This is a genomic window from Paenibacillus sp. FSL F4-0122, assembly GCF_038002845.1.
Taxonomy (GTDB): domain Bacteria; phylum Bacillota; class Bacilli; order Paenibacillales; family Paenibacillaceae; genus Paenibacillus_AQ; species Paenibacillus_AQ odorifer.
The window spans coordinates 115344-346029 of the sequence record NZ_JBBODI010000001.1 but is presented as its reverse complement, the minus strand read 5'-3'; the positions used below and the strand labels follow the sequence as shown (position 1 = coordinate 346029).

The following is a 230686-nucleotide window of genomic DNA, read 5'->3' as shown; positions in this document are numbered from 1 at the left end:
TAGTAAATAGCGCTCGTGTTCGAGAGTGTAAATAAGTTAAATAAGTTAAAAAGTACAGTCACTTAGTGCCGGGTGAGGTACGCAGAGATATGAACGTGGTAAGAGTGAGATACGAACGCGAATGAAATCTGAATGTGGACGAATGAGTTACTAATGTGATGAGAATGATTTGCGAACGTGGGAAAAGCGAGTTACGCACGCGGTAAGAATGAAATAGAAATGTGGTATGTATGAGATAGAGCGTGGTACGAACGAGATTCTAGTGTGTTAAGAATGCAATCTGAATGTGATGAGCAAGATACTAATGTGTTAAGAATGCAATCTGAATGTGGTACGTATGAGATACTCATGAGATATGTGTGAAATAAGACATGATACGTATGAGATACTAGTGTATTAAAAATGTAATCTAAATGTGATATGAGTATAGTAAGAACGTGGTACGCACCAGATACTAATGTGTTATGTGTAAGATAAGAACATGGAATGTACAGAGATAAGATTCAAATAAGATTAGACATACGAAAAAGCATCCCGTAGTTGGGATGCTTTTTGGCGTTATTTAATATGTTATGTGTGCATCAGAATAATAAGTTTAAAGTCTGAGTAAATGATTAGAACCGAGGTAAAAGATTAGAACCCGACTAAAAGAGGTGCTCGATTGATGTACTGTCCAGGTTAGGTTAGCTAATTACTGGGATGATTGCTGTTATTGGGTACGCCGCTTGTTATCGCGGCATATTCAACCAGCGCCGCATGACCGGCTGGGGTTAGGGTATAACGCCCACGGCTTACCCGGTGAAACCAGCCGTAGTAGTTGTTCTGAAGCATAGCGGCGGCGGTGGGTACGCCGCTACGCTTCCGCAGCTCGGCCGGAGTGATGCCGGCTGAGCGGGGAGCGCTTCCTGCGGCCAATACGGCCGCTGGAAGCGTGCTTGAGGCAGCGCTAGGGGCACCGCTTCGCGTGCCTGCCGCCGCTGCCTCCCGTGCTGCCGCGTCCCCGGCAGCACGGCTCTCCGGCGCTGAGCTCAGCGCCGGAACCTGTTCAGCGGTGCCCGCCGCTGAACGTTTGGCAGCTGCGAGCGAAGCCTTCGCAGCTGCCTTCTCTGCAGCGGCGGCGGCGTCCGCCTCCGCTGCTTGCAGAGAAAGCGCGACACGCAGCGCTTTCTCACGGTAGGCCGTCACGAGCTTGACGCGCGTGCTGCCGCCGGTGTTGTAGTCTCCGCTGCGCTCGCGGAACTCATAGAGCAGGCGCTCGCGCCGCCGCTTGTTGCTGCGCTGCGCAGGCGGCTTCTCGTCTGGCTCTACAAGCACCTCGACCAGCGGTGCTTTGGTCTTATAAAAGATAACGGTGATCAACCCAAGACCGAGCCGGCGGCATAACCCGCTAAGCTCGCCCCAGCGCTGGTTCACCGCACCTTTTTTATCACGGACACGTTCCACTGCGAGATAGACGATGGGACTGAGCTTCAACCGTTCTACCCCTTGCAGCAGCAAGGCGAGATTGAATGATTTTTTCATCTCCACGATCAGAGGATGCTCAACGTCCTCCCGAATCCCCACCAAATCGCAGGTCCGGACCTCACCTTTGATGCTGTAACCCTGCTTTTCAAAAAAAATCTTCAAAGGAGCGTACAGCTCCGTTTCATGTCGTACCGCCATCTTGTCACTCCCGTAGGCCTTTATTTTCGGGTTTCTCAATAAGGTTTTACAGCCATTTTCTGATTCTCTATTATAGCACAGTAAAAAAGAGGTCAACTATTCCGCGCTTGCCGCATAGGTATGTAATACACTTTTTAACGCTATAGGAGAGCAAGTAGAAGAGCAAGTAGGAGCGCAAGAGGAGGCAGCGAGCAATGGACATTTTTGAGCGTATAGCTTCGTATCGGGCTGAGAACGACCGGTTGGCGTGGAGCGGCACCTTCAAGCAGTATATAGAACTGTTGAGAAAAGACCCCTCTCCCGCAAAAACCGCTCACTCCCGCGTTTATGACATGATTAAGTCGCACGGCGTAGAGGACATAAACGGACGCAAACGGTATAAGTTTTTTGAACAGGAGATTTTTGGACTTGATCGTGCAGTCGAAAAGTTGGTCGAGGAATATTTTCACTCTGCAGCACGTCGGCTTGATGTTCGCAAACGGATTTTGTTATTGATGGGACCTGTCAGTGGGGGGAAATCGACCCTGGTCACGCTGCTTAAACGTGGTTTGGAACAGTACTCGCGGACAGATGCGGGTGCGGTATACGCAATAGAAGGCTGCCCGATGCATGAGGACCCGCTGCATTTGATCCCGCTGGAGCTCCGTCCGGAGATTGAGAAGGAACTTGGTGTACGTATTGAGGGCAACTTGTGCCCATCCTGCCAGATGCGTCTGAGAAATGATTATGCTGGTGACATTGAGCAGGTTAAGGTGACGCGTGTTATTCTGTCAGAAGAAGAGCGGGTAGGGATTGGTACCTTTAGTCCATCTGATCCGAAGTCTCAGGATATCGCTGATTTGACAGGAAGTATTGATTTTTCGACCATTACTGAATTTGGTTCGGAATCTGATCCGCGTGCCTACCGTTTTGATGGTGAGTTGAACAAGGCTAACCGTGGGCTGATGGAATTTCAGGAAATGCTCAAATGCGACGAAAAGTTTTTATGGAACCTGCTGTCACTGACGCAAGAAGGCAATTTCAAGGCTGGCCGCTTCGCGTTGATAAGTGCGGACGAAATGATAATTGCTCATACAAATGAAACCGAGTATAAGTCGTTTATTTCTAATAAAAAGAATGAAGCGCTCCAGTCCCGTATGATTGTTATGCCTGTTCCGTATAACCTCAGAGTTTCGGAAGAGGAAAAAATCTACGCGAAGCTGATCGCCCAGAGTGATATGAGTCATGTGCATATTGCGCCACATGCGCTGCGTGCCGCCGCTATTTTTTCCATCCTAACCCGTCTTAAAGAAAGCAAAAAACAAGGTATGGATCTGATCAAAAAGCTGCGGATGTACGATGGTGAAGAGGTCGAGGGCTATAAAGAGGCCGATCTTAAGGAGATGCAAACGGAGTATTTAGATGAGGGCATGTCCGGAATTGATCCGCGTTATGTTATCAACCGCATTTCCAGCGCTCTGATCAAAGGAGATCTGCAGTGCATGAACGCACTGGATGTCCTGCGGGCGATAAAGGATGGCCTGGATCAGCATCCATCGATTACAAAAGAGGAGCGGGAGCGTTATCTGAACTTCATCTCCATTGCCCGCAAGGAATATGATATTTTAGCGAAAAGCGAAGTACAAAAGGCATTTGTCTACTCCTTTGAGGAATCTGCGAAGACACTTTTTGAGAATTATCTAGATAATATCGAAGCCTTCTGCAATTGGTCGAAAATTCGTGATCCGCTGACGGATGAGGAAATGGAGCCGGATGAGCGGTTAATGCGTTCGATTGAAGAGCAAATTGGTATCTCTGAGAATGCAAAAAAAGCGTTCCGTGAAGAGATCCTGATCCGGATTTCCGCGTATTCACGCAAAGGGAAGAAATTCGAGTACAACAACCACGACCGCCTGCGGGAAGCGATTGAGAAAAAGCTGTTCACAGACCTCAAAGATATCGTCAAAATCACCACCTCGTCCAAAACACCTGATGAAAGTCAGCTCAAACGAATCAATGAGGTATGCGCCAGACTTATTGATGGACATCACTACTGCCCAATCTGCGCCAACGAGCTGCTGAAATACGTGGGAAGTCTGCTAAACCGTTAAAAAGAGTTCATTTATGCGGGGTGTTCCAAAAGCCATGAAAATGGCTGTGGAGCACTCTTTTTTTGTCCTTCCATGTTTTACTGCCTCCTTTTACCCTCCTAATGTTGATCTAAACGCCGCCACCCATCTGACTAATTTGGCTGTTGTGCGTAGGAAGTTGCTAAAGGACACAGGAGACCCTAAACGTAGATTTTGAGCATCTTTAGCAGGCTATTGGACCCTATGGTCGCTATTAGCAGGAAAAACCTAAATATGAGCCGTTTTTTGAGTAATAGCTGCACTGGAGTCCGAAACTCCGCTCAAAAGGCGATATTTTGGAAAATAACGTCATCTGGGTCCTTTAGTCAGTCGTAGGGAGCAACTGAAGTGTAAGTAGGTTACGTGAATCCAGCGTTGTCTACTTCGAGGCTTACCCAAAATGATGGCGGCCAAGAATACGCAGAGTTGTGATCCTTCTGTAAATGGAGGGGCTCGCTGCTCTGTTTTTTTATACAGGCAATAATGCAGCTCAGCAAAACAGGAACAGTCCATCTCATGCGCAGTTGATATAATGAAATCACCGTACGGGGGAAGGCTGGTGCTGCACTTGAATTACAGTAAAGATATAGAAAAATGTGTTGAATATATAGAAGCTCATATCAAAGAAAATATAACGGTGGAAGAAATAGCGACTGAGGTCGGATATTCGGTGTATCATTTTTGCCGAGTGTTCAGCTTGTGCAAGGAAATGTCTGTGATGGAATATGTTCGGAGCCGAAAATTATCCTTAGCCTCAATTGAATTATTTGCTGGAAAAAAGATCATTGATATTGCGCTGGACTATGGTTTTGAAACACAAAGTGGCTTTACTAAAGCTTTTCGCAAAACCTTTGGTTATAGTCCGACACAATATGCGGCGCGGATGGATGGGTTTAGTAAAGGAAATTCAATATTTGATATCGGAGGTTATATTATGAATCCTGTTTTTGTTCGTAAGCCTGCTTTTAAGGTGGCTGGTTATGGTATCCAAACTAATGTTGCGGGTAGTATGTACACTAAGGATATTGCTTCTTTTTGGAGCCATTATGAGGGTGAAAACCTGGAGTCCAAAATGTATAAAATACTAAACCCGCCTAAACACGGAGAAGTTGGTTTATGTATTCCGTCTTCAGATAACGGCAATGCCACCTATCTTTTGGGTGTTATTGTTGAGGACTACTCCAAGGTAGAAGCTGATATGTTGACGATGGATGTGCCAGAAGCCGAATATGCCGTGTTTACAACACCTCCAGTGGATACTTCAACAGATACAGAGCAAATACAGTTTGCCCAAGTCATAAAAAGCAGCTGGAAGTACATCTTCGAAGAATGGTTTAAGGATAGTGGTTACGTTTATGACGAGACTAAACTGGATTTTGAGTTTTACGATGAACGCTGCCATTCGCGGCCAGATACAGTGATGGAGATTTACGTTCCTGTGAAAAAGTTGACTGAATAGTCGATAAGGGCAAATACCGCTCGGTGATAATTGTAATTTCTGAAATGTTTGGACTTTATGTCGCTGACAAAGGCGAACGCTACGCGCCTACATTTTTAAACTTCCTTACGTTACGTTCACCTGGGCATTTGCCATGTGCAGTTATTAAGTCGATATGAGGGTGTCGATGAAGGTCCGCAGCGTGTTACCGCTGCGGGCCTTCTTTTTTAGGAATTCCCATATGGGAAACGTAGATACCTTGGAGGAGTTATACATCGAAATTAATACGTTTGACGAGTATGATCTTCCGTAGTTTAATAGAGTCAATTAATAAGGTAATTCGAAAATAACGGAGAGTGAAGCAGATGATTAGAGAAGCGAGAGCTGATGACTGGAAAGACATAGCGGAATTATTAGAACAGTTGGGATATCCGGATACAGAAATGTTCATGCAAGAAAAAATAGAAAAGCTAATCCTACATCCGGATGAGGAATTATTGGTTTTTGAGGAAGATGATAAAGTGGTAGCTTGTATTTCCATGCATTACATACCCCAATTAGGTCTGGTAGGAGAGACTGCAATTATAAGTTATCTTGTGGTGAGTAATGCCATTAGGAGCAAAGGAATTGGACGAAAGCTTGAGGAGTATTGCGCTGATTTAGCTAGAAAAAGAAACTGTGATAAAATTCAGGTTCATTGTCATTCCAGAAGAACTGATGCGCATAGATTTTATGCTCGACAAGGGTTTGTTGAGGCTCCAAAATATTTCTCGAAGTCGTTAAAAGAATCTGAATCCACATTTTAGTCATAGCAAAAAGCGGCAGACCAGGGTGTTAATACCCGTTTAGGTCTGCCGCTTTTTTTAGTTTAAATAAATTTCCGCTGCACCTTTTTACCATCGTATGAAAAACGCGCCTTTTTGTCTTCCACAACTGTTTGTAGATGAACTGTGCGCCCCCATAAAGAGTAGATGTGAGGGAGTGTGCGCTCCAGGTACTTCAGATCCAGCTCGATGCTTTCATAGCGATGAGTTATAAATAATTCACCATTCTTCTCGAAGTCTGCATCCTCAATGACCAAGTAAGGAGACCCGCCATTGACCCGGGCGAGCACCAGTTGATCGCGTACATTTTCCCATGCTTTATCGGTGATTTTCCATTCGGGGCCTTTTTTCTCAAAAACATAAAGATCGAGGTCGTTCACCAATTCCTTAGATAGATAGCTGCGGATAAAAGAGGTATCGGATTCCAGCTCACGTACTTCAAAGATTTTCTCGCGGTCCCAGCGGCGTTCGATGTCTTCAAAGATTTTCAGCCCCAGATAGTAAGGATTCAGGCTTTGCCGTGAGGGCTGCACGACGGATGAATTCAGTTTTGCGTATTCCACTGTTTCCTCTTCGGTCAGATCTAGTTCGCGAACGATGCGCTGATGCCAGTAGGAAGCCCAGCCTTCGTTCATGATCTTTGTTTCCATCTGTGGCCAGAAGTAGAGCATTTCGTCATGTAGCATCGTCATAATGTCACGTTGCCAATCCTCCAAAACAGTGGAATATTGCTGAATGAACCAGACCATATCTTTTTCTGGCTCTGGGGGGAAAGCACGATTTCCAGAGGGTGCTTCCTGCGGACCGGTAGTGCTTTTATCTAGATTCCATAATTCGTCATAAGGATTGGATGATTTCGAGCCACCTGGAGGGGCATCTTTGAGCTCCTTCATCTTAGCTTCCAGCAGGTGAGTTTTGCCCAGCTTGCGTGGTTGGATCAGACTGGGGTCTATATGCTCCTGGATAGCCAGCACTGAATCGATGAAGCTCTCCACAGCATCAGTTCCGTAGGTTACAGAATAACCGGCAATCCGATCTGCTGTAGCTGACATACTCTCGACCATATCTCGGTTGGACATGGAGAAACGCATATTATTTTTGAAAAAATCACAGTGCGCTAGCACGTGGGCAACAATCAGCTTATTCTGAATCAGTGAATTTCCATCCAGCAGGAAGGCATAACAAGGGTTGGAGTTAATAACGAGCTCGTATATTTTGCTCAGTCCGAAATCGTATTGGGATTTCATTTTATGAAAGGTTTTTCCAAAACTCCAGTGTCCAAATCGTGTAGGCATTCCATAAGCGCCGAATGTATAAATGATATCTGCGGGGCATATTTCATAACGCATGGGATAAAAATCTAAACCGAAGCCAGTGGCTATTTCCGTAATCTCGGCAATTGCCCGCTCTAGCGCATTAATTTCTTCGCTTGGCATGAATCTTTCTCTCCCTCCAGCTTGGGCTTATGCTGCAACCTATTCTGACAAGGCTGCAAAGGTTCCGCGACAACGTCCGGGACTGTTCCATTTATATATATGGGAGAGTAGATGAGTGTATGACGTTCTGAATTTCTGAGCAAAGATAATGTGATTTTGCATACATTATTGGAAGGACGCACTAGCTTTTTTTGTATGCGATTCTATCAACGGTACCCTTCTCGGTGAATTCGGACTCAGATGACGTTATTTGCAAATTTCCAGCCTTTTGAACAGGGTTTCGGACCCCACAGACGCTATCCCACAGAAAGAGGCTCATATGTGGTGTCTTTCTTACCAATAGCGGCTATGGGGTCCGTTAGCATACCAAAAGTGGAATAATACTGCGATTAGTGTCATCTGTGTCCGATAGGCGCCCAATAGGTGCCCAATAGATGCTCCATATGTGTTCGAGAAACAGTTCCATAGATGCCCGATAGAAGCTCCATATGAGTTCGAGGAGCAGTTCCATAGGTACCCGATAGAAGCTCCATATGTGTTCGAAAAGTATTCCATAGGTACCCATAGTACTCCACAAGTATCCGATTAGTACTCCATAAGTGTTCGAAAAGTACTCCATAAGTGTCCAATTAGTGCTTCACAAATTCCAGATTGCTCACCACACGAGCATAAGCAGTTCAGAGTTCCCAACCCTCAGTACACAAACCTCCGTTGCGCCCAATAGCTGAATAAGAAGATTGAAGCCTCGGTCAGTAGCTTGGCGGCGACAAGCGGAATAATCAGCTTTTCATTATAGAAATAGAGTAGCCCATAGTTGAACAACAACACGAGGATCACCAGCGCAAAATATTTGGGAAGCGACGCCTGAATCTTGGAGCGTTTGCCGCCCGTGAAGACATATTTTCGATTCATAGAATAGTTGAAGACAGAACTGCACAATCTCGCGGCCGCGACGGACAGGAATAGGTTATGGCTGAGACTCTGGAACAGGAATAAGAGTGTGAAGTCGAGCAGGGCAGACAGCAGCGAAGAAGTGCTGAACATTAGTATCGGCAGGTATATCCGGAAGGAGTCCATCAGAGGCCGGAAATGGGAGGATTTATTATCGTCCAGATAGACGGTATCGATGTACTCTTCCGTAATGGTGTACCCCTCTTTATGGGCAGTCAGCAGCATGTTCATTTCATATTCAAACCGTTCGCCGGGAATCTGGCATAGCCAATCAAGCATTGGTAGAGGGTAGCCGCGCAGACCAGTCTGTGTATCATAAATCTTAGTGCCTGTAGTTAAGGAAAAGACCGTCCGGGTTACCGAGTTGCCGAAGCGGCTGCGCAGAGGAATGGTTCCGGTGAACCTGCGGCTGCCGAGTACGATTCCCGGGGGAGTCTGGTTCCGCAGAGATTCAACGATTCGGTTAATATCATAAGGCAGATGTTGGCCGTCGCTATCCGCGCAGACTACATAATCCGGCAGACCAGCCTCCTGAATATACTGGAACCCTGTCTTCAGAGCACGTCCTTTTCCGAGGTTGACTTCATGGGTTAGGACAGTGCAGCCGAATGCTTCTGCCATATCGAAGATTCCACGGTAGTGCGGGCCGCTGCCGTCATCTACAAGAACAATAGGTTCAAGCTGGAAATTATGCAGCTGTAAAATCAAATCGAGCAGTCGTTCATCTGGCTCATAGGCTGGGATCAGTATAGTCATGATGTTGCACCCTCCTTGATATAAAGAATGTCGCTGACGCCCCGCTCCTTGTTTTTGCCCTGCGGATTATTTACGACCCGTCCCATGAAGTACATAGTGGATGAACCACCGCCGTCCAGATTGTAGGCTTCTGTGGCGCCAAGGTCGGACATTACATCGGCTAGCTCAGTAAGGGTCATCCCACGGCTGTACCCTTCATTGCGCCCGTCAACTACGACAAAAACATAATGGTTTGGTTCGATCATACCAACTGCGGTGCGGGGATTCGCATTCTGGATGGAATGGTTGCCGAAGTTGGTATCGATTTTGACATTGCTGAAATCACTGGCAATCTCCCCGTCCTGAATCAGAATCGGGCCAAAGGAAAGGGTATCGGTGGCCCCTTGCGCCAGCAGTTCAGAGGAAGAAATCTCTTCCTCGTTATAGGTTTGCATCGTTCCGTCATCGAACAGCGCCATTGCATCCCGCACAGGATCATCACGATACACCGTGCCGTTACGGATAATCACTCCGTCATTGCGGAAGCCATAGTAATCCCCGTTGATGGCAAATATCGCATTGTTCGCGGAAGCAATGTCCGAGGTATCCTCAGTGATGTTTGTTCCAAAGCTGTTGTCGGCAAAGGCAGTGCGCAGGCTGCTCGCTTCCTTGAGGACGACATCAGCGACAAAATAGGTGATCTGGTCTGAACCGGACCCTGTCTGCACTTGATCGATCTGGATCTGAATATCATCGCTGGAGTAATTCCAGTCATCAGAGGTTGCATTAACTTTGGCAGCTGTAACGGCTGTAGCTCCTGAGCTGCTAGTTGTAGCTGCATCATCCGCAACCACGACTTCGACATGTTCGATTAAGTAACGATCTGCCAGACTATATATCACTGTGCCGAGAAGCAGGAGGACAATGATCATGACGATCAGCAGTTTTCGTTTGAAGCTCCAGGCTTGTTTACTTCTCTTGTTCAACATTGAAGCATCACCTCTTTTTGTAAGTTGTTAAGGCCATCATACCTGGGCTACCTTTAATGAAACTGAAATAAAAACTGAAATAGTAAGCGCTCCGGGAAATTGGTATAATTTAACGAAGAGGTTTTCGACTACGGGGAGGTTTGGACATGCCACAGCGTGTGCTGCTGATTGAGGACGACGAAGCAATCAGTGAAATGGTCAGGTCTTATTTGGTAAAAGAAGGTTATGAGATTGAAGCTGTATTTGACGGTGAAGTAGCGGAGAGAACATTTCGGACCGGGGGTCCATTTGATCTTGTACTGTTAGACCTTATGCTGCCGAAGCGTAGCGGGACTGACATTCTTCAGACTATCCGTGCGGGGAGTCTGGTTCCAGTGTTGATCATGTCCGCCAAAGACAGTGATGTAGATAAAGCGCTTGGGTTAGGCTTTGGGGCAGATGATTATATTACGAAGCCCTTTTCTATGATTGAGCTAGCGGCTAGGGTGAAGGCAGCGATCCGTCGTGCAGGTTATGCATCTCCCAGTATCCAAGTGGAAGATCAAGCTCCGGTGAAGCAAATGATCTCCATTGGCCGATTGACTGTAGATTTAGATAACTTCTCTGCGTTGAAGAATGGGGAAGAAGTAAAGCTAACGTCGAAGGAATTTCATATTCTTAAGCTGTTTGTGACGCATCCGGGCCGAGTATTTACCAAAGCGCAGATTTATGCGAGCGTATGGGAGGATGATTATTTCGGGGATGAGAACGTCATTAATGTACATATGAGAAGATTGCGTGAAAAAATAGAAGACGACCCCTCCCATCCCGAATACATTAAGACGTTATGGGGCATCGGGTATAAGCTGGGAGAACAGCTATAATGATTGCGGGGCTAGGTGTTGTCATTGTGCTCTTACTGGCCGTCATTGTCTGGCAATATCAGAATTCGCGTAAAGCTTCTAATGATTTGCGATATATGCATGACAAGTTAAGCAGCATTATGGAAGAAGGCTCACATGAAAGATTGCTGCTGTTCAGCGGTAATTTGGAGCTGCAAAACGTGCTGATTGACCTGAACCGGCTGCTGGATATCAATCATAAAGGAAGCATTGAGCGTGTGAGGCTGGAGAAATCCATGCGTAATATGCTGTCTAATATTTCTCATGATCTTAAGACTCCGCTAACGGTTGTGCTTGGTTATATTGAGACCATTCAGCAGGATGAGCATTTGCCGGCTGAGGAACGGGAACGGATGATGAAGATGATTCATCAAAAAGCCAATGAAGTGATCCAGCTGATGAACAAGTTTTTTGATTTGTCCAAGCTGGAATCAGGAGATCGGGAAGTTGCTCTTTCACGAGTTGAGGCAGGTGAAGTATGCAGACGCAACATCCTTTCTTTCTATGATATCCTCAGTGCTAAGGGCAGTGAGGTGGAGATTGAGATTCCGGATGGGGCTGTTTACTTCATGGGAAATGAAGAGGCTCTTGATCGAATATTGTCCAATCTGTTGTCGAACGCAATTTCTTATGGCGACGCGGGGGGCGTATTAGGATTAAAGCTCTATAGTGATGAGAACAAAGTATACATAGAGGTGTGGGACCGGGGAAAGGGCATTAGTGAAGTACACCAAGATAAAGTATTTGAGCGTCTGTATACGCTGGAGGATTCAAGAAACCGGGCTTATCAAGGCAGCGGTCTAGGTCTGACGATCACCAAAAGATTAACGGAGCAAATGAATGGAACGATTACACTGGTTAGTCAGCCGTATGTGAGAACGGTGTTTACCCTTACTTTTCGCAGATTACGCTTCTAAGGAATAGAATTGTGCGCAGCTTAAGATTTTCGTAAGAAACGAGTAATAAAAAAGAAAATTCTGCTGTGTACAATAAGAACTAAGGAAGACGAGACGAAAACAAAGGGGAGCGCGGAATTGACTACAATACTTCGGACAAGAAATTTAACGAAAACCTATCAAGGTAAAGAAGTCGTAAGCAATGTGAATATGAATATTAAGCAAGGTGAAATTTACGGGTTTCTTGGACCCAATGGTGCTGGCAAAACTACCGTGATGAAAATGGTCACGAACCTCGTTAAACCTACGAGTGGAGAAATTGAATTTTTTAATGAAAAAATGACAGAGCATTCTTACGAAATGCTGAAGCGGATGGGCTGCATCATTGAATATCCCGTGTTTTATGATAAATTGACAGCCAAGGAAAATCTGATTTTGCACGGAGAGTACATGGGCTATTATGATCCGCAAGCGATTGGTGAAGCGCTGGAGCTCGTAAAGCTCACAGGTGTCGATAAAAAGCCGGTGAAGCAATTTTCACTTGGGATGAAGCAACGACTGGGTATTGCCAGAGCCTTCATGACGAAACCTGAGCTGCTCATTTTGGATGAGCCGATTAACGGGTTAGATCCTGTGGGAATCAAGGAGATGCGTGAAGTGTTCCGGATGCTTAGCCGTGAATATGGAATGACGTTACTTGTATCTAGTCATATTCTGGGGGAAATAGAGCAGATTGCTGATACGATCGGTGTGATCCGGCAGGGTGCTCTGGTAGAAGAAGTGGCGATGGATTCCATTCGTGGCCAAAATACTGAATATATCGAAGTGGTTACGAATGAGATTAATAAAGCAGTGTATGTGTTGGAGCATAAGCTTGGGCTTAATAATTTCAAAGTGCTGGACCATATTACAGTAAGAATATATGACGATGGAATCTCACAGCGTGATCTGAATAAGGCGTTAGTGCTAGCAGATGTGGAAATTGAGAGTATCAGCAAAAAACAACATACGCTGGAAGATCATTTTCTGCAATTGATTGGGGGTGAAAGCATTGCTTAAATTAATATCTTTGGAGATTCGGAAGAATAAGCTAAAAACGCTTCTTACAGGTGCTGCAATCGTTAATCTTGCGATTCTTGCTTTTATGATTATGGTTTTATTCGTTGATCAAAATGAGAGCGAACCGTCGTTTGCTTCTTATGCAGAGTTGTTTGAGGGTGTGTTCGTTTTTGTAAAGGCTGCTTATATTATTTTCGCTTCGGTTATTATTAGCAAGCTGGTGATTGATGAGTATAAGAACAACACCATTACTCTTCTCTTCATGTATCCTATCTCACGTAAAAAGCTAATGACTGCGAAAATATTGATAGTGTTCGCCTTCACATTTGTTGCCATTATCGTGGCAGACATTGTAGTCGGCGCTATCCTAATAGGATTCAATTCCTTTGCAGGGCTAATTCCGGGTGAACTGACCCTTCATGTAATCACATCAGAGCTGATTAAGTTAGGCGCAAACGCATTTTATGCCGCGGGTATCGCTCTAATTCCATTGTACTTTGGGATGAAGAAAAAATCAGTCCCAGCCACCATCGTCTCAGCTGTGTTAGTTACCTCCCTAATTTCTGGGGGATTTGATCAAGCGCGTTTAGGTAATTTAGCGGCGGTGTCGATCTCACTTGGTTTGCTAGGAGCAGCCATTGCCTATATGGCCATTCGCAACATTGAACATAAAGATATCGCCTAATAGATTCGGAATTCCCCCCTTTTATAACCCTTTTGTAACGATGAAAAAGCATCGTGATTGGGGTTATAAAGGGGGGATTTGACGTTTATCTACGACTGATTTCCGTAATTTTGATATAATAGATATGAAATATATTTTAAATTTTAGATGAACATTGCCCGTTTAGGGGTAATGATAATGGATGAGAGAGCCTGAGGGGATGTGAACTGTGGATAAAGACTGGACGTCCATTCTGAGACGGTTGCTTTCGGAAGAGAGCGCTTATAAATCGTTATATGACCATCATCCTGATTTGATATTCGTTCTGGATAGACAAGGTCGCTGCGTAGGAACCAACCTAACGTTCCATCTAGGCTCCGGCGCAGAAGCGCAGTTTCAAAATACAAGTCCGATATCAGCAAAGAGAAAAAAACTTGGCAATATTGCTAGTTTTGAGGCTGCTCTGCAGGGGAACTCCTCAAGCTTTGAGCTACAAGATTTAGAGAATCCCAAAAAAGGCTCGAATTGCGTAGGCGTTAAACTTTTACCGATCAGAACGGAAGAAGGGATCGCCGGGGTATTCGCGATTACCAAAGTAGCTAACGGAAGCGCTCTTTTACATGCGGAATTGTTACAAGACTGGTTGGATGAATTGGCAGACACCTTGGACACTGAAATACCTGCCAAGGGAGAAGCGGAGGTAAGCTCCAAAGATACCTCAATAGTAGCTGTGAAGGATCAACAATCGAGTCTCATTCTGAATTCTGTCTCTGCGGGAATCTTTGTGCTCGATACAACGGGGCGAACTCTTTTTATTAACCGTGAGGCAGCAGATATGCTAGGCTATCAACCTACAGAATTGATGGGTCTGAAGCTTATGGATTATATCCATCATATCCAAGGTGACGGTTCGCGCTATTCGACGCCTGATTGCCAGATTAGTCTTACGATAGAGGATGGAATCATCCGTAAAAAAGATGATGAGATCTTCTGGCGTAAGGATGGCACCAGTTTTTTTGTTAATTACCGGGTGGCACCTCTTATTGATGAAGGGCTGATCGCAGGTGCGGTTATTGCCTTCAGTGATATTACGAATGAGCGAGAAATCATTCGTGCCAAAGAATCAGCAGAGCAGGCAGCGCAAGCCAAATCTGATTTCTTAATGATGATGAGCCATGAAATTCGGACGCCGATGAACGGGATGATCGGAATGGCTGATCTATTGTTGGATACTGAGCTTGGAGAAGAGCAGCGAGGTTATGCCGAGATTTTACGCAGCAGTAGTTATACGTTATTGCAGATCTTGAATGACATTCTTGATTTCAGCAAAATGGAAGCAGGTAAAATGTCACTGCAATCCGAGAAGTTTGATCTCCGCGAAATGATCTCAGACGTCATTGATTTATTTGCACCGAAAGCGGAAGAGAAGAAGCTGGCATTACGGTGGTGGATGGATACTAGCGTTCCAACCATAATCATTGCTGATCCGATCCGCTTGCGGCAGATTGTCGTGAATCTGGTAGGCAATGCGCTGAAATTCACTGAACGTGGGAGCGTGACCCTATCGGTGAAGAACATTCCACTATCTGATGAACAAGAATTTTTGTTGGAATTTTCAGTGCGGGATACAGGTGTAGGAATTGCCGGTAACAAACTCAATCTGTTGTTTCAATCTTTCTCACAGCTGCATCCGTCCATAAACCGTAAATATGGAGGCACAGGCTTGGGACTGGCGATTTGCAAGCAGCTCGTTGAGCTGATGGGTGGGACGATCTTTGTAGAAAGTGAAGAGAATCAAGGTTCTACGTTTCGTTTTATGCTGCCTTGCAGAGCAGAAGATATAGAGCTGGAAGTAACTTCAAACTAGGGGGGGTTACACACAAATCTCCGGTCCATTTGCTTAAGAAGCAATGGCCGGAGATTTGTGTGTTATTAGTCCTGAAGCATATACATGAGACCTACAGTATGCGGCCCACAATGGCTGCCAATTACACAACCAGCATGGAGAATTGCTATTTCATTAACTTGAGTTTTCTCTCGTAGTGCTGACTCCAGATAGAGTGCATCTTCTTCCGCCAAGGTATGGACAACGATGAGCAACTCTTTATCCATTCGATCGATGTGAACCAAAGCGTTCTGGAGCATTTGTTCCACAGCTTTTTCCTTTTTGCCACGGATTTTGCTAGTAGGTATGATGCTTCCATCTACCAGTCTAAGAACAGGACGGATTTTGAGTAGACTACCGATGAAGTTCTGCATGCCTGAACAGCGTCCACCCATATATAAGTAATCTAGCGTATCCACAACGAATTCAGTTTCCACAAGGTTGCGGCTGTGCTCCAGCAGGGCTGCAATCTCCACCGCAGTGTGGCCTTTTTTAGCAGCTCTGACAGCCTTCATAACAAGGAGGGCAATGCCTCCGCACAAGGTTTGCGAATCTATGACCTGTACGCGTCCCTCAGGAAATTCCCCGGCAGCCAAAAGTGCATTCTGATATGTAGAGGATAGTGAGGAGGAGAGACTGATATATACAATATCTTGTCCGCTACTAATCACGGGTTGAAATGCAGCAATGAAATCTGCTGGCGAAGGTGCTGCCGTTTTCGGCAATACTCCACTAGCGGCTACACGGCGATACACTTCCTCGGGTGTAATATCTTCACCATCTTTGTAGGTACCTTCTTCAAATACTACATAAAGAGGAACGATGCCGATGTCATAAGTATCCTTCCAGTTTTGAGGTAAATCGGAAGTGCTGTCTGAAAATATTTTTACAGTAGACATGAAATTCTCCTTCACCGATAATTCGGATGACAATAATCAATAATCATTATAGAACTATATAATCTATTTATTATACCAAGACTATGCCAATTCTCAAAATGAAATAGTAGGCAATCACAAGAAAAAAGACTATCGAGGTTTCGATAGTCTTTCTAGTTCTATTCTTTTTTCGTAACAGGGATCCATATCTCACAGCGATAGTCCTCTGCGTCTGGTCTCCCCGGAAGATATAGCTCAAACTCAGGCCCGCCTGTATGCTCGTAGCCTGTGGAAGGGAACCACTCCTGGAAAATGCGTGCCCATACCTGCTGGATAGCATCAGGCATCGGCCCTACTGAGGTGAACACAGCCCAACTTGCAGCTGGGATTGTTGTAGAAGCAAAGCCCTGTGCATCAGTCTCTGGAGTAGCTTCGACAGCGATCCAATAGGAGAAGGTTTCTTTATCATGGTTCATGTCAGAGCAGATGCCTAATAAATCCTTATCTCCACCGAGCTCAATCAGCTTATCCGACGTACCATTTTCATTAGCTTCTATCCACAACTGAGGGATGCGGCGCAGATTCTCCCCATCTTTCGTTGTCATTTCCTCTACTAGTCCGATAACATTAAAGGCGTCTCTTTTCTCAATTCTGTAGTCCATTTCTTTATCTCCCTTCAGTGATAGATGGAAGGAGAGTCTAGGGAAAGCCTTGAGCTGTACCCCTGACTCCCGCGCAGCAGAAGGAGTAATTCCATGTGCCTTGCGGAATGCTTTGGCAAACGACTCGGGCGAGTCATATCCGTATTTCAGTGCAACATCCAGCACTTTAACTTTAGAAATAGCAAGCTCCTGTGCAGCCAGAGTTAATCTGCGCTTACGGATATAGTCTTTAATAGATACTCCGGTAAGCATATTGAACATGCGCTGGAAATGAAAGGGGGAGGAGTAAGCAACCTTGGCGATTTCTTCAATCGTCACAGATTCCTCCATCTTGCTCTCCATATAGTCTAAAGCTTCTTTCATGCGGATAAGCCATTCCAAGTCCGTCATCTCCCTTTAAGTTCATACTATCAGGCTGCATTTGCAAAATCCTGTTATTCCGTGCTCTCTAATGACAGGTAGCGGGCAGAAGGATAATCTCATAAAAAATCATCCTAAATAGTATAACTCAGGAAGATAGACAAAGTTAGTCTTTCAATCGATACACTCTTGCTTCATAAGGTCGTAATAATTCCCGTGTGGGTGCATCATCAGGGTAATTTCCAATAATAAGTTCCGTAGCCTTACTTAGCTCTGCGGAAAGATCAACAGTCTGTGGAACCTCATTGAAATTGAGCAGCACCAGCCACTTCTCGTCATCCAGAGTACGCGTATAGGCATATATGTCCTCATGCTCTGGCAAAAGTAGCTTGTATTCGCCATAAGCCATGATCGGATTTTTTTTGCGCAAAGCAAGCAGCCTTTGGTAATAATAAAAGATAGAATCCGAATCAGCCAGCGCCTGCTCCACGTTAATTTCCTTGTAGTTCGGATTAACTTTGAGCCACGGCTCCCCTTCAGTAAAGCCGGCATTCGCAGAATCATCCCATTGCATCGGAGTGCGCGCATTATCACGGCCTTTGATATGAATAGCGTTTAGAACGCTGTTAGGATCAGCGCCGCCTTCGGTAACCTTTTCGCGATACATATTGAGGATTTCTATGTCTTTATAATGTTCAATGGCAGTGAACTTTACATTGGTCATCCCGATTTCTTCGCCTTGATAAATATAGGGCGTCCCTTTCAGCGTGTGCAGTAAGGTAGCGAGCATTTTGGCAGAGATCACGCGATACTTACCGTCATCCCCGAATCTTGAGACCATACGTGGCTGGTCATGATTGTTAAGATAAAGACTATTCCAACCCTTATCCGCCAGACCCACTTGCCATTTATGAAGAATATCGCGCAGCTTCGACAACGTCCACGGGGCTACGTCCCATTTGCCGTCAGGACCCGAGTCCACATCCATATGCTCGAACTGGAATACCATTTGCAGCTCTTTGCGTTCCTCGTCCGTGTAAAGGATGGCATCTTCAACTGTAGCGCCAGGAGTTTCACCGACAGTCATAATGTTATAGTTGGATAACACTTTGTCATTCATTTCATGTAAAAACTCATGAACACGTGGTCCATTCATATAATATTCGCCACCCCAGGCAAGTTCCCCGGGAGCGAGGCCGTCTCTATGGGAGGAAGGGAGACCTTCCACTTTGGAAATCATATTGATTACATCCATTCGTAGACCATCCACACCCTTGTCGAGCCAGAAGGTGATCATCTTGTATAACTCCTCACGCAGCTGCGGATTCTCCCAGTTGAGATCCGGTTGCTTGCGCGAAAACAGATGCAGATAGTATTCACCAGTAGTTTCATCCAGTTCCCAAGCCGGGCCGCTGAATACAGAACTCCAATTGTTGGGGCGCTCACCATCTGGTCCACCCGGACGCCAAATGTAGTAATCACGATATGGATTATCTTTTGAAGAACGGGATTCTACGAACCAAGGATGCTCATCTGAGGAATGATTGATTACAAGGTCCATCATCAGTTTTATGCCACGGGCGTGCAATCCAGTCAGTAATTCTTCCCAATCCTGCAATGTGCCGAACTCATCCATAATATCTTGATAATCGCTGATGTCATAACCGTTATCGTCATTTGGCGATTTATAGACAGGTGACAGCCAAACTACGTCGACACCTAGCTTTTGCAAATAATCCAGACGTGAAATGATTCCTTGCAGATCTCCAATCCCGTCACCATTGCTATCTTGAAAGCTGCGGGGATAGATTTGGTAGACAACGGCTTCTTTCCAAAAGGTTCTGTTCATTCATAATCACTCCTTTTATAAGTTAGCTTCCTAAAAAATAAAGAGACCCCAAAAGCTTTAAGCTTCAAGGGTCTCTTGGGTGTAAGTTTTATACTGTGACGGAATTGCTATCAGCAGTGATGCTGCTTAGTCCGTTTACGGTATATTCTTTGTCGTAGATAGTAATAGAAGCAGGGATATCAGTTTCATTCGTAACAGTAACTTGTGCATCCGTAACGCTTACTTTCAGACGGGAGCCGCGGAACATAATTTTAAAAGAGTAAGCAGTCCAGTGACCTGGGTTAGATGGGCTCAGTGTCAGTCTGCCGTCATGTACGCGGAGTCCGCCGAAACCATGTACGATCGACATCCAAGTACCAGCCATGCTAGTGCTGTGCAACCCGTCTTCTGTATCATTGTTATAGTTGTCAAGATCCAGTCTTGAAGTACGCAAGTACATTTCATAGGCCTTATCCTTATATCCCAGCTCACTGGCTAGAATGGAGTGGATACAAGGGGAAAGGGAGGACTCATGAACAGTGATCGGTTCATAAAAGTCGAAGTTGCGTTTTTTTGTATCCAGATCGTAACGGTCACCCAGGAAATATAATCCCTGCAGAACGTCTGCTTGTTTAATGAAGCAAGAACGCAGGATACGGTCCCATGACCATTTTTGGTTAAGTGGCAGATGCTCACGTTCCAGATCTTTGACTTGAATGATCTCTTTGTCCAGGAAGCCATCTTGTTGTAAGAAGATACCCAGCTCTTCATCCGCAGGATAATACATCTTAGCAATGATGTCTTTCCATTTTGTAGTTTCGCTCTCTTGCAGCCCTAGTTTGTCAACTAGCTCTGCATAACGAGCAGGCTCATTTTCTTGCAAGTATGCCAGTGCTTCCATGGTGTATTCCATAGTCCACGAAGCCATACGGTTTGTATACCAGTTATTATTAACGTTATTCTCGTATTCATTCGGGCCCGTTACGCCGAGCATTACGTATTTGTCTTTGCGTGATGCGTAGTGAACACGTTCTTCCCAGAAGCGGGAGATTTCCACGAGAACCTCTAGGCCATATTGTCCCAGATAAGCTTTGTCTCCGGTGTAGTTCACATAGTTGTAAATGGCGTAGGCAATGGCACCGTTCCGGTGAATTTCTTCAAATGTAATTTCCCACTCGTTGTGGCATTCTTCACCGTTCATAGTAACCATTGGGTACAGCGCACCTTTTTTGAATCCAAGCTTACGGGCATTTTCTTTAGCTTTCTCTAAGTGCTTGTAACGGTAGATCAACAAATTGCGGGCAATGGAGGAGTCCGCCGTACTGAGATAGAAGGGAACGCAATACGCCTCTGTATCCCAGTAGGTGCTGCCGCCGTATTTTTCACCGGTAAAGCCTTTAGGCCCAATGTTCAGGCGGTCATCTTCACCATTATAGGTTTGATTGAGTTGGAAAATATTAAAGCGAATCGCTTGCTGAGCCGAAACGTCACCTTCAATAATGATGTCGCTTTCTTTCCATTTTTCTCTCCAAGCTTCAATTTGTTCAGTCAAAAGGGTTACGAACCCAGCTTCCTTAGCAGCTTGCAGAGCAGTTTGGGCGGCGTCGACCAATTGTCCCAGACCGTGATTCCGAGAAGTAACATTGGCTACATATTTATAAATGACGATTTGATTGCCCGCTTGTGCGGTTACGTCCAGTTTGCTGGCTACATATTTCTCTTGTTCGATGACTTCTGCTTCGGCAGTTACCTTTTCACCATTGACAAGGATATCAAAAGCCATAGCAGAGGTGACATGGAAGTCGAGTTTCTTAGTCTTTAGGGTGAGATGTCCATGATCAGGTCCCGCTTGTTTCTCAACTTCATTCCAGAATTTCTCGTCATAGTTGGAATCCTTGTTCTTCACATCACCATCAAGATAAGGAGTAATCGTAATCTTGCCTGAGAAATTGACAGGAATGATGGAGTAGCGAATCGCGCCGATTTCTTGACGAGTCATGCTTACGAACCGGATACTTTCTACTTTAACTTCCTTACCATCTTCGAGTGTGGCAGTGAAGCTACGGGAGAGCGTTCCTTCTTTCATATTAAGTACCCGGCGGAATTCGGAAACGGTGCACTTTGCCAGATCAAGGGGGGTACCCTCGATATCAATGTTAATACCGATCCAGTTCGTGCTGTTAAGTACTTTGGCAAAATATTCAGGATAGCCGTTTTTCCACCAGCCAACACGTGTTTTGTCAGGGTAGTAGACGCCAGCCATGTAGCTGCCTTGCAGGCTGTTACCGCTATATTGCTCTTCGAAATTGGCCCGGCCACCCATAAATCCGTTACCAAGACTAAATACGCTTTCAGAAATTTCTTGCGTCTGTGGATCAAAGGATTCCTCAATAATGGACCATTCATCAATTGTTAAATATTGTTTCACGATAACCGCTCCTTTAAATATGTTAGGGGGATATATAAAATGAACAAATCCCTTGTTAAACTTCCGGTGATATAAAAGTGACTGCGCGGAATCTTTGGACTTTCGATCACATTTTGCGGATGAAATCTGATTATAAAGGCGAAAGTTATGCTTCTATAGTTCCAAAATTCCTCTCCGTCACTTCATCACCAGAAGGCTAACGATTAATTATTAGTTCATTTAATCTTTGGTTGGAATGTCCACAACAACTCAAATCAGTACTATTTGAGTTAATTATGTTCAATAAACTTATGCAAAAGATTCTTTGAGCAGGGACACACTCATATGAGCAAGCGATGGGACAACAATATTCGCTGCACTCAGGGTTTCCGGCGAACCAATGCCAACACTGAACATACCGGCCCGGGTAGCGGCCTCAATTCCCGCTTCTGCATCTTCGAAGACTACACAATGTTCAGGTGCGGCATCCAGTGCTTTGGCTCCTAATAGGAACACTTCCGGATCTGGTTTAGCAGCACTAGTGTGTGTGCCGTCGATGATTGCATCAAAGTAAGGGGTTAATCCGGTATTATTCAAGATCGTCATAGCGTTTTTGCTGGCAGAACCGAGAGCAACTTTGATGCCATTCGCACGGCACTCTTTTAGGAAATCAAGCGCACCTGGCAGAATCTCAGAACTGTCCATTTTCGCAATATATTCGACATAACGATTATTTTTCTGTTCCGCAAGCTTAGCTTTCTCTTCTTCGTCAATCGTTAGTCCGCCGATTTCCAGCAAAATATTTAGTGAAGCCGTTCTGCTGACTCCCTTAAGGCGTTCGTTATCTTGTTCTGTGAAAAGAAACCCCAGTCCATCTGCAAGCTCTTTCCAAGCAATATAATGGTATTTTGCTGTATCGACGATTACTCCGTCCAAGTCGAACAAGCAGGCTTTAATTTCCGACATTGTAGTACCTCCTAAAAGTTTTGACAGCGTCGTGATCCAGCGGATGCCGTATTAGAATCTTATTAAACCGTTTAAACTTTGATTAAGATGTGTAAGTTTATCCTAACCTAAGATCCTAGAAATCACCCATAAAGAACTGGATCAATAAGTATTGTATGATTTAGCGCAAACGTTTGTACAGATTTTCAAAAAATAAATGAAGCGGTTAAACGCTTCACTTATTCATTCGGTTTTATGCTTTGCCAGAGAGTGCATGGATGACTCTCTCACGATCAGACGATGGGGAATGACAAATCGGTTGGTATGACCTGAACCGTTATCCGGACTCTTGATATTTTGGATAAGTACTTGTGATGCGGTGTAGCCAAGATGATAAATTCCTATATCAATACTGCTGATCGGAGGACTAGATAATTCAGATAATGGAATATTGTTAAAGCTTACAATGGCGAGATCGTCTGGAACCTTGTATTTCAGTTCATTCAACCCGCGCAAAATTCCGAACGATACCATGTCATCCACCGCTACCAGCGCAGTGGGGCGATTCGGCAAATTCATGAAAAAGGACATCGCTCTATAGCCGCTATCCTGTAGAAATTCACCTTCTACAATCCATTCATCCCGCATTTCTAAACCGCTATTCTGCAATGCTTTACGATATCCGGCGAGACGGTCACGAGAAACGATTAGATTAGGTGGTCCACTTACGAAGCCAATACGTTTATGCCCCATGGAAATGAGGTGGTTCGTAGCATCGTATGCTGCCATCACATTATCATTATCGACTGATAAAATATTCTCATATTTATCACTTCGGCCAACAAGCACGAATGGATAATCGTTGCTCTCTAGAAAATCAATAACGGCATCATCCGTACGAGAGTAAAGCAGAATAACGCCGTCAACACGGCGACCCTTCAGAAGTCGTGAAACGGCTTCCAGTTCTTCTTTCTCGTTCGCTCCGGAGCTTATTAACACATCGTAACCGGAACGGCTGGCTTGTGTAACGATCCCGCGAATTAATTCCATAAAAAATAGATTAGAGAACAGCTCTTCAGCAGGTTTAGGAAGACTGAAGCAGATGCTGTTAGTAGTTTTCGACACCAAGCTCTTAGCCATCATGTTAGGGGTATAGCCCATATCCTCCATAATAGCTTTAACTTTGCGGGAAGTTTCCAGGCTGATTCTGGGATGGTTGGACAATACCCGGGATACCGTGGAGGGAGATACTCCCGCTTTCTTGGCCACATCCTTAATGGTAACTGTCATTGAAACCTCCTTATGGAACCGTTTGCTTTACACAGTAATATTAATCTAAGAGTTCTAAATTGTAAATAGATAAAGTCATTCAAAAGGGGGAAATTGCTACTTTTGGAAGGAACACAAGAAATTTCAATGTAATATTGTTGCTTTTCACCAAAAAAGTATGAATGATTCGGGAATTTTGATCTTAATATGTATAAATGCGGTCTGGATTTTACGAAAAGAGTATTCGCTGAATGCAAACGTATGGCTTAAATGATGCAAGAACTTAGCTGAAAGGAAGGGAAGAACAAGTTTCGTTTTTATTGCGGCTTTAAATTGAGCTTTTATTTTAGAAAATACTGGTTGACAATACCGCAAATTCGGCATTAGTATGTAAATCAAAATACAGCAAGCGTTTTCATTGGGTGTTTTTAGGTTGAACCAGTTGCACTAACGAATGGGTTTTATGGACTAGTGTTTGTGCATAGCTTTTTGCAAACGATTGCACTAATTTCGACATGATGTATCAAGCTTTTACTTTGATAAAAGGATGGTGACAGCGTTGAATTGGCTTGACGAGCCCTACATATAGACCTTCTCCAACTTTAGAAGGAATAGCATGATTTATAATCTCATAAATTGGTGGGGTTTGTGAAATCATGTATCCGCTTGCAAAAAGGGAATTCATAATTATGGGAGGTTTTGCAAAAATGAAAATAACTTTATGGGGGAAGAGGGCATTTGCGATCTTTATGATCATTGCTCTCGTGTTCTCTGGTCTTGGACTACATCCTGTTAATGTTACAGCAGCAACGACGAAAGTGGTGTTGGTCGGGGATCTGCAGACAAAATTTACGTCGACGGGTGCGGGAACGCCGGGTAAGGATTGGGATGAGACATCAGTAGTCACCCAAATGACCTATTCAGATAATGGCCTATATTCTTTTACAGGCACTCTGCCGGCAGGAGAATATAACTACAAGGTTACTCTTAATGATTTATGGGATGAGAACTATGGATTCACAAGTTACACCAATCCTCAGGGGACCAATGATGGGGAGAATATCCATATCAAGCTGGAAACAGAGACTGCCGTAACCTTTTATTATAATGACTTAACTCATAAAATAGCTGATTCCACGTATTACACACCGATTGCTTCCGCTAAACTACCAAGATTGACAGGAAACCTGCCGGCAGAAGCACTTACCGTATTATCTGATCCTGATTTTGATGATGTTTACAGTACGGTGGCTACCCTTCCTAAGGGAGATTACACCTACCAAGTTTCTGTTCCAGGAGACGGTGAAGCCGGGGATCAATTGTATCCCGAAACTGCTAATAATCTGAGTCTTCCTTCAGATCTTCTGGTTACCTTTAAATTTAATCCACTGGATGGCAGTGTGACAGCAGAATATAAAATTCCTTCTGAACCTGTTGAGGTTACTCCTGTTCCGGCTGGACACATCCGTATTCACTACAATCGGACAGCTGGTGACTATGAAAATCAGGGATTATGGACATGGGATGATGCTCAATCCCCTTCCGCAAATTGGCCTACAGGTGCAACTCCATTTCCTGAAGGGCAAATCGATTCTTATGGTGCTTATGTTGACGTGCCAGTGAAGGATGGAGCTAAGAAAATTTCGTTCCTTGTGGTAAACCGAGTCACTCAGGCCAAGGATGAAGGGGATAAACTCTTTGCCATTAACACGCCTGAGGCGAATGAAATTTGGATCAAGCAGGGTTCAAATGATGTAACACCGTATGAACCAGTTACACTTGCTCCTAATACAGTGCGAATTCACTATACCAGAGCTGATACAAATCATGATCAATATGGACTGTGGCTGTGGGATGACGTCGTAGCCCCATCCGAAAATTGGCCGTCTGGAGCTACTCCTTTTGTAGCAGATCAAACAGATCGTTATGGTGCATATGTTGATGTTCCGCTTATTGAGAATGCGAAGAAAATCGGCTTTATTGTGATGAAACCTTCGAACGGTGATAAGGACGGTGACAATAAAACCTTTAGCCTGCTGGATCGATACAATCAGCTATGGGTTAAAGAAGGAGACAACAATGTTTATGTTTCTCCGTTTGGTGAGACACCTATTGGCTTAGTATCCGCAGAGGTGCTGTCGACGAGCAAAATCCTTCTCGGCTTCACACTGACTGACGGTTTGGATCCAGCAGCCTTAAAGACAGCAATTACAGTTAAGGATAAAGAGGGTGCTGCAATCCCGATTACTGCTGTAACCCTTACAAGTAAAACTTCAATCGAAGTGGATACAGAAGCATTTGATCTGGAAAAAGTTCCGCTTAGCGTTACCTATTCAGGTAAAACGGTCTCAGCCGCAAGTGGCTGGAGAATGCTTGATGAAATGTACAACTATACAGGAGACGATCTTGGAGCTACGTATAATGCTGACAAAACAGCCACATTGAAATTATGGGCACCTAAAGCAAGCTCGGTCGTTGTAAATCTTTACGATAAGAATGACTCTAACGTGCAAGTGGGCAGAGTTGCTTTAACGCTCGGCGAGCACGGGGTTTGGTCAGTCCAGCTGAAGCCAGCTGATTTGACAGGCACTACCACAAATGATGTAAGAGGATACTTTTATCAATACGAAGTAACGAATGACGGTGTAACCCATAAGGTTCTTGATCCTTATGCTAAATCAATGGCGGTATTTACTGTGGATACCACAGGTGCTGCTGGTGCTGGCGGGGATACAGTGGGCAAAGCGGCTATTGTTAATTTAAGCCAGACGAACCCAGATACCTTTGGGTATGCTGATATAAAAGGCTACGAAAAACGTGAGGACGCCATCATCTACGAAGTCCACGTGAGAGATTTTACATCGGATGTATCGATCGAGGATAGTCTGAGTGGGGAAAGATGGGGTTCTTATAGCGCTTTTGAAAAGAAACTTGATTATATTAAATCTCTTGGTGTAACGCATGTTCAGTTGCTTCCTGTGATGGCTTGGTATTACGGGGATGAGACGAAGATGGGGACTAGAGAGCCGGATTATTCCGCAAAAAACAATGAATACAACTGGGGTTATGATCCTCACAGCTATTTTTCACCGGACGGGGCCTATTCACAGAACCCTGCCGATCCAGAAGAGCGGATTAAAGAATTAAAAGGTTTGATTGATGCCGTGCATGAAGCTGGAATGGGTGTCATTCTGGACGTAGTGTATACTCATATGGCTAAAAAAGAATTTTTAAACGACATCGTACCTAATTACTATGCCTTCCAAGATGCAAACGGTAACTTTATCGGGGGGTTCGGCAACAATTTAGCCACCAACCATAAAATGGCTGAGAAGCTGATGGTTGATTCGGTAAAATACTGGTTTGAAGAGTACAAGATTGATGGAATGCGCTGGGATATGATGGGCGATGCGACAGCTGATGCTGTTCAGCATGCTTATGATGCCGCAGCAGCAGTGAATCCGAAGGCACTCTTTATTGGTGAAGGCTGGAGAACATTCGGCGGCGCCGCGGCTGATCCTTCTCTCGCTGGGCAAGGTGCAGATCAGGATTGGATGGACAAAACGGATAGTGTCGGTGTTTTCTCAGATGAATTCCGTAATGAATTGAAGTCTGGTTATGGTTCCGAAGGTCAGCCTAGATTTATTACAGGTGGAGCACGTCCGATCGCTACAATCCTAGACAATATCAAAGCTCAACCTTCGAATACACCAGCAGATGATCCGGGTGATATCGTCCCATATATCGAAGCTCATGATAATCTGACACTTCATGATGTCATAGTACAATCGATCAAGAAGGATCCGGATATTGCTGAGAATGAGCTTGAAATTCAGCAGCGGATCAGATTAGGAAATATGCTCGTATTAACTTCTCAAGGTACAGCCTTTATCCATGCCGGTCAGGAATATGGGCGGACTAAGCAGTGGAAGGGCACAACGGATCCTGAGGATAAATTCACAGAGATGTTCGACAACAACAACCAATCGTTTGGCTATTTCATTCATGATTCTTACGATTCATCGGATGCAGTTAACATGTTTGATTGGACCAAAGCAACAGATGAATCTAAGTTCCCAGTACAGAACACGACAAGAAAATATACGTCGGGTCTGATGGAGCTGAGAAAATCAACGGATGCCTTCCGATTGGGCGATAAGGATTTGGTTGACTCTAACATTAACCTGATCCCTGCTCCAGAAATGAAGGATAACGATCTTGTCATCGGCTATTCCAACAAAGCAACAGATGGCACTGGCATCTATTATGTCTTCATGAATGGTGACAGCACAACTAGAAAACTGACCTTATCTGAGGATTTGACGGGCGGTCAGGTGCTTGTGGACAACGATGAAGCTGGTGTTACAGCGATACCGGCTGCACAGCAGTCAGGTTTTATTTTGACAGCAAATTCAATTACACTAGAGCCTTTGACGGCCGTGATTATTCAAAAGGAAGCTGCACCAGTTACGCTGAACTCTTTGGAAACAGATAGTGCAAGCTACACGCTGGCAGCTGGAAATACGCATCAAACCGCTGTTTTTGCGAAATATGATGACAATAGCAGAAGTAATGTTACTAAGAAGGCTACTTACCTCTCCAATAAACCTGAAGTAGCTACAGTAACTGATAAAGGTCTAGTCAAAGCGGTTGGGCTAGGAACGGCAACCCTTACTATTTCTTATGAAGGTATTTCTACAACCGTCACTGTTAATGTTACTGACAAACGATATGTTCAATTCACTTATACCCGTAGCGATAAGGACTATAAGGATTGGAATATCTGGGTTTGGAACACTGGAGCTAAAAATGACCAGATTGATTTCACAACCTTTAAGAATGGCACAGCGAGCGTTCTGATTGAGGTTGCGGAGAATGCAACAAGCGTTGGATTTGTCCTGCGCAAAGGTACGGATTGGAACACGGGGAAACTAGACTACCCAGACGATCGTGTTATTCCGTTGACCCCTGGTGAACCGTTCACTAAGGTGTATGTAACCAGTATGGTTAAAGAGCTTGATATCAAACCAAGTATTAGCGGCCCTATTTTAAAAGATGGAACGATTACTTTCAGATACCGCGACGACGCTTTGTTCCGTAATGGAAATATGGACGCAATAACAGCTGCTAAAGTAAAAGTGAACGGCACTTCGTATCCAATGATCTATGATCCGGCTAACGAGTGGTTCACTTACACACTGGCTGATTTAAAAGAAGGTATGTATAAATATACTTTCTTGATTACAAAAGACGGCGTCACTACCGAAATTACAGATCCAAAGAATACGGTGAATGATGAATCTGTTATTGATTATCATCAACCTGTCGTTAAGATTGCGACATCCGTAAGTCCAGAGGCAGTCACATCCAATCAGAATGCTGTTGTAACCATCCACGCTTCCTCTTCGGAAGAAGTAACTTACTCTGAAGCATATATGGATTTAACTAATCTTGGGGGCCCTAGCAAAGTTAAGCTGGATACGGAACTCTTGAAACAAACGGTTGCTGTGGAAGACACGGTGTCAGCGGGCATCAAGGATATTCCGATTACGCTCGTAGACCAATACGGCAATGCACATAAGGAAAAGGCTACACTTGAGGTAAAAGCAAGAACCTATACAGGGGATAAGCTGGATTTTGATTGGGATGAGGCTCGAATTTATTTCGCGCTTACAGACCGATTTAAAGACGGTGACCCAACGAATAATGAGAATGTGAATAAAAATCATCTGGAAGCTTATCATGGTGGAGATTTCCGGGGGATGATCGACAATCTCGATTATTTGCAAGAGCTAGGAATTAACACGTTATGGATCACGCCAATCGTAGATAATATTGATTTTAACAAAGGCGTTGACTTTGGCAGCGAACAATATGGATACCATGGGTATTGGGCAAAAGATTTCACCAAGCTCGACGAGCATCTTGGCGATATGGCCACCTTCAAGGAGCTGATCGAAAAGGCGCATGACAAAGGGATCAAGATCATGGTTGACGTTGTACTCAATCATACGGGTTACGGTCTGAAAGCTGAGGATACCTATCCGACAATTACAGCTGAGGATAAAGCACGTTTCGAAGGGATGCTGCGCACGGATGGTGTATCCGCAGATACAGATCCAATTAAGGGTGAACTTGCCTTCCTGCCAGATTTCAAAACGGAAGATCCAGCCGTTCGTGAAAAAATTATCGCTTGGCAAACAGGCTGGTTAGACAACGCACGTACGGAACGTGGAGACACGATTGATTATTTCCGTGTGGATACGGTCAAACACGTGGACGATACGACTTGGAAAGCCTTTAAAAATGCACTGACAGCGATGGATCCAAACTTCAAAATGACCGGCGAATACTTCGGTGGAACCATTGATAACAATGGTGGAATGCTCGAAACTAGCCAGATGGATGGGCTGCTTGATTTTGGATTTAAAGATGCAGCCAGAGATTTTGCAAATGGTAAGGTAAACAGTGTGGATGCTTATCTGCAGGAACGTGAATTGAAGATCGACAATACGAAGATGATGGCTCAATTCCTGAGCAGTCATGATGAGAATGGTTTCTTGTCTGATTATGTGGGAGGCGATAAAGGCAAGCTGAAGATTGCTGCAGCTCTGCAAATTACCGCCAAAGGACAGCCAGTAATATACTACGGAGAAGAACTGGGTAATTCAGGCAGCAATGCTGGAAATATGTCTGAAGGTCAATTCAGTGAGAACCGTAAGGATATGCCTTGGGATCAATTGACGGCAGAGAAGCCACTACATGACCATTATCAAAAGCTGTTGAATATCCGTGCGAAGTACTCCAAAGTGTATTCCAAAGGTGCGCGCACGAAGCTCGCAGGTTCAGATGATTCAGGTTATTTGGCTTTCAACAAATCTTATGAAGATGAGAACGTAGTGACGGTAATCAATACTAAAACTAGTGAGAGTTCTGTAACGATTCCAGTACCGTTTGCTGCTAATTCATCGGTAACCGATGAATACAGCGGTAAAACATACATGGTTTCCGAGGATCAAAAGGTAAATATTGATCTGCCAGGTAGAGATGATGGAGGTACGGTTATTTTGGCTGAGGTATCGGATGTTATACCGACACCAACACCGACACCAACGTCGACACCAACACCAACGCCGACACCAACACCAACACCAACACCAACGTCGACACCAACACCAACGCCGACACCAACACCAACACCAACGCCGACACCAACACCAACACCGACACCAACACCAACGCCAACACCAACGTCGACGCCAACATCGACGCCAACATCGGCACCAGAAGTAACACCGTCGCCTGAGGTGACACCAACGCCAGAAGCCACAGCGGCACCAACCTCTGGAGTTGTTGTTAACCCTAGCCCTACACCGCCAGCGGATACTCAGGTTGTGAATGAGGATAGCTTGAAGAATGGTAAAGAAGGCAAGGTGCAAATTGATGTTGCTGCCGGTAAGACAGCGGTACGCTTACCTTTACAAGCTGCACAAATACTAGGAACTAATGATCTTGTATTTAAAATGGGAGATCTGTTAGTTACTATCCCTAGCCAGCTTTTAAGTACAATGCCAAGTTTAGCTTCAGGTATTGATGGGGTAGGTGCCCAAATCTTGCTTGAACTGAAGCCACTGGCGCAGTCTGCTGCGAAAGCCATAGTAGACGGTTTAAACAATGATAGTGCTCATGCTAGCTCTCTTTCCGATGTATTTGAATTCAGACTTAGCGTGCTGATGAAAGACGGTACTCGGATTGTAATTAAGCAGTTCGATGAGCCGATTACGATCTCATTTAAGATTAAAGGGCAATTCAACAAAGACTTAATCGGAATCTATTATTTAAGTGATAATGGCGGGTTAGAGTACGTGGGAGGACAGCTGAATGGAGAGGTGATCACGGCACAAGTCACACACTTCAGTAAGTATGCTGTGCTTGAAATCGATAAGTCGTTCAAAGATGTTCCTGCAACCTATTGGGCATTTAAGGCGATTCAATCACTTGCCGCCAAACAAATTGTGTCAGGGGTTACTACCTCTGAGTTTGATCCGAAAAGTAATGTTAGCCGTGCGGAATTTACAGCACTACTAGTACGTGCACTTGGCTTAAAAGCGGAAGGGCAGGTCCTGTTTACTGACATCAGGTCAGATGCATGGTATGCCTCATATGTAGCCACAGCTGCTAAGCTGGGTATTGTTAGTGGACGGAGTAATAATATTTTTGCGCCGAATGCATCAATTACCCGTGAGGAAATGGCTGTTATGGCGATCCGCGCACTTGAAGTGAAGTCTGGTAAGAAGCTTGAACCTGTAGCAGCCTCTACGGCATTTACTGACGCTTCAAGTATTAGCAAGTGGGCGGAAGCTTATGTGAAGACTGCAGCAGACTTAGGACTCCTGCAAGGCCGAGAGAACAATCGATTCGCTCCAAAAGCATGGATGACCCGCGCAGAAAGCGCACAGGTTATTTATACGCTGCTGAGCAAGTAGGCTAAACTAAGGTGTGCTGAACTCTGGCACCCTTTAGTTAGAGCAGCGGTTAGCATTTTAGTATTCTCCAAAAGAAAACAGGGTATCCCGAAGCGATTATCGCTTGCGAGATACCCTGTTTTGTTATGCTATATGGCTGAGCAGTGGGAAGAAAAGAAGTCTTTTAGATGATTGCCTTTAGGATTGCGAATCCATAGGCTGGCATCTTCACGTTCAGCTTGCTGCGTTCTGTGCGCAGTGTTTCGCCTGTAAACAAGTTCTCCCAATCCCGCTCGTCTACGTCAATACGGAAGGTCTGAGCGGTCTCTTCACTGTTGATTAGTACGACAATTGTCTGCAGATCCAGCCGGCGCTCATAGGCTAGCTTGCTGCCTTGTTGTCCTGCCTCAAGGAAGGTAAATGTACCTGTGCGGAGAGCAGGGTGATCGTTGCGTATTTGAATAAGCTGACGATAGAACTCGAAGAGCTCACGATCCTGCTTTTCAGGGTTCCACTCCATGCATTTGCGGCAACCAGGGTCACCTTCACCGTCCATGCCGATCTCGTCACCGTAATAGATGCAGGGAGTGCCCATAAAGGTGAATTGGAACAGTGCTGCTAATCGCATCTTGTTTTTGTCTCCAGCAGCCAGCGTAAGCAGTCGTGGAGTATCGTGGCTGTCCAGCAGATTAAAAGCAACTTCACTTGCCTGCAGCGGATAGCGCGATAACTGTTTGCCAATGGAATTAGCGAATTCTTCAGCATCAAGAGTGCCATGCACAAAGAAGTCAAGGACAGCGTCAGTGAAAGGATAGTTCATAACGGCATCAAATTTATCGCCTTCTAGCCAAGGTGCAGATTCATGCCAGATTTCTCCCAATATGTAAGCCTCAGGATTAGCACGTTTAACCACCTTGCGGAATTCCCGCCAGAAATCATGATCCACTTCATTGGCAACGTCCAGACGCCAGCCATCGATCCCAACTTCTTTGATCCAGTATTCTGCGACTTTCAGTAAGTATTGTTTAACTTCAGGATGTTCTGTGTTTAGCTTTGGCATTAGCGGTTCAAAAGCAAAGGTGTCATAAGTAGGGACACCGTTTTCAATTTGAAGTGGAAACTTGCGAATATGGAACCAATCTTTAAAGGCGGAAGCCTCTCCTTTTTCTTGAACATCCACAAAAGGGGCAAAGGTTCTGCCAGAATGATTGAATACGGCATCTAGCAGGACACGAATCCCACGTTTATGGCAGCTATCGACGAGCTTTTTTAAAGTCTCAATATCTCCAAAATGCGGATCGACTTTCATATAGTCTTCTGTATCGTATTTGTGATTAGTAGTTGCATCAAAGATAGGTGTGAAATAAATAGCAGTGATCCCAAGCTCGTTAAGATGATCTAAATGATCAATAACCCCTTGCAGGTCGCCGCCAAAAAAATTGGTTGGTGTTGGTTCGGAGCCCCATGGCTGAACATTTTCCGGATCAAGGCTCGGGTCACCATTTGCAAAGCGTTCTGGGAAGATCTGATAAAAAACAGCGTCCTTTACCCAGGCAGGCGGAGCAAATACATCAACGCGGTTAATGAAGGGGAATTCGAACAGCTTGTTTGGGTTTTCCGGCCGCACCGTTTGAAAGTCACTTTCGGTCATCCAAATTCGTTCGTTATCTTTTTGAAGTAAGAAGCCGTATTTCAAGCGGCGGTAGAGAGGTACTGAAGCACATTCCCAATAGTCAAACATAGCATCGGAGGTGAAGAGGGTCATGGGAATTAGCTCTTTTGTGGTATCCCAAGCATATTTATCTCCAGCAAAGGCGAACACTTCGGTTAAATCCCCTTTTTTAGCGCGTAGACGCAGGTGAATCGTACTTTCATTATAGGCATAAGACCAATTTAACCGCGGACGATGATACACTGCTTCCAGTAACATGATAAATCCTCCTAAAGTTTTGTTAGCGTTACTTCCTCGAACACTTCGGCAAAACCACATCGAAAGCATAGGCTAAGTTTTGTTAGCGTTACTTCCTCGAACACTTCGGCAAAACCACATCGAAAGCATAGGCTAAGTTTTGTTAGCGCTACTTCCTCGGACACTTCGGCAAAACCGCATCGAAAGCATAAACTATTCCCGGACGATACTCCACAGAGCGCGTGGAATGTAGAATGTCGCTATTGTTATTGGTTGCACAGTTTTTTATGCAACATGCACTAAATCAGTAGCAGAGTAGCACATAACAAAGAGGCACAGCCACCGCGAAATAGCTTGCCCGAGGTTGTACCTTTGATTAGTAACATTGCCTTTTAATTGTATAGAACAGGAGGCAGACAAGAGATGTTGTGCTTCATGCTGGACAGCCTCTTAACGTTTTGGATTATAGCATGGAATAAAAGGGCTTTCAATACTCTTGTTCAAACCATTGCACTAAATTTCACTAAAGTAAACGAGCATTGTGAACGTTAATTTATGAGAAATCTCTTGAAATAGAGAAAATGTGGCATATTAGGGGCAAATAAAATAGATATTCCAATATTAAACACATGAATTATCGACTAATTAAAAGATATCATGTGAAAAATGGAGATATATGCCTATAATGTATATCAATTAATGGAAAATGACCCAATACAGTATATGCAAACGTTTTTAAAAACAATCGTTACTGTTGTATGATGTACTCATGAATGAAGCGCTTTCGTACCTGTGAAATGCAGATACAGAAGGAGCAAGCTAAAAGAAGAACTTTTTTTTTAGCCTTTCTGAAATCGTTTGCGCAGATTGCAGCACTACTATTTTCCATCTTACGTTTTTAAAAATTGGGAGGGGTTAAAGTAATGAAATTGAAAAAAATGATGGTTATCACCGCAGCTTTCTCAATGGCTCTGTCCGTTACAGCATGCGGTTCGAACAACAACAGTACGAATAACGGGGGCAACAACGCAGCAAAAGCTACTAACAACGCTACTACAGAGACTGCAGCGCCAGAGAGCACAGATGCAGCAGTAACAGATGAAATCGTACCTGAAGATGGCGCAACTCTAGTGGTATGGGAAAGTAAAGAAGAAAGACCTTTTGCAGATGAGATTGCTAAACAGTTCACAGCAAAATATAACGTTCCAGTCAAGGTTGAAGAATTGGCACCCCCGGATCAAGTAACTAAGCTTACTCAAGATGGTCCTTCAGGATTAGCGGCAGACGTTATTCTTATCCCTCACGATAACTTAGGTAAAGCGGCAAGCGCGAGCTTGGTTCTTCCTAACGATGTCTTCGGTGAAGAAACAAAAGCTAACAATACTGAAGCTTCGATTATCGGATCTTCGTACGAAGGCGAATTGTATGGTTACCCAAGAGCAGCAGAAACTTATGCATTGTTCTACAATAAATCGCTTGTTAAAGAAGCACCTAAATCATTCGATGATGTTCTTGCATTCAGCAAAACATTCACGGATAAATCGAAAAATAGATATGGAATTATGTGGGAAGTAGGAAACGTGTACTTCAACTACATGTTTATCGCATCCGATGGCGGATACCTCTTCGGTAAGGATGGTACGGATAAAGATGATATCGGTCTTGCTAACGATGGCGCAATTGCAGGACTTAAAGAATTTGTGAAATTGAAGGAAGCATTGCCAATTAAGAGTGGTGATATCAACAGTGATATCAAACGCAGCTTGTTCAACTCTGGTGATGTAGCTATGGATATCACAGGTCCATGGGAGCTTGGAGGATACAAAGAAGCTCTTGGTGACAACCTTGGTATTGCTCCAATCCCTACAGTGAATGGCAAAACAGCAATTACATTCTCTGGTATTAAAATTTTCGCAGTTAACTCGTTTACTCAATATCCGAATGCTGCTAAATTGTATGCGAATTTTGCTTCAAGCAAAGACGCTCAGCTGTTACTGAACAAAACGATTGGTTCGGTTCCTACAAACAACGAGGCGCTTCTTGATCCACAGATCTCTAGCGATCCTTATGTGTCCGTTTTTGCAGAACAAGCTAAGAACTCCCAACCGATGCCTTCTATCCCTGAAATGGGTAACGTATGGAGTCCAGTAAATGCTGCCCTTCCAGAAATTTGGGATAAAAATGGGGATCCAAAAGCAGCAATGGACAAAGCTGTACAACAAATCAAAGATTTGAATAACAGTGCATCTCAATAAGGATCATAATTCACTGTCTTAACAGCATACAGTGAATCAAGCTGCCCGCCGCATGTTTAGCGGCTGGCAGCTTCTTATTTTCACTCGGAGAGGAGAACGGAAGCGAAATGCAACGACATCGCACGAGGGCCGCAATACTGTCGACGATTTTTATGGGATTGGGACAAATATATAACCGCCAATTCGTTAAAGGAATATTATATTTAGCCGTAGAAGCTGTAGCCGTTTTTTATTTTATTGAGAATCTTGCCAACTCCTTATGGGGCATTGTAACACTAGGAGAGAATCCGAGTCGTCTGGTTAAAGTGAAGGGGATCGCCAAGATGGTTACCGGTGATCACTCGATTTATATTATGATCCAAAGCTTGATCACCATCCTTATTCTTATTCTATTGATTATCGCGTGGTATTTGAATATCAGAGATGCTTACAAGATTGGAGAAAAACGTGATAACGGTCTTCAGGCAAACACTTTTAAACAAAGTGTTCGTTATATCCTGGATTACAAGTTTGCTCAAGCGTTTCTAGTCTTGCCGGGTATCGGTGTTCTATTCTTTACTATTATGCCTATTATCTTCATGATCCTGTTGGCCTTTACGAACTATTCCGCACCTGATCATCTTCCACCCGCCAAATTGGTGGACTGGGTTGGATTTCAGACCTTTCGTAATTTATTGGTCCTTAAGACATGGAGCCACACTTTTTATGGTGTATTAACATGGACAATTATATGGGCAGTTCTTTCAACCATTACTACATACTTCGGAGGACTGTTGGTCGCTTTGCTGGTGAGTCAGAAGGGCATTCGCTTCAAAGGAATGTGGAGAGTAATTCTGATTGTGCCTTACGCGGTGCCACAGTTAATCTCGCTTCTGCTCATGCGCAACTTATTTAACGGTCAATTCGGGCCTATCAATCAATACATGGGGTATTTTGGATTGGATGGATTACCGTGGCTGACTGACCCATTCTGGGCTAAGGTTACCGTAATTATCGTTAATATGTGGGTAGGTATTCCTGTTTCTATGCTGCTTATCATGGGCGTTCTGACTACTATCCCACGGGATATGTATGAAGCTGCTGAGGTGGATGGAGCATCGGGTTATCAGAAGTTCCGTATCGTAACGTTGCCGATGGTATTATTCTCCACAGCACCAACCTTGATTACGCAGTTTGCAGGTAACATCAACAACTTTAACGCAATCTTCCTATTAACTGGGGGTAGTCCGGTAAATGGTGACTATCAATATGCCGGTTCTACGGACTTGCTAGTAACCTGGTTATACAAATTAACGCTTGATCAGAATAAAAACAACATGGCTTCGGCAATAGGGATTATTATCTTTATCATTGTCGCTTCATTCTCCCTGTACAATTACCGCCGGACGAAGTCATTTAAAGAGGAGGATATGATCCAATGAGCAGAAAAGTCGCGAACATTATTCGCTTAGCAGGTAGTTATATTATCTTGATTGCTTTGTCGATAGCTGCACTCTATCCTGCCCTTTGGATTCTCTTAGCTTCCTTCCGACCTGGTAAATCATTGTACAGCAAAACGTTTATTCCCGAGCAATTCACTTTATCACATTACAGAGAATTGTTCACATCACCCAGCTATATGTTTGGGACTTGGTATGCCAATACCTTGAAAATAGCTGTGTTCTCGATGCTTATCGGGGTAGTTCTTACTTTGTTAACCAGTTATGCCGTATCCAGATTCCGGTTTAAAGCGCGTAAAACAGCGTTATCCACCGTATTGATTCTTGGTATGTTCCCTGGTTTTATGAGTATGATCGCTATTTATATGCTGCTTAAAGAGTTTAATTTGCTGGATACACATATTGCGTTAATTATCGTTTATGCGGCGGGGGCACCGCTGGGTGGGACCTTTATCGCTAAAGGGTTCCTGGATACGATTCCTCGTTCTTTGGATGAGGCGGCTCGAATAGATGGGGCGAGTAATTTCGGGATATTTATGCGGATCATCTTACCCTTGTCACGTCCTATGATCACTTACATGGCGCTGACTCAGTTTGTTGGTCCTTGGGTGGATTTCATTTTCGCCAGACTTATTTTGCGGACGAAGGAGAACTGGACGGTCGCAGTCGGAATGTGGGATATGGTTAACACGAACCAAAACACGAACTTTACCTTGTTCTCTGCGGGTGCGGTTTTGATCTCCATTCCAATTATGATTTTGTTTGTATTCTTGCAACGTCTGCTAGTAGATGGCTTGACAGCAGGAGCTAGTAAGGGGTAAACCCATTCGCTCGCTTCATGCTAATAAATGATCAGGGTACAGCCTTTATACAGAAATGGAGGGCTGTACCCTTATTTCGTCACGGGGAGTGAACTTAATGAAAAAGTCCTGGACTCTATATTTTAAATCTGTTGGAGTTAAACTGTTCGTTATTTTATTTAGTTCTATAGTTCTCTTATCCTCCGTGCTAGGATTGACTTCCTATTTTGCCGCTAAAAATATCATTACGAATGAGGTTGCTGCAGCCTCCACACAATCTGTAGTTCAGGCAGCGGACAAGCTGGATTTTGTGCTGGCAGAGTATGAGGCACTATCAAGGCAGTTTGCACTCGACTCTGTGTTAAAGGGTGATTTAGAAAAAATAAATAGTGGCGAGCTTACAACTGTGGACAAAGCCGGTGCTGAAGATCGGATTCGCAGAAAGCTGGACTTGGTAAAAGGGTCTGATGAGCGGATGTATGGCGTCAGGCTGGTATCCAAGAGCTTGGTAGACTCAGAATCTTATAAGTCTGCTGGCATAAGTGGGATTCGTAGTGATGAAGGCATTTCCGCAAGATTAGAGCAAATTGCCGCAGCTAAAGGAGAGCCAGTCTGGTTTCCCGTTCGTGAGAAAGGCTTTTTTGATGCTTATACTGAGCCATCCTTAACTATGGGGAGATTGCTACGTAATCTTTTACATCCCGAAGCGGAGTATTACATGCTAATCGAAGTGAAAGGGAAGGCCATGACTGAAATGCTGTCTAACCTTCAGATTGGGATGACCGGTGAAATTCGTATCTTGAGTGCGGATGGCAGCATTGTGTATGGTGCGGATCATGCCAAGCTGGGTCAATCCTCTTACATAAAAGTTTCAGAAGAACAAGGGAAAGAGCAAAATCATTCATTTACAGCGGAGGATGAGAACGGAAGTTCTCAGCTTGTTGTATACCAGCCCCTGGCGACTGCCAAGTGGATGCTTATGGGGTATGCTCCTGTCAGTGATTTTACTAAGTCTGCGGACAAGCTTTTATATATCACATTTTCTGTGGTGCTGGCGGCAGCCTTAATAGCACTGCTAATTGGTTATATTCTTGTTCGATTGGTAGGGCGCCCGCTGGGTAAGCTGGCAATCTTGATGGAGGAAGGAGAGCGTGGGAACCTACAGGTACGAACCAATTTCAAGGGCAAAGATGAGATTGGCCGCTTGGGTCAAAGCTTCAACAAAATGATGGAGCAGATCTCCTTACTTGCAAGGCAGAGCGGGAATTCGGCAGATGAGGTCCTCCTTACTTCGGAACAATTAGTACAAGCATCAAGTACAATCTCCCTCCATGCCAGAGAGGTTGCGACCGCTACCGGTGAGATTGCAGCGGGGTCAGCCAGCCTCGCTGTTGAAGCCGAACGCAGTTATCACAATGTTGAGATTATCGGCAACAAAATGAGTGAAGTGACGGAAATAAATACAGTGATGGACCATTCAGCAGAACGGGTCATTGAGGTTAGCAATCAAGGTACAGAGCTGATGAAGCTGCTGGTAGAGCAGAGTGAGTCTACGGTAGAGGTGATCAATCGAATTCAAGATAATTCTACTAAGCTCAGAGAAAGCACTCATTTAATTCGCAGTATACTCAGCCCTATGATTGCTGTGAATAAGCAGACCAATATTTTGGCACTAAATGCTACCATAGAAGCAGTTAGAGCAGGTGCGGCAGGTAGAGGGTTCATAGTGATTGCTGATGAAATCAGGCAGCTCGCTAACCAGTCGAATGAATCGATTCAATCGGTCTCCAAGATCACGGAAGAGATTGGTCTACATATCGAGAACACCGTTAAGGATATCAATGAAGCCGCTCCTAAGTTCCGTGAACAAATCTCTTCTGTAAGAGAGTCGTCAACGATATTCGCGAGTGTCAAAGAGGAAATGGAACATTTCATGAAACATATTAGTGAATCTTCTGCTTCTGTCCTCGAACTGATTGAGTTCCAGCGTCAACTCGGTGAATCCATGGCCAGCGTAAGCTCCATCGTCCAGCAAACCACTGCTTCGACGGAGGAGGTAGCTTCTATGTCATCTCAGCAATTCACGGTTAGTGAGGAATTGGTTGCCCTATCGGAAAAGCTGGAGGGCTTGGCAGCCGATCTTAAGCACTCTTTGGTTTCTTTTCAAGTATGACAATATTATTCTAATAGAGACGGGCAATTTTCCAATATAATGGAGAGTTGCTCGTTTTTGTTGATTTGATTGCTATCGGACGTTATCTTGTCTTCGAAGTGGCTAAAGAGATACACTTGTATTAAGTAATAAATGAAGAAAGTAGTGATCCATTGACGAACTTAAATCTGAGCCCCAGCGGGAGTCTTTTTCAGCAGGTTTTAATCGAGGGAGATTATAGTCCTCATTTTTTTGCTTACTATTATAAACAGTGGAATAACTACAATATGTCTTACCATCAGCATAATTCAACGGAAATCATGTATTTGATCTCAGGAAGTTGTATCGTAGATGTCCGTCCAAGCTCAGGAGGAGAAGAGAGAGTTCGGCTGAAGCGGGGAGAATTGATCATCCTAGACGCGAATGTTCCGCATAGGCTGATTGTTGAAGAGGGGGCACCTTGTCGGATGCTAAATGTGGAATTTGGCTTCATGGAATATAGAGGGGTTGCACCCTCTGTCGGCAAGCTAGCCCGTGAAGAAACGGCGCTCGCAGAAATGCTGCAGCTTCCTTTTTCCAGTTTAGTAATGCCTGATCCGGAGGAAATCTATCATGTTCTAAAGGGACTTGTGTTAGAGCTTGATCAGAGCGGCGGGAAGGGGGGAAGTATGGTTGATTTATTATTTTGTGAGCTTCTGTTGCGATTATCCAGACTTCGGCAAGAGCAGCTTCATACCAGCCAACAGCCCTCGCAGCTTTATGTGCGCCGGAGCATCGAATTTCTGCATCAGAACTATGACCAGAACATTCAGGTTAAGGACATCGCTGCCGCAGTAAATCTGCATCCCGGATATTTGCATCGAATTTTTAAGAGCCATACGGGTCGGACACTCAGCGATTACTTGAATATGCTGCGAATGGAGAAGGCGAAGATGCTGCTTGGGCAGAGCGACATCCCGATTGCTGAAATTGCAGATTACGTAGGAATTAGCAGCAGGCAATATTTTCACCTTCTTTTTAAAAAATACGCCGATTGCACGCCTGTAGAATTCCGCAATTCCATTGAGCGTCACGCCTGGAGTTATGAAGAGCATGATTTTTAGTAGATAGGTTAGGATTTTTGACACCTTCTTTCAAAAGAGGTCATGATATTGGTTACGCTTTCCTCAGGTCCCTTGCTACAATGGACAGGAACAACCAATTCATTACCGGAGGATGATAACCATGTCATTTAAAGTGTCTTTTATAGGGGCAGGCAGCATTGGATTTACCCGTGGATTGTTGCGGGACTTACTAACTGTACCGGAATTTAAAAATATCGAAGTCTCATTTATGGATATTAACAGCCACAATCTGGAGATGGTCACGGAGCTATGCCAGCGTGATATTAAGGAGAATGGTTTAAATATACAAATTCAGGCGACAACGGATCGCAGAGAAGCACTGAAGGATGCTAAGTACGTATTTTGTACTATTCGGATGGGTGGGCTTGAAGCCTTTGCTACGGATGTGGACATTCCCTTAAAATACGGAGTCGATCAGTGTGTGGGAGATACTCTGTGTGCGGGAGGTATCATGTACGGGCAACGCGGAATTGCGGAGATGCTGAATATTTGCCGTGATATTAGGGAGATGGCAGCACCGGATGTGCTTTTGCTTAACTATTCGAACCCGATGGCTATGCTGACCTGGGCCTGCAATAAATATGGTGGTGTTCGGACCATCGGTCTATGTCATGGTGTACAGCATGGGCACCAACAAATTGCGGATGTGTATGGGCTTAAGAAATCCGAAGTTGATATTATCTGTGCGGGCATCAATCACCAGACCTGGTATATTTCAGCAAGTCATGAGGGGAAGGATCTGACCGAAGGTCTTTTAGAGGCTTTTGAGAAACATCCGGAATTCAGCCGTACGGAAAAAGTGCGCATCGATATGCTTCGTCGCTTTGGATACTATAGTACAGAATCCAATGGACACTTAAGTGAGTACGTGCCATGGTATCGTAAACGCAGTGATGAAATTATGGATTGGATCGATCTGGGGAGCTGGATTAACGGAGAAACAGGCGGTTATCTGCGTGTCTGCACGGAAGGTCGGAATTGGTTCGAGACCGATTTTCCAAACTGGATGAAAGACCCGGCATTGGAGTATACGAAGGAGAATCGCGGGGAAGAGCACGGCTCTTATATTATAGAAGGATTGGAAACGGGACGAGTGTACCGGGGGCACTTTAATACAGTGAACAATGGCGTAATCTCTAATTTACCAGAGGACGCCATTATCGAAGCACCGGGATATGTAGACCGGAACGGGATCTCCATGCCATTGGTAGGTGAATTGCCGCTTGGGCCTGCCGCCGTATGTAACGTGAGCATTTCAGTGCAACGTCTGGCGGTTGAAGCAGCTGTACACGGCGATGATAAGCTGTTGCGTCAGGCATTTATGATGGACCCACTCGTTGGTGCTGTATGTAATCCAAAAGAAATCTGGCAGATGGTCGATGAGATGCTCGTCGCAGGGGAACAGTGGCTGCCTCAATACAGCGAAGCTATTGCTAGGGCCAAGGAACGTTTGGCTTCAGGAGAGCTTATCCCAACGAACGCTAACAACGAGGGCGCTGCTCGCCTGAAGGTGAAGACGGTGGATGAGATGATGCAGGACCGGGAAGCAGCGAACAAAAATGCTGGTGAGTCTGATAAAGGCAAGGATAGAGAGAAGGTTCATTAGGCTGTAGCGTTGAAAGCTTTTTAACTATAAATAACCTCCGCATTCCAGAGTTTGAGATTGGAGGTTATTTGCATGGTGGAAATCTAAGCGGGGAAAAACAAAACAGCAGTCATAGCTTACGATAACAAGCTGACATGGGTGGGGAGTACAAGTTTATCGGTGCCGATCCAAATTGTGAAATTAGGTGTATAGTAGGAGTTATTATGTAACTGAAAAAAGAAAGTTAGTTTAATTTCACTGGCTTATTTTTTAATCTATACCGTAGCGCCGAGCGCTACAGTAATCCCACACAGTTGCCCTACATTCTATGATATTTACGGACTCAGATGAGCAATTTGCCCATCCCCGATACTTGCGGTCCCATATGACGCTATTCGTCCATCCCCCGGTACTTTCGGACCCAGATGACGCTATTTGCCCATCCCCCGATACTTGCGGACCTAGATGACGCTATTTAGCAATTTATCGCCTTTGGAGCGTATTATCGGACCCCAGTGCAGCTATTGCTCAGAATGAGGTTCGTTTTTGGTGTTTTTCATGCCTATAGCAGCTATGGGGTCCGATAGCAATCCAAATGTGCGCTAAAGCTACTTATAAGGTCATCTGTGTCCGAAAGCGCCGATCCCCCAGTAATCCCTCAGTTGCCCTAATATACTACTCTGCGCATCCCTTGATCTTACGGACCCAGGTGACGCTATTCGTCCATCCCTCGATCTTACGGACCCAGATGAAGCGATTCGCCTTAGATGACGCAATTTACGAAGTTTGTTGTTTTGTTCAAGAAGGAGCAACGCCAAAAACGCGGATGTCCCATCAGCCATTTTTGGCTTTTGGGATACCCGCGTTTTGGAGTGGGGGATTAAGAATTAACCGTACCCTTTGGACTAAAGAAGGTCTTCAGCGCCTGATACACTTCTTTTTTGTCTTTAATGACGTAATGCATGAATTGTTCATGTTTCAGATGGCGATAAGCTGACATCAAGGTACTGCTTCGATTGTATTGGTTCACCTCACCGTAGCCGAACATATTGCTTCGTTTCAGCAGTTCTCCGATCAGCTTCACGCAACGTTCGTTGTCGGAGGTGAGATTATCACCATCGGAGAAGTGAAATGGATAAATATTGTACTGCGCAGGCGGGTAGCGGCTATCGATAATTTCAATCGCTCGCTGATATGCCGAGGAACAAATCGTTCCCCCGCTTTCGCCACGGGTGAAGAAATCATGCTCACTGACTTCCTTAGCCTCCGTATGGTGGGCGAGAAAGACAATCTCTACCTTCTCATACTGGCGGCGCAGAAAACGGGTCATCCAGAAGAAGAAGCTGCGGGCGCAGTATTTTTCAAATGAACCCATCGAACCTGACGTATCCATCATGGCAATAATGACCGCATTGGAATGAGGGGTTCTAATATCATCCCATGTTTTGTAGCGCAGATCATCTGGGCTGATACTGTGGATGCCGGGATTGCCGCTGCTTGCATTGCGCCGAAGATTCTCCAGCAGCGTACGTTTTTTATCGATGTTGGACATCATCCCTTTTTTACGAATATCGTTAAAAATAATGGATTTGACCTCGATCTCTTCCTTATTCTTAGGCTTCAAATGTGGTAATTCCATATCCTGAAATAGAATGTCCTCCAGGTCTTCCAGATTGACCTCTGCTTCCACGGTGTCTTGACCGGGCTGATCGCCTGCTTTTTCTCCTTTGCCTGGCTGTGCCGATTGTGAATCGCGCCCAAGCACATCTCCGACCTGGCTTTCTCCGTCCCCCTGTCCTACATGCTTCTGTTTACGGAAGTTATAAATAATCCGGTATTCATCCAGACTGCGAATCGGAACCTTCACAATCTGCTTACCGCCTGACAAAATAATATTCTCTTCGGTAACGAGGTCAGGCAAATTATCCTTGATGGCTTCTCTGACCTTTTGCTGATGGCGTTCCTGATCCTGATGACCTTTACGATGAAGGGACCAATCTTCTTTTGAGACTACGAAGGAAAAGGGACCGGATGATTGCGACAGGATGACCACCTCCCATGGAATATGAATGTTGATTGAAGAAATCTTTTGCAAAGCATATATTTGGATCCCCCGCAAAGTACCTGAGTACGCATAGAGAGCAAAGCCTCACCTTGTGGGGATGTTTTGGGGTTGTAACTAAAGTATATTCATGGGGATGAGGGATATGTGATTTCTTATTCACTGATCTCATCTACGGTCAGCACATAACTGTTAGATTGACTTTCGCCAGAGTAGTCACGTCCATCCATATTGAAAGAGTATTGAGCATTCACGGAGCCCTTAAGGAAACGACCCATTACCTGTTCACTTACCTGGACAAAATAATGAATGTTAACCATAGATGCAGCATTAACTACCCCCAGCGGCAAGGTGCCGGCAAATGAAGATTGTGGATTCGGAACTCCATCAATCACAATGCTGTTGGGATCAAGAAAACATTTTTCCGGGGTTAGCCGATTCAGAGATATTTCCGCAGGCCAATTTCCGCTATTGGTTAGTGAGATCCAGCATTGGACTCGCTCTCCTGCTTCTACAATAGTTGGTTTTGCATGGACTACGAGTGAAATGACAGGTGTGACTACTAAGGTGGTAACTGTATTGGAACGAGAGGTTTGTCGTACGGTCCGTCCGTCTGGAAGCACAAAGGTATACTGAACGCTAGCATGGTTTTGTACGGCTGCGATTTCATGTATGTTAATGGCTGCAGGTATACTCACTTGAAAAACTACAACTGCTGTAGTTCCGCCTCTTAAAGAACCTAACTGGATGCCTTCCGCTGGTCGTGCACCTTTTTGCAACACTCCATTTAAGAGAACACTATCCCATACGAAAAGAGCACCTGAAGGTATAGCATCTGTTAGGACTGCATTTACAGCCAGATTCCCGTTGTTGGTTACCGTAAGCTCATATCTCAAATTGTCGCCCGGAGCTGCTGTAACATGATCCACTTTTTTACTAATGGTGACCCCCGCTTGGACAAGTGAGACAACCGCAGTGTTACTTTCGGTCGTAATTGTATGCTCATCAACTGAATAGGTGACAATTGCACTATTGGTCAAGGCTAACGAGGGAGAAAACTCTGTTACCCGGACACGAAAAGTAATATCAACGCTTAGGTCTGTGTCCAGCGAACCGAGTAATATTCCTTTCGCCGGGTCTGCTTCTGGGTAATAAATCCCACCTGCAATGACACTGCCTGGAATAAACACTGTCCCGTCCGGAATAGAAATTGTTGCACTGATTTGAGTTAAGAGGCTGTTGCCTTCATTTGTAAGTCGCAAGGTGTAAGTTACTACATCCCCAATAAAAGAAGTCGGAGTACTTGCAGACAAAGAGGTCGAGAGCTGGTAGGAGCGTAAAGAAACCAGTACAGAGTTAGACGCAAGCTCACCCTTAACGGTTCTTCCCTCCGGAGTGGAAAAAGAAAAACGGCCTAGCGCTTTATTTTGCAGCACTAGGGAAGACGACAGCGAAATGATGACGACTTGAAAGGCGATGCTCACTTGACTCTGCGGTGCAATAGAACCAAGGGGGATGCCTGAAGACGGTGTAGCCCCCGGAAGAGGCACACCGTCTCTGAGTACACTGTTGGAAATAAAGGATACACCTTCTGGAAGAATGTCAAACACCGTCAAAAAAGCATCTGTATTTCCATTATTACTGGCTTTAATGGTATACACCAAAGTGTCGCCTAAAGAGGCGTGGAGTTTATCTGTACTCTTCAGCAATGAAAGCACGGGGCCCACGACCGGGGTGTTAACGGTATTGGAATAGACAATTCCATCAACACCCGCTGCCGAATTGAAGAGTACCATGGATTGATTGGTTACGACAGGTTGGGTACGTGAGCCGGGAATCATAACGCTACTACCTGAACCTGGAAGGTAATGGTTGAAGAAGCACCTGCAGCAATTGTACCAATTGCGATTCCCGAAGCCGGACTGCCACTAGGACGAGGGGCTCCATCTACGGTAATGCTTCCCGTTACGAACTGGCTGCCAGCTGGAATAGGGTCAACCATGATGACGTTATTGACTGGTGAAATCCCTAAGTTGGTGACAACTATCGTATAGGTAATGATATCGCCAACAACCGCATCAATAGAAGTAGTGCTCTTAACAACACTTACGTCCGGAGAAGATACAGGGATAATGAGGACGTTTGAGACAGAGGAGCCCGTGAGTGAACGTCCATCTGGCGGTGTGAATGTGAAATTTGCTGTAGCTTGATTGACCAACTGCTGCGGTGAAGGCAGGGACGCAATAGTAACCTGTAAGGTAATCGTTACTGTTACTGTACTTCCCGGAGCTACCGACCCAATACTTAAGCCTGTAGACGGATCTGATCCTGGTTGTGGTACCCCATTCACGAGCACGCTGTTTGGAACAAAGACAGCTCCGTTAGGGATGGTATCGGTGATAACTACATTTGCGATGAGGTTACCAGTATTCGTCACATTCAAGGAGTAAGTAATCGTATCTCCGACAGTTGCGGCGGTTCTGTCCGCCCCTTTGACAACTACAATAATAGGTTGATATACCGGAATTACTAGTGTATTTGAGAATGAGGAGCCTGAAAATGCGCCAGAGGTGAAACTGACAGAAGCCTGATTACTAAGCGTTGCAGGATTAGGGAGCACATTGACAATTGTGTTGAATGAGACTTGGAAAGATGCGCCTGGCGCAAGCGTGCCGAGCGAGATGCCGCTCGCTGGATTGGCGCTAGGGCGTGGAGTGCCATCTACGGTCACACTGCCAGCGACAAAGGTAGAGCCCGCAGGTATTGGATCACTGAGGTTAACGTTACTGATATTTGCTATTCCACTGTTGGTAACAGTGAGATTATAAGTGATGGTATCGCCAACAACGGCATCGGTAGCTGTCGAAGATTTAGTGATGACAACGTTCGGTGAGGATACTGATATTGTTGTCGTATTGGAATTGATCGAACTGTTAAATGTCCGTCCATCCGGAAGCGTATATGCAAACGCGACCGAAGCTTGATTGAGCAGCTGTTGGCTTGCCGGCAATGTTGTGATAAGAACTGAGAAGATCACAGACAGGCTTCCGTTCGCGGAGATTACACCCAGTGGTATGCCAGCAGCCGGGTCTGCTCCTGGAGCAGGAGCGCCTTGAATGAGTACACTGTTTGGAATAAACGTTGTACCCGCAGGAATGGTATCACTCAGGGTTGCTAAAGCACCGTAGTTACCTGTGTTGGTCACATTGATAGTATAAGTAATCGTATCCCCAACGGTAGCATTGACTGAATTGGAGCTTTTTACTGCTGCAAGGATAGGCAGATAGACAGGTGTGGAGACGATATTTGAGAAAGCTACATTCGAGACAACACCTGAGGTGAAACTGACCGTTGACTGATTGTTTAACAATCCGGTAGCCGGCAGTGAAACTACATTTACGGTAAAAGCAACAGTTACGGTTACACCAGGTGCTATGCTGCCTAAGGTTACTCCAGTAGATGGGCTAACTCCTGTACGAGGCACACCGTCCACAAGCACGCTGCCTGTCACAAATGTAGTACCAGCAGGAAGTGCGTCTGTGAAGACCACATTATTTACAGTGGCAATACCGTTATTAGTTAAAGCTATGGAATAGGTGATAGTGTCACCGACCGTAGTTGATGTTGTGGTTGTAGTTTTAACTACAGCAATATTAGGTGAGGAGACAGGAATAGTGACGGTGTTAGAGAGTGCAGACCCATTAAGTGTACGTCCGTCGGGTAAGGTGAAGCTGAATGCTGCGGTTCCTTGATTGACCAGTTGCTGAGGACTAGGCAATGAAGTGATGTCAACCGTGAAAATGACTACGGTGGTTCCTCCAGGTTGTATTATTCCAGCTGCAATTCCGGTGGAAGGATCCGCTTGCGCTAAAGGGAGGCCGTTGATGAGCACACTATTCGGAACGAAAGCCGTACCTGCGGGAATATTATCCGTCAGTGTTAAATTAGCAGCATAGTTTCCTGTGTTACTCACTGTCAGTGTGTAGCTAACTGAATCGCCAACCGTGGCATTGGCTGTACTAGCACTCTTGACTACGGCAATGTTCGGCTGGAACACAGGGACTGTAACAGTATTAGAAAAAGTGGAGCTTGAAATAACGCCTGAAGTGAAGGTAACGGATGCCTGATTGATGAGTGAAGCTGTAGGAGGGACAGGGGTAACAGTAACACTGTAAGTAACCAGCGCTGAAGCACCGGCTGCTAGAGTGCCGATAGATATCCCCGAAGCAGGACTCAAGTTCGGGAATGGAACTCCGTTGACCGATACGCTGCCTGTTACAAAAGTACTCCCTGCCGGTGTAGGATCACTCAGTAAGACGCTAGTAACAGATTCTATACCATTATTAGTTATATTGACGTTGTAAGTGACCGTTTCACCAACAGCAACTGATGTTGAAGTGGTGCTCTTGGTAACGACAATGTTAGGAGCAGAGACTTGTAATGTGACAGTGTTAGACACAGCAGTCCCAGATAACGGTCTACCGTCAGGCGGAGTAAAGGTAAAGCTTGCGGAAGCTTGATTACTAATTTGCTGAGGTGTAGGTAAGGAGATGATATCAACGGTGAAGCTGACAGCAATACTGGCACCAGGAGCGACATTTCCTACAGCTATCCCTGTATCTGGGGTTGAACCAGGTTGAGGCATACCACCCACTATGACACTATTAGGAACGAAGACAGTACCTGCTGGGATGTTATCAGTTAGTGTTAAATTTGCAGCCAAATTACCTGCGTTGCTAACAATCACTGTGTAGATGACAGAATCACCGACGACTAGAGCATCGAAATCGCCGTCTCCATCAGCGGCACTTTTTACTAAGGAGATTTGGGGCTGAATAACTGGTGTAGTTGTGATATTAGATGAAGAAGAACCGGAGAATACACCGGATGTAAAACTGACAGACGACTGATTGTTAATCTGTGATGGTATCGGCATTGTTATCCTCACCTCGAATGTTACGGTAGCTGTGGCGCCAGGGCTCAAACTACCGATTGGAATGCCGGCGGACGGAACTGCTAGCGGCAGGGGAGTGCCACTTACAATTACGGTTCCGGGAATGAAAGCTACATTCTCAGGCAGAGGATCGCTGAGAATGATATTGCTTACTGTTGCAATACTGTTGTTGGTCAATACAGAGGTAAAGGTAAGGATATCACCAGTAACAGCAGTAGCAGCGTTTACGCTTTTTACAACACTGACGTTAGGGGCAGACACTGGGACAGAGAGCGTATTGGACACTACATTTCCACCGAGCTGACGCCCGTCTGGAAGGGTGAAATTATATGTCGCTGAAGCAGAGTTCAGCAATACTTGTGATGGAGGCAGGGCTGTGATTGTGACCAGAAAACTTACGGTGACACTGTCACCAGGAGCGAGCGGTCCAACTGGAATGCCAGTTGCCGGATTATATCCGGGCAAAGGTGTTCCGCCAATAATTACACTATTCGTGTCAAACACAGCTTGGGGTGGCAGGATATCAGTTACTAATAGAGTAGCTGCAATATTCCCGGTGTTGCTGATCAGGATGGAGTATGAGAGAGATCCCCCTACAGATGCCTGTGCTGCATTGGCGCTTTTGACCATACTAAGGATGGGCTGAAATACAGGTGTTACTATCGTGTTTGAGAGCGAAGAACCGGTGAACGCCCCAGAGGTGAAGGAGGCGCTGGCTCTGTTTGTAAACTGTGCTGGACTTGGCAAGGTAGCGACATTCACTCTAAAAGACACCGTGACAGAGCTGCCCGCGGCGATACTTCCGATTGCTATACCTGTACTTGGGTTAGCAGCTGCTACCGTCGAACCGTTGACAGTCACACTGCCCGCTACAAAAGCTCCCCCCGTAGGAATAGGGTCAGAGACAACGACGTTGGTGACAGCGACGCTGCTTGGGTTGGACACTACGACTGAATAAGTCAGATTTTCTCCAACCGCTACATTAGTCAGGTTTGCAGTTTTGGTTAGTGTAATGTTAGGAGCGGAGACCGGAATGGTTAGGGTATTGGACAGACTGGTCCCGGATAATGATCTTCCACTTGGCAATTGGTAGGTGTAACTGCTGCTTCCTTGATTATTCAAAACAGGTGGAGTAGGCAGAGATTGCACAGAGACAAGAAAGGTCACAGGAACAGCTGCCCCTGAAGCTAAAGTACCTAAGTTAATTCCTGTAAGTGGAGAGTCAGCAGGTCTAGCAACACCGTTAACAGTTACACTTCCCGAGACAAAGGTGCTTCCTGAAGGAATATTGTCGCTCAGGGTTACAGCCGCCCCGATATTTCCAGAATTCTGAACATTTAACGTATAAAGAATATTGCCGCCTACAGTTGCACTGGAAACGTTCGAGCTTTTTGCAATTTGGATTACAGGCTGATACACGGGAGTTGTCGTCGTGTTTGAGACTGAAATGCCAGTAAAAGCACCCGAGCTAAAAGAGGCGCTAGATTTATTCAATAGCTGAGCGGGGCTGGGTAATGAGATAACGTTGACCTGAAAAGTGACGGCGACGGAGCTTCCTGGAGCGATGGTACCGACAGAAATCCCTGTTCCAGGATTAGCTGAGGGTTGTGACACACCGGCGACGGTAACACTTCCGGGGACCAGCGATGTACCCGCAGGGATGGTATCTGAGAGTGACACGTTGGTAATTGCTGCAATTCCGTTGTTGCTGATTACAGAGGTGTAGAGTAGTATATCTCCGACAGTTACGTCGGCGAATCCAGCGCTTTTGACTACGGTAACATTAGGTGTTCTAACTGGAATAGACAAAATGTTGGACGAGGCAGATCCAGCTACTGTTCGCCCATCTGGAACTTGAAACGTATAAGCGGCGCTTGCTTGGTCGACCAGCTGTGGCGGAGAAGGTAGGCTATTCACGATGACCCGAAATTGAACAGTAGAACTGCCACCGGCGGCAATCGTACCGATAGCAATCCCTGTGGCAGGGTTACCGGCGATAGGATTTCCATTGACGGTGAAGCTACCTGCGACATAAGAGCTGCCTGAAGGAATATTATCAGTAAGTGTTGTTACCGCGCCGATATTTCCTGTGTTAGTGATTTGAAGGGTATAGGTGATCTGATCTCCAACCGTAGCATTGGTAGTACTGGCTGATTTCACAATGTTAAGGACGGGTGAATATACAGGTAAGGTTACTGTATTAGATGGAATGACCCCAGTCATGATAGGGCCTCCGGCTACACTTTGAAATGTAAAGGCAGCATTAGCGGTATTAGCGATATTTTGCGGACTTGGTGGTAATGAAGTGACTTTGGCTTGATATGTAACAGTTATTGAACTGCTTAAAGCTAATGAGCCTAGTGAGATTCCTGCTGTAATATCAAAAGTAGGTCTGGAGACACCAGCAACAACTACGCTTCCAGTTACAAAAGTGGATCCTGCCGGCAGCGCATCTGATAAAACGACACTTGCTGCTCCCGCTGTTCCTGTATTATTGACAGTCACCGTATAAGTTACCGTATCACCGACTATGGGGCCGGCTACATTAGCGCTTTTAGTGAGGTTTATTTTTGGAGCATTGATATCAACCTGTATGGCATTACCGTTGAGTACATAAGCATCGCCTGAGGTGGTTAATTGTAATACGGCTGAAGATTGATTGTTTATCAGCCGTGCGGAGACGTCAACATTGGTAATATCCCAGCCTTGGCGACCACCGATAATGTTGGTTCCTGGATTTCCGTTTATTTGGTTGCGGTTTCCAAAGGTACCCGTTGTGTTTAGGTTACCTGCATCATTGTTAATCTGCGATGCAAAAAAGTTGTTGGCAAAGTTATTAGGTCCCGATAAAGCAACAAGTGTAGCAGAGGTTGGACCAAATAATGCCTGATCCCCCGAACGGTTGGCATCCCCCTCCTGCGCGCTGAATAACGCTCTGCCGCCAAGCGCACCAGTAATGGGTGTGGCAAATCCAGTTATTGTAGTGGATACCGGAGCTGAGTTTGCCTGTACAAGTATTGCACCTGCCCGAAGGGACATATTGCGAAAAGGTAAGGCTGTATTTTGGTAGATTACTCCTAATGTCCAGCCTGCATGGTTGGCCGTGGAATCACTAGGAATAACAATCGTACCCACTACACCGCCAGTGGTGTAGGTGCCGGCACCGCCTTGTTGGATAATGCTGGTCACGTTGGCGGAACGAACATATGCCGATGCACCACCTCCCAAATCGACTACGTTGCTCGTTGCTGAATCAGGAGTAACACTGAATGTAGTGCCGGCAGGGGTTATGAAGGAGACAGGGTTGTTAATGGCCGAACTAAGGTTTACATTTCCGTTAATATAGGTACCGCCCCAGATTAGCTCCGCATACAGTACGGTACTGCCTGAGGGTAGGACCAGTATGGCTGCTGAACTGTTGCTTGTATAAAGACTAGTAGTTCCGCTAGGATAGGTACCAAATGTTGATGAAGTATTAACAGTAGTAAAGCCACCGATGCTGTCTAGTGTTCCTGGCACTCCGATCGTATCGGAGCGGCTAAGTCCAAGCGTGTTGCCGGTAAATGTGATAGCACCGGTCGCATTGATCGTTGCCCGTACGACTAGTGGAATGATTCTCACCTCCTTCGAGGTTGGTTTTGATCAAAAGTGTGCCGTCCTATAACTAGGACGGCACAGTTAATACCTGTATGTTAGCCTATGACACAAAATGGGTATTAGTGTATGTCCCATCTTAAAATTATAGAAAAAAATGTCTGTTTTGTGATTTAAGTCTTCGTTCGACAAGAACATGAGGTTCAGGATAATGGCTTCTGCTCATCAGCTCTAACTCCTGATCGTTGATATTGTGCTTGACTACGACAAAATGGTACATGATTTCATGCACTACATTTGCTTGAAGGGTCTTTAGTATTTCTAGTTCTTCAGTTTCGTAAAGCGGATCTTCATAAGGATGCTGATAGAATAACTCCATCCGCAGCAACCGATAATCGAAGGGTGGTGCGGGTACAGGGTAGTCTGGAATAGCTGGGCAAACTGGACCGGATGGAGGCTGGAAGAAGGATCCTGTAAAATGCCGGGGGGTATATTCGTCAAACTTCTGCTTGAAGGCAGGGTTGGACATATGGGCAAAGCTGTGGGCATAGGGTGCTAGGATGCAAACAACTGCTTTATGGATGCTAATTCTGTGAATTTCCGACAGGGCTGCGAATAAATTGTCCACATAAGGCAGTACACGGCTAGCCATAACAAACTCAGCACTATTGTCAGGGAGAGGAATCTCTTGGCAAATGTCACAGACAATATCTACATCAGGACCCGCGATCCGATCGATCCCGAGATAACCTGCTTCCTTATTAGATCCACAGCCGATATCGATTCTCAAGGGGCTCACTCCTTTGGGATAAATCAGGCTCACACTATTGTATTAATACCGCTGTAGCCTGCATCCGACGGATGCCTAATAGAAGCTGGAAGTTATCTAAAATTACTTCATATGAAACTTTCATAGAGTGGTTAACGTTATAGGAGTATACTTATGAAGATGACTTTGAAAATAATCGCCACATAGAGGAGGCACTCAACATGAAAAAACAACGTTCATTACCCGCCATAGCAGCGATTGCTGCCTTAACATTTGCCTTAACCGCTTGCGGTGGGAATAATTCGGCACAGACTTCAGGAGAACCGACTGCAACACCTTCTCCAACACCAACCGAGAGCGCAAGCACTGCTGAGCCTACAGAAGCTCCAAGCACTCCCGTACCCACTGAGAACCCAAGTACAGCCACACCAACCGAAAATCCGAGCACAGCTAAACCTAGTTCTACTCCAAAAGCTGAAGGTAAAACAATAAAAATGACAGCCGTTTATATCGGACAAATTGATAGTCATTCCGTTGAGATTGCGACAAAAGAAGGTCCAACCGCTTTTGAGATTTCAGCTGGAATGGAGAGCATACTTGACACTTTGAATTCGGATGATTCCGTAGTTATTGAATATGTGGAAAAAGCAGTGGAGGGCGATCCGTCCGTCAAGCAGCGTGTGCTGACAAAGCTGGCTCTAGCAAAATAATTGAATGTATTGATTTGCAAATTAATAGAGGGTGTCTCAGCAATCATATAGTGGTTGTGAACTGCACCCCGTCAAGTAGACAGCACAAAAAATAAAAGTAGTTTAAGCGGCCTTAGTCCTAAATTCAATGGGACTGAGGCCGTTTAGTTTTGCCTGTAACCGTTCGTTATTATAAAAGTGAATGTAGGTATCAATATCTGTTTGGAGTTCTTCAAAGGTCTGGTAGGTATGTAAGTAGTACTTCTCACATTTCAATGTTCCCCAGAAGGATTCCATCGGCGAATTGTCAATGCAGCAGCCTACTCGGGACATGCTTTGCTTCAGTTCTGCATCGTCCAGCATCTTCTTAAAATGCAGAGAGGTATACTGGAAACCACGGTCGCTATGGAGTAAGGTTCGGCTCTCCGGTGCTGCCTGCAAAGCTAATTCCAGTGTGTTAAAAACTAGCGAATTATTATTGGAATGACCCAGAACGTAAGCAACAATGGACTTGTCATACAGATCTTTTATTGCACTTAAATACGCCTTCTTGCCGTTGCCGTATTTGAATTCCGTTACATCCGTTACCCATTTTTGGTTTGGAGCTTCAGCCTCAAAATTACGGTTCAGCACATTCTCTGCAACCTGCTGAGGCGTGGAGCCTACATACTTCTTTCTCTTTCTGCGGATGACTGACTGGATACCTTGGCATCTCATCAGCCGGTACACTCGCTTTGCGTTAATAGATTTATCCATTTGTCTGCGCAAATGCAGGGTCAATTGGCGATACCCAAAGGTTCGTTCCACCTTCTCATACAAGAGGAGCATGGCCTCTGTCAGTTTCTCGTTGTCAGCCTCTCGAAAACTGGGTTTGCGATTCAACCATTTGTAATAACTTGACCGTGAAATCCCTGCGATGTCACACAAAAGCCGAATGGAGCAAGACTGTTCCTGCTGAACAGCCTGAATGGCCAGGTAGATATTCACCTGGCGAATGGTTCTTAACGCCTCCTCTTTTCGAGTTCCTCTAACTTTTTTAGAAAAGCATTCTCCGCACGCAGGCGTGCATTCTCGTATTCCAGCTTTTGCATCGCGAGTTTGTGGCGATCTGCTTCCGTAAGTTCTTCAGGCGCTTTGGTGCGTCCTCTACCGTCTCGTAATGCCTCTTCACCACCTGCTTCGTACTTCTTTACCCAGCTATATACTTGTTGGTAAGACACGTGAAAATGGCTTGCCGCCTTCGCATAGTCTTCTCCGTTCGAAAGGCAGTACAGCACGATATTTATCCGTTCCTGCCAAGTGGTTACGCGTCCTTTGGTCATAGCTTTAGTTCCTCCTGAATGAGCTGTTAAGCTGTTGCTATGACCATTATACTTCCTAATCCAGTTGGCGAGTTGGGTTGCACTTGCAATCTTATACTTGCAGATGATTTGGTTTTGCGACAATCCTCCCTCGAGATAATCCTTAACGGCATAGAGTTTAAGTTCTGCAGAATACGTACGATTGTAGCTTCGGACTTCCAGCCCTTCGTATCCATACAATTGATAACGTTGCCGCCACTTCACTATAGAGTTTTTGGATATTCCATACTTCCGGGCCGCAGCTTTCAAACCAATGTCGCCCCGTTCAATTTCTTGGAGAATCGTTAACTTTTCCAGTGCTGTATACTTTTTTTGTTCCATAAAAATGCTCCCCATACAGCGACAGGTTTTTATTATTTCACCTGTCTACTATATGGGGAGCATATCAGTTGCTGGGACACCCTCGTATTTTTTAAGTATAGTTCTTGCTCAAAACACTAAACTTTGTTTGGTCGATCACAGTACGCATACCTAGCTGCATCACTATGGATCTAGCAGCACCACTATGGATCTAGCAGCCCCACTAACGGAACTGGTAGCCCCTATATTGGACTCAGCATCATCGGACCCAGCGGCCCTTATACGCAGCTTTTTCCGATATTTGAATTACTATCGGACCCCATCGCAGCTATTGCCATAAAAAGAGCCCAATATGAACCTTTTTCGATGCAATAGCGTCACTGGGGTCTGAAACTGTGCTCCAAAGGCGTAAAAAACGTAAATAACGTCATCTGAGTCCGTGAGCGGATGAGGGATAGGATTCAGCATTATCGGATTCAGCATTATCGGATTCAGCATTATCGGACTCAGCATCATCGGACCCAGCGGCCCTTATACGCAGCTTTTTCCGATATTTGAATTACTATCGGACCCTATCGCAGCTATTGCCATGAAAAGCGCCCAATAGGATCCTTTTTCGATGCAATAGCGTCACTGGGGTCCGAAACTCTGCTCCAAAGGGCGAAAATTCGTAAATAACGTCATCTGAGTCCGCAAGCCGCGGATGACGATGAGGACTCCCCGATGCAGATTTTAGCTTCATACATAAAATGAGGGTATCCCCACAACAGCTCAAAGTTGTTGGGATACCCTTTTTAATGAAGTTAGCATGTTTAAAAGAAGCTTAAAGCGTTCCTGCATTGACTAGAAAGGTTGTAATAAGCAGCATAAAGAGTAAGATAATAACACCATTGACTATCGTGCCAATAATGCCAAACACCTTGCGCCGTTTCCGAATGGAAAGCCCAATGATGCCGATGACTACACCGATTACATTAAGAGCAGCCAGAATAATAACCGTTAATCCTAGAAGCATTATGAATTGCGAGGACTGGCTTAATAGTTCGGAATTCTCATTAACCAATGAAGAAGACTTCATTATAATAGAGATAAAGATGGCTGCGTAGCCGATGATCGACACGAGACAGATAATGAATGAAGCAATACCAGGTCCAGAATGTTGAAGATCATGTTCTACTTTTTGATGCGTAGACGATAAATCAGCGCTTGGGTAATCCGGATGAGGGCTGGGATTTCCTACCTCTGCCGCAGGTACGTCTGATTTTGACAGAGAATTTAAGTCCATGGTTTGCACTCCTTGAGAGATTAGAATGAAAATGTTGTTAATATCCACTTTTTCATATTGATGCTAAAAAAGCAACCCCTGAATGAGGCAAATTAAAAAATGACTGCTGGAAATAGGAGCTGGCATTACGTTATGATAGAATGAGTCTAAAATTAAGGGGGTGTAATCATTTGCAACGGAAATTTATGGCCTGGGGGGCTGTGCTAGCAATGCTGGCAGTAGGAATTGGTGCTTTCGGTGCCCATCTACTAAAACCAGTTATCAGTGAAGACTATATGAAGGTATATGAGACTGGCGTGCAGTATCACTTGGTACATGCGCTGGGGGTAATTCTCATCGCACTGGCTGTGGGCCAATGGGGCGAAAGTGCCCGATTACGTTGGGCGGGTCGATTGTTAATTGCAGGTACCATTTTGTTCTCTGGCAGTTTGTATGTTCTGAGTATCTCCGGAATTAAGGTGCTAGGAGCGATTACACCTATCGGTGGGGTATGCTTTATAATTGGCTGGTTATGCCTTGCGATAGAAGGATTTTCACGTAAAACGTCGTCTTAGTTGTTAGGAAAAGAAAGACCAATAAGCACCTATTCCCAAAGAGGGAGGGTGCTTATTTGCTTGTAACGCATGCGCTTACAGAAACTCGTCGATTTCATTTAGATTAAAGCTGTACACCTGCTTCTCATCCACATGGTAGACACTTATAGAGTTGGCTGCTTCATCAAAGTTTAAAATACGACAGGGCATGGACACTTGTTTCCCGTACCGGTTCGCTCGTAAACGTACCAATTGATTATTCTGAATATACTGACGAATCTTCCCGTATGCATCAGCTGGCGTTTCAATTGCCGTTTGCTGTGCAGGCGTTTCTGCCTGTTTTTTTATCGGTGTATCCAGCTGCTTCTTTGTGGATTTTGGAGGCAGCTTTAATGAAATGGGAGGAGCAGAGTTTTGATTCAAAGCTAGTTTAGCGGAGCGTAGCAAGCTGTCAATGGTTCTCCCTAATTCAAGACCGGAGTTAATGTTGAAATCTGTGATATGGTCATTATTGTTCAACATTTCGAGCAGAAATTGCAGTGCAAGCGGGTTGGTACGGGCATTAATCAGGATGTCGACGTTAAATAAATAATTGCCGTCTGTGCGTTGTAGTTTCTCGTCCATAAATCCCCCAGCTTTTCGTTTAGAACATCTCTGAATGGTTACAGGAATGTAATTAACTATAACATTAAACATGCAATATTCATATACCCAGGACTACTGGAATAGGGACTATTATACTGCATTTTATACTAGGCATAGGACTACCGTCAGCACACCCACAGGAAAATTAGCATACATATACAACGTGGATAGTGAAAAAAAGGAGGTGCTGCTATTGGTTACTATGGAGCCTATTACAGTAGGTGAACATACGCTGATCGGGGTAGAGGTTAAGCTTCCCAAAACTACACTGCTCTCCATCAGCACGAACCGAGGTTATATTATGTGCGGTGCACTGGATGTCGGTCTCCTCAATGAAACACTTAGTGACCGGCATATCATCGCAGCTCGTGCGGTGGGTGTACGGACGCTTGCCCAGCTTTTAGCTGCCCCGTTGGAGTCTGTAACGATAGAAGCAGAGAGTCTTGGCATCGTACCAGGTATGACGGGTGCGGAAGCGTTACTTCTTATGGTCTGACCGGAAAATTTAACAATTCCAAACAAACGGGGCTTAGGCCCTTTTTGTTTGTGTGCAAGTATTCACATTTAAGCATAATCGGGTGTGTCTTTGCTCATGCTAGTACAAATAAAGGGGTTATGGAAGGCTTCTCCTTGTTTCGTATTACAGGTAAAAGGGTAAATTAAGAATAGACAAGTTACTACCGGACGAAGGAAATAGTAACCGGTAAATATAATGGATAAGGTAGGGATCATCTCATGGCTAAAGCATCGAATAAAGTAAATACAACTTCACTGGAACAGATCATGAATCGTCAGGTTGCTAACTTAAATGTCTTGTACGTAAAAATTCATAACTTTCATTGGTATGTCAAAGGAGAACAGTTTTTCTCCCTTCATGTGAAATTTGAGGAATTATATAATGAGGTAACCCTTCACATGGATGAAGTAGCAGAACGCTTGCTAACCATCAAAGGCAGTCCGGCAGCAACATTGAAAGAATATTTGGAATTAGCTACAATTCAAGAAGCTACAGGTAAGGAAGATACACGGGGAATGGTTCAGTCTCTGATTGAAGACTTCGCCACCATCTCTGAAGAGCTGACAGAAGGCATCGAGCTTGCCGAAGAAACCAAGGATCAGCCAACCTCAGATATGTTCATTAAAATCCGTAGTGATCTGGAGAAACACCAATGGATGCTACGTTCATTTCTTAGCTAATCATTAAGCAGTTTGAATAAGGCTTCCTGCGGGAAGTCTTATTTTTGCGTTAGTCTTATACTTAATGAAAATCTTCTCTGAGTCACAAGTGATTAGCTAAAGAGAAATTTGTAAAAAAACAAGGTTTGATATAAAATTAGTGAGAATCATTGATAATCATTGTGATTCAATTTATAATAATTATAATGTGATAGAAAATCTAATTGTGCTGGGAATCAGGATTATCCTGTTTCAATACAACTTTTGATTTCGCAAATCGATCAATGGAGGGAATAATATTATGGCAGCAGAATTTGTCATTGAGGGTCTTAAAGCGACGATTGAGGGAAAAGAAATTTTGAAGGGGATTAACCTTCAAATGAAAGGTGGCGAAATTCACGCCATCATGGGACCAAACGGTACAGGTAAAAGTACTTTGGCTTCGGCGCTAATGGGTCATCCTAAATACGAAGTAACTGATGGAACTGCAACTCTTGATGGTGAAGATCTTCTGGAGATGGCTGTTGATGAACGCGCACGTGCAGGTCTTTTCCTTGCAATGCAATATCCAAGCGAAATCTCTGGAGTAACTAACTCCGACTTCTTGCGTTCTGCCATTAATTCCCGTCGTGAAGAGGGAAGCGAAATCTCGTTGATTCGTTTTATTCGCCAAATGGAAGCAAAGATGAAAGAACTAGATATGAACCCTGAGTTTTTACACCGTTACTTGAACGAAGGCTTCTCCGGTGGTGAGAAGAAACGTAATGAAATTCTACAAATGATGATGCTGGATCCAAAAATCGTGATCTTGGACGAAATTGACTCCGGTCTTGATATTGATGCTTTGAAAATTGTAGCTGAAGGCGTAAACTCCATGCGGAGCGAAGAACGCGGCTTCTTAGTTATTACCCACTATCAACGTCTTTTGAACTACATCAAACCTGATTATGTTCACGTTATGATGCAAGGTAGAATCGTGAAATCCGGTGGTCCAGAGCTTGCACAGCGTCTGGAAGCAGAGGGTTATGAATGGATTAAAGAAGAACTCGGAATTGAAGATGAAACTGTAGGGCAAGAAGCGTAAGAAACGCCAGGAAGGAGGAGACCACTATGACGACACAGACCATTCTTCCGGTGGATGCCGAACGCTTGAGCGAATTATCGCACAGCAGCGGCGAACCGGGTTGGCTGAAAGAAAGCCGCTTGAAGGCACTAGAATTGGCAGCTACTCTGACACTGCCTAAATTAGAGAAGACACGGATTGATCGTTGGAATGTCAATAATTATGGTAGCTATAAAGCAAGTGAACCTTTTGCTTCGCTAAGTGATGCACCTGCATCTATTTCTTCCTTGATCAAGGATCAGGAGGAAGGCAGCCTGATTATTCAACGCAACTCTGGTGCAGTATATACACGTATCGCTCCTGAGCTTGCAGAACAGGGTGTTATTTTTACAGATCTACAGACAGCTGTTAAAGAACACGGAGATTTGGTTCAACGTTACCTGCATAAAGCCATTCAGCCAGACGAACATTCTATCGCAGCGCTTCATGCTGCATTGTGGAATGGTGGAGTATTCCTCTATGTTCCTAAGAATGTTGTTATTGAAACTCCGCTTCAAGCAGTGCTGTTAACGGATGATGCGGAAGCTACTTTTGTTCCACACATTCTGGTCGTAGCTGATACTAACAGTTCCGTAACCTATGTAGACAACTACGTATCGGATAAAGAAGAAGCTGGACTACACAATGGTGCGGTAGAGGTATTCGTGGGCGCTGGCGCTAAAGTTCGTTATGCTACAGTGCATCAGCTTGGTGTAGATACTACAGATGTAACTTATCGCCGGGCTGTTGTTGAGAATGACGGAGTCATCGAATGGATCGTTGGTGAGATGAACTACGGAGATACTGCGAGTGATACCAAGTCTGTGCTTAAAGGCAACGGTTCTAGCTCCGATGCTAAAGTAATTGCAGTAGGTACGGGATCACAGAAACTGAATTACACCACTCAAGCTCAGCATTTTGGCAAAAGCACACCAAGTGATATGATCACTCGTGCAGTTATGCGTGATTCTGCTACTTCTATCATCAACGGAATCACCAAGATTGAGAAAGGTGCTACTAGAGCGGATGGCCAGCAAACGGAAAAAGTATTGATGCTGAGTCCAAAAGCCCGTGGTGACGCCAATCCGATCCTGCTTATTGATGAAGATGATGTTACAGCCGGCCATGCCGCTTCCGTAGGACAGGTCAATCACGAGCAAGTCTTTTACCTAATGTCCCGCGGAATTACACGGCATGATGCAGAGACTCTGATCATCTACGGCTTCTTGGCTCCTGTTGTGTCACAAATTCCACTGGAGGGACTGCGCAATCAGCTCCAATCTCTTGTGGAAAGGAAGTTAGTGCAATGATTAGCAACGCCATCCGGGAGCAATTTCCCATACTGAACCAAAATGTGAACGGACATCCACTAGTCTATCTGGACAGTGCTGCTACTTCACAGAAGCCTCGGAAAGTGATTGAGGCGGTCAAGTCGTATTATGAGTGGGATAACGCCAACGTACACCGTGGCGTCCATACTTTAGGCAGCCGAGCAACCGATGCCTACGAGGGAGCCCGGGAGAAGCTAGCTAAGTTTATTAACGCCCGCAGCACTAAAGAAATTATCTTTACACGCGGAACAACTACAGCATTAAATATTGTGGCCTCTTCTTATGGACCCTCTGCTGTGGGTGAAGGCGACGAAATCGTCATCACCTTAATGGAGCATCATAGTAATCTGATTCCATGGCAGCAGCTCGCTAAGAAGACAGGTGCTACATTAAAATATATACCGTTGCAACCTGATGGAACGGTTACGTTGGAAGCTGCCGAGCAGACGATTACGGATAAAACCAAGATCGTTGCTATCGCTTATGTATCCAACGTTATGGGAGTAACTCATCCTATTAAAGAGCTTGCGGCTATTGCTCATCGTCATGGTGCAGTAATTGTCGTAGATGGTGCACAAAGCACACCACATATGAAAGTCGATATGCAGGATCTGGATTGTGATTTCTATGCACTATCTGGTCATAAAATGCTCGCACCAACCGGAATTGGCGCTTTGTATGGCAAGAGAGCACTTCTCGAAGCCATGGAGCCCGTCGAATTCGGTGGCGAGATGATTGATGATGTGGGTCTTTATGAATCCACATGGAAAGAACTGCCTTGGAAGTTTGAAGGCGGTACGCCGATCATAGCTGGTGCTGTTGGTTTAGGTGCAGCCATTGATTTCTTACAAGAAATCGGATTGGATGAGATACACCGCCATGAGAAAGCTCTTGCAGCGTATGCAGAGCAACGTCTGTCAGAGATCGAGGGTCTGAACATTTATGGTCCTCGGAATCGTGAAGTCGGCGTTGTCACCTTTAATCTGGGTGACGTTCACCCGCATGATGTCGCTACAGTGCTAGATGCGGAAGGTATTGCCATCCGCGCTGGTCATCACTGCTGTCAGCCGCTGATGCGCTGGCTGGAAGCCAGCTCTACAGCACGTGCAAGCTTTTATCTGTATAATACTGAGCAGGATGTAGATCGATTGGTGGACGCTTTAATCAAGACAAAGGAGTACTTCAGCTATGAACTTGGATGACTTATACAGACGCGTAATTATGGATCATTATAAAAGTCCTCGGAATCGCGGTTCATTTGAAGATGATGCTCTAAAAATCGAACTGAATAATCCAACCTGTGGTGACCGTATTACTCTTCAGCTTAAGGTAGAGGATGGAATTGTAAAGGATGCCCGTTATAATGGTGAAGGCTGTTCGATCAGTATGTCATCGGCTTCGATGATGACTGAGGCGATCAAAGGACAAACGGTTGAACGTGCGCTTGAACTGGCCGATAACTTCTCCTTACTGATGAAGGGTGAAGACGTGGATTTTGGAGATTACGAAGACATTGAAGCCCTTTCGGGTGTGAATAAATTCCCTGCGCGGATCAAATGCGCAACACTGGCTTGGAACGCACTTCGTAAAGGAATTGACGAAGAAGAGCAACATAAATAACAGTAGAACAAGGAGGCTGACACCATGGCTAAGAAAGCGCCTGATATGGAAGAATACCAGTACGGGTTCCGTGATGAGCATAAGTCGATATTCCAGTCTGGTAAAGGTTTGACGGCCGAAATTGTTAAAGAAATTTCAGCGATCAAAAATGAACCACAGTGGATGCTTGACTTCCGCTTGAAATCTTTGGAGCAGTTCCGTAAAATGCCAATGCCTACATGGGGCGGCAATATGGATGATTTGGACTTCGAGGATATTCAATATTATGTAAGACCTTCAGAGAAGCAAGGGAAGACTTGGGAAGAAGTTCCTTCCGAAATCAAAGAAACCTTTGACAAGCTGGGGATTCCGGAAGCGGAACAGAAGTTCCTCGCCGGCGTATCGGCACAATATGAATCTGAGGTAGTCTATCACAGCATGCAGAAGAGCCTTGAAGATCAAGGGGTTATTTTTACAGATACCGACACTGCATTGCGTGAGCACCCAGAGCTTCTGAAAAAATATTTCGGGACGATCATCCCTCCAACCGATAATAAGTTTGCCGCACTTAACAGTGCAGTTTGGTCAGGCGGCAGCTTCATCTATGTTCCTAAAGGTGTGAAATGTGAAGTTCCTTTGCAGGCTTACTTCCGTATTAACTCCGAGAACATGGGACAATTCGAACGTACTTTGATCCTTGCGGACGAAGACAGCTTCGTGCATTACGTAGAAGGATGTACTGCTCCAATCTACAGCACGAACTCTCTGCACAGTGCGGTTGTTGAAATCTTGTGTATGAAGAACGCCCGCGTTCGTTATACCACAATCCAGAACTGGGCTCCAAACATCTACAACCTCGTTACCAAACGTGCGGTTGCAGAAGAGAATGCTACGATGGAATGGGTCGATGGTAACATCGGTTCCAAGCTGACCATGAAATATCCTGCGGTTGTTCTTAAAGGTCGTGGTGCAAAAGGTTCAGTACTATCCATCGCGGTAGCAGGTAAAGACCAGCATCAGGATGCGGGTGCCAAGATGATCCATTTGGCTCCAGATACAACATCCACCATCGTATCGAAATCCATCAGTAAACATGGCGGTAAAGTAACTTACCGTGGTCTAGCTTCCTTCGGCCGTCAAGCAGAAGGTGCGAAATCGAACATTAAATGTGATACGCTGATTTTGGATAATGAGTCCACTTCGGATACTATTCCTTACAATGAAATCATGAACGATAACATCGTTCTTGAACATGAAGCAACCGTGTCTAAAGTTTCTGAGGAGCAACTGTTTTACCTGATGAGCCGTGGCCTCACAGAAGCTGAAGCGACTCAAATGATCATCATGGGCTTCATCGAGCCGTTCACAAAAGAACTGCCGATGGAATATGCGGTCGAAATGAACCGTCTGATCAAGTTCGAGATGGAAGGTTCAATCGGTTAATAAGAGCGCTTATGAATGGAGGCCCGTCCTCCTAACGTTTATATTTCTTCAAAGCATCCGTAGATATTTTTCTACGGATGCTTTTTTTATTGGCACAATTGAAAAATCCCCGAATGCCGGGGACTTACCTTTAATATTTTCAATTATCCATTTCCGGCAACGGCAATTCCACTGAAGGATCTGGCTCCCAGAGATGCCGTTCTAATCGCTGATGCTACAATGGTGTATTGGATCTGGCCAGTAAGCACATCGGTCGAAGGCGGATAGTCGACAGCGGTGATTCCAACCATTTCATATTGGGTCGTTGTATTATTAATGTTTCCGGGGTAGGTTGTACTGAAAATTAATACATTATTGCGGTAAATACTAAAAGTAACATCATTCTGAACTATAATGCTGACATCAACACTAAGTCTGGCAAAAGCATTCAATGTGACTCTCACTAAGCCTGCATTGGCAGGGGTAACATTTACTGTCTGAAGTCCAATGTCACCGAAAACTGCACCTGAACGAACCAAATTAAGACTTTGTGCATCCATAGTGCTGCCCTGTGAAATCCGCATATCAAGAAACTGTATACTCATCCTATTCACCTAACCTCTCATTGTAGATTTTATATTTTATGAGAGAAAGAATAGAATGGCACCAAATCATTGACGGGGTTTTTTATATAGTAAAGGCTACTGTTTTGCCAGATCATTCACTTCTTTATTAAAAGCCTCTGAATATTGATTAAATTTACCTGCATCAAGTGTTAAGCTGTCATCGTTTGCTTTTGGAGGTGTCTCCTGGATCTGCTTATATAAAAGATCAATTTCTGGTGAAAGCTTGGCCCATATTTTCTTAATAGAATCATACTTAGTATCTAACTTGTTCATATATGTATCGTATTCTTTTTTCTCTTCCATGGCTTTGCCAAGCTGTTCGACCGTAAAGTCTATGTCCATGCTCGTTCCTGTACTGCTTGTACCACTTCTAGTGTATGAGATAACATCTACAAACCCTACATTCCAAATGTCGGCAATAACAAAATTGCTTATTTCTCTTAGCGTTTTTTCAGGTGAGGGTGCTGCTGTATCTGCTTTTGAGGAAATTTCCCCGAAATTAAACAAGTTTTTAGATTCGTTGATCGCTGTGTTTGCGTCCGTAGGGTTATTGTTATTTGTATTGCTACACCCTGAGAGAAGGATAATGGCGATAATACAATATAAAATAAGCTGCTTTTTCAATATAGTTCCCCTCCATAATATAAGTAAAAAGTGTTGTATTACTATATTACGGTAAATTGTGGTAAAAGTTTTACATCTGAGGCAAATTTAAGACGGCGAAAAAGTGAACTCTTCGAAACCCGGAATAAATTCCAATAATTATGCAAAAAACCGAATAAAGGTCCTCCTAATATTACACGATGATTACAATATTCATGTAGATTCTTCATTCATCAGGATTAAGGAGGAAACACGAGCATTTTAAGATAACGAGGGTCCTTTATATCATGTAGATGCTGCTTTTTTCCGAAATAACCGCAAAAACGCGCAATTCTCCCCTTTGCCGCATTAAATTATGGATGATACACTGCATAAAGTCACTAAATTGTAAGCGCTAAAAAAAGCTAGCTTACGATGTAACATTTGCTTTATACAAAAAAACGCTTACTAGGTAAGCCTTAAGGAGGAGAGATATGGATGTTCTCAGGCAACTGCGCGGTTATTATCGAGAGAAGCTGCATTTTCTGATTCTTTCGATTATATGTTTGGCCGCTGCAACTGCAGTGGGGCTGATTACCCCCAATTTGTTAAGAAAGCTGATCGATGATGTTATTGTGCCACTTAAGTTTACAGAGGTGCCAGTGCTCGCATTGAGCGTGTTAGCTGTAGTAATAGTAAAAGCATGCCTGCAGTTTGCACATGGTTTTTTTGGAGGACGGCTAGGTAACTTTCTTGCATACCGGCTGCGTAATGCTTGTTATGAGAAGCTGCAATTCCTATCTTTCCGTTATTATGATACCGCGAAAACTGGGGATTTGATGTCCCGACTAACCGGAGATTTGGAAGCGATTCGTAACTTTATCGGTTTCGGTTTTGCTCAGTTGCTTAATGTCTTTTTTATGGTCATTTTTGGTTCGATTATGATGTTCTCACTCAATTGGCAGCTTACTCTAGTAACTTTGATTACGATGCCAATCCTGGCGTTTATTGCGCTAAAATTTGAGTCTAAGATTCACCCGGCCTTTCAAGAGATGCGCCTTGCGCTCAGTTCTCTGACTACGGCTGTACAGGAGAATATCACGGGTGTGCGCACCGTCAAATCGTTTGCGAGAGAGGCTCATGAAGTAGAGAAATTCTCGCACCGTAACGAACGTTATAAGAATAACCAGATTTTTGCTGCTGAGCTCTGGAGTAAGTTTTTTCCAGCGATGGAGTTTTTAGCATCGATCAGTGCAGCTATTCTGCTTGGAGTAGGCGGAACGTTAGTTATTAAGGGGAAAATGTCACTGGGCGAACTGGTTGCTTTTTTCAGCTTAATTTGGTACATCATTGGACCGATTTGGGGTCTTGGATTCCATATTAATAACTATACACAGTCCAAAGCATCGGGAGAACGTGTATTGGAAGTACTTAATCAGAATATTGATGTGAAGGATAAAGAGAACGCCCGTGAACTGGTACCTTCTGAGGTTAAGGGAGATGTAGCGTTTAATCACGTCACATTTGCTTATGGAAACAAAATGCCTGCGGTTACAGACATTGATTTTGAGGCTAAATCTGGTGCGGTTATAGGGTTCCTTGGAGGAACGGGCTCTGGTAAATCGACCATTACACAGCTGATGATGCGTGCTTATGACGTTAATGAAGGCAGCATCACACTGGATGGGATGGACATAAGAGAATACAATGTTCGCAGCTTGCGTTCACAGATCGCGACGGTCTTTCAGGAGACCTTCCTGTTCTCCTCCTCAATTCGCAACAACATCTCCTATGGGTTGAAAAATGTAAGCATGGAAGAAATTATCCGAGCTGCACAACTTGCCAAAGCCCATGATTTCATCATGGAGATGGAAGATGGTTATGACACTGTGGTGGGTGAGCGCGGAATGGGTCTTTCCGGTGGACAAAAGCAACGGATTGCCATCGCTAGAGCCCTGCTTAAGAATCCGCGGATTCTTATCCTCGATGATGCGACCAGCGCTGTCGATATGGAGACGGAGCACGAGATTCAAGCCGGATTCCAAGAGGTCATGAAGGGGCGCACTACACTTATTATTGCCCATCGGATCTCCTCCTTGCGCCATGCGGATCAGATTATCGTCATGAACGAAGGTCATGTACAGCAGCGTGGTACCCATAAAGAGCTAATTGAAGTGCCGGGTCCTTATCAGGATGTATACCGGATACAGTATGCTGATTATCTGGCCAGAGCGACCGGAAGAGGGGAGGAGTGAGGCATATGAAACTTGAAGCCAAACCAATGACCGCTACGGGAGCAAAAAATAAAGCAGCCGAGCAGCAAGAGCTGGATGAACGTTTTGTATATAAAGATGATGATGTCATCGATAAGGCTTTTGACTGGAAGCAATTCACCAGACTGTTCGGGTACATGAAGCCTTATGCAAAGCAGATGCTTCCATTGGTGTCCATCATGATGATTCTGGGAACTATCACGAAGTTGACCGTCCCGTTCCTAACAAGTTTAGCCATTGACCGTGCGATTGCACCAAAGGTGGGGAATCCCAGCTTATCTCTGCTATATTCGCTTACAGCAGGGGTAATCGTCTTATATCTGATTCAATGGATTGCGGGAGTATACCGGATTAAATACACGAACATCATCGGCCAAAGAGTGATTTATGATTTGCGCTCAGATTTGTTCAAGCATATTCAGAAGCTCTCCTTTAACTTCTTTGATAAACGTCCGGCAGGTTCGGTATTAGTGCGGGTAACCAATGATATCAACTCTTTGCAGGACTTGTTCACAAACGGGGTTGTCAATCTGATGATCGACTGCGTGCAGCTTATGGGGATTACCATTATTCTGCTAGTGATCAACTGGAAGCTAGGTCTTGCAGTAATGGTTACGGTTCCGATTATGTTCTTTGTTTCAACTAAGCTGCGCCAAAAGATTCGGATCGCTTGGCAGGATGTGCGGATGAAGAACTCCAGAATTAATTCTCATTTAAATGAATCGATTCAGGGAATCAGAGTCACACAAGCCTACACCCAAGAACAAGAAAATATGAATTATTTCGATGTTATGAATACCGACAGCAAAAAATCCTGGAACAAAGCCTCTGCGATGAACCAGGCGTTCGGTCCGATTATTGAGGTCACAGGTGGTTTTGGGACAATGATCCTCTTTTGGCTGGGGGCTTATCTGATCCAATCTGGAGAACTCACAGTAGGTATGCTGGTAGCATTCAGTTCTTATGTCAGCAACTTCTGGGACCCGATTAATCGCCTTGGGCAGATGTACAATCAGCTGCTTGTGGCAATGGCTTCCTCGGAACGGATCTTTGAATATTTGGATGAGCAACCTGCGGTTCAAGATAATCCTGGTGCTAAGCCAATGGGAACGATTCGTGGGGATATTAACTTTGAGAAGGTCATTTTTGAATATGAAAAAGGCCGGGCTGCATTAAAAGGTATTGATCTGGATGTAAAAGCAGGACAGTCGATCGCGCTCGTAGGTCATACAGGTTCTGGTAAAAGTACGATCATTAACCTGATTGGCCGGTTTTATGATATCAAAAGCGGCCGAATCACGATAGACGGTGAAGATATCCGCGGGGTTACGTTAGACAGCCTGCGAAGGCAGATCGGAATCGTGCTGCAAGATACCTTTATTTTCTCGGGAACGATTCGGGATAATATCCGTTTTGGCCGTCTGGAGGCTACAAATGAAGAAGTGGAAAATGCTGCAAAAGCCGTGGATGCCCACGACTTCATCATGAAGCTGCCCGGTGGGTATGAGACAGAGGTGGAAGAGCGCGGCAGCGCGTTGTCGATGGGACAACGTCAGCTTCTCTCCTTCGCCCGGGCGCTCTTGGCAAATCCGCGTATTCTAATCCTGGATGAGGCAACTGCCAGCATTGATACGGAGACAGAGCTGAAGATCCAGGAGGCACTCAAAATCCTGCTTCAAGGCCGAACCTCCTTTATCGTAGCGCACAGACTTTCTACCATCCGCCATGCGGATAAAATAGTCGTTCTCGATCACGGAGAGATTAAAGAAGAAGGAAACCATCATGAGTTGACATCCCGTGATGGGGTATACAACGGTCTGATCGAAGCGCAATTCCGCTTCCTATAGACCGACAGAACGGAACAGAACAGAACAACAGCTCATTCCCGTTGCTTAGGCAAATGCGGGGTGGGCTGTTTTTTATAGGGATATAGTGATTAATGTGGCCGGGGCTTGGTGGATCAGAGTAGAGTGGAATATGGCAGAGGTATTACGGGACAAGGTAACCGAAGAACGGCAGAACGGAAGAACGGAAGAAGGGCAAAACGGAAGATTGGAAGAACGGCAGAACAGCAGAACGTAAGAATGCAAGAACAGCAGAACGGCAGAACAGCAGAACGTAAGAATGCAAGAACAGCAGAACGGCAGAACGGTAGAATGGAAGAATGGAAGAATGGAAGAATGGAAGAATGGAAGAACAGCAGAACAGCAGAACAGCAGAACGGCAGAATGGAAGAACAGCAGAACGTAAGAATGCAAGAACAGCAGAACATAATACAGCAGGGTTAGATTTCTATTCAGTTACTTAGGACGTTTGGATACCCTGCCCGTCACACGCAGCTCAAACATTTGTGCACAAATATCTTGATGCCATTGTAGATCAGCTGTCTGTTCCGCTAATTGGATTTCATTTTGCAATCGGGCCATCTCATAGCAGTAGGTAGCGTTTATTTGCAGGCACTGCTGTTGTTCCGTTTCCTCAGCAGCAGTAAGCTGCCGTCTACGGCTCAGGGTGAACAACTCGGCAAGGCGTTCATGGACAGGAAGCATGCTTTTTTCCTCCTACAGCAATTTAAAACCACATATTAGTCTCGCCATGAGAAGAGAAATTTAAACGTTACGTCAGATAATTAAATTGAGGGGCCTTACTATGCTGAGGGTAGGAGGAACTATCTTCGAAGTCAGAAGGAAACAAGTAGAGGTGAAAATCGAGGGAAGTTTAGGAGTAATCAGGAAACGAATCGTTTAGTTGCAGTTTGTACAATAGTAACCGCCATTCTCGTTATAAAAATACTGTTAATTGCACTTTGTGCAGCTATTTTCGAGAAATGTGCTTATTAAGGGCATTTTCCTTAATTCTAGTTGCACAAAGTACAACTAAATCAGAAATCGGCTCGCTAGACGTGGATTTAGTTGCACAAAGTACAACTAAATCAGAAATCGGCTCGCTAGACGTGGATTTAGTTGCAAAAGTACAACTAAATCAGAAATCGGCTCGCTAGACGTGGATTTAGTTGCACAAAGAACAACTAAATCACAATTCAGCTCGCTAGACGTGGATTTAGTTGCAAAAGTACAACTAAATCACAATTCAGCTCGCTAGACGTGGATACTGTTGCACAAAGTACAACAAAATCAGAAATCGGCTCGCTAGAAGTGGATTTAGTTGCACAAAGTACAACTAAATCACAATTCAGCTCGTTAGACGTGGATACTGTTGCACAAAGTACAACTAAATCACAATTCAGCTCGTTAGATGTGGATTCTAGTTGCACAAAGTACAACTAAATCAGAAGTCAGCCTGGTAGACATGAATTTTGTTGCACAAAGTACAACTAAAAAATCCCCCGTAGTCAAACCGGGGGATTTAGTGTACAAACAGCAGCTGTGAACCTTTTGCTAAACAACGCAGGACCTCAAGAAACGCCCTAGTCCATGTAGATTTCCACAATCGTAACGTTACGTTCGCGGGCTAGATCGACAAATAATCCATCGATCTTTACCAGCGGACGGAAAATATCAACTGGATTGTTCATGATAATCACACCTGTGTCCCCCGTGTTCAGTAATACTCGCTTGCCGATAAAGTTAGGCATTAAATGCTGTATAAAGGCTTGAACCGTTCTGCCGTTCAGCTTACCAAAGCTGAGGTCATTTAGTTCACGTAGGACAGAAATAAGCTCTTGCTTGGACTGATAGACGCGTTTAGAAGTCATCGCACTATAGATGTCAGCTACAGCAGCAATTTGCGCATAAGGATGAATATCGGATTTGGTTAGCTTATTAGGATAGCCAGAGCCGTCCTCACGTTCATGATGCTGCAAGGCTGCCAAGGCTGTATGTGAGTCATCCATAGAATTGCGGATAATTTCGTAGCCGTACTTAGTATGTAGTTTAACTTCTTCGAATTCTTCCGCGGTTAATTTCCCAGGCTTATTTAATAGTGCAGGTGAGATTCTACATTTTCCAATATCAATTAAATATCCAGCTCGTCCAATCTCATAGCATTCTTGTTTGGAATACCCAAGCCAGATTGCAATATAATAAGAGAGCATACCTACCTGCAAAGAGTGATTGTAGGTATAATTATCTTCGCGATCGAGCAGAAGCAGCAGGGAGACTACATCCTTTTGCTTGTCCAACGATTGAAGCGAAGGCTGAAGAATGTCGTTAACCACGGATTGGTTAAAGCTTCCTTTTAATAGTGCTTCCATATAAAGATTCTCAAAGCCGTCAATCATGGTATCAAAACTAGTGGTCACCGTCTGAATAATTGAAGGTCTGCTTAATGGGGCAGGTTCTTCCACTAACGTCTGGATATCAACATAATCAACTCCATGCTGCATCAGCTTGGCGATATCATCTATCTGGAGCAGCGATCCCTTTGGTAATACATGCAGACCTCTTGAACTATAAGCGTCTGAGTTGAGGTGATTACCAGGTTTTAGATCCGAGACGTGTACTCTCAATGCCTATGCCACCTTTTATCCGATTTTATCCAGAATATCAACAAAGTGCAGATTTTTCAATGAAAAAGGAGTGAAGATTAATTGTGGAGGGAATCGGCAGCCTTTTGTTCAGAGCCTACCCAGTGCTGGCCTGATTCATTGATGTCTTTTTTCCAGATAGGGACGGTCTGTTTCAGCAGTTCAATGGCCAGACGACTAGCCTCGTAACAGGTATCGCGATGAGGGGTAGAGACGGCAATGATAACGCTTGCTTCCTTCAGGCCTACAAGCCCAATGCGGTGGGAAATCGCGCAGCGTGCATTCCAGCGATTCTGCACCTCGTCACCAATTTCTTTCAGCTTGCTTAAGGCCATAGGAATATAGGCTTCATAGTCTAATGCTGTTGTACGTAGTTCTCCGGTCATTTCGCGTGTAGTTCCTACAAATAATAGGGATGCTCCATGATTGGCGTCGAGGACGGCATCCAGAAGCTTCTCAGCATTTAAAGGCAGATCCGTTATGCTATAGAGGCCGTCAGAAGTGCTCTCATATAAAGAACCATTCTCTCCACCGGAAACGGGAGGGATTAATGCAACTTCGGCAGACTCGGTGATGAGGGCTTCATCAGGTGCATATTCCCGGTCAATGGCGACCAAAGAAGTTCCAATTAGGGATGCTGCATCCGGATAAGAGGTTGAAAGGAGTTCTTTTAACTTCCCAGCGGTTAAGGGATTCTCTGTCGCATGAAAGGTCAGAGAAGATGAGCCGATAATCTCAGCCAAACCCGCGAACAGACGGATTGTGATATGCATACTTATTCACCTCTGAAATATGTTGTAATGTCTACAATATACCATAATGAGCCTGAAAATGTTATGCTAGGCTCTATAAGATCATGCATCGGCTGCTTCATTAAAGAGCGGCTCAACAGGTAGGAGGAATGTTGCTAATGGGGCATGTGCCGCAAAGACTGACCATACTTCATACCAATGATATACATAGCCATTTCGAAATGGTGAGTCCATTGGCAGCAGAAATCGAGAGACAAAGAGCTGCAGCGGGGGAAGAGCCTGTGCTGTTGCTGGATATTGGCGATCATATGGATCGTGCAGCCGTCGAGACAGAAGGAACTATGGGTCAGGCTAACATCGATGTACTTAACTTAACAGGATATGATACTGTAACCATCGGTAATAATGAGGGGTTAACATTCTCACAGGAGATGTTATCCTCTATTTTCTCCGGCTTACAGTGCCCAGTGGTATGCTGTAATTTTGTGGAGACTGCAACAGGGGAACCTCCCCACTGGATGAAGCGTCATGCCATCTTGGAGAAGGATGGAATCAGAATAGGAATAACTGGAGCGACAGCGGCATTTAGTTCGTTCTATTCCTTGCTGGGCTGGGATGCCCTGGATCCCGAGACAACCCTTCGGGAACAATGCCTTCTTTTAGCTCCCCAGGTGGATATTCTAATCATCCTTTCTCATTTGGGGCTTCCCGCAGATCGAATTCTGGCAGAGCGGCTGGAAGGTGTGCATGCTATTCTTGGTGGACATACGCATCATATGCTGGAAGAGCCGCTCATGATTAACGGAACAGCTGTATGTGGAGCGGGGAAATTCGGGCGTTACCTCGGGCGGCTTCAATTTGAGCGGAGAGAGGGACAAACTGGATTCAGTCTGGTGGCAGGTGAATGTATTCCGATTGACCCAGAACTGAAGGAAGAGGTTGTAGGTCCTGCCGCTACTATTCATTTGGAGCGTGGTCGTGAGGCTCTTCAGCAGACCGTTGCGATCACAGATCGTGAGCTTCCTTTGAATTTGCAGGGAGAATCCCCTTTTGGCAATCTTTTAGCCCAAGCTGTACGTAGATTTACAGGCGCCAGTTTGTCGATAGTTAACACAGGTCAGCTTCTAGGACCTTTGCCTGAAGGGGAGGTTACAACGGGAATGCTGCACGCCCTATGTCCTTCTCCCATTAATACCTGCGTAATCAAGCTGAAAGGCCTAGATATTCGCATAGCTTTGGAGCAGAGTCTTACGGAAGAATTTTATAATAAGGTGATTTTTGGGTATGGCTTTCGCGGGAATTATCTGGGCAGCTTAGCAGTAGATGGGATAAAAATCTTGTACGATCCGCAGCAGATACCGTATGATAACAATATTGCAGTTTTTGTCGAAGGAAATCCGCTGGAGGATGATAAAGAGTATAATGTTGGTACGCTGGACATGTTTACTTTCCGTGCAGGCTATGAGACGATCGCCAATGGGAAGGATCCTTTATTTTTGCTGCCTCATTTTTTACGCGACCTGCTTGGGATGGAATTGCAGCGCCCGGACAGTCTTGATGAATGCATGCTCACTCGCTGGCAGATCAAGTCTGAGTAAACCTGCAGCTTACAAGATTTACTTTTTGATTCCATTTAGACAGTGCTAGATTCCCAAAAAAATAGGAGGAAATTATGGACACGATTACAGCTATTATTTTAGCAATTGTCGAAGGGATCACTGAATTTATTCCTGTTTCTTCTACAGGACACATGATCTTGACCTCGAAGCTTCTGGGCTTTGATGAGCAGGATTCGATTATGAAGACTTATGAAATCGTTATTCAGCTAGGGGCAATATTGGCGATTGCGCTTGTTTACCGCGAGCGTGTGCTTAATTTGCTGGGCATTGGGCGTAAGAACTCAGGAAGAGGCGGTGTGATGCCGGCGTCTCGTTTGAACTTAATCCATGTAATACTTGGGATTGCCCCAGCACTAGCTGTGGCATTTTTTGCCCGCGATTTTATAAAAAGTCTCTTTGGGGCCACGACTGTTCTTTGGGCGCTTGTCGCCGGAGGGATTCTAATGATTATCGCAGAATGGGTAAATAGACGCAAAATTAGAGTTACAGCGCATGAGCTAGACGATCTTTCTTACGGACAGGCGCTGGCTATCGGGATGTATCAGATTATTTCAGTGCTGTGGCCAGGATTTTCCCGTTCGGGATCTACGATTTCCGGAGGGATGTTAAGTGGAGTTAGTTATAAAGCTTCTGCGGATTTCTCCTTCCTTATAGCCATTCCTATTATGTGTGCGGCTTCCGGATATGAACTGTTGGATTCTTATAAGAACTTCACTAGTGAGACGATTGGCTATTTTGTAATTGGATTTCTGATTTCTTTTGTAGTGGCTTATGTAGTGGTCATTTTGTTTATGAAATTGATTCAAAAGATTAGATTGACGCATTTCGCGATCTACAGATTTATTCTTGCTGCTATATTCTGGTTGTTTATTATGCGTTAATGCCCATAGGCAAAGACCTAGACACACCCGATGTTCTTCATGGTGCACCTGTCTGATCTCTACATAAACGGTATAGACAAAGCGTGTGACCCAAGGATTTCAAAACAGAATAGCATTTTACCGTTAAAGGCAGGAGTGAGCTAAGTGCGTTTAGTATCCGTGAATCAGCTTCAAGCAGGCATGAAATTAGGTAAAAAAATATATAATGATGAAGGTCTAACTCTCCTCGCGGATGGGGTGGAGCTTACTGATGCGTTGATCAAGAGGCTTGCAAGAATTGACATCGGTTATATTTACATAGAGGACTCTGTCACGGACGATGTTGAGATTATAGGTATGCTTCAAGATGAGACGCGCAATCAGGCACTGAAGGTGATTCGTAATCAGTTTCAGCAAATGACAGGCGCTTCAGGAATAAGTAAGGGATTCTACCATCTGGATAAAAAATTCTCAAAAATCATGGATAGCATCCTGGATGATTTGTCTTTACAAGAAGATCCGATGATCATGCTGCTTGATATGCACACTGCTGATAACTACTTGTACGTCCATTCCCTGAACGTCTGCTTGTACACTTTGGTGCTTGGCATTGCGCATGGGTACAGCAAAGAGGAGCTTCGAGTGATTGGTCTGGGTGCGCTGCTGCATGATATTGGCAAGACCCAAGTCCCGATAAAAATCATTCAAAAACCCGGCAAGCTCAGTGAAGATGAATTTCGGCATATGCAGGCACACACCGAGATCGGGTATCAGATTCTCAAGGAAGAACCGAATATCCCGCTGCTCGCGGCTCATTGTGCGCTTCAGCATCATGAACGCATTGACGGATCCGGATATCCGCGGGGATTAAAAGGACCTCAAATTCATGAATATGCCAAATGGTTGGGCGTGGCTGATTCCTACGATGCCATGACCTCCAACCGGGTCTACAAAAAGGCTATGCTGCCACATCAAGCCGTTGAGGCGCTTTATGTAGGTTCCGGTACATTGTATGAGCAGAAGCAGCTAGAGTTATTTAGAGATCGTGTGGCTATCTATCCACTTGGTCTTACGGTGAAGCTCAGTACGGGTGAAAGTGGAGTTGTTGTCAAAATAGATCCAAGTACGCCTCACAGACCGATCGTACGTGTGCTTACAGGGCCTGAAGGAGAGAAAGTCGTACCGTTCGAAAGGGATCTAGGAAAAGCCCTCTCCGTTGTTATCGTTGACGTCGCAGATCAAGGCGATTCTGTGGGAACGCCAAAATATTAATCATAGCAGCGAAGAGAGAAGATTAGGCTTGTCCGCATAACTCGCGGAAGCCTATTTTTCGTCTCGCTGCTATTATTTTTTATAGTGAAAAAGCTTGTAAGAACAGTCCGAAAGACATCCGAAGTGCAGTTTTTCTGACTAACGTGGTATGATATAGGATAAGACACCGTTCAATCTTCATGATTATGGGTTAATAATAGGAATAAGATTTAAAGGAGCTAGTACAAATGAATGTTTTAAGACCATTAACATCTTCAACGAAGGAGCTGTCGCCAAGCTACGATCCATGGGATCCCATTACTTCTTTACGCAAGCATGGACGCCATGTGCTTACGAGTGTGGAATTTACAGTAACCAATTTATGTAATATGCGGTGTGAACACTGTGCGGTAGGTGATAGTTTAACCTCTAGAGAAGGGGATATGCTGCCACTTAAAAATATGTTGGACCGTTTAGATGAAGTAGAGCATCTGGAGACTATTAGTATTACCGGCGGAGAGCCTATGTTTTTGGCCGGAACGGTGGATAATATCATAGTGCCGCTCTTAAAGTATGCCAAAGAGCGGGGGATTAGATCGCAAATTAATTCTAATCTGACGATGCCGTATGCTCGATATGAAAAGCTGCTTCCGTATTTGGACGTTATGCATATTTCTTTTAATTATGTGAACGGAGACGATTTTCATGAAGTTGGTTTTGCCAACAGCGGGCATGCTGTTTCAAAGGAAAGTGCATATCGGTTATATAATGCAATGATTGAGAATTCTCGACGGCTAAGTGAGGATGGTATGCTAATTTCTGCGGAAACTATGATTAATTACCGTACACATACTAAGCTGCCTGAAATTCATAAGTTGATTCTCGATATGGGCGCCAAACGGCATGAGGTACATCCTATGTACAACTCCAGCTTTGCTTCGGCGTTGCCAGTGTTGTCCTTGAATGAAATGCGGACGGCAATCCATAAACTACTGGATACCCGTGATCCGGAGATTTGGATGCTGTTTGGGACCCTTCCGTTTTTTGCTTGCAGCTTCCTGGAAGAAGACCAGAAGCTGATAAGCAGAATGCGCGCCGAGAAGAATGTTACCCTTCGCAATGATCCGGATGGCCGGAATCGAGTGAACGTAAACATGTTTACGGGCGATGTTTTTGTTACAGATTTCGCTGATATCGCAGCCTTTGGCAACATCGAGAACCAAAAGCTGGATGATATATTTATCGATTGGCAGACTAAACACCCGCTGAACCAAAAGGTGAACTGCCACTGCGATGCAGCAGGCTGCTGCGGACCTAATCTGTTAGTGGCGGATATGTATTATCCGGAAGTTGACTTCAAAACTAGAAAAGCGATCAATCTGTAGAAATGAGGCGTTGTTAAGTGGTGCATACGGAATTTGAAGTAGGGAGATTATTGCTTAATCTTTTGCTGGTTCTGGTGCTCGTATTATTGAACGGTATTTTTGTAGCAGCGGAATTTTCATTAGTTAAGGTCAGGCAGTCCCGCCTGACCCAACTTGTCAGTGAAGGTAATAAAATGGCTGGATATGCTCTGAAAGTAAATAAGAGACTGGACTCCTATTTATCCGCCACTCAGTTTGGGATAACACTTGCATCGCTGGGCTTAGGTTGGGTTGGAGAGCCCGCGATTTCTGAGCTGTTGGTCGAACCTTTAATGTACCAGATGGGGATCACCGATCATACCCTGATTTCTACTGTATCTGTGATTATTGGATTTTCGATCATTACATTTTTACATATTGTACTTGGGGAGCTTGCTCCTAAATCGCTCGCGATTCAAAGAACAGAAGGTTCGGCACTGTTGTTATCTGCACCCCTGATGTTCTTCTATAATGTGTTCATGCCTTTTATCTGGGTGCTGAACGCTTCAGCCAACGCGTTGCTTCGGTTAGTTGGTGTGGAGCCTGCAAATGAAAGTGAAGCAGCACACTCGGAAGAGGAAATACGTATTTTGATGAATCAGAGCGCCAAGAGTGGCGTCATTGACAAAGATGAAATGAAACTAATGGATAATATCTTTGAATTCTCAGATCTGCTTGCACGTGAAGTCATGCTGCCTCGTACAGATATGGATGTGCTTTACAGCAATCTTTCGTTAGAAGAAAATATGAAGATTATTACCGAAACGAGACATTCACGTTATCCGGTTGCTCTGGAAGATAAGGACCGTATTATCGGTTTTATTCATATTACCGACCTGTTGTTTGCTCCACCGGAGCAGCAGAATGATCTTACAACTCTGGTTCGGCCTATCCTTAACGTTCCGGAATCGATGGAGATCAGTCATACTCTTCGTTTTATGCAGAAGAATAAGGCGCAGCTAACGTTGGTTGTCGATGAATATGGCGGCACAGCAGGTTTGCTGACAGCAGAAGAGATTCTGGAAGAAATCGTAGGAGATCTGCATGACGAGTTCGAAGATGAGCGTCCAAGTGTGGAACATAACGGGGAGTATATCTCTGTTGAGGGCCGGATGCTGATTGAGGATGTCAACGATCTTACGGGTGTTGTGATTGAAGATGATGAGGTGGATTCCATCGGCGGCTGGTTGTTTAAGGAGCTGGAGGGTAATCCAACCAAAGGAAAACGTGTCAAAGTTGAAGATGTTATTTTTGAAGTCGAGGAATCGACAAGATTGCGTATCACTAGAATTAATATCCACCGGGAACCCCGTGTTGCGGATGAAGAAACCTCATCAAAATTGGACGAGGATAAAGAATAACCTATTAAAGATTGTAACGTATTGTTCCGGTTGATCAGGGATATAATGAACTCCTCCTGTAAGAGCTTTATGGCTCACGACAGGGGGAGTTTTTTGTGGACACATAAAGGACATAACGCTCGTCTATGCTAATGTTTATAAATTGTTTGAAAGCGGGGTCTAGATTGAAAAAGAAACTTCTTCTCGTTGAGGATGAAATTCGTATTCGTGAACTGGTATCTGATTATTTCTTACAGAATGATTGGGAAGTACTTGAAGCGGATAATGGAAGAGATGCATTGGTTTGGTTTGATTCACTGCTGCCGGATCTGCTGATTCTGGATATCATGATGCCTGCTATGAATGGCTTTGAAGTGTGCCGTGAAGTTCGTGAGAAATCAGCGGTACCCATCATTTTGTTAACCGCCAAGTCTACAGATGACGACAAAATCTATGGATTTGAATTAGGAGCCGATGATTATGTTACAAAACCATTTAGTCCAAAGGTGCTGGTAGCCCGGGCAAATGCACTCATGAAGCGGGTTGAAGGCACCCATCAGCCTGAATTTGGCATAATAAAATTTGGTTCCGCGATGTTTAATACCTTAGCTCATCGGTTGGAGGTAGAAGATGAGGAAGTGGAGCTTACCCCTAAGGAATATGATCTTTTATGGCTTTTAATACGAAATAAAGGGATTGTCATTTCAAGGGATACGATCCTCAGTCGGATCTGGGGAATTGAATTTGAAGGAGATTCCAGAGTTGTGGACAGTCATATTAAAAAGCTGCGAAGTAAATTGGGTTATGAATCACGTTTTATTCGTACGGTAATTGGCACAGGATACATGTTCGAGGAAGAGGCATGAGAAGACGGGGAATTACTTTTAAACTGTTTGTGATGACCGTTATCTTTTTCCTTTGCTTCTATGGCATGGTGATTCTAAGCCAATTGCTGTTGTTTGACAATTTCTATCAGAAGCAAAAAGAGCACCGCGTGGAGAAACACCTTAAGAGCTTTGCGGCAAGATATATAAGTGAGCCATGGGGAAGCACTCGAACCTCTCAGGAGCTTGTCCGGTTTATGCTGCGGAATAAAACACAAATGGTTATTTTGAAGCTGGATGGAAAGATGAATTCAGAAGATCCATTTCATATAAAGCTAATCGATGATGACGGGAAGAGTATGGTTGTTTCTTTATCCCTATTCATGAATCAGTACGGAGATTCACTAAGAGCAGCAAACATTAAAGTAGATGATCAGTTGAGCGTGGAAGGCGAACTTTTGGACGAAGACAGTGCTTCACCCGTTATACTCTACCCCATAAGTATTACAAAAAAAGGGGGCGGAACAATAGGGGAGACGGGAGAGACTGGGACGATTCATGCATCTGGTACTGTTGCAGAAGTTGTACTGCCTGATTTGAAAATATGGAATCCACGCCAGGGAATACTGTTTGAGGCTCTAGAGGAATGGTTTCCTTTGACATCGGCGCAGGCAGAAGACTTCAAAAATTTGAAAATACAGAAACAAGACTGGATTGCTCCCTGGAGTGGGAGTCGCAATTCTGTGGTTATTCTGCCCCTGAAGCAAAGTAACGGAGAAATTGAATTACTATTCACAGTCACTTCATTACAGGAAGTTAAGGATTCGAACGATGCGTTGCGTTGGTTCTTTTTATATCTGGGAATGGGTGGTTTTGTCCTGATTCTGGTGCTTTCTCTCTTTTTCTCGAAAATGGTAACGCGTCCGCTAATTAAATTAAATAAAATAGCCAAACGTATGGTTTCTCTGGATTTTACAGGGGACACATCGATTCGGCAGAAGGATGAGTTAGGCAGCCTTTCTAACAGCATGTTCACCTTATCACTAAGTCTGGATTCTGCTTTACGAGAGTTAAGAGAGGCCAATCAGCAGCTAGTTGAGGATATGGAGCAGAAACAAAGAATGGAGATCATGCAGCAGGACTTTTTTGCCAACGCCTCCCATGAATTGAAGACACCACTCAGTATTATCAAAGGTTTTGCTGAAGGCTTGGAAGATGGCGTTAGCGCCGGCAAGCAGGATCACTACATTAAGGTAATTATTGAGGAAGCCGATAAAATGGAGTTTCTTGTTAAAAATATGCTAGATCTAGCGCGGTTGGAGTCGGGCACGATTAAACTTCGGAAAACTTCCTTTATGTTAAGTGAACTGACGGAAAAGGTGACGGACAAGCTGGTCCACTTGCTGATTGAAAAACATTTGGAAGTCATCATTATTCCTGCAAATGAATTACCGGTCTATGCGGATGTGAACTGGATCGAACAAGTTATGCTAAATTTTATGACCAATGCTATCAGGCATGCGGAAGAAAGAAGTTCTATCACCGTCAATATTGAGAGTCATGCCCAGACTATTGTATTCACTATTCAAAATATAGGAGAATCAATCCCTGAAGATCAGTTGGAGCAGATCTGGGAGCGGTTCTATCGGTTGGAGCCATCCCGCAGTCGAATGACAGGCGGTACGGGTCTGGGGCTTTCCATTGCGAAGCGAATACTAGATATGCACGCTTGTCTTTATACAGTGAAAAATACGGAGAACGGTGTCAGCTTTACTGTGACCTTTGTAGGTTAAATCGGATCAACAGAAATACTGCTATGAAAGGGGTGAGATTGTATGAAATTGAACTGGTTGCCTTCAACGTGCACACTAGGAAACTTGGGACTAGGATCACTGTCCTTGTATTTTACGATTCAAGAACGATATAGCCTAGCTTTATTAATGATTTTGCTCGCGGCAATATGCGATGTACTGGATGGATTACTGGCAAGAATATTGCAATGTACTAGTGAATTCGGTAAACAATTGGACTCATTGGCGGATATTATATCATTTGGTTTAGCGCCTACCTTCCTTATCTTGTTGTATAGGTTAGAAGATGCCCACTGGATTGGACCTGCAGCTGCAGTTTTCTTTTTGATCTGTGGCGCACTTCGTTTGGCCAGATTTAATCTGTCGGCGCCTTCCAAAGGGTTCGTGGGGATGCCGATTACTGCTGCTGGAGTCATTCTGTCGATGATTTCTTTACTAGATGAACGTATGAAACCAGGACTGGTCATCGGATTAATGGCATTGCTGTCCGTAATGATGATCAGCCGTATCCCATTTCCGTCCCTTAAAAAATCCTTCAACAGGAAGTGATACACCCATGCCTTGGATTATAGAGTTTATTTCACAGTACGGATATTTAGCCATATTTGGCCTTATGGCAGTTGGGATTATCGGACTTCCTGTGCCTGATGAGGTGTTAATGCTGTTTGTAGGCTATTTATCCTCCGTTATGGTTTTGGATTTTTCACTTTCTGTATTGGTTTGTTTCATGGGATCCATCACAGGAATGCTTATCAGCTATACTATTGGTCTAAGGCTAGGGCAACCTGTGGTAGCAAAATTCGGCAAGTGGGTTGGCCTTACACCCAAGCGTTTTGCGAGTATGAAAAGATGGTTTTTGCGGTTCGGAAACTGGGCGATTTTCATTGCTTATTTTATTCCAGGTCTGAGGCATGTATCGAGCTATATCTCTGGAATCAGTGCTATGTCTTTCAAAAAATATATACTTATAACGACTGCAGGAGCGCTAACCTGGTCACTCCTTTTTGTTTCTATCGGCTTTTTTGTGGGGGCTAAGTTTTCCTTTTTATAGCCATTGAAGTTTAACATTATTAATCGCAATTGAATGGAGCAAGATCAATGAATGTATTCAAGCGATTCTACGCGAATAGGACTACCAGACGCTTTTTTATTCTCGCACTTATCGGGTTGCTGCTGTACATGGTTCGTGGGATGCTTAATCTGGTGTTGCTGACGTTTCTGATTGCTTTTGTCATGAACAGCTTTCAGATTGTGCTCAGTAAACGAATTGGTAAATTCATGAAGGTTAACAGTAAGGTGATTATTGTCATTTTATACCTTGCTTTAATCGCATTGATTGTACTGGCCCTTGTAAAATATCTTCCTAAAGTATTGGAGCAGATTAAGCAATTGGCGATCTTCCTCACCAATCTCAAGTCAGAGGATCTTCCGCAGAACAAGATTACATTATATTTGTATGATATGCTCAGGGACCTTAACTATCAGTCCTATATCAAAAGAGGCATCGATTATGTGCTGCAGGTTAGCAACTGGGGTGCAACTTTCGTTCTATCAACCATTTTAAGCTTTGTGTTTATTCTGGAGAAGAACCGGGTCGTCAGTTTCACTTCTAGGATGAGAGTGAGCAGGATTGCCTGGTTTTATATAGATCTGGAGTATTTCAGCCGAAAATTCATCGTTTCCTTTGGGAAAGTAATAGAAGCGCAAATTCTCATTGCCATGTTCAATACCTGTCTTACTGTTATTGGCTTGTGGCTGCTTAACTTCCCGTATTTATTTGCCCTGGCGATTTTGATTTTTCTGCTCAGTCTCATTCCGGTGGTTGGTTTTTTGATTTCGCTCATTCCGCTTTTAATAATTGGTTACAACATCGGCGGTCTTATAACAGTTACTTATGTGCTGGCGATTATTGCGGTGTTGCATTTTATCGAAGGTTATTTCTTGAATCCTAAGCTGATGTCCACAAAAATGAATTTGCCGATGTTCTTCACCTTTAGCGTGTTGTTGTTCTCTGAGCATTATATAGGTGTCTGGGGACTTATTCTTGGTATTCCTATCTTTGTATTTATGTTGGATATCCTTGAGATTACCCACGAAGATTCGTTCAAAAGAGCGAACCCCTAAGCTGAATACTAAAAGACTCAAGTTATAAGCTGTTTCCGGTACTTTTCCGGAGACAGCTTATTTGTCGTGCACATTGCTCAAAAAAATTGCTAATGGGCTTTTTTTGTAAATAACGTTTTATATTGTGTCCTGCTGTCATAAGTTAGCTAAGGGAGTAATGTTCAGAGTCTTTAAAGAAGGAACAGGAACAAAGGAGGTACAAAAAAGATGGAATCACAGCTGCGGAGGTATACCCCCTTTAGGGGCCCGTTTGATCCTTGCCCACCGGTGCCGTTCAAGACGTATGTAGTTCCACCCAATCAATTTATCACCTTTCAGCCACCCGATTTGCCACAGTTTAGTTTGCAGGAGGCTCTGAAGTATGGAACGCTCTGGCCAGCACTATTTAGTCCGTATGAATCCAAGTGCAAAGGAGGAGGAAAATAGACTATGGAGGCAAATCCTTGCGACCAACGTTATTATGAATTGCTTGAACAGTTGCAGACCCTTGATTTTGCCTTAGTGGAGTTGAACTTATATCTAAATACGCATCCTGACGATCTGAGAAGTATTGAACAATTTAATCAGCTTACGCTGGAACGAACCAAGCTAGCGAATCATTTTCAGGAGTTATATGGTCCGCTGCAGAATTTTGGCCGCGCTTATTCTAAATGTCCATGGGAATGGAATCAACCCCCTTGGCCTTGGCAGGTGTAAGAGGAGTATAACCGTAAGGAACTATTTTTCTAGAGGAGGGAAGTTCCCGAATGTGGATATACGAAAAAAAACTGCAATATCCGGTACGGGTGGGTAAATGTGATGTCCGGATGGCGCGTTATTTGAGTGAGCAATACGGAGGAGCAGACGGCGAGCTCGCCGCTGCACTACGCTATATGAATCAAAGATACACGATTCCAGATAAAGTTATTGGCGTGTTGAACGATATTTCGACTGAGGAATTCGCTCACCTTGAGATGATTGCCACGATGATCTACAAGCTGACAAAGGATGCTTCGGTATGTGAATTAGAGGAAGCGGGATTAGGGCCACATTTTGTAGCGCATGATCATGCCCTGTTCTACACGGATGCTAGCGGTGTTCCATTCACTGCAGCCTATATTCAAGCTAAGGGAGACCCTTTGGCAGACCTTTATGAAGACATTGCGGCTGAGGAAAAAGCCCGGGCTACATACCAGTGGCTGATTGACATGACGGATGACGTGGACCTGCAGGATAGCCTCAAGTTCCTGCGGGAGCGGGAGATAGTGCATGCTCTACGGTTTAAGGAAGCGGTGCAGATTATTATTGATGATCGGAATCAGAAGCGGGTGTTCTAAGGATTTCTGTGAAAATAACATTTAAAGCCGTTCTCTTTTAAAAGAGAACGGCTTTTTTACGTTAGAAAATATGGAGCGGCCAACAATCCAGCCATGCATAAAGCCATTTTTCAAGCCTTGTTTGGTCATTTCAATGGTAATGGTGAAAGCAGTAAAGCTCTTGCAGCCATTGGAGATGAGACACGTTAATCCATCAACATTGCTTTGATTGAAGGTGAAAGTGATTGCGAAAAAGAAACAGATATAATCGAATATTTGAAAAAAATAGCCATGTCAGCTTCGGCTAACAAGGCTATTAATAATGTCACGAGTTCTGGTTTCCATTATTTAATTGTTATCTTTATCGGTTTGTTTGATCAGTTCATAAGCGATATACCCCATCATTCCCAAGAACAACCCTGTGCCTGCAATAATGTAAACGATCGTAAATATTTTTCCGAGTGCTGTCTGGGGAACAAATGTTGGATGACCTAATGTACTAAGCGTTGCAACACAGAAATAAATAGCATCCAGGACAGACAAACCTTCCTGTTTGACATAAAAAATGGTTCCGGACAACAGCGTCATCAAAACTAATAAGAATAATGCTTGGAAATTTTTACGTTTGAGCGCTTTCCATAAGCCCGAAAATAAACGTTTTAAAGTTAGTAAAAATGATAACATGCAGCTCCACCCTTCATTTATATTAGAGCATACATAACAAATTAACGTCAAATTTAAAATAGATTTGCAGGAAGAAACCGAGGAGGATGTGGGGAGCTTGAATTTCTAACACTCAGAGCAGAAACTGGTCGCAATCCATTCAAAGCAAGTCTAAGCTATGTTATTATTACCTTATATTTTCCTATAAATAACAATATATAGAGTTTGGAGGTTTATGAATGAGAAGTAAGCGTAGCTTGATAATGCTGTTATTGTTTGCTTTGACGATTATACTTTCAGCCTGTAATGATAAAAAAACTGCAATATTATCCATGGATGAAATACAGGATCTAGCTCATCAAGGCGAGGCGTTGTCGTGGAAGGATTTTGAAGGTTATCCCTTTGAAGATGTCGGTTCAGGCTTGTACATCCGTAAATATGAAATCAATGAAAACTACCATGTGCTGGTGGGTGGCGGAAGTGTTGATGCAGCTCCTCTGTATATAAATCTTGTCAAAAGAAACGGAGAAAAGATCGATATCCGTTATGATGACATCGATCATTTTATCCTCAATTAAATGAGGGGCATTTAGGTCTATGGTTGGCGGGAATGGTGCGGAGAAATGTAGATCCAGAACAACGCGCCAAAAATGTAACTCCATCGGAGCTGGATGAGATTGTGAAGGTAGTTATTTTGAGCAGTCTGAATGGGGAACAACTTATTCATAAGCTGCAAAATCTGCCGATTGAGATCTACCAGCATGGACAAGAAGATATTATGGATATAAGTCCCCAAGGTGTAAACAAATGGACAGGACTAAAAAATTTAGGCATAGAACCGCAGCAATTTATTGCTTTTGGTAACGATGCTAATGATATAGAAATGTTCAGACATTCCGCACACTCGGTTTGTGTTGGCGATCATATAACCTTGGGAGAAGTTGCAACGGAAAAGGTTAGTAGCGGTGAAGAGCAGATTGTTAGAAAAATAATGGAGCTGGCGGGAGGGCTGCGATAATTGTTGGGATGGTGATCACCAGCTCAGAGGTCATTGTTGCGGACTGTATAGTCGCTATTTCAGGATTTAGCTTCATTAGGCGGAGTGTTCGGACTCAGGAGGCGTTATCAAGTCAGAAGACAGCGGTTTTTGCACAAAAACAACTCAATAACGACTCTGGGGTCCGAAAAACCTCGTTTCTGCCTATTTCGAAGCCAATAAGGTCATTTGAGTCCGATGGTGGGAGGTTGGTCGCTATTTGCAACAAAACAACCTGCCATGAAATCAGCAGGTTGTTGCAGGGATGAGCAGAAGTAAGTGCGATAACTATTCTAGATAAGTTCTTGGCGGCGATTTAAATAACGATATAAAACACAACCGGATATCGCGCATATAGCTGCACATAAACCGATAAAACCATACCCAGCTTGAAGTCCACGTAGCAAGCCAGTTTGTGTTTCTGCTCCGTAAAGCCGCTTCACACCTTCGATCACTGCACCTATGGCATAGTTGCCAATCACGCTACCGACTCCCATTAGTGTAACTGTAAAGGTGATGGCAGTGTCACTGCCATGCGGATACCTTTTTGCGATAAACGCCATGACGGTCGGATAAATCATAGCGATACCTATGCCTGCTGCTGCAAATAGAAACGCGAGCTGTTCCCCACCCAAAATAGCAGCAAACGTACATAAGGCAGAGAAGGCTGAAAAGATGATAAGCGATAGATTGAAACCAATCTTATCTGTAACCGGCCCCAGCAGGAGCCTTGCTAGCGAGAAGCAGAGAAAAAAGGTGGACAACATACCAGAAGCTGTAACTGTATCCCACAAGTATGCTTTTTCTAGGAAATTCACTAGCCATCCACCTACTGCAAGTTCTGACACTACACCGAAAGAAAGAATAAGCACCATCAGCCATAAAGCGGGATCGCGCACCAGCGTTTTTAATGGGATCCGGTCCTCTTGTGGAAGATCGTCACCCGGAAATGTACTGCGCAAGGCAGATAGAATAGGCAGTAAAGATAAGCTTAGCATAATCAAATACATTCCGCGCCAGTCGAGTGGATGGCCAAATATACTTACCGACATGAGTCCTGTTGCCAGCAGTGGAGCTAAGGTTGAACTAAATCCGTAGAAAAAATGGGATAAGTTCATCATCGTCCCGGTATTTTTTACGAAGATGCGTGCTCCCAAAATGGCAAGACCAATCTCCAGCATTCCGTTTCCGATGTACATCAGGAAATAAGAAGCTGAGAAAAAGGGGTAGCTGTGGGAGATATAGATTAACACTCCTGAAAATATCATGGATGCAAAAGCAATGATACTGACAGCCTTGATCCCCCACTTCCGAACCAATACAGCTGTAAAGGAGCAGGCGATCAAATAACCTAATGCATTTAGGGATAAAAGGGTGCCAAGCTGTTTCTCGTCCAGATTAAAGTCGAATTGGATTCGCGGAATGGCGGGTCCTTTAATATTTTCCGATATGCCAAACACTATAAATCCCAAAAAGATGGTCGCCAATTGCATGGCATAAATCTTGTTAAATCCCCCGAAGCGCTTTTTCAAATTAAGATCCTCCCAGAGCGGGTTACTTTATTGCTCAATGTCTCTGTAATACTCTTCCTTAAGTTTTTCCCAGTGTTGCTTATCGTCTTCGGTGATTGCTCTTAATACCTTGCATGGGTTACCCACCGCAATTACATTGTCAGGGATATCCTTAGTTACGACTGAACCTGCACCGATGATTACATTGTTGCCGATTTTTACCCCAGGATTAATTACCGCGTTTCCACCAACCCACACATTGTTTCCAATGGTAATTGGTGTACCGAATTCAAGCATACTAATACGCACGTCCGCATCTATAGGGTGACCAGCAGTATATACGCCTACTCTAGGTCCAAAGAGAACATTGTTACCAATCGTTACTTTAGCTACATCAAGGATAATGCAGTCAAAATTAGCGTAGAAGTTATTGCCAACGGTAATATTACTGCCGTAATCACAACGGAAGGGAGGTTCAACATATAATGATTCTCCTGTAGACTCAAATAATTGCTTGAGTAGTTCTACTCTATATTCACCTTGTTCTTCCGTCGTATTGTTAAATAAACGAGTGAGCATTCTGGATCTTTTGTTATCCTTTGCTAATTCTTCACCGCCTGCCATATATAGCTTTCCTGCGATCATGTTTTCTTTGTTTGTTGCCATTCGTAGTTCCTCCTGAAGTGTATGTTAGTTTTATGTTTTTAACGGCGCTTCTCAACCAACTGCAATGAGTAGGTTAAGCTTTCAAGTGTGATCGCAATTAATCCGTTCATGTAATGATCATCAGGTTGATCCAGCACAATTAAGTGAGGCATATGCTCCTCTGGAATCACTTCCAGACAACGTTGATAAATCGGCCGCACATTCTCTTGTTTGACTTGTTCTCCTGTGAGAGCTATGGTCTCTGGATTAATAATTGCAATCAGGGACGATATAGTGTGAGCCGCCAAAGGGATGAAGGTATCCGTGTGGTCCAAGCTACTCAATTGCTGTTCACGCGAGATTCCAAACGGTAAAAAAGAGACTTCACCAGCAAATCTAGTATTACCTTTGTGGATATGCCCGTCGATCATCATCCCGGCGCCTGGAAAAGCTCCTTTGATAAAGGTCACCACGACAATGGTTTTATCCTCTTCATAATCCTGCTGTTTATAGAACCCGTAAACGGTCAGATTCATATCATTTTCAATCGTGACTTCAAGCTCGTATTTTTCTCTGAGCAGTGATTCTAAGGGAGCATTAATTAACTCTTTAATGTCACAGATATTAATGACACCTTGGTGAGCAAGGCCGGGAATTCCAATCCCGACTGCCTTGATGTTGTTATATTGTTGGATAAGCGTATCCAGCAGATGGTCGATGGCTGCAGCATCTATGTACTCTAATTCCATCCATCCATGATCCACACGATCACCAACTGAATTGGTCACCGCATAGGTTATGGATTTCTGGCCATCCTCAATTTTGGCATAGATACATGCAATATAGGAAAAATCAGCGTTATAGATAAATCGTCTGGCCGGTCGACCTCCATTTGATGCCTCCAGTTCAGTCTCAATGACTTCACCAGTCTCCAGAAGTTCATTCAGGATATTTCCGCAGGTAGCAATACTTAATCCGGTGGCACTTGCAATCGTGGATTTGGTTCCTTCTTTCATCGATTTCAAGGCCTGCTTGATAAGCTCCTGATTTATCTTTTTAACACGAATAGAATTGTTTGCGATTTGGGTTATTTTATTCACCTCTAGACTTTTAAAAATGGTTATTAAAAGTATTATCAATACTATAACTTGGCTCTATATAATTGTCTAGCAATCGACAGTTTTTTATTATGGATTTTTTTGAAATGACATGTGGCTTTTAATCAACCTGCGGTGTCTAATTAAATGTAAGGTCAAGAGGAGGTTCTTACAATGTCTGGAGCTCATGACAAATCCACTGTTTATCCGGATGCACAGGGAGACAAGCAAAGCTTTGAAATCACTTATAATCAATATCGCGAAAGAATCCATAAATATCTTTTGTTGAAAGTAAACTCGGGTCAGAGCAAATTCATAATCTTGTTATTCCTACTTTTCAATAATTAAATTCCGAGGGCTGGGATCTTTAAACGATCCGAACTAGAGTTGCATGAACAATTTGTTGTATATTTAAAAAATAGATAGTTAGATTTCTATTCAAGGGAACCCAGAAGCCATCTGGATGACTTCTGGGCCCTGAATATTTCGATGGAATGCCTAATATGATTAGCGGGTTTAAATCAGAATGTTAGCTTTAATTGGCATCCGCTTGTATAACAAAAGCATATCTATATTCTTTTTCTCCCCAGCTTGCCGTTATGCTAAAGCCTCTATAGTCTTTTTTGTTCTCTTCGTAAAACGAACTCAATGAAGAAGCCATATGCTTTTCGATCGTAAAGGAATATTTACCGTCTTCTTTTGTAATTGGAACTTCTAGTGTTTCTCTGGATGAAAATTGATAAGCTCCACTCTTATTTAGTACGCTATCTTCGAGCGATACATTATTTGGCTCAGAATCTCCAAAGTCTAGAGTAATGATTTCTCCATTTTTTAAATATTGAATATTCTTTACTGCATCCTGCTCAAAGGCGAATTCAAATCCACTTGCTTCAGCGTTTGAGGATAAGTCACTCTTCGCGTTAGCTAATTTAGTGTTAGATAATGTTGTACTTTTAATTTCTTGATCTCCTGCGCTTATCTTAAGATCTCCTATATTACTCTCTGCACATCCACTTATACCTATTAAAGAAACTATTAAAAGAATAGACAGCATCATTTTTTTCATCGAACAATAATCCACCTTTTCCGAAGAGTTTCACAAAAAGACCACTTGTAATGAGTGTACACTATGGAAATTAATAGAATCAATGTTATATAATTCACTAAGATACAAGCTGAGAATGTTCACTCATAATTTGAACCGGGGACATAATCTAGGGAAAATTTATATTCGGCCAGCCAGAACCTTCTGGTTGGTCTTTTTAATGTGATGCGTCTACTTTGTAGGCGATTTCGTTATATTTAGTAGATTGGTAGATTGGAGGGGAATTAAATCGGAGAGGACAAATGGGTCACAGAAGCGCAGCAGGGCAATGAGGCAGCGGTGGAATTATTAATTCGGTATACCTATAGCGATATTTATCGATTCATCAGATGGAAAATACATAATGACGAATTAGCCTGGGATCTTGCACAGACGGTGTATGAAAAAGCATGGGCCAAGCTTGGCAGCTATCAAAATAAACAGGGGAGTTTTCGAGCTTGGTTGATGGCGATCGCGCAAAATGTCTGCATTGACTATTTTCGCAGCAAAAGTGCTCGGCAAGCAGAGTTGAATCAAAGCTTATCTGATGAAATCACAGTCGAAGGAGACTTTCTTGAAGGAATATTACTTCGTGAAGAGGTTAAGCAGGTATACGCCGCGATTTGCTCACTGCCAGAGGAACAGAGGGATGCGCTCTTGTTAAGGTATAAATATGAATTTACGTTTACAGAAATAGCTGCCGTAACTCATGAACCTGAATCAACTGTGAAGTCAAGGGTAAGTCGATCACTGATAAAATTACGCGATTTACTAAGGTATTCCAAGCAAGAGGATATATCCCAACCCCTAAAGAAAGGAGCAGGGAAATGAGGGTTAAACGTAACCATCAAGATTACCTCAATCTAAATTTACAGGATGAGATGACAGCAGAGTCTGTAGAGGAGATCGTGAATTCCATCAAGTGCATTCCTGAACCGCCACTCCTTGACGGTTTTGCAGAAGAAGCCATGAGCAGGTGGAGAAGATCCAAGCGGGCTTTACCTGCGCCAGTCCCACCAGTTCCTCTATTTGTACGGGAACAGATGAGGATTCTTTTTTCACAGGGATGGTGGAGAGAAGTTGTGCTTGGTGTGATCTTGTTTGTAGTAGGATATTTGGTTCTGAGTGTTACGGAGATTGTTAGCCCTATGTTTATTCTGTCCATCGTGGGTTGTATTCCTTTACTGGTGGTCGTCTCTCATACGGCTCGGAATACGCTCTGTGGAATGGGAGAACTCGCACGTAGTTTTAGAATCCCGTTGCATCGGTATGTGCAAGCTCGGTTCCTTATGGCAGGGCTGATCTCACTAATGATTAACTTTAGTGTTACTGCTATGGTAACCCCTTTAGGGGGAAAGGAGTTTATGCTGCGTATGACCTTGCTATGGTGCATCCCAATCCTAATGAATGCGGCGGTAGCGTCAGTATTATCTACGCTGATACGTAATTTTAGACAATTAACGACCGTACTCTTCAGTTTGCCTCTCTTTTGGATGATTTTATTTTCCGGAGAATTTGCAGTGAGCTGGACGACGTCGGTTGAGTTATTTTGGTTAATGGGATTGGGTGTTCTGTCGGCAGTGTTATTTGTCTTAGCCATGAGGTTTCAATCCAGAGTATTGAGCAAGGGAGGGTTTCTGATTGGAGCTTAAACTATGTAATATCGTACATGATTTCGGCAAAAAGCGAATTTTGAATACTATTAACCTTTCTATGTCACCTGGTGTGTATGGTCTTCTAGGACCTAACGGAACAGGAAAAACGACATTGATGCGTATTGTCGCAGATGTTCTGTATCCGACTCGTGGAAATGTACTTTTAGATGGACAAAACAAGGATGACATGGGGGATCAGTACCGGGCTCAGATTGGTTATTTACCACAGGAACTGGGGATGTACAATCATTTTTCAGCTCGTGATTTCTTGTATTATGTTGCTGCCCTAAAGGGGTTGACCAAGAAGGAGGCGAGTGATCGTATAGAGGTTCTGGCTCAAACGGTTAATCTATCCGGTGAAATGGATAAAAAATGCGGAAAGTACTCCGGCGGGATGAAGCGTAGACTCGGTATCGCACAAGCATTGCTTAATAATCCGAGCATCCTCATATTGGATGAGCCCACAGTAGGACTTGATCCCTCGGAACGCGTAAGATTTCGAAATTTAATTTCTGAAATATCAAATGAGCGCATCGTTATTTTGTCTACTCATATCGTTTCTGATGTTGATCATATAGCTAAACAGGTGCTACTGATGGGGCGAGGAGAGTTACTTCGTCAAGGAACAATTAAGGAGTTGACCGATGAATTGCAAGGAGAGGTTTGGGAGGTTCATATCCCTGCACGGTTGCTGGCTCAAATCGAAGAGAAGGGAACTGTATTGAATGTGCAGCAGTCAGATACTGGACTAGTGGTTCGGATAGTCAGCAAGAATTCGCCAGTTGAGAATGCGGTGATGGTGAATCCTTCATTAGAAGATGTATATATGCATTATTTTCGGAGGGGATGATACACATGAACCGTCTGGTGATGTTTGAATTACGCAAAATTATGATTCCCAGAGTCTGGATTTCTATAGCTGGAAGTACTGCATTAGCCATTTTTTGTTTTGTTAGTTTCTACCCATCCGGTACGGATAGTCTATTGGTTGTAAACAAGGAAAAGCCTGAAGCTATCGCCGCTCATCTAGGACCGATTCAAGCAGATTTAGTTTTGAAATACGCTCCTAGACTCAAAGAAGAATATGCCGAAGACAGCGCTTGGCCCAAAGAGGAGAAGATGAAACGAATTCTGGAGCAACACTATGCTGGTACAACTTATATGGTAGATCAATTCAACAGAAATTTAACAGAGCTGAGAGAGCGGAAGGTTTTATTGGAGAAGCAAGAACCAGGATCATATGCACTAAGAGATGTTACTAAAAAACTCTCCATGCTGGAGGAGGGAAAACCACGGGGGTTTTATGTAACGGAGGACTGGGACTTATTACATATATTTTTTTCAAGCTCGCCTGGCGTCGGCGATCTTCTGATCGGTCTTATTCTAGTATTTGCGCTGGCACCCTTGTTCTCTGGTGAGGAAAACTATAGAATGGATGCACTTATTCTATCTAGTAGATACGGAAGATTGAAGATTGTTGCGGCAAAACTATTAGCTGGATTTATAGTTACGCTTAGCTGGGTAACTCTTTTTTACGGAATTTGCACATTGCTGGCCTGTTTACCGTTCGGCTTCGTGGGCTGGAATGCCCCGCTGAATAGTTACTTTTATTTTGATGAGACTCCATATGCCTTAACCCAGCTGCAGGGATTTGCCCTGAAATATGCTGTAACCTTGCTGGCTGCATGTGGTCTATTGTTATTGACGGCGCTGATATCCGCTTTGTGTCGGAGTAGCTTAAGCAGTCTTGGACTGGCAGCATTCGTAGTTATTCTTCCCCTTTTCTCTTTGCCTGGAATGTTGGGCAAAATAATCTCTTTTTTACCGTCAGGTGTAATGGTTAGCAGATCCTTAATCGAAAAATATGTATCCTATAACATTTTTGGCATCCCTATATTACATCTACCCTTGTCAATCCTTTCGGTGATAATCATAGGTATACTTGCTATAATGCTTATCCCCAAAGCTTTCGAACGTCGATTAAAGGTCTAAGTAGTAGGTAGGTTAAGATCGTTCCCGCTATGAAGGGGAGCGATCTTTTTGGCTTTTCTTGTGAAAAAGGAGAGCAGTATATTTACGAATCAGACTTTTTACCCGATAGTTAAGATAAAGGGTTAATCACGATAAACCTGACAAAGAGAGCAGGAACCCCTTACCGATAAGAACGAAAGGGATTATTAAATTGAAGATAATGAAGCTATTGGTACTAGGTCTTATCTCAGGGACAATTGTGACATGCGGCAACGTGAGTTATAGAGTTCATGCTGAAACGACAACGTACGAGAATACAGGGACATATGAAGAAGTGGAAGAGGACGGTGAGGAGGATCCGGCATCTTCACTGTTCACTGACATTCAAGGTCACTGGTCTGAACCTTGGGTGCGCTGGGCGTTAGGCAACCAATTGATGGTTGGTTATGATGATGGGAGCTTTCGACCGGATCAGCCGATTACGGAAGCGGAATTTTTGAAATTATTTTATCTTTCTTTCGGCTATCCAAAGGCTACTAGCATAGGCGAAGAATGGACAGCAGCACCGTATAGAATGGCTAAGTGGTGGAATCATCCAGTTACTGGACTACAATATCCAGTGGCAAGATCGACTCCAATCACCAGAATGGCCGCCGCAAGGTTAGTTGTATCTGGTCTAGGGATGAATTACAACGACACGGATTCCGTCGTTTATTTGCTGGGTAACTCTCTACTTCCACTTCCCGGGGAGCCAACTTTAGTCGGTTTTAAAGGAAATCTCCCGCTTACAAGAGCAGAGGCTATACAATGGATGAGAATGCTCAAGCTTAAGGGAATATATACTGTAAATTCTCGTCCAGAAGAACGATCGGATCGGAGTCTATTACCGTCATTACCGGAACAGGGTACAGGCTTGAAGGACTTTATAGCGGCTCCGGTAACTGATAGTGATTTCGGAATAGCGGATAGTGTACGTAATCTTTTTATTGATTTTGGGAGTTCAAGAATGTTAGTAGAGGAACATTACGGGGATTCAACAGGTCAAGATGTATTCAATAATGAAATGTATAAAGAAGTATCTGTACATTATGATACCGAAGGTCGGCTGAACGCTTGGAAAATAGACAAAGATAATGAGCGCATTGATCCAATCCACATAGGTACATTGAACAATATTCGACCTGGGGTAAGTACATTGGAAGATGTGCTAAAGGCATACGGTACATACGTTGCAGTGGATAACGAATACGGGATTATAGTGAGTTACTGGTTTGAGAACAAGGGTGGAGTGTATGAGCCCCGATTGTCACCTTTTGAAATGGATAATATGGAGGGTGGGTTCTATATAGGCTTCATTATTGACAAACAATCTCTGAAAGTTCAAACCATACTCATATCTACAGCTCAGCAGGCAATGAATCCTACGGATATATAGGAATTGTACTGGAACCTTATTCATTCTTTAAAATGTGACGGCATGTCTTTCTGAGGCAGCCGTCTTTTCTTTTATAATTTTTTTACCTCATAAGCTAACATTCTGAGAACTTTATCGTTATACATACGAAGGGAGGTGCAGGATGAAGCCCGGGCAGCTACATCAGATACTTCAACCTAAAATGTTAGAAATTCAAAAATACCTGATTCGTCTCGGGGCACCTGCAGCCGACGCTGAAGATATCGTACAGGATACGGTGTATAAGGCTCTTTTGTATATTGATTCCATTGATGAGAACAAATTCAGTGCATGGTTATATAAAGTAGCGATCAATCGCTACTATGATCTGTGCCGCCGACGCAAGCGGATAGTCATTCCTATTGACTATGTAGATGTGCCGGATATGGAATTGCCAGAGGATCATGTGCTGTTAAAAGAGAAACGGGAAGACATCGAAAGAGTGTTGGATGAGCTTCTACCGCTCCATAAACAACTCATTATTATGAAGTATGAGCTGGAGCTGTCCTATCAGGAGATAGCTGAGCTTCTGGGAATTACGACAGATACAGTGAAATCGGCATTGTTTCGTGCCCGCAAGCAATTTCAAAAAAAGTATAGAGGTGAAGCGGAATGACAGCTCCATGGGAACAAAAGGATGATCAGAACCTTTCAAAAGTAATTAAGAAGGCAAAACGAAAAACAATGATTCGAAACACAATCATTTCTCTAGTGGTGACGGTTATAGTATTATTCGGCGGGATGCTGGGTAACGCCCATCTGACAAGCTGGTTGGCGATGCGTGGTTTGGATGAAGAGAGGATCATGATGAAGATTAGCAGTCCTAACCTTCAGGAGTTGAGAACTGAACTTGATTTAGGGTTTCTATCGGGTAAAGTTGAACTGAGCACTTACAAAGTTGTTGAGGGTGTGCCCATCGTATGGGATACTAAAAAACTGTATTTCGATATGGGCAGCCGGTTTTCTCTGCTTAATAGGGGATACTCTAGTATAAATGTTCCTGACCCGGTAATGACACAGCAAAATTATGAATACTACCGAGGATATAACAGTCAAAATGGTCAGCGGGAAATGATGTTTTATGTGCCTGGAGTGAATTATAACGAAAAAGTGCTAAATGACCTGCCTGCACTCGAACAAATGGAACCTGGCAAGCTCGTAGAAATGGCTGTTTCTTTTGATAAAAGCTACACTCAGGCAGAGGTAGAGAAGATGCTGCCGGCGGGTTTGACACAGACTTGGTATTGGGTAGATACGTATGACAATAAAAAGAACCTTGAGTTTATTAGGAATGACAGCAGCCCGAATAAATATGCCTTACCGGAATCTGCTAGACAAGTATATGGCTACGGTGGGGAATGGGAAGGGTTATTTAAGCCGAAACCAGAGGATTTTTTACAATCCTTAACCTATGGGCTTCAGATGAAGGGCAAGCATTACGGAGAGTTTGAGCGAATCTCGAATTACTTGAAAAAGGATAAAGCGGCGCCGGACGCCAGTGATGTACAGCTATTGGGAGTTGTCGTTACTGGAACTGCGAAAGAGCTGCAAAGCCTCAAAGGAAAACCCTATGTAAATACGGCAGTTCTCGGCGCGATTGTGGATAAATATTAGATCAATATAGTAAAAATGTTGGAGGGGTTATTCTACAGGTGGATTTTTTACGAAAGAAGACAGCCTCTGCTGACCTCAAGCGGCAATTTGTCTATGACGTGATCACAGAAATCGCTGGTATCTCCGGTTGTTTTCAGTTAACCAAATACGCATTCCGACTCTATAATTAGGGGATTTTTCCCTATAATTCTTAGATATTGGGTCATCTAACTTATAATTAGGGAAAACCTCCCTGTAATTTACCTGATTTGGTGAAAAAGAAAGGAATCAACCCGATTTTTAGGGAGAAATTCCCTCATTATGCTCTTTTTTAGCGAATATCGGCTATTTTTAGGGAGTTTTTCCCCAATTACACTAAAGCGCACATCACACATCGCACACCGCGGCGCATCACACACAGCACACCGCACACCGCACACCGCACACCGCACACCGCACATATCCCCTGGGTTAAAGTAAGAATCCATCCATTGTATAGCCAATTTATAAAAAAGAAGCTGCCCTATAAGTAGAATTCTCTACTTTTTGGACAGCTTCTTATTTCATCAGTCACAACCAGCTCAAGCTAAGTCCATTTCGCGGACCACAGCTTCATTTCCTTCAAAATTTGATGTAAATCCTCGCCTTTGGGAGTAAGCGAATATTCTACCGTAACAGGAACAGTCGGAAATACGTGACGTTCAAGCACACCATGCTCCTCCAGATGGCGCAACGTAGTGGTCAGTGCGCGGGGAGACACATTAGTGATTTTTCGTTGCAGTGCCCCAAAACGCTGCGTGCCGTCGAATAGCTCTCTGAGGACAAGAAAGGCCCATTTTCCACCTAATACTTCAAGTGTTTTTTCAACATTACATTCAATAGTAACAGGGGTTTTGGGGATATAATTATTAGTAGATTTAGCTGTCTTCAAGGTATCTCCTCCTGTTTGTGAAGCTACTATACTCTAGTATAGTAACTACACTAGAGATCATATAATAAACTAATTTTCACTTCTTTCTATTATATACAAACTATTCTAGAATGAATATGAGTGCTAAGCAACCTGCCAAAATCAAACACGGAACTATGGAGAGGAGCAGTTATTATGAAATATCGCAGATTAGGTGGAACCGGTTTAAAAGTCAGTGAGATTAGTTTGGGAAGCTGGCTGACATACGGAGGCTATGTGGAAAGAGATAATGCTGTTAATGCCATTGAAACCGCTTACGACTTAGGCGTGAATTTTTTTGATACTGCAAATGTTTATGAAAAAGGTGCTGCCGAGAAAGTACTAGGTGAGACTTTACGTAACTACTCTCGTGAGTCCTATGTATTAGCTACTAAAGTATACGGGGAAATGGGCTCGGGACCTAACGACCGTGGACTATCCCGCAAACATATTACGGAACAGTGTCATGCTAGCTTGAAACGTCTCGGAGTAGAATACGTGGATATTATGTATTGCCACCGTTTTGATCCGGAAACTCCAATTGAAGAAACCTTACGTGCGCTAGATGATCTGGTTCGGCAAGGCAAGGTATATTATGTCGGTGTTAGTGAGTGGACGGCGGCGCAAATGACCGATGCGTTAGCTGTAGCAGACCGCTATTTGCTAGATCATATTGTTGTTAATCAGCCGATTTATAATATGTTTAACCGTTATATTGAGAAAGAAATTATTCCGCTCGGCGAGCGCCGTGGGATTGGACAGGTGGTATTTTCTCCACTGGCTCAAGGGCTGTTAACTGGAAAGTATAACACGGACATCCCTGAGGATAGCCGTGCTGCTAAGCTGGATCGATTAAAAGATTCGATTACAGAAGAAAAGATTGAAAAAGTCCGCCAATTGAGTGGGATCGCCACGGAACTGAATATTTCTGTTGGGAATTTGGCTTTGGCTTGGATTTTGCGTCAACCTAATGTAGCTAGTGCACTGGTGGGTGCCAGCCGTCCGCAGCAGGTCGAAGAGAATGTTAAGGCTTCGGGTATTGAGCTTTCGGAAGAGATTTTGAAGCAGATTGAGGAGATTCTGGAGTAGTTGTTAGCTTCATAAAAAAGGAGACACGCTCATGGCGAAAGTAGTTGTTACAGGCGGCAGTGGGATGTTGGGCAGATGGGTGGTCCGGAATTTTGTAGAGCAAGGGTATGAGGTTGTGAATGTAGATACGCAAAAATCCGCAGATTCTTTGTGCCCAACGATGATTGCTGATTTGAATAATTTGGGTGAAGTATATGGTGTACTTGCTGGCGCTGATGCAGTTGTACATTTGGCTGCGATCCCAGCTGCAAATATAAAGACGAGTGAGGTCACCTTTCAAAATAATGTAGTATCTACCTATAACATTTTGGAGGCTGCAGCGGGTCTCGGGATTCGAAAAGCAGTGATTGCTTCCAGTGAATCCTCCTACGGAATCTGTTTTGCGGTTAATCCTTTGGGGCCGAAGTATGTGCCTATGGATGAGGAGCATCCACAGTTGCCTGAAGACAGCTACGGTCTGTCTAAGGTTGTGAATGAGCAAACCGCTGAGATGTTCTATCGCAGAAAGGGTATACAGGTCGTTTCCCTAAGAATCGGAAATGTTATTGATCCATCGGCGTATGAACGTTTCCCTTCCTTCATTCATGATCCAGCGCAGCGCGATCGGATTCTATGGAGTTATATTGATACACGGGATGTAGCAACAGCTTGCCAATTGGCAATCGAAACGGATGGATTGGGCGCGGTTGCTCTTAATATATGTGCAGATGAGACCAGCATGGCTGTTCCTAGCAGAGAGCTAATGGCCGCACGTTATCCAGAGGTGACGGATTTCCGCCAGCCGCTGGAGGGTCACGAGTCGCTACTCAGTAATGAGAAGGCCAAAAAGCTGCTGAATTGGCAGCCGAAGCACGTATGGCGAGATTATGTTAACCAGTAAATAACGAGCCGGATTCACTATAAGGAGCGTGCAAAATGAAGGTCTTATTTATTGGAGGTACGGGATTAATTAGTCAGGCTGTATCCCCGTTGGCTGTAGCTCAAGGAATCGAGCTGTATTTGTTCAACAGAGGACAGCGGGATGAATTCGTTCCAGAAGGTGCAAAAGTAATTAAAGGAGACATTCGTAATCCGGCAGAAGCCGCATTAGTATTACGAGATTACGAATTTGACGTAGTGGTAGACTGGATTGCTTTTACACCGGAACATGTGCAGGCAGACATTGACCTGTTCACTGGTAAAACGAAGCAGTACATTTTCATCAGCTCAGCCTCTGCTTATCAGAAGCCGCAGCGTAATTATGTAATTACAGAAAAGACACCGCTGGAGAATCCTTATTGGGAGTATTCGAGGAATAAAATTGCGTGTGAGCAGCTGTTGATGGAAGCTTACAAGGCGAACGGATTCCCGGTTACGATTGTTCGTCCTTCCCATACCTATGGAAATACAGCCATCCCTGCGGCACTTACGAGTGGCCAGCATCCTTGGTCATTGATCGATCGTATCCGCCGCGGCTTACCTTTAGTCATACATGGAGATGGAACCTCTTTGTGGACACTGACGCATAATTCGGATTTTGCCAAAGGTTTTGTTGGATTGCTTGGACATCCGGAAGCGATAGGGGAGGCCATTCATATTACTTCCGACGAGGTATTGAATTGGAATCAGATCTATGCGGCCATCGGACAAGCGGCAGGTGTGGAACCTAAAGTGGTGCATATCTCCACAGACTTTATCACAGCCTTTTCCCCTCCAGGGACAGCGGATGGCTTGATCGGTGATCAAGCGGTAAGCAGTGTTTTTGATAATAGCAAAATCAAACGTTTCGTGCCTGACTTTCAGGCTACTGTGCCTTTCTCCGAAGGGATCAAGCAGTCGGTTGCTTGGTTCGAGGCTCATCCTGAGCAATGTACGGTCGATGCGGAATGGTCTGCGTTACTTGATAAGATGATCGAGAGACATGGAATTGAGTCCAAACCTCTTTCATTCTACGCATAAGGTTTATACTATACAGTTATATTTAAAGACGGTCTGTTCCTAAGGGAGCAGCCGTTTTTTTGGGTTTGTCTCGTTCAATGTAAGGTTATGGAATGAATCAGCAAATCATGAATATACTCTCACTACCTAAAATTCCGTTGAAAAAGGAGTCCTGGCCATGCCAACCCATCCCTTTGTCTCGCGTTTTTTCGTAAATTCAGATGCACGTCGTGAGAAGTTGATTTATGATCTGCCGGAATCATGGTGGAGCCGTCCCTTTGAATATGAGTGGTGTATTAACTTTATTTCTCCGCATGGTGTTGTGCTGGATGCCGCCTGTGGGATTCCTCATCCCTTGAAGTTTTATTTGGCAGGGGTTTGTGCAGAGGTCTATGCCTGCGATAAGGACAGTAGGGTTATTTACCCGAAAGCTATCCAAGAATGTATTGAGAATGAGATTGGGGAAAAAGCGGCGAAGCAGGTTATCGCTAGAAGAACAAACAACCTGCATTTCGCTCAAGCTAATCTGACGGATCTGCCTTATGAGGATGAGAGCTTTGACACTGTCTTTTGCATATCAGTATTAGAGCATTTGAGCTTTGAGGATACAGTGGGTACTTTACGGGAATTTCACCGGACGTTGAACGAAGAAGGATTATTGGTATTGACATTTGATTACCCGACGGTAAATCTGAGTCTTATGAATGACCTGCTGCTGCAAACTGGATTTCAGTATTGGGGGGAGACGGATTTTGAGTTGCCTGCGGATGCTGTGCATACGGATGCGTGGGGCGGATTAAATTGCTTCAGAGCCGTTCTGAAAAAAGCAAAGGAATAACAGGTCTTTCTACTCTTAATTTAGTAACCTCTTTCCAGTATGCTAGGATCATAGCTAATAAAAAGATGAGAGGAGGCTGTGTTTTTTGAGATTAGGATCGAAGGTTTTGCGTAGAATAGCACTTATTACACTTATGTTATCACTAATAGTTCCTGTGACATCTGCTTCCAGTGCAGCTTCACTATCTTCAGATCCTATAAAGCTTGCCTTTGCGGGTGATATCCTTTTGGATGGTTTTGTTGGCGATCAGATTGCTAAATATGGGGTGAACTTTCCGTTTGTAAAGGTCGCACCTACGCTGCAAAAGGCTGACATCGCCTTCGCCAATCTGGAGACGCCTGTGTCTATCCGAGGGAAAGCGGCAGAGAAAACCTTTGCCTTCAGATCCAAACCAGCAACGTTAGGTGGCTTAACCTATGCCGGGATTGATGGAGTGTCCTTGGCGAATAATCATATTTTGGATTATGGAAAAGACGCTATGCTCGACACGCTGATCCATTTGGATCGAAACAAGATTGGCCATACAGGAGCTGGCAAAGATGAAGATGAAGCGTTCAAGCCTTATACTAAGACAGTAAAAGGGAAAAAGATCGCCATCCTTGGCGTTAGCCGTGTGCTTTCAGATCCTTCGTGGTATGCCGGCAAAAACAAACCGGGAGCCGCTTCAGCTTACACCTCGCAACCTATGCTTAGCGCCATTCAGAAGATGTCCAAGGAGAATGATTACACGATCGTATATATTCACTGGAATGAAGAGTTTAAGGATTTCCCTGAAAAGTACGCTCGCACACTAGCTAAACAGATGATTGATAGCGGGGCGGATTTAATTCTTGGCGCACACAGTCACTGCCTTATGGGCATCGAATACTATAAGCACAAGCCCATTTATTATTCACTTGGGAATTTTGTGTTTAATCGCTCCACACGTGGTGGGGAAAAGACACTTAATTCTATGCTATTGAACGTTGAGATTAAGGACTCCAAGATGACCAGCAAGATTACACCTGTCAAAATTATTGGCGGACAGCCTAATTTCATGGATGATTCCTACAATAGGAAAACGATTAAGCTCATGAACACCCTATCTTTTAATGCCAACATAGACGCTAACGGCAGGGTCACGGAGAAGGCGCTTTAATTAATACAAACTCTGATTAATTATTCACGGATTGCGCTCGATCTCGTTGGAATGCGAAATGTGTGGAGTACTTATGGAGTACCTATGGAGTACGAATGGAGTACGAATGGAGTATGTATGGAGTCCGTATGGAGTACGAATGGAGAATGTATGGAGTATGTATGGAGTATGTATGGAGTATGTATGGAGTACGTATGGTGTACGTAGGATGTGGCGTATGGAATACCTATGGAGTGCCTATAAAGTATCACCGTTGTGTTTGTGAAATAACTGCATTCTATACACCTATTTTATATGTAAAACGGACCATTTTGCTTTTAAGTGTATTCTATGCAACTAAAAACTAGAAAATCGGCCTAGAGGGCATTAAATCAAGAGAATAGTTGTACGAAATACAGCTATATCCATCGGTCGAGCGAGTTGCAGAGTTATAGTTGTACAAAATACAGTTAAACTACTAGTTAGTATTGGAACGTCTGCATCAAAAGCTGACCGTAGCAGTATGCAGAGAGTATTGGAACGTCTGTATAAAAAGCTGACTGAAGCAGTATGAAGAGAGTATTTATGGAGTCCGTATGGAGTGCCCATGAAGTATCACCGTTGTGTTTGTGAAATAACTGCATTCTATACACCTATTTTATATGTAAAACGGACCATTTTGCTTTTAAGTGTATTCTATGCAACTAAAAACTAGAAAATCGGCCTAGAGGGCATTAAATCAAGAGAATAGTTGTACGAAATACAGCTATATCCATCGGTCGAGCGAGTTGCAGAGTTATAGTTGTACAAAATACAGTTAAACTACTAGTTAGTATTGGAACGTCTGCATCAAAAGCTGACCGCAGCAGTATGCAGAGTATTGGAACGTCTGCATCAAAAGCTGACCGTAGCAGTATGCAAAGTATTGGAACGTCTGCATAAAGGGGGAGATCCATATGGATCTCCCCCTTTTTATGCAGAAGCTAGGTTTGGAATCAGTTAATCAGCCCTTCACCGCCCCCGCAACAACACCCTTAACGATGTACTTTTGCAAGAAGATGAATACCACGATCGATGGCAACACCGCCATGACCATAGCTGTCATCGCATATTGCCAATCTGAGGTATATTGGCCCACAAAGGTGTAGGCAGCCAGTGTCAGCGTTTTGGTATCTGGGGAGCCGTTGACCATAAGCAGCGGGAGCAGGAAGTCATTCCAAATCCACATTACGTCGATAATGACAATGGTTGTTGTGACCGATTTCAGCAGTGGGAAGATGACACTGAAGAACAGGCGGAAGCCGGAAGCTCCATCAATCGTGGCACTCTCATCAATTTCAACCGGAATACCCTTGACGAATCCATGGTAGATAAACACGGCGAGTGGAGCACCGAAACCCCAATATAACAACCCAAGTCCCCAAGTACTCTCAGAGAGATTTAAGGTCTTAGCGGTTTGCAGAACGGTCAGCATGATCGATTGGAACGGAATCAGCATCGGCATAATGCAGAGGAAATAAATCACCCCGCTCAGTCTGGATTTCGTCCGTGCCAGCTTGTAGGCTGCTATGGATGAAATGAACACAATACCCAGAAGACCTACACCGGTAATGACAAAGTTGTTCAGAAACAGCTTCGGATAGTTGATAAACTTCCACACGTAGGAATAGTTGCCGAATACCAGATGTTTTGGCAGGGCGATGACATCCGTCATGACTTCGCTAAAGCTTTTTAACGAGTTGATAATCGTCAGAAATAGCGGATATAGAAACAGAAGAGAGAGGATGACCATAACAACTTCTAGAATGATTCGGCCTGCTTTGCGGTTTGTATTCATTATGCCTCAACCTCTCTTCGTTTGAAGAATGCTAACTGGAGAATGGTTACCACCAAGACGGCCAGGAACAGGATAAGCGCTTTCGCTGTACCGTATCCATACAGATTGTTCTGGAAGGTATCCCGGTAGATATCGTAAGCGATACTGTAGGTAGTTCCGCCAGGTCCGCCCCCGGTTAATGACAGGATGACATCGAACACCTTGATCGAATTGGTCAGTGCCATGAACACAGAAATCGTAATGGATGGAGCGAGCAGCGGCAGTGTAATACTGAAGAATTTTCTCATGGGACCAGCGCCATCAACTGTGGCTGCTTCTTTGAGATCCTCAGGTACAGATTGCAGACCGGCAATATAAATGACCAGATAAAATCCAATCGACTGCCAAATGGAGACGGCCAATATGGAGACGAAAGCAAGTCCCGGCGTCCCTAGCCAGCTTAGACCAAATATGGACCAGCCGGTACTTTCTCCGAGTGAGTTGAAACCTTGCATAAAGATAAATTTCCAGATAAAACCGACAATGACAAGACTGAGGATATAAGGAATAAAGAAAGCGGCTCTCAGCCAAGGGGTGCTCTTCAGCTTCATGTCCAGAACTAGTGCGAGCAGAATGGCCAGCACGTTAACGAGAACAATGTACAGAATCGCATACTTTATGGTGAACCAGGCTGAATTGGCGAAGTTGGTGTCGCCCATAAAGATTTGTTTGAAATTATCAAGTCCGACAAACTTAGGGTGTTTCGAAATTCCGTTCCATTTGGTCATCGAATAGCGGATAGTCATGGCAAACGGAATGTAGAATGCTACAGCGATACAGATTAGGACTGGGAGAGTGAATAATCCGAATTCTGTTTTCTCGCGCCATCTTTTGCCGAGTGATTTTAACATGGATGCACCTCTTCTTGATTTGTTGGGTGGTAATATCGACTAGGCTTGCCACACATAACCATTCCGGTTAGTCTATATTGTGTATTATAGAGCAGTGCCCTATACTCAAAAATGGATTTAAGAGTACAGTTAGGGGTAAAAAGGTGAACTGAAATATTTATAATTAAGCTTGTAAATCGTGGGGGAGGTTGCCGGTCATTATTAAAAAATGGATCATAAAGCGGTTTGAACCCGTGATGGAGCTTGTCTCACGCAGGTTGGCGAACAAGCTTATTTTGCTGTTTACAATCATCATTGTTTTGGTGGTGACCTCACTGACGTTCATTTCATACGGCATGCTGCGAAAAGAATCGGTGGATAACAGCATCGCCAGTACGAGCAACAATCTGTTGCTTGTCGGCCGGAATCTGGAGAGTTATTTGGACGGCATCGAGCAATTATCCCTGCCGCAAATATCGTATGACGAGATCACCTATGCGATTTTGCATGAATCGGAGGATTATGCCTCGAAGATGTATGTGGAGGACTACTTGAAGAACCTGTACTTCTCCCGCAATGATCTGGAAGCTATCTACCTGTATGTGATCAAGGAGCACAAGTATTATTATGTCACCAAAGAGAACTACAATATTACCGTGCGGGTCGCCGAGCATCCGTCGATTGAGAATCTTTCCTGGTATAAAAAAGCGCTGGCCAGCCCGTTTAACCGTTCTTACCAGTCTTTTGTAAAAAACCAATCCTCGATGATCAATAGCTCCGACTACCCTATAAATAAGGATAAAAGCTTCATGGGCTACCATCGATTGCTGCGCTCCATAGTTTCCAGGGAGCCGCAGGCGGTGCTCTCCCTTTATTTCAACTCCTCGGTTACGGACGAGATTATGAAGGATATTCCCTTCAGTAAAGGGCAGCACCTAATGTACGTCAGTCCCGATAATGAACCTTTTGTGGTGGATGACCCCGGGTTTTATCAACAGAGCGAACAAGAGGGACTGCTTAAGGAGCTGACACCAGCCTCAGGAGGACGCGTGACGTGGTCGGATAAAGAAGAGAAGTATCTAGTGATTTATGACATCAGCAAAAAAGAAGGCTGGAAGCTGATTAAGCCGATTCCCTACAAAGAAATTTATGAAGCGGCCACGACAACACGCAAATTGAACTATTTCATAGGACTGTTATTTTTAATCGTTTCGGTCATCTTGGTCAGCTTTATTTCGAACAAAATAACGAACCCGCTAAAGAATCTGTCGCTGCAGATGAAGCGGTTCAGTACAGGCAGCTTTGACGCTGAAGCACAGGTTGAAGGAAAGGATGAAATTGCCTATCTGTCTCGCCACTTCAATAAGATGGTGGAAAAGACGAATGAGCTGATCAATGAACGGTACAAAATGAAAATTGTCGAGAAAAATGCTGTACTCAAAGCACTGGAAGCTGAGATCAATCCGCATTTCTTATATAATGCCCTGCAAGCCATTTCCACCAAGGCGCTGAAAAACAACAATGATGATATTGTCGATATGGTCGATAATCTTGCTATGACGTTGAGATACTGCATTAGCGGTAAAGATGTGGTCCATGCCAGAGAGGAATTAAAGCATATTGAACGTTATTTGGCACTGCAGAAGGCTCGTTTTGGAAACAGAATGCAGGTGGCCTACCAGTGGGAAGATCCTTTGCTGGAGCTGGAGATTCCGAAGCTGTCCATTCAGACCTTGGTAGAAAATTGCATCAAGCATGCGCTGGAAAAAGTATCCACAACGATCACAATTACCATGGAAGCGCATGTGACGCCTAGCCATACTGTTATTTCAGTGACGGATGATGGACCGGGGTTTAGCGGGGAGCGGCTGGAGCAAGTGAGAAATTCTCTTCAAATCCAGTGGGAGGATCAGGGCGGAGAAAACGCTGCCGAAAGTGACACGGAAAGCATTGGACTGAAAAATTTGAACACGCGGCTGAAGCTTTTGTATGGTGAGGCTGCGGGTTTGGCCATTACCAGTGATGCTGGCGGAACAAAGATGGACATGCGGTTACCGCGGGGAGGGATTAACCATGTATAAAGTACTGATTATAGATGATGAGGAACCGTTGCGTGAGGCGATCAACATCCTGGGAGACTGGAAAGGACTAGGTGTCGATCAGGTACTGGAGGCTACGGATGGAAATATGGGCCTAGACATGCTGCGTGAGCAAAAGATCGACCTTGTATTGGTTGACATGAAGATGCCGGAGCTGAACGGAAGTGAGCTGCTGCAGATCGTGGAGAAGGAGTTCCCGGAACTGCTGACGATTGTAATCAGCGGCTACAATGATTTTGAATATACCCGCCAGGCTATCCGTTCTAAGGTAGTTGATTATTTGCTGAAGCCGGTCAACCGGGCGGATTTGAATGCGGCCTTGCGTAAAGCTATAGATGTGCTGGAGGCCAAACGCAAGAAAGAAAGTGAGTTCATCAACAGGAACATTACGCTCAACATGTCTCTGCCGAAGCTAAAGGAGAAAATCTATCTGTCGATCATTGAGCGCAGCTTCAAAAATCAGTCCAACGAGGCTTTTCTGCCGTTGATCGGCGCGGATACGGCCGGAAACTATTTTGCTGCGGGTGTACTGCGGGTGCTCAATTTGGAACAAGTGCGTCGTAATCGCTTCCATGAGGACCGGGATTTGCTGCATTTTGCCGTCACGAATGTGATTAATGAGAATAGCGATGAGCATTTTCAGGCCTTCAGCTTCGCCAGTCATAAGGGAGAACGCGAGTTCATCGCCATCTTCACGATGAAAGGCGGCTATGAGGAGGACGCAACTTTCCGCTCTTTACATCATATGAAGAAGTTAGTCTCGACGCTGAAGGAGCTATTCGGAATTGTTGTTGCCGGAGGAATTGGACAGCCCTATGGTGACATCATGGCGCTTGCTCAATCCTATGAGACTGCCAAAGCCTCTCTCGACGGGATTGACCTCCTGACGCTGAAGGGAGCGATTGTCACAAATAGCAGCAACGATACTTCCCAGGGGAAAGATAATCCCTCCTTGACGGGACGTATGCCCTTGATTCGCAACGCACTGGAGAGCGGGAACATCAATCATGCCAAAAGTATTTTAAGCGAATTCACAAAGAAATGGGAGGCTTCCGGACGTTTTAATCTGGGCGAGGCTGACCGGCAGATAGAGGAATTTATTATTTTACTGAACGATATTGCGACGGAGCTGGATGCGGTCCCCGAACGTATTCGCGGCGGTAAAGATAAAGGATTGCGTGGGCTAGGCATCGGGAGCGATTTTGCTTCCTTTGGCGAATTTGAGCGGGTACTGAGCGGAATTCTAGATTGCTATGGCAATGAAATCAGCAAAAGCCTTGCTGGCAATCGCCCCAGCGTACTGGAAAATATTAAAGCATACATTGATAATCACTATTTTGAGAATATTAAAATATCGATGTTCACGGATAAATATTTCCTGAGCAGAGAATACTTGATGAAACTTTTTAAAGGGCAATATGGTTATGGCATACATGAGTATGTACAAAAGGTAAGAATGGATAAGGCAAAGGAGCTGCTATCCACCCCCGATTTGAAAATCCAAGACATTTCCGAGATGTTGGGGTACAAGGACAAAAATTATTTCAGCAAGGCGTTCCGGAATTATTATGACTGTTCACCTTCTGAATATCGGGTTCTGCTATTGAACGGGGAGTAGTGAAGCGGTTACATGAACACACTTTTTTACCCTAATAAGTTCACTTATGTACATTCTTATCCTTTTTCTTTTTCTTTAGAATTGTCTCAAGACCACTAGATGCATGAGGAAAAGGGGGCAACATCATGTTAAAAAGATTTATGGCTTTATCTGCGAGTCTGCTGCTCGTCGGCGGATTACTGGCGGGTTGCGGCGGAAACAACAATGCCGCTGACAATAGCGGAACAGGGAATACTCCAGCCACAGATTCTGGCAAGCCGGTCACGATTAATATGTTCACCGCATCACCCGAGTACACTGATGCTTTTAACGCTTATATTGCCGAGTACAAGAAAGTTAAACCGAATGTGACGATTAATCTGGAGATTATGCAGGCTGACTACAATACGGTGCTCAAATCGAAGATTGCTGCGGGAAGTACACCTGACGTATTCCAGACCACAGCGGGCGGAGATATTGATACTTTTGCGGAGTATAGTGCTGACCTAACTAATGAGCCACTGGCTGCGGCGATGACCGATGCAGTGCGTTCTAACATGAGTTCTTCGGACGGTAAAGTGCTCGGTCTTCCGGTAAAAGGAAATCTATTCGTCCTGATGTACAATAAGAAACTGTTGGCTGATGCTGGGATTACAGAAGTTCCTAAGACAACAGCCCAAATGGACGATGCGATTACTAAGCTTGAAGCTAAAGGTATTACTCCTTTTGCCAACGCCTATAAAGAGTGGTGGGTATGGAAACATATCTTCCAACATTTCGTAGATGCGGCAGCCCAAGATGCGGGTACGGATGCTAAGACACTAGTAAATGATTTTATTGCCGGAAAAACCACGATCAAGGATCACCCGGTGCTGTACAATAACTTCTTCAGCTTCGTTGATACTACTGTTAAACATGGCACAGACAAACCGCTTGAACGGGACAGCAATGCTGAAGTCAGCGACTTTGCATCCGGCAAAACAGCGTTCATGACGGGTAAAGGCGCATGGGATGAAGAAGCCATTAAGAAAATCACACCTGACTTCGACCTGGGCATTATGGGTTACCCAGTCAGCGACAAGGCTGAACAGTCCCAGATCATTACGGGTGCGGATCAGGCCCTGCGTATCAATAAGGATTCTGCTGTAGCTGGTGAGACTATTGAGTTCTTCAACTGGCTGTATACTTCTGAATACGGTAAGAACTGGTTCTCTACAGTAGCAAAGGTTATTCCTCCAATTAAGGATGCTCCAATGCCTGACCTGCAAATGCCAAAAGAAATGGAAGAAATCCTCAAAACAGAGAAATCCGGCGACCTGTCCGTGAACTACTCTCTGGATACCTTCCACCAAAAATTTGGTGAGCTCATGCAGGCTTACATCGGCGGAAGCAAAACTAAGGATCAAGCCATCGATGAAATTCAAAAAGCTTGGATTCAATTCGGATCGGCAGAATAACTAGGTTCAGATCAGGGGGCGGGCTCCAAGGTAAGATTCACTTACTGGAGAACCGTCCCTTTTTTATATGTTATATAATCATAAGAAGATACTGAGACAAAGTCAGGAGGTACATTATTGTGAATAGCAAAATGATTGAAATCATTGAAAATGGACTATATCTTACGATTGAAGTTACGGAAGATCAAGATGTTCGGCTATTGCATTTTGGCGCGGCACCTTTGGAAGCAGCCATAGCGGATAAGAACAAGCAAGGCTTCCGGCTGCTGGAGCTGCAATTATCGGGCGAAGACCGCGCCGAATATCACGGGCGCACACACCGAGCATCCTATCCGGGTCTTCGGATGGTATATGCGGGACACAGCGATACAGTGAATGCGCTCGGGCGTAAATTGGAGCTTAGCTTGGCTGATCCGATTACAGGAATCCAGGCAGTGCAGCATTTTCAATTCTATAAGGGTGTGCAAATCGTTCGAAGCTGGTCAGTGTTAAATAATGCTGGAGAAGCTGAGGTGGCAGTGGAATACATCTCCTCCTTTGCTCTTACAGGTGTAGACAAAGAGGGGGGCAGGGAGCGCAATGATAAGATTGAAGTAACCCTTGCCCACAGCGGATGGCAGAGTGAACTTCAGTGGCGGACCTACCGGCTGCCTGAGCTCGGGATGTATCATTTGGCAGACCGTGGCTCCAAACGAATTGCCGCAAGCAATACAGGCTCTTGGTCAGCAGCGGAACTTCTGCCGATGGCGGTTTTGCATAATAAGGAGAGCGGGACAAGCCTGTTCTGGCAGATTGAGCATAACGGCTCTTGGCATTGGGAGCTGACGGATCAATACGATCAGCTTACACTACTGGTCAGCGGACCTACAGAACATGACAACCATTGGTGGCTGAAGCTAGCTCCCGGTGAAGAGTTTACTTCGGTGCCAGCAGCTGTGGGTGCTGTGCAGGGAGGATTTCAGAGCGCGGCAGAACAGCTTACGGTATATCGCCGGATGATCCGCAGACCTAATGAGGATAATGAGCTGCTGCGGATTATTTTTAATGACTATATGAATTGCCTATGGGGGAGCCCAACGACTAAGAAGCTACTGCCTTTAATTGATGCTGCCGCGGAAGTAGGTTGTGAATATTTCTGCATTGATGCTGGCTGGTATGCACCCGGAGAGTGGTGGGATGGTGTAGGCCAGTGGGAGCCTTCCAGCGATCGGTTTCCGGAAGGGATTAAATATGTGCTCGACTATATCCGCAGCAAAGGGATGATTCCCGGACTATGGCTTGAGCTGGAGGTTATGGGCATCAACAGCCCGAAGCTTGCGGAGACTGATGACAGCTGGTTTTTCATGCGGCATGGTAAAAGGGTTAAGGACCGTAGCCGCTATCAGCTAGATTACCGCAACCCGAAAGTCATTGATCATGCAAACGGTGTTATTGCGCGTCTGGTTGAGCAGTACGGTGTAGGATACATTAAAATGGATTACAACATCAATGCAGGCATTGGGACAGAAACGGATGCGGACAGCTTCGGAGACGGGCTGCTACAGCATAACCGCGCTTATCTGGCTTGGTTGGACAGCATCTTTGTTCGTTATCCGAACCTTGTCATCGAGAACTGTTCCAGTGGGGGAATGCGCATGGATTATGCGATGCTTAGCCGACACAGCATCCAGTCTACCAGCGACCAGGAGGATTATGTACAGTATGCGGCGATTGCCGCAGGTTCTCCGGCAGCACTGACACCGGAGCAGTCCGCAGTTTGGTCTTATCCGCTGCGCGAGGGGGACGATGAGGAAGTCATCTTCAATATGGTTAATGCGCTGTTGCTTCGTGTACACCAGAGCGGTCATTTGGCGGAGCTTGAACCCCACCGCAGGAAATTAGTTAAAGAAGCGCTGGATTATTACAAAACCATTCGCAGTGATATCCCACACGCCACGCCCTTCTGGCCGCTCGGCCTGCCTGACAGTGAGGGCGAATGGGTCAGCCTTGGCCTGCGGCGCGGCGAACGACGGTATGTTGCAGTATGGCGGATTGCCGGAGAAGCTGCAAATGTCCAATTGTCGATAGAAGAGCTGAAGGGATTTGAACCAGTGATCGCCTGTGCCTATCCTCAGCAGCATAGTTCAACTTGGAATTGGGATCAATCGGCAGGGGTTTTGACGGTGGCACTCCCACCAGGAAAAACAGCGAGATTGTTTGAGATTACTTCGTAAAGCTTGCGGCGGGCCTGCTCCCCTTCAGTCTGCTGTTGGGGAGCGGCCGCTGTACTTGCTAGGGAAATAGTTTTTTTCACTGCCTTTCTAATTCGGTCAGGTTTGGCTTAGCTGCTGAAAGTATGTTTAGAAAAGGTAGTACAATGATTGTTTCGAATTCATTATTTTGAGCATTAGTAACTAGATGACCTCCGTATTTTTCGGTGACACTTTGAATATTTGTTAAGCCGAATCCGTGAAAAGCGGGATTCTCTTTAAAATTATGCTGCACTATAGTGCTAGAATTGTTCCGTGAGTTGGTGACTTGGATAAACAATGAAGTATCGGTAGTGAAAATTAGCAGCTGAATAAATCTATCTTCTTTTTTTGGAACTCTTGCAGCGGCGTTTAGAGCATTATCCAGCACATTCCCGATCACGGTACATAAGTCAAACCGATCAATATCAATAGCTTCGGCGTGTATATGAATATCATACTTAATAGCAATTTTGTGTTCACAAGCAATATTTAGCGCGTTGCCAATTAAAGAATCAATTACCAAATTACCTGTTGATAGTTTGAGAGAAGGCTGATGAATTTGACCGAGCATTGAATTGATATGATGGATAGATTCCTGAATCTCATTGTTCTGAATACAATTCCGGACATATACCAAATGCTTGTTCGTATCATGGATAACTTGTTTGATGCTTGTAAGGGAATGTGTGGTTTTTTCATAGCTGATGTGTTGATAATCCATCTGTTTATGTAATTGCAGATTTTCTTTAGTCAGTTTGGTGTTTTCATTAATTTTACCGAATAAAAGGATGGTTTCTCTGATTAGCAGAATAAGCAACATCATGATGACCATTGATAGATAAAGAGTCATCCTCGTTCTTTGAATTGTGCAATCATATAATAGGCGTAGGCTTCTTTAACCTCTTTTGCCTGAGTACGGCCAATAGGAAACTGCTCTTGATTGTGCATGACTACGGAAGTAGCTGTAAACTTATGGACATGTTCCAGATTAACAATAACGGAACGATGAATAAGCATAAATGGACGGTTTAGTTTACTTATATATTCTGAAATTGTACCTGGAATTATGTAATGCTGCGTAGAGGTAATGATCTTTAGTCGGTTTTTAGCCAAGGAATGTTTGATTTTAACAATCGCAATAATGTCAGAATTTTTGATCACCATATGTCCATCTTCAGTTTTAATCATTAGAAACCTATTTACAGAAGAAATGATATAGCTACATAGCTTTATTATCTTTGCCTCAAAACACTCATAGTTTACTGGTTTAATCAAATAATGGTAGGGTTGCACATCAAAGCTGCTCATTACGTACTGCGGATAGTTTGTCAAGAATATAATTTGAACCTCCCGATCCGGAAGTGCACGGATTTTTTTTGCAACCTCGATTCCATTTAATCCTCTCAGTTCAATATCCATTAGAAGTATATGAAAAGGATAACTACTCTGTTGATTATAATAGTGAAGCAATTCCTCACCGGAGGTAAAATATTGAGTCTCGAAAGAGTAAGCCGTGCTTTTCATAAGTCTTGGGAGATATTCCTTTAGCAAATCGTGTTCCTTTTTCTCGTCATCGCATACGGCTATGCGTAACAAAGCCATCCCCCCCATAATTAAATTTGTTAATCTTCAGAGATACCAAAACCTGACACGAAACGTCATTCAGCCTCCTATTCCAACCATTAGCTACCAAATTACCCCAAATATTCTTTTATATGATATATTGATAGCGTTATCAATGTCAAACCGAAGCTTGAAAGTAGAAGAGGATATATTCTATGAATGATAAGGATACCCTTGAAAAACTTATCGGATTATTTAAAGCGCATAAAAAGAATTTATGTATTATTTTTCTGCTCTTAATATTTTCTACTTTGATTAGTTCCATTTTGCCGATGTTCAACAAAATTATTATTGATGAAGGATTTATGAAATCAGATGTTAGAACCATTATTTTAACGGCAATCTACATCTTTCTTTTGTCTATGTTCAGTAGCTTTTTAGATTTGCTCAAAGAAAAACGAAGAATAAAAATAGCTTCAAATATTATCTACTCCTTGCATAAAGCTGCATTTGATCGACTTATGAAAGTGAAAGTGAAATATTTCACTGATAAAAACTGCAGTGAAATTTTAAATCGCGTTAGCACCGATATATCGAATATTTCGCAAATAACGGATGGTAGCATGCTTTTTATTGTTAGTCAGTGTTTTAGTTTGGTAGGAGGAGTTATTGGACTTTTTATCATAAGTTGGGAACTTACACTTATTGTGCTTATTTTAATTCCTATAGAATATTTAATTTTGAAATCGTTTGCTAAAAAAAGAAAGTCTCTTGCGGAAAAATACATCACGAAGGATGGAGAATATTCGCATTGGTTTGAGGATAGTTTGAATGGTGTGAAGGAAACAAGGCTTTTTAATTTATTCATTTTCAAAGAAAAAGAATTTGCAGACAAGCAGAATCAAGTAATAACCTCCCATATGGGAATCAGTTTATTGGATAATTGGCGGATTACTGTGGAGAGATTTCTAATTGGAGGACTAGTTCTTCTAATATATGCTTCTGGATCGACGATGATATTAGATTCAAAGCTTTCGGTAGGAAGTATATTTGCATTTATTACCTATAGCGCTTATGTGACCACTCCTATCTCATCGATGTTGAATATTGGATACTTATTGTCGGGAATAATGCCTTCTGCCCGAAGGTATTATTCATTGCTCGAGGAAGAAATCGAAGCTTGTGATGTAGAATCCGCCAACATTGGTATGAAGCGACTCAACCCTTTTGGGAGCATTCAGTTTGAAAATGTAAGCTTTGCTTATGATACTGAACTGATCTTGTCAAATGTGAATTTCACGATTGGCAGCCATGAGAAAGTGGCCATTGTAGGAATGAATGGTTCGGGGAAGTCTACAATCCTAAATTTAATCCAGAGGTTTTACGAACCACTTGCAGGAAAAATTTTATTTGACGGAGTGGATATTAAGGCTATTAATTTGAATGAATATCGGGAATTAATTTCGACTGTTAGTCAAGAGATATATCTTTTTGACACAACCATCGAAAATAACATAAAACTTTACAGTGAAAACCATGAGGAGCAGTATAGACAGGCTATTGAGGCTACCCAGTTATTAGAGAAGGATACAAGCCGGTTTGAGGATTATGTCGTAGGTTCTAATGGGAACAAGTTGTCCGGTGGACAAAAACAAAAAATCGCGATAGCCAGAGCATTAGTAAAAAGCAGGCCTATGGTGATTTTTGATGAAGCGACCTCCAACCTTGATCTTCACTCTGAACAAGCCATCAACCATCTATTAGATACAGCACTCAGTAACAATACAGTGATTATAGTCAGTCATAGGCCGGAAATTCTGAAGCATGTGGATAGAGTAATCTTTTTAGAAAAAGGCCAGGTCTCCGCTATTGGACTTCATGAGAAGTTGTCTTATACAAATGAAAGGTATCGGCTCATCACACAACAGCATCAATTCGTTTAATGGGTTTACCCTTCGAGTGATTTAAATATCAAATATTGATATTTAGATAAATACGATTTGAAAGGAGGAATAGGCATATGAAACAACTTGTAAAAAGAACAAATGCAAATTATGAAACGTTGGAGGCATATGCAGCTTGCAGTGCATGTCCTTGTTATGCATGTACATGCAATGCCAGCGGATCAAACAAAGCAGCCATGAAACAAGTAACCTATACTGGTAACTCCATGAAGATGACTGCTATTGGAATCGGGTAGTAAGTGCAATCTTAAGTATAGCTAAGAGCAGGATGGCTAAATGGCTTTATTAAAAAAGCTGTCCTGCTTCACTTTTAGAGTGGGGGGAGTTCAGGTGCCAGTATTTCATTTATTTGAAACGGTAACGGGAAAATATATGTTCGATGCGAATGCAAATACATTTCTTAAATTAAATGAAAGATCTTATCAGGCTTTGTTGAACTATAGAAATTCAAACTTTGAACAAGTGGAACCGGAGATTCAAAACTTATTTGATTCCGGTTTTTTGGCGGAGAAACAGGATTTTGAGATGATTCATCCCATGAGCGACTCTTTGCAGCACAATTTAAGCAGAAGCGTTGGCTCGATAACTTTGCAGGTCACGCAAAACTGTAATTTAAGATGCAGCTATTGCGCGTATTCAGGGAGCTACTTACACAGAGTACATACCAATAAGAGAATGAAAAAAGAGGTTGCTTTGAAAGCAATTAAGTTTTTGATTGAGCACTCCGTAGATTCTCCAATTATTAATATTGGATTTTATGGAGGAGAGCCCTTACTGGAAATGGACTTAATAAAAGCTTGTGTTGCTTATGCCAGAGAACAAAGTGCGGGCAAAGAACTAACGTTTAACCTTACTACAAACGCAACTTTAATTACCGACGAAACCTTAGAGTTCTTATCTTCTAATGATTTTAATTTAACGATCAGCCTGGACGGCGATGAAGTCGCGCATGATAGAAACCGAGTTTTTGCGGTAAATAATAAAGGCAGTTTTCAGACTATTATGGATAATATTGAAAATATCAAAAACAAAACACCAGACTATGTTGATAAAGTGATGTTCAATGCAGTAATTGATCCAAATTCAGATTTTAGCTGTTCCACAAACTTTTTTTCAAACTATGAGACCGTAAAAGACTTTGCTGTTATGGCAAGTGATATAGCAAATAGCTACAAAAAAAGTGAGTCCTTAATCAATGACAGTTTTATCAAGATGTATAATTACGAAGTTTTCAAATTATTTCTTTATAAATTTGATAGGCTTAAGAAAAATGATGTATCCAAGCTGGTGATGGAAAGCTTTGATCAAATCCAGGAGAATGTCCATAACAGGCTTAGAATCTCTTTCTATGATGTAAAAAAAGACCATCATTCCGGACCGTGTGTTCCAGGAGTACAACGATTGTTTGTGAATGCTGACGGTGCTCTGTATCCCTGTGAAAGAGTTAGTGAAGCATCTAGTGTAATGAGGATTGGGCATATAGATACAGGCTTTGAATTGGATAATATCCGGAACATACTAAACATTGGAACAATAACGGAGAAAGAATGCAAAGAGTGCTGGGCCTTTAGATATTGCACTTCTTGTGCAATGGCCGCCGATGATATCAGTGAGTTTTCTGCTGCCAAAAAATTAAGTATCTGCAATAAAGTTAAAGAAAACACTGAGAGTTTGTTTAAAGATTATTGCGTACTAAGAGAGTTAGGCTACGACTTTGATAAAGAAAAAGTGTAATGGGGGAGACAATGGTGAAAAAAAGAGCAATTGTTTATCCATATCATGCAGATTTCGGTCCGGTCGTCAGATTCTCCAATTTACTGGGCAACTATGAGCTTGTTTCATTAATGGCACCTTTAGGTTTTGGACTGAATGAAAAAGATGCAGCGTACAGCTATTATGGTGAGGATGTGGGTATAAAAGTTAAAGATTCTTTTTCAGATGATGAATTTGATGTGTTAATGATTTGTGAATTTGAATGCAGTTTTGAAAAAGTGGTGTTCCCGACAATTATCAAAGCCGCAGAGATGGGGAAAGATATTGTTCTGCTTAACAGATGTGCTGATCATGAAGTTGAAATGGTAAAGAAGGTATGCCTGAAAAATAATGTGGAACTCACAAGTTTTTTTGGAATTGACATTGACAGAACGAAAGTAGAACTCGTTGAGAAAATACTGCTGGATATTAATGTTCCGATAATCTGCGTGGCGAGTCTTATGGAAAAATCCAATAAATTTGATGTTCAGCTTAGCCTAAGGGATTATTTCTTGAAAGAAGGGTACAAAGTAAGTCAAATTGGGACAAAATCTTATTGTGAGATTATGGGATTTCATTCTTTTCCTGATTTTATGTTTAATCATAAAGAAGCGGAGATAGATAAAATATTTCTTTTTAATCACTTCTGTAAATATATTGAATTGAACGAACGACCTGATGTAATGATTATCGGAATTCCAGGCGGGACAATGGTATATAATAATCTGTTTACCAATAGATTTGGTATTACTGCATTCGAGGCGGCTAGTGCAATCCATCCGGATGTCGGTATTATGAACTTGACCTATGATGATTTTAATGGAGAGTTTCTGGATAAGATATGTGTGTCAACAAAGCATAAATTAGGTTTTGATATTGATTGTTTTAATATGTCAAATCATAAATTTGATACGGGCAGAAGCAAACAGGATAAAGAATTGAAGTTTTTTACGGTTGATTCTAAGTTGGTTGATGAAAAAATTGCACAAATATCGCTAGAGTCAAAGGTTCCTCTGTTTAATTCGTTAAATGGGACAGACACTTTGAAATTAGCAGAATGCTGTGAAGCTCTATTGTTACAGGAAAATATGCAAATCGTATAAAAGAAGGGTGATATTTATGGATCTGGATCAAGTGCGTGAACAGATAAACGAAATATTATTCGACGTAATGGGAATGGACAAGATCAAGCTTAATGAAAACTACTTCTATGAAGATTTATTGGGCGAGGCGATGCAGTTCTCACCACGGGATTTGTTGGTTCTATTTGTACATATTGAGGAAAAACTAAAAATACAAATTCCGGAAACCGATATATTAAATGGATGCTTCAACAGCCTAGATCGAATTAATAATACAGTTTGCCGCATTCTACAGGAAAAAAGAATAAGGGAGTTGGTTTAAGTTGTTGAATGTAGCTTCACTCAGTAGCCTGAATCGTGCGGGGGCTGCAATGGTAATCCAGAAAAATAAGAGTTCAGAGATTTCATTTCAAGACGCGCTATCGACATCGAGTTCGGAAGCGGTTTTGACGGAATTGGAAAAAAAATTCGACATTAAAATCAACGTTCAAGCCATACCAAAGAACAATGAAGCAGTGAAAAGTGTATACTCTGGTAGTGTTGGCAAAGGGAATGTAACCATTGCTCCAAATATACTGAATCAGTCGGCAACAGATCCACAAATGCAAAAAAGGGTAGAAGCAATTATTCAGGATCATTTTGCTTCCAGCGCTAATGATAAACCCGGTGATGCCAGTGGCGTCATTATACATCCGGATGGAACAGCTACTTTTTGGGTGATTGGTGATTATTTAACACCTGCCGAGCGGGAGAAGATTAATAAAGAAGTAGAGGCAGAAAAAAAAAGAAAGGCGGAGCAGTTAGACTCGTTGAGTAAATTAAGTAGCAGCTCTAGCCTATCACAATTCGGGTTATTTATTGACAACTCCAATAATGGTGAAGAAGATAGCATGTATTTAAATAGTGTGCTACAAGCTAGTCTGGATTCGATGCTGCGGAAAAAGAACCTGTTTATTAAATGATTAATCACTTTTTTAATCATGACTACCGCCTGGGTCAATGGATTTGTGACCAATGAGGCGGTTTTATTTTTGTCGATCTGTAAAAGGAGATGATGAACATCGAAGCTAAAGTGAAAATTGCCGTGATTGATGATGGTATCAACGAATATTTGCTAGGTGAACCGGTTGTTCAACAGTTGATCTTCAATGAAGATTTCACAATAGACGCTTATACAATAGACAGTCCCGAAAGAATAACTCACGGCACCATCTGCGCAGGCATAATTAAGCACTATTATCCGGAAATCTATATGTATAGCTTGAAGATATTGTCTGATACCTTAAGGGGAAATATCCAGAAGTTGTATAGTGCACTAGAATGGTGCGTTCAAAATGATATCCAAGTTGTAAATATCAGCTTGGGAAGCCATTGCTCAGCGGATTTATTAGAAACGCAGAGAGTTATAAACAAGGTTGCTGGTCAAGGCTTAGTTATTGTAAGTGCCGCAAGTAATCATGATTATATTACATATCCAGCTTCTTTTTCAAACGTTATAGGCGTTAAGAGAGAGGTAAGCAACACGCTGCACGAAGGGGAGTTTTATCTCAATGATAATATCATCGACGGTATAGAATTTACGGCTTTTGCTAGACATCATTTGAATGGTAAAGAGTGCAGCAACTCGAACAGCTTTGCCGCGCCCATGATTACAGCCAAAGTATGTGAACTCATTGGTAAATCTCACCTAACTAACTTGCAGCAAATAAAACTCATGTTGTCGAAAATGGCAAATAACTATAGGGACGATAAACACTTGTTTATTTGCTATGCTGACCCTGATTGGATAAGTGATATATTAGTATGCTATGTGAACGGAAAATGCAAATTGGACAATCGGAATCTTTGCGTTAACATACACGGTGAAATTGTCGTTCCCGCTGAGTCGGCTTATGATGCTGTTGATGCAGCCCTATTGGCTTACAATGAAAATATTGAGACTCTCGTTGTGATCAGCAGAGATCTTTACCCTGATGCTTATGTTGAATTACAGTGGATTGCTTCGAAATACAATAAAAATGTAGTGTTTATTGACAATTACCAAGGAAAAGATATGAACAAGATAGTTAACAATCAGTGTACTAACATTAAGTTATGGCATAGCTTATTCAAAATACACAACATTTACACACTTAACAGCACCCCGTTGCTGATCGAAGAGCCAATGGTTTCTATTTACATCCCTGCTGACACTGACTTTGAAGTTATTCTCTGGTTAAAAGGGCAATTTAAAAATAATAACTATAACAGTTATTTTGCATCGAATCACCCTATCGGAGTTTTATACGGAATAGACTATGTTCCTGAGACAAACTCAGCGCAGACATCTTCCTATTTTTCCTTAATTCTGAATAAGAAATCTTACGATATCGCGATATATGTCTTATATGGCTATGATATTTCGGATAAAATAGAAACGGATATTGAAATAGACATTGAACCATTAAACGGTTACTTTCAAGCAACTTTTGCTGTAAATGGCTTATGCCAGGAACGTATTATCAATATTAAACAGATTGATGAAACCTTTATCGGAGAACTTTATAATTCTATAGTTTATTTACTCTCTTAATGGGGGACAAAAATCATCAAACACTTAGAATACCCTCCATTAATAACTTCTTTGCTAGCCCCTCGTTAGTCGACTTCCGGATTCATCGTATTTACACTACAGTGATATCATCAGCCTTGTATTTACATGAGGATTCGATACACACACTACTCATAGCGAAATTATTATTCCAATGATAGATCCTATTTAAGTTTGACTTACTAAACATCTGGGTAAATGACGGAGTAGCGTTCTTGCTAGTTTTCGACAATTTCCTACTTGTGATTGCGGATAAGCGGAGTGACAAGATTTACAAATAGATTAACGAAGGTATTTTAGGGTAGAATTGTCATCAAGTAGGGTTACATTCTGGGTGGATTTTGACATTCCAGAGAAGCCCCTATTTTTTTGTGTTCTGACACGGCTTCATATCTTGGTGCTCAACAGATATCATACATTGTCGAAATTTTGTCGAATAATATCATATAATGTAGAAAAATAATTGACAGGAAATGAATAGAACTTTAGAATTAGGTAGTAGCGTAATCATTACTATCATATAGAAGCGTACATAGCTTTTAGCAAGAATGATTATAAATGTGACTTCAAGGGAGGATGTACGATGATGAAAGCAACAGGCATAGTAAGAAAAGTGGATGAATTGGGACGTATCGTAATTCCTATTGAACTGCGTAGAACAATGGGAATCGACATAAAAGACCCGCTCGAAATTTTTGTAGACGCTGAAAAGATTATCCTTAGAAAATATGAGCCAACTTGTATCTTCTCCGGAAGCTCAGAAAACCTGATCAATTTCAAAGGTAAAATGGTAAGCAAAGATGTTCTTGATGAACTTATTGCAAGCTTTGATAGAGCATAATCCATATACCACATATGATTCCAAAAAAAAGAACCGGTATTACAAGCACAAGATGTGCCTGTAATACCGGTTCTTTTTTTTATGGTGTACTTTCGAAAGCGGGTTTTATTTAGACTCTAGCACACTTTGGATTTTTTTGATAAAAGCATCATATTGTACGAGGCCTAGCTCCATGCACAACTTCTGGTAGGAAGATAACTTGTAATCTAGCTGGTTCAACTTCTGTTCCAGATCGTCGTACATTGCCTGCTTTTCTATCAATGCTTGCCGAAGCAGATTATCTATGTTCTCTTTGTCCGTCTTTTCCCCAAAATACAGGTGCATAAAAAAGTCAGAACGCAGAACATCTTTTTCGGCTGGTGATTGTAGATAAGCGTGGAACTGATCCAAGCCGGCAGAGGTAATGGTGAATACATTTTTGTCGGGTTTGCCTTCCTGTCGCACAGATTCTTTAGTGATCAGATTCAGCTTTTCCATCTTGCTTAGGGTAGGATAGATCGTGCCATAGCTGGCATCGAAGAAAAATGAGAAGTATTCCTCGAAATGTCGTTTTATCTCGTAACCAGAATGAGGTTTTTCGCTTAAAATCCCCAGAATAACATCTTGTATGTTCATAAATCATTGCCGCTCCTTTCTTTCACTTCCTACCATATCACAACTGCATATCGCTCTCAATTTGAAATGGCATAGCCGGAGTGGCAAACTGTATAATTACGCATTTACTGACACGGGCTCTTGTTCTCGTGAGATCCGAGTTTCTTTACGAAGGAAAGTGACAAGTACGCTTAATACAGCAATTGTTGCCCCAATACAGAGTAAATAGAACATATCTTTCCATACCCCGTTACCCCCGATAACCAGGTCGAGCATACCATTAACTGCATAGTAAGCGGGCGAAAAGGGACCGATCCAGTTATAAAAAGGTGAAAGCACATCGCGTGGAATAGTTGCTCCGGACGCTAACATTTGCATGGAGAGAAGGGCAATATTTAGCCAGCCGCCAGCATCCCCGAGGAGCAGCAGACTAAACTGAGCAAGGATCATACAGGAGAGAATTACCGTGAACTCGAACAGCCACATAAGCAGAAAGCCACGATTAGAGTGGATACCGAGTGAGTTAACCATGATAGTTCCCACTAGTGAGATAAGCACAGCCGTTCCACCCATTATGACAAATCGGGCTGCAAAGCGATTCCATTTACTAAATTGTCCAGACAAGTTGGAGGAAGCTTTATGGAGATTCATCGCGAGTAACATAGCACCGGTAAATGAGGCGGTAACGATCATTAAGGGAACCATAGTTTGTGCAAAATTAGTTGTAGGGTTAATGATTTCGACGTTGGCGGAAATGCGGCTGCTTGCAGCACTTTTGATGATCTCCGCTTGTGCCTGCGGCAGATTCATAGCATCCAAGGTGTGGCTTAGTGCTGAATTACTGCTTTGAGTGTTCATTGCAGCCGTGACTTTAAGTGCTACCGTCTGCATGACATTGCTGACCATCTGCGGATTAGATTCATTTAAGAAGTAGTGGAGTTCAGTCTTTGCAGATGGATTACTGATCTGTCCAGTGAACCCTTGGGGAATATTGATAATCATGCGGATTTCTCTATGCTCAAGTGCTTCTTTTGCATTTTCTAGTTGGAGATCCTGTCTGGTTACGAACTGAAGTGATCCTGCAATCCCATCGACTATAGGCTGGGCATTTGTACCATCCTCATTAACAATAGCAATGGGCAACTGATCTACCCGATCCGTTACATGATCGTACCCTGTAATCCAAATTAAGCTGAAAAAAACTTGGAACAACAGTGCAGTTATAATTCCAATGATGGTAGCAGGCTGCTTGAGGAAGCGTATGATTAATGGATTTGACATGGTTATTTCTCCTTTATATTTCAAGTTGTAATATTACAGATTGAAATATAGCACAACGAAATATAAACTGCAACAGAAAAAGTTAAGAGCATGGACATTACAAAGCGATTTCATATATCATAGGGCTTGTACTGGAAATATCGCACAGATGAATGTCTTACCTGAAGTAGAACAGAATGGGGAGGAACAACAGATGAGTAACGAAGTACAAGGAACGGAACAAAACGTGGTTCATGCGAAACTGAACAAGCCAGAAGCGATTGTATTTGATATGGATGGAACATTGTTCCAGACTGAAAGTCTTTTATTGCCTGCATATCATAAAATGTTCGATATTTTGCGGGAAGAGGGACTATACGTAGGACCTACACCACCAGAAGAACGTATTCTAGGCTGCTTAGGAATGTTGCTGGCAGACATTTGGAAGAATGTTATGCCTGAAGCAGATGAAGCCGTGCACCGCCGGGCGGATGAATTGCTCCTGCAGCTGGAGATTGAAGGGCTTGAAGCCGGAGGCACACTACTGTATCCACAGGTGGTTGAGACACTGACAGCGCTTAAAGAGCGCGGAGTGAAGCTGTTTGTGGCTAGCAACGGGCTGGAGGATTATATTCACAGCATCGTTGTGGTGCATGAGCTTAAGGCGTTGTTCGAAGGCTTGTATAGTGCGGGAGGTCAAGGCACTGCGACTAAGACCGAGCTGCTACGTATTCTTTTGGATAATCATGGTATCAGCAGTGCCTGGATGGTTGGGGATCGTTCTTCTGATGTTCAGGCAGGTAAAGGAAATGGCCAGACCGTAATCGGCTGCGCCTATGCAGGCTTCGGACGTCAGGATGAGCTGAAGGGCTCTGATGTCATTATTACCTCCTTCGACGAATTGGTTGACTTATACGATAACGCAACGATTAGTGAATAAGAACTTACGATGGGGAGTTTGCTTAGCTTACAAGCAAGCGCTTGATCACATAAAAGACAACCTTCTTGAAGAAGGTTGTCTTTTTATTGAAGTCAAAAAGATGGTGCTTCAGTTGAAAGAAATCGGTATCGTCGTCAGGCAGTAAAGATATATACATAAATAAAGGAAGTAATCCGATAAAAAATGGAGAGGGTCTATATATGTTTTGCATGCCTAATATGTAAACCCTTTATGTTAAACTATCGTTCTCTGTGGGTTAAATTACCAATCGGATTCATTTACTTTAAAAGAAGTGACTCAATAAATGGCTCTATGTCAAAAGGTTTAGTCGTTGTTTCGTATCTACCGTATACATGACCGTTTCTATCGATTAAAAACTTCGAAAAATTCCACTTAACCCCATCGCCGGCATATATGTCCGGATACTTTTCCTGCAGAAAATCCTGCATCCATTTACCGCCTGATGTCTCAGTATCGAATCCTTGAAATGGTGCTTGCTGTGTTAGATATTGAAATAAAGGATGGGCAGACGGTCCCCTAACCTCAACTTTCTCAAATAAAGGAAACTTAACTCCAAAGTTGCTCTCACAATATTCATGTACTTCCGAGTTGCTTTCTGGCTCCTTCTCGTTGAATTGGTTACAAGGAAAACCAAGTATTTCAAACCCTTGCTCATGGTGAATTTCGTAAATTTTTTGGAGATCAGGTAATTGGCGAGAATAGCTGCACCTACTGGCAGTGTTCAGAATAAGCAGAACTTTTCCTCGATAAATGGACAATTCAACAGGCTCACCATGAATTGACTTTGCTTGAAAATCATAAATAGACATCAGACTATCCCTCCACGTTATTATTATAAATAACATAATAGCGCTATAGGCGTTTATTGGTCTAATATATAATAGAAATAATATTTATAGTATTAACCTATAACGGGCAACACTCGATCATTAATTACAATAAAAGTATTCCTCCAATATTCCCTTAGTTGTTACCGGTTAGTTTAATAGAAAAGAAGAGCTACCTTATAGGAAGCTCCCCCACTATCGTTTTCCGTTAGTGTAGTCTCTAAAATACAAATTCTTTCTCGTTGTTTTCCCCATCAAGATATCTAACCCTACAGTAATCTTTCCAATTATCCCAATTTGTTATACTGTCAACTTCCACGCGAAATAATTCATTATATGGCATATTCATCGGATTAGAAAAATCATAAAAAACAAGTTCATAAGGACATGCCCAATAGCATCCATCAATCACTATTAATTTTTTTTGTTGAAAATATATTATTTCCCCCCAGCAAAATCCATGACCTTTATATGCCTCTTCAGGAACATAATGTTTGGTTTGTTTATTTGATAAATTAACAATTGAATACCCTTGATAATCTAACCCACCTAAAAGATATTCTATGCCATTTATCTCTAACCAACTGAATAGAAATGTGCCGAAGTTTCTATATATTATGTCGATGGTTTTATGCTCACTATCCGTAATAATTCCTTTTGTATAATTATATCTAATAATACCTTCTACATGGTTATAGTGATGGATTTCAAGTTTAAACTTCCCTGATGGTGAATAAAAAATTTCAGTTTTCTCAGGATTGTAAAATTCATCTTGAAAATAGTACATCATCGTAGCTCTTTCACTGAGAAACTGAGTATCATTAACAATATTCCTCAAAGTTTTTCACCCCGCCTTAGTATTACAAATTGTACCATAATATCGGACATGCTATTACGCTTTTCTGCCTGTTAGCTACGTCGTTCGGTGACGCCAAAAGAAGCGTGTCTCCATTAAGGAGCACGCTTCTTTGTGTGCGCCCAGCATGGGCGCTATCTATAGGGTTGAAGTCCCGAATGGCGAAGGCAGTAGTAGCCATTAGCTTAAGGCAAGGGTGTCCACCGCGAGGTGGAATCTGAAGGAAGCCAGCGGCAAATCTCCGGTCTGAGGAATACGAACTTCATACAAGGCTAACGTAGGCTGGATGAGGTTGCACAACAAACCAAAGTCCATACTGCCAAAGGCGTACGAGAGTAAATGAAGCAGATAGATGGAGAGGAAGATAGCGTTCTTACCTGGGGAGATCTGTGTGATAGGCGAGTATACTTCGTAACCCTACTTGTGAGAGTAGGCTGAGTGCACAGAAGTCAGCAGACGCCATAGTACGCAAGCTGTTGCAACAGCTGCGGAAGGGCTGAACATGGAATAGGATTTATACATCCAGGCGTTCAAGATGAGCGATGAATGCAGAAAAAAAAATCCGAAAGGACCTGACTGAAGAAGGAAACGGTGAATCCCGTGGGGGTCTTCAGCAGGGCGGAGTTCATCTTTGGCACAAATGGAAGGTATAAATCACGTAAAGAGAGGTTAAAAAAAAATGTTGGAGCAACTGCTATCACGGGAAAATCTTCTGCAAGCCTTAAAGCGTGTTGAAGCGAATAAAGGAAGTCATGGCGTAGATGGGATGTCCGTAAAATCCTTACGAGAACACATCGTACAAAACTGGCAGACCTTGCGGCATGCCATAGAAGAAGGAACCTATGAACCGAGCCCCGTGCGCCGAGTCGAAATCCCGAAACCCGGTGGCGGAGGTGTTAGGTTACTAGGAATACCTACCGTGACAGATCGAATGATTCAACAAGCAATCGCGCAGGTGTTAACTCCATTGTTTGATCCAGAGTTTTCCGACCATAGCTATGGATTCCGTCCGAAAAGACGAGGGCATGATGCGGTGAGGAAAGCTCGAACCTTTATGAAAGAAGGATATCGATTCGTAGTCGACCTAGACTTGGAGAAATTCTTTGATCGCGTCAACCATGACCGACTGATGATGAAGATTTCGGAGAAAGTGGAGGACAAGAAAGTTCTCCTGCTTATCCGCAAATATCTTCAGTCAGGTGTGATGGAGAACGGGTTAGTAACCCCGACAACGGAAGGTGCCCCGCAAGGCGGTCCACTGAGTCCGTTATTATCTAACATTGTCCTAGATGAGCTCGACAAAGAACTCGAGAAACGTGGGCACCGCTTCGTTCGTTATGCGGATGATTGCAATATTTACGTGAAAACGCTAAGAGCAGGAGAGAGAGTCAAGACAACGGTCACCCGATTCATCGAGACGAGGCTAAAGCTGAAGGTGAACCAAGTAAAGAGCGCGGTAGACCGTCCCTGGAAACGAAAGTTTCTAGGATTTAGTTTTAGTGTGGACAAAGAACCAAAGGTGAGAATTGCGAAGCAGTCCTTACAGAGAGTCAAGGTTCGAATACAGGAGATATCCTCTCGAAAGAGATCGATGAAGATGGAAGAGCGAATCAAGGAACTAAACCACTACCTCATGGGATGGTGCGGTTATTTCTCGCTGGCGGATACCCCAAGTACCTTTCGAGATATGGATAAATGGATACGAAGAAGGCTACGAATGTGCCTCTGGAAGCAGTGGAAGACCCCTAGAACCAAAGTCAAAAGACTTATATCCTTAGGGGTACCTAAGGATAAAGCCTATGAGTGGGGAAATACCCGAAAAGGGTATTGGCGAATTGCAGGGAGTCCAATTCTACAACATGCATTGAATAACCAATATTGGGAAGCCAATGGATTAAAGAGTGTATTGGACAGATACAACTCCTTACGGAATATTTCATGAACCGCCGTATATCGAACGGTACGTACGGTGGTGTGAGAGGTCGGGGGCTAGCCGCCCCCTCCTACTCGATTGACCGGTATGATAATTGCCGCGGCGGTGCTTACTGCTGCTTAGCGTACCATTCGGAAAATTGTTTCTGGTATTCAGCGATATATTTGTCTATTCCCGCTGCTTTTAGTCTGTCCAGCGCTTTGGGGAAGGCGGTGTCATAATCGCTGAAGCCGCTGCCGATCGGAGCGAGGTATTCAGTGAATACGCCGTTCAGCTTCGTTTCTTCATTCTTGACGGGTGTATTGTCAAAGTTGAAGCCGGCACCTTTGGAAATGATAGCTCCATCGTCCCAAGCTTTATATTCTGCAATGAATTCGTCCGGTACCGTGTTATCGAAACGCATGAAGTTTTTGTTCATCAGCAGCCAGTCAGGGATCAGCGAATCAGTGGTTATTTTGGTCAAACGCCCGTTTTCATCCAGCGTATAGTCTGTTCCTTCTATCCCGTAGGCGAACAAGTCGTACAGCTCCTGGTTTTTTTGCAGCAGATTGAAGAACATGACGTAACGTTCAGGGTCTTTAGCTGCGGTGGAGACGAAAAAGGCGGTGCTGTAAGTGCCGCGGCTGATTTTTGGACGGCCGCTGCCGAGGAAATAGTTGACCAGTTTGGCATCAGGCACTGCTTGTGAGATGGTTGCCGCACCTTCGAATGGGCGTGCCGCTGTGCCGGCCCAGAACATCGCTTTACCGGAGTTCCAGTCAGACTGCAGCTGCGGAACATTGGTGGCGGCATATTTCGGAATGATTCCTTTTTCATACCAGCCGTGCATAAGGTTCGCATAACTCTTGAACTCTTCGGTTTCAAACCAGCTAATAATTTTATCATCCTTCACAGACTCATCCAGGGCAATAAAATCATTTTGCCAATAGAGGTTTTTGTCCGTGTAATCATATTGTAGGAGTCTGCGTGCATCGGTGTTGGCGTACCCGATCAGTTCGGGATGAATGGCATGGACCTTATCATAGAACTGCTCTAGTTCCCCCAGTGAAGTGACCTGTGTCATCCCGGCTTCTTCAAGCAAATCCTGTCTGACTAGCGCACTGTAGAATTCCGCAGAATTCGGTTTGTTGCCGACGGGGATCGCATACTGCTTGCCTTCCAGCTGAAAGGCTTTGAAGGAGGCCTCGTCCACATTTTTACTCAAATCAGCTGCTGCATCGGCATACGGAGTGAGGTCGGCATAAAGCCCCTTTGCCACAGATTTTACCATGTAATTGGCATCTGTATAGGTTGCGAAGTCTTCTCCCGTAGACAGCATTAAGTCAGTTTTGCCGCCGCCATATTCGGTCCAAGGAAGAAACTGAAATTCAACCTCAGCATTGATTTCTTTCTTAATAGTGTCGTAGAACGATGTCTTCGCTAGTTCCTTCATCCGGTTGGACTCATCCCCGTACAGCACAATTTTCAATTTGGCAGGAGTCAAGGCGCTGCCGTCATTACTACCGCTATCCGTAGAGGAAGAGGTACCTTCATTTCCAGTCCCAGAACTAGGGGGAGCGCTTTCATTGTTGCCCTGAGCACAGCCACTTACCAAGAACACCGCAGCTAGGAACAAACTTAACCAACCTTTTTTCTTTTTCATGATGAACCCTCCTGAAATAGAATCATAATGTTTGAGGCATCTATTGCAAAGGCCGTGCTCCCTTAAGTCCCATTGTACATCAAGAAGTAGGGGAGCATAAACCCGGTGCAACCGAACATAATTTGGTATCTTTGCTGGAATTATCCTTTGACCGAACCTACAATAATACCTTTGACAAAAAAACGCTGGAGAAAAGGATATAATATGGCGATTGGCAAAACGGTCAGACAGGTCATTGCCATTTTGGCTGTCTCCAGTGGCGGTGCGATGATAGCTCCACCAACTTGAGCAGCATTGCCGGAAGCTAGGAACTGAATGTTCGCCATCATGTTATACATCAAATATTGGATCGTATAGAGATCCTGATCGGATACCAGCATTAGTGGCAAATAGAAGTCATTCCAGAATTGCAGTGCGTAAAAGAGCGAGATGGTGACCAGTCCGACGCGGCCCAGCGGAATCATAATGCTGAAGAAGATGCGCAGATGTCCGGCACCATCGATTTGCGCAGATTCCACGATTTCATGCGGGATGCTACGGAAATAGTTAGCCATGAGAAACATCAGAAAGACGCTTAGCACATAAGGGATGAACAGACCGATGAGCGTATCGCCCAAATGATAATATTTGGTGCTAAGCAGATACCATGGCAGCGTTCCTCCGCTGAACAGCATTGTAAAATAGGCGAAGAAGGCGAAGAAATTTTTGAGCCGGAAGCTTTTAACGGAAATAACATAAGCGTAAGCGGTGGTCACCAATACGGCCGACACGGTACCCAGCACCGTAACGATCACCGACATGGAATACGCCCGCAGAATCTGCTGTGCCTTCGAGCCAAACAGGAATTCATAGGTTTCAAAGGTAAAGCCTCTGGGCCAGAACGAATAGCCTTCCGCGGCGATTCTGGATTCGGTAGATAATGAGCCGGATACTGCCAGAATAAACGGCGCTAGACAGATTACTGAAAATACGGCAATACAGATGTAAAAGAAAATGAGCAGGCCTTTGTTTTCGGTAGTTTGCATCTTATCAGTCTCCTAAAATAGTTTGCTGTCTTTGTCATACCAGCCGGCTAATTTGTTGGCCACCAGCACCAGGATGAAACCAAAGACGGATTGATAGAGCGTGATGGCTGAAGCAAAGCCGAATTCTCCGGAACGGATGGCTGTGCGGTATACATACACATCGATAATGTCGGTAGTCGGCAGAAGCAACGGATTCAGGAACGTTACCCCCATAATCATACTGAGATCGCCTTTTAGCATGCCCCCGATGCCCAGCAGCGTCATCAGAATGATCGACGGAATCAGCATTGGCACCGTAATTTTGGTGATAATCTGCCATCTGGAGGCACCATCGATTCTTGCAGCTTCATAATAGGAAGTGTCGATGCCTTGCAGCACCGCATAATAGATAATGGCGCCGTAACCAGCGCTTTTCCAGATATTCGCTAGCACGAGAATGATTACGAACAGCCAAGGGCTGGAATACCAGTCAACCTGAGAGAAGCCGAATGTCTGGAGCAACTGGTTCATAATGCCTTTGTCGTAATCCAGCAGGGAGAACAGAATGGCTCCGATAATAATCCAGGAAATAAAATACGGGAAAAACATGACGCTCTGCGTGATTTTGATAAACCATTTGCTGCGCAGCTCATTTAGAATAATGGCGATGGCCACTGAAAAAAACGTGCCGGTTAGCATATACAGTGCATTTAACATCACCGTGTTGCGTGTAGCCCTAAGAGAATCTTCCATACTAGAGAAGAAAAACTCGAAATTAGAGAAGCCGGCCCACGGGCTGCCGAAGATTCCGTCGTTGAAGTTGTAATTTTTAAAGACGAGAATCAGACCACTCATCGGCAGATAAGCAAAAAGAATTAGAATGACGATTCCCGGAAGAGCGAGCAAATAAAGCGAGCTGTCCTTCCTTAGGGATTTACGGAAGCTCTTGGCTTTGGCCGTCCTGATTCCCGGACTTGGCATTCCTTGTGTCTCCGATGTAGCCTCTTGCATCATTAACAGTCCACTCCTTTATACTAGCGTTGTCATTTCCGTCCCTTGTTTAGGAGAACGCTTTACATGAAAATCATAAATCCACCCGGAATGTAAACGCTATCATAATAAACGGAAAAAAGTTAAAAAAAGCGGAAAAGGACGGCTTAAAAAAACGAAAAAAACAGAACTTTTTTGTTTTTTAGGTGCTAAAAAGCCTGATTTAAAGGGAAATCTCATAGTATATGCGACGCGAGGGATTATTCATAGAAAGTCAAAAAGGGGATGTCTCCGGCTATGAAAATGCTGCCGGGACATCCCCTTTGTTCCTTACTTTTAGCGGGTCAATCAGGAAGATTCTGCTTCTGCAGAATATGATTCATTCTCCATTTGGAAGGTGTAACCCCATAACGCTTTTTGAACTGGGTTGTAAAATAGGTGCTGCTGTTGTAGCCCACTTTCTCGGCAATTTCCCGGATATCCAAGCCAAGCTCAGTGACTAATAACATCTGCGCCTGCTCCAGACGCAGCAGGTTAACGAAATCGGGAAAGCTGCAGTTTACTTCGTCGGCAATAAGTCTACTGAGATAAGCGGGACTTAGCGATAGCTTGTCAGCAAGGGCATTAAGGGAGAGCCTGGAGTCATCATAATGATCTCTGATATAACAAATGGCTTCACCAGCAATGCTCTTGGTCTGTACAGCACTCATGCTGGCAATGCGCTCGTGGGCGGTATAACAGCTGTTTACAATCCAATTCCATAGCTTGTCATAGCTTTGGATCTGCCAGATATGCTGGTAATTATCTAGAAAGCCGGAATGTTGGACGTCTGCATTAAGCTCAGCCGTGCGACTGAGCTCAAAGACCAGTCTCGATAAAGCGATGGTGGCAGGCTCGACGCGGTAACTGCAGGCTACTGCCAGCAATCTCTCCACTGCCTGTGGAATATGGTTCGAGAGTTCCGTCTGCTTAACGGCTTGCAGTACCGGTTCAAGGGCACTGTCGGGCATTGGGCTGCTGTTCAGATGGATCGTATCATCGGCAAAGATGATATTCTGCTGCACATGAAATTTAATATATTGCAGACTGTCTGCAGCCTCATTGTATTTAGCCCTTAGTAGGTTTAAATCATCCGTCAGCCCGCTGATTCCGAGGACGCAGCAGGATCCGGAAAGCTGCAGCTGAGCCGCGAATTCTTCCCATTTACCGCGGTACAAAGCGTAATCGCCGAAGCTGCCGCTGTGAAGCTCGCTCAGAATCAGCACAGCAGTGCCCTGATGCGGGCGGAAGGATTGAATGGCTGCAAGTTCACAGAAGGCATGTTCAATCTGCTGTATGTTTTCTTCAAAGGTATGCCGGAAGTCGGAGTCTTCAGGTTGATCGGGCTCCAGAGCGGTCAGCACGCATACACAATATGCTCCCCCAGCAGCGGCTATACTCATCAGGGGTGTCCTGCTGTTCTCCGGTGTTCTCTGCGGGGAAAGCAGCCACCGCATCAAGGCGCTATCATCGCTTTCTTTTTTTAGCTGCTCCAGCTTAACGCCAATCTGTTCGAGCTCCTGGCTTACGGTATCGAAATCGCCACCGGTTTTCAGCGCTTCTTCATTGCCAGATAGATGAGCGATATTGCCGAACAGCCGGCCGATTGGCTTATACATCCGCCGCGAGATCAGGTTGGCGGTTATAGATGCGGCGGCAATCAAGGCCAAGCATAGGCCAGTCATCAGATTGCGGGCATTGGAGATATCACGGATGCTATCCTTGTAGGAAGTCTCCGACACAAACCACAGCTTGTCCGCTGCAGAATATACATAGGTAATCAGCTGTGGCTCTGCACCTCCCCTATAGACAAAAGAGCCTCTTTCAGAGGTGGATGACACCACCTGCTTTAACATGCCCTCTTCCAGAGGGATGTCAGATAATGCACTGTGCATGAGCACCGATGCTTTTCCGTCAAGCACAGCGTAACGGGTGGTTTCGCCTTCTTTTTGCGTAAACAGATTATTCTGCAGCTTTCCCAGATTGACGGTCAGCGCTACCGCACCATTATATTCGCTATCCGCAAATGCCCGGTCATTATAGAACACGGTGAGCAGGGTAATGGGGGCACCGTTATTCAAGGTTGCTTCCCACAGAAACGGTGATTCAACAATAATGTTATCCCGCATTCTCGAGAACAGCTCCAGCTTGGATTCAGGGCTTAGCGGAAGGTTTTCGAACATGGCAACAGGCTCATCCACTCCCATGATGTAGGCATTCTCCATATATTGGTTCACAACCAATGCTCCGCGGATTTGGCTTAGGGCACTGTACAACTGGTCGCTCCAGCTGGTATCGCCATTCATCATGAGCGCGTTGATGTTTGGATTCCTATAGAAGTCCATAGCGTAATTCTGGACGATCTCTTCATAGTTTGTAAAAACGGTTTCAGTATTCACCAGTACATTTTGGTTCGCCTTGTTGACATTATCTATCGTAATATTCCGGTACCAATAAAAGATCACTACAGCCAGTACTAGAATACAGCAAACTGAAATCGCGGTTAGGCTCATAAAAAAGCGGGAGTACAATTTCTTTCTTTTTCCCAAGCTGCTCACCCCTTCAGGTAAATCCTATTACACCCATTCTAGAGGGAAAGGCTATTCGCTGACAAGGAGTGAAATATGGGCAATATAGCATGAAAGTATAAAAATGAAGAAATAGAACATAGAAAATACAAGAAAGTTAAACTTATACGAACTATAATTGGTGGTGCTTACATTTGAATTGTTTTGAGGAGGATTACTTTTAATGAGAACATTCCGCAATCCAGTGCTGCCGGGATTTTATCCTGACCCTTCCGCTATCCGTGTTGGTGAAGATTATTATCTTGTGACTTCAAGCTTTGAATTTTTCCCAGGCGTTCCTATCTTCCACAGCAAGGATCTGGTCAATTGGCGCCAGCTTGGCCATGTACTGGACCGCCCGTCCCAGCTCAATCTGGATCACTCGATTCCCTCCATGGGCATTTGGGCACCGACGCTCCGCTATCATGAGGGAGTTTTCTATATGATTACTACTTTTATTGACAATGACAAGAACCAGCATAATTTCTATGTAACAACAACCGATCCGGCCGGAGACTGGTCTGACCCTGTATGGCTGGAGGATGCACCCGGCATTGACTCCTCTTTGTTCTTCGATGAAGACGGCAAGGTGTATTATACCGGCAATCGTGTTCCGCCGGAAGGGCAGGATTATCCAAAGCATATGGATATCTGGCTGCAGGAGATTGATCTCAGCCAAGGGAAGCTAATCGGTCCGAAGCATAGTATTTGGCAAGGCGCACTCAAGGTAGCTCATGCGCAAGAGGGACCGCATATTTATAAGATCGGCGCTTGGTATTACGTGCTGATTGCCGAGGGCGGCACCGGGCATACTCATGCGATTACGATTGCCAGAAGCAAGAGTGTGACCGGTCCTTATGAGGGCCATAAAGCCAATCCGATTCTGACGCATCGCCATCTTGGCAGAGCGTATCCTATTGTTAATGTGGGTCATGGAGAGCTAGTGGAGACTCAACATGGTGACTGGTGGATGTTCTGCTTGGCTTCACGAACCAGCGGTGGTTATTACCGCAATCTGGGACGTGAAACCTTCCTGACACCGGTAATCTGGGAGAATGAATGGCCTGTGGTCAATCCCGGCAAAGGAGTGCTGGAATTTGAGACGGAGGCTCCGGATTTGCCGGAGACAAAGTGGCCGGAATTGCCTGCACGCGATGAGTTTATGGCCAATGAGCTGGCACCGATCTGGAATTTCCTGCGGACACCGCGGGGTGAATTCTGGAGTCTCACCGACAAGCCTGGAGTTCTGCGGCTTCGCCTGAAGCCAGAACGGCTCTCGGAGATCACCAATCCATCTTATATCGGTAGACGCCAGCAGCATTTGAGCTTCAGAGCGGCGACGGACGTGACGTTTAGTCCCGCTGCAGAAGGGGAAGTGGCTGGTCTTGTTCTCCTCCAAAATGCGGATCACCACTTCCGTTATGAACTGGGGCTGGAGGCAGGCGAACGTGTATTACAGCTGATTCAGCGGATGGGTGGCAGCGAGCAGCTGCTGGCGTCAGTGCCATATCCACAGGATCAGATACAGCTTAAGGTGGAAGCCAGAGGACAAGAGTATAGCTTCTATTACAGACCTTCTGAAGCCGCCAAGTGGACAGCCTTCTGCGAACGGACGGATGGCAGAGTGCTCAGCACCGATCTGGCCGGAGGATTCACAGGAGCATACCTCGGGATGTACACAAGCTCTCAAGGCGCAAAGAGCGAAAGCTATGCTGATTTCGACTGGTTTAGCTATGAAGGACTTGAGTAATAGGAGGAGGTGAAATTCAATGAGCAGCAATCTTGTAACTAACACGTATCCGATTCCCGAGCTTCCTCAGATTCCCGAACGGACTTTTGCAATCACGGATTATGGGGCAGAAGAGGGGGGATTAACGCTATGTACCTCTGCTATTCAGGCTGCACTGGATGCCTGCGCTGCGGCGGGAGGCGGAAAAGTTGTTATTCCAGCTGGCATCTGGCGCACGGGACCCCTTACTTTGCATAGTCGAATTAATCTGTATGTAGACAAGGGAGCATTGGTGCAGTTTGACCCTGATCATACCTTGTATCCGTTACTTTCTTCCCATTATGAGGGGAATGCCGGCTGGCGCTGTCAGGCTCCGCTCGATGGAGAAGGTTTAAGCGATGTGGCAATAACCGGTGAGGGGATATTCGACGGCAGTGGCGAAGGCTGGCGCCCAGTGAAGCGGTTTAAGATGACCGAGAAGCAATGGGAGCGTTTGATCGAATCTGGAGGAGTGCTTGATCCGCAAGGCGAAGTATGGTGGCCTTCACGGGAAGCTATGGAAGGTGAGGACTTCTGCCGGAAGCTGTGGGACAAGGGAGAAACTAGTATGGAGGCTTATCTGCCTGCTCGTACGTATCTGCGTCCGACGTTGCTAAGCCTGCGCAATTGCCGGCGGGTGCTGCTGGAAGGGCCGACCTTCCAGAATTCACCTGCTTGGTGTCTTCATCCCATTGGTTGCGAACAGATTACCGTACGAAATGTTCAGGTACGTAATCCTTGGTATTCGCAGAACGGGGATGGCCTTGATTTGGAATCCTGCACGCATGCTCTAGTTGAGCACAGCAGCTTTGATGTGGGTGATGACGCCATCTGTCTCAAGTCAGGCAAGGATGAGGAAGGCCGTAGGTTGGGAATGCCCTGCCAATATATTACCATCCGGAATTGCACGGTATATCACGGACATGGAGGCGTTGTAATCGGCAGCGAGATGTCCGGAGGTGTACATGCAGTTCGAGTTAGTGACTGCCTGTTCATCGGCACGGACATCGGCCTGCGGTTCAAAAGCACCCGGGGAAGAGGCGGTGTGGTGGAGGATATTGTAATGGAGAATATCAACATGACCGGCATCATCCACGAGGCTGTATCCTTTCATATGTTCTATGCAGGGGTTGAAGGATCGGAAGGGTATGACGAGCAGTTATTTTCGGTTACAGAGGAAACTCCGCAATTTCGGAAGATTACCCTGAAGAACATTGTGTGCCATGGTGCGGCAACCGCTCTACTGGTTAACGGGCTGCCGGAGATGCCGCTTGCTGATCTAACCATTGAAAAATTCCACGCAGTGAGTGACCGGGGAATTGTGCTGCGGCATGCTACGGGGCTTAAGCTGGATCGTATCCGGTTGCAGACTTCGGAAATGCCGAAGATAACAGCGCATAGATGCAGTCACGTCACGCTCACTAATTCCGAAGATTTGACGATCACAGAGAGATAAAAAAATTCTATGGATGATGGAAATCCGTCTTGAACTTCCGTGGGTGTGACCTTGCTTCTTTTCGGTATTGGAGCGGGGTCAGACCGGTTGATTTTTTGAATGTTTTATTGAAATGGGAAAGATGTTCAAATCCGACAGCGGAGGCGATCTCCTGGATTTTGCCTGTAGATCCGACAAGCAGGCGTTCGGCTTCCCTTACACGGACATGAACGATGTATTCCCGAAAGTGAAAACCCGTCAATCGGTGAAATACCCGGCTCAAGTATGAAGGACTAATGTAAAAATTACTTGCAGTCTCTTCCAGAGTAAGGGTCTCACGGTAGTGATCGCGGATATAGGTGGCTACATCAGTTACTAGATGATGGAGCGGATGTTTCGTCCCTCCAGCTTGTGAGATACTCTCTGAACGCTGAAGGAGAATCATCAGCTCGGCGAATAAAGCGATTACGCTGGTTTCGTAATACGGCCGCTGCAACCGGCATTCTTCCAGCATCCGGTTCATTAGGATTTCCGCTTCGTCCTGCTCGCGCAGGGTCAGCTTGAACAAGCGGTACCCGCGGTCATGAAACCAGATGGCTTCATTCTGCAGGGAAGGCGGTAGAAGAGCAGGATCATAGTTGATCAGAATCCGCTCGAACTCGGCTACTTCCGAGCTTGCTGTGGAATGAAGCTCCCGGCCGGAGATAAGAATAAGCTCACCCTTATGAACCGTAATGACTCGGTCGTCCACAAAGTATACCCGCTCCCCTTGTATCAGATAGTACAGCTCGGCTAAGTCATGGCTGTGGGGACGTGGCATAGCAGTGATGCCTTTACGTTTCATATGTTGGATGCTGTAGCGGTCTTCTTCAATATGATATTTGTGATTGGGGCTAGTCAGGCTAGTCATAATTCTCCTCTTCTCTTACGAAGCGTTACGGTTATTATAGAATAAACTCAGGTTGATAGGAAAGGAGCCGCAGATGTTAATTACAGTCTCTAAGAGTGTCGACGAAGGATTCAGTAGTCTACAGGCAGCGTTGGATTCAATTCCACAGGAACACAAGGAAGAAGTGACGATTCGTATCAAACCCGGCATTTACGGGGAAAAAATTACAGTGAAACAGGGAACGCCTCCGGTTCTGCTATTGGGGGAAGACACGAATTCCACCATCATTACCTGGTCAGACAACGCCCATACTTTAGGACCGGACGGAGAGCCGCTTGGCACGTTCAAATCCGGCACCTTGAATGTATTCGCTGAGCATTTCACGGCTGAAAATCTGACCATTCGAAATGCATCAGGTCCCGGCACTGGCCAGGCGGTGGCTGCTTTTGTTGATGCTGGTCATGCTGTATTCCGGCGTGTACGCCTGCTGGGTGATCAGGATACTTTGTATACAGGGCAAGGGAAGCAATATTATAACGAATGCTACATTGAAGGCGATGTGGATTATATTTTTGGCGCGGCTACGGCTTTGTTTGAACGTTGCCGGCTGCATAACAAACGTTCCAGAGGATATATTACAGCCGCATCAACGCCTGAAGACGCATCGTTTGGTTATGTATTCCTCGATTGTGAAATTACTGGCGGTCAAGGTGTAAGTGAAGTGTATCTTGGCCGACCTTGGCGCCCTTATGCACATGTTGCTTTTATCCGCACGGTCATGGACAGTTCGATTATCGGCGAAGGCTGGCATAATTGGGGGCAGCCGGACAGGGAGGAAACTAGCCGCTATGAAGAATATGGCAGCAGTGGACCGGGAGCTAATCCCGAAGCCAGAGCTGCATGGTCGCGGCAGCTGATTCCACAGGAAGCTGCGGAGTATAGGGTGCTGTCCGTGCTTGATGGCTGGCATCCTGAAGGATATTAAGGGAAGGAGCACTTCGGATGGAGCCTCTGGAACAATACATGAAAGAACTATCTGGTTCAGCTCAACGCAACTCGGCTTTCAGCAAAGATATACCCTTTCAGCAATGGCGCGATGAGCTTACCGCAGCATTTACGGAGCGATTAGGTGGCTTTCCAGAAATAGCTGAGGAGCTGCAACCGGTTCTGCTGGAACGTACAGTCTGCTCCGGGTATACCCGTGAACGTATAGAGATAACTACCTATGAAGGGTTGCGCATGCCGCTGTATCTTTTGATCCCGGATCAGCCGTTCTCTACCCCTGCCCCTGCCGTTCTTGCCATTCATGGACATGGCTATGGAAGCCGGGAGATCGTAGGCTTGAATCCGGACGGATCGGATCGGCAGGGAGATCCCGGGCTGCACAAGGACTTCGCTGTTTCACTGGTAAAACAGGGTTTTGTAGTGGCAGCTCCGGAGCTGTTCGGCTTTGGCGACAGACGACTGGAAGAAGACCTAACAAGCGGGGAGCCTGGACGTAATTCCTGCTTCCGCCTGTCATCAGCATTGTTGATGGTTGGGAAGACGATGGCCGGCTACCGTATCTACGAAACCATGCGGGCACTGGATTATTTGCAGACAAGAAAAGAGGTTGAGAGCGAACGGATTGGAATTATGGGTATTTCCGGTGGAGGACTGGTAGCTGGCTTCACAGCTGCACTTGACGAACGAATCGCTTGTGTGGTCGTAAGCGGGTATGCCAATACTTTCGTGGACAGTATTCTGACACGCAATCATTGCCTTGACAATTATATTCCAGGGATTTTGCTGGAAGCGGAGATGCCTGATCTACTGGGCCTCATTGCCCCACGTGGCCTGTTCCTCGAATCGGGAGATGCCGATCATCTGTTTGGCCCGCGCGGAACAAAATCTGCTTTAACCCAGTTGCAGACGATTTACAGGTCGGCGAATCATATCGGACAGGTAGAGGCGGACTTCTTCACCGGAGGTCATGAGATTCATGGTGAACCAGCCTTTGCCTGGCTGCGCAAGCAGCTCACCTGAGCATAAGATTAGACTTCATATGGATGACAAACGAAGGAGGAATAAGGATGTCTATAACTGAAGCAACAACCGTTCGCTTGTCCAGTAAAATTGCGAATACGATTCTTAGAGGGTGCAACAAGCAGGGAGAGCATGAATATGTGCTGGAAAGATGGGCGTATGTTCCGGGCATGTTGCTGATGGCAATGGCCCGGGCGGGTGTTCAGCTCCACCAGTCTGAGTATGTCTCCTTTATGGAGCGGCATATGGACACATTTATTGGAGATGATGGTTCCATCCGTACCTACAGGCTGGAAGAATATAATCTGGACCAGATTAACGAGGGGAAAAACCTGTTCCTGCTATACCAGAAAACCGGAGAAAAACGGTATGCTGAAGCAGCCCATTTGCTGGCCGCACAGCTTATTGGACATCCCCGCACCTCCGAAGGGGGATTCTGGCATAAGAAGGTATACCCTTTCCAGATGTGGCTGGACGGGCTGTACATGGCATCGCCATTCCTAGCGGAATACGGCAAGGTCTTTCAACGACCTGAACTGATTGACGAAGCGGCGCATCAGCTGCTGCTGGTTGAGCGACGGACCCGCGATCCACGGACCGGCCTGCTCTATCATGGCTGGGATGAGTCCAAAGAGCAAGAATGGGCTGACTCGTCTACCGGATTGTCCTCTCATTTCTGGAGCCGGGCGATGGGTTGGTATGCGATGGCTGTGGTTGATTGCCTGGAGCATTTTCCGCTCACTCATCCGCAGCGGGGGACGATCATTGGCATTTTCCAGCGGATGTGCGGCGCGCTTCTGGAGGTTCAAGACAAGGAGACTGGCCTCTGGTACCAGGTGTTAGATCAAGCAGGGAGAAAAGGCAATTATCTTGAAGCTTCCGGCTCGTGCATGTTTGTTTATGCGATGGCTAAGGGACTAAGATTAGGTTATCTGGAACCCTCTTTTATAGAGGCGATGTTGCAAGGGTATGAAGGCATTCTGACGCATTTGACTGAAGAGGATGAACAAGGTGTTCACTTGCACCAGATTTGTCATGGAGCGGGTCTGAGCAAAGACCGTAATGGCTCATACGATTACTATATCTCTGAGGACGTACTGTCGGATGTGCCTATGGGCGTCGCTCCACTGTTATTAGCATCACTTGAAGTGGAACGGTACCAAGCTGAAAAATAACAGAAGCCCAATCATTCCCTAAGAAATGGAATGATTGGGCCTTTTTTTGCTGCCAGATATATATTTATTAGCGTTTCAGCAGATCCTCGCGGATAGGTGTAAAGACATCGAGCAGCGCGGAGTCTGCTTCCAATGCCGTTACACCGTGCTTTGCATCTGGCGGTATGGCAATACTTTGCCCCGCGGTTACCTTATGCTTCTCGCCGTCAATACGAAATTCAAAGCTTCCACGCAGACAGTAGCTCATCTGCTCGTGAGGATGGCTATGCTCATAGCCCTCGGCTCCCTTTTCGAAATGAACCTCCATCATCATCAGACTGGCTGCAGCATTCAAGATACAGCGTTTAACTCCCGGTTCTGCTGGTTCCCATACTCCAAGATTGCTCATGTTCTAATCTTCCTCCTTCTATATAGTTATCGGGGCATGGCGATGTGAATTTTGCCTGCCTCAATTCTTAATTGGGTTGGTTCAGGTTGCCCTGACGTTGACTCAGGTTCTCCGAGAAGCCTAAGCGGTCCGAGACCCGGAACAGTAACAAGGCGTTCCTCCTTGGTGCCGTTGATGGCGGCGATAAACCATTTTCCATCCGTACGGGATATCCTGTACAAGCGTACTCCTTCGACAGCCTCTTCATAATCAAGCTGTTCAAGCTGTAGTGAAGGAGCATCTTCTGTCCGGGGATGAAGCAGAATGACGTAGTCGCTTGTACCACCATAAACACGGAAATGTTGCTGCTCTGCCAGCGGATAATTCCCGGCTACAGCGCCTTCTCCCATTGTAATCACTGGAAGTTCTGGCTCGGCGATATAAGCGCTTAGGTGCTTGCCGTTCAGGCAAGCTGCATCAATGGATTGCTCCATTATACTTGCATCAGTACTGAGTGTATGCAGATTCCAGACGCTGTTAGATGCTCCCTCGATTCGATCCCATATCAAGTAGACGTTAAAGCCTGCTTTAATGAATAAGAAATTCCGCTCATATCCCCTGGCGTTAGCATCTGGAATAAGACTGCTGGCATGATCTAACTCTTCTGAGAAGCGTACTTCCTTGCAAGTGCTTTGCAGTGGCCCATTGGCAAAATTTCCGAATGAATCGGTAAATTGGACAACATTATGAGCTGCGCTGGATACATACCAATGCCGATCCCCGTTATAATAACCTCCCGTTCCAGAATCAAGGGTTACTGGAACACCATCTGCCCAGATGGAGAAGTGCCCTTCATCGTGATGAGCGTGATAAGTCAGCGGTGAAGCCTCGTAGATTGCATAATGCTGAAGGTTCTGTTCTCCGTTGCGGAAGATGACATAACCGATATCGGGATAATGTACGGAGTCGAGTGCAGGCCTTTGTTCTGCTAAATCGGGCTGTGGATATAACAGCGCGACCAGAGGCAGAGGAAATGCGCCACTATCCTCAATCGGTTCTCCGCCGTGCTTCCACGTCCAGAGCATTTCCCCGGCAAGCTGGGGGTCTTCGTCCATATAGAATGGGGCCGAGTATCCAAGCAGGCGAAACCATTGTTCCTGCACATTGGCATCGCCGACCGCTGGTGTAAGCAGGATGGGGGAGCCAGAAGAGCCTCCTTGAATAATATCGGGTACAGTCACTGTGCCGATTAGGAAACGGTACATGCCCTTAACCTTTTCATGCTTGAAATAATCAATGCCCTTCAAACGCTTTAATAGGACGAAGAAGAGAAAATAGCGATGCAATACTGCGCCATGGTAGCGAATATTTTCTGGCCATGCGCCGTCTGAATCCACCACTTCTGCCAGCTGCCAGTTGATGACAGAGAGGGCATGATCAAGATATGCCTCACTTTGTTTTTCATTGGGAAAGAGGAGGGCATATACACCCAGTCCGGTTGCCCGGTCGGCATTCCAATTACTGCGTTTTCCTCCCTTTTCATCTGGAAAGGTCTCCAGATCAAACCGGTAGTAGTGGGTATCCATCATCATGTCTGCGATATACCGGAAATGAGCGAGAAGTTCAGTTTCTTCACCAGTGAGGAATACACTGCTGCCAGCAATCTGATCGTAGATTACCGAAGCAGCAGCGAGCCCCCTCCCGATATGCACCGCGCCGTAAGTATCATCGTCATGCCAGCCGTCTCTACGGAAAATATCCATGCCTACCCGCATATCGGCAAGCATGTACTGTAGCTTTTGCTTGGCTCGAACCGCAAATTCACTTTCACCCGTGATCATATACATATTGGCGTCCGCTCCCGTAGCCTCCAGCAGGTAGGCCCAATTGGTAAGCGTCGGCCGATTAAAAAGCGGGGAGAGCAGCTCAGTTCCTAGCGGCTGCCCCGCAGCATTTAGAAAATGGACCCCGATGCAGATTCCTTCGCCTAGAAGAGCTTCCAGACTGAGTGCTGTCTGCACGCTGTAATGATTTCCTTCGTATACAGGTATGGTCTCTCCATAATGAAGGATTGTCAATCCCTTCACTTCCTCATTACTGATACAGATACATTGCAAATCGTCTGCCAGACTAGCGCCAGATGGAGTCACACCAGATGGCTGAAGACCCTGCTGCCAGCTGGCCAATTTCTCTAGATATACTGTGCTTCCGTTTTCTCGGTCCTGACTCCACCCCAGCATCCCAGATTCTAGACCGCCATTCGCTAGTTCAACCGGCAAGCCAAGCTGCGAATGAGTCAGACGCAAGCCCCCGATGCGTGCCGTGCCCTTTCCCCGAATCTGTACAGAAAGCTTGAGGAAGGCCGTTCTGGGAGGGGTTTTAAAAACAAAGGGTTCTACCCGGAACACGCCGAGTTTATGGAGGGGCGCAGCAGCTTCTCGGCTGGCAAATTGTTCAGATAGCTGCCGTTGTCTTTCGTACTCTTGCCGGACCTTGGGAAGCTGTTCGATTCTAAGGCGTATGCCCTCCAGCTCTCCTTCCGTATAACACCCGAAGGGGCGTGTACCGCCACCATATGCTGAAATCATCGGTAGTTCTAACCTCCTTGTAAAGTTGTCATATTTCGTGGGTGAGCTTTCTCTTAATTAGTATAAACGTGGCTTTACGAAGGGCGGGATAGATAAACAAATGAAGGAAAGGGGACAAAGCAACTGAAAAAGTGAAATTCTCCCCCAAGCGCAGTCGCTTTCTCCCTAACCGTTACGAACGGATAGAATTATCATTAAGGACATAAGCTTAGTCCAATGGACAGGAGGAACAATAAATGAATTTATCAAAACGTCAAATTAACGCCTGGACCTTCGTTGCTCCCAGTTTGATTCTGACGCTGGTTTTTGGAGTATATCCGATCTTTTGGGCTCTGAAGTACATGTTCTATGATTACCAGGGCTTCGGCGAACCCCTGTTTATCGGACTGGAGAATTTCGAGCGCCTATTAAGGGATAAGGAATTCTGGAAGTCAGTGGTCAACACCTTTATCTACGCTGGAGGGAAGCTGCTCATCACCTTGCCATTATCATTTTTACTGGCGGTTGTCCTCAATCGTGCTTTGAAAGGGCGGCAGCTGCTAAGAGCGATTTACTTTATGCCGACCGTAATCAGTGCTTCGGTTATGGCCATCGTATTCTACGTTATCTTTAATTCATACAATGGGATGGTTAACCAGCTATTGGTCGGCTCTGGAATTATTTCCGCTCCGATAGATTGGCTAGGGCCGAAATATGCCTTACTAACAGCTATTATGATTGCGATATGGGGGGCTATCGGTAACTATATGCTGCTCTTTATCGCTGGTTTACAGAACATTCCTGAGGATCTCTATGAGGCGGCATCTATAGATGGAGCTGGACCCTTCAGAAAAATGTGGAACATCACCGTTCCCATGCTCGGACCTGTATTGCAAATGATCATTATGCTCGCTATTACCGCCTCCCTAAAAGGCTATGAGAGTATTATGGTGCTTACCGAAGGCGGTCCTTATGGCAAGACGGAAGTTATGTACCTGTACCTGTATAAGCTGTTTTTCCCTGTATCCAGTGGAGGTACAAGCATTCAGCAATTTGGCTACGGTAGTGCGGTTGGTTTTGCCACAGCAGTTATTGTAGGTCTGATTACCTTAGTCTACTTTTATGTATCTAAAAAGCTAAATGATATCTATTAAAAGAGAGGAGAATGAACAGTGAGTACATTACATGCGGAGACGAAGAACACTTCGGTCCAGCCTGTCCGATCCTTCAAGACCCGAGCGGTGCTGTCCCGGACCTTGCTGTGGATTTTTCTACTTATAGTGGCGGCTTTTGCGTTGTTTCCGATTATTCTGGCTTTTTTCGGATCCCTTAAGACCAATCTGGAGTTGACGACAGGAACTACCTTGCTGCCTAAGTCATGGCAGATTGGAAACTACGCGCAGGCTTGGAATTCGGCTAACTTTGCCCGCTTTACATGGAACAGTGTGTTTATCAGTATCTTTACCACCTTAGGCACTCTATTAATTGGAACGATGGCCGCATATGCGGTAGCGAGAGTCGATTTTTATGGGAAAAGGATATATGTTGTAATTCAGTCCTGCACGCTGTTCATCTCGATCGGTGCTGTGGTGCTGCGGCCGCAATTTGACCTTATGGTAGCGCTTAATCTACAGAAATCGTTATGGGGTGTCATTATTATTCTTATTAGTGCGCATGCCACGGCATTTTTTATGTTGATTGGTTTTGTACGAGCGATTCCGAAGGATCTGGATGAGGCTGCTTTTATTGACGGCTGTAATTTCTATAGCGTATACTTTCGAGTTATCTTACCGCTTCTGACGCCCGCCCTTGGAGTCACGGCGCTCTGGACCTTCCGCGGAGCATGGAACGAATATATTCTGCCGCTGGTTTTTACTATGACACAGCCAAAATTACAGACACTCACCGTAGGATTGGCGGGGCTAAAATATGGTATCGGCGATGCGGCGCAACCTCAATTGATGCTCGCGGGTGCATGTCTGTCCATGTTGCCAATGATTGTTGTCTATATTTTCGCTAATAAATCGTTCATGCAGATGACAGCTGGCTCTGTAAAGGGCTAGATTCGGGGCGGGCTTCGGACAGCTATTCAAGAAGGATGTGAATACATGCTGAAGGCCTGGGTTTATCGTACCTCTTTGAAGAAAAGAATATGGCTGTCTTTTACCGCACTGACGGTATTCTGTATTTCAGTCACCGGTTTATTGGCTTACTCCATTGCTTCTCGGGCGATGGAGCGTAACTCTGTCGAGTTAAATCAAAATGTGCTGAATCAGTCAATCAATGTCCTAGACCAGAAGTTAAAGCAAATCATTGTGGCTTCCTCCACGATGATGTTGAGCGAAGCTTATCAGCAGACCATCCGGGATATTAAAGCTCATAATATGGAACGTTTTTTTGCCAATTTTTCTATGCTGCAAGCGCCCTTCACGCAGGTAGAGTTGACGGAAAACTCTATTGAATCTATCTTGATCAGTACGCCAGACGGGGATTTCTACTCTACCAGCAATCAGCGCAGAACCTTGACCCCATTTCTAGAATCTTCGCTGTACCAACGGGTTAAGGAGAAACCTGAATCCAATTGGGTGGAGAGCCATCGGGACGAGCTATTTGCCGGGAAACATCATGTTATTTCCCTAGTTTTGCAGCCGCTTACAGACAATTATGTCCCTGATCTATTTTTGATCGTTAATGTAAAAGAGGACATTCTTGAAGATACTGTAAGTGGAGGCGGGAGCCTTGGCTCCGCGCGTTTTTTACTGATCAATAAAGAGGGAACAAGCGTCTTCGGAGACGGGGAACGCCCGGAATGGTCTCGGGACTCTGTGTTTTTAGACAAACTGAGGGAGGCGGACCGGGGTAATTTTGAATATTCCGCTGGTGACGGGACAATGCTGCTCAGCTATGCCAGTTCAGGGTATGCAAAAGACTGGGTGTTGGTCAGCTACCTGTCCAAAAAGGAACTGCTGCAACCTGTTCGGAGTATTCAATGGCTGGTGTTGATGATCATGGCGGCATGTATCGTCATCGCGCTTTTTCTTGCAAGGTATCTGTCCGCTTTGCTACTGGGACCGCTGCTGAAACTGCAACGGACGATGTCTCGTGTAGAGCAGGAGGATCTCAGTGCTCGCTTCCAGAGTCCTTTCCAGGATGAGATTGGGGAGGCAGGACGCAAATTTAACCAGATGTTAGACCGGATCGGCGAGTTGATTGTTGAAGTCAAGGATACAGAAAAAGAAAAGAGAAAAGCGGAGATCAAGGCGCTTCAGGCGCAGATCGAGCCTCATTTTTTATATAACACATTAAACACGATTTTCTGGAAATGTGAGATGGATGAATATGAGGACGTGAAACAGATGGTCATTTCGCTGTCTGCGCTGTTTCAGCTGGGACTGAACAACGGGCAGGAAATTACGACCTTAGGCAAGGAACTGGAACATGTCCGCCAGTATCTAAACCTTCAGCAGCAATGTTATGAAGGGTTGTTTGACTATACAATTGATGCCGGAGTGGAACTGCTGGAGCTTCCTGTGTTGAAAATTATTATTCAGCCCTTGGTAGAGAACTCTATCCTGCACGGTCTTAAGGAATTAAGGGGAGGGGGAGTGATCCGGATCTCCGTAGAAGTAGCCAAAAATACACTGCTCATCCGGGTTACCGATAACGGAACCGGCATGAATGCGGAGAAACTCAATGCCTGGCTGAAGGAGCCGAACGGCAGTGGAGGGTACGCTCTGTCTAATATATGTAGCCGATTGCAGCTGTACTACGGCAAAGAAGCCGGATTGGTCTTTCGAAGCAGTCCGCGTGTTGAAACCGAAGCTGTTCTATCCATTCCTGTGGAAGGGGGAATAAATCCTGAGCGCCCATTCAATTAAAATATGTATTGTTGATGATATTCCTGCAGTGGTCCGCGGATTGTCGCAGCGGATTCCTTGGGAGGAACATGGGATTGTGATCGCGGCCACCGCGGCAGACGGGGAAGAAGGTCTGGAGCAGATCCGCAAGCATCGTCCTGACATCGTATTGACGGATATCCGAATGCCTTTTAAGGATGGTTTAGAGATGATGCGGAGCCTTCAAGCGGAGCAGCCAGGCATCAAACTGATTTTTTTGACGGGTTATTCTGATTTCACTTATGCCCAGGAAGCTGTTAAGCTGGGTGCCTTTGATCTGATTGTAAAACCGTACACCAAGGTTCAAGTGCTTGAATCCGTGTTGAAGGCCAAGGAAGTGTTGGAACGGGAACGCAGTCAAGCTGAGCAGATGATGGGCATGGAACAAAAGCTGCGCGAGAGCTTACCCTATTTGCGTCAGGAATATATGCGTCTGCTCATCCGTTACGGAACTAGACAGCAGCATTTGAGCCAGCAGTGGGATTTTTACAATATCGAGATGAATAACCATAACTTTTGCGTGATGGTAGCGGAAGTGGATTTTTTTGTGGAACGTACATCAGAACTTACGGTTTCCGAGGTGGAGTTAATCCGCTTTGCCGTACAGAATATTTTGGAAAATACAATATCTGAATACACTCGGGGCATTGTGTTCCGGGAAAATGTGAATCAATTCGTTATTGTGATGAACCCTCTGGCGGAGCCGAATATGGAGCAACTTGCAGAGAAATGCCGGGAAAATGTACATCGGTATACGTACCAGACGGTGTCCATTGGACTGGGTGGAGAGGTAGAAGAGGTAGGGCAGCTTTCTGCTTCCTATGCGCAGGCACTGTCTGCACTTGCGAACACCTTTCTAAATGGTGGGAACAGCGTGTACACCTATGTTGAAGATGCAGTCGTGAATGCCGTGCTACCCAGATACTCATATGACAAGGAGAAAGAATTGCTTTATTGTCTGCGTTCGGCAAATTTGTCCAAAGCAGAGGAGCAGCTGGATAACATTTGGCATGATTGGATTACTGCACCGGCAACGCCTAACCCGTCCATCGTTAAGACACTCTGTCTTGAACTGGCTCATTCTATCCATCGGATTTTTTCGGAAAAAGCAACAGATTCGGAAGTTAAAACTCTGGAAAACAAACTTGCAGACATGAGCAGTGCAGTCTCTTTTGAAGATCTTAGCCGCCAGATTCGGGAATTTTGCCGTTTGGGCTGTACGTATTTGCAACAACGCCAATGCAGCGACGCGCGTATGCTTGTGGATCGGGCCATCACTCATATCAATGGCAATCTGCAGCGAAATCTATCCGTCGCCGACTGTGCACGGGAGGTGCATCTTAGTCCTAGCTACTTCTCCAATCTTTTTAAAAAGGAGACGGGGATGACACTCGCCCAATATATTATCGGGAGACGAATGGACAAAGCCAAGGAGCTAGTGCTGGAAGGCATACAGGTTCAGGATATTGCCATCTCTTTGGGCTATGAGGATCGTCCCTATTTTACAGAGCAGTTCAAAAAATACACCGGAATGACGCCGACGGACTTTCGTGCAAAATATACCTTGCCCAAAGTAGAGGGAAACAGTGATTTCGTCTCCCATTGACAGTTGTTTTCTCCTTCACTGATAAAAGGGCAGCGGAATTATAATTTTCTTAAGAAATGAATGCGATTTCAAAAGAAAAGGGAGGCATTTTAGATGAAAAGAAACAAATGGATATTAGCTGGAGTTTCGCTGATGCTGGCTGGCTCGTTGGCCGCCTGTTCATCATCCGAATCTAATACGGAGGTAAGCAGCAGCAATACAAACTCCGAAAAAACAAAATTGGTCTACTGGACCATTGATCGTCACGATTCTGATTTTATTGAACAAAAAATCAGCGAGTATGAAGGTCTTAATCCCAATATTGAGATTGAAATGAAGGTTATGGCAGAGAACTATACCCAGTCGGTGGATATTGCCTTCTCCAGCATGCAGGCGCCTGATATTCTCCGGGTGGATACTTATAACGTGCCAACGTGGGTCAAAAGAGGGTATCTGGAATCTTTTGATAGCTACATTTCACCAGAGATGAAGAGCCGGTTCGAGAACGTACTTATCAACGAGAAAAATACCGTTGACGGCAAAATATATAGCCTTCCCAATATCGGTCAGTTCTGGCGCCTCATCTATAACGTAGATTTGTTCGAGAAGGCTGGCATTACAGAGCCGCCTACCACACTCGCAGAGATGGTCGAGGATGCCAAGAAAATTACAGAAGCGGGAAAAGATATAGGCGCTTACGGCTTCGCGGGTAATTTCAAAAGTACCAGCGGATTTGAGCGTATCGCTTATCCAATAACAACACTTAGCAAGACTAAGGGCACAGAGGGCTTCGACTTCCAGACCGGGCAATTTGATTTTAGCGTATATAAAGAGGTTGCTGAGGCGCTGCGGCAGATTAAGGTGGATGGAAGCATGATGCCAGGATCGGAATCGCTTGATATCGACCCGCTGCGTGCGCAATTTGCTCAAGGCAAGATCGGTATGTATTTCAACCATTCCGTTGAGCCGACGGTCTACAAAACCCAATTCCCAACTGAAATTCGCTGGGCAGCTGCGATTCCTCCAACCATTGACGGGGAGCAGAAGGGTGTCAGCCAAGTTATTGCAGGAAGTTATTTGGCTATGAGCAAGGATTCGAAGCATAAGGAAGAAGCTTGGAAGTTTATTGAATGGATGTACAGTGATGATGTGCAGATTGCTTACCAGGAAGCAGGGTATGGGGTTTCGGTTATTCCATCGGTTGCTACTGTTGCTAAGGCACCAGACATTGCAGGGATTGAAGATTTTCTGCCTACAAAGTTAGACGGGATTTATCCAGCGACTCCGATGGTCATTAGTGAGGGACGTCTGGAAGGACTAAAGAAGGTTGATGTCTTCAATAGATACATTTTTGGTGGTGGAGATTTAGATAAAGAGCTTCAGGACTTGAATACTCGCTATAATGCGGCACTTGAAAAAGCCAAAGCCGCAGGTGACACCGATATCGAAGCACAGCCGGACTTCGATGCAGGTTCCCTGCAGGGATCATTGGCCAAATAAATCGAAAAGACGCCCCTTCGGCTTCGTATTAATACGAGCTAGGGGCGTCTTTTTTTGATGACTATTAAGATAATTTTTATTCCTCAGTCGTTTTAGCTGTGCTGGGGGTTCCTTTGTTATTGTAGAGCCACAGCGCGTATTCCAGAGGGCGAATAAGGGCTTTGCGGTATGTGGTTCCGTCACCTGATCTTGCGAACACTTCACGGGCGGGCTTTGGATTAACCTCCAGCACGTAAATTTTCCCTTCGCGATCAATGGCGAGGTCCAATGCAAGCTCACATAAGGCTCCGTAACTTTCTTCCAGGAAGGCTGCGGCATCAAGGCCTAACCTCTCGGCAGTCTTCATGACCTTATCGGTTTTATCCTGACTACCCAGCCATTCCTTCAGCAGTGTTTCCGCTCGAACGGCATGACCACCGCCATGAAGATTGGAGGTTACACTCCGCGCTGCACCAACCCGTGCTGCCATACCTGTGAGTTCCCAGACACCTTGCCCATTCTTTTGAACGAGCATCCGGTAATCATGGAAACGTCCGCCCGGCAGACGTAATGGAATCCCCTGTTGGATAAGGAAACGTCCGCCGATGCACCATTGCCGTACGATGGAATCCAGCCGAGTAGAAGAGACTTTACGTGTGGGAATGATTCGGCGATCCTGGCGACGGCCTTGAATATCATATACCCCACGCCCATTCTTCATTCTCTCAATTCTGAGGATGCCACGTCCACCTGTGCCGTTTGCCGGCTTGATATAGACTACTGAATTGGTTTTCAGCATCCGGCGCAGGTCGGCAGAGGACTGATAGAGTAAAGTTTCTGGCATATGCTGCCGGAAACGGCTTTTTTGTGAGAATGTTTGGTGAATGGTCCATTTGTTGCGCAGTGGACGATTCAGAAATAACAGATGATTGTAGCGTTCTCGGAAACGAAGCAGTTGCTGAAAGCGTGAGCTGCGCTGAATACGGCAACGGTCATAAATCATGTTCGGAAAAGAACGCCATTTGCGTGACCATTTTCCGCTCTTGGGATCAAAGACAAGGGCATGGATCTGCTCTTTACTGGGATGAACATCCATGGGGGTGAATACAAAGACATCCAAGCCAATTCGTTTGCCCTCGACGATCATTCTCCGGTACACGGCCTTTTCTTCAAGCTGCTTGGCTTCGTTAATATATAAAGTAAGAATGCCTAAGACGGGCTCTGGCACAGGAGTTCACCTTCTTGTGGAGAATTAGTAGTGCTGCCGGTATGATGGGGTGACCGGAGCAGTAATGTTGGCTTGCCGGTAGGACCAGTGGTAAGTGTGTCGGCAGCAAGGCCGATATTGAAGCACATCTTTAGGCTAGCTGTATTGTCACAGGCAACACTGCATTGCAGATGCCCGAGGCGTTTCAGCTGGGCAGCCATTAAGGCAGTGCCGGTGTGTCTATTCCGGTAGAAGGGGTGCACAGCGACAAGACAGGCTTCTGCACCGAAACCGGATACGAAGCTGACTCCTGCGAGCTGGCGCCCATTCTGACCGCGTACGGTGGCAACAAGCAGCGAGATACCCGGCTCTGACAACTGATCCGGTGTTAAACGGGCCAGTACTTTGCAAGCTTGGTTTGTGATTCGCTTCTCCCCATGCGCTCTTATAAACTCAAGCAGTCCAGCCAGCCGTGATTTCCACTGTTTGGCATTTGTGTCATAGATGGAGGATATCTGCATGCTGTGTCACATCCTTTTAATGATTTCTATTTAAACTGGCGCGCTAAGTGCTGGCCGTAGTGAAAGATTCGCTCTAGGGACAGCTTGCGGATCGCGGGTTCATCAAATTTCATCGGCCGGGAGTTGGCCTCAAAGAACCAGAGTCCCCCGTTCTCATCTACACCCAGATCCATCGACATCTCTCCGAGCATAGAGTCAGAAGCTCTTTCGATTTGTCTAGCGATAAGAAGGGCGGTTGTAGGCACGCTCTTCAAGATCATGGCTGCTCTTTCGGTTCCAAATGTACTTTCCAGCATGCTGGCAGGCTCTTCAATACTACCGCCGCGTGGTACATGTGTCGTTATACTTCGGGCACCGGCGAGGCGTGCGCCTATGCCGGTCACTCCCCAGCCGCCTCTGCTGTTTTTTTGCAGCAGCACCCGCAGATCAAACGGTCTTCCCCGATGAGTCGCCAGTTCAATAGCCTGCTGCACAATATAACGAGAGATTCCTTTTTCTTTTCCGATTCTTGCCCAGAGCCGGTCCATGGAAGCTGCTTTGTACGTCACATTTTTTTTGCCGCTTTGAATTTGAAGCCGGTAAGGCAAAGCGGTATCTGCACGATATTTCAGGCGCATAATTCCTTTTCCTGCTTTGCCGTTCTCTGGTTTAAGGTAGAGGCTGGTGTGCTGGTTCAGCATGGCAGTAAGGGTGTTTGCACTGCGTAATCGTCTCGTTTTTGGAACATGCTTTGAGGTGGAGTGCGAACCCCTTAACCATTCGAATAGACTCCATTTATTGAAAAAATATGGATTATATAGCTTAATGCCTGGATGTTCCAGGCATTGAGCTATTTTACGTACCACAGCAGGTTTTTCCTCATCCTCACGGGTGGGAATTCGGTTATAAATGATTTGTGGAAGAGGTACAGGAATGCTGTACCAGATTTTACCGCTGGACGATGGGACATATCCGTTCACCATCCGTTCCTCAAGCTTGAGGTCACGGACAGTGACGACGTAGACAAGAAATCCCATTTCTTTGCCTGTGCGAATAATGTCCCGGAAGTTGCTGCGGTTGCCATTAAATTGCCGTACTTTATCGCTGGTTGTCAGTATGGCAATAACAGGTTTTGTATCTTCCGGATTATGGGTGCTCACATCTCATCCCTCCTGCGGAATTTGCTGAGGTATAGACAATGCTCCAGAATGTGCTCGATGGAAGCTTTGCCCTCAGCGCGCAGGGAAGGGTGACGGAAGATGGAACGACCTGGTTTGGCGTTGGCCTCGAACATCCAGATGTCTTCATCCTGATCAATTCCGAGATCAAAGCCAATTTCACCGAGCAAATGACGATGCTGGACTTCTAGTGATTCTGCCAGCTTGATGGCTGTAGTCTTTGCACGCTGCAGTACTTCATCAGCTCTTGCGCCGAATACACGTCCGAGTGCTTGCTGAGGTGTGAGCAATGCTCCTCCATTTTTAAGGTGAGTGGTGACACTGCCACGGCCGGCTTTTTTAGCGCCTATGCCGACTACAATCCACTGATTACTGCCGTTTTTATGCATATGGAACCGGAAATCAATCGGGCAGCCATCTATTTCAATGAGGCGTATTCCCTGCTGAACTATATAATTTTGCAGATTTTGACCGTGACGCGAACGAAGCATACGCATAAGGCTCTCAAAGGTAGTAAAGCGTAGAAGTACGTTTTTTCCTCCGCGGCGGTAGCGGGCAAAATACCCCTTTTTCGGGAGATAGGTAAGCCGATAAATGCCGTGACCGAGACTTCCCGCAGAAGGTTTATAGTATACAAAATGATGGTGATCCAGCATTTCTCTCATTTTTTCCGTGGACGGATTGCTGTGTGTTTCAGGTACATAACGATTTGCTGCCCCATCATTTTCCAAAAGCTTGTAGATATCGGATTTATTGAAAAAACTCCAGTTAAAATATGGAATTTTTTTCCGCATAAATCGTTCGCGAAGTTGGTTGATATAGGGTGAGGTCTCAGCTCTCCGACTGGGCAATCGATTATAGACAACATCAGGCAGAGGGACCATTTTTCGTTCAAACTTACCGCTTGAAGTCAAAAAATATCCATAGACCTGTTCCTGTTGCCAGTTGATGTCACGCGGCATAAAGGCAAATATATAACATTTGTTACTGCCTTCCCGCAGCAATTGCTTGATGAACCCTGTGCGAGAACCGAAGGGCTGAGACGAGGAAGCAGGACCATCGGACAATATGCCAACTAAAGGTCCCAGCTGCACCTCGTCATTTTGTAGATTGCGTAAATAGATACCACCTGATTTCGGAACCTTGATAGCGCTTTTTACGCCTGAGGCGAGATATAGGTGATTTCCGGCGCGCTTGATGGGCTTGATCATGGTCGGGGTGGCATCTTTTCCGAGCCTTAAGCGTATATTTTTTTTCCCGGTTAACTTCAAGCTTTTCATCAGTGCACCTGATACATATACAACTCTTTGGGGCTGCTTAGTGAAATGCACATTGCAAAAAGTGAGACTCATTTATGAATCCTCCTTAGGAACCATTGTTATCATTCTCCCGTTTGTAACGGAGCTGTCCGTAGATAGGGATGGTATCCGTCGTTGTGTGAGCAGTAGATGGCGCGCATAAGACAGTGGATTCTCGGCGGCGAGCTTAGCAGCCCGGCGGTCGCCCGTCAGCCGGAATACCGTGCGCCCTGGCTTGGAATTTGCTTCTAGTAAATGAATCCGACCGCTCGAATCAATACCGAAATCAAGGCCGAGTTCTCCAAGCCTGCCGCATGCAGCCTCTAGTAGGGGAGGCAGGTATGCAGCTTCTGCAGCAAGCTCACGCATGATGTCTTTTCCACCCTGACCATATTCAGCAAGCAAAAAAGGCAGGGGAGAAACAGCTGTTCCGCCGCCATGCAGGTTCGAAGTCAGCGAACCTTGGTTACCCAGCCGTACGGCCATGCCGGTAAGAGTCCAGCGGCCAAGGCCATTCTTTTGCATCAATACACGCACATCGAACGGTTGCCCCTTACTATTCGTTAGGTGCAGGAAAGGCTGTATAATATAGCGGCGTGAGCCGATAAATTCATGAATCCAGTTCAGTCCTTCAGCCTGTGAGTCGAAAACATATTGAAAGGGTGTATTTGTTCCGTCACGCCCTCGTACTCTCATGCCTCTGTTCTGCAGTATGGCATGTAATGTACGTTTGCCATGGGTGCCGGCCTTGGGCTTTAGAAAAACTCCATATTCTCTTTCAGCAAGCATTGTACTTAACCTGCGGGTACCGGTATAGAGTACAGTTTCCGGCAGTATTGCCGCTGCTCTCCGGTCGCGCTTCAATATCTCATGTACACCCCATTTATCTGGCAAACCTCGAGACCAAGGTAGAGAACGATGAAGAGAGGAAAGTGCAGCGGAAGCTTCTTTTCTTTCTTTCGGACCTTCGTGAAAACAGCGATTATAGACAATATCTGGCGGTGAAGAAGTGGTATTCTGCCAGCTTCCATCTTTCCAGGTATAGCCGGTAATGGAGGAACCGTCTGCCGCTACTCCGTCTGGATGAAATACGAGGACTTTTAGGCTGTATAGAGGAGCTGCCCGGCATAAATGACTGCAAAACTCTGGCTCGGCGATCGGTGGATTCCCGTTGCGGCGGCCTGTCATAATGCCGAGGAACCCCACTTCTTTTTCAGTCATCGTGTCCTCCTTATAAACCGGCCAAGTAGCGGCAATATAAAATCATTTGCTTGACGGACGGTCTTATTTTTTGATCGTTTAACGGTGTATTATCGTTCTTGGAGGGCTTGGAGTTAACCTCTAAGAGCCATATTCGTCCTGATTGATCCAGTGCCAGATCGATTCCGAGCTCTCCGAAATGAGCGGGGATAAAGGTTTCGACCCCTCTTGCAATGGCAAGTGCTGCTCTGGGCAGCTGAAGCTGAACGTTTTCTTTTGCGCCCGGAGGAAGACTGCTCTTGCTAACCGCTTCTTTCACTGTGCTGAGACTGCCACCTCTAGCTAAATTAGACACGAAGTGATTGCTTCCGGCGGTGCGGGCGACAATGGAGGTAACTCCCCATTTTCCGCTGCCATTCTTCTGAACAAGTGCCCGGAAATCTACAGGTCGCCTTCCTAGCTCCATCAAAGGCAATCCCTGCTGAATCTGGTATCGAGTGGTCTTCATTTTGGGAGCGATGGACTGGTACAATTTAGCGAGAGTGGTGTAGCTTTGCTTGCGTGTACCTATGGAGGTAGTAGACAATAGACGGTAACCTCCGCCTTCTTCTTTAGAGATACGAAGTATGCCTTTGCCGAGACTGCCTCGTACAGGTTTCAAAAATACACTTGGGTAATGGCTGCACATCTTCTTCATTACGGCAAAGCCGTTCAACGCATGCGATTCAGGTAAATACCGCTGCAGGGAAGGGTCTTGCGCTAAAGCTTCAAATACCTCTGTCTTGTCAAGAAATTTTTCGTTGAAGAAATGCGTTCCATATCGCGATTTTACATCCGCCAAAAAATGCTGTACGCTAGGTTTATTCTCCACCTTTCGCGTCGTTAACCGATTGTTGATTACATCGGCAATGGGCAGACTCATTTTTCTCCAACCCTCGTTGTATACCCAGCCCTGAATGGAAGAACTGCGTGTTTCCAGCGCTTCCGGGGTAAAGAAATATACATAGGCGCCTTGTGTGTGGCAGGCATTTGTCAATTCCCGGCAGAACATGGTAATGGGTCCAAACAACCTGTCGAGATTATCTGGATGGTCACGACTGACGAGCACGCCGATCAACGGTCCAAGCCGCAAGGTACGGCTTACGGAGCTGTAAGAAACGTTGAGGGTTTGTCGGTGTTTCCATCCGGTCCGCCGCGCCAGTCCTTCGCTTACACGCAGGATGTCGGATTTGGGAGCCGAGATAATGGTAACCTCCTGCCGGAAAGAGCCGAATGCCAGCTGGAGTGTTCCGTGAGACGGGATTTTGAGTCTTTTCATGGATTTTTCGCCAAGCATTATAGCGTTTTCCTGCAGGATGCCCGAGTTGACCGTATGGACCGGGATCTTGAATTGGGACATCGTGGATCTCCTTCCGGTAGGCAGCATGATGCCGGCAATTTGGTAGCTAAGGGTTACATATCATTCATCATATGGAGACAGATGACCCTTGGTGATTGACCTAATCGCTAAAAACCTTGCCCAGTCATTTCATAAGCTCGGCCCAAGAAGCAAAACAAGTATGGAATGAGCGAATATTGGAAACTAAAGCAGCGTGAATTCAGGAAGCGGCTGCTAACAAAACTTAAGCGTATGTTTTCGGAGTGAGTTTTTAGAGCAGAGTAGATTCAGGAAGCGGCTGTTAACAAAACCTAAGCGTAAGCTTTCGAAGTGAGTTTTGTAAGAAGACGATAGGAAGTGTACGCTAACAAAACTTAAGCGTAAGCTTTCGAAGTGAGTTTTGTACGAAGACGATCTGAGGAGTGTACGCTAACAAAACTTTTAGGAGGAATCATAATGAGCATTCACGACAAAGCACATGAACTGGCGAAAGCCATTAAAGAGAGCAGCGAGGTATCGGATATCAGAAATGCCATGAAGGTCGTAGAAACAGATCCTGAAGCGAAAGCGATGCTGGACAATTTCCGCCAAGGTCAGATGGAGCTGCAACAACGGATGATGAGCGGAGAAATGCCTCCACAGGAAGAAATGGAAAAGATGGAGAAGCTGTTCGAGGTGCTTAACTTGAATCTTGGCATTCGTCGTCTGTTCGATGCGGAACGCCGTCTGAGCGTTGTAATCGAGGATGTAAATAAAATTATCACCGAGAGTTTGTCTCAACTGTACGGCGAATAAATTTCAACAATGAAAATCAAAAGAGGGTGTTCCCGAAGCCGGTGGCTCTGGAAACACCCTCTTTCTTATGGATGTGGCTATATGGCTAGCCCCAACCTCAACCTAATCTTGTTTACCTTCGACTGCGCAGAGAAGAATACCAGCTGCCAAACCTAAGCGGCGATCAAGCTTGCCTTTTCGATCCTCCGAGAAGTCAGCCATAATTTTGGTGACAAATGGATTGAAATTTTGCTTGAATGCAGGGATCGTAGTATCATCCATCTCGATATTATATTTCTGCGGAATAATAGCGATGAAGCGGCGCAGTAGAGCCATCGCGGTGCTGTCTTCCTTGATTTTTCCGATTTCCTGATCATGACGGTCAAGAATAATCCATTCATCCTTCAAAATAGATTTGAGACCCTTACGTCGAAAAGCACCAATATGCTCACCGGACTCTGTATCGTGTACATCATAAGTAGCACTAAAATCGACCACGTTGCGGGCTTTTATGCGCAGAAGCTCCTTCTGCATGGACTCATCCGTATAAAGTGCAATGTCTTCTTTAAGCTTGAACGCTTTCATTTGCGAATAGAGCACAAGCTGCTCAGAGCTATCAAAAATATGAAGTTTCGCACCCATGATCGAAAATACTTTTTTGCGAATTATGTATTCGGTATGATTATAAGCTGCATTCAATTCAAAAACGCCTCCCTAAATGAAATCATCATCTCATATATAAGCATCTCTTGCTATATAAATGCTAACCTTTTATACAAAATTTTGAAAAGTTATATATTTTTTAATGGACTTGTCTCATATTACGGGCCTCATGTTCATAGAGTAGAGATATAGATTCAATCGAATATCCTGTCTACGAAGGAGCTGTTATTAATGAGAAAAAGAAACAAGTTCAAACACGGTGTCTATCTGTTGCTGGCGTTGGCCATGCTTTTGTATGCACTGCCGAAGCTTTCGCTTGCGAATGGACCGAGCTGGGTGTTTGGTTTTGGAGTCGTCTGGTCACTTTTTGCGTTTATGGTCATTGCGGCACATTTGCATTTTATTATCGGGGTTGATGAAGAAAAGTCCAAACGTTTGGAAGCTGTGCGAAAAGCAAAGCTGGAGCAATGGCAGACAAAGTGGAATGAAGAAACTAGAGTTTCGCAAAGATAATAGAGTTGACATCGGATACTAAAAAGCTAGATTAGCTTCAGGTCTCTCGAATAAGCGCGGCAATCGTGCAAAGAGAGGCAAAAATGCCTTAGAATGCCGCGCAAATCGTAAAAGTAGCCAAAAGAGAAGTATAAATACCGTAGAATGCCGCGCAAATCGTAAAAGTAGCCAAAAGAGAAGTATAAATACCGTAGAATGTTGCGCAAATCGTAAAAGTAGCTAAAAGAGAAGTATAAATACCGTAGAATGCCGCGGAAAGCGTAAAAGTAGCTAAAAGAGAAGTATAAATACCGTAGAATGCCGCACAAAACGCACAAGTACCCAAAAGAAAGGTATAAATCCCGTAGAATGCCGCGCAAATCGCACAAGTAGCCAAAAGAGAGGTATAAATCCCGTAGAATGTCGCGCAAATCGCACAAGTACCCAAAAGAGAGGTATAAATACCGTAGAATGCCGCGCAAAGCGTAAAAGTAGCCAAAAGAGAAGTATAAATACCGTAGAATGCCGCGCAAATCGTAAAAGTAGCCAAAAGAGAGGTATAAATACCGTAGAATGCCGGGCAAAACACCAAAGTAGCCAAAAGAAAGGTATAAATACCGTAGAATGCCGGGCAAAACGCAAAAGTAGCTAAAAGAGAAGTATAAATACCGTAGAATGCCGGGCAAATCGTAAAAGTAGCCAAAAGAGAAGTATAAATACCGTAGAATGTCGCACAAAACGCATAAGTAGCCAAAAGAGAAGTATAAATACCTCAGAATGCCGAGCCAAGCGCAAAAGTCACACAAAGAGGCATACAAAAAAGACACACTCATACGAAAAAGCCCACTAGCCTAAGCAGTGGGCTTTAATATGCCCCCTGCATTGCTTGCAGGGGGTTAAATGTTATTTTTCACCCGTAAAAGGATTGATCTCATTGGTGAGATCTCTTCCAGCCTTCTTTTCTTCGGCAGATATCCGTTTACCAAGAGCCGCGTAATACCACACTGCAGGAACGAGGACCGCGAGTATAAAAAGAAATTGCATAAGCTCAGCTCCTTTCACGTCGATAGTATAAACTTTTTTCCTGATCGTAGAGAGGATGGACATAATCCTACCATCCTACCATCCGACTATCATCCGACCATCATCCGACCATCCCATCCACGTGTTAAGCAAAAACAATCCGATTACTTTTTACTGACCGAGCATTGAACTTCAAATACATAACTGGCGCTTCCCTGAGGCCATCTTGCATGGATGATATATAGGTGTCTGCCGCTACCTGCTGCGAGTTGAAAACTGTTTTTGTCCACGGAAAGGGCTTCGTCCGGTCGTTCCTCACCAGGAAATGAAGCCATAACCTCCATCTCCTTGGGTGCATATGAGAATTCGAGTTCTACCTGATCACCGCTGATGGCTTTGGGATGTACCTTCTGTTTGGAAACCAGCTCATCGTAAGAAGCCATATCCACACATACGCCTTTGCCATTGTCGGTCCAGCAATAAGAGCCTTGAATAGCCTCGAACTGCTCACCGCCAACAGTAACTTGAACGCTTGGGGGCTGTGGGTTAGCAGTGTCTTCTGATGAATTCTTATCTTCATTAAAAGTTGATTGAAACAAGTCCAATAGATCCTTTTTGCTGGTATCTGACAGGCGATAGTGGCCCATTTGTCCTGATTTAATGAGTAACCCATTGTTACTTCCGACGATCCAAAAAGAGAATTCATAACTTATGCCATCCTTCATGTTCACAGTGGTTCTGTAATCGCTGGAAGCAATATCTAGTTGTCCTCTATCATATTCAGCAGTAGTTATGGCTTGAACGAAACGTTCAAAGGAGGATGTATCCGAAATAGTGGCCATTGGCTGTTTTTTCTCAATTAAGTTGATAGAAACTATATTATTTGCATCCAGCTCTATCTGGTCTGCTTGTTTTATTTCGTTTCCCGTATTTCCACAGCCGACCAGTCCTATGAAAAGCAAAGTAAGGGCAAGTAGTAATAAAGCGGTCTTGTTCATATCTTCAATGCTCCCTTTACACATTCTTTAATTCTCAGACTATAAAAAAGAGGAAAAGGTTGCTAAATAAAGGCAGCGAATTTTTAAGGTCAGCTTAAAACGCATCAGAGATATTCAGTTTCAAAAAATTCGATTTTAAGGTGGTTTTCAAACCTGCTATGTGGCAATACCTACCTTAATCGTAGATTGTGTAAGGAGAGTGAAATTCGAATCCGAAGCTTATGAATCGGTTGTACTGAGCCATTCTATCGTTGTATAATAGGTACAGTATAGTACAGATCGGAGCATGGGGGTGTAACAGTTGGAAGGTCAAGGCGATGCGATTACTAAACACGAGCAACTGCTGCAGCATATTGAAAGTCTTAAGGTAGGCACCAAAATATCTGTTCGCAAGCTCGCCAAAGAAATGTTAGTCAGCGAAGGGACTGCTTACCGTGCAGTGAAGGAAGCTGAGAATCTCGGGATAGTCATCACGAAGGAACGGATTGGTACAGTTCGTGTAGAAAAGAAACCTCGGAACATTTCAGAGCAGCTGACGTTTGGCGATGTAGTTGATATTGTTGAAGGGCATGTGCTTGGCGGGGCAAGTGGACTAAATAAACATCTGCATAAATACGTGATCGGGGCGATGAAGGTCGATGCGATGATCCGTTATATAGACGCTGACAGTCTGTTGATTGTGGGTAACCGTGATGATGTTCACTCTCTGGCGCTGGAGCAGGGTGCAGGGGTTCTGGTGACAGGGGGCTTCGGGACGAGCCGTGAAGTGAAGGCATTGGCAGACGAGCTGGATCTTCCCATTATTTCTTCGAGACATGACACGTTTACCGTCGCTTCAATGATTAACCGTGCTATTTTTGATAGATTGATAAAGAAAAAAATTATGCTGGTAGAGGATATTATCGACAGCAAACCGCGCCTGAATACGTTAAAAATCTCTAGCACCGTCGGCGAGCTACGACAGGTTTCTGAGGAAACTGGAGAGCAGCGCTTTCCCGTTACGGATGAATGGAACCGAGTCATTGGCATTATCGGTCGCCGTGATGTAGAGGAATTGACGGAAGGGCAGATCATTGAAAAAGCGATGATTCGCAGTCCGGTTACGGCTGCACTGCAAACCTCACTAGCCTCCGCGGCCCAGATCATGATGTGGGAAGGCGTGGATTTTCTGCCCATAGTGGACCGTAACCGCAAACTGGTAGGCTCCCTAACCCGTAAAGAAGTGCTGCAAAGCTTACGCGATGTTCGGAACCAACCTCAGCTGGGAGAGACTTTTGATCATCTCATTTGGAATGGTTTTGCGGATGAGCGGGACGAAGAGGGACGATTGTTCTTCCATGGCTTTATTACGCCGCAGATGGCCACGGATCTTGGGACGATTTCTGAAGGAATATTGTCTACGCTTATGACGCTTTCGGCATTTAAAGCAGCTAAGGATATCACAGGAAATGATTATGTACTAGATAATATGTCCACTTATTTTATCCGACCGGTACAGATCGAACACGCGATCATTGTAATGCCGAGACTGCTCGAAATCAGCCGTCGTACCTGTAAGCTTGAAATTGAGATCAGCCACTCGGATACTCTGGTAGCCAAAGCTGTTCTGATGCTGCAATCCATTGATCATGGCTAAAAGATGGTTTGCTAGCTGGATAGCATCCGGTAAATAGGATCGTATACATGCTAAATAGACTGCCCTCATCATTGAAAGAGAGGGGAGTCTATTTTATTCTTTCTATTCCGCCAGAGCAGCAGCTAGGCTTTTGACTGGTGTTGTTCCTGGCTACGGCTACGGCTGTAAAAACTATAGCTGCGTAGACCCGAGAAGATGTTGAACGCACCAATCAGCAGAAAGGCAGCTTCAACAATGATATTAACGGTAGAGCCGCGAAACAAAAACATGGATATCAAGGATAGCGTTACGAGCATAGCACCGAGCATCACATTCATGACGGAGCGTTTCAGCCCTTTATCTTGGGGATTTAAGGTACGGCGGAAGGATATGCTGAACACAGCGGCACCGATTACAAAGATCACCAGCAGGATAAACAATAAATACTTGATAAATAAAACCATGGACAGCCAGCTCCTTTATCGTGTCTTGCAGTAGCCAAGAAGTAATTTCCACGTCTGTCCATTATTGTATCACACGATGGCTGTCAGCTGCGCTTAAAAGGACTGATTTCTACCCAGATTTGCAGGACGCCTTCCATGACGAGCATGGTTCGGATTTTGACAGAGTATTCCTTGTCACGCACAATGTATAGCTTGCCATCCAACAGCAGTCTAACCAGTTTGCTGTCAGTATCAATATCGAACATGCTGCGGCCGCGCATCGGTTCCAGATCTGAGCCCATTTGGCTTATGATTAATTTTACAGTTACGGGGTCAAGTGGGGTATCTTCTTTGGATTTGCTTTCCTCCGATCGAATTTTGATTTCTCTGATCACGGTTGAGGTATTATTGTATTTTTTGAGTGTCTGAATATCTTTTTGATATTGCTCGATCTGTACACGCAGATCTTGATTATGAAGCCATAATACGTTATATCCTACATGGTAAATAGCATTGTATATGACAGCTCCTACGACGATCCCTAGCATGAATATAGCGGAGATCTGGGTGAATCTGCGAAAACGACTGAATGGTGGAACTCTCACTGGCGTTACCCCCTGCCGCACACCCATTTTACTAGCTCACTGCCCATATGTGCTCCTAGAAAAGCGAAGGCAAGATACATGATTTGTTTGATGGCGGGGGAGAGGTTGCCTCCAATCATGTTACTTTCAATGACCCGTAAGGGGTCCATAGTACCTCCTACAGCGGCTGCTAGTGCCCATATTTTAATCCGATCTGCCACATCCAGCATCGTTTGCGTCGGCGGTTGCAGGGATACAACGGCGCCGATTCCGCCGAGCATAGCTCCGCCAAGCACGATGCCGAAGGCGATAAAGAAGTCGAGGATAGCTTTGCTCATAAAAATGCTCATACAGGCCCCTTCCCGGACGAGGCATTTACAAGCTTTGCCTGTCCTTATGCTCTTAATCCATTGTATGGGCGGGTCCCCCTTTAATATGATAAAATAGTTTCATCTTATGTTTGATTTTTGCAGTAGAGAGGAAGTGGGGTTATGAGCCCTTTCGTGCATTTGCATGTGCACAGCGAATACAGTTTACTGGACGGGGCGGCGCGCATTACCGATCTCGTGCGCCGGGCCGGCGAATACGGCATGAAGTCGCTGGCGCTTACGGATCATGGAGTGATGTACGGGGCCATCCCCTTTTATAAAGCGTGTAAAGAGAATGGAATCAAGCCGATTATTGGCTGTGAAGCTTATTTAACCGCGGGTTCACGCCGTGAGCGGGGCAGTCGAAAAGATCAACCGATCTACCACTTGATTCTGCTCGTCAAGAATGAAACCGGCTACAAGAACCTGATGAAGCTGATCTCTATCGGCCATCTGGAAGGCCATCATTATAAACCCCGGATCGATATGGAAGTGTTGGCAGCTCATTCAGAGGGGATTATCTGCCTTAGTGCTTGTCTGGGCGGAGAAGTGCCGCAGCATCTGCTGCATGGTCGTGATGAGGAGGCGCGAAAGGCTGCGCTGCGATATAAGGCGATTTTTGGCGAAGATTTCTATCTGGAGCTGCAAGACCACGGGATCTCCGAGCAAAAGAGAGTGAATCCCAAGCTGATCGCCCTTGCCGGGGAATGTGAAATTCCACTTGTGGTGACGAATGATGTCCATTATTTGGCGAAGGAAGATGCTGAGGTTCAGGATGTGCTGATCTGCATCGGAACAGGCAAAACGGTGGATGATGAGGAACGTCTCAAGATCGGAACAGATCAGCTGTTTCTAAAAAGCAGCGAGCAAATGGCGGCATTGTTTCCGCATGTGCCGCAGGCTATCGCCAATACCTTATTGATCGCAGAAAAATGTAATTTGGAGCTTACCTTCGGCAATCATATTCTGCCTGCCTATTCTCCGCTCCCTGAAGGCATGGATTCCGCTGCTTATTTGCGTGAGCTGTGCTGGAAGGGGATGGAGGAACGATATATAGATACACCGCAATGGGCTACACCTGAGCAAAGAGAGACGGCTGAGAAGCGTCTCACCTATGAGCTGGGCGTTATCGAGAGTATGGGCTTCAGCGATTATTTTCTAATTGTGTGGGATTTTATTGCTTATTGTCATCGTCAGGGAATTGCTACGGGACCCGGACGGGGATCTTCCGCGGGTAGTCTCACCGCATACTCTTTGCGAATAACTGACGTGGACCCATTGAAATATAACTTGCTCTTTGAACGTTTTCTAAATCCAGAACGGATCACCATGCCGGATATTGATATCGATTTTAGCGATGAACGGCGTGATGAGGTTATTGGTTATGTAGTGGAGAAATACGGCAAAGAACATGTGGCGCAAATTATTACTTTCGGAACTATGGCTGCACGGGCTGCCGTTCGTGATGTAGGCAGGGTGCTGAATTTGCCTTATAACGAGGTAGACAAAGCTGCCAAGCTTATACCTGGACAACTAGGGATCAGCCTTGCCAGGGCGCTGGAGAGTACACCAGATCTTAAAGCACTGTATGATAGCAATCCAAAGATTAAAGGGTTGCTGGATATGGCTATGAAGGTCGAGGGCATGCCCCGCCATGCTTCGACACATGCCGCTGGGGTTGTTATCTCGAAAGGTCCGTTGACCGATGCAGTCCCACTTCAGGAAGGTAACGAAAGTACGGCGTTAACCCAATACTCTATGGAGCATTTGGAGAGCGTCGGGCTGCTGAAAATGGATTTTCTGGGTTTGCGCACGTTGTCGATTATCGAACGCTGCATGAATTCGATTAGTGAAATGAGCGGAAGTGTTCCAGATTTCCGTGTCATCCCAGATCATGATCCAGCTACGTATGAAATGCTTGGTGCTGGTGAGACAACAGGGGTCTTCCAGCTGGAGTCGGCGGGCGTTAGACGAGTACTTAAAGATCTGAAGCCTAACGGCTTTGAAGATATTGTATCGGTTCTAGCGCTGTATCGTCCGGGTCCGATGGAATTTATCCCGAAATATATAGCAGGCAAACACGGTGAGATTGAAGTAGAGTATCCACATTCTGATTTGAAGGCTATTTTAGCGGACACCTATGGGATCATTGTGTATCAGGAACAGATCATGCAGATTGCTTCTCTGATGGCGGGCTTCTCGTTAGGAGAAGCGGATCTGCTCCGTCGAGCGGTCTCTAAGAAAAAACGTGAGACTCTGGATAAGGAACGGAGCCATTTTGTTCAAGGCAGCTTGCAGCAGGGGTATAATGAAACGGATGCGAATGCTGTTTATGATATGATCGTGCGCTTTGCCGATTACGGCTTCCCGCGTGCTCATGCCGCGGCTTACGGAGTGTTGGCTTTCCAGACAGCTTATCTCAAGGCACATTATCCGGTGCAGTTTATGGCGTCTATGTTGACCGCTGTAATGGGCACTCACCGCAAGGTAGCGGAGTATGTGCTGGACTGCCGCCGCACGGGCATCGGCGTGTTGCCGCCGGATGTGAACGAGAGCGGCGTATTGTTTACTCCGGTTCCAGGCGAAGGAACCGGAACCGGGCATATCCGCTTTGGACTCGCAGCCATTAAGAACGTCGGCACGCTGGCAGTGGAGAACATTATGGCGGTCCGCAAGGAGCGTCCGTTCGACAGTCTGCTAGATTTCTGTCGACGTGTGGACCTGCGGGTCTGCAATAAGCGGGTAGTGGAATCATTGCTGCAGGCGGGAGCTTTTGACTGTCTGCCGGGTCACCGCGCCCAGCTGCTGGCTATGCTGGACGAGACGGTTGACGCTGCGCTGAAATGGCGCAAGGAGCGGGATGAGCTGCAAATCCAGCTGTTCGACGATTTGGTGGAGACACCGAACTGGGAAATCCGCTATCCGGATATCCCTAAGTTCACCATTGGCCAGCAGCTGGAGATGGAACGTGAGCTGCTGGGGTTATATCTTTCGGGCCATCCGCTTGATGATAGCGCGGAGCTGCTTGAGGAGCCCGGTATGCAGCGGCTGATGGATCTTGGTGAAGCCGCGGATGAGAGCCAGACGGTTACGGCCGGAATGGTCGTATCCGTTAAGGAAATTACGACGAAGCAAGGAAAATCGATGGCCTTCGTCGAATGGGAAGATCAGATCGAGCGCTGCGAGGTCGTGCTCTTCCCTGAGGTGTGGAAGCGAAGCCGCAGCTTGATTGCCAAGGGCGCGCTGCTGGCCTTGCGCGCCAAGGTGCAGCAGGAAGACGAAGGCTTCAAGCTGCTGGCCGAGGAAGTGGCGCTGCTGTCTGCGGAGGCTCTCCGCGGGCTATTGCAGCGCCGCAGTGCCGCCGCGTCCCGCTCGTACAGCGCGGGACGCTCGGCCTCAGCAGGAGCGCCGCCACGCGGCGCAGCTCCTGCTTCCCGGACCAGCGGTGCCGCCACTGGTCCGGCTGCCAGGCCAGCAGGCGGCACAACGCCGCCTGCAACAACTGCACAGGCCGCGCCAACAACAGCGGCGACCTCAGGCCAGCGTGTCTTTATCAAGATCACGCCGGCCTCAGAGAATGCAGCGTTGCTGTCGCGCCTGAAAGAGCTGCTGCAGAATCATCCCGGTCCAGCTGCGACGCTTCTGTTCTATGAACAGGATCAGAAGCTCCTAGCTCTTAGCGATAATTATCGAATTAAGCCGTCCGAGGAACTTTTCGCGGCGATCGAGGTTATGCTGGGTGCAGGTACGGTAAGAATAAAATAAGAACAATTCTCCCCTTTTCCGCATACATTAGGAAACCACAGGGCACATCCCTGTACGGAAAGGGGAGTCGCAGCATGTCCTATCAAATGGCAGTAGATCTGTTGGAACGCAGAGGTGTAACACTTTCCTCCATTGCTGAAATCGTATATATTTTACAATCGGTTTATTATCCTGGTTTAACTAAGGATGAATGTCTGTCCAGCGTCAAGTCTGTTTTGGGCAAAAGAGAAGTGCAGTATACTTTAATGACAGGTGTTGCTCTTGATGAATTAGCCGAGAAAAAACTGCTTCCACAGCCGCTGCAGGCGGTAATGGAGGCTGATGAATCCCTCTACGGAGCGGACGAGACTCTGGCACTTGGTATAACAGGGGTATATGGGATGATCGGACTGACAGGTTTTGGGTATTTGGACAAAATAAAGCTTGGAATCATTGGTGAACTGAACGATGATAAAGGTAGGATTCATGTGTTCTTGGATGACCTTGTTGCCGGCATTGCTGCCGCCGCTTCCGCCAGAATTGCTCATCGGCATGAAGGGGCAAAAGTATATCCTTTAGGCACGGACAAGGAATAATTGAGCCCCTTTATTTCGTTTGAACAAGTTCCTCAGTCTTGCTTCCTATGCCCTACTCCTGTTGCGGGAAAAAAGAAAACTGTGTTATCATAATTCCATTATACGGGATACGGCTGGGAATTAAGATTGGGGAGGCCTTGCAGGGCATGTGGACGGTAATATATATCGCGCCGACCGCCAGAGTGGCGGATATGATTAAGAGTAAGCTAACAGAAGAAGGTTTTTTGGTAGAATGCCGTCCAATCAATATGTCCAAGCAGCAGTTTGAGATATTGGTTCCTTCAGGTGAACTGGAGGAAGTACAGGAAGTCCTTAATCTTATTCTGCATCCCTGAGTTTCTTACAAGACAAAAGTCATGACAGCGGCAAGCTGCATAACGCAAATAAACGGCTGAAGAGGTGCGGGTGTGTTCAAAGATTTATTTCAGAAGAAACGGAAGTACGCGACTATTCCTTCAGAACGTCTGGAGCGGAGCGGCGGGCCTGCGGAAGGCGAACGCCCCAAACGTGAAATCCCTGAAGGATTAATGAGCAAATGTAATAAATGCGGAACGATCCAGTATAGTAAGGAATTAGAGAAGAACCTAAAGGTATGTCCTACTTGTGGTCACCACATGCGCCTAAATGCTGTGGAGCGCATTGCGATGACATTAGACCCTGAGGGCTTTATTGAGTTTGACAGTGAAATGTATTCTATCGACCCGCTGAAATTTCCGGGTTACGCTTCCAAAGTGGAGCAACAGCAGCTGAAATCTGGACAAACTGAAGCCGTAATTACGGGTCAGGGTTCCATTGGTGGCCATCCAGTCATCGTAGCTGTGATGAATTTTGAATTTTTCTCAGGCAGTATGGGCTCTGTAGTAGGGGAGAAGATCACCCGTGCGATAGAAGAGGCCACGGAGCAACAGCTTCCACTCCTTATTTTCTCTACTTCAGGTGGAGCGAGAATGCAGGAGAGTATTCTTAGTCTAATGCAAATGGCGAAGACCAGCGCTGCGCTGGCTCGTTTTAACGAGGTTGGAGGTCTTTACATCTCGATAATTACGGATCCTACTACCGGTGGAGTATCTGCGAGTTTTGCCAGCCTTGGTGATATAATTATTGCAGAGCCTGGAGCGGTATTTGGTTTCGCAGGACGTATAGTCATTGAGCAGACCATTCGCCAGAAGCTTCCGGATGATTTCCAGACCGCTGAATTTAATCTTCAGCATGGGTTGCTTGATATGGTCGTGCACCGCAAAGAAATGCGCGCTACATTGACTAAAATTTTGGAGCTGCATGACGTGAAAGGGGGATTTTAGGTTGGCAGGAGAGTTGCCTTTTGAAATGCCTCTGGTAGAAATGCGCAAGAAGATTGCTGAACTGAAGCAGTTTGGCGAAGAGAAGGGTATTGATTTTACGGACGAGGTAGCTAGGCTGGAAGAACGATACCGTGTGCTGGAGGAAGAGATATATTCTAATATTTCTCCTTCGCAAAAAATGCATTTGGCTAGACATCAAGGACGTCCGACTTCCCTTGATCTTATGGGGCAGATCTTCACAGATTTTATTGAGCTCCACGGTGATCGGATGTTTGGGGATGATCTTGCTATTGTAGGCGGCATCGGTAAACTAAATGGGTTGCCGGTTACAGTTATTGGCCAGCAGCGCGGTAAAGACACCAAAGAGAATATTTTACGATTCTTCGGCAGTGCACACCCTGAGGGCTTCCGTAAAGCGCTGCGTCTGATGCAGCAAGCGGACAAGTTCAAACGTCCCATTATTACCTTCGTGGATACGAAAGGTGCATACCCAGGCAACACAGCCGAGGAAAGAGGTCAATCCGAAGCGATTGCCCGTAATTTACGCGAGATGTCTCAGTTTGGTGTCCCTGTAATCTGTGTGGTCATCGGTGAAGGCGGAAGCGGTGGCGCCCTGGCATTGGCGGTTGGGAATAGAGTGCTCATGCTGGAACATGCCATTTATTCGGCGATATCTCCAAACGGAGCGGCCTCTATTCTGTGGAAGGATGCTTCGAAGGCTGATCAAGCGGCAGAAGCCATGAAGATAACGGCTGCTGATCTGCTTGAGATGGAAGTTATAGAAGAGATCGTACCAGAGCCTAAAGGCGGCGCTCATCGGGATTACGAAGCAACGGCAGCGGCGATTAAGGATGCATTATGGCGGCATCTGCAGGAGCTAACCCAGATGAACTCAGTGGAATTGAAGGATGATCGATACCGTAAATTCCGTAAAATTGGTGAGTTTGCAGAGGCTCAGCAGGAACAAATTTTCATTGAAGAAGAAGTGAAGTCAGAAGTGTAAAAGTGCAAAATCATTTGCACTTTAAGACATATAGCTATACTTAGTGGGTCTTTTGGATATAGTGTAAAATATACAATTTATTGGAATTAAAATAATCTCGATCCACTAACGGGATTATTTTAATTTTTTTTATGTTTACAGAAAATTCGACTTAAAGTTACACCCAAAAGTGCCTACAACATTGATTTTGTGTCTGGTTTGCAGTAATATTCATAAGGGCGTACTTAAAGGCACATGTGACAAAGTTCCTATTTTATTAGTTAGCCTTGTAGTAGATTTTGTAGTTGGAAAAAGTGAGACAGAGAGAACGAAAAAACGGAGGAAAACCTAATGCGGAAAAGTAAAATTGTATGTACGATCGGACCTGCGAGTGAATCGTTGGAGAATATCAAAAAATTGATTTTGGCTGGTATGAATGTGGCCCGTCTGAATTTCTCCCACGGCGATTTCGAAGAGCACGGTGCTCGGATCAATACGATCCGTCAAGCATCTAAGGAACTGAACAAAACAGTTGCTATCCTGCTCGATACTAAAGGACCGGAGATTCGCACAGGCAAGCTGGAAGTAGAACCGATTGAACTTGTTCAGGACGAGTACCTGACACTGACTACGGAAGAGATCCTTGGTAATCAAGATCGTATTTCCATCACGTACAGCGAACTTCCTAACGATGTTCAAGTAGGATCCACAATCCTTATTGATGACGGTCTGATTGGTTTGACAGTTGTCGACATTCAAGGTACAGAAATCAAGACCCGTATTGTAAACGGTGGTACGATTAAGAGCAAGAAGGGCGTTAACGTACCAGGAGTAAACATCTCCTTGCCGGGTATTACGGAAAAAGACACCAACGATATTCTTTTTGGTATCGAACAGGACATCGATTTTATCGCCGCTTCCTTCGTTCGCAAAGCTAGCGACGTTCAGGAAATTCGTGAGCTGCTTGAGAAAAACAACGCTTCTCACATCCAAATCATTTCCAAAATCGAAAACCAACAAGGTGTTGACAACCTTGATGAAATTTTAGAAGCTTCTGACGGCCTGATGGTTGCTCGTGGTGACCTTGGTGTTGAAATCCCAGCTGAAGATGTACCTTTGGCTCAAAAATTGATGATTCAAAAATGTAACGTTGCTGGTAAACCAGTTATCACAGCTACACAAATGTTGGATTCCATGCAACGCAACCCACGTCCTACTCGCGCTGAAGCAAGTGACGTAGCAAACGCTATTTTAGATGGAACAGATGCAATCATGCTTTCCGGAGAAACTGCTGCTGGTAAATATCCAGTAGAATCCGTACTTACAATGTCCCGCATTGCTGAGAAAGCGGAATCCGCTCTGAACCACCATGAAATCTTCATGAAACAACAAACTGCACAAGAAACTACAGTTACAGAAGCAATCAGCCAATCCGTTGCAATTTCTGCTTTGGATCTGAACGCTAAGGCTATCATTTCTTCGACTGTAACAGGTCATACTGCACGCGTTGTTTCCAAATACCGTCCTAAAGCACCAATCATTGCCGTTACAACACAAGAAAGAACTATGCGTCAATTGTCCCTCGTTTGGGGCGTAACGCCAGTGTTCGGACAAGTTGCATCTTCCACAGATGAGCTGCTGGAAACAGCAATCAAAGGTGGTAAGGATTCCGGTCTGGTTCAAACTGGTGACCTAGTTGTGATTACTGCAGGAATTCCACTTGGACGTTCTGGTTCCACTAACTTGGTAAAAGTAAGCACAATCGAGTAGTTTTCGACTGGCTTCACCTGTTTAACAGGTTCCATAGAGCTTAATTAAAGGGTTGTCTCAACTGTAGTGTAAATCTACAAGCGAGGCAGCCCTTTTTTCGTGTTTATCAACATATTCGATTGAAGATTATGTTAAATCCATTTATGCTGTTAGTAACAAATCTTGAATGACAGGTTCGAGAATTTTTATTTGGGGTATGTTCGTTTGACAGTAAAAGAATCCCCACGATGGTTTGGACAAGAAGGAACGGCGATAGTAGCGTTATTTTGCACCATGATTCCTCCCATATTTAGGGTAAGCCTCGGACTTTTGCCATTAATTCGACAGCAATAGAAGCAAGTAGGGGAGACGCGCGCCAGCTTTGCGATCGAGCCGTCTACCTCGGGAGCCTCCATAATCCATTCACCAGAGGTTTGTGGTCCGTTGTATCGCTGCAATGTTCGAAAAATCCAATTTCGGCTCAAATTGCGGAGCGTAATCGTCCATTTGTTGCGGCCTACCTTCGTGATGTTAGCTTTTATATGGTCTCCAGGGCTCACTGGAAGGGGAATTACCGTTTCAACATCAGGTAGGATTTCCCACCAAGCGTAATACCGGGCACGACCATTTACGAATTCATGGCCTGTTCCCGTTTGGATCAGGCTGCTGTTCTTGAAACCGTCGATTCCAATCCAAGCAGAGGAATAGGAAGGTTTAGAGGTTGGTTTTACGGAGGGAACGATCCATTCGCCGGCAATGCGGTTAAGGGTCCCCTTTTTTCCAGTGATTGTATACCCGCTCCAGTTTGTTGAAGACCAGCCGAAGCCGGAGCTTTGAAATTTGTTCGCATTAGATTTGTCTTTTAGACATGGATGATTGACCCGAATAGAATTTTGTTTATCATTCAACTTGTCCACCGCCTTTATAGTACTGCTATATTAAATGCGGTGATTACATAGGAAGTACGGGTGTTCTGCTAAAATATAAGAGAGTGCAATGCTTGATTAAGAAGCTGGAGAGGATTTGTAGCTTAAAATGGAAAAATTATCGAAGCTGCGTGGCTTTTATCTGTTTTTAGGATTGGCCGGTGGTTCATTTGGCTCATATCTAACGCTGCTGCTTGTACACAATGGACTTGATAGCGGGCAAATAGGTATACTAATGGCAACAGGCACGCTAATTGCGATCACGATTCAGCCAATATGGGGAATTGTCTCGGATCGGTATAATCAGACACGTTTGGTACTAATCCTAAGTGTGGCGATACCGGCTTTATTAGCGGTCTTTTACCGTTCGGAATATTTTATAGTGTTACTGCTGGTGTATACCCTCTCAACAATCTTTTCCTCAACACAGGCGCCTATAGCCGATTCTTACGCGATTTCAGCGGCGAAGAGGGCTGGGGCTACTTATGGTAGTATAAGGCTTATGATGAGCATTGGAGCGGCTGTGGGAGCCTATTTAGGCGGATTGTATGTATCGTCCTTCTCTGTATCCACGATATGGCTGCCCTTTCTTATGTTTAATCTAATAGCGGTTCTTATTGCATTGACGCTGCCGAAGCAGGCAGAAGAGAATCATATGATGCGGCAATCGTTTTCTCAGGGGGTTAAAAAGCTGCTGGGGAATCGGGTGTTCCTAGCGTTTTTGGGTGGCAGTTTTCTTGTGAACCAGACGATGACTGCTTTTGGAACCTACTTCGTTATCGCGTTTCAGTCGGTTGGAGGTTCAACTCGTTATGCAGGAATTGCGCTTTTTCTCGCATCTGTAACGAACGTGCCCTCCATGCTGTTTGCTTCCAAGGTAATCAAAAAGCTGGGTCGCGAGCGGACGCTGCTCCTTGGTGCACTTATTTATGTCTTGCGGTGGGGCATTCAGGTGGCATTCCCTTATCCATCCGTAATGATTGGAGTGCAGGTACTGCATGGTCTGTCATTCGGGTTCTTTTATATTGCTGCCGTTGAATATGTATCTCAGATCACCTCTAACGAGATGCAGGCGACTGGGCAAAGTGTTTTTAATATGGTGTTCTCGGGTTTTGCCGGTGTTGTTGGCAATTTATTAAATGGATTCTTGCTCAATCAAGGCGGTGTAGAAGTGATGAACCTGTCTTGTATGTTGAGTTCAATCGCAGGAGCGATGCTGCTATTTTATGTCGCCAGAAGCTCCCGAAGCAAACTATCAACGACAAAGCTATCTTCAGACGGGGCCAGGGCATAAAGCTCTCCCTGCTGCCTATGCCGAAAGGAGTATTTATAAATGGAATTACAGCAAGACGGCTTGCGAAGCCGGTGGTATGAATCGACCCTGCGTGTTCGATACCAGGAAAGTGATCAGATGGGCGTTGTGTATCATGCGAATTATTTGAACTGGTTTGAGTCTGGCCGTACGGAGTTGTTACGTCAGCTTGGCTTTACTTATCGTGAGCTTGAGAATCAGGGAGTGCTGCTTCCTGTTACCTCAGCCGATTTGCAATTTAAAAGTCCGGCGCGATATGATGATCTTATCTCCGTGTATGCGCGAATGACTACCTTTTCGGCGTTAAGAGTCGCATTTGAGTATCAGGTGCGGAGGCTCTCGGAAGCAGAAGGTAGGAATTTAGAGGGTTCAGCGGCTACTTTGGGACAATTGCGGTCGATGGACCTCCCCGGGGAACTGCTGGTTACCGGCTCGACAAATCATGTTTGGGTGAATCGAGAATGGAAGCCTGCCAGGCTGGATAGAGCCCTTCCGGAGCTGTTTCACGCGATTAAAGGAGCGCTGCGGGAAGAAAGGGGTTCTGTATGATTAGAAGCAAATGGTTGTGGGCTGCATTATTTATCATTCCTGCCGTGGAATTATTCGGCTTTATCTTTGTAGCAGATCAGCTTGGAGCATTCAAAACGCTGCTGCTTATGTTGACCACCTCGGTTATCGGTTTATTGATGATGCGTTTCGAAGGGAATAAGGTGCTGCAAGACAGCAGAACACATATGCAGGAGGGACGCGTTCCTGGCCGGACGATGCTGGATGGCCTATGCATTTTTTTCGGGGGCTTACTGCTGATCTTACCTGGTTTCGTAACGGATATTGTAGGTTTCTCCTTGGTGTTTCCGTTGACTCGGCCTTTGTATCGTATATTTTTGCTGAAGTGGATTGAGAAAAAGATGAAAAACGGCACCTTCACTTTTTACCGCCGCTAGTTATAATCAAAACAAAAACAGAGCGGATCCCCGTCATTGATAGGGATCCGCTCTGTTTTGCTATTCTAGGAATTGTAGGGTATTGTTTATTATCTTAGTCTTCCGCTGACAATATAGCTGTGTAACGCGTGAAATACACCTGCTCGGTTAAAGGCTACAAGGATAACTAGAATAACGGGACCGATGATCAGCCCAAGCATGCCGAACAGCTGCAAACCTGCAAACATACCGACCAGCATAGCAAGGGGATCAAGCCCAATGCTGCTGGCGAGCACTTTCGGCTCAAGCACTTGGCGGGTTATAAGGATAACGGCATATAGGATAGTAAGTCCGATCCCCAGTGCCAGATTGTCTGTCATGTAAGAGTATAAAGCCCAGGGAATCATTACGATTCCAACCCCTAAATAAGGCAGCAGATCCACAAAACCAATCATTAAGCCAATAGCGAAAGCAGATTTTACACCCAAGAGCAGCAACCCGATCACGACAATGACCGCTGTAATCGAGATGAGGATTAGCTGAGCCCGGAGATAGCCGAAGAGAGCTTTTCGCAGATCCCGCCAGATATCCGATACAGGCTTTAAGAACGGTGCTGGCAGCCAGCTTGTGAGTTTAGCATTATGTCTTTCCCAGCTAGTACTAATAAAAAAGGCAGCGAGAACGACCACGATAAGAATTGTACCCATACTGGGTAGAGCAGAGATCAGCTTTAAGATCACATTAAAAAATCCGGTCACCACTTGCGTAACTGCGTAACCAACTGTTTCCGTTGTTCTGCTGATATTGCTGTCAATGGTGGCGTGATAGTCAGGATTGTCGCGATGATTTATCTGGTTAATGATATTCTGTATGCTTGCATTCTGGCTCAAAGACAGCAGAAGATCTCTCCATTGGTCCGTATGAAGATTAAAGGTCTGCAGCAGCACGATCAATTCTTTCACTAGCCTTGTAATCATCGCGGTCAGTACTAGTGCGGTTCCGCCTATGTAAAATAGCAGCGAGAGCGACACTGCGAGCCACGCTGGGAGCTTAAGACCTTTAAGAATCAACACTAGTGGATGCATGATATAAGCGAGCAACCAAGCGAGCAGGAGGGGGTATAACAGCGGAAGCAATAAATAGATTGCCAGCAGGAGGATAGAGGTAGCCAGAACGACCCACAGGCCGCGCAGCAGTCTTTTTAATGCTAATCGGTCCATACGAAGATCTACACCTCCTTCATTCCTGCGGATGCAGGGGAATAAAAGCTCGTCTTCATATATATTCATAGAACGTATTTAAAGACTAGGAAACGGGATAAATATTGGGCTGAACCGGATGCTATAAACTAAAATCTCAACTGTGAATCAAGGGTTTAGAAGTTTTTTTCTATCTCTGTGATAAAATCATTTGATGCGCTGCAAAGCTTCCACATTGTTCACATAACCGACAAAATCCAGTATGATGAATAAAGATTCGATTACGAAAGTCAGACAACATCCTCGCCGGATATGTCCTTGAACTGCACTTATTAGATTTTTCAATGCTTTAAATTGGAAATGTTTTCATGAAACCGAGAATGCTTTTTATACCTTGTTGGCAAAGGAGAGATATGCTATGACAGCTACCAAAGGCTTGGAAGGTATCGTTGCAACAACTTCATCCATTAGCTCTATTGTGGATGGGGTACTCACTTACCGTGGTTATGATATTGATGATCTCGCAGAAAATGCTACCTTCGAAGAAACCGCTTATTTATTGTGGTTTGGCAGTCTACCAACAACACCAGAGCTGGAAGCGCTCAAACGGGATTTCAGTGCTTTCGCACGGATTCCTGAGCCAGTTATCGAGCAAATGAAGCTCTATCCAAAAGACACCAACACCATGGCAGCATTGCGGACTGCTGTATCAAGCCTTGCTCTCTATGATGAAGCGGCTGACGATATGAGTAGAGAAGCTAACGAGATTAAAGCAGTAAAACTACAGGCTCAGCTCCCGACGGTTGTGGCAGCCCTATCGCGTATTCGCAAAGGTCTGGAACCTGTGGCTCCTAAAGAAGGCGTCTCGATTGCCGAGAACTTCCTGTATATGCTATGGGGAAAAGAGCCTGACAGTGTATCTGTTAAAGCGCTTGATACCGCACTTGTGCTTCATGCGGACCATGAGCTGAATGCTTCAACTTTTGCAGGCCGGGTTACGGTTGCAACCTTGTCCGATATTTATTCAGGCGTAACCTCTGCTATCGGTGCACTCAAGGGTCCACTTCACGGTGGGGCGAATGAAGCCGTTATGAAGATGCTTGAAGAGATCGGAAGTTTGGAAGCGGTTGAACCTTATATTCGTAAGAAGCTGGATAACCGTGAGAAGATCATGGGCTTCGGCCATAGAGTATACAAAAATGGTGATCCACGTGCTAAACATCTGATGAAAATGTCACTTGAACTTGGCACAATGAAGAATGATACTACGCTGTATGATATGTCCGTAAATATCGAGGAATTGATTACCGGACAAAAGGGACTTAAACCAAATGTTGATTTCTATTCGGCATCAGTTTATACACAGCTGGGTATTGAACGTGAGCTGTTCACTCCTATCTTTGCAATTAGCCGGACTTCAGGCTGGACTGCGCATATTCTGGAGCAATATACAGATAACCGTATTATCCGGCCACGTGCAGAATACACAGGTATGATTGAACAGAAATACGTTCCAGTAGACGAAAGATAGAAGGGCAGCCTTGCAGGCTGCTCCTAAAGTTTAGTAGAATGAACCCTAGAATATATGCAATAATGCATATTCATACGTAGAGAGTTTTGTTCGAGGCTTGTCCATGAGAAATTAAATCCCACAAAACTTTAGGAGGAATACACTCAAATGTTGAAACTAGAAAAATTCGATCTGCCAACAGAAGGCGAACAAATCACAATTAAAGATGGTAAACTGCAGGTTCCTAATCATCCAATCATTCCTTTTATCGAGGGTGACGGCACAGGCCGTGATATTTGGAAGGCTTCCAAACGCGTACTTGATGCAGCAGTAACTAAAGCTTATGGCGGCAAAAAGCAAATCGCTTGGTACGAAGTTTTTGCTGGCGAAAAAGCCTTCAATACATATGGCGAATGGCTGCCAAATGATACATTGGAGGCAATCCGTGAATATTTTGTAGCTATTAAAGGTCCGCTTACGACTCCAATCGGAGGCGGTATTCGTTCATTGAACGTAGCTTTGCGTCAAGAGTTGGATTTGTACGTATGTCTGCGTCCAGTTCGTTATTTCGAAGGGGTTCCTTCTCCTGTTAAACGTCCTGAGCTGGTGGATATGGTTATTTTCCGTGAGAATACGGAGGATATTTATGCAGGGATTGAATATCAAGAAGGTTCTGCTGAAGTGAAGAAAGTCATCGAATTCCTGCAAAAAGAGATGGGAGTTAACAAAATCCGTTTCCCTGAAACTTCTGGTATTGGTATCAAACCAGTATCCTCCGAAGGTTCGAAACGTTTGGTGCGCGCTGCGATTGAATATGCGATCAAACACGGACGCAAGAGCGTAACGCTTGTGCACAAAGGAAACATCATGAAGTTCACTGAAGGTGCCTTCAAAAACTGGGGTTATGAAGTTGCTGAGCAAGAGTTCGGAGATAAGGTCTTCACTTGGAATCAATATGATGTGATTAAAGAACGTGAAGGTGAAGCTGCTGCCAATGCTGCTCAGAAGGATGCTGAAGCTGCAGGCAAAATCATCATCAAGGATGCCATTGCGGATATCGCATTGCAACAAGTTCTGACTCGTCCGACTGATTTTGATGTTATTGCTACCTTGAACCTGAACGGGGACTACCTGTCTGACGCGCTTGCTGCGCAAATCGGCGGTATCGGTATCGCTCCTGGAGCGAACATTAACTATATTTCTGGACATGCGATTTTTGAAGCCACTCATGGCACCGCACCTAAATATGCAGACAAAGATGTTGTGAACCCTGGTTCCGTGATTCTGTCCGGTGTAATGTTGCTGGAGCATCTGGGCTGGCAGGAAGCAGCAGATCTGATTTATAAAGGTATGGAAACAGCTATTAATAACAAGACCGTGACTTATGACTTTGCCCGCCTGATGGAAGGCGCAACTGAACTGAAATGCTCTGCATTTGCCGACGAGATTATTAATCACCTCTAAGAGACTGGCTCAACCAACTGAATATATTGAAGTTTAGCTAATACAAGCTATACCGACACCGTTCTAGGAGGAGAATCCTTGGCAATCAAACGTTATAAAATTACAGTTGTAGGTGCCGGTTTTACTGGTGCTACTACAGCTCTTATGCTTGCTCAAAAGGAGCTTGGTGACGTTGTGCTGCTTGATATCCCACAAATGGAGAACACTACCAAGGGGAAGGCACTAGATATGCTGGAAGCAGGTCCTGTACAGAAATTTGACAGTCAAATTACAGGAACCTCAAGCTATGAAGATGCTGCGGATTCAGATATTGTAATCATCACTGCAGGGATTGCCCGTAAACCTGGAATGAGTCGCGATGATCTCGTGAACACCAATGCAGGTATTGTGAAGTCGGTATGCGAGAACATAAAACGTGTAGCACCAGATTCCATTGTAATCATTCTGAGCAATCCAGTTGACGCTATGACCTATGCGGCATTTAATGCGCTGGGTTTTCCGAAGAGTCGCGTAATTGGACAATCCGGAGTGCTGGATACAGCCCGCTATAACACGTTTATTGCACAAGAGCTGAAGGTATCCGTTGAAGATGTACGTGGTTTCGTATTAGGCGGACATGGCGACGATATGGTACCGCTCGTAAGGTATTCCAGTGTCGGTGGCATCCCAATTGATACATTGATATCTGCGGAGCGTATTGATGAGATTGTGCAACGTACACGTGTGGGTGGCGGAGAGATTGTTAACCTCTTAGGAAATGGTAGTGCTTATTATGCACCAGCGGCTTCTTTAGTTCAGATGGCGGAAGCTATCTTGAAGGACAAAAAACGGATCATTCCGGTTATCGCCTTGCTCGAAGGAGAATATGGCTATGATAACCTGTTCATGGGTGTTCCGGCGTTACTTGGTGCCAATGGTATCGAGAAGATTTTTGAACTGGAGCTTACAGCTGAGGAAAAAGCGGCTTTAGATAAGTCTGCTGAGTCCGTGCGTAGCGTAACAGCTGTAATAACTGTATAGATTGTGACAGAGGTATGAAGAAACCCCCATTTTGTTTACTTAAAATGGGGGTTTCCTTTTCTTCTTAAGCAATAATGGGTATAATTAAATGTAACTATTATCACAGTTAAATCGGAGGAGATATGTTATGGATTGGAACGTTTTGTTTTTCTTACATATGATCGGAACCTTGGCACTTGGCTTCTACCTTGTGCTACCCTTCATTCTAGGACGTGCAGAGAAACTGTCGTCTGGGGCGAAAGAAGGAACTTTAAGTGCCGTAACCGGATTTAATCGTTTTGCGCAGTATGGATTGGTGATCCAACTCCTTACAGGCGGTTATATGATGACCAAAGGTGATTATTCAGTAGCGTGGATGATTATTGTTGTTGTGTTACTGCTAGCGATGTTTGCGCTTGGCGGTATTATGAGCAAGCCTTTGCGTCTTGCAGCAGCTGGAATTCGTGAGAACCGCGACGTTAGCGCAGAGACTGGCAAATTGCGCACACTTAGTGCACTGCTTACGGTGTCATTGCTATTGATGGTATTCTTCATGGTGTTTAACGACATAGTTTAACTTACAGCGAATTATACCCGCCTCCGTAATGGAGAGCGGGTTTTTCGTATGTTCCGGTGATTTATCTTCATAAACGTTAATCCCTGATAGGATTAGTATAAGATTTCGGCCGGTAGTTTAAGGGAGAAACACCCGTCCATCGCTTGAATTGTCGGCTGAAGTGGCTCTGGGAAGCAAACCCGAGTTGTTCAGAAATCATCTGTATTTTTAAATCGGTATGAAGCAGTAAATGTTTTGACTTCTTTAATCTTAGGTTAGTTATGTACTGCCTAGGAGATATCTTATACACCTTTGTAAACAACTTATGGCACTGCACCCGACTTAAGCAAAGCTGCTCAGCAATCAAATTAACCGTGAGCTCCGGTAAATGAATATTGGCTGCAATATATTTTTCGATCTGATGAGCAGTTTCCACCTCGTACAAAGAGTTTGCTTGTCTCGCTGTGTTGGAATTCTCTGAATTCGAGAGCTGTACATCAATGAGTTCAGTCAAAATCATCAGAATGATCGCTTGCAAACGAAGCCTTTCTTTTACAAGGATCATTTCTTCAATTTCCTCGGGAAATCCAGTGGATGCCGTCCTGGCGAGAATATTGTTCTTAATAAATTCATCCAAATGTTCCAACTGGTGATTTAATCCCGAACGCTGCATTTGTTGGTTATTCCATTTCTGTACAGCCTGAGATTGAAACCATTCACGAAACTTTAAATCGTCAATATCGAAATGAAAGGAGAGGTAGATATAGTTGCTCAGGCCTGAATTAACTACATAATGACGTAAGCCAGGCGGAATGATTAACCAATCCCCTTTACCAAAGGCGATGGAGCTTCCTTCTACATATTGATGGGAGTTGCCATCGTAGCAATACAATAGTTCGAAGATTTTGTGATGATGATCAGGGTATGCCCACCCAGATTCTGCTACACGATAATGAACACCGATCAACTGCAGTGTACTTATAATGTTCGGAAAGCTGACTTTGTAAGCGATAGGAGTTCTCCTCCTTAGGATCAATAGGGATGTTCTTAATTATATCAAGGATACCTATACATATGACCGTTTTGCAGTGTGAGCCGTTGATCAATTCCAAGTTTTACGTTACAAAAGGTCAAAAAAAAGAATGAAATCATCATTTGAATCACTTTAGAGAAAAGGGATAATGGAGGAACCTAGGTAAGTACTTCGAGAAACGGAAGGAAGTGTAATGAAGTGAGAAAGCTGTGTAGGGATATACTAATCTTATCTTCTTTACTTATGGCTTCATTGACTCTTACTCACGGTATAACAGAGGCAGCCCTTATTAAAGATGGGGTAGAGGGGCAACCTCCAATCCAAATTGCAAACGCATACAAGCTTAATTTTACAAACCAAGTTAAAGCAGGGTATCAATCCGTTAGGTATGATCCTAATCGCGGTGCGCAATTGTATGACTCATCATTAGGTTATGGTTTTGTCCAAGAGACCAACGCTTTACCCGCTAGAGAAGTGCATACCGATTCAATTACATCCGATGGAACAGGTTTTTTCATCACAGAATCTTATTTTTTTGCTGAACCTAAATCTGAAAAGGATAATTATAATAACTACGGCATGGCGTTTCGAATGGATGCTTCCCCTGGAACCTACAACGTATATGTAAAAACGACTTCTGACGCAGAGGATGGGATCGTGTCAGTATCAGGAATGCAGACCAGCCGCTTGTTGAAAAGTGGACATTGGGACGCGGCAAAGCTTGTACCCGTCAAGCATACGGCTGTAGCCAAAGGGAAAGAGTGGACTTATACGTATGTAAACGGCCGTGACCATATAGATATTGAGATTGAACCGAACAAAGTGAACACAGCTGTAGGGATTGAGGAGATCATACTGGAACCGATTTTGCCACAGCATAGAGCAGCTGGAGCTCTTCCGAATTTATTTATACTTGGAGATTCCACGGTCAAGTCCTACACCTTCGACGAAGCGCCAATGAGTGGTTGGGGCCAGATTATTGGCAGTATGTTTAATCAACATAAAGTGAGTGTAACTAACTATTCCATGGGAGGACGCTCGTTTAAAAATGCCTATACAGAAGGTCGACTTAACGACATTTTACTGAGTGGCAGCATTGGGGATTATGTGTTTATTCAATTCGGACACAATGATGAGAGTGCAGATGAGTTCAGACGTTACGGCAGAGGTTCGACTGAGGCAATGTATGAAAACTACCTTAAAGAAGTTTATCTCCCTGCGATCCAAGCCCGGGGCATGATACCAGTACTGGTAACGCCAATGTCCAGAATTAAAGGGAATGCAAGTCCGGGATATATCTATGAGAATTCTTTTAAATCAAGAAAGTTTGTAGATATTCTTAAACGGGTTGCAGATGAATCTGGAGTTACACTTATTGACCTTAACTCGGAAAGTCTGAAATATTATAACGAGATCGGAGGAGAAGCGATAACAGCCCTCTTCATGTCAATTGAAGCCGGAGAAACGCCAGGCAAAACAAATGACGGAAGTTACGCTAACGGGCATCCTTCAAAGAAAATCGATGGGACTCATTTTAAAGAAGCGCTCGCCAAACAATTTTCGCGGATGATTGTTACGGAGCTTGTAGAGAAAGGTGCTACTGGCGATTCTACTGCTGCCTCCATTACTGCTTATCTTAAAGGGAACGTTAAGCATGCGGCACTAACAGGCAACTGGGATAAGGTTTTTCCGGAAATAACTAATGATACGACGACCGGGGAAGCTGCTTATTACCGCAATCAAATTGAAAAATTAATCCAGCTGGGAGTAATGGGCAAAGACCGTCAAGGGAATTTTAAGCCAGATACGGAGATGACAGTTGCTGAATTCACACGCAGTATTTCTAAGTTAATGAAAGTGGAAAGATCAGATCTTGCCTATTATCCGAAAGGTAAGCTGTCACGTGAAACGATGGGTGCTATTCTCTATGATGTTTACCAAGTAAAGTTTGCTAATAAACCTAAGTACATGACTGATTATAACGGCACAGCAGTAGTGCCAGGAGATCCTGGTTATGATTTCAATCTGGATCCAGGAGCTAGAGGAGCGATGTACTATCCACTTGTATCCTGGCAGCAGCTGGTTGATACGGCGGACATTTCTCCTTTTTTAATTTCAAAAGTGAAAAGTGCTTATGAATTAGGGCTTATTAGATCTGAAGTGGGGATTGCTAGAGGCCAAATGGTCAATGGGACAGAACTAGAACCTAAAGCCATAGTGACCCGGGAGAAAGCAGCTAAAGCTCTTTATTTTATGTGGGTACTGGAACATGGAGTGAATGCAGAAAATCATGTTTCTTCTTTGAAATAGTTAGGGTGAACAATTCAAGGCACAGCAGCGATGCTGTGCCTTTTTGTATGCAGTGAAGTCCTCTCCACTTACAGCAGTTTACATCCACGGTTGTTTATTTCTACTTGCATTGTGGTAAGTAAGATTCGTAAAGCGATTTAAGAAAATGACAAACCCAGCGTATAAACGTGCATTGTTGTGCCATCCTAAGATGATCAGTTAACTATCAATTTGCTTAACGAGAGGAGATAGGGAAGATGTCAGGCAATAATAAACAAGCTACAAAAACCTTACCCCCACAGGAGCAGCATCATCAGCCAGGGATTGAGAGTGAAATGACGCCGCTGCCCAAATACGAGCCGGCAAATTATAAAGCAGCAGGTAAACTGCAAGACAAGGCGGCGTTGATTACCGGTGGAGACAGCGGAATTGGGCGTGCAGTTGCTGTGCTTTTTGCTAAAGAAGGTGCTGATGTGGTCATTTCATATCTTAATGAACACTCAGATGCAGAGGAAACTAAACGTCAGGTCGAGCAGGAAGGCCGCAAATGTATCCTAATTCCAGGTGATATCGGTGACGAGAAATTCTGTAAGGATCTTATTAAACAGACGGTAGAGGGCTTAGGAAAGCTTGATATTCTCATCAATAACGCGGCGGAGCAACATCCGCAAGCTAAGATCGAGGATATTACTTCCGAGCAGCTAGAGCGTACTTTCCGTACGAATATATTTGCGATGTTCTATTTAACAAAAGCAGCTATGCCTCATTTAAAAGCAGGATCTACAATTATAAATACAACTTCAATTACCGCTTATCGCGGAAGCCCGCAGCTGCTGGACTATTCATCAACTAAAGGAGCTATCCTGAGTTTCACACGATCTTTGTCCACGAATCTGGCGGAGAAGGGCATACGGGTAAACGGTGTAGCACCAGGTCCAATCTGGACACCGCTAATTCCCTCTACCTTTGATGCGAAGCAGGTTAGCGAGTTTGGAGGCACGCAGCCTATGAAACGGCCTGGACAACCAGAGGAGCTGGCGCCAGCCTATGTATATCTTGCCTCTGACGATTCCAGTTATGTGACTGGACAGGTTATTCATGTAAATGGTGGCGAGGTAGTAAACGGTTAGATTAGTACAGCTAATGTGAATAAATGGGTGTATTTCAATAAAAAAATATGTTACTATAAACCACGTTAGCATTTTAAAATTGTATATTTATGTCACTAGGGGTGCCGATTGGCTGAGACGGAATGGATTTCCGGACCCTTTGAACCTGATCTGGTTAAGACCAGCGTAGGGAAGTGGAGAACGAATTTCTGTTGTCGGGCTATTTGTAGTACCGTCTATATACAGATTCTGACTGCCTTCCTTACGGGGGCAGTTTTTTTGTTTTTTACTGGCCTACAGGGAAGTGAGAGAGAGGAGATCGCGAGTGGTACAAGCTGAGATCCATCTAATATCAGACGGCAAGCAGCTGTTGAGACAATTTGTTGAACTGGCTGTCACGGTGCAGACATGGGTCGATTATATTCACTTAAGAGAGAAGCAATGTCCAGCACGCGAACTGCTCTCTGCGGCACAGGAGCTGTTGGCTGCCGGTATACCCGCTACCAAACTGATAATCAATGACCGGATCGATGTAGCATTGGCAGCTGGTGCCGCGGGTGTTCAGTTGGCTGGGCACAGTCTGAGCCCGCTTACAGCCCGGCGAATTGCACCTCAGCTTTGGCTGGGGAGATCGGTTCATTCTCCGGAAGAAGCGGCGAATGCTTCAGAGCAGGGAGCTGATTATTGCTTGTTTGGCCATGTATTTCCCTCGGCGAGCAAGCTAGGGCTGCCCGCACGTGGGTTAGAGCTGCTTGCAGAAACGGTGAAGACTAGCTCTATTCCTGTAATTGCGATTGGCGGAATTGGTCCCGCTAATGCGGCGCAGATCATTAGGCAAGGCGCGGCAGGAATTGCTGTGATGTCCGGAATTTGCGGAGCGGATGATCCTTATGAGGCCGCCAAAGCTATTCATAAGGCGGTTCATTCATAGCCGGGAGGTAAAAGCATAGGCGAAGGGGGTGATTCAGAATGAGACTGTTGATTAACGGGAAATCCGCAGAGTGTTCTGGTGGTATTCAAACTATAGCTGATTTGATCAGTCTTCCTGAGTGGTCGGGTCGTCTGATGATCATTGAGCTGAATGGAGAAATTGTCAGTAAGGAGAATTATGAAAGTACTGCTCTGAGCGAGGATGATCGTTTGGAACTGGTGCACTTTGTTGGTGGGGGTTGAGATGGAGCGGTATAGAATTTTGAGAAATTTCTAAGAACCAAAGGGAGGTAATTTCATGCATGACCCGTTACATATTGGAGGCATCGAATTAACTAGTAGATTATTTATCGGAACCGGAAAATATAGCCGGAATGCTCTGATCCCCGGAGTGATCGCAAGCTCTGGTTCTCAGGTGATTACTGTAGCGCTTCGCCGAGTGGACCCGGAAGGTGGAGCAGAAAATATCATGAACCACATTCCCGGCCACATGACTCTTCTGCCTAATACCTCAGGAGCGCGTACAGCGGAAGAGGCAGTCCGTATTGCGAGATTAGCAAGAGCTGCGGGACTGGGGAACTGGGTGAAGATCGAAGTGATCAATGATCAGAAATACCTGCTTCCAGATAATCTGGAGACCATACGAGCTACAGAGATTCTAGCGGCGGAGGGTTTTGTAGTACTGCCATATATGAGTCCGGACCTTTCGGCTGCTTTACGTCTGAGAGATGCCGGTGCTGCTGCTGTGATGCCGCTTGGTGCGCCGATCGGGACGAATCGCGGCCTGCGCACCAAGGAGCTCGTGCGTATTCTTATTGAAGAAGTGAATTTGCCGATTATTGTAGATGCCGGAATTGGCAAGCCCTCGGAAGCGGCGGAAGCAATGGAGATGGGGGCCGCTGCTGTTCTGCTTAATACGGCTATCGCAACGGCACGTAATCCGCTCGTCATGGCGGAAGCGTTCCGCGAGGCGATATCCGCTGGCCGCAAAGCTTATTTGGCAGGACTCGGTCCTGTAGAAGAAGTTGCTTTTGCTTCGTCACCGTTGACTGGATTTCTGAACTGAATTTGATAGGTTCACCAAAGGAGGGAGGATTAGCATGAGCTTTTTTGACACACTGGTCCGCTTGGAGCAGTATCCTTATGAGCAGCTGTGGAAGGAGTTCCGGGAGGATGACGTTAAGCGGGCGCTTGGAAAAGACAAGCTGAACGAAAATGATTTGCTGGCATTGCTCTCTCCAGCAGCAACGCCGCTGCTAGAGGAGATGGCGCAAGCTGCTCAGCGACTGACCCGTGCACATTTTGGTTATTCGATGCAGCTGTTCACACCGATGTATCTTGCCGATTTTTGTGTGAATCATTGTACCTACTGCAGCTTCAGCTCCATTTATGATTTTCCGCGTAAAAAGCTGTCCTTGGAGGAGGTTCGCAGGGAGGCTGAGAAGATTGCAGCTACAGGTCTGCGGCATATCCTCATTTTGACTGGTGAATCGCGCCGGGAGAATCCTGTCTCATATATTAAGGATTGTGTAGTTGTACTTAGAGAATTTTTTTCCTCCGTCAGTATTGAGATAAATCCTCTATCGACTGCCGAATATAAAGAGCTTCTTCAAGCAGGCGTGGATGGATTAACACTATACCAAGAGGTTTACCACCAGGAGACTTACAAAAAGCTGCATGTTAAAGGGCCTAAAAGAAACTACCGGAATCGCCTGGATGCACCTGAACGCGGCTGTCAGGCAGGTTTTCGTTCTGTGAATATTGGTACGTTGCTCGGGATGTACGATTGGCGGCAAGAGGCATTCCAAAGTGCCATGCATGCCCGCTATCTACAGGATCGGTATCCAGATTGCGAGATCAGCCTGTCACCCCCACGGTTTCGGCCTTATTTAGGGGAATTTAACCCAGAGTGCGATGTTACCGATCGATCACTAGTGCAGATTATTTTGGCATACCGGTTATTTTTACCCCGTTCGGGCATTACTTTATCTACAAGAGAGCCTGCCTCTCTACGCGATCATTTAATTCATCTAGGAATAACTAAGATGTCAGCCGGGGTCACTACTGAGGTGGGCGGTCACACTAATGCAGGGGGAACTCCGCAATTCGAAATATCCGATAGCCGCAGTGTGCAGGAGATTACGGAAATGCTATATACGAAGGGTTTGCAGCCGATTTTTAAAGACTGGGATATCCTGACTGAATCAGTAACGTAACGCTTGTATTTTTATTATTAATCACTAAAGGGACCCCTGCGAGATTCATGCGGAGGTCCTTTTTTCTATTGTGTAGATGGTGTTTAGTTTCCGGCAGAGAGCTCATCGAGAGACATTTCGAAGCTCGGTGCCATATGAGTCAGAAAATAATCCACTTCCTGCAGGCCAAGCCCACGAAGTTTTGCTGCTGTCTGCTCCTTCGCGGCGGCAAATTCTCGGTTGCCTGCAGCAACCTCCCATACGCATTTCAAATAAGCATCCAGCCGATCAGCGGCTTTCACATAGCTGTGCAGCAGAATGTCCTCCGAATCGGGAGGGCTGTCTTCCGGTCGTATGAGCTGAGTGTAGATGCTTTTTAGCTCTGATGGAATCATTCCAGTTAAGCGATCAGCCGCAACTTTTTCCATTTCGCGGAAGCTGGTGAGCAAGCGAGGATTGTTGTATTTTACCGGCGTGGCAATGTCGCCTGTGAATACTTCGCTGGCATCATGGAAAAGAGCTATGGTTGCTGCTCGTTCCGCGTTTAATGAACGCCCGAAATGTACATTACCAATGGAACAGAGCATATGTGTGAGCAATGCAACATGAAAAGAATGCTCAGCGACGTTCTCCGGTGCGGTGCTGCGCATCAAGCTCCAGCGCTGAATATACTGAAGACGATATAGATAGGCAGAAAAATGGTAGCTCAATTTTAAAGTAACCCCTTTCATGCGGTGCTAGGTATGATATTATTATACTAATTGTATCAAACTTTAGATAACCTGGAACTGCCGAGAGGAGCTTGAATGAAGATGCAGCATTTTGAAGACAGTATTTATAACCTTATCGTAGAAACTTCCACGAATTTGCCGGGAGATGTACGCCGGGCAGTTGCAAAAGGTCGCGCGCTGGAAGACAGGGCTACCCGGTCCGGTCTTGCTTTAACCACGATTGCACAAAATATCGGAATGGCTGAGCAGCAAGTGTCTCCGATCTGTCAGGATACGGGAATGCCTACATTTATCATTCACACCCCTGTGGGAATCAATCAGATTGAGATGAAAAAAGATATTCATAATGCCATTGTACGAGCGACCAAGAATGGTAAACTTCGTCCCAATTCTGTAGATTCATTAACAGGTGAGAATAGCGGAGATAACTTGGGTGCAGGCACACCAGTCATTCATTTCGAACAATGGGAAGAGGATAAAATAGACGTTAGACTTATTCTGAAGGGTGGAGGCTGCGAGAATAAAAATATTCAATACAGTCTCCCGGCAGAATTAGAAGGACTCGGCAAAGCGGGTCGGGATCTGGACGGAATCCGTAAATGTATTTTACACGCGGTATATCAGGCGCAGGGACAAGGCTGTAGTGCCGGTTTTATTGGCGTGGGTATCGGCGGTGACCGTACGACTGGCTACGAGCTGGCTAAGAAGCAGTTGTTCCGCAAAGTGGAGGATGTTAATCCGATAGAAGACCTTAGCAAGCTGGAAGACTATATTATGGAGAATGCTAACAAGCTTGGAATTGGCACGATGGGTTTTGGTGGTGAGGTATCGCTGCTGGGCTGTAAGATTGGCGTTATGAATCGTCTGCCAGCTAGCTTTTTCGTATCCGTTGCTTATAACTGTTGGGCCTTCCGCCGCCAAGGGGTGCTGGTTGATCCATCAACTGGCAATATAGAGGATTGGTTATATGAGAGCGGCACAGGGATATCTGTAGATGATGAAGGAGCACATGAATCTGAAGCGGTAATTGCTGAGGGAGCTAACAGCCCAGCGTCTGAGTCGCGGGAAGTACGTCTTACAACGCCGGTAAGTGAAGAGGATATCCGTAGTCTGCGTGTTGGAGACGTGGTTATTTTATCCGGTGAAATGCATACAGGCCGTGATGCTCTGCACAAATATTTAATGGATCATGAGTCTCCGGTAGATCTGGAAGGGGCTGTGATTTATCATTGCGGTCCTGTGATGATGAAAGATGAGGAAGGCTGGCATGTAAAAGCTGCGGGCCCAACTACGAGCATTCGTGAAGAGCCTTATCAAGGCGATATCATCAAAAAATTTGGAATCCGTGCAGTCATCGGAAAAGGTGGTATGGGTCCAAAAACGTTAAAAGCCTTACAGGAGCACGGCGGGGTATACCTCAATGCGATTGGTGGAGCCGCCCAGTATTATGCAGAGTGCATCAAGAAGGTCAACGCTGTTGATTTTATGGAATTTGGTATTCCTGAGGCGATGTGGCATCTTGATGTGGAGGGTTTTGCAGCGATTGTGACGATGGATGCTCACGGCAACAGTCTGCATGCGGATGTGGAAAAAGATTCTGCAGCTAAATTGACTCAATTCAAGGAGCCAGTGTTTAAATAAATGGGGTTACAACCGGTGGATAAGTCATGAGGAGGGCAGATTCTCTGAATGGCTTTTCCATGGGTTTTAATCAAATTATCAGGATTTATATGTTCCAGACTATAAATTATCCTTAAGGAACGCCGAAGGCGTTTTTGCCTGTCCAAAGGAGGACAACGAATGGCACCACATTATATTAGAAATGGGTTTCTTAACGTTACGCCGTATTTTATTGCGGAAGATGCAGACCAATTGATAGATTTTGTTGTGCACTGCTTTGATGCCAAAATTATTGATATGCTGCGAAACGATGAGGGTAGGATTAGGCATGCCGAGGTCAGAATCGGTGATTCCATCATTGAGATTTCCGAAGCGAATGAAAAGTATTCACCGGTACAGCTTGCCATTCATCTTTATGTAAGAAATGTTGATGAGACCTACCGCAAGTGCCTGAATGCCGGGGCCTCTATTATTGAAGAACCACTGGATAAGTCCTATGGAGAAAGAGGAGCAGGGGTTAGAGACCGTCAGGGTAATCAGTGGTTTCTTGCTACCCGTACAGAATAAACTCATGTGTTTTTACAAAAGTAATACAAAGTAACAGTCCAGAGTTAATCAACTCGGGCTGTTATTTTTATATAATCTACTCTGGGGGGCTTATGTCACGGTCATAGTCGTACTGGTATTTTGGAGAAAATGAAGTTAGGATAAAAGATACAATGATAAAGGGAGAGGCAAATCTCAGATGAAACCGTTTCGCGCTCGTCTTACGTTTATACTTATGGCCTTAATCGGTATTTCCATGATTGGTACTGGATTTACGATGGCGCATCTGTTTAAGAGCTCCCATATAACTGCTCTGGAAGAGAATATGTCCCGGGAAATAAGCTTGCTCTCAGGCACACTGGAATTTGTAGATATGAATTCTTCGAATGCGATCCCGTATTACACTGAACAGGCGGAGCATATTTCTAAACTTTTAGATTCTCGGATAACGTTTATTACAAAGTCGGGTAAAGTAATTGGCGATTCTGAGAAAAACCCCTTGGAAATGGACAACCACTCTAATCGTGAAGAAGAAATAGGGGCTGCGAAAGAGGGAACTGGACGGGCAATCCGTTACAGCGAAACTCTAAAGCATGAGATGCTATATGTGGCTGGAAAGGTAACTTCAGATCAGGGATTTGACGGCTATATTCGGGTCTCAATGGGACTTGATGCTGTAACGCAAGGTCTTAAGCATGCATGGATGATTATGGCTGCAGGTCTAATTATCTTGTTCTTGTCAGCAACGATTGTGAGCTATAAAGTAGCTTCAAGCATGACTTCCCCGTTGGAGCAAATCACAAGAGTCGCCCGGCGGATTACCGATCTGGATTATGATGCCAGAGTTCATTTGAAGCGTAAAGATGAAGTTGGACAGCTGGCTACAGCGATTAATGCGATGGCAGACAGTCTTCAAGACCAGCTCAAGACGATTCGTGATAATGAGGATCTGCTGCAAAGCGTGCTGGATAATATGACTGGCGGCATCATAATGATCAATGCGGAAGAAGAGATTGCGCTGCTCAATCGGGCTTCAGAGCGAATGCTTGATGTCAGCAACAGTGAAATGGCGGGTCATTCGTACAAAGAGTTAAAACGGCATTATGAGCTAACCCGTCTGCTTGAAGAAGGGGTATTAAGCCGGGAGCCGATTCATGAAGAGCGAAGTATTTATAACCCAAGAGAGCGAATTGTACGGATGGACGCGGTTCCGATGATCCAGGATGGTACGTACAGAGGTATGCTTTTCCTATTGCAAGAGGTTACGGAAATTCGCCGTTTGGAGCGGATGCGCAGTGAATTTGTCGCTAACGTATCGCATGAACTAAAGACTCCGGTTGCAGCGGTCAAAGGGTTTGCCGAGACCTTACTGGGAGGCGGAGTTAAAGATGAGAAGACGGCGAGATCCTTCCTGCAAATTATATATGATGAGAATGAGCGTTTAAATCGCTTGATTGGAGATATTCTGGAATTATCTAAAATCGAATCTAAACGGGTGCAGCTCGATTGCTCACCGGTTCATATCATTGAATTCTTTGATTCCGTGCTGGGAACCATCAGTAAAGTCGCTGAGAAGAAAAACATTAGTCTTAATGTAGAGGTTCCTGAGGAGCTGTTCATTGAGGCGGATGAGGATAAGCTGCGTCAAATCTTTATGAATCTTTTCTCTAATGCGATTAATTACACACATGAAGGCGGAAACGTAAAGGTCTACGTTAAGAGTCTACTGAAACCAGACGGCTCCGAAAATTTTCAATTTACTGTTAGCGATACGGGTATGGGGATTCCTAAAAAAGATCTGCCGCGTATTTTTGAACGTTTTTACCGTGTGGATAAGGCAAGATCCAGAAGCTCCGGTGGAACGGGATTGGGGCTGTCTATTGTGAAGCATTTGGTAGATATGCACCATGGAGTGATTTCAGTTGAAAGTGATCTGGGAATCGGCAGTTCCTTTGTGATTGAATTGCCTTTGCTGCAGGAAGAAAAGACCGATTAGATTTTTGTAAATTCACTTTTTCAATTTTACACTAAGTTAACATTACGGTGATATGATGGTTTTGTTGCTGTTTTGTAAAAATCAAACTATATGGAAGACGGGGGAACCTATGGCTCAACGATTGCTTGTCATTGAAGACGAACCGACACTAGCCCGGCTGCTGTCCTATAACTTAACGCAGGAAGGTTACGAGGTGACGGTAGAGGATCATGGAACGGCAGGATATGATCGTGCGACGAGGGAACCTTTTGACTTGATCGTATTGGATCTGATGCTGCCAGGAATGAATGGCATTGACATCCTTGATAAATTGCGTGGACAAGGTATCCGCACACCTATTATCGTATTGACTGCTAAAAATGCTGAAGAAGATGTGGTTAGAGGGCTGAAATCCGGTGCTGATGATTATATAACCAAACCTTTTGGAGTATCCGAATTGCTTGCAAGAGTGAGCGCTGTATTACGGCGGATTTCCGGCCTTGCTGAGGAGGCTCCACAAGAGACACCTATATCTGCTTCAACGATCATTCTGGGACAACTAGAAATCTATCCTGAGCGGTATGAAGTTTCCTTAGGAGGACATAGCATCAACCTTCGACCTAAAGAGTTCGAGGTATTGTTATATTTGGCCCGTAAACCCGGGGTAGTGCTGACAAGAGATGATCTTATGAACGCTGTTTGGGGCTTTGATTATATTGGTGGACAGCGTACAGTTGATGTGCATGTAAGTTCACTCCGTAAAAAGCTTGAGCTAGATCCAGAATCCGTTCATATCGATTCCATTCGAGGTGTAGGTTATAAATTAGTTGTTAACAAAAAGAGAGCTCCGGTCATTTAGCATGACGGGAGTTTTCTTCTTTATCCCGTTCATAAACAAGATTCAGGTGAGATTACACGCCGAATTGTAGGGAATACTATCACGTGGACTAATTCATCTTCACCAATTTTACATTGCGTTAACATTTCTCTCCAACTGTATTTACATTAAAAGCTTATTATGGAGAACGAAGATGATGAGAAGGAGACGTAAATACTAATGAAATCCATCATTGACATAGAGAAACTTGATCTCTACTATGAGTCATTTCACGCACTGAAGAATGTGAATCTGCAAATTCCGGAGAAACAGGTTACTGCTTTTATCGGACCTTCCGGTTGCGGAAAATCCACTCTGTTGCGCACGCTGAATCGTATGAATGATATGATTCCTGGTACACGTATTGAAGGAACTGTAAACATCGGTGGCAAAAATATTTATAGTGACGAGGTAGAGGTAGAAAGCCTGCGTAAACAGGTCGGCATGGTATTCCAACAGCCAAATCCTTTTCCAAAGTCGATTTACGACAATGTAGCTTACGGTCCTCGCCTGCATGGCATTCGTTCAAAGAGCGAACTGGATGAGATTGTAGAGCAAAGTCTGCGTCATTCCGCGCTGTGGGAGGAAGTTAAAGATTTTCTGAAAAAATCTGCCCTTAGCTTGTCCGGCGGACAGCAGCAACGGCTGTGTATTGCCCGAGCTTTGGCAGTTCAGCCGGATATCCTGCTCATGGATGAAGCAACGTCTGCACTGGATCCTGTGTCTACGCTCAAGATAGAGGAGCTTGTACAGGAATTAAGAAGTAAGTATACAATCGTTATGGTTACTCATAACATGCATCAGGCGGCACGTGTATCTGGTCGAACCGTGTTTTTCTTGAATGGTGTAATTGTAGAGGCGGCGGATACAGAGGTGTTGTTCTCGACTCCTAAGGATTCCCGCACCGAAGATTATATTTCTGGACGTTTCGGCTGATACGGGCTACAAGGGCGCTCGTCCTTGGAAATGGCAAGCTGACCATACATTAATGAGGAGGATCGCTCTTACTATGATTCGCAGAAAAGAATTTGATAAAGATTTGGAAGAGCTGCGCAGTCTGCTGCAGCAGATGGGTGAACATGTAATAGATGCTCTTGGTGGAGCAATTGTTGCTTTACAGAATCTTGATACTGTGCGCGCTCAGGAAATCATTAAAGCAGATTTGCAGCTGAATGCCATGGAAGATAAAATCATGGAAATTGGCTCACGGCTAATTATTACGCAGCAGCCTGTAGCAAAAGATTTGCGCCGCATTATCGTTGCTTTCAAAATATCTAGCGATTTGGAACGTATGGGTGACTTGGCTATTGATGTTGCGAAAGCAACTATGCGCATCCATGGACAGCAGCTGATCAAGCCGCTTGTAGACATTCCGCGTATGGCGGAAATTGTGACGACCATGATTGATGAGGCTATCCAGTCTTATCTGGATGAGAACACTGATCTGGCTTATAGAATGGCACAAGATGATGATCAGGTCGATCAATTATATGGTTCGATGATCAATGAGCTATATAGTTATATGGTGGCAAAACCGGATTCTGTGTCCCAAGCTATGTTATTAACGCTGGTAGGCCGTTATATTGAACGGATTGCCGATCATGCGACTAACATTGGTGAGAGTGTTGTTTATCTGGTCACAGGCAGCCGTCCGGACTTGAATCAGTAATTTGTACTCACACATCTTTTGTTATATCTTTAGTTAAACTAAGTAGCCGCCCTTTTAAAAGGGCGGCTACTTGTTGTATATCCTTAACATATCAGCTTATCCCACTGTTTAGGTTGGTAAAGCCGTTTCTACTTGTACAGGGCATATGGTAAGATGTAAGGAGTAAGCATGAAAAAGGCGAGGTGCACTATGGACAAGTTGATACTTATAGATGGAAACAATATTATTTACCGTGCTTTTTTTGCGATGCCCCCGCTGACGAATACAGCAGGGCAACAGACAAATGCGGTGTACGGATTTACAACGATGCTGCTTCGTTTAATCGAAGAACATAAACCGACACATATGATTGTCGCTTTCGATGCAGGGAAAGTTACTTTTCGGCATGAAGGTTATCAGGATTATAAGGGCGGCCGGCAAAAAACACCGCCCGAGCTCTCCGAGCAGTTCCCATTGCTGAAGGAATTGCTGACTAATTTAGGTGTACCGCAGTTTGAAATTGGCAATTATGAGGCTGATGATATTATTGGCACCATTTCGCGCCAGGCGGATGAAGCGGGACGGCAGGTTATGATCGTGTCGGGAGACAAGGATATGTTGCAGCTGGCCTCTGAGCATACGACCGTTGCTTTAATCCGCAAAGGGGTCACTGAAGTTGAGCTTTATGGGCCGGAACAAATCCGGGAGAAATATGACCTAACCCCAGAGCAGATCATTGATCTTAAAGGGCTGATGGGCGATGCGAGTGACAACATCCCGGGAGTACCCGGCGTAGGTGAGAAGACAGCTTTGAAGCTGCTGCATCAATTTGGATCGGTGGAAGGTGTCTTAGCTGGAACCGGTGAGCTAAAGGGTAAAATGAAAGAAAAACTGGAAACCCATGCGGAAGATGCGGTAATGAGTAAAAAATTAGCGACCATCTATCGCGAAGTGCCGCTTGAGCATTCGTGGGAAGACATGGTCTTTAATGGAATTTCAGCGGATACAGCCGGCCCAGCGCTTGCCAAGCTGGAATTTAAATCACTGTTGGAACGTTTGTCTCTTAGTGCTTATGCTCCTGTTGCCGAGGGAGAGGAGAGTGCGGCTGAAGTAGAAGCTGCGGCACTTGATATTACGATCGTAAGTGAAGAAGAACTTAAGGGGCTAAGTGAAGCCCTGGCTGACATTTCAGCGCTGCATGTGGAATCGAATGGAGATAATCCGCATCGTGCCGAGGTAATCGGAATAGGATTGTCCTCTCTGGAGCGGCATTACTATGTGCCGTTTGAATTACTGCATAAACCGGCTGCTGCGAAGCTGCGTGATTGGCTAGGAGATGAAAAGGCTCCGAAAAGTGGATATGATCTTCACCGCGCTGATTTGGCTTTACACTGGCAGGGAATTGCTTTTGCAGGTGCAGCCCATGATGTGCAGCTGGCGGCTTATTTGCTTGATCCTACGGAGGCTAATCAGAATCTAAACGATCTCACTGCTAAATACGGCTTGCCGCGGCTCTCTCCTGATGAAGAGGTATTTGGTAAAGGTGCCAAATACAAAATCCCTGAGCTTGAAGTCTTAGGAAATCACGTTGCACGAAAGAGTGCAACGGTTCTTGGAATCGCACAGAAGCAACAGCAGGAGCTGGTGGAGACCGCGATGACAGGGCTATTCGAGGATCTGGAAATGCCTTTGTCACGGATTTTGGCGGATATGGAGAAACAGGGGATTGCAGTCAATGCTGGTGATCTTAAAGAGCTTGGAAAAGAATTTGAGGCGCAAATTTCCAAATTGGTCAGTGAAATATACGAGATTTGTGGCACTGAGTTTAATTTGAACTCACCAAAGCAGCTGGGTGAAATCTTGTTTGTAAAGCTAGGTCTGCCTGTCGTCAAGAAGACGAAGACGGGTTATTCCACGGATGCCGAAGTGCTTGAGAAACTTGCGCCATACCACGATGTGGTGCGTTTGATTTTGCAATATCGCACAATTGCGAAGCTTCAATCTACCTACGTAGAGGGGCTGCTTAAAGAAATTTCCCCGAACACAGGGAAGGTGCATACATTCTACCGGCAGACGATTGCTGCTACAGGACGGCTTAGCAGCCAATTCCCGAACTTGCAGAATATCCCGATTCGTCTAGAGGAAGGACGCAAAATCCGCAAGGTATTCGTTCCATCCGAACCGGGCTGGTCCATCCTGGCAGCCGACTATTCGCAGATCGAACTGCGTGTGCTTGCGCATATTTCAGGTGATGAGCGGATGAAGGAAGCCTTTCTGCATGATATGGATATTCACACGAAGACAGCGATGGATGTGTTCGGTGTGACCGCGGAACAGGTGGACAGCAATATGCGCCGTGCCGCAAAAGCCGTAAACTTCGGGATCGTCTACGGGATCAGTGATTACGGCCTCTCGCAGAATTTGAATATTCCACGTAAGGAAGCCGCTCAATTTATTGAGCAGTATTTCGAGGTATATCAGGGTGTGCGCCGCTATATGGACGATATCGTAGTGGAGGCACGGAAGTATGGTTATGTGACCACATTGCTTGAACGTCGCCGTTATCTGCCGGAGATTAATGCGAAGAACTTTAATCTGCGCTCTTTTGCGGAGCGGACAGCAATGAATACACCTATACAGGGAACAGCAGCGGATATTATCAAGCTGGCGATGGTGCATATGGACAAGGCATTATTTGATCGTGGGCTTAAGAGCCGTATGCTGCTTCAAGTACACGATGAGCTTGTATTCGAGGTGCCAGAGGATGAAATGGAGCTTATGAAGACGCTTTTGCCGGAAGTAATGGGTGGAGCACTGAAGTTATCTGTGCCACTTAAGGCAGAGGTCAGCTTTGGAAGTAACTGGTACGAGGCGAAATAGACTCCCTTTAAGGTGTGCATATCAGCTATAATGTAGTTGAGGTGAAGACATCATGCCGGAATTACCGGAAGTAGAGACAGTCAAGAGAACACTTAATGAGTTAGTTAATGGAAAGCAGATAGAGAATGTAACCGTCCGGTTGGCGCGGATTATTCAGCGTCCGGATGATATTCAGGCTTTTGCCCACCTGCTGGCAGGTCATAGCATTGTTAAAGTTGAACGAAGAGGAAAGTTTTTGCGTATTGTTCTGGATGGTCTGGTGCTTGTGTCACACTTGCGGATGGAAGGCCGTTACGGACTTTTTTTAAATGATGACCCACTGGACAAGCATACACATGTGATTTTTCATTTTACGGATGGAACTGAGCTGCGTTACACGGATGTTCGCCAGTTCGGTACGATGCATCTTTTTCAGATGGGAGAAGATCTTCAGCTGCCGCCTTTAAACAAGCTGGGGCAGGAGCCGCTGGAGCCTTCTTTTACACCGGAGAGGTTTAAGCAGATCGTGTCAGGTAAAAGCACCAAAATTAAATCGCTGCTGCTTAATCAGGAATATATCGTCGGCATCGGCAATATTTATGTAGATGAGTCGTTGCACCGTGCGGGCATCCATCCTGAAGACAGCGCCAAATCGCTCACGGACAATCAATTGGACAAGCTGCATCATGCCATTGTAAGCACGCTGGCCGAAGCGGTTAACGCCGGAGGTTCATCTGTTAAGTCATATGTTAATGGCCAAGGTGAGAGCGGTACGTATCAGCAGCAGCTATTGATTTACGGTCGTAAGGATCAGCCGTGCAGTAACTGTGGAACGATGATTGAGAAGACGGTTGTAGGCGGTCGTGGCACGCATTATTGTCCAAATTGCCAGCGCCCGACTGTTAACTGAATTTGTTGAAATAATAAGGTTGGCACCCACTACTTGTCCCGCCCATATACTGTGTGAAGAATGCTTAATAGAGAACGGAAGCTGAAACGATAAACTTTTCAGTTTGCCGGTTCTTCACAGGAGGGATTGCGGGTGCTCAGCCCATTATTTTCACTGCTATTGCTAGCGTTTGCCTTGAGTTTGGACGGTTTTGGTGTAGGAATTACATATGGGCTGCGTAAAATGAAAATACCACTGCTCTCCGTTCTGATTATCTCGCTCTGTTCGGGGGTAGTTATCTGTGTATCGATGCAGGTTGGGGTTTTGCTTGCCAAGGTAGTGTCTCCGAATGCAGCTTCTATGGTTGGTGCGGTTATACTTGTGCTAATGGGGTGCTGGTCACTTGTTCAGATGCTGATGCAAAAAGAGAAAGATGCAGATGGCGGACGTAAAGCTGAAACGGTAGATGAGGGCTCATTTTCCGAGCAGGCTTGGGCAGAGGTAGCTGCTGATTCTGAAGCGGGAACAGAACCTGTTATGAATGATGAACCGTTGAAATCAGCTGTTTTTTCGCTTGAGCTACGCCGTTTGGGGATTGTAGTGCAGATCTTGCGTACCCCGTCTTCTGCGGATATGGATGCCTCAGGAAGCATCTCTTCGATGGAGGCGATGATACTTGGGATTGCGCTCTCTCTGGATGCTTTTGGGGCTGGACTTGGCGCAGCGCTGCTTGGCTTCAATCCGATATGGACATCACTTACAATAGCTTTGTTTAGTGGTACATTTCTATTGCTGGGTATGAAGACTGGACTTAGATTTGCCGGGAACTACTGGATGAAGCATGCTGCCGCATTACCAGCGTTATTATTAATTGCAATGGGAATACTGAAGCTATTATGAGGTGAGTACATGATTATAGGCTTAACCGGAGGAATCGCATCCGGAAAAAGCACAGTGTCTGCACTGCTTGTGAACAAGGGAGCGAGGCTGGTTGATGCCGATGTGATCGCTAGAGAAGTTATGCTTCCCGGGCATGAAGTGTTGGCTGCTGCTGCTAAGCAATTCGGAAAAGAGATCCTTTTTCCGGATGGAACACTGAATAGGGCCAAATTAGGTGAAATCGTCTTTCAAGATCCGGTGGCCCTGCAAACCTTGAACAATTTGACGCATCCTGCCATCCGGCAGGAAATCAAAAAACGTATGTACAGCATGGAGCAGGAAGAGCCGAAGCGGCTTATTATTGTGGATATTCCGCTTCTTTTTGAATCAGGGCTTGAGACCCTGTTCCATGAGATTGTAGTAGTCTACGTTCCCCGTGAAGTGCAAATTGCTCGATTAATGGAACGTAATAGGCTCTCTTTAGAAGAAGCAGAAGCGCGATTGAATGCACAGATGGATATTGAACAGAAACGTAATAAAGCGGACTACATCATCGACAACAGTGGCGATCTTGCGTACACTGAGCAACAGGTTGCTGTTTTTTGGGACAGGCTGGGTTTATCATGAAATGGTTACGTAAAAAAAGAGTACTGCTTCTGCTATTTGTTGGTTTTACGGCAATATTGTTTCTGAGTACAAACTGGATGTCGTGGTTTTATCCCATCCATTTTAAAGACGAGATTCGCAAGCACAGCATCACTTATGAGATAGACCCGTTTCTTGTAACCGCGATTATTCGTGTAGAAACGAACTTTAAAACTGGACGAGAATCCAAAAAAGGCGCACTAGGGCTGATGCAGCTTATGCCGGATACCGCGAAGTGGGCGCTGGAAAAGGCCAAGCTTCCAAACGTATCTATGGAAGAACTCAAGCATGAGCCTTCGGCTAATATTGAACTGGGTACATGGTATCTTTCAACTTTATCCCGTCAGTTCGAAGGCAAACGTACAGCAATTATCGCAGCTTATAATGCTGGGCCGGGAAAAGTTCAACGCTGGTTGGACGAAGGGATCTGGGATGGGACAGATGCAACCATTAAAGATATTCCCATTGGTGAAACCAGGCATTATGTACAGCGCGTTAATTATTACTATGATCAGTACACGGACATTTACAAAGAATTTTAATTTCTGCCGTGTTATGTATAAAAAGAAGTATTAAACGACCTGTAGGTCGTTTAATACTTCTTCAAAAAGCTTATGTTGGTCAGGTTATTTGTATTGACCTGCCAGTTGTTGTTCTGCCAGGGTTACAAGACGTTTAGTGATGTAACCACCGATCGAACCATTTTCATAAGAAGTTTTATTGCCTTGGTAACCATCTGGGGAAAGCGTGATTCCTAGTTCTTGGGCAACTTCGTATTTAAGTTGTTCCAAGGCACCGCGGGAATTTGGAGCTACAAGGTTATTGGAGTTGTTGCTTTGGCTCATTGCTGTTCACCTCCTCTGTTGGTAACTGTATTATGTGCCGGACTTGCCATTATCATTACAAGAAAAAAACGGTGATTTCTGGAAATAATAAAAAAGCCGTTCAAAAGCCGGATTTATAACATTCCGGGACCAATACCATTATGTAATAGGAAGTGATGAAGCTTATGAAATGCCCTTACTGCGATCACACAAATACTAAAGTGCTGGACTCGCGACCAGCGAATGAAAATAAGTCAATCCGTCGTAGGCGTGAATGTGAGCGTTGCAGCAAACGTTTCACTACTTTTGAAATGATTGAAGAGACGCCACTGATTGTAATTAAAAAAGACGGCAGCCGTGAGGAATTCAGTCGTGATAAAATACTCCGCGGTCTTATCCGTGCTTGTGAGAAACGGCCGGTTTCTGTGGAACGTCTAGAAAAGATCGTGTCCGAGGTTGAGAAATCTTTGCGCGGCATCGCCGTTGCGGAAGTGGAAAGCCAACAGATTGGTGAATTCGTGATGGAGCAGCTCTACCCAGTTGATGAAGTGGCTTACGTTCGTTTTGCGTCCGTATATCGCCAGTTCAAGGATATTAACATGTTCATGAAGGAACTCAAGGGGCTGCTGTCCAAGAGTACGGGAGAATTAGAGGGATTATAGGGTTTTGCCCAGTTAGGGCGTTACAGCCAGTCCTAGGGTCTGCTAGGAGTGCTTCTACTGGTTTGTTTCCTCTAAGTTCTCAGCGGGGAATTTGAGTGGAAAAATGAATTTTAAAAAAAGTGTTGACATAGAGGGCGATTTTTTATATTATATAGAAGTCGCCTACGACGCTTGAGTTTATCGGAACAACTCAATTACGACCAAACTAAAATTTAAAAATGTGTGATTACATACATCTGAAATTTCAGTTTGGGGCCATAGCTCAGCTGGGAGAGCGCATCGCTGGCAGCGATGAGGTCAGGGGTTCGATCCCCCTTGGCTCCACCAAACATCATATGGACTCTTAGCTCAGTTGGTAGAGCAGTAGACTCTTAATCTATTTGTCCAGGGTTCGAGCCCCTGAGAGTCCATCCTAAAGAAACGGCAGAAATGCCGTTTCTTTGCTGTTTGGGGAGTGAGTGACTTTTGATTTGGTTTTGATCGTGGTATAGTTTGGGTAGATAAAAGCGGCTTCGGAAGTTTAGTCAGGAAATAGACCGCATTCCTTTGCGAGAGGGCGGTCTATTTCTTTTTGAGGTAGTTGAGCAATGCAATAATGAACATGCCGAACATGAACATCAGTGATAATTGCTGACTCCAATTACAGACAATCCATATCTAAAGAAACAGCAAGATGCTGTTTCTTTTTTTGTGTGCGCCCAGCATGGGCGCTATCTATAGGGTTGAAGTCCCGAATGGCGAAGGCAGTAGTAGCCATTAGCTTAAGGCAAGGGTGTCCACCGCGAGGTGGAATCTGAAGGAAGCCAGCGGCAAATCTCCGGTCTGAGGAATACGAACTTCATACAAGGCTAACGTAGGCTGGATGAGGTTGCACAACAAACCAAAGTCCATACTGCCAAAGGCGTACGAGAGTAAATGAAGCAGATAGATGGAGAGGAAGATAGCGTTCTTACCTGGGGAGATCTGTGTGATAGGCGAGTATACTTCGTAACCCTACTTGTGAGAGTAGGCTGAGTGCACAGAAGTCAGCAGACGCCATAGTACGCAAGCTGTTGCAACAGCTGCGGAAGGGCTGAACATGGAATAGGATTTATACATCCAGGCGTTCAAGATGAGCGATGAATGCAGAAAAAAAAATCCGAAAGGACCTGACTGAAGAAGGAAACGGTGAATCCCGTGGGGGTCTTCAGCAGGGCGGAGTTCATCTTTGGCACAAATGGAAGGTATAAATCACGTAAAGAGAGGTTAAAAAAAAATGTTGGAGCAACTGCTATCACGGGAAAATCTTCTGCAAGCCTTAAAGCGTGTTGAAGCGAATAAAGGAAGTCATGGCGTAGATGGGATGTCCGTAAAATCCTTACGAGAACACATCGTACAAAACTGGCAGACCTTGCGGCATGCCATAGAAGAAGGAACCTATGAACCGAGCCCCGTGCGCCGAGTCGAAATCCCGAAACCCGGTGGCGGAGGTGTTAGGTTACTAGGAATACCTACCGTGACAGATCGAATGATTCAACAAGCAATCGCGCAGGTGTTAACTCCATTGTTTGATCCAGAGTTTTCCGACCATAGCTATGGATTCCGTCCGAAAAGACGAGGGCATGATGCGGTGAGGAAAGCTCGAACCTTTATGAAAGAAGGATATCGATTCGTAGTCGACCTAGACTTGGAGAAATTCTTTGATCGCGTCAACCATGACCGACTGATGATGAAGATTTCGGAGAAAGTGGAGGACAAGAAAGTTCTCCTGCTTATCCGCAAATATCTTCAGTCAGGTGTGATGGAGAACGGGTTAGTAACCCCGACAACGGAAGGTGCCCCGCAAGGCGGTCCACTGAGTCCGTTATTATCTAACATTGTCCTAGATGAGCTCGACAAAGAACTCGAGAAACGTGGGCACCGCTTCGTTCGTTATGCGGATGATTGCAATATTTACGTGAAAACGCTAAGAGCAGGAGAGAGAGTCAAGACAACGGTCACCCGATTCATCGAGACGAGGCTAAAGCTGAAGGTGAACCAAGTAAAGAGCGCGGTAGACCGTCCCTGGAAACGAAAGTTTCTAGGATTTAGTTTTAGTGTGGACAAAGAACCAAAGGTGAGAATTGCGAAGCAGTCCTTACAGAGAGTCAAGGTTCGAATACAGGAGATATCCTCTCGAAAGAGATCGATGAAGATGGAAGAGCGAATCAAGGAACTAAACCACTACCTCATGGGATGGTGCGGTTATTTCTCGCTGGCGGATACCCCAAGTACCTTTCGAGATATGGATAAATGGATACGAAGAAGGCTACGAATGTGCCTCTGGAAGCAGTGGAAGACCCCTAGAACCAAAGTCAAAAGACTTATATCCTTAGGGGTACCTAAGGATAAAGCCTATGAGTGGGGAAATACCCGAAAAGGGTATTGGCGAATTGCAGGGAGTCCAATTCTACAACATGCATTGAATAACCAATATTGGGAAGCCAATGGATTAAAGAGTGTATTGGACAGATACAACTCCTTACGGAATATTTCATGAACCGCCGTATATCGAACGGTACGTACGGTGGTGTGAGAGGTCGGGGGCTAGCCGCCCCCTCCTACTCGATTCCCATTTATTAATTATCATTAAATCCATTAAACTCCTGAAGCATTTGGATAAAGGTTTCAAGCTGTTGATTATCCCATTGGGCTATGCGCTCATAAAATATGAATTCCTTATCCTGCAGCGCATCAAAGGTTTTTTGTCGTCCAAGATCAGTGAGAGTAAGAAGGATCGCTCGACGATCGTTAGGGGAGTCTTCCCTTTTGATATAACCCAAATTCTCGAGTTGCTTGATGAGACGGCTGACTGAACTACGATCCATAGCCGTTGATTCTGCCAACACAGAGGCGCTTGTTGGTCCATAAGAGTACAGCCAACGGATTATATGGAAAGCAGCAGGCTGTATAGTTGAATCGAAAGCGGCAGCAGTTCTGACATTTAGGGCATGCGAAGCACTAATGAGGGCACTAATTTGTCCACCTAGCTTCAGTTCTAATTGTCCTCTCGACGTGTCTTTACGTTCAGTATTCATTGTTTTAACCACCTAACCTTGTATTTTAAAGTCATCAAACATCTATGTAGTTGACATATATCAATCATCGTCATATAGTTGATATATATCAATTATATGATTTGGACAATACGCTGTCAAAATGAAATTGCCCCTGATGAATTCCTTATATAAAGGAGAATGTAGATGATGACAAAGCCGATTATTGTAATTACTGGAGCTACAAGCGGTTTGGGACAACTCGTTGCACTTGAAATGGCAAAGCAGGGTGCCCATCTTGTTCTGACTGCAAGGAGTAAAACCCGTTCGGAAGTAACTGAAAAAATGATAAAGGAGAGCGTACCAGCAGCCGAAATTAGTTTTTTCTACGGAGACTTATCCTCAATGAGGGATGTCACTAGGTTAGGACAAGAAATATCTAGTGTTTTTCCGAAGATAGATGTGTTAATAAATAATGCAGGGCTTCATGGGTTTGAACAGCGGATAACTGCCGATGGATTCTCAGAAATGATGGCTGTGAACTATTTTGCACCATGGTTATTGACACATACCTTAGAGCATTCTTTGAGAGCAGCAGGAAGTGCAAAAATCATAAATGTTGCTTCGGAAGCTTCACGCCGGCATGGAGTGCTAAAGTTGCCAGAAGATTTGCTCAATACAGCTTCTTTTACTTCCAGAGGATCATCTGAGATTTATGGGAAAACCAAACTGTTAAATATTATGTTTACCAGTGAGCTTGCACGTCGATGGGCGGAAACGGGAATTAGCGTTCATGCATTGAATCCGGGTTTTAACGTTACAGGTCTCGGGCGTGAACTTTGGTTTTCTTCGATGCTGAAGCACTTATTGAATTTCTTTCGTATTGGCGATCCTCGTAAAGGAGCTGAGATCATTATTCGTTTAATGACCGATCCTAAGTATCAAGAGAGCACCGGGGGATATTTTAACGTTGGGACAGGCAATCCCATTGTACCCGTACAACCGGGAGGAGATAAGGTAATGGAAAATAAATTATGGAACGATACGGGAGACATTTTGCAGCAGAAAGGTTTCGTTGGAAATTGATTTAATTAGTGAAACTGAGCTCCTGTCCGTTCGAATCACCCACTTATGATCCTGCGGACTGTATGGCTCTTATTTTCTTTATTCGGTGCAATTAGTCGAGTGATCGGACCGTAGCGCACTTATTTCCTCTCCAGTAGCAGTATTTTGTTTTGAAAAGACTAAATAAGTGCGTAGGAGTCCGATAGCTTGGGAAAACGCCCCATAATCAGAAAATAAGAGCACCTCGGTCCGTTGTATCTCAACCTTCCGCCAGGCCGACCTTTTATAGTACTACGAGCAGAAATAGACCGCATCTCTGGTGAGAGAGGGCGGTCTATTTTTCCATTACCGTTCCCGTTAGTTACGTATTCCTTGAAAAGCGTACCTCACCAACTGCTGCACATAAGCATCGTCTATGGGTTGGCCGGTCACCAGCAAGCGGTAGAATATCGGCCCGTAAATAAGATCGGTAACTACTTCAATATCGAGATTATCCTTCAATTCCCCGCGCTGAACACCCCGTTCCATAAGCAGCCGTGCCTCAAGCCGACGAGGCTGGAAATATCGGGTCCGATAAGCTTCCGCCAAACCTGAATCCATCTGTCCTTCGCCAATGATCTCCGTAATGATTTTACCCTCTCGACTAATCAAGAACCGGGATAAGTTCGTTGCATGCATGAGAATATCATCAAATACTGAACCTGTGTCAGGTACGGGCAGTCTGTCCGCAGCGGAGGATAGGAATGCATCCATCACCACGGCAGCCTTGTTAGGCCACCATTTATATATCGTAGCTTTGCTGACCTTGGCACGATCCGCTATTTTTTCCACCGTAACTGCTCCAAAACCATTTTCCAATAACAAATCATAGGATGCGGTAAGAATAGACTTCTCCGTCTCAACATTACGCGGACGCCCTCGTTTACTCTCCATCTGAAATCACCCTTTCATTAATCTGTTTCCAATCAAAATATAAACTATACGTTCAGTATACTAAAAAAACCTAAAAAAATAAATGACTATCACCTATTTACAAAACGATACGTTCAGTATATTATTTAAACATGAATTAGTGAACTGAACGTATAGTATTTAAATTATTAAGACCATCTGAGGAGGATTCACATGCAAAAAGAACAAGCGGTGAAAGAGAACCACATTTCAAGTTGGATGATGTTTATGTTAGCAGCCGCATGTGGGCTTATCGTGGCCAATCTTTATTATGCTCAAACCCTTGTTGGACCTATCAGTGTCTCGACAGGACTTTCTTCTACAGCCGCAGGCTTGATAGTCACTTTAACTCAAATCGGTTATGTTGTAGGTTTGTTATTTATCGTGCCGTTGAGTGACATTGTTGAGAATCGGCGTCTCACGATAATCACGTTAATGGTTGCAGTGGGTGCATTGCTGGTTGCAGCCTTCGCAGCTAATGCGCCTTTATTCCTGACAGCATCTTTGTTTATAGGAACCGGTTCTGTGGTAGCCCAAATCCTGGTGCCTTATGCCACCTATTTAGCGTCTGAAGAGCAGCGTGGGCGTGTGGTTGGTAATGTTATGAGTGGACTCTTACTAGGTATTATGTTTGCCCGGCCCGTGGCAAGCTTTATCACCAGCATCTGGGGATGGCAAGCCGTTTTTATTTTTTCAGCGGTCGTCATCACGTTGTTAGCCATTCTGCTGTCGCGATTTCTTCCTGAACGTAAACCTGCACCTTCGGTAAGCTATGGTAAATTAATTGTCTCTTTAGGCACCCTTTTAAAACAAACGCCTATATTGCGCCGACGTGCCTTATATCAAGCTTGTTTATTTGGAGCTTTTAGTCTCTTTTGGACGGTGGTTCCGTTGCGGTTGGCGGATGATTTTGGAATGTCGCAGCAAGGTATCGCAGGGTTTGCTTTAGTAGGTGTTGGTGGGGCTGTAGCCGCGCCGATTGCTGGAAGACTGGCAGATAAAGGTTGGAGCAAATGGTTAACCGGGCTGGCCATGATCATTGCCACCTTGTCTTTTTTACTAATTCATCTTTTCCATAGCCACTCAGCTTTTGCTCTCATTCTGCTCTTTATTTCCGCGATTACATTGGATATGGCCGTATCCGGAAATCTTGTACTCGGACAGCGTGTGATTTATTCATTGGGTAGTGAAGCGAGGGGGCGTCTTAATGGGATCTTTATGGCGATTTTCTTCGTGGGTGGAGCCGTTGGATCATCTTTGGGTGGTTGGGCTTATGCCTATGGGGGATGGACCTTCGCCTCACTCATCGGAGTGATCCTGCCGCTATTGGTTTTGGTTTACTTTTTCACTGAAAAAAGATCAACTAAAGCTGTTGAATAAAGCCTTGCTTTAAGAGTGGGGGTTAGGTTTTACACGGCAGAATAGACCGCTACCTTTGGTTAGGGCGGTCTATTTCTTTTTGAGGTAATAACGCGCTTGATAAACGTTAGTTATGCTCCGCTAACTGCACCTCAAACCCGTCCGGGTCCAGGATATAAAAGAACCGCAGGTGGGGATTGGGGGCGATTGGTCCGCGCGCTACTGGGATACCTTGGCTTTTTAAACTCTCCATCGCTTCATCAAGTGACTCCACTTCGAAACCCACAGAAACGCCACATTCCGGTTTCAAAGCCGGGTCACTTCCCTGAATAAGCTCGATCTTGGGTTGCCCCTCCAGACCTAACATGACGATCTGTTTTCCACTGCTCTCAAATCTACGCTCAATGGGTAGCCCCAGTATCCGGTTATAAAAATGAAGGGAAGCCTCCAGATCGCGGACCCGAAGCGTAATCCAATTCATACTCAATTTCATGGTTTTATAGTCTCCTCTGATGAATATTCTATATCGTATATTATACGCTATCATCTTGCCCGGAAACAGGGAGAACGGGGAATCAAGAACGTTTAATGAGGATAAAAGCCCGCAAAATCAACTGTGCAACCAGTGGTTGACAGTATGTAAGGGTAGATAGGTAGTCAATTACAGAACGTTATAATATGATGAGCATGAGGTGATGGCGAATGGACTTTGCAAATAAATTGCAAAGCTATAGGAAACAGAGAGGAATGTCCCAGGAGAACTTGGCGGAGGTGATTGGTGTTTCGCGGCAAGCCGTGTCTAAGTGGGAATCAGGTCAATCCTATCCCGAAATGGATAAGATGATTAGTTTAAGTGAATTATTTCACGTAAGTTTGGATCATCTGGTGAAGGATGCTTCAAGCGATACCAAAGCAGAGCATGTCGCAAGCCCCGTATATGTAGATCTGAATTCCTTGTTTCATTATGAGTACAAAAGTAAGAGAACATGCTTTGGAATTCCTCTGGTTCATATCCATATCGGACGGGGGCTATACGTTGCCAAAGGGGTTATTGCCATAGGTAATGTTGCGATTGGTGCTGTATCCATTGGTATTGTTGCTTTGGGCGGATTATGTTTAGGTGCGCTTGCTTTAGGACTCATCAGCTTTGCAGGTCTGGCTCTAGGGCTTTTGTTAGCCGTTGGGGGCATTGCGGCGGGTACAATGGCCGTTGGTGGAATAGCATTGGGGATATTTGCTGTTGGAGGTTTAGCTGTAGGTATGTTCTCCTTGGGTGGTCTCTCTATCGCTTCCCATATTGCAATGGGTGGATATGCAAGCGGGCATATAGCTATAGGGGATACCGTAAAAGGTGCTTATACCTTTATTACTCAAGATAATAATTTCAACGACATCAAGGGGGAGGAGGTAAGAAAGTTAATTCAGCAAGAATATCCACATCTTTGGAAGCCCATTGTGCAGGGAATTATTTCAATCTTCAAATAGCTGATTAATTTGCGGAAATTTCTTAACGGTTGTTTCATATGGATATAATTTGGGTAATAAACGATTGGCGTTTGTCATATATGGATCCGGCAAAAATACTTGTTGCTCAGCAACAAGTATTTTGATTTTGTGTTGGATATTTGTGAAAATATAAAACCTGATATTAGATTTTTTGCTGAAAACCGAAATTTTTACAGAGGAGTATTTATTTGAAAAGCATTCATAAGCGCTTATTATTCTTGCTGCTTGTGTTTATAATTCTACCGTATTTTTTATCCGTGTTGTTGATCTATCGGCAGACGAAAGAGAATGTGGAACGACATGAACTTGAGAACAGCCAAGAGCAAATTCAGCAGGCGTCAGCCGATCTAGAGCAATATTTGGACGAAATCATTAATCTTCCATATATTTTATACCGAAATCCAGACTTATTCAGGGTGTTTGAAGAAGGGTTAGAAGAAGATTTTTATTTTAAGCAGCTTGAAATTAATAAGGGTATGACTAACTTCTATCTCATGAGGAGTGAAATTCGTCAGATCCGTTTATTCATAAACGAAGGGAAAAGCTCATTTACAGTTTATAATGCCATGTTAAGTTCCCGTAAAAGGAATCCGGATTTATTACAGCAAGCTTCCATTCAGAAGCTGATGAGCTCTAATAGCAATTATCTTATTGAAGCTCCGCATCTGATTGAGAACTATAACGATACCTCCATTATGCCTCCTTCGGATAAAACGATGGTCTTGACGGTTCATCACAAAATTGTGGATGTCCTAACGCAGGAATTTCTGGGCGTCATCACTATGGATATTGATTTGGACAAGATTGCTCATATCGCTAATCATTTTCTACAGAAAAATAAAGAGAGCGTGTGGCTTTCCGATGCGGAGGATCATGTCATTTACGCCAGTGATGAAACATGGATAGGCAAAACCGTTCCCGATGAACTGCAAAGGAAAATAAGTCCGGCACAGGCAGATACTAAATCTCCAGAAGGAGATATTGTGTTTACTAGAACATTGCAGGAACCGATAAAAGAGTGGCATTTTGCTAAGGTAACCCCGAGCTCTTTTTTATTTGAAGATGTAAGGAAAACCGCCTATACAAACATCATTGTAGGTGTGGTTGTAGGTGGACTGGGCTTGATAATGATAACAATCATTTCATATGGATTTACACGGCCGATAAAATTGCTTAGTCAAAAAGTCCAGCGTATCGAGGGGAGGAATATGAATGCCCCATTCGACGATATGCGGGAGGACGAAATCGGTATTCTAGAAAGACACATCAAGGAGATGATGAATCGGATCAACCGTCACATTGACCGGGAGTATAAGCTTGAGATAGAGAACAGGAAAAATCAGCATAGGGCGCTAAAGTCGCAGATCAATCCGCACTTTTTATTTAATTCTTTACAATCCATTGCAGCTGTTGCCCTACTCTCTGAATCTCCAAAAGTATATCAACTGATTACCTCTTTATCCAAAATGATGCGGTACTCGATTCGTGTGGATCAGAAGGCGACGGTTCAAAGCGAAGTGGATTATGTACAGGCTTATTTGAATCTTCAAGCGGAACGTTTTCAGACTGATTTTAGCTATTCCATTGATATACCTAAAGATATTTTTGATATTCCGGTTCCTAGTATGATCCTGCAGCCGCTCGTTGAGAACTTTTTTAAGCACTGTTATGACGAGGGCTATGAACAAGCTTACATCCATATTTATGGTGAAATACAAGGTGAATATTTGAATCTAGTCGTAGAAAATAACGGAAACAGCGTGACGGATGATGAACTTGAGGCATTAAAAAATAATCTCTACACACCGGTTAACGAAGGCAATCCTTCTTTTGCACATATCGGGTTAAAAAACATTCATGATCGCTTGGTTCTTCATTTCGATCACACAGCGGGAATCAAACTAGATTCGATGCAGGGACAAGGGTTCACTGTACGGCTAGTAATTCCACTCTACCTAAAGGAGAAGTAACGTTTATGAAAGCTCTTATTGTAGATGATGAGTCTAATGTTAGAAAAATCATCCGTTTTTTGGGACGGTGGGAGCAATACGGGATTACCGAAGTGCTGGAAGCCAGAAATGGTCTCGAGGCTAAGGCGTTGATTGAGCAGAAATCTCCAGAGATCATAATGACAGATGTTAAAATGCCCAAAAATAGCGGGATGGAGTTAATCGAGTGGTTGGCTGCTAAAGACTATCCGGGAAAAGTGATTATGATTTCTGGGTTTGACGATTATTGTTTCATGCGTAAAGCGTTTAAGCTGGGATGCTTTGATTATTTGATGAAGCCAATTGAAGAGAAAATGCTGAATGAAACTTTAGAAGGGGCGTTGAGAGCCTGGGAACAAGAAGAGGGAGAACGTCGCAATATGGAGTCCGGATTTTATGAAGAAGTAAAAATATTTCGCTTAAACAGGGAGATTACTGCTGCTTGTAACGGTGAAGCTTTTGATGCAGGCGAAATTGCCTCAGCTCTCCCACAGGCAGACGTATACGACTTCACCATGATGTATTTTTACCAATCTCATTATTCGGAGCCATACATTCAGCTTTTGACCGAAGAACTGGTTACACGGGAGTGGGGAAATGCATTTACGCTTCAAAATGATCCTAATGTCTGTGTGATTCTGTCCCTTCATGGACAGTTTTTCCCGATAGAGGAATGGATTACCCAGCATTTTGATATACCTGTTCGTTTGGTTAGTGGCCCTTCCATTCAATCGCTCGCAGAGATATCCTTATCTTTTCAATCTGCACAAAGGTCTATGGCTGAACAAAATTTTAGAGCAATCCATCGTTTGGCGGATTTAGATGATGTTAGGCGTATGAATGATATTGTCGCATTTGTTGATGAGCATTATATGGAAGAGTTAAGTTTGGACAAATTATCCACCCGTTTTTTTCTGAGCCGAGAACATATCTCGCGGAGATTTAAGCAAGAAGTAGGGATGACTCTTACTAACTACGTCATTCATTTACGAATAAATCAAGCGAAACAGTGGTTACTGGAATCGGATGAAAAGATGTACTCGATTGCCTTAAAGCTAGGGTATCAAGATGAGATTTATTTCTCTAAGCTGTTCAAAAAAAACGTCGGTATGACGCCTGCTGAATATCGTAATTCACAGGGAGCAAGAGAAATAGACGCGGAAGTCAGGATAGCCAATACATAAGTTCATTGTTGAATGCATCTGGGGGAATTATGAAAATAAAAAGGGTTCAAATGATTATCGTGGGGTTGATTACGCTAACGCTTTCTTCATGTGGTGCGCATACACGTCCACTGAAGGAAGCGGATTTGAAGGTAGCGGATAAGACAGTCACTTTGGAGGTACTGAATCCTAAAGTGGAAATTTCTATAGAATTCGAGCAGATGGTTAAGGAATATGAAAAGGAAAACCCGAATATTAACGTGGAAATTCTAACCTTTGGCGGAGGAGCTAACTACCTTGATGAGCTAAAGGCGAGGTTTGCGGCCAATGTTGGTCCGGATATTTTTCCAAATGGCGGTTATGAAGAAGCGAGGGCATGGAGTAGATATCTTGAAGATTTATCGGATCAACCCTGGGTGGAACAGGCTTATGACGAGGCGCTAGAACCGATGAAGATGGACGGGAAAATATACGGGATGCCGATCAATTTTGAAGGCTACGGTTTTATTTATAATAAGGATTTATTCGCAAAGGCTGGGGTTACTCCTCTCCCGACAACGTTTACTGAATTAAAAGTGGCGGCGAAAAAGCTGAAGGCTATAGGTGTGACTCCTTTTTCTGTTGGGTATTCCGATCATTGGTTTTTTGTACTTCTGTTGAATATTGCTATTGCACAACAGGAGGAGCCGGATGCTTTTATTCAAGGGTTAAACAACGGAACACAATCTTTTCGAGAGAATAAGGAAGTTAAAGATGTCATTCGGATGCTGGATTTGACCGTACAATATGGTAACGAAAATTTTTTGACAACAGATTATAATTCGGAAGTTGAGTTATTTGCAACAGGGAGAACGGCGATTCTTAAACAAGGGAATTGGGTTCAGTCTAAAATTGATCAAATATCGCCGAATATGAATATCGGTTTTTTACCCATGCCTATTAATGATGGTGCCGAAAACAATGCGTTGCCAGTAGGGATATCTAATAATTGGGCTGTTAATAAAGAATCTTCGCCAGAAAAGAAGAAGGAAGCCAAAAAGTTTTTGAACTGGATGGTTTCCTCGGAAACAGGGAAAAAGTTCATGAAGGATCGCTTTCATTTTATTTCAGCTTTTAAAAATATAGAGACGGACCGTTCGGGAGCGCTTGTAAAAGATCTTATGCGATACGTCGATGAGCAGAAAACATTATCTTGGAATTGGTTCAAATTCCCTCCCAGAGCAAGAGAGGAGTTTGGCTATCTTATGCAAGCTTATGTAGGAGAGCAAATCAATCGGGATCAATTGCTTCAAGAGCTTCAAAAATCGTGGGATAGCCATGTGAAGTAATAAAACCAAATCAATATAACCCTGTAAATGCATCAATTCACGACATACTCATAACGTCTACTCTTCATTAGAATTTAAAAGGGGAACAGCACAAAGGAAGACCGAAACCCAAATTTAAAGTATAAGAGGAGTTAGATGATGAATTTCAAGAAAATGATTAAACAAACAACAATCCTAACCTTTACAGCTGCTTTAATGTTAGGTGGAGCTACTCAAACCTTTGCGAAAGGAAATAACAAGCCGAACAAGCCGGAGTACAATGACTACGGTTTCTCTCATATCACTCGCGCTGACATGTTGAAATTACCCAAACAACAAAATAGTAATCAATTCCAAGTCCCAAAATTTGATGCTTCAACGATTAAGAACATTCCTGCAGCCGTTAAGTTCGATGAGAATGGAAACAAAATTGAAATGGATGTTTGGGATACTTGGCCGCTGCAAAATGCAGATGGAACTGCAGCAAGTTATAAGGGGTATCAAATTGTTTTTGGTCTGGCGGGCGACCCTAATAACGGATCAGACACATTTATTTATTTGTTCTATAAGAAAGAAGGAGACAACTCTATCAGCAGCTGGAAGAATGCCGGCCGGGTGTTTAAGGATAGTGACAAACTTGTACCTGATGATTATGTTTTAAACAATCAAGCCGAAGAATGGTCCGGTTCAGCAACCATGACATCTGATGGCAAAGTTCGCTTGTTCTACACCAATCGTCATCCTTGGGATCCAGATCGCGGATTTTACGGGAAACAAACTTTAACTACAGCTCAAATTAATGTCTCTGCCCCGGATGGGGATACCCTTAAGATTGATGGCGTAGAAGATATGAAATCCATCTATGACGGTAATCAAGGTGAAATTTATCAAAGTCTTGATATCACCGGTTTCAGCAAAGGCGATTACGACGATAATCATACCTTAAGAGATCCTCACTATGTGGAGGATAAAGGCCACAAGTATCTTGTGTTTGAAGCAAATACAGGGACAACTACGGGTTACCAGGGTGAAGAATCTCTCTTTAACAAAGCTTATTATGGTAATAGCAATGCCTTCTTCCAAGCGGAGAAAAAGAAATTACTAAGCAGTGCTGACAAAACATCTGCGGAAACCGCGAATGGTGCGCTCGGTATCATTGAATTAAATAATGATTATACATTCAAAAAAGAAATGAAGCCGCTACTTGCCTCCAATACCGTGACAGATGAAATTGAACGTGCGAACATATTTAAATTGAATGGCAAGTGGTATCTGTTCACAAGCTCAAGAGGTTCTAAAATGTTCATTGATGGCATTGATGATGAAGACATCTACATGCTCGGGTACGTATCTAATTCTTTAAACGGACCGTATAAACCATTAAATGGTACAGGACTTGTCCTCCATCAAGATCTTAATCCTTATGATATTACCTGGACTTATGCTCACTTTGCGATTCCGCAAGTGAAAGGGAATAATGTAGTCATCACAAGTTACATGACGAATAGAGGTTACTTTGGGGATCATCATTCCACTTTTGCCCCAAGCTTTGTGCTGAATATTAAAGGCTCCAAGACTTCAGTTGTACCGAACAGCATTTTGGAACAAGGGCAATTGACACTTAAAGGTAACAAACCGTATTAATTATTTACAAAGTAAATGCCAATGTAGTTGGCGTTTACTTTTCTTTTTATAAGCTAAGATTAGCAATGTGAAAAAAGCGAGGTATATTTTGAATAAGAAAAAAATGATAGGAATCACTATATTAATCCTTTGTTTAATTTGTATTGTGACAATAGTATTAGTAACTTATGGCGCTGGAGAGAAGAATAAGCCAGGGACCGACGTTCCTGATCATAAACCTACCACTCGGGCTAGCTATCATTTCACTGTACCTGAGCATTGGAAAAACGATCCGCAAAAACCCATTTATTTTGATGGTAAATATCATTACTATTATCTCTATAATGCTGATTACCCGGATGGAAATGGTACAGAATGGAGACATGCCACATCAACGGATTTGGTGAGCTGGACAGATGAAGGCGTTGCGATTCCAAAATATACAACACCCAATGGTGATCCCTGGTCAGGATCTGTTGTTGTTGACGATAGCAATACAGCAGGTTTTGGCGAAGGGGCAATTGTGGCGATTTTAACACAGCCCTCTGCAGAGGCGGGGAAGCAAGAACAATATTTATGGTTCAGTACGGATCGTGGGCTGACGTTTAAATCTTATAGTGATGATCCTATTTTGCCAAATCCGGGCACAGAAGATTTCAGAGATCCGAAGATAATATGGGATCAACATTCTCATAAATGGGTGATGACACTAGCCGAAGGTACGAAAGTAGGCTTTTACGAGTCTGACAATTTAAAGGATTGGCACTACACAAGCGGCTTCGAAACAGAAAATATCGGAATTGTGGAGTGTCCTGACTTCTATATGATGCGGGCGAATGATGGCACTTATAAATGGGTTCTTGGGGTCAGTGCAAATGGTAAGTCGATAGGTAAACCCAACACGTATGCCTACTGGACTGGAGATTTTAATGGGAATGAATTTATCACGGATTATCATGAACCACAGTGGCTAGATTATGGATTTGATTGGTATGGTGCTGTAACGTTTGAAGAGGGAAAGGATAAGGATCAATACAATCATCGATATGCTTTGGCCTGGATGAATAATTGGGATTACCCTCATGTTACCCCCAATCTTAACGAAGGTTTTAACGGAATGGATTCAATCGTGCGTCAAATAAAATTAACACGAGATGAAGAGCAATCGTATCAGCTAGTATCACAGCCCATCGAAGCATTAGATCAAATGGTAACTTCAACGGATTCCTTGCAAAAAATAAAAGTGAACGGCTCGTCAACACTTGATATCACAGGTGAAAATTACCAGCTCGATGCAGATCTATCTTGGTCAGAGATTACCAATGTAGGCTTAAGACTTCGTGAATCAGCAGATAAGACGCGCCATGTGGATGTAGGAGTGTTTGTTGAAGGACAATATTCTTATGTTAACAGAGCCTTTACTGGACAACCTGATAAGAGTGACAGATATCTTGAAAGCAAGGCCCCCTTTGATGTGAACAAGAAAAAAGTGCATCTGAAGATCCTTGTGGATAGAACAAGTATTGAAGTTTTTATAGATGATGGTGAAATTGTATTTTCTAATGAAATTTTCCCGGAAATAAATGATCAAGGCATTACCTTGTTTTCTGAAGGTGGCACCGCGATTTTTAATAATGTTGTAATTAAGCATTTTGGCAAAGATTAGAATGATTAGTCAGAATTTTTCTAATTCTTGCGCAATAAGAGGGCACTCCAACCTAATTTGGGTGATGCTATAGATGTTAATGCTTTTGGTGATCTATTTTTGCATTGACATACCAAGCTGTTAACACTATGATATGAATGAAAAAATAATTATTCATTCACGGAGAGACGAAAAGTGGAAGACAAAAAAACAAAGATATACGAATGCGCGAAAGAGCTATTTAGCAATAAAGGCTTTAAAGATACTAATGTTTCTGGCATTACCAAAATGGCTGGAATAGCTGTAGGAAGTTTTTACAACTATTATCCCTCTAAGGAAAAGCTTTTTATGGATATTTTTTTAGAGGAAAACGAAAAGCTCAAAAAAAGCTGTATGCAATCGCTCGATATGAGCCAAAGCCCACTGGCAGTAATACGGCAGATGATGGCGCTTAATTTGGAAGGTATGATAGCCAACCCCATTCTTAAGGAATGGTATAACAAAAGTGTTTTCGCAAAAATCGAACAGTTGTACCGGGAAGAAACCAACATTCAGGTAAACGACATCTTGTATGATAGCTTCCATGAAATCATTAAGCAGTGGCAAGCCGATGGTAAAATGCGCAGCGATATGGATAGTAAAATGATTATGATGATTTTCGCCGCAATGATTAATGTGGAAACCCACAAGGAAGAAATCGGGCTGGAGCACTTTCCACAACTTCTGGACAATATGCTGGAACTAATCATGAAGGGTTTGACAGACTGCCCCTAATACACTTATGGTGCAGTTTTTTTTCTTGTATAATGAATGAATAATTAAATATTCATTCGAAATTGAAATCCAAAAGAAGGAGGCAAGCAGGTGAGTAAGAGAAGAGGAAAAAAGCGAAAATTCAATAAATGGATTATTGTTCTCAGCATTCTATGCGTGATTACAGTCATAGGTTGGATAGGTGGTATTCTCTTGACTGCTCCGGGAAGGCATGAGGTTCAGCAGCTTACTATCAACGTCATAGATATACAGAATCTGCGGGAGGGTACCTATGTGGGGGAATACATTGGCATCAAAGATCATTCCAGAGATACCAAGGTGAGGGCAATAATATCTGCTGAACGGCTGACAGATATAAAAATACTCAAAGGTGCCTTGGACAAAACAGGGAACCCTGCTGAACTGAAGGATGGTCTAGGCATTGGTGATTTGTTTAGTCATGTGATTGAATCGCAGTCTCTTCAGGTGGACGTTATCAGCGGGGCAACGCTTACCTCTAAAATACATCTTAAGGCACTCGAAAATGCCCTACAGCAGGCGGAGACGAAATAATTCATTTTAAGGAGAATTTATATGAACATTGCAGTCATTTCGTATTCATTCACAGGTAATAATGAAGCATTAGCAAGGAGTGTGGCGAATGCGTTGTCGGCTGAACATATCCGAATCTCGGAAGCCAAACCCCGAACACTCGGTAGGATTACCTTCGATATGATTTTTGACAGGATACCGTTGGTTCAACCGAAGCCTGAGCAAATAGGAAAATATGATATTATCCTATTTTTTGGACCGGTTTGGATGGGGAAAGTGGCCACACCGCTCCGTGCCTATTTAAAGGATTTGAAGAAAAATCCGCAAAAGTATGGTTACCTTTCAATCAGTGGCGGAGCTGACGGTCCAAATCCGAAGGTGCCAGGGGAGCTCAGAAAAAGAACTGGAGCAGATCCTGTTGTATTCATCGAGCAGCATATCGCAGATCTGATATCGGCAGATCACAAACCTGCACGTAAAGATACCTCAGCTTATAAGTTAAATGAGGGGGATATTAATCAATTAACTGGTAAAATAGTGAAGAAAGTAAGGGATATGATCTAGCTATTGAGCTCCAGCGAGACGAACAGAGAAACGGCAAAGCTGCCGTTTTTTTGTTTTCTCTGCAATCTGGTAGAAATTGTTCTATTATAAAGTGTTCGTTCAATTCGCTAGATGGTATGATAGGTATGGGAGGGAATTATAAAATGAACAATGAGACGACTAATGAAAATGAAATAACAAATGAGAATGAGGAAGTAAATGATAATACAGAAATGTCTGAAGAGGATATGGCACAGCTGCTAAAGGCTGTTCACCATAACGGCCTTGTAGCATTGAGAGTACACTTTAAAGATGTTGAAGGACAAGTATTGAACATGGAAGCCTACGGTCCTGTTTTTGTTTTTCACGTGAAAACTGAATTAGATCAGGTGTATTCCTGCGGATTTTTTCTGCGCGAGTTAATTGCAAGATTCCAGTCGGGTAAGGATCCGGCAGCATGGATGGCCTCATTCTTCGTTGAGCTGATGAAAATTGAGGGAGGCAAAACACTTCCAAAACCACCAGCAAGTGAAGAAGAAGCAAAAGGGATCATTGACAATGTGTTAGTTCCGCTTTGTATTGAGGAAATTACCCAAGAATTTGCTCCAGAAAAAGTGCATGTCGGGCTGGCATGGAACGAGAAATTGGGACCAGTCTTCGAGGCTGGATTTCCAGCGATCACCGATGGGAATAACGTATGTGCATTCCCGCTTCATCTGTTGCTGACCCATTTGCAATTGAACCGGGATCCATCTGAGCTGCTTGTTCAGGGCATGTATAACATCCGCAGAGAACATGGATTGGAGTAAAACAGGCTCTGAGCCCTGACCATCCATAACCCAAAGAAACGGCAGAAATGCCGTTTCTTTTTCTTTTGACATTCAAAGAGTAGATCCTTGCTCAATGAATTCATTCATATCTACTATAGGCTGATAACCTGCTGCTTGAAGGTTTCGTTCACATCATCTTCGGATTGTATAGCGCTTATCTTTGCTTTTTAGCTCTATTTACCGAACTCGCGGACCGTATAGCCCTTATTGTCTGTTTATCGCCGATAAAAGTAGGAGAATTAGCCAAAGAGTTGCATCTCAGTCCGTTAACAGAAGAATTCTCTTGAAATTGAACCAATAACGTCTCCTCGGTCCGATAGGACTTGGTGTAGCTGGATTATATAAAGAAACTGTAAATACTTTTCAGATATTTTAGGATAAAATTTCATTTACTGAATACGTTTGCGGACGAAGCTATATGCACAGCACCACTATACTTTTTTAGAAAAATAAACGAAGGCGTGGTAACAAGATGAAATATCTAGTTTCAATACTACTAATTGCTGCAGTGATAGCATCTGGTTGTTCCAATACCACTCCAATCCCTCATCCAACTTCTAATCAGGAAACTTCTCCTTCTCCTAATCCAAATACAAATTTGAATTCTGATACTGATTCTTCAGATAACCGCAGAGAAGATACTGTGTTCCTCAACAAAAATATAGGTTGGAAAGCAGTCTATCATTTTCAAGGGATGTCACGCGAAGATATGGAGCTTTATGCAACTAGTGATGGGGGAGAGACTTGGAAGGAGATTGGGGATAGCTTACAAGCAGGAAGTACTCTTCCTAGCGGGGTGAAATCGGGACTTACTTTTGTTAATGAAAAAGAAGGCTGGATTACAACGAATGCTCCATGGGAGGGAAAGGTTGGTTTATATAAAACAATGGATGGTGGAGTTACCTGGAGTGAACAGACAGTCACAGTGCCGGGTGAGTTAGTAAACTCGCAAATCTATGCTTATCCTCCCCTCTTTCTTACGAAGGATCAAGGAATCTTAATTACTCGGCCCGTTGAAAAAGAACATACATTGTTATTTATAACGATAGACGGAGGACAACATTGGAAATCATTCCTTGACGATCATATGGATCAGTATGTTGGTATAGCATGGACGCTCTCTGAGAGTATGGCGACGGTGAAATACGCAGAGAAAACCTGGACATTAAGCATGCAGAACTATGGAAAATGGTCCCTTTAATCGAAATGTTGGCATATTGCGTTTAGAAAAGACGTACACATCAAATGAAGCGAGGCGTTAACCTGACTCCGGCTGTTATAGCTGTTTATGGGATAACGTTTTGTTTTATCCAATATTCGAAACCGGTTTCAAATGTGCGAGCGCGCCGCGCAATGAAATCAGTAGGAGGAAAAGACGATGTTACGAAAAGGAAAAATGTTAAGTCTATTTCTGCTGTTCACCCTCTTAATTGCTTGGGTACCTACAGGGAGTTCAAGCGCGGCATCAAGCTGGAATCTGGCATGGAGCGATGAATTTGATGGGAATTCTCTGAACACTAATAATTGGTCGGCGGAAATAGGTACGGGTAGCGGAGGTTGGGGAAACAATGAGCTTCAGTATTATACCAGTCGCCCGCAGAACCTGCAGGTAACAGGTGGGAATTTAGTGATTACTGCACAAAAGGAGTCGTACGGGGGGATGAATTATACCTCTGCACGGATCAAAACACAGGGACTCAAAAGCTTCACCTACGGAAAAATCGAAGCTAGAATCAAATTGCCTTCAGGACAGGGACTCTGGCCAGCATTTTGGATGCTTGGGGCGAATATTGATTCAGTGGGTTGGCCGAAATCTGGGGAAACGGACATTATGGAGCGTGTAAACAATAATGCTTTTGTTAATGGGACGGTACATTGGGATGCCAATGGGCATGCCGAGTACGGTCAGGTGTCTGGTAACCTCGATTTCTCACAGTACCATGTGTACAGCGTGGAATGGGATGCGAATTATATAAGATGGTTTGTAGACGGCAACCCATTTAATGCTTTTTATATTGAGAACGGAACCGGAAATACGGAGGAGTTCCAGAAACCTTTCTTCATCCTGCTAAACCTTGCCGTGGGTGGAAATTGGCCGGGAAGTCCAAATGCTTCAACTGCTTTCCCAGCTCAAATGCTGGTTGATTACGTACGTGTGTATCAGGCTGCGCCTACCTCAAGCATTGTTAGTGGTGGGATTTACACTTTAGCTGACAAGGCTAGTGGTAAGGTTCTGGACGTAGTGGATGTATCCACAGCAAGCGGGGCGAAAATGCAGCAATGGACCAATTACACTGCCAATAATCAGAAATTTAAAGTGGAGAGTACAGGCGACGGTTATTACAAGCTTACGGCAGTGCATAGTGGAAAAGTGTTGGATGTGCCAAACTCATCAACCGCGAGCGGTGTACAGCTGCAGCAGTGGGATGACAATGGTACCAACGCTCAGCGATGGAGCATTATTGATGTCGGAGGGGGCTATTATAAACTTATTTCAAAAGTGAGCGGATTAGCCATGGATGTATCCGGAGCATCAACAGCCGATGGCGCAGCTGTCCAGCAGTGGACAGATAACGGGAGTGATGCTCAGAAATGGTTTTTTACGAAAGTGAACTAAAGAATGCCGCCCCATATCAAATGGGGCTTTTTCTAATCGGTCTAATCGGTCTAATCGGTCTAATTTGTTTTAAATCGGATAAAAAAATAGGGGTTAAGTTCAACTGAACAATTTTTATTTTCTGCTTGTTTCTATTTCGGGTGAGGTGTGGTTTTAAAGGGCTGCTTTTCCGTTTTCTTCGTCTGATTTTGGCCCTGGTGATTCTCCAAGGGGTTAGCTTTAGGAATTGCTGATATAGGGATGAACCCGCGGAATCTTTATTCCAGCATTTATCATCTCCGGCAAAATGGATGATTTTGTTAGTGAAATCATGGTCCGGAATGTTTGTGTTGAACGAATTAAAACGGATATCAAGGGGGAGGTAATTCCCACCAAAAACCGCATTCAGAACATCCTGATCTGGCATGGTGACATCAGGAAAGGTACGTAGGAAGGTTAGCATTTCTTCGTACCAGTTGGTATTCTGGCGGATATTATGCAAAGAAAATAAAATCACTCCGGAATTAAAATAAAGCTCAGGATTTAATCCCTTAGCGCTCACAATATGAGCAACCTCTCTAATCCCCTGGTCCCAAATTGCGGCCAAATACTTGTCATCCAGTTCAACCTGCCATAATTCAGTTATGTCCATATTCACTAATACATCGCAGTCCAGATAGATGATTTTGTCCACGGGTATTAGTGCAGGAAGAAGCAATCGATACATACATGCCTGCGTCCATACATTAATGGAGTTAACATTGGCTAACACCTGAGTTAGATCATCGGGCATAGTGATTGAATAAAAGCTAAGGGTATGATTATGTTTTGTAGTTAATGCGCTAAGCCTGCGCTTATTAGTTTCACTTAAAGAAACATCATGTAAAATATGAATATGAATTGGGGAACTCGTATGATGAAAAATTGACGCTAGAACGACTCCGGCATGTTCAGCATATTTCCCATCCTTATCTTGAAAAGCCAAGGCGATATCGATCATTTGATTTATCCTCTCTTCACGTTTGTGTACGAATGTACCACAGTATACGTTCGCCTTGATCAGAG

At 44.6% G+C, this 230686-nt stretch carries 195 protein-coding genes, 2 tRNA genes and 1 riboswitch; of the genes, 130 read left to right on the top strand and 67 right to left on the bottom strand.

Annotated elements, in window-relative coordinates:
- Positions 1-687: 687 nt before the first annotated feature.
- Complete coding sequence (locus tag MHH49_RS01435) at positions 688-1662, bottom strand: DUF2161 family putative PD-(D/E)XK-type phosphodiesterase (RefSeq protein WP_051491337.1); 975 nt, start codon at positions 1660-1662, stop codon at positions 688-690.
- 194 nt (positions 1663-1856) lie between these two features.
- Here MHH49_RS01435 and MHH49_RS01430 point away from each other — a divergent pair, with 194 nt between their 5' ends.
- The 3 genes from MHH49_RS01430 to MHH49_RS01420 all read left to right on the top strand — a co-directional run bounded on the left by MHH49_RS01430 (position 1857) and on the right by MHH49_RS01420 (position 6014).
- Positions 1857-3752, top strand: coding sequence for a PrkA family serine protein kinase (locus MHH49_RS01430; RefSeq protein WP_036684429.1), 1896 nt, complete (start codon positions 1857-1859; stop codon positions 3750-3752).
- Between the two features lie 550 nt (positions 3753-4302).
- Complete coding sequence (locus tag MHH49_RS01425; protein WP_235219505.1) at positions 4303-5229, top strand: AraC family transcriptional regulator; 927 nt, start codon at positions 4303-4305, stop codon at positions 5227-5229.
- A gap of 344 nt (positions 5230-5573) precedes the next feature.
- Positions 5574-6014, top strand: a complete 441-nt coding sequence (locus MHH49_RS01420; protein WP_094903793.1) for a GNAT family N-acetyltransferase — start codon at positions 5574-5576, stop codon at positions 6012-6014.
- 62 nt (positions 6015-6076) lie between these two features.
- Here the strand turns inward: MHH49_RS01420 and MHH49_RS01415 are convergent, their stop codons facing one another.
- The 3 genes from MHH49_RS01415 to MHH49_RS01405 all read right to left on the bottom strand — a co-directional run bounded on the left by MHH49_RS01415 (position 6077) and on the right by MHH49_RS01405 (position 10143).
- The gene (locus MHH49_RS01415) at positions 6077-7468 is read right to left on the bottom strand and encodes a SpoVR family protein (protein ID WP_036684424.1); all 1392 of its coding nucleotides are present in this window, start codon (positions 7466-7468) and stop codon (positions 6077-6079) included.
- A gap of 693 nt (positions 7469-8161) precedes the next feature.
- Complete coding sequence (locus MHH49_RS01410) at positions 8162-9175, bottom strand: bifunctional glycosyltransferase family 2/GtrA family protein (protein ID WP_076271943.1); 1014 nt, start codon at positions 9173-9175, stop codon at positions 8162-8164.
- Positions 9172-10143: a phosphodiester glycosidase family protein gene (locus MHH49_RS01405; RefSeq protein ID WP_339811330.1), complete on the bottom strand. Its 972-nt coding sequence runs from the start codon at positions 10141-10143 to the stop codon at positions 9172-9174. Before MHH49_RS01405 ends, MHH49_RS01410 begins: the two co-directional genes overlap by 4 nt.
- Positions 10144-10289: 146 nt before the next feature.
- On the opposite strand from MHH49_RS01405, the gene MHH49_RS01400 reads away from it, so the two are divergent.
- The 5 genes from MHH49_RS01400 (at position 10290) to MHH49_RS01380 (ending at position 15510) form a co-directional block, all read left to right on the top strand.
- Positions 10290-11006, top strand: a complete 717-nt coding sequence (locus MHH49_RS01400) for a response regulator transcription factor (protein ID WP_036684414.1) — start codon at positions 10290-10292, stop codon at positions 11004-11006.
- On the top strand, positions 11006-11941 hold the full coding sequence (locus tag MHH49_RS01395) for a sensor histidine kinase (protein WP_038569569.1): 936 nt from the start codon (positions 11006-11008) through the stop codon (positions 11939-11941). Before MHH49_RS01400 ends, MHH49_RS01395 begins: the two co-directional genes overlap by 1 nt.
- Positions 11942-12058: 117 nt before the next feature.
- Positions 12059-12979, top strand: a complete 921-nt coding sequence (locus tag MHH49_RS01390; protein ID WP_036684408.1) for an ABC transporter ATP-binding protein — start codon at positions 12059-12061, stop codon at positions 12977-12979.
- Positions 12972-13664 carry an ABC transporter permease gene (locus MHH49_RS01385; protein WP_076101638.1) on the top strand — a complete coding sequence of 231 codons (693 nt, stop codon included), beginning with the start codon at positions 12972-12974 and terminating at the stop codon, positions 13662-13664. Before MHH49_RS01390 ends, MHH49_RS01385 begins: the two co-directional genes overlap by 8 nt.
- 208 nt (positions 13665-13872) lie before the next feature.
- The gene (locus MHH49_RS01380; protein ID WP_051491336.1) at positions 13873-15510 is read left to right on the top strand and encodes an ATP-binding protein; all 1638 of its coding nucleotides are present in this window, start codon (positions 13873-13875) and stop codon (positions 15508-15510) included.
- Positions 15511-15575: 65 nt separating this feature from the next.
- Here the strand turns inward: MHH49_RS01380 and MHH49_RS01375 are convergent, their stop codons facing one another.
- The 6 genes from MHH49_RS01375 to MHH49_RS01350 all read right to left on the bottom strand — a co-directional run bounded on the left by MHH49_RS01375 (position 15576) and on the right by MHH49_RS01350 (position 23898).
- Positions 15576-16427, bottom strand: coding sequence for a DegV family protein (locus MHH49_RS01375; protein WP_076275173.1), 852 nt, complete (start codon positions 16425-16427; stop codon positions 15576-15578).
- Between the two features lie 158 nt (positions 16428-16585).
- Entirely contained in the window at positions 16586-17449 is an 864-nt protein-coding gene (locus MHH49_RS01370; protein ID WP_170914210.1) for an AraC family transcriptional regulator, read from the bottom strand.
- A 145-nt stretch (positions 17450-17594) separates the two neighbouring features.
- Positions 17595-19277, bottom strand: coding sequence for a glycoside hydrolase family 13 protein (locus tag MHH49_RS01365; RefSeq protein WP_036684397.1), 1683 nt, complete (start codon positions 19275-19277; stop codon positions 17595-17597).
- An 88-nt stretch (positions 19278-19365) separates the two neighbouring features.
- On the bottom strand, positions 19366-21684 hold the full coding sequence (locus tag MHH49_RS01360) for a glycoside hydrolase family 65 protein (RefSeq protein WP_076101639.1): 2319 nt from the start codon (positions 21682-21684) through the stop codon (positions 19366-19368).
- A gap of 288 nt (positions 21685-21972) precedes the next feature.
- A complete protein-coding gene (pgmB, locus tag MHH49_RS01355; RefSeq protein ID WP_036684390.1) occupies positions 21973-22629 on the bottom strand; it encodes a beta-phosphoglucomutase in 657 nt (218 codons plus the stop codon).
- Positions 22630-22851: 222 nt separating this feature from the next.
- On the bottom strand, positions 22852-23898 hold the full coding sequence (locus MHH49_RS01350; protein ID WP_036684387.1) for a LacI family DNA-binding transcriptional regulator: 1047 nt from the start codon (positions 23896-23898) through the stop codon (positions 22852-22854).
- Between the two features lie 686 nt (positions 23899-24584).
- Between MHH49_RS01350 and MHH49_RS01345 the strand changes: the two genes are divergently transcribed.
- On the top strand, positions 24585-32363 hold the full coding sequence (locus tag MHH49_RS01345) for a pullulanase (RefSeq protein ID WP_341070388.1): 7779 nt from the start codon (positions 24585-24587) through the stop codon (positions 32361-32363).
- A gap of 163 nt (positions 32364-32526) precedes the next feature.
- Here the strand turns inward: MHH49_RS01345 and MHH49_RS01340 are convergent, their stop codons facing one another.
- Positions 32527-34272, bottom strand: a complete 1746-nt coding sequence (locus MHH49_RS01340; protein WP_036684381.1) for an alpha-glycosidase — start codon at positions 34270-34272, stop codon at positions 32527-32529.
- A gap of 902 nt (positions 34273-35174) precedes the next feature.
- Here MHH49_RS01340 and MHH49_RS01335 point away from each other — a divergent pair.
- The 6 genes from MHH49_RS01335 to MHH49_RS01310 all read left to right on the top strand — a co-directional run bounded on the left by MHH49_RS01335 (position 35175) and on the right by MHH49_RS01310 (position 43627).
- The gene (locus MHH49_RS01335) at positions 35175-36506 is read left to right on the top strand and encodes a sugar ABC transporter substrate-binding protein (RefSeq protein WP_036684378.1); all 1332 of its coding nucleotides are present in this window, start codon (positions 35175-35177) and stop codon (positions 36504-36506) included.
- Positions 36507-36613: 107 nt separating this feature from the next.
- Positions 36614-37927: a sugar ABC transporter permease gene (locus MHH49_RS01330; protein ID WP_036684375.1), complete on the top strand. Its 1314-nt coding sequence runs from the start codon at positions 36614-36616 to the stop codon at positions 37925-37927.
- The gene (locus tag MHH49_RS01325) at positions 37924-38766 is read left to right on the top strand and encodes a sugar ABC transporter permease (protein WP_036684372.1); all 843 of its coding nucleotides are present in this window, start codon (positions 37924-37926) and stop codon (positions 38764-38766) included. Before MHH49_RS01330 ends, MHH49_RS01325 begins: the two co-directional genes overlap by 4 nt.
- A gap of 97 nt (positions 38767-38863) precedes the next feature.
- The gene (locus MHH49_RS01320; RefSeq protein ID WP_051491335.1) at positions 38864-40918 is read left to right on the top strand and encodes a methyl-accepting chemotaxis protein; all 2055 of its coding nucleotides are present in this window, start codon (positions 38864-38866) and stop codon (positions 40916-40918) included.
- Positions 40919-41085: 167 nt separating this feature from the next.
- On the top strand, positions 41086-42000 hold the full coding sequence (locus MHH49_RS01315) for an AraC family transcriptional regulator (RefSeq protein ID WP_036684557.1): 915 nt from the start codon (positions 41086-41088) through the stop codon (positions 41998-42000).
- A gap of 121 nt (positions 42001-42121) precedes the next feature.
- Positions 42122-43627 carry an alpha-glucosidase/alpha-galactosidase gene (locus MHH49_RS01310; protein ID WP_038569578.1) on the top strand — a complete coding sequence of 502 codons (1506 nt, stop codon included), beginning with the start codon at positions 42122-42124 and terminating at the stop codon, positions 43625-43627.
- Positions 43628-44486: 859 nt separating this feature from the next.
- Here MHH49_RS01310 and yhbH read toward each other — a convergent pair.
- From yhbH to MHH49_RS01290, 4 genes are all read right to left on the bottom strand, one after another.
- The gene (gene yhbH, locus MHH49_RS01305; protein ID WP_036684553.1) at positions 44487-45650 is read right to left on the bottom strand and encodes a sporulation protein YhbH; all 1164 of its coding nucleotides are present in this window, start codon (positions 45648-45650) and stop codon (positions 44487-44489) included.
- A gap of 173 nt (positions 45651-45823) precedes the next feature.
- Positions 45824-47509 carry a DUF11 domain-containing protein gene (locus tag MHH49_RS01300; RefSeq protein WP_076214375.1) on the bottom strand — a complete coding sequence of 562 codons (1686 nt, stop codon included), beginning with the start codon at positions 47507-47509 and terminating at the stop codon, positions 45824-45826.
- A complete protein-coding gene (locus MHH49_RS01295; RefSeq protein WP_143763152.1) occupies positions 47506-54243 on the bottom strand; it encodes a DUF7507 domain-containing protein in 6738 nt (2245 codons plus the stop codon). The genes MHH49_RS01300 and MHH49_RS01295 overlap by 4 nt, the downstream gene beginning before the upstream one ends.
- 118 nt (positions 54244-54361) lie before the next feature.
- Positions 54362-55006 (bottom strand): methyltransferase domain-containing protein, encoded by a 645-nt coding sequence (locus tag MHH49_RS01290; RefSeq protein ID WP_051491334.1) that lies wholly within the window; start codon positions 55004-55006, stop codon positions 54362-54364.
- A gap of 200 nt (positions 55007-55206) precedes the next feature.
- On the opposite strand from MHH49_RS01290, the gene MHH49_RS01285 reads away from it, so the two are divergent.
- On the top strand, positions 55207-55695 hold the full coding sequence (locus tag MHH49_RS01285) for a hypothetical protein (RefSeq protein ID WP_036684361.1): 489 nt from the start codon (positions 55207-55209) through the stop codon (positions 55693-55695).
- A 102-nt stretch (positions 55696-55797) separates the two neighbouring features.
- Here the strand turns inward: MHH49_RS01285 and MHH49_RS01280 are convergent.
- Both MHH49_RS01280 and MHH49_RS01275 read right to left on the bottom strand, forming a co-directional pair.
- Positions 55798-57356, bottom strand: a protein-coding gene (locus MHH49_RS01280) for an IS3 family transposase (RefSeq protein WP_094903917.1) whose coding sequence is annotated in 2 segments (ribosomal slippage) — positions 55798-56723 and positions 56723-57356 — 1560 coding nt in all. Because the reading frame shifts where the segments join, the coding sequence is not laid out codon by codon here.
- A gap of 802 nt (positions 57357-58158) precedes the next feature.
- Positions 58159-58620 (bottom strand): hypothetical protein, encoded by a 462-nt coding sequence (locus MHH49_RS01275; protein ID WP_051491333.1) that lies wholly within the window; start codon positions 58618-58620, stop codon positions 58159-58161.
- A gap of 170 nt (positions 58621-58790) precedes the next feature.
- Here MHH49_RS01275 and MHH49_RS01270 point away from each other — a divergent pair, with 170 nt between their 5' ends.
- Entirely contained in the window at positions 58791-59174 is a 384-nt protein-coding gene (locus MHH49_RS01270) for a DUF423 domain-containing protein (protein ID WP_036684358.1), read from the top strand.
- Positions 59175-59249: 75 nt separating this feature from the next.
- On the opposite strand, the gene MHH49_RS01265 is transcribed toward MHH49_RS01270, so the two are convergent.
- The gene (locus tag MHH49_RS01265) at positions 59250-59777 is read right to left on the bottom strand and encodes a hypothetical protein (protein WP_036684355.1); all 528 of its coding nucleotides are present in this window, start codon (positions 59775-59777) and stop codon (positions 59250-59252) included.
- Between the two features lie 214 nt (positions 59778-59991).
- Between MHH49_RS01265 and MHH49_RS01260 the strand changes: the two genes are divergently transcribed.
- From MHH49_RS01260 to sufB, 7 genes are all read left to right on the top strand, one after another.
- The gene (locus MHH49_RS01260) at positions 59992-60294 is read left to right on the top strand and encodes a YunC family protein (RefSeq protein WP_036684352.1); all 303 of its coding nucleotides are present in this window, start codon (positions 59992-59994) and stop codon (positions 60292-60294) included.
- 239 nt (positions 60295-60533) lie between these two features.
- Entirely contained in the window at positions 60534-60995 is a 462-nt protein-coding gene (locus MHH49_RS01255) for a Dps family protein (protein ID WP_036684350.1), read from the top strand.
- Positions 60996-61275: 280 nt separating this feature from the next.
- Positions 61276-62058, top strand: a complete 783-nt coding sequence (sufC, locus tag MHH49_RS01250) for a Fe-S cluster assembly ATPase SufC (protein WP_036684347.1) — start codon at positions 61276-61278, stop codon at positions 62056-62058.
- A gap of 26 nt (positions 62059-62084) precedes the next feature.
- Positions 62085-63386 carry a Fe-S cluster assembly protein SufD gene (sufD, locus tag MHH49_RS01245; protein ID WP_036684344.1) on the top strand — a complete coding sequence of 434 codons (1302 nt, stop codon included), beginning with the start codon at positions 62085-62087 and terminating at the stop codon, positions 63384-63386.
- Positions 63383-64609 carry a cysteine desulfurase gene (locus MHH49_RS01240; protein WP_326047835.1) on the top strand — a complete coding sequence of 409 codons (1227 nt, stop codon included), beginning with the start codon at positions 63383-63385 and terminating at the stop codon, positions 64607-64609. The genes sufD and MHH49_RS01240 overlap by 4 nt, the downstream gene beginning before the upstream one ends.
- Entirely contained in the window at positions 64596-65027 is a 432-nt protein-coding gene (sufU, locus tag MHH49_RS01235) for a Fe-S cluster assembly sulfur transfer protein SufU (RefSeq protein WP_036684339.1), read from the top strand. Before MHH49_RS01240 ends, sufU begins: the two co-directional genes overlap by 14 nt.
- A gap of 24 nt (positions 65028-65051) precedes the next feature.
- Positions 65052-66449, top strand: a complete 1398-nt coding sequence (gene sufB / locus MHH49_RS01230; RefSeq protein WP_036684335.1) for a Fe-S cluster assembly protein SufB — start codon at positions 65052-65054, stop codon at positions 66447-66449.
- A 143-nt stretch (positions 66450-66592) separates the two neighbouring features.
- Here sufB and MHH49_RS01225 read toward each other — a convergent pair whose 3' ends face one another.
- Together MHH49_RS01225 and MHH49_RS01220 are read right to left on the bottom strand one after the other, a co-directional pair.
- On the bottom strand, positions 66593-67033 hold the full coding sequence (locus MHH49_RS01225; RefSeq protein WP_036684106.1) for a hypothetical protein: 441 nt from the start codon (positions 67031-67033) through the stop codon (positions 66593-66595).
- Positions 67034-67129: 96 nt separating this feature from the next.
- The gene (locus tag MHH49_RS01220; RefSeq protein ID WP_052096898.1) at positions 67130-67678 is read right to left on the bottom strand and encodes a hypothetical protein; all 549 of its coding nucleotides are present in this window, start codon (positions 67676-67678) and stop codon (positions 67130-67132) included.
- Positions 67679-68130: 452 nt separating this feature from the next.
- Between MHH49_RS01220 and MHH49_RS01215 the strand changes: the two genes are divergently transcribed.
- The 3 genes from MHH49_RS01215 to MHH49_RS01205 all read left to right on the top strand — a co-directional run bounded on the left by MHH49_RS01215 (position 68131) and on the right by MHH49_RS01205 (position 72197).
- Positions 68131-69891, top strand: coding sequence for an ABC transporter ATP-binding protein (locus MHH49_RS01215; RefSeq protein ID WP_036684103.1), 1761 nt, complete (start codon positions 68131-68133; stop codon positions 69889-69891).
- A 26-nt stretch (positions 69892-69917) separates the two neighbouring features.
- Positions 69918-71756: an ABC transporter ATP-binding protein gene (locus MHH49_RS01210; protein ID WP_340952855.1), complete on the top strand. Its 1839-nt coding sequence runs from the start codon at positions 69918-69920 to the stop codon at positions 71754-71756.
- A gap of 108 nt (positions 71757-71864) precedes the next feature.
- The gene (locus tag MHH49_RS01205) at positions 71865-72197 is read left to right on the top strand and encodes a hypothetical protein (RefSeq protein ID WP_339211714.1); all 333 of its coding nucleotides are present in this window, start codon (positions 71865-71867) and stop codon (positions 72195-72197) included.
- A gap of 12 nt (positions 72198-72209) precedes the next feature.
- Here the strand turns inward: MHH49_RS01205 and MHH49_RS01200 are convergent, their stop codons facing one another.
- The 3 genes from MHH49_RS01200 to MHH49_RS01190 form a co-directional block, all read right to left on the bottom strand.
- Entirely contained in the window at positions 72210-72458 is a 249-nt protein-coding gene (locus MHH49_RS01200) for a DUF7667 family protein (protein WP_052096900.1), read from the bottom strand.
- An 878-nt stretch (positions 72459-73336) separates the two neighbouring features.
- On the bottom strand, positions 73337-74377 hold the full coding sequence (locus MHH49_RS01195) for an HD-GYP domain-containing protein (RefSeq protein WP_036684091.1): 1041 nt from the start codon (positions 74375-74377) through the stop codon (positions 73337-73339).
- Between the two features lie 77 nt (positions 74378-74454).
- Complete coding sequence (locus tag MHH49_RS01190; RefSeq protein WP_036684088.1) at positions 74455-75168, bottom strand: molybdenum cofactor biosynthesis protein; 714 nt, start codon at positions 75166-75168, stop codon at positions 74455-74457.
- 137 nt (positions 75169-75305) lie between these two features.
- On the opposite strand from MHH49_RS01190, the gene MHH49_RS01185 reads away from it, so the two are divergent.
- The 13 genes from MHH49_RS01185 (at position 75306) to MHH49_RS01125 (ending at position 87695) form a co-directional block, all read left to right on the top strand.
- Positions 75306-76745: a bifunctional metallophosphatase/5'-nucleotidase gene (locus tag MHH49_RS01185; RefSeq protein ID WP_036684085.1), complete on the top strand. Its 1440-nt coding sequence runs from the start codon at positions 75306-75308 to the stop codon at positions 76743-76745.
- A gap of 74 nt (positions 76746-76819) precedes the next feature.
- A complete protein-coding gene (locus MHH49_RS01180; RefSeq protein ID WP_036684081.1) occupies positions 76820-77647 on the top strand; it encodes an undecaprenyl-diphosphate phosphatase in 828 nt (275 codons plus the stop codon).
- Positions 77648-77791: 144 nt separating this feature from the next.
- The gene (locus MHH49_RS01175) at positions 77792-78898 is read left to right on the top strand and encodes an HD-GYP domain-containing protein (RefSeq protein WP_038569591.1); all 1107 of its coding nucleotides are present in this window, start codon (positions 77792-77794) and stop codon (positions 78896-78898) included.
- Positions 78899-79125: 227 nt separating this feature from the next.
- Positions 79126-80262 carry a radical SAM/CxCxxxxC motif protein YfkAB gene (gene yfkAB / locus MHH49_RS01170; protein WP_038569593.1) on the top strand — a complete coding sequence of 379 codons (1137 nt, stop codon included), beginning with the start codon at positions 79126-79128 and terminating at the stop codon, positions 80260-80262.
- A gap of 20 nt (positions 80263-80282) precedes the next feature.
- Positions 80283-81641: a hemolysin family protein gene (locus MHH49_RS01165; RefSeq protein ID WP_038574290.1), complete on the top strand. Its 1359-nt coding sequence runs from the start codon at positions 80283-80285 to the stop codon at positions 81639-81641.
- Between the two features lie 164 nt (positions 81642-81805).
- Complete coding sequence (locus tag MHH49_RS01160; RefSeq protein ID WP_038569594.1) at positions 81806-82486, top strand: response regulator transcription factor; 681 nt, start codon at positions 81806-81808, stop codon at positions 82484-82486.
- Entirely contained in the window at positions 82483-84237 is a 1755-nt protein-coding gene (locus MHH49_RS01155) for a sensor histidine kinase (protein WP_038569596.1), read from the top strand. Before MHH49_RS01160 ends, MHH49_RS01155 begins: the two co-directional genes overlap by 4 nt.
- 42 nt (positions 84238-84279) lie before the next feature.
- Positions 84280-84804, top strand: a complete 525-nt coding sequence (gene pssA, locus MHH49_RS01150; protein ID WP_036684073.1) for a CDP-diacylglycerol--serine O-phosphatidyltransferase — start codon at positions 84280-84282, stop codon at positions 84802-84804.
- Between the two features lie 7 nt (positions 84805-84811).
- A complete protein-coding gene (locus MHH49_RS01145) occupies positions 84812-85306 on the top strand; it encodes a DedA family protein (protein ID WP_038569597.1) in 495 nt (164 codons plus the stop codon).
- Between the two features lie 47 nt (positions 85307-85353).
- Positions 85354-86379, top strand: a complete 1026-nt coding sequence (locus MHH49_RS01140) for an AI-2E family transporter (RefSeq protein WP_038569599.1) — start codon at positions 85354-85356, stop codon at positions 86377-86379.
- A 207-nt stretch (positions 86380-86586) separates the two neighbouring features.
- The gene (locus tag MHH49_RS01135; RefSeq protein WP_036684070.1) at positions 86587-86805 is read left to right on the top strand and encodes a spore coat associated protein CotJA; all 219 of its coding nucleotides are present in this window, start codon (positions 86587-86589) and stop codon (positions 86803-86805) included.
- A gap of 3 nt (positions 86806-86808) precedes the next feature.
- Positions 86809-87075, top strand: a complete 267-nt coding sequence (locus MHH49_RS01130; RefSeq protein WP_036684069.1) for a spore coat protein CotJB — start codon at positions 86809-86811, stop codon at positions 87073-87075.
- Between the two features lie 50 nt (positions 87076-87125).
- Complete coding sequence (locus MHH49_RS01125; protein WP_036684067.1) at positions 87126-87695, top strand: manganese catalase family protein; 570 nt, start codon at positions 87126-87128, stop codon at positions 87693-87695.
- Between the two features lie 327 nt (positions 87696-88022).
- Here the strand turns inward: MHH49_RS01125 and MHH49_RS01120 are convergent, their stop codons facing one another.
- A complete protein-coding gene (locus MHH49_RS01120; RefSeq protein ID WP_076104570.1) occupies positions 88023-88358 on the bottom strand; it encodes a potassium channel family protein in 336 nt (111 codons plus the stop codon).
- A 218-nt stretch (positions 88359-88576) separates the two neighbouring features.
- Here MHH49_RS01120 and MHH49_RS01115 point away from each other — a divergent pair, with 218 nt between their 5' ends.
- Together MHH49_RS01115 and MHH49_RS01110 are read left to right on the top strand one after the other, a co-directional pair.
- Positions 88577-88915: a hypothetical protein gene (locus MHH49_RS01115; protein ID WP_038569602.1), complete on the top strand. Its 339-nt coding sequence runs from the start codon at positions 88577-88579 to the stop codon at positions 88913-88915.
- Between the two features lie 32 nt (positions 88916-88947).
- Positions 88948-89355 carry an HAD family hydrolase gene (locus MHH49_RS01110; protein ID WP_081388120.1) on the top strand — a complete coding sequence of 136 codons (408 nt, stop codon included), beginning with the start codon at positions 88948-88950 and terminating at the stop codon, positions 89353-89355.
- A gap of 311 nt (positions 89356-89666) precedes the next feature.
- On the opposite strand, the gene MHH49_RS01105 is transcribed toward MHH49_RS01110, so the two are convergent.
- From MHH49_RS01105 to MHH49_RS01090, 4 genes are all read right to left on the bottom strand, one after another.
- Positions 89667-90866, bottom strand: coding sequence for an MFS transporter (locus tag MHH49_RS01105; RefSeq protein WP_076104606.1), 1200 nt, complete (start codon positions 90864-90866; stop codon positions 89667-89669).
- Between the two features lie 66 nt (positions 90867-90932).
- The gene (locus MHH49_RS01100) at positions 90933-91550 is read right to left on the bottom strand and encodes a sugar O-acetyltransferase (protein ID WP_038569607.1); all 618 of its coding nucleotides are present in this window, start codon (positions 91548-91550) and stop codon (positions 90933-90935) included.
- Positions 91551-91588: 38 nt separating this feature from the next.
- Positions 91589-92497: an ROK family protein gene (locus MHH49_RS01095; protein ID WP_051491321.1), complete on the bottom strand. Its 909-nt coding sequence runs from the start codon at positions 92495-92497 to the stop codon at positions 91589-91591.
- A gap of 664 nt (positions 92498-93161) precedes the next feature.
- Positions 93162-93692, bottom strand: a complete 531-nt coding sequence (locus MHH49_RS01090; protein WP_339811311.1) for a hypothetical protein — start codon at positions 93690-93692, stop codon at positions 93162-93164.
- 318 nt (positions 93693-94010) lie between these two features.
- Between MHH49_RS01090 and MHH49_RS01085 the strand changes: the two genes are divergently transcribed.
- The 8 genes from MHH49_RS01085 to MHH49_RS01050 all read left to right on the top strand — a co-directional run bounded on the left by MHH49_RS01085 (position 94011) and on the right by MHH49_RS01050 (position 100573).
- Positions 94011-94541, top strand: a complete 531-nt coding sequence (locus MHH49_RS01085) for an RNA polymerase sigma factor (RefSeq protein ID WP_051491311.1) — start codon at positions 94011-94013, stop codon at positions 94539-94541.
- Complete coding sequence (locus tag MHH49_RS01080) at positions 94538-95362, top strand: hypothetical protein (RefSeq protein ID WP_038569608.1); 825 nt, start codon at positions 94538-94540, stop codon at positions 95360-95362. Before MHH49_RS01085 ends, MHH49_RS01080 begins: the two co-directional genes overlap by 4 nt.
- Positions 95352-96215 (top strand): ABC transporter ATP-binding protein, encoded by an 864-nt coding sequence (locus MHH49_RS01075; RefSeq protein ID WP_339811306.1) that lies wholly within the window; start codon positions 95352-95354, stop codon positions 96213-96215. Before MHH49_RS01080 ends, MHH49_RS01075 begins: the two co-directional genes overlap by 11 nt.
- A gap of 5 nt (positions 96216-96220) precedes the next feature.
- Positions 96221-97357, top strand: a complete 1137-nt coding sequence (locus MHH49_RS01070) for a hypothetical protein (protein ID WP_339811304.1) — start codon at positions 96221-96223, stop codon at positions 97355-97357.
- A gap of 199 nt (positions 97358-97556) precedes the next feature.
- Complete coding sequence (locus MHH49_RS01065; RefSeq protein WP_256721475.1) at positions 97557-98771, top strand: S-layer homology domain-containing protein; 1215 nt, start codon at positions 97557-97559, stop codon at positions 98769-98771.
- 142 nt (positions 98772-98913) lie between these two features.
- Entirely contained in the window at positions 98914-99405 is a 492-nt protein-coding gene (locus MHH49_RS01060) for an RNA polymerase sigma factor (protein ID WP_036684055.1), read from the top strand.
- Entirely contained in the window at positions 99402-100403 is a 1002-nt protein-coding gene (locus tag MHH49_RS01055; protein ID WP_036684054.1) for an anti sigma factor C-terminal domain-containing protein, read from the top strand. The genes MHH49_RS01060 and MHH49_RS01055 overlap by 4 nt, the downstream gene beginning before the upstream one ends.
- Before the next feature lie 38 nt (positions 100404-100441).
- Positions 100442-100573 carry a hypothetical protein gene (locus MHH49_RS01050; RefSeq protein ID WP_254924624.1) on the top strand — a complete coding sequence of 44 codons (132 nt, stop codon included), beginning with the start codon at positions 100442-100444 and terminating at the stop codon, positions 100571-100573.
- Between the two features lie 395 nt (positions 100574-100968).
- On the opposite strand, the gene MHH49_RS01045 is transcribed toward MHH49_RS01050, so the two are convergent.
- Positions 100969-101313 (bottom strand): winged helix-turn-helix transcriptional regulator, encoded by a 345-nt coding sequence (locus MHH49_RS01045; protein WP_036684053.1) that lies wholly within the window; start codon positions 101311-101313, stop codon positions 100969-100971.
- Positions 101314-101487: 174 nt separating this feature from the next.
- On the opposite strand from MHH49_RS01045, the gene MHH49_RS01040 reads away from it, so the two are divergent.
- The 5 genes from MHH49_RS01040 (at position 101488) to MHH49_RS01020 (ending at position 106313) form a co-directional block, all read left to right on the top strand.
- Positions 101488-102420, top strand: a complete 933-nt coding sequence (locus tag MHH49_RS01040) for an aldo/keto reductase family protein (RefSeq protein ID WP_038569620.1) — start codon at positions 101488-101490, stop codon at positions 102418-102420.
- A gap of 31 nt (positions 102421-102451) precedes the next feature.
- Positions 102452-103300 (top strand): NAD-dependent epimerase/dehydratase family protein, encoded by an 849-nt coding sequence (locus tag MHH49_RS01035; protein WP_076297560.1) that lies wholly within the window; start codon positions 102452-102454, stop codon positions 103298-103300.
- A gap of 35 nt (positions 103301-103335) precedes the next feature.
- Complete coding sequence (locus MHH49_RS01030; RefSeq protein WP_341137835.1) at positions 103336-104358, top strand: SDR family oxidoreductase; 1023 nt, start codon at positions 103336-103338, stop codon at positions 104356-104358.
- A gap of 157 nt (positions 104359-104515) precedes the next feature.
- Positions 104516-105175, top strand: a complete 660-nt coding sequence (locus MHH49_RS01025) for a class I SAM-dependent methyltransferase (RefSeq protein WP_036684047.1) — start codon at positions 104516-104518, stop codon at positions 105173-105175.
- A 133-nt stretch (positions 105176-105308) separates the two neighbouring features.
- Positions 105309-106313: a CapA family protein gene (locus tag MHH49_RS01020; protein ID WP_445667563.1), complete on the top strand. Its 1005-nt coding sequence runs from the start codon at positions 105309-105311 to the stop codon at positions 106311-106313.
- A gap of 982 nt (positions 106314-107295) precedes the next feature.
- On the opposite strand, the gene MHH49_RS01015 is transcribed toward MHH49_RS01020, so the two are convergent.
- Both MHH49_RS01015 and MHH49_RS01010 read right to left on the bottom strand, forming a co-directional pair.
- The gene (locus MHH49_RS01015) at positions 107296-108129 is read right to left on the bottom strand and encodes a carbohydrate ABC transporter permease (protein ID WP_036684045.1); all 834 of its coding nucleotides are present in this window, start codon (positions 108127-108129) and stop codon (positions 107296-107298) included.
- Positions 108129-109019, bottom strand: coding sequence for a carbohydrate ABC transporter permease (locus MHH49_RS01010; protein WP_036684044.1), 891 nt, complete (start codon positions 109017-109019; stop codon positions 108129-108131). The genes MHH49_RS01015 and MHH49_RS01010 overlap by 1 nt, the downstream gene beginning before the upstream one ends.
- A 236-nt stretch (positions 109020-109255) precedes the next feature.
- Here MHH49_RS01010 and MHH49_RS01005 point away from each other — a divergent pair, with 236 nt between their 5' ends.
- The 4 genes from MHH49_RS01005 (at position 109256) to MHH49_RS00990 (ending at position 116364) form a co-directional block, all read left to right on the top strand.
- Positions 109256-111079, top strand: coding sequence for a sensor histidine kinase (locus MHH49_RS01005; protein WP_076316797.1), 1824 nt, complete (start codon positions 109256-109258; stop codon positions 111077-111079).
- On the top strand, positions 111072-112715 hold the full coding sequence (locus tag MHH49_RS01000) for a response regulator (RefSeq protein ID WP_076316741.1): 1644 nt from the start codon (positions 111072-111074) through the stop codon (positions 112713-112715). Before MHH49_RS01005 ends, MHH49_RS01000 begins: the two co-directional genes overlap by 8 nt.
- A 125-nt stretch (positions 112716-112840) precedes the next feature.
- On the top strand, positions 112841-114151 hold the full coding sequence (locus MHH49_RS00995; protein WP_076316742.1) for an ABC transporter substrate-binding protein: 1311 nt from the start codon (positions 112841-112843) through the stop codon (positions 114149-114151).
- Positions 114152-114282: 131 nt separating this feature from the next.
- Complete coding sequence (locus MHH49_RS00990; RefSeq protein WP_076099998.1) at positions 114283-116364, top strand: glycoside hydrolase family 36 protein; 2082 nt, start codon at positions 114283-114285, stop codon at positions 116362-116364.
- A 76-nt stretch (positions 116365-116440) separates the two neighbouring features.
- Here the strand turns inward: MHH49_RS00990 and MHH49_RS00985 are convergent, their stop codons facing one another.
- Positions 116441-117232, bottom strand: a complete 792-nt coding sequence (locus MHH49_RS00985) for a sensor histidine kinase (protein ID WP_080742445.1) — start codon at positions 117230-117232, stop codon at positions 116441-116443.
- The gene (locus MHH49_RS00980; protein WP_036684030.1) at positions 117229-117978 is read right to left on the bottom strand and encodes a LytR/AlgR family response regulator transcription factor; all 750 of its coding nucleotides are present in this window, start codon (positions 117976-117978) and stop codon (positions 117229-117231) included. The genes MHH49_RS00985 and MHH49_RS00980 overlap by 4 nt, the downstream gene beginning before the upstream one ends.
- A 182-nt stretch (positions 117979-118160) precedes the next feature.
- Here MHH49_RS00980 and MHH49_RS00975 point away from each other — a divergent pair, with 182 nt between their 5' ends.
- From MHH49_RS00975 to MHH49_RS00940, 8 genes are all read left to right on the top strand, one after another.
- Positions 118161-119888: an ABC transporter ATP-binding protein gene (locus MHH49_RS00975; RefSeq protein ID WP_036684028.1), complete on the top strand. Its 1728-nt coding sequence runs from the start codon at positions 118161-118163 to the stop codon at positions 119886-119888.
- A gap of 77 nt (positions 119889-119965) precedes the next feature.
- Entirely contained in the window at positions 119966-120145 is a 180-nt protein-coding gene (locus MHH49_RS00970) for a CLI_3235 family bacteriocin precursor (protein ID WP_036684027.1), read from the top strand.
- A gap of 40 nt (positions 120146-120185) precedes the next feature.
- Positions 120186-121643, top strand: coding sequence for a Cys-rich peptide radical SAM maturase CcpM (gene ccpM, locus MHH49_RS00965; RefSeq protein WP_218640641.1), 1458 nt, complete (start codon positions 120186-120188; stop codon positions 121641-121643).
- Positions 121644-121654: 11 nt separating this feature from the next.
- The gene (locus MHH49_RS00960; RefSeq protein ID WP_036684025.1) at positions 121655-122764 is read left to right on the top strand and encodes a TIGR04066 family peptide maturation system protein; all 1110 of its coding nucleotides are present in this window, start codon (positions 121655-121657) and stop codon (positions 122762-122764) included.
- Between the two features lie 16 nt (positions 122765-122780).
- Positions 122781-123065: a hypothetical protein gene (locus MHH49_RS00955; protein ID WP_036684022.1), complete on the top strand. Its 285-nt coding sequence runs from the start codon at positions 122781-122783 to the stop codon at positions 123063-123065.
- Between the two features lies 1 nt (position 123066).
- Complete coding sequence (locus tag MHH49_RS00950; RefSeq protein ID WP_076144397.1) at positions 123067-123705, top strand: DUF6033 family protein; 639 nt, start codon at positions 123067-123069, stop codon at positions 123703-123705.
- A gap of 92 nt (positions 123706-123797) precedes the next feature.
- Positions 123798-125315 carry a S8 family serine peptidase gene (locus MHH49_RS00945; RefSeq protein ID WP_036684017.1) on the top strand — a complete coding sequence of 506 codons (1518 nt, stop codon included), beginning with the start codon at positions 123798-123800 and terminating at the stop codon, positions 125313-125315.
- A gap of 601 nt (positions 125316-125916) precedes the next feature.
- Positions 125917-126174, top strand: a complete 258-nt coding sequence (locus MHH49_RS00940) for an AbrB/MazE/SpoVT family DNA-binding domain-containing protein (RefSeq protein ID WP_036684015.1) — start codon at positions 125917-125919, stop codon at positions 126172-126174.
- 105 nt (positions 126175-126279) lie between these two features.
- Here the strand turns inward: MHH49_RS00940 and MHH49_RS00935 are convergent, their stop codons facing one another.
- The gene (locus MHH49_RS00935; protein ID WP_036684013.1) at positions 126280-126789 is read right to left on the bottom strand and encodes a PadR family transcriptional regulator; all 510 of its coding nucleotides are present in this window, start codon (positions 126787-126789) and stop codon (positions 126280-126282) included.
- 96 nt (positions 126790-126885) lie between these two features.
- The gene (locus tag MHH49_RS00930) at positions 126886-128049 is read right to left on the bottom strand and encodes a YhgE/Pip domain-containing protein (protein ID WP_051491309.1); all 1164 of its coding nucleotides are present in this window, start codon (positions 128047-128049) and stop codon (positions 126886-126888) included.
- A gap of 193 nt (positions 128050-128242) precedes the next feature.
- On the opposite strand from MHH49_RS00930, the gene MHH49_RS00925 reads away from it, so the two are divergent.
- The gene (locus tag MHH49_RS00925; RefSeq protein WP_051491308.1) at positions 128243-128968 is read left to right on the top strand and encodes an HAD family hydrolase; all 726 of its coding nucleotides are present in this window, start codon (positions 128243-128245) and stop codon (positions 128966-128968) included.
- Positions 128969-129246: 278 nt separating this feature from the next.
- Here MHH49_RS00925 and MHH49_RS00920 read toward each other — a convergent pair whose 3' ends face one another.
- Positions 129247-129798 carry a glutathione peroxidase gene (locus MHH49_RS00920; protein WP_076099986.1) on the bottom strand — a complete coding sequence of 184 codons (552 nt, stop codon included), beginning with the start codon at positions 129796-129798 and terminating at the stop codon, positions 129247-129249.
- A gap of 238 nt (positions 129799-130036) precedes the next feature.
- A complete protein-coding gene (locus tag MHH49_RS00915) occupies positions 130037-130654 on the bottom strand; it encodes a hypothetical protein (protein ID WP_094902492.1) in 618 nt (205 codons plus the stop codon).
- Between the two features lie 697 nt (positions 130655-131351).
- Here MHH49_RS00915 and ltrA (MHH49_RS00910) point away from each other — a divergent pair.
- On the top strand, positions 131352-132614 hold the full coding sequence (gene ltrA, locus MHH49_RS00910; RefSeq protein ID WP_036681916.1) for a group II intron reverse transcriptase/maturase: 1263 nt from the start codon (positions 131352-131354) through the stop codon (positions 132612-132614).
- A gap of 100 nt (positions 132615-132714) precedes the next feature.
- Here ltrA (MHH49_RS00910) and MHH49_RS00905 read toward each other — a convergent pair whose 3' ends face one another.
- The 4 genes from MHH49_RS00905 to MHH49_RS00890 form a co-directional block, all read right to left on the bottom strand.
- On the bottom strand, positions 132715-134247 hold the full coding sequence (locus tag MHH49_RS00905) for a DUF3502 domain-containing protein (RefSeq protein WP_076275056.1): 1533 nt from the start codon (positions 134245-134247) through the stop codon (positions 132715-132717).
- Between the two features lie 140 nt (positions 134248-134387).
- Positions 134388-135272: a carbohydrate ABC transporter permease gene (locus tag MHH49_RS00900; protein WP_038569639.1), complete on the bottom strand. Its 885-nt coding sequence runs from the start codon at positions 135270-135272 to the stop codon at positions 134388-134390.
- Between the two features lie 12 nt (positions 135273-135284).
- Positions 135285-136265, bottom strand: coding sequence for an ABC transporter permease (locus MHH49_RS00895; RefSeq protein ID WP_051491306.1), 981 nt, complete (start codon positions 136263-136265; stop codon positions 135285-135287).
- A 320-nt stretch (positions 136266-136585) separates the two neighbouring features.
- Positions 136586-138829: an AraC family transcriptional regulator gene (locus MHH49_RS00890; RefSeq protein WP_076213892.1), complete on the bottom strand. Its 2244-nt coding sequence runs from the start codon at positions 138827-138829 to the stop codon at positions 136586-136588.
- A gap of 202 nt (positions 138830-139031) precedes the next feature.
- Here MHH49_RS00890 and MHH49_RS00885 point away from each other — a divergent pair, with 202 nt between their 5' ends.
- Positions 139032-140597: a glycoside hydrolase family 43 protein gene (locus MHH49_RS00885; protein WP_036684004.1), complete on the top strand. Its 1566-nt coding sequence runs from the start codon at positions 139032-139034 to the stop codon at positions 140595-140597.
- A 19-nt stretch (positions 140598-140616) separates the two neighbouring features.
- Complete coding sequence (locus MHH49_RS00880; RefSeq protein ID WP_076099993.1) at positions 140617-142071, top strand: glycoside hydrolase family 28 protein; 1455 nt, start codon at positions 140617-140619, stop codon at positions 142069-142071.
- 7 nt (positions 142072-142078) lie between these two features.
- On the opposite strand, the gene MHH49_RS00875 is transcribed toward MHH49_RS00880, so the two are convergent.
- Complete coding sequence (locus MHH49_RS00875; RefSeq protein WP_036684000.1) at positions 142079-142960, bottom strand: helix-turn-helix transcriptional regulator; 882 nt, start codon at positions 142958-142960, stop codon at positions 142079-142081.
- Positions 142961-143033: 73 nt separating this feature from the next.
- Here MHH49_RS00875 and MHH49_RS00870 point away from each other — a divergent pair, with 73 nt between their 5' ends.
- Genes MHH49_RS00870 through MHH49_RS00860 form a run of 3 tightly spaced genes read left to right on the top strand, consistent with a single transcriptional unit; the run spans position 143034 to position 146139 of the window.
- Positions 143034-143924: a pectinesterase family protein gene (locus tag MHH49_RS00870; RefSeq protein WP_076213889.1), complete on the top strand. Its 891-nt coding sequence runs from the start codon at positions 143034-143036 to the stop codon at positions 143922-143924.
- Positions 143925-143941: 17 nt separating this feature from the next.
- Positions 143942-144964, top strand: a complete 1023-nt coding sequence (locus MHH49_RS00865; protein WP_076213886.1) for an alpha/beta hydrolase family protein — start codon at positions 143942-143944, stop codon at positions 144962-144964.
- 47 nt (positions 144965-145011) lie between these two features.
- Positions 145012-146139, top strand: coding sequence for a glycoside hydrolase family 88/105 protein (locus MHH49_RS00860; protein WP_038569650.1), 1128 nt, complete (start codon positions 145012-145014; stop codon positions 146137-146139).
- 67 nt (positions 146140-146206) lie between these two features.
- Here the strand turns inward: MHH49_RS00860 and MHH49_RS00855 are convergent, their stop codons facing one another.
- Together MHH49_RS00855 and MHH49_RS00850 are read right to left on the bottom strand one after the other, a co-directional pair.
- Positions 146207-146527: a cupin domain-containing protein gene (locus MHH49_RS00855; RefSeq protein WP_036683993.1), complete on the bottom strand. Its 321-nt coding sequence runs from the start codon at positions 146525-146527 to the stop codon at positions 146207-146209.
- Positions 146528-146553: 26 nt separating this feature from the next.
- The gene (locus tag MHH49_RS00850; RefSeq protein ID WP_076213883.1) at positions 146554-149094 is read right to left on the bottom strand and encodes a heparinase II/III domain-containing protein; all 2541 of its coding nucleotides are present in this window, start codon (positions 149092-149094) and stop codon (positions 146554-146556) included.
- Positions 149095-149330: 236 nt separating this feature from the next.
- Here MHH49_RS00850 and MHH49_RS00845 point away from each other — a divergent pair, with 236 nt between their 5' ends.
- From MHH49_RS00845 to MHH49_RS00825, 5 genes are all read left to right on the top strand, one after another.
- Complete coding sequence (locus MHH49_RS00845) at positions 149331-150227, top strand: carbohydrate ABC transporter permease (protein ID WP_036683990.1); 897 nt, start codon at positions 149331-149333, stop codon at positions 150225-150227.
- 90 nt (positions 150228-150317) lie between these two features.
- Positions 150318-151136, top strand: a complete 819-nt coding sequence (locus tag MHH49_RS00840) for a carbohydrate ABC transporter permease (protein ID WP_036684144.1) — start codon at positions 150318-150320, stop codon at positions 151134-151136.
- A 45-nt stretch (positions 151137-151181) separates the two neighbouring features.
- Positions 151182-152951, top strand: coding sequence for a cache domain-containing sensor histidine kinase (locus MHH49_RS00835; RefSeq protein WP_036683988.1), 1770 nt, complete (start codon positions 151182-151184; stop codon positions 152949-152951).
- Complete coding sequence (locus MHH49_RS00830; protein WP_036683986.1) at positions 152929-154575, top strand: response regulator; 1647 nt, start codon at positions 152929-152931, stop codon at positions 154573-154575. The genes MHH49_RS00835 and MHH49_RS00830 overlap by 23 nt, the downstream gene beginning before the upstream one ends.
- A 93-nt stretch (positions 154576-154668) precedes the next feature.
- Positions 154669-156054: an ABC transporter substrate-binding protein gene (locus MHH49_RS00825; RefSeq protein WP_036683984.1), complete on the top strand. Its 1386-nt coding sequence runs from the start codon at positions 154669-154671 to the stop codon at positions 156052-156054.
- Positions 156055-156130: 76 nt separating this feature from the next.
- On the opposite strand, the gene MHH49_RS00820 is transcribed toward MHH49_RS00825, so the two are convergent.
- Genes MHH49_RS00820 through MHH49_RS00795 form a run of 6 tightly spaced genes read right to left on the bottom strand, consistent with a single transcriptional unit; the run spans position 156131 to position 162815 of the window.
- Positions 156131-157261 carry a YheC/YheD family endospore coat-associated protein gene (locus MHH49_RS00820; RefSeq protein ID WP_036683982.1) on the bottom strand — a complete coding sequence of 377 codons (1131 nt, stop codon included), beginning with the start codon at positions 157259-157261 and terminating at the stop codon, positions 156131-156133.
- Positions 157243-157761, bottom strand: a complete 519-nt coding sequence (locus tag MHH49_RS00815) for a GNAT family N-acetyltransferase (protein WP_036683981.1) — start codon at positions 157759-157761, stop codon at positions 157243-157245. Before MHH49_RS00815 ends, MHH49_RS00820 begins: the two co-directional genes overlap by 19 nt.
- 26 nt (positions 157762-157787) lie before the next feature.
- Positions 157788-158900, bottom strand: a complete 1113-nt coding sequence (locus MHH49_RS00810) for a YheC/YheD family endospore coat-associated protein (protein ID WP_036683979.1) — start codon at positions 158898-158900, stop codon at positions 157788-157790.
- Positions 158897-160270, bottom strand: a complete 1374-nt coding sequence (locus MHH49_RS00805) for a YheC/YheD family endospore coat-associated protein (RefSeq protein ID WP_076133949.1) — start codon at positions 160268-160270, stop codon at positions 158897-158899. Before MHH49_RS00805 ends, MHH49_RS00810 begins: the two co-directional genes overlap by 4 nt.
- Positions 160271-161437, bottom strand: coding sequence for a YheC/YheD family endospore coat-associated protein (locus MHH49_RS00800; protein WP_076099995.1), 1167 nt, complete (start codon positions 161435-161437; stop codon positions 160271-160273). It lies immediately after the preceding gene.
- A 10-nt stretch (positions 161438-161447) separates the two neighbouring features.
- Positions 161448-162815, bottom strand: coding sequence for a YheC/YheD family endospore coat-associated protein (locus MHH49_RS00795; protein ID WP_036683975.1), 1368 nt, complete (start codon positions 162813-162815; stop codon positions 161448-161450).
- A gap of 435 nt (positions 162816-163250) precedes the next feature.
- Between MHH49_RS00795 and MHH49_RS00790 the strand changes: the two genes are divergently transcribed.
- Positions 163251-163589: a YlbF family regulator gene (locus tag MHH49_RS00790; protein WP_036683973.1), complete on the top strand. Its 339-nt coding sequence runs from the start codon at positions 163251-163253 to the stop codon at positions 163587-163589.
- Between the two features lie 102 nt (positions 163590-163691).
- Here MHH49_RS00790 and MHH49_RS00785 read toward each other — a convergent pair whose 3' ends face one another.
- Positions 163692-164267 (bottom strand): hypothetical protein, encoded by a 576-nt coding sequence (locus MHH49_RS00785; protein ID WP_076124891.1) that lies wholly within the window; start codon positions 164265-164267, stop codon positions 163692-163694.
- Between the two features lie 195 nt (positions 164268-164462).
- Here MHH49_RS00785 and MHH49_RS00780 point away from each other — a divergent pair, with 195 nt between their 5' ends.
- Positions 164463-164744, top strand: a complete 282-nt coding sequence (locus MHH49_RS00780; protein ID WP_076281023.1) for a hypothetical protein — start codon at positions 164463-164465, stop codon at positions 164742-164744.
- 88 nt (positions 164745-164832) lie between these two features.
- Here the strand turns inward: MHH49_RS00780 and MHH49_RS00775 are convergent, their stop codons facing one another.
- From MHH49_RS00775 to MHH49_RS00765, 3 genes are all read right to left on the bottom strand, one after another.
- Entirely contained in the window at positions 164833-165477 is a 645-nt protein-coding gene (locus MHH49_RS00775) for a hypothetical protein (RefSeq protein ID WP_341137833.1), read from the bottom strand.
- 149 nt (positions 165478-165626) lie between these two features.
- Positions 165627-165767, bottom strand: coding sequence for a hypothetical protein (locus MHH49_RS00770; protein ID WP_169744755.1), 141 nt, complete (start codon positions 165765-165767; stop codon positions 165627-165629).
- 143 nt (positions 165768-165910) lie between these two features.
- Positions 165911-166744: a hypothetical protein gene (locus tag MHH49_RS00765; RefSeq protein WP_341031934.1), complete on the bottom strand. Its 834-nt coding sequence runs from the start codon at positions 166742-166744 to the stop codon at positions 165911-165913.
- A gap of 301 nt (positions 166745-167045) precedes the next feature.
- On the opposite strand from MHH49_RS00765, the gene MHH49_RS00760 reads away from it, so the two are divergent.
- Entirely contained in the window at positions 167046-168380 is a 1335-nt protein-coding gene (locus tag MHH49_RS00760; RefSeq protein WP_036678878.1) for a DRTGG domain-containing protein, read from the top strand.
- Positions 168381-168502: 122 nt separating this feature from the next.
- Here MHH49_RS00760 and MHH49_RS00755 read toward each other — a convergent pair whose 3' ends face one another.
- From MHH49_RS00755 to MHH49_RS00745, 3 genes are all read right to left on the bottom strand, one after another.
- Entirely contained in the window at positions 168503-168823 is a 321-nt protein-coding gene (locus MHH49_RS00755; RefSeq protein WP_341137832.1) for a YtpI family protein, read from the bottom strand.
- Between the two features lie 83 nt (positions 168824-168906).
- Complete coding sequence (locus MHH49_RS00750; RefSeq protein ID WP_038569663.1) at positions 168907-169407, bottom strand: DUF4044 domain-containing protein; 501 nt, start codon at positions 169405-169407, stop codon at positions 168907-168909.
- 5 nt (positions 169408-169412) lie between these two features.
- Positions 169413-169736, bottom strand: a complete 324-nt coding sequence (locus MHH49_RS00745) for a YtrH family sporulation protein (protein ID WP_036678886.1) — start codon at positions 169734-169736, stop codon at positions 169413-169415.
- Positions 169737-169877: 141 nt separating this feature from the next.
- Here MHH49_RS00745 and MHH49_RS00740 point away from each other — a divergent pair, with 141 nt between their 5' ends.
- The 6 genes from MHH49_RS00740 to pyk all read left to right on the top strand — a co-directional run bounded on the left by MHH49_RS00740 (position 169878) and on the right by pyk (position 178147).
- Entirely contained in the window at positions 169878-173519 is a 3642-nt protein-coding gene (locus MHH49_RS00740) for a DNA polymerase III subunit alpha (RefSeq protein WP_341070440.1), read from the top strand.
- Positions 173520-173593: 74 nt separating this feature from the next.
- Entirely contained in the window at positions 173594-174094 is a 501-nt protein-coding gene (locus tag MHH49_RS00735; protein WP_076100096.1) for a phosphatidylglycerophosphatase A family protein, read from the top strand.
- 146 nt (positions 174095-174240) lie between these two features.
- The gene (locus tag MHH49_RS00730; RefSeq protein ID WP_036678895.1) at positions 174241-174429 is read left to right on the top strand and encodes a hypothetical protein; all 189 of its coding nucleotides are present in this window, start codon (positions 174241-174243) and stop codon (positions 174427-174429) included.
- Between the two features lie 72 nt (positions 174430-174501).
- Positions 174502-175395, top strand: coding sequence for an acetyl-CoA carboxylase, carboxyltransferase subunit beta (gene accD / locus MHH49_RS00725; RefSeq protein ID WP_036678897.1), 894 nt, complete (start codon positions 174502-174504; stop codon positions 175393-175395).
- A 1-nt stretch (position 175396) separates the two neighbouring features.
- Positions 175397-176398 carry an acetyl-CoA carboxylase carboxyltransferase subunit alpha gene (locus MHH49_RS00720; protein ID WP_036678900.1) on the top strand — a complete coding sequence of 334 codons (1002 nt, stop codon included), beginning with the start codon at positions 175397-175399 and terminating at the stop codon, positions 176396-176398.
- A 330-nt stretch (positions 176399-176728) separates the two neighbouring features.
- Positions 176729-178147, top strand: coding sequence for a pyruvate kinase (gene pyk, locus MHH49_RS00715; protein ID WP_038569666.1), 1419 nt, complete (start codon positions 176729-176731; stop codon positions 178145-178147).
- 185 nt (positions 178148-178332) lie between these two features.
- On the opposite strand, the gene MHH49_RS00710 is transcribed toward pyk, so the two are convergent.
- Entirely contained in the window at positions 178333-179034 is a 702-nt protein-coding gene (locus MHH49_RS00710; protein WP_256717582.1) for a G1 family glutamic endopeptidase, read from the bottom strand.
- Between the two features lie 127 nt (positions 179035-179161).
- On the opposite strand from MHH49_RS00710, the gene MHH49_RS00705 reads away from it, so the two are divergent.
- Genes MHH49_RS00705 through MHH49_RS00695 form a run of 3 tightly spaced genes read left to right on the top strand, consistent with a single transcriptional unit; the run spans position 179162 to position 181308 of the window.
- A complete protein-coding gene (locus MHH49_RS00705) occupies positions 179162-180346 on the top strand; it encodes an MFS transporter (RefSeq protein WP_036678905.1) in 1185 nt (394 codons plus the stop codon).
- A 39-nt stretch (positions 180347-180385) separates the two neighbouring features.
- The gene (locus MHH49_RS00700; protein ID WP_038569667.1) at positions 180386-180913 is read left to right on the top strand and encodes an acyl-CoA thioesterase; all 528 of its coding nucleotides are present in this window, start codon (positions 180386-180388) and stop codon (positions 180911-180913) included.
- On the top strand, positions 180910-181308 hold the full coding sequence (locus MHH49_RS00695; protein ID WP_036678910.1) for an FxsA family protein: 399 nt from the start codon (positions 180910-180912) through the stop codon (positions 181306-181308). Before MHH49_RS00700 ends, MHH49_RS00695 begins: the two co-directional genes overlap by 4 nt.
- An 89-nt stretch (positions 181309-181397) precedes the next feature.
- On the opposite strand, the gene ytvI is transcribed toward MHH49_RS00695, so the two are convergent.
- Positions 181398-182507 (bottom strand): sporulation integral membrane protein YtvI, encoded by a 1110-nt coding sequence (gene ytvI / locus MHH49_RS00690; protein WP_340939732.1) that lies wholly within the window; start codon positions 182505-182507, stop codon positions 181398-181400.
- A gap of 397 nt (positions 182508-182904) precedes the next feature.
- Between ytvI and citZ the strand changes: the two genes are divergently transcribed.
- From citZ to MHH49_RS00670, 4 genes are all read left to right on the top strand, one after another.
- Positions 182905-184017 carry a citrate synthase gene (gene citZ, locus MHH49_RS00685; RefSeq protein ID WP_036678915.1) on the top strand — a complete coding sequence of 371 codons (1113 nt, stop codon included), beginning with the start codon at positions 182905-182907 and terminating at the stop codon, positions 184015-184017.
- A gap of 147 nt (positions 184018-184164) precedes the next feature.
- Positions 184165-185460, top strand: coding sequence for an NADP-dependent isocitrate dehydrogenase (icd, locus tag MHH49_RS00680; RefSeq protein ID WP_339211720.1), 1296 nt, complete (start codon positions 184165-184167; stop codon positions 185458-185460).
- Positions 185461-185538: 78 nt separating this feature from the next.
- Positions 185539-186480 carry a malate dehydrogenase gene (gene mdh, locus MHH49_RS00675; RefSeq protein WP_038569673.1) on the top strand — a complete coding sequence of 314 codons (942 nt, stop codon included), beginning with the start codon at positions 185539-185541 and terminating at the stop codon, positions 186478-186480.
- A gap of 127 nt (positions 186481-186607) precedes the next feature.
- Entirely contained in the window at positions 186608-187036 is a 429-nt protein-coding gene (locus tag MHH49_RS00670; protein WP_036678923.1) for a hypothetical protein, read from the top strand.
- A gap of 76 nt (positions 187037-187112) precedes the next feature.
- Here MHH49_RS00670 and MHH49_RS00665 read toward each other — a convergent pair whose 3' ends face one another.
- Positions 187113-188051 (bottom strand): AraC family transcriptional regulator, encoded by a 939-nt coding sequence (locus MHH49_RS00665; protein ID WP_080742451.1) that lies wholly within the window; start codon positions 188049-188051, stop codon positions 187113-187115.
- Positions 188052-188246: 195 nt separating this feature from the next.
- Between MHH49_RS00665 and MHH49_RS00660 the strand changes: the two genes are divergently transcribed.
- The 6 genes from MHH49_RS00660 (at position 188247) to thiH (ending at position 194592) form a co-directional block, all read left to right on the top strand.
- Positions 188247-190358, top strand: a complete 2112-nt coding sequence (locus MHH49_RS00660; RefSeq protein WP_341137831.1) for a GDSL-type esterase/lipase family protein — start codon at positions 188247-188249, stop codon at positions 190356-190358.
- 236 nt (positions 190359-190594) lie between these two features.
- A complete protein-coding gene (locus MHH49_RS00655) occupies positions 190595-191467 on the top strand; it encodes an SDR family oxidoreductase (RefSeq protein WP_038569678.1) in 873 nt (290 codons plus the stop codon).
- Between the two features lie 87 nt (positions 191468-191554).
- Positions 191555-191656: riboswitch (TPP riboswitch) on the top strand.
- A 115-nt stretch (positions 191657-191771) separates the two neighbouring features.
- The gene (locus MHH49_RS00650) at positions 191772-192377 is read left to right on the top strand and encodes a thiamine phosphate synthase (RefSeq protein ID WP_076100104.1); all 606 of its coding nucleotides are present in this window, start codon (positions 191772-191774) and stop codon (positions 192375-192377) included.
- Positions 192378-192415: 38 nt separating this feature from the next.
- Positions 192416-192619 (top strand): sulfur carrier protein ThiS, encoded by a 204-nt coding sequence (thiS, locus tag MHH49_RS00645; protein WP_076100105.1) that lies wholly within the window; start codon positions 192416-192418, stop codon positions 192617-192619.
- A 55-nt stretch (positions 192620-192674) separates the two neighbouring features.
- Positions 192675-193442, top strand: coding sequence for a thiazole synthase (locus MHH49_RS00640; RefSeq protein WP_339211722.1), 768 nt, complete (start codon positions 192675-192677; stop codon positions 193440-193442).
- 34 nt (positions 193443-193476) lie between these two features.
- Positions 193477-194592, top strand: coding sequence for a 2-iminoacetate synthase ThiH (thiH, locus tag MHH49_RS00635; RefSeq protein ID WP_339211723.1), 1116 nt, complete (start codon positions 193477-193479; stop codon positions 194590-194592).
- Positions 194593-194675: 83 nt separating this feature from the next.
- Here the strand turns inward: thiH and yfbR are convergent, their stop codons facing one another.
- A complete protein-coding gene (gene yfbR / locus MHH49_RS00630; protein ID WP_094901415.1) occupies positions 194676-195281 on the bottom strand; it encodes a 5'-deoxynucleotidase in 606 nt (201 codons plus the stop codon).
- Positions 195282-195383: 102 nt separating this feature from the next.
- Here yfbR and MHH49_RS00625 point away from each other — a divergent pair, with 102 nt between their 5' ends.
- The 11 genes from MHH49_RS00625 (at position 195384) to MHH49_RS00575 (ending at position 207782) form a co-directional block, all read left to right on the top strand.
- Positions 195384-196943 (top strand): fumarate hydratase, encoded by a 1560-nt coding sequence (locus MHH49_RS00625; protein WP_076146271.1) that lies wholly within the window; start codon positions 195384-195386, stop codon positions 196941-196943.
- Between the two features lie 159 nt (positions 196944-197102).
- Entirely contained in the window at positions 197103-197489 is a 387-nt protein-coding gene (locus MHH49_RS00620) for a VOC family protein (RefSeq protein WP_076104073.1), read from the top strand.
- A 178-nt stretch (positions 197490-197667) separates the two neighbouring features.
- Positions 197668-199464: a two-component system histidine kinase PnpS gene (gene pnpS / locus MHH49_RS00615; protein ID WP_341137830.1), complete on the top strand. Its 1797-nt coding sequence runs from the start codon at positions 197668-197670 to the stop codon at positions 199462-199464.
- 109 nt (positions 199465-199573) lie between these two features.
- Complete coding sequence (locus tag MHH49_RS00610; protein ID WP_036678951.1) at positions 199574-200302, top strand: response regulator transcription factor; 729 nt, start codon at positions 199574-199576, stop codon at positions 200300-200302.
- A 198-nt stretch (positions 200303-200500) separates the two neighbouring features.
- Entirely contained in the window at positions 200501-201256 is a 756-nt protein-coding gene (pstB, locus tag MHH49_RS00605) for a phosphate ABC transporter ATP-binding protein PstB (protein ID WP_036678954.1), read from the top strand.
- A gap of 73 nt (positions 201257-201329) precedes the next feature.
- On the top strand, positions 201330-201989 hold the full coding sequence (gene phoU, locus MHH49_RS00600; RefSeq protein WP_036678957.1) for a phosphate signaling complex protein PhoU: 660 nt from the start codon (positions 201330-201332) through the stop codon (positions 201987-201989).
- A 189-nt stretch (positions 201990-202178) separates the two neighbouring features.
- Positions 202179-204848 carry a DNA polymerase I gene (polA, locus tag MHH49_RS00595; RefSeq protein WP_076100112.1) on the top strand — a complete coding sequence of 890 codons (2670 nt, stop codon included), beginning with the start codon at positions 202179-202181 and terminating at the stop codon, positions 204846-204848.
- 52 nt (positions 204849-204900) lie between these two features.
- Positions 204901-205737 (top strand): DNA-formamidopyrimidine glycosylase, encoded by an 837-nt coding sequence (gene mutM, locus MHH49_RS00590; RefSeq protein ID WP_339811250.1) that lies wholly within the window; start codon positions 204901-204903, stop codon positions 205735-205737.
- Positions 205738-205869: 132 nt separating this feature from the next.
- Positions 205870-206616 (top strand): manganese efflux pump, encoded by a 747-nt coding sequence (locus MHH49_RS00585; protein WP_036678965.1) that lies wholly within the window; start codon positions 205870-205872, stop codon positions 206614-206616.
- 9 nt (positions 206617-206625) lie between these two features.
- Complete coding sequence (gene coaE, locus MHH49_RS00580) at positions 206626-207222, top strand: dephospho-CoA kinase (protein WP_036678968.1); 597 nt, start codon at positions 206626-206628, stop codon at positions 207220-207222.
- Positions 207219-207782, top strand: coding sequence for a lytic transglycosylase domain-containing protein (locus MHH49_RS00575; RefSeq protein WP_036678971.1), 564 nt, complete (start codon positions 207219-207221; stop codon positions 207780-207782). Before coaE ends, MHH49_RS00575 begins: the two co-directional genes overlap by 4 nt.
- Positions 207783-207866: 84 nt before the next feature.
- Here MHH49_RS00575 and MHH49_RS00570 read toward each other — a convergent pair whose 3' ends face one another.
- The gene (locus tag MHH49_RS00570) at positions 207867-208085 is read right to left on the bottom strand and encodes an alpha/beta-type small acid-soluble spore protein (protein WP_036678974.1); all 219 of its coding nucleotides are present in this window, start codon (positions 208083-208085) and stop codon (positions 207867-207869) included.
- A gap of 164 nt (positions 208086-208249) precedes the next feature.
- On the opposite strand from MHH49_RS00570, the gene nrdR reads away from it, so the two are divergent.
- From nrdR to MHH49_RS00555, 3 genes are all read left to right on the top strand, one after another.
- On the top strand, positions 208250-208726 hold the full coding sequence (gene nrdR / locus MHH49_RS00565; protein WP_036678976.1) for a transcriptional regulator NrdR: 477 nt from the start codon (positions 208250-208252) through the stop codon (positions 208724-208726).
- Positions 208727-208977: 251 nt separating this feature from the next.
- Positions 208978-209053, top strand: a tRNA-Ala gene (locus MHH49_RS00560).
- 10 nt (positions 209054-209063) lie between these two features.
- Positions 209064-209136 (top strand) — tRNA-Lys (locus MHH49_RS00555).
- Positions 209137-209287: 151 nt separating this feature from the next.
- Here MHH49_RS00555 and MHH49_RS31105 read toward each other — a convergent pair.
- Positions 209288-209377 (bottom strand): putative holin-like toxin, encoded by a 90-nt coding sequence (locus MHH49_RS31105; RefSeq protein WP_411830558.1) that lies wholly within the window; start codon positions 209375-209377, stop codon positions 209288-209290.
- Between the two features lie 604 nt (positions 209378-209981).
- Between MHH49_RS31105 and ltrA (MHH49_RS00550) the strand changes: the two genes are divergently transcribed.
- Complete coding sequence (gene ltrA / locus MHH49_RS00550; RefSeq protein ID WP_036681916.1) at positions 209982-211244, top strand: group II intron reverse transcriptase/maturase; 1263 nt, start codon at positions 209982-209984, stop codon at positions 211242-211244.
- A gap of 79 nt (positions 211245-211323) precedes the next feature.
- On the opposite strand, the gene MHH49_RS00545 is transcribed toward ltrA (MHH49_RS00550), so the two are convergent.
- Positions 211324-211782 carry a MarR family winged helix-turn-helix transcriptional regulator gene (locus tag MHH49_RS00545; RefSeq protein ID WP_036679196.1) on the bottom strand — a complete coding sequence of 153 codons (459 nt, stop codon included), beginning with the start codon at positions 211780-211782 and terminating at the stop codon, positions 211324-211326.
- A gap of 165 nt (positions 211783-211947) precedes the next feature.
- Between MHH49_RS00545 and MHH49_RS00540 the strand changes: the two genes are divergently transcribed.
- Positions 211948-212826 (top strand): SDR family NAD(P)-dependent oxidoreductase, encoded by an 879-nt coding sequence (locus tag MHH49_RS00540; RefSeq protein ID WP_036679199.1) that lies wholly within the window; start codon positions 211948-211950, stop codon positions 212824-212826.
- A 336-nt stretch (positions 212827-213162) separates the two neighbouring features.
- On the opposite strand, the gene MHH49_RS00535 is transcribed toward MHH49_RS00540, so the two are convergent.
- Complete coding sequence (locus MHH49_RS00535; RefSeq protein WP_036679201.1) at positions 213163-213738, bottom strand: TetR/AcrR family transcriptional regulator; 576 nt, start codon at positions 213736-213738, stop codon at positions 213163-213165.
- A 192-nt stretch (positions 213739-213930) separates the two neighbouring features.
- Here MHH49_RS00535 and MHH49_RS00530 point away from each other — a divergent pair, with 192 nt between their 5' ends.
- Positions 213931-215136, top strand: a complete 1206-nt coding sequence (locus MHH49_RS00530; protein ID WP_036679204.1) for an MFS transporter — start codon at positions 213931-213933, stop codon at positions 215134-215136.
- A gap of 106 nt (positions 215137-215242) precedes the next feature.
- On the opposite strand, the gene MHH49_RS00525 is transcribed toward MHH49_RS00530, so the two are convergent.
- The gene (locus tag MHH49_RS00525; RefSeq protein ID WP_051491055.1) at positions 215243-215608 is read right to left on the bottom strand and encodes a VOC family protein; all 366 of its coding nucleotides are present in this window, start codon (positions 215606-215608) and stop codon (positions 215243-215245) included.
- Positions 215609-215817: 209 nt separating this feature from the next.
- On the opposite strand from MHH49_RS00525, the gene MHH49_RS00520 reads away from it, so the two are divergent.
- The 12 genes from MHH49_RS00520 to MHH49_RS00465 all read left to right on the top strand — a co-directional run bounded on the left by MHH49_RS00520 (position 215818) and on the right by MHH49_RS00465 (position 229642).
- Complete coding sequence (locus MHH49_RS00520; RefSeq protein ID WP_036679206.1) at positions 215818-216600, top strand: helix-turn-helix domain-containing protein; 783 nt, start codon at positions 215818-215820, stop codon at positions 216598-216600.
- 209 nt (positions 216601-216809) lie between these two features.
- Entirely contained in the window at positions 216810-218591 is a 1782-nt protein-coding gene (locus MHH49_RS00515) for a cache domain-containing sensor histidine kinase (RefSeq protein WP_341137829.1), read from the top strand.
- Between the two features lie 5 nt (positions 218592-218596).
- The gene (locus tag MHH49_RS00510) at positions 218597-219793 is read left to right on the top strand and encodes a response regulator transcription factor (RefSeq protein WP_339211726.1); all 1197 of its coding nucleotides are present in this window, start codon (positions 218597-218599) and stop codon (positions 219791-219793) included.
- A gap of 29 nt (positions 219794-219822) precedes the next feature.
- Positions 219823-221100, top strand: coding sequence for an ABC transporter substrate-binding protein (locus MHH49_RS00505; RefSeq protein ID WP_339211727.1), 1278 nt, complete (start codon positions 219823-219825; stop codon positions 221098-221100).
- Positions 221101-221238: 138 nt separating this feature from the next.
- The gene (locus MHH49_RS00500; RefSeq protein ID WP_076098518.1) at positions 221239-222723 is read left to right on the top strand and encodes a glycoside hydrolase family 68 protein; all 1485 of its coding nucleotides are present in this window, start codon (positions 221239-221241) and stop codon (positions 222721-222723) included.
- 103 nt (positions 222724-222826) lie between these two features.
- Positions 222827-224368 carry a glycoside hydrolase family 32 protein gene (locus MHH49_RS00495; protein WP_038574312.1) on the top strand — a complete coding sequence of 514 codons (1542 nt, stop codon included), beginning with the start codon at positions 222827-222829 and terminating at the stop codon, positions 224366-224368.
- Between the two features lie 174 nt (positions 224369-224542).
- A complete protein-coding gene (locus MHH49_RS00490; protein WP_036679214.1) occupies positions 224543-225121 on the top strand; it encodes a TetR/AcrR family transcriptional regulator in 579 nt (192 codons plus the stop codon).
- Positions 225122-225211: 90 nt separating this feature from the next.
- Positions 225212-225673, top strand: a complete 462-nt coding sequence (locus MHH49_RS00485; protein WP_036679218.1) for an FMN-binding protein — start codon at positions 225212-225214, stop codon at positions 225671-225673.
- 21 nt (positions 225674-225694) lie between these two features.
- The gene (locus MHH49_RS00480; RefSeq protein ID WP_051491057.1) at positions 225695-226216 is read left to right on the top strand and encodes a flavodoxin family protein; all 522 of its coding nucleotides are present in this window, start codon (positions 225695-225697) and stop codon (positions 226214-226216) included.
- A gap of 143 nt (positions 226217-226359) precedes the next feature.
- The gene (locus MHH49_RS00475; RefSeq protein ID WP_036679224.1) at positions 226360-227004 is read left to right on the top strand and encodes a hypothetical protein; all 645 of its coding nucleotides are present in this window, start codon (positions 226360-226362) and stop codon (positions 227002-227004) included.
- A 493-nt stretch (positions 227005-227497) separates the two neighbouring features.
- A complete protein-coding gene (locus tag MHH49_RS00470) occupies positions 227498-228226 on the top strand; it encodes a WD40/YVTN/BNR-like repeat-containing protein (protein ID WP_341137828.1) in 729 nt (242 codons plus the stop codon).
- Between the two features lie 177 nt (positions 228227-228403).
- Positions 228404-229642, top strand: coding sequence for an RICIN domain-containing protein (locus tag MHH49_RS00465; RefSeq protein ID WP_036679228.1), 1239 nt, complete (start codon positions 228404-228406; stop codon positions 229640-229642).
- A 16-nt stretch (positions 229643-229658) separates the two neighbouring features.
- Here MHH49_RS00465 and MHH49_RS00460 read toward each other — a convergent pair whose 3' ends face one another.
- On the bottom strand, positions 229659-230621 hold the full coding sequence (locus MHH49_RS00460; RefSeq protein WP_326046444.1) for a glycosyltransferase family 8 protein: 963 nt from the start codon (positions 230619-230621) through the stop codon (positions 229659-229661).
- Between the last annotated feature and the right edge of the window lie 65 nt (positions 230622-230686).

What these genes read in the sequence shown, in the direction of transcription:
- MHH49_RS01435 (WP_051491337.1), bottom strand. Translation starts at nt 1,662, where the DNA reads ATGGCGGTACGACATGAAACGGAGCTGTACGCTCCTTTGAAGATTTTT.
- MHH49_RS01430 (WP_036684429.1), top strand. Translation starts at nt 1,857, where the DNA reads ATGGACATTTTTGAGCGTATAGCTTCGTATCGGGCTGAGAACGACCGG.
- MHH49_RS01425 (WP_235219505.1), top strand. Translation starts at nt 4,303, where the DNA reads ATGAAATCACCGTACGGGGGAAGGCTGGTGCTGCACTTGAATTACAGT.
- MHH49_RS01420 (WP_094903793.1), top strand. Translation starts at nt 5,574, where the DNA reads ATGATTAGAGAAGCGAGAGCTGATGACTGGAAAGACATAGCGGAATTA.
- MHH49_RS01415 (WP_036684424.1), bottom strand. Translation starts at nt 7,468, where the DNA reads ATGCCAAGCGAAGAAATTAATGCGCTAGAGCGGGCAATTGCCGAGATT.
- MHH49_RS01410 (WP_076271943.1), bottom strand. Translation starts at nt 9,175, where the DNA reads ATGACTATACTGATCCCAGCCTATGAGCCAGATGAACGACTGCTCGAT.
- MHH49_RS01405 (WP_339811330.1), bottom strand. Translation starts at nt 10,143, where the DNA reads ATGTTGAACAAGAGAAGTAAACAAGCCTGGAGCTTCAAACGAAAACTG.
- MHH49_RS01400 (WP_036684414.1), top strand. Translation starts at nt 10,290, where the DNA reads ATGCCACAGCGTGTGCTGCTGATTGAGGACGACGAAGCAATCAGTGAA.
- MHH49_RS01395 (WP_038569569.1), top strand. Translation starts at nt 11,006, where the DNA reads ATGATTGCGGGGCTAGGTGTTGTCATTGTGCTCTTACTGGCCGTCATT.
- MHH49_RS01375 (WP_076275173.1), bottom strand. Translation starts at nt 16,427, where the DNA reads ATGTCTACTGTAAAAATATTTTCAGACAGCACTTCCGATTTACCTCAA.
- MHH49_RS01365 (WP_036684397.1), bottom strand. Translation starts at nt 19,277, where the DNA reads ATGAACAGAACCTTTTGGAAAGAAGCCGTTGTCTACCAAATCTATCCC.
- pgmB (WP_036684390.1), bottom strand. Translation starts at nt 22,629, where the DNA reads ATGTCGGAAATTAAAGCCTGCTTGTTCGACTTGGACGGAGTAATCGTC.
- MHH49_RS01350 (WP_036684387.1), bottom strand. Translation starts at nt 23,898, where the DNA reads ATGACAGTTACCATTAAGGATGTGGCCAAGAAAGCGGGAGTATCTCCC.
- MHH49_RS01345 (WP_341070388.1), top strand. Translation starts at nt 24,585, where the DNA reads ATGAAAATAACTTTATGGGGGAAGAGGGCATTTGCGATCTTTATGATC.
- MHH49_RS01340 (WP_036684381.1), bottom strand. Translation starts at nt 34,272, where the DNA reads ATGTTACTGGAAGCAGTGTATCATCGTCCGCGGTTAAATTGGTCTTAT.
- MHH49_RS01335 (WP_036684378.1), top strand. Translation starts at nt 35,175, where the DNA reads ATGAAATTGAAAAAAATGATGGTTATCACCGCAGCTTTCTCAATGGCT.
- MHH49_RS01330 (WP_036684375.1), top strand. Translation starts at nt 36,614, where the DNA reads ATGCAACGACATCGCACGAGGGCCGCAATACTGTCGACGATTTTTATG.
- MHH49_RS01325 (WP_036684372.1), top strand. Translation starts at nt 37,924, where the DNA reads ATGAGCAGAAAAGTCGCGAACATTATTCGCTTAGCAGGTAGTTATATT.
- MHH49_RS01320 (WP_051491335.1), top strand. Translation starts at nt 38,864, where the DNA reads ATGAAAAAGTCCTGGACTCTATATTTTAAATCTGTTGGAGTTAAACTG.
- MHH49_RS01310 (WP_038569578.1), top strand. Translation starts at nt 42,122, where the DNA reads ATGTCATTTAAAGTGTCTTTTATAGGGGCAGGCAGCATTGGATTTACC.
- MHH49_RS01300 (WP_076214375.1), bottom strand. Translation starts at nt 47,509, where the DNA reads ATGATTCCCGGCTCACGTACCCAACCTGTCGTAACCAATCAATCCATG.
- MHH49_RS01285 (WP_036684361.1), top strand. Translation starts at nt 55,207, where the DNA reads ATGAAAAAACAACGTTCATTACCCGCCATAGCAGCGATTGCTGCCTTA.
- MHH49_RS01275 (WP_051491333.1), bottom strand. Translation starts at nt 58,620, where the DNA reads ATGGACTTAAATTCTCTGTCAAAATCAGACGTACCTGCGGCAGAGGTA.
- MHH49_RS01265 (WP_036684355.1), bottom strand. Translation starts at nt 59,777, where the DNA reads ATGGACGAGAAACTACAACGCACAGACGGCAATTATTTATTTAACGTC.
- MHH49_RS01255 (WP_036684350.1), top strand. Translation starts at nt 60,534, where the DNA reads ATGGCTAAAGCATCGAATAAAGTAAATACAACTTCACTGGAACAGATC.
- sufC (WP_036684347.1), top strand. Translation starts at nt 61,276, where the DNA reads ATGGCAGCAGAATTTGTCATTGAGGGTCTTAAAGCGACGATTGAGGGA.
- sufD (WP_036684344.1), top strand. Translation starts at nt 62,085, where the DNA reads ATGACGACACAGACCATTCTTCCGGTGGATGCCGAACGCTTGAGCGAA.
- MHH49_RS01240 (WP_326047835.1), top strand. Translation starts at nt 63,383, where the DNA reads ATGATTAGCAACGCCATCCGGGAGCAATTTCCCATACTGAACCAAAAT.
- sufU (WP_036684339.1), top strand. Translation starts at nt 64,596, where the DNA reads ATGAACTTGGATGACTTATACAGACGCGTAATTATGGATCATTATAAA.
- sufB (WP_036684335.1), top strand. Translation starts at nt 65,052, where the DNA reads ATGGCTAAGAAAGCGCCTGATATGGAAGAATACCAGTACGGGTTCCGT.
- MHH49_RS01225 (WP_036684106.1), bottom strand. Translation starts at nt 67,033, where the DNA reads ATGAGTATACAGTTTCTTGATATGCGGATTTCACAGGGCAGCACTATG.
- MHH49_RS01215 (WP_036684103.1), top strand. Translation starts at nt 68,131, where the DNA reads ATGGATGTTCTCAGGCAACTGCGCGGTTATTATCGAGAGAAGCTGCAT.
- MHH49_RS01210 (WP_340952855.1), top strand. Translation starts at nt 69,918, where the DNA reads ATGACCGCTACGGGAGCAAAAAATAAAGCAGCCGAGCAGCAAGAGCTG.
- MHH49_RS01200 (WP_052096900.1), bottom strand. Translation starts at nt 72,458, where the DNA reads ATGCTTCCTGTCCATGAACGCCTTGCCGAGTTGTTCACCCTGAGCCGT.
- MHH49_RS01190 (WP_036684088.1), bottom strand. Translation starts at nt 75,168, where the DNA reads ATGCATATCACAATCCGTCTGTTCGCGGGTTTGGCTGAGATTATCGGC.
- MHH49_RS01185 (WP_036684085.1), top strand. Translation starts at nt 75,306, where the DNA reads ATGGGGCATGTGCCGCAAAGACTGACCATACTTCATACCAATGATATA.
- MHH49_RS01180 (WP_036684081.1), top strand. Translation starts at nt 76,820, where the DNA reads ATGGACACGATTACAGCTATTATTTTAGCAATTGTCGAAGGGATCACT.
- yfkAB (WP_038569593.1), top strand. Translation starts at nt 79,126, where the DNA reads ATGAATGTTTTAAGACCATTAACATCTTCAACGAAGGAGCTGTCGCCA.
- MHH49_RS01155 (WP_038569596.1), top strand. Translation starts at nt 82,483, where the DNA reads ATGAGAAGACGGGGAATTACTTTTAAACTGTTTGTGATGACCGTTATC.
- pssA (WP_036684073.1), top strand. Translation starts at nt 84,280, where the DNA reads ATGAAATTGAACTGGTTGCCTTCAACGTGCACACTAGGAAACTTGGGA.
- MHH49_RS01145 (WP_038569597.1), top strand. Translation starts at nt 84,812, where the DNA reads ATGCCTTGGATTATAGAGTTTATTTCACAGTACGGATATTTAGCCATA.
- MHH49_RS01140 (WP_038569599.1), top strand. Translation starts at nt 85,354, where the DNA reads ATGAATGTATTCAAGCGATTCTACGCGAATAGGACTACCAGACGCTTT.
- MHH49_RS01135 (WP_036684070.1), top strand. Translation starts at nt 86,587, where the DNA reads ATGGAATCACAGCTGCGGAGGTATACCCCCTTTAGGGGCCCGTTTGAT.
- MHH49_RS01130 (WP_036684069.1), top strand. Translation starts at nt 86,809, where the DNA reads ATGGAGGCAAATCCTTGCGACCAACGTTATTATGAATTGCTTGAACAG.
- MHH49_RS01125 (WP_036684067.1), top strand. Translation starts at nt 87,126, where the DNA reads ATGTGGATATACGAAAAAAAACTGCAATATCCGGTACGGGTGGGTAAA.
- MHH49_RS01120 (WP_076104570.1), bottom strand. Translation starts at nt 88,358, where the DNA reads ATGTTATCATTTTTACTAACTTTAAAACGTTTATTTTCGGGCTTATGG.
- MHH49_RS01115 (WP_038569602.1), top strand. Translation starts at nt 88,577, where the DNA reads ATGAGAAGTAAGCGTAGCTTGATAATGCTGTTATTGTTTGCTTTGACG.
- MHH49_RS01110 (WP_081388120.1), top strand. Translation starts at nt 88,948, where the DNA reads ATGGTGCGGAGAAATGTAGATCCAGAACAACGCGCCAAAAATGTAACT.
- MHH49_RS01105 (WP_076104606.1), bottom strand. Translation starts at nt 90,866, where the DNA reads ATGCAATTGGCGACCATCTTTTTGGGATTTATAGTGTTTGGCATATCG.
- MHH49_RS01100 (WP_038569607.1), bottom strand. Translation starts at nt 91,550, where the DNA reads ATGGCAACAAACAAAGAAAACATGATCGCAGGAAAGCTATATATGGCA.
- MHH49_RS01090 (WP_339811311.1), bottom strand. Translation starts at nt 93,692, where the DNA reads ATGAAAAAAATGATGCTGTCTATTCTTTTAATAGTTTCTTTAATAGGT.
- MHH49_RS01080 (WP_038569608.1), top strand. Translation starts at nt 94,538, where the DNA reads ATGAGGGTTAAACGTAACCATCAAGATTACCTCAATCTAAATTTACAG.
- MHH49_RS01070 (WP_339811304.1), top strand. Translation starts at nt 96,221, where the DNA reads ATGAACCGTCTGGTGATGTTTGAATTACGCAAAATTATGATTCCCAGA.
- MHH49_RS01065 (WP_256721475.1), top strand. Translation starts at nt 97,557, where the DNA reads ATGAAGCTATTGGTACTAGGTCTTATCTCAGGGACAATTGTGACATGC.
- MHH49_RS01060 (WP_036684055.1), top strand. Translation starts at nt 98,914, where the DNA reads ATGAAGCCCGGGCAGCTACATCAGATACTTCAACCTAAAATGTTAGAA.
- MHH49_RS01055 (WP_036684054.1), top strand. Translation starts at nt 99,402, where the DNA reads ATGACAGCTCCATGGGAACAAAAGGATGATCAGAACCTTTCAAAAGTA.
- MHH49_RS01040 (WP_038569620.1), top strand. Translation starts at nt 101,488, where the DNA reads ATGAAATATCGCAGATTAGGTGGAACCGGTTTAAAAGTCAGTGAGATT.
- MHH49_RS01035 (WP_076297560.1), top strand. Translation starts at nt 102,452, where the DNA reads ATGGCGAAAGTAGTTGTTACAGGCGGCAGTGGGATGTTGGGCAGATGG.
- MHH49_RS01030 (WP_341137835.1), top strand. Translation starts at nt 103,336, where the DNA reads ATGAAGGTCTTATTTATTGGAGGTACGGGATTAATTAGTCAGGCTGTA.
- MHH49_RS01025 (WP_036684047.1), top strand. Translation starts at nt 104,516, where the DNA reads ATGCCAACCCATCCCTTTGTCTCGCGTTTTTTCGTAAATTCAGATGCA.
- MHH49_RS01020 (WP_445667563.1), top strand. Translation starts at nt 105,309, where the DNA reads ATGTTATCACTAATAGTTCCTGTGACATCTGCTTCCAGTGCAGCTTCA.
- MHH49_RS01015 (WP_036684045.1), bottom strand. Translation starts at nt 108,129, where the DNA reads ATGAATACAAACCGCAAAGCAGGCCGAATCATTCTAGAAGTTGTTATG.
- MHH49_RS01010 (WP_036684044.1), bottom strand. Translation starts at nt 109,019, where the DNA reads ATGTTAAAATCACTCGGCAAAAGATGGCGCGAGAAAACAGAATTCGGA.
- MHH49_RS01005 (WP_076316797.1), top strand. Translation starts at nt 109,256, where the DNA reads ATGGAGCTTGTCTCACGCAGGTTGGCGAACAAGCTTATTTTGCTGTTT.
- MHH49_RS01000 (WP_076316741.1), top strand. Translation starts at nt 111,072, where the DNA reads ATGTATAAAGTACTGATTATAGATGATGAGGAACCGTTGCGTGAGGCG.
- MHH49_RS00995 (WP_076316742.1), top strand. Translation starts at nt 112,841, where the DNA reads ATGTTAAAAAGATTTATGGCTTTATCTGCGAGTCTGCTGCTCGTCGGC.
- MHH49_RS00990 (WP_076099998.1), top strand. Translation starts at nt 114,283, where the DNA reads ATGATTGAAATCATTGAAAATGGACTATATCTTACGATTGAAGTTACG.
- MHH49_RS00985 (WP_080742445.1), bottom strand. Translation starts at nt 117,232, where the DNA reads ATGACTCTTTATCTATCAATGGTCATCATGATGTTGCTTATTCTGCTA.
- MHH49_RS00975 (WP_036684028.1), top strand. Translation starts at nt 118,161, where the DNA reads ATGAATGATAAGGATACCCTTGAAAAACTTATCGGATTATTTAAAGCG.
- MHH49_RS00970 (WP_036684027.1), top strand. Translation starts at nt 119,966, where the DNA reads ATGAAACAACTTGTAAAAAGAACAAATGCAAATTATGAAACGTTGGAG.
- ccpM (WP_218640641.1), top strand. Translation starts at nt 120,186, where the DNA reads ATGGCTTTATTAAAAAAGCTGTCCTGCTTCACTTTTAGAGTGGGGGGA.
- MHH49_RS00960 (WP_036684025.1), top strand. Translation starts at nt 121,655, where the DNA reads ATGGTGAAAAAAAGAGCAATTGTTTATCCATATCATGCAGATTTCGGT.
- MHH49_RS00955 (WP_036684022.1), top strand. Translation starts at nt 122,781, where the DNA reads ATGGATCTGGATCAAGTGCGTGAACAGATAAACGAAATATTATTCGAC.
- MHH49_RS00945 (WP_036684017.1), top strand. Translation starts at nt 123,798, where the DNA reads ATGAACATCGAAGCTAAAGTGAAAATTGCCGTGATTGATGATGGTATC.
- MHH49_RS00940 (WP_036684015.1), top strand. Translation starts at nt 125,917, where the DNA reads ATGATGAAAGCAACAGGCATAGTAAGAAAAGTGGATGAATTGGGACGT.
- MHH49_RS00935 (WP_036684013.1), bottom strand. Translation starts at nt 126,789, where the DNA reads ATGAACATACAAGATGTTATTCTGGGGATTTTAAGCGAAAAACCTCAT.
- MHH49_RS00930 (WP_051491309.1), bottom strand. Translation starts at nt 128,049, where the DNA reads ATGTCAAATCCATTAATCATACGCTTCCTCAAGCAGCCTGCTACCATC.
- MHH49_RS00925 (WP_051491308.1), top strand. Translation starts at nt 128,243, where the DNA reads ATGAGTAACGAAGTACAAGGAACGGAACAAAACGTGGTTCATGCGAAA.
- MHH49_RS00920 (WP_076099986.1), bottom strand. Translation starts at nt 129,798, where the DNA reads ATGTCTATTTATGATTTTCAAGCAAAGTCAATTCATGGTGAGCCTGTT.
- ltrA (WP_036681916.1), top strand. Translation starts at nt 131,352, where the DNA reads ATGTTGGAGCAACTGCTATCACGGGAAAATCTTCTGCAAGCCTTAAAG.
- MHH49_RS00905 (WP_076275056.1), bottom strand. Translation starts at nt 134,247, where the DNA reads ATGAAAAAGAAAAAAGGTTGGTTAAGTTTGTTCCTAGCTGCGGTGTTC.
- MHH49_RS00900 (WP_038569639.1), bottom strand. Translation starts at nt 135,272, where the DNA reads ATGCAAACTACCGAAAACAAAGGCCTGCTCATTTTCTTTTACATCTGT.
- MHH49_RS00895 (WP_051491306.1), bottom strand. Translation starts at nt 136,265, where the DNA reads ATGATGCAAGAGGCTACATCGGAGACACAAGGAATGCCAAGTCCGGGA.
- MHH49_RS00885 (WP_036684004.1), top strand. Translation starts at nt 139,032, where the DNA reads ATGAGAACATTCCGCAATCCAGTGCTGCCGGGATTTTATCCTGACCCT.
- MHH49_RS00880 (WP_076099993.1), top strand. Translation starts at nt 140,617, where the DNA reads ATGAGCAGCAATCTTGTAACTAACACGTATCCGATTCCCGAGCTTCCT.
- MHH49_RS00875 (WP_036684000.1), bottom strand. Translation starts at nt 142,960, where the DNA reads ATGACTAGCCTGACTAGCCCCAATCACAAATATCATATTGAAGAAGAC.
- MHH49_RS00870 (WP_076213889.1), top strand. Translation starts at nt 143,034, where the DNA reads ATGTTAATTACAGTCTCTAAGAGTGTCGACGAAGGATTCAGTAGTCTA.
- MHH49_RS00865 (WP_076213886.1), top strand. Translation starts at nt 143,942, where the DNA reads ATGGAGCCTCTGGAACAATACATGAAAGAACTATCTGGTTCAGCTCAA.
- MHH49_RS00860 (WP_038569650.1), top strand. Translation starts at nt 145,012, where the DNA reads ATGTCTATAACTGAAGCAACAACCGTTCGCTTGTCCAGTAAAATTGCG.
- MHH49_RS00855 (WP_036683993.1), bottom strand. Translation starts at nt 146,527, where the DNA reads ATGAGCAATCTTGGAGTATGGGAACCAGCAGAACCGGGAGTTAAACGC.
- MHH49_RS00850 (WP_076213883.1), bottom strand. Translation starts at nt 149,094, where the DNA reads ATGATTTCAGCATATGGTGGCGGTACACGCCCCTTCGGGTGTTATACG.
- MHH49_RS00845 (WP_036683990.1), top strand. Translation starts at nt 149,331, where the DNA reads ATGAATTTATCAAAACGTCAAATTAACGCCTGGACCTTCGTTGCTCCC.
- MHH49_RS00835 (WP_036683988.1), top strand. Translation starts at nt 151,182, where the DNA reads ATGCTGAAGGCCTGGGTTTATCGTACCTCTTTGAAGAAAAGAATATGG.
- MHH49_RS00825 (WP_036683984.1), top strand. Translation starts at nt 154,669, where the DNA reads ATGAAAAGAAACAAATGGATATTAGCTGGAGTTTCGCTGATGCTGGCT.
- MHH49_RS00815 (WP_036683981.1), bottom strand. Translation starts at nt 157,761, where the DNA reads ATGCAGATATCCTCCATCTATGACACAAATGCCAAACAGTGGAAATCA.
- MHH49_RS00805 (WP_076133949.1), bottom strand. Translation starts at nt 160,270, where the DNA reads ATGAGTCTCACTTTTTGCAATGTGCATTTCACTAAGCAGCCCCAAAGA.
- MHH49_RS00800 (WP_076099995.1), bottom strand. Translation starts at nt 161,437, where the DNA reads ATGACTGAAAAAGAAGTGGGGTTCCTCGGCATTATGACAGGCCGCCGC.
- MHH49_RS00795 (WP_036683975.1), bottom strand. Translation starts at nt 162,815, where the DNA reads ATGTCCCAATTCAAGATCCCGGTCCATACGGTCAACTCGGGCATCCTG.
- MHH49_RS00790 (WP_036683973.1), top strand. Translation starts at nt 163,251, where the DNA reads ATGAGCATTCACGACAAAGCACATGAACTGGCGAAAGCCATTAAAGAG.
- MHH49_RS00780 (WP_076281023.1), top strand. Translation starts at nt 164,463, where the DNA reads ATGAGAAAAAGAAACAAGTTCAAACACGGTGTCTATCTGTTGCTGGCG.
- MHH49_RS00770 (WP_169744755.1), bottom strand. Translation starts at nt 165,767, where the DNA reads ATGCAATTTCTTTTTATACTCGCGGTCCTCGTTCCTGCAGTGTGGTAT.
- MHH49_RS00765 (WP_341031934.1), bottom strand. Translation starts at nt 166,744, where the DNA reads ATGAACAAGACCGCTTTATTACTACTTGCCCTTACTTTGCTTTTCATA.
- MHH49_RS00755 (WP_341137832.1), bottom strand. Translation starts at nt 168,823, where the DNA reads ATGGTTTTATTTATCAAGTATTTATTGTTTATCCTGCTGGTGATCTTT.
- MHH49_RS00745 (WP_036678886.1), bottom strand. Translation starts at nt 169,736, where the DNA reads ATGAGCATTTTTATGAGCAAAGCTATCCTCGACTTCTTTATCGCCTTC.
- MHH49_RS00740 (WP_341070440.1), top strand. Translation starts at nt 169,878, where the DNA reads ATGAGCCCTTTCGTGCATTTGCATGTGCACAGCGAATACAGTTTACTG.
- MHH49_RS00735 (WP_076100096.1), top strand. Translation starts at nt 173,594, where the DNA reads ATGTCCTATCAAATGGCAGTAGATCTGTTGGAACGCAGAGGTGTAACA.
- MHH49_RS00730 (WP_036678895.1), top strand. Translation starts at nt 174,241, where the DNA reads ATGTGGACGGTAATATATATCGCGCCGACCGCCAGAGTGGCGGATATG.
- pyk (WP_038569666.1), top strand. Translation starts at nt 176,729, where the DNA reads ATGCGGAAAAGTAAAATTGTATGTACGATCGGACCTGCGAGTGAATCG.
- MHH49_RS00705 (WP_036678905.1), top strand. Translation starts at nt 179,162, where the DNA reads ATGGAAAAATTATCGAAGCTGCGTGGCTTTTATCTGTTTTTAGGATTG.
- MHH49_RS00700 (WP_038569667.1), top strand. Translation starts at nt 180,386, where the DNA reads ATGGAATTACAGCAAGACGGCTTGCGAAGCCGGTGGTATGAATCGACC.
- MHH49_RS00695 (WP_036678910.1), top strand. Translation starts at nt 180,910, where the DNA reads ATGATTAGAAGCAAATGGTTGTGGGCTGCATTATTTATCATTCCTGCC.
- ytvI (WP_340939732.1), bottom strand. Translation starts at nt 182,507, where the DNA reads ATGGACCGATTAGCATTAAAAAGACTGCTGCGCGGCCTGTGGGTCGTT.
- citZ (WP_036678915.1), top strand. Translation starts at nt 182,905, where the DNA reads ATGACAGCTACCAAAGGCTTGGAAGGTATCGTTGCAACAACTTCATCC.
- icd (WP_339211720.1), top strand. Translation starts at nt 184,165, where the DNA reads ATGTTGAAACTAGAAAAATTCGATCTGCCAACAGAAGGCGAACAAATC.
- MHH49_RS00670 (WP_036678923.1), top strand. Translation starts at nt 186,608, where the DNA reads ATGGATTGGAACGTTTTGTTTTTCTTACATATGATCGGAACCTTGGCA.
- MHH49_RS00655 (WP_038569678.1), top strand. Translation starts at nt 190,595, where the DNA reads ATGTCAGGCAATAATAAACAAGCTACAAAAACCTTACCCCCACAGGAG.
- thiS (WP_076100105.1), top strand. Translation starts at nt 192,416, where the DNA reads ATGAGACTGTTGATTAACGGGAAATCCGCAGAGTGTTCTGGTGGTATT.
- MHH49_RS00640 (WP_339211722.1), top strand. Translation starts at nt 192,675, where the DNA reads ATGCATGACCCGTTACATATTGGAGGCATCGAATTAACTAGTAGATTA.
- thiH (WP_339211723.1), top strand. Translation starts at nt 193,477, where the DNA reads ATGAGCTTTTTTGACACACTGGTCCGCTTGGAGCAGTATCCTTATGAG.
- MHH49_RS00625 (WP_076146271.1), top strand. Translation starts at nt 195,384, where the DNA reads ATGCAGCATTTTGAAGACAGTATTTATAACCTTATCGTAGAAACTTCC.
- MHH49_RS00620 (WP_076104073.1), top strand. Translation starts at nt 197,103, where the DNA reads ATGGCACCACATTATATTAGAAATGGGTTTCTTAACGTTACGCCGTAT.
- pnpS (WP_341137830.1), top strand. Translation starts at nt 197,668, where the DNA reads ATGAAACCGTTTCGCGCTCGTCTTACGTTTATACTTATGGCCTTAATC.
- MHH49_RS00610 (WP_036678951.1), top strand. Translation starts at nt 199,574, where the DNA reads ATGGCTCAACGATTGCTTGTCATTGAAGACGAACCGACACTAGCCCGG.
- pstB (WP_036678954.1), top strand. Translation starts at nt 200,501, where the DNA reads ATGAAATCCATCATTGACATAGAGAAACTTGATCTCTACTATGAGTCA.
- phoU (WP_036678957.1), top strand. Translation starts at nt 201,330, where the DNA reads ATGATTCGCAGAAAAGAATTTGATAAAGATTTGGAAGAGCTGCGCAGT.
- polA (WP_076100112.1), top strand. Translation starts at nt 202,179, where the DNA reads ATGGACAAGTTGATACTTATAGATGGAAACAATATTATTTACCGTGCT.
- mutM (WP_339811250.1), top strand. Translation starts at nt 204,901, where the DNA reads ATGCCGGAATTACCGGAAGTAGAGACAGTCAAGAGAACACTTAATGAG.
- coaE (WP_036678968.1), top strand. Translation starts at nt 206,626, where the DNA reads ATGATTATAGGCTTAACCGGAGGAATCGCATCCGGAAAAAGCACAGTG.
- MHH49_RS00575 (WP_036678971.1), top strand. Translation starts at nt 207,219, where the DNA reads ATGAAATGGTTACGTAAAAAAAGAGTACTGCTTCTGCTATTTGTTGGT.
- MHH49_RS00570 (WP_036678974.1), bottom strand. Translation starts at nt 208,085, where the DNA reads ATGAGCCAAAGCAACAACTCCAATAACCTTGTAGCTCCAAATTCCCGC.
- nrdR (WP_036678976.1), top strand. Translation starts at nt 208,250, where the DNA reads ATGAAATGCCCTTACTGCGATCACACAAATACTAAAGTGCTGGACTCG.
- ltrA (WP_036681916.1), top strand. Translation starts at nt 209,982, where the DNA reads ATGTTGGAGCAACTGCTATCACGGGAAAATCTTCTGCAAGCCTTAAAG.
- MHH49_RS00545 (WP_036679196.1), bottom strand. Translation starts at nt 211,782, where the DNA reads ATGAATACTGAACGTAAAGACACGTCGAGAGGACAATTAGAACTGAAG.
- MHH49_RS00540 (WP_036679199.1), top strand. Translation starts at nt 211,948, where the DNA reads ATGATGACAAAGCCGATTATTGTAATTACTGGAGCTACAAGCGGTTTG.
- MHH49_RS00535 (WP_036679201.1), bottom strand. Translation starts at nt 213,738, where the DNA reads ATGGAGAGTAAACGAGGGCGTCCGCGTAATGTTGAGACGGAGAAGTCT.
- MHH49_RS00530 (WP_036679204.1), top strand. Translation starts at nt 213,931, where the DNA reads ATGCAAAAAGAACAAGCGGTGAAAGAGAACCACATTTCAAGTTGGATG.
- MHH49_RS00525 (WP_051491055.1), bottom strand. Translation starts at nt 215,608, where the DNA reads ATGAAATTGAGTATGAATTGGATTACGCTTCGGGTCCGCGATCTGGAG.
- MHH49_RS00520 (WP_036679206.1), top strand. Translation starts at nt 215,818, where the DNA reads ATGGACTTTGCAAATAAATTGCAAAGCTATAGGAAACAGAGAGGAATG.
- MHH49_RS00510 (WP_339211726.1), top strand. Translation starts at nt 218,597, where the DNA reads ATGAAAGCTCTTATTGTAGATGATGAGTCTAATGTTAGAAAAATCATC.
- MHH49_RS00505 (WP_339211727.1), top strand. Translation starts at nt 219,823, where the DNA reads ATGAAAATAAAAAGGGTTCAAATGATTATCGTGGGGTTGATTACGCTA.
- MHH49_RS00500 (WP_076098518.1), top strand. Translation starts at nt 221,239, where the DNA reads ATGAATTTCAAGAAAATGATTAAACAAACAACAATCCTAACCTTTACA.
- MHH49_RS00495 (WP_038574312.1), top strand. Translation starts at nt 222,827, where the DNA reads ATGATAGGAATCACTATATTAATCCTTTGTTTAATTTGTATTGTGACA.
- MHH49_RS00480 (WP_051491057.1), top strand. Translation starts at nt 225,695, where the DNA reads ATGAACATTGCAGTCATTTCGTATTCATTCACAGGTAATAATGAAGCA.
- MHH49_RS00475 (WP_036679224.1), top strand. Translation starts at nt 226,360, where the DNA reads ATGAACAATGAGACGACTAATGAAAATGAAATAACAAATGAGAATGAG.
- MHH49_RS00470 (WP_341137828.1), top strand. Translation starts at nt 227,498, where the DNA reads ATGAAATATCTAGTTTCAATACTACTAATTGCTGCAGTGATAGCATCT.
- MHH49_RS00465 (WP_036679228.1), top strand. Translation starts at nt 228,404, where the DNA reads ATGTTACGAAAAGGAAAAATGTTAAGTCTATTTCTGCTGTTCACCCTC.
- MHH49_RS00460 (WP_326046444.1), bottom strand. Translation starts at nt 230,621, where the DNA reads ATGATCGATATCGCCTTGGCTTTTCAAGATAAGGATGGGAAATATGCT.